Here is a 229,092-nt window from a genome sequence, read left to right as displayed (position 1 = left end):
GGTCCGATCCTGGACACCCTCACTGCGTTCTTCGCCTGTCACGGCAACACCACAGCCACCGCCCGCCAGCTACACCTCAGCGCCCGCACCGTCGTCTACCGACTCGACCGGGTCCGCCGCCTCACCGGGTACGACCCCGACGACCCCACCCAACGCTTCACACTGCAAGCCGCCGTCCTCGGCGCTCGTCTACTCAACTGGCCCGCCGAACCGTAAGAGCCCCCATCCGGAACCAGACCACGCCACAGGTGCGGGCCCGACACTGCCAGCGGTGCGGGTCCGAGCCGAAGTGTCCGTGGACTGGTGGGCGCATCGGTTCCGACACGATCCGGGTTGCGGGTCGTCCGGATCCACCAACCGGTCCCGGTCCCGCGGGGCGACGGCCAGCGACGCCCTCATGGAAGGATCATGCCGTGTACCGCCGTGCCGTCGCCATCGTGGTCCTCGCAGTGCTCGGCTGCGGCGCCTGGATCGGCCTGCGCAACGAACACCGCGCCGCGAAAGACCGTCGCGACCTACACGAGCTCACCATGACGTCGCCGTGGCCACGCGAGAAGCTGCTCGTACCCGACGATTTCCCACCGGACGGGACGCTCGGTTGGCTGGACCGCACCGGCCTCGAACTGGTCTTCGAACTCACCATCTCCGACAACCGTAAGGTGCCGCTGAAGTGGAAGCTGCACCACGCAGGACCCGACGGCAGGCCGGAAGACGGCGTCGATTGCGCGGCCGTGGCCGTCGTCACCTGCACGGACCTCGGTGACGGGTTTACGTTCGCCGTCTCCAAACAGGCACCCAACAGCATCCCGTCCACGGCGCTCTTACGGGTCGACGGCGATCGGCTGCTCAGCGCCACCGTCCAGGTACCGGAGTACGTGGAGGCCGATGCGCTGCGGCCGGTGCTCACCCGAACCCATCGGCCCACCGACGACGAGGTGCTCGCGGTGCTGCGTCGTGACGGATACCAAACGGACTGGAGCTAGGCCGGCGAGGAGTGGCTACGCAACGCGCGGGCACCAGATCCTGCCATGTGCAGCAGACCCCAGGGCGTGGCTGTCGATGGGCCATCGCCGCGGACTCTTCAGGTCCCGGGGAACAGCTGTTGCGGAGAGCTTGCACGCCTCGAAGGGCCAGGTCGGTGTGGACCAGCACCACGTCCGCCGCCGGGCGTCCTGGCATCGACTCACGCCCCGAGGCCGTGGCGGAGATGTTCGCGTCGATGTCCCGGCCCACGGCAGACGTCGGGCCGCGGAAATGATCGCCCTGGCGGGGACACGGGCAGTGACCTCTGCACTGAGGGGACGTGTTCGCCGCGTTCGCCGGAGCATCGGCTCCGCCCGTGATGACGCCGCGTGTTGGCGTGCGCCCACGCCTGTGCAGTTGTCTGCCTCACACGCCGTCAGAAGGATCAGTCAAGCGGTGTCTTGAGGCTGAACCCCTGGAAACGCACGGAGGGCCTGCCCTCTTGGTCACGCATCGGCGATCCCACCTCGAACGGCTACCGACCACCGAGAATGTCCATTGGAGATCCATCGGTGCCGGGCGGCTTCCAGGACATCGGAGTCATCTACACCTAGCAAGGAGACACCGGATGAACCTCGCTCTTTGGATTGCTGCCGGACTGCTGGCAGCAGTCGCCCTAGCCGGCGGCATCAGCAAGACATTCGTACCCAAGGAGAAACTGGCTGCGCATAGTGGCGGTGAGTGGACCGGACGTGCCAGCGTCGGCTTCGTCAAGACTCTCGGGGTCCTCGAACTCCTGGCTGCGGTTGGCCTGATCCTGCCCGCCGTGCTCGACATCGCGCCGTTCATGGTGCCGGTGACCGCCGTCTGCTGGATCTTGCTCATGATCGGCGCGATGATCACCCATGGCCGCCTTGGTCAGTCCAAGCTGGTAATGCTGAACTTGGTCTACCTTTTGCTTGCAGTCTTCGTCGCGTGGGGCCGCTTCGTCCTTGAGCCTTTTACCGGCTGACGAAGATGTGCCGCTGGCCGGGGTGGTGTCCTGCTCGCGCGGGTAATCCGCAGCACGGGCCGCCCCGGCGGTGGCTTCGGCCGGATTGACCGGCTGCCTCGCCGGCAAGACGCACCCGACAGACCTGGATCAGGGTACGAGCGCGGCGTCGCCGGTCCTGCCAGAACCAGAACGTCGTCAGCAGAGCCAGGACCAAGATCTTGCTGTTGATGCACGGTTCAAGGCCTGTGACAACCAGGGCCGCCCGCACGGATCTGCTGCGGAGCGCTGGTCGTCGCGAGTGCGCCGCCCCGGCGGGGCGGCAGCCCGGCCGCCGACGGTGGCCACCTGGTGATTCACCCCGCAATTAGCTAGGTTGCCCTCACCTCGGTTGATTCTCACACGGGGAGTGGCAGCCGTGCGGCAAGTGCAGAAGACCTTTCAGGCGATCGAGGTCGGCGACGGCGGCGACGGGCGGTGGGCCGCCTACGCCCAGGGCCTGTGGCAGGAGATAAAGGGCCTGCTGACCGAGGAGGGCCGGACTCCGGAGGGCGCGGATCGTGTTCGGGCGCTGTTCCGTGCGCACATGCCGGAACCTACAGCCCGATCAGTGCGAAGGGACCATCGTCTCCTCCTGCTTCCTGCGCCCCGTGATCGGGATGCAGGACATGCTGTGGGACTTGCTGGACGGGATGAACGACGCCGGTCTCGCGGTCTCGCTCACCTGGGGCGGACGTTCCAGCTACGGACGCGGCTTCGCCATTCTCGTCCTCGTGCGCTACCTGCTGGAGACGTGCGACACCGTCGATGAGGCGGTCGACAGGCTGCGGTCCCTACCGGTCGCCGTCCCCCAGAACCTCACCCTTGTCGATCCCACCAAGGCGGTGACGGTGTTCGTGGGGCCGGATATGTCACCGACGGTGGCACCGGACGCCTGCGCCGCCAATCACCAGCACCTGCCGGTGACCGACGAGCAGGAACGGACCATGCGGACGCAGGAACGGCTACGCGCCATCCGCGCCGCGGGCGCGGACGTGGCGGCGATGCTGAAGCCACCGCTTTATCGATCCGTCGACGAGCAGGGCTCGAGAACGCTCTACACAGCCCACTACCAGCCCATCGACGGCAGTGTGACGTACTACTGGCCCGGCGAGTCCTGGCAACAGTCCTTCGGCGACTTCGCACCCGGATCCCGCCCCGTGACCTTGGGCCGGACCAGCTGAGAGGCTTTCCGGATCCCCTGCTCACCCTGCATGAAGATCCTGCAAGAACGTGATGTCACCCGCTGCCGACAGGCCCTGGGCCCGCCCCGCCACGGCCACACGATGAACCGGCAGGCGCTCGGCATCGCCAGCGGTCGGACGAGCGCCTCCCCGATACACCCCGACAAGGCGTCTCTCGCTACATAGTTACCAATCCACAGGTCTTGACAACTGCTCCTGCGAATCGATCGTCACCTTGGTAACGGCGATCCTGGTCGTCAACCTTCCGGGCGTAGCCGAAACAGTGTGTCTGAACCCCTGAGATTGTGCGGCAGCCGCGCGATCCGTGGCCCGGCTATGCGTGAGGCGGGGTGGCTGGGTTCGCGGCGGGTGCCTGGTCGAACTCGTCGCGGTTTCGGGCGATGTCGCTCTGGTGGTCGCGGACCCAGCGCACGAGCCCGTCCACGGCCCCGCTCAGTGAGCGACCCAGCGGCGTCAGGGCGTATTCGACCCTCGGAGGTACTTCCGGGTATGCGGTCCTGGTCACCAACCCGTCGCGGGTGAGTGCGCGCAGCGTCTGGCTGAGCATCCGCTGGGAGATGCCGGTGACATGCTCGTGTAGTGCGGTGAAGCGCAGCGGGCCGGACGCTAGGGCCGTGATGGTCAGCAGCGTCCACTTGTCGCCGACTCGCGCGAGTACGTCTCGGACGAGCTCGATCGTTCGTACGCAGTCCGGCGTGACCCCGCGGTGTGCGAGTTCGGCACCAAGGGTGCTTGTCATGGCTCGTTGTTCCTCATGGGTCAGTAGCTGACTTCAAAGTGCGTATGGGAAAGCCGGACTAAATCCGGTGGGCGCACGTTTCTTACTGATCGTAACTGGAGTGCGGCCACCCCTCTGTGGCCGTGACGGCGGAAGGAACGGCATGGTCCGGCACGACACGTTCACGATCTCGCGGCACCTCGACGTGCCGCCGGGCGAGGTCTTCACGGCGTTCGCCGACACCGCGATCAGGCGGCGGTGGTTCCGGCTTCCCGGCAGCGGGGCCTCCTACGAGCACGACTTCCGAGTGGGCGGAGGCGAGACGGCCAGCAGTACCTACACCGGGCTGGACACCGCGCCGGAACGGCTGGAGTACCGGTCGCGATACATCGACATCGTGGGCCCTCACCGGATCGTCTATGGCTACGAGGCCGTCGTCGACGGCGAACTGCGATGGACCTCGCTGGTCACCGTCCGGCTCGGTGTCGATCCGGACGGAACCCGCCTGGACTGGACCGAGCAGGTGACCTTTCTCAGATACGAGGGCGACGGCAGCGTGGACCTGGCGCACCTGCGCGGCGCGAGCGTGCTGCGGCTGAACGGCCTTGACGCGGCCCTGCACACCGGACGTCCGCGTCAGCAACGGCGGTGAAAGCAGGCCACCGAACAGACGCCGGCCTGCCCTCGCGACGGCGTCGCAAACGGACCCAGGTGCTTGACCGGGCGATACATCAGTGCGCGGACATGCCGTGAGCCGCGCTACGCAGCGTTCCGCCGAGCCGGCCCGGGTTCCGTCCGGACGTGCCGAGGTGAGCGCACATGCCGTTGCCTCGGCCCGGGACGAGGTGCGGGCCACCCTCATCCCTGGACGGGCGAGCAGACGATCAGTCGACCACGGAGCGGACTATCTCGGCGATGCGCCCCTCAGTGACGGTCGGCGTGTGCGTGGGCTGGCCCTCAGCGCGCCAGCGGGCCTCGTCTGCGCCGTGGCCGTCAGCCTGTTGCAGCTGGCCGGACCCCGCCGGTGGACGGTAGAGGACCAAAAGGGGTCTCGCTATTGACTGTTGTCGATGTAGCTGTAGACAATCTTGTCGACGTTGTTCTACCCCGCGCACGGTGGTTTCCACCGCCCCTGTAGCGAACCCGGTGAAGGGAGTAGGCGATGAGCAGGCTGCGGCTGGCTGCGGTGATCGCCCTCGCGGTCGTCAGCTGCGTTCTGACGACGTCCGCCGCGGCGCACGCGAACGCGGCGTTCCCGTTCAGAGCTGACTCTGGTGACAACTGTCGTTATGGCTCCACTCAGGGCAGCTTGATCTGGCGGTACAGCACCACAACCCCGATCCGGCCGATCGCGCTCGACGTCCGCGGCACGCTGGTCGACCATCCGCTGCCCGACGAGTGGGGCTTCTTGTGTCGCGACGACCGCTACTACTCGGTGGCGACCTTCGTCGCGTACCTGAGCAACGGCACGACTTCACGAGCAGAAGCCCGGGCTGACGCCGCGCTCGTCAGCTTGGACTTCACCCTCGGGTCCAGTACGGCGGCGGCCAGCATCAGCCGGGCGACCGTGCAGGTGTGCCGATCGCCGCTGTTCGGCACCGGACCCAGTTACTGTGGCCCGCCACAGCACTACGCACCCGTGGTCTACGACCCGCCGCCACCTATCCCGTAGACCGCGACGGACGAGTAGTCCGCGAGGGCGACCCACCTCGTCGGTCCGGATCGGGTGGAAAAGTCCGAGGATCAGCTCAGGTCGAGTGGCACAACGAGGTCTTCATCGGCGATGAGTACCTCGCGCCGGACGGCGTCTTCCTCATGCGCCTGGAGCTGATTGATCGCGAGCGTTACATCCCCTCCCAGCAGTTCTACTTCGCTACGCTCCGCCCGACCGATCACGCCGACATCATCGTGCACAACGACAAGCCCCACCAGCCGGTCTGGGCGACCCGAACACTTTTAACGCAGTCAGCGCGACCACGCCGGATGTCCACGCCAGCGACGCTCGGCTACCGGCGGCGACAGCTGCCCACGCGCTCGATGCGGCATGGCAGCGCATGTGAGCGTGGGGCAGCAGTGCCGGGTAGTGCCGCACCCGGCGGACCGCACGGCGCCGTCGATTCTGGCAGGATCCGTCGGATGCGCAGACTGATGGTGTTCCTTCTCGTGATGGCTGTTGCCGGCTGCGGCGACGGTGACGCGACCGGGACGGGAGCCACCGAACAGTTCACCCAGGGCGGCGTCAGTATGGAGCCGACGGTCAAGGCCGGCCAGGTTGTCACCGCACGGAAAGTAACCGGCACGTATGAGGCACGGCGCGGCGATGTCGTCCTGCTCCGTTCCCCCGGCGGTCTCTGGGGTGACCGTAAGGCGCCGCTGCTCAAACGCGTCGTCGCGGTCGGCGGCGAAACCATCGCCTGCTGCGATACCTCAGGCAAGGTGACGGTCGACGGTAAGCCACTGGCCGAGCCCTATGTGGCTGAGGACGCGTCGCTCGACGAGCCGCCGAACCCGAACTACTGCGGGCCGCGCCGGTTCGCCGCGGTCAGCGTGCCGGCCGACTCGGTCTTCGTCATGGGCGACAGCCGCGCCCGGTCGAACGACTCACGGTGTGCCGGGCCGGTGCCGGTGTCGTCGGTCCTCGCCGTAATGGTCGACTGACCAGGGCGCACCTGACAGTCGCCACGGACGTACCGGAGTGGCCGACGCTAAGCGCTCGGACGGCGGCATCTCAGGGAGGTGAAACGAGGAGTGCCCGGCGGGAGTTGGTGGAGACACCTCGGGACAATGAGGTCAACCAAGCCCCAGGCGTTGTAGAGCCGAGGCGACGTACCCACGGGCGGCCCGGTGCTGCCAGCCGAGCGGGAAGTCAGGCAGTGTTGCGGCATCCTTGGCATCGATGAGCAAGCTCAGCGCCGGATCGGGTAGTTCCTGACCCAGCCTGCGCGCGAGCGCCACCGCAGCCGTTACCCGCACGACGAACGAGTCGTGACCGAGCAGGTCCGTCATCTGGGCCGCGATCGCGGGGGGCGACACCGTCAGGTGTGCCAGGGCGAGGTTCGCGCTCGCCCGGACGGCGTCGTCGCCGTCGGCCGACAGCAGCGCGGCGATCGTCTGCTCGTCCGGCGGGAACCACGCCAGCAGCTCGGCGGCCTGGGACGCGACCAGCGGATCGTCGCCGAGCCAATGACGGTAGGCGTCCACGTGTGCCGCCACAGCCCGGTACGCGTCGGCGCCCCACTTCGCGGCGCACGAGTCGGCGATGTCCACCGCCTCCTCGGTGAGGCCCTCGTCGCGGTAGTAGACGAGCTCGATGACCATGTCCTCCTGCCGGCGGGTCACCGTCGGCCCATCGAAGGCGACCTTCGGACCGAACGGCAGATCGTGATCGTCATAGGCACCCAGACCTACGTCTCGAAGCAACCTCGTCAGGGCAGGCCGGGCTGGCGTGCCTGGGTCGTTGATCAAGAGGACGAGGAAACGCACCACGTGAGCGCTGACCTGCCACCGGGTTCCTTGATGGACGACAGCGTCCCGCAGCCCGGCCAGCGCCTCGCCGGCCACGGTCGGACCCGGTGAGCGAAGCGCCGACAGGTGCGCCGGGACGCGGTCTGCCGGGCCGTGCGTACCGTGCAGCGAGGCCCACGGCACGCCGTCAAGATCGGAGAGCGGACCCACCAAGGAATTATCACCACCGGGATAGCCCAACACCGGCCGGTAGCCGCGCGATAAGCCGGATACGCAACGTACGCTCCGCGCTACCCGCCCGACACTCCGGTCGCGGCATGACAGTGAGTCGTCGTGGTGCTCACCAGCATCGTCCGAAGCCTTTCCGGTATCGCGTTCAGGCGCATCGCTGAGCTGGTCGGAGGGAGACCGCTCGGCATTACGCGTTTGGGCGTGTCGCTCGATGGCATGATGCAGCTGTGCTGTGCCCGCGGCGTTTCCGTCATGACCGCGTCGCGGCGCTGTTGGAGGTCCGCACCGACGGTGAACTGGCGGCGTTGTTGCAGGCCGCGTCACCCACAGGCGTGGGCGTGGGCGGTGGCTCTTCGATCGTCGACGTCGATGGCGTGCCCGTGTTCGTCAAGCGGGTCCCCCTAACCGACCGGGAACTGGCTCATCCGCACAGCACGGCGAACCTTTTCGACCTGCCCGCCCGATGGCAGTACGGCATATACCGCCTGGCCGGACCGGGCTTCGGCGCGTGGCGCGAGCTGGCCGCGAACCAGATCGTCACTGACGGCGTCCTCACCGGCGAGACGGAATCGTTTCCGTTGCTGCACCACTGGCGGGTGCTGCCCGGTCGCCCGCCGGTCGCGGCCGAGCACCTCGACATCGACGCCGTCGTCGCACAGTTCGGTGACAACCAGGCCGTACGTGCGCGGTTCGAAGCGCTGGCGGACGCCACCGCGAGCCTGGTGCTGTACCTCGAACATCTCCCCGACGGGCTGCCTCGCTGGCTGAGCGACCCGGTCGGCAGAGCCGCAACGGTCGAGCGGCAGCTATTCGAGATGGTGGCGTTCCTGCGTAACCGCGAGCTGCTGCACCTGGACGGGCACTTCGGCAACATCCGGGCCGACGACGCCCGGCTCTACCTCGTCGACTTCGGCCTCGCCACCTCACCGCACTTCGACCTGTCCGACGCCGAGCACGACTTCGCTACCCGCAACGCCGGTCACGATGCCGACTACGCTTCCATGCGACTGGTGAACTGGCTGGTCACCGCCGTATGCGGTAAGCCCGTTCCGGCCGGCAGCCGTCCCGTCGCCCGCAACCAGTTTGTGCGCCGGTGCGCGGCCGGTGATGTCCCACCAGACCTGCCCCCGCCCGTTGGGGAGATCATCGCCAGACATGCCCCCGCCGCCGCCCGGATGAACGACTTCTGTTCGCGCCTGTTCGACGGCGACCTTCACGCCCAGTATCCCGGCAACGAGATCACTACGGACCGAGCCGGTTGAGTACGGCAACTACGCACTCGCATCGGCACGTCCGGGACGCCCCTCGGGACACCGACGTCACGCTACACAATGCGCGACCTGCGGCTGCATGAGTACGGCGAAGCGCTTTCGTCGGCCGGATCCAGGTGCGGCAGTTTCCTGTCCGCCCTGTGCCTGGTCGAATCCTTGCTCCCTCTGCACGCCGGCACGCCGTGACGCCCGGACCGCGGCATGAGGGGACATCGGTTCGCCGACGCCGTCTCAGTGGCTCAGGCACGGGCTGTACCGTCTCGTCCGTGATCGATCAGGGTTTCGTGTGCCACAGCTGTGGCCAGCGCCATGAGGGCCTGCCGTTCTCGTACGGAAGCCCAGCACCGGCCTACTGGCGAGACGATCTCAACAGCGACGAACGCAGTGTCCTTGAGGACGAGATCTGCATCATCTAGGCACAGCACTACTTCGTCCGTGCGCGCTTGGTCATACCTGTCCTCGACGCTGATGCCGTTTTCGAATGGGGCGTTTGGGTGTCGCTGAGCAGCACGAGCTTCAGCCGGATGCTGGATCTCTGGACGACGCCTGGGCGAGAGCAGAAGCCGGCGTACTTCGGCTGGCTGTCCACCGAGCTTCCGGTCTACCCGATCGAGACGTTGAACCTCAAGACCGAGGTGCATACCGAGCAGGTCGGCACACGACCACACATCGTCCTCGAGCCGACTGACCACCCTCTGTCGGTAGAGCAACGCAACGGCATCAGCGTGAAACGAGTACAGGAAATCGCGGGGCTTCTGCTCCACCACGAGGGCTGACCTCGCCGACGTCACGAGACATCCACGCATTGGCACGACCGATCAGCGGCGCCGGCCGCGCGACATCTGCGGCATGAGCGGGCGTTCTGGTGGATTATCGGAGCATGGTCGGACCGGCTCCATCGATGGCGCACGTCCCGCTGCGCGAGGTACTACCGCGTGACTACCTGAACGTTGAAGGCGAGCTGCGGAGGTTGGCGAACGAACTCGACAGCCACCCGGGGGCTGCCGACCGTACGGTATGGCATTGGTATCCAGACCGGACGGAGCCCCCGCAGACCTCGAACAGAGGCCTTTACCTGCTGCTCGTCGACACGACGATCACTTTGTACAACACCCGCGACGACTGGCTCGAACTCACGCTCGACATCGCCTGGCTGGCGCCCCCAAAGCTCACCGTGGACGCGGCCGTGGAGGTGGCGTGCTGGTGCCCGCAGGACCACAACATGCACCAAGTGCGTCAGGCGCAGTGGCACGCGGTAAATAGCCAGGAACTTGTCGAGGCGTTCGCCACCGGCACGGCCATCTTGATGGACGTCCTCGCGTCGGGCCCGTTCGAACCGCCTCCTTGGCGAGTCCAGGCAGGCCTCCCTGATGCGCCCGAGACCAGCCGGTAGCCGACCATCCACTCACCGGCTACTCGTAGGAGGTCGCTGCCCTGCGGCGTCGCTCGGGTCGGATGGGGTCATTCGCGCACCACAGGGCCCTCGTCCGCGTGACCCGGGTCGCCACGTATTTCGCCCTCCGTCGCGCGTTCGCCGATCTGCGGGTGGCGGTGCTGGATGATTCCTTCCAGCACGCTCACGCCGGCAACCACCGCGAACAGCGTCGCCAGGGCGGCCAGGGCCGGCACCAGGGGTGCTAGCGGCAGCAGGGCCAGGCAGAGCGCGCTTGCGCTGATCCGTCGTCGCGCGATTTGTCGATAGATCCGCCAGTGGGTGTAGGCGAAGGTGCCGAGGAAGAGCGCGGCGCCACCGAAGAGCACGGTCCCCTCGGCGGCCCGAAGCCGCTCGAGGGGCTCTGTCACTACCTCGGACAGGCCGACCGCGACCGTGATGATCGCGAAGCTGAACAGCAGGTGCCCGTAGATCATGACGGTGCGGCGGATGTCTGCCTGCTGCGCGCTCCGGGCCACCGCTTGCCGAAAGGCCCGGACACCGTAGATGAAGTACGCCCACCAGAGTGCGCAGATTAGGGAGTAGGCGAGGCAGATGGCGGCCAACCGGGCGAGGGTCAGCGGCTCGTCCACGGCTACCATTCCGAGCTGGATCACCGACTCGCCGAGCATGAGGATGATCAGCAGTCCGTAGCGGTGTGTGTAGTGCAGCGGCCGGACCCGGACCTTGTCGAGCGTCCGTCGGGTGAGCCTGGTGCCGATCAGATCGACGAGAATTGCGATCGACCAGAGCACTACTCGCGCCGTACCGTGCAGCAGGCCACCCGCCAGTTGCAGCGGACCGGCCACCAGACCCGACCCGTAGGGGCGGAAGACCGGGGACCGCCAGCCGCCTGGGGTACGCAAGGCCAGTGCCGCCAGCAGTACCCGCATCGCAAGGTAGACACCGACGAACAGCAGGCCCTCGTCCCCAAAGGCGCCGGACACCGTCAGGGCCAGTAGCAGACTGCCGAGCCCGAGGGCGAAGACTCCAGCCCGGTCCAGCGCGTTGCCGACATCGCGTTGGTCGGTATAAATCGTGGTGCCAACCCAGGCCCAGAAAGTGGTTACGAACAGGAGCATTACCCGGCCAATTCCTGCCCAACTGTGGTCGTCGTGCAGCATGTGGGAGAACTGGATCAGCGCGAACACGAAGGCCAGGTCGAAGAAGAGTTCTTCCCAGATAACCCCCTTCTCGGGAGGTGAGGACGGCACTCCGACAGCATATCGACGATTAAGCCCGAAAGATCCTGCTTCATCACAGGCGTAGGCATCAACCCCGGGACTGATGTGCCACTCCCCTCGTAGCACGGCGGCCAGAGCTTGAGGGATCGAGGTTCATGGCTGAGGCGAGACGCCGGTTCAATCCGGAGTTTCGCGCGGCGCGAGAGACCGGGAAGCCGGTCTGGGTGAAGAAGGACCGCGAGAGTCAGGGGTGAGGCCGCTGCCGGGCAGTTGTCGGAGGACGAGTGGGCGGCAGCCGCGGTCAGGAAGATCTTTGACGACTCGGACGGCACCTACGGCAGCCCTCGGACACACGTCCGGCCGCCCCGGACCTGGTCAAGCGGGCGCTCACCGCACCAGGAGGAAAAGTTTCACCTCGCCACCGTCATCGACCTGTATGGCCACCGCATCCTCACAACTCCGCTACTACAGGCCTCGCCGGATGGCTCTATGCCCGGGAGTCGCCGCCCACGGCCGCCGCTGCCCTCGACGGTCCGGCAGCGGTGTCCGGCTGCACAGCGGCGGAGGGCGCGAAGCCGCGAGCAAGCAGCAGCAGACCGAAGACGATCTCGAATAGGCCTCCCGGGATCGCTAGTACGAGGCCGGCTCTGGCCCCTATCAGCTCGGCGGCCGCGCCAGACGGGCTGCGCTACCAATGGCGAACGGCGAGCGCGACCAAGCACCAGTGGCTGTCGTCCCGCTGGGACCACCTGCACTACGACAGATGAGGACGGTTGGGTTGAGGTCACGCAACGCAGCAGTTGACCTCAACCAGAGTCGAGGTTTTACGATCCTGATCGACTGGCAGGAAGTCATACAAGATGCTCAGGAGCAGAAGGTGATCGTCACCGTCGCCAAGGTTACCGACCCCGCTCGGTTCCTGGAGATCTTCGAGACCATCGGCGCGCAGAAGCGGCGGGAACACGGCTGCCGAGGCGCCCGGGTCTATTTCGATCCTGACGACGCGCAGCGATTGTGGTCCATCTTCGACTGGGACACCAAAGACTACGAGAAGTTCCTCGCCGACCCGGAGATCCCGGGCATCGCACGAGAACTCGGGCTCCAGGCACCGCCCGTGCACGCCGTCGCCGCGACCGAGCTCGACGCCTAACCACCGCCCAGGGAGAGAGGCTACGGTATGGATATCACGCCCCCGCAGGTCCACAGGTTCAGCTCGACGATTGGCGATGACGCCATCCGCTTCGGCGACCGGATCCTCATCGCGCCCGGCCTTGGTAAAGAGGCCGGCAGGTCGATGAGCGCCTACACGTCGTTCCTCTATGCCGGGGCGTCGGCAGACCTGCCGGCCTCCTACGCGGAGATCTGGGTAGTGCTCAGCGGAGCTCTACGAGTGGGCGCTGGAAACGACGCCGTAACGGTGCACTCAGGGGACTTTGTTCACGTGCCCGAGCAGGCACCCGGGCTCGTCGAGGCCCTTGAGGACACCACAATGGTCTGTGTGTCAGTACCCGCTCACTAACCTATAAGCTAGATCAGCAATCAGGGATCACCAGTCAAACAGGTGCCGCGTAGGGCCCAACCCGATGCTGCCGTCGGTTTGACCACTTCAGAGGCTAACGGGACGCTGCGCCGACTCTGACCTGCAGAAGCGAGAACCCGCAGGGTAATGGTGGGAGCGGTTGAGTGCCATCCGACGCCGTTGGGCGCGGTGCAGGGCCGTTCAGCGCACCCGGCTGCTCTCACGTCGCTCCCGGATCTCCGGTGGACGAAGCGGGTCTTGGACGCGCAAGGGTTGGCCGGTGCCGTGGATCAGGGCTGGGACGCCACGGTGAGCTTTGCGATGTCTGGGGCATAGACGGTCATCCAGTGCGGATGCAGCCGGTAGTAGACCACGTCGTTGTCCCAGTCGAAGAGGTCCTCGCCGTAGAAGTCCTTCAAGTACGCAAGCACGTCCGGCCAGTCCCTGGCCTGGTCGCCGTTGCGGGGGTTGAGGATCTCCACCTTGCCGTGCGTGAAGACGCCGAGGTCCTCACCGCGCATATGTGCGGCGCTGACGGCGGGTCGCGCCGCGAGATGGCGCGCCTTGGCGGCGTCGGGCGCCGTGCCGAAGTACCACTTGCCTCGCAGGAAGTGCCCGTCGACACCGCTGATCCGCGGCTCACCCTTCGCCGTCACGCTGGACAGAGCGAGGGTGCACATGCCGGTAAGGACCTCGGTGAGCTGCTCCGCGTTCAGTGTGCGCGCAGTGTTGATGATCGAGCGGAGGTGGGAGGTGGAGCCGGCGAGGGAGGCGTCAAGGAGGGCTTGCAGCTTTTCGAGATCTTCTGGGGTTTCGCGCATGGAGGTCCTTGTCTCTCCGTATCTATCTGTGCCGTGGTCGCGCCGATCACCGGCGCTGACCGGTGAACCCATGCTCCACCCATAACCTGACACCTTGCGTCATATTTCTTCAACCGGCTTGCGGGTGCCAGCGGGCCGCACGGCAGCCGGCGCGACGTGAATGACTCCCGGCTGACGACGCCCACACTCTGCGGCAGAAGAGTGCGTTCAACGTCCCAGCGCCTTCGCCTACACCGGTGCGGCCCGTCCTGGGGACTTCCGCCACCGGATGAGTGTATATACACTCATCCCGTGGAGTCGGTCGAGTCGTCGTGTGTGTGCACGTCGCTGCGGATGGCGACAAGGTCGATCAACCGGTTGTACGACCGCGCCTTGGCCGAGGTCGGGGTGCGGGTGACTGCCTACAGCATCCTGTCCCGGCTGGCGGAGGAGGGCCCGATGTCGGTCGGTCGGCTGGCGGAACGGCTGGCGATGGAGCGCACGACCTGCACGCGCGAGGTCTCGCCGCTGGTAAACGCCGGGCTGGTCGCCATGACGCGTGGCTCGGATCGGCGTGTTCGAATGCTTCAGTTGACCGAGTTCGGAGCGCGGAAACGCGCGGAGGCGTTTCCGCTATGGGAAGGCGTGCAGCGCAGGCTCGCCGACGATTTCGGCGACACCGACATCATCAGCCTGCTTGAGCGTCTGCGTCGGCTCCAGGCCAGCGGTGATCGCCTGTCTCCAGCCTGATCTGCGAACCGTGTCCTGTCACCCGGCGGCACCGGATCCGGCGCCGCCGAGTACCACCCGGTACCACCGTGCTCCGGTCGGGTCCCTCGTTCGGCCTTCGAGGACAAGGCCCGCATCAATCGAAGGGAAAACGATCATGGTTCGTACCGCAATCACCGCCGAGCAACTGCCCGCGCCCGTGGGCCCGTTCTCGATGGCCATTCGCGACGGCGGCCTCCTGTTCCTGAGCGGACAGGTCGCACAGGATCCGGCTACCGGAGAGCTGATCGACGGCGACACCGGGCGGCAGACCGAACAGATTCTGAACAACCTCGCGGCCGTGGTGGCGGCCGCCGGCAAGAGCCTCGCGGACGTTGTACGCGTCGGTGTCTATCTGACCGACATGGCCGACTTCGCCACGATGAACGAGGAGTACAGCCGGCATTTCACCGCCCCGTACCCGGCTCGTACCACCATCGGCGTCGCGGCATTGCCGCTCGGGGCGACCGTCGAGATCGATGCGGTGGTGGCCTGAGGCATGGCCTACACCTTCGCTCTGGTCGACGTGTTCAGTGACCGGCCGTTCGGCGGCAACCAGCTGGCGGTGTTCCCGGACGCGGACGGCATCGGCGAGCAGACAATGCAGCGACTGGCTCGCGAGTTCAACTTCTCCGAAACCACCTTCGTCGTCTCGCCCCGCGACCCCGCCCACAGCTGCCGGATCCGAATCTTCACCCCCACCCAGGAGCTGCCGATCGCCGGCCATCCGACCATCGGCACGGCGGCCGTCCTCGCTGAATCCGCGCCGGACCGGCAGACGTTCACCGTGGAGGAAGGCGTGGGTCCGGTCACCGTAAGCGTCGACGGCCGAACGATCCAGCTGCATCTGCGGGCGCCGGTGTACGAAAGCACCGACGAGGCACCATCGGCCGCGGCCCTGGCCGAAGCCCTCTGCCTGCCCGAAGACGCCGTCGTGGACAGTTGGTATGCCGGCATCGGACTGAGGTTCTGTTTCGTCCAGCTGGCCGGTCCCGAACTGGTCGACAAGGCCCGGCTCGACCGTTCGGCCTGGGAAGCTTCGATCGCCGACGGCTGGTCGCCACACGTGTACGTCTTGGCCGGCACCCCCGGCGACGACGCCAACGTGTACTCGCGTTTCTTCGCGCCGGCCCTCGGCGTGGAGGAGGATCCGGCCACCGGCTCCGCGGCCGCCTCCCTGGTGGCCAGCCTCGCGCGACGGTCACCCGGCCGGAACCGAACCCACCGCATGACAATCAGCCAGGGCGTGGTGATGGGCCGGCCGAGCACTCTGCACGCCACCGCGCACACAGAAGACGGCACGCTGACCGAGGTGATCGTGGGCGGGCACGCGGTGATTGTCGGCCGCGGGACCATGACCCTCCCGACGGAGGCGGTATGATGCGCGACCGGCCCGGCCGATGGCCGACGCACTCATCTCGGCACGACCGCATGTTGGATGCCGCCGCCCTTGGTCACCTCTGTGACGCCCGGTCGGCGGCATGTGCGGATGGTCGCATTTGAAGAGAGCTCCAGGCGTTGCCGGGTAGCGGTAGCGGTAGCGGGCGGATCAGTCCGGCTTCGATGTCGCCTCGGTGACAAGCGGTTCGCGGCAGATCCGGTCGTCCGGCGCGCGGCTCTGTCCTGCTGCTTCGCTTTCCTCGCAGACTGGACCTGTTGCGGCTGGCGCATGATGCCGTAGTTGCTGTGGAGGACGTCGATCGAGGTGGACAGGATGACGGACGAAGCGTGGCATCGCTCCAGAGAACCCCTCATGGTCTGCTCGCGTGGTTCGCTGGTGGAGTTGGCGGCGGTGCTACCGGCGTCCGGCAGGTTCGTGGTCGCCCGCCTCGACGGCCCGAGGATGGCGGATGCCGATCAGGTCTTCTACGACTTCTCGGACGCCTTGCTCTTTCCCAGCTACTTCGGCTGGAACTGGAACGCACTGTCCGACTGCCTCAGAGATCTGCACTGGCTGCCGGCGGACGGTTATCTGGTGATCATCGACAACGCGCCCCAGCTGCTGCCGGACAAGTCTCAGGACCGGCATACCCTTTTCCGCATCCTTGCCCGGGCGGTTCAACACTGGGCCAGCCCCCTCGGGCAACCGGAGGGGAAGGTCGTCCCGTTCAAGGTCCTGCTGCTGTGTGACCGGGACGAAGAAGCGGTGCATCTGCGGCAGGACATCATCCGAGCACGCCTGAAGAGGTGCTGAAATTCAAACCGCTCGCTAGTCCGGCGAAGGCGACCGGCTTGCCGGGGGCGGCAGCCGTCGAACGACAGCGCACGGAGTGCGACGATGCGCGGTCGGTGCCGGAAGCGGATGTGGGCGGGCACGCTCGCCGTCAGCGTGTCCTGCATAGTGGTTGTCGCCGACGTTTCCTCCGGCATGGAGGACAGTCGTACCTGAGCGGACGCGGCGATGCTACGGAATGCTCTGCTTTCGCATGGGGTTCCACGCTGGCGGCCGGCACCGTCGCGATCACGTAATCCTCGGTCAGGTCTGGCTGCACGTCGACCATCGCGTTCCTACCGACGTAGCGGACGACAAACGTGGTCTCGCGCAGCCACATCTCGTCGTAGTCGGCAAGACTCTGCGGCACTTCACCGACGAGTCGCACGTCGTCACCCGGCTTGACCGCAGCATCCGCCGGAGCCTCATCGCGTTGAATGGCCATGATCGCGTGGATGAGAGTCTTCAGCGGTTCGGTGTGCGCGCCGTAGTGAACCAGATGGCCCGCCTGGCCGAAGATGACATCGGCCTGGGCTCTGCTCAAGTTGGCGAGCGCCTCGGCCGCACCGGCCGTTAGGACCGATCCCCCAGGCCGTCGACTCCCGCCCATCGGCCCGTCCGGACGCCGGCGACCGGCACCGGCGTCACCTTTGACGACGCACACTTGGTGCGGCAGAACAGGATGTTGACGGGGCCGCCGCCCTTACTGCTGGCACAATCCGGTCGGTGATCTCCTCTCCATCGGATCCGCTTGACTTGCGCGGGGTGCAACGGGCTTACGACACCGTGGCGGAGGACTACGCCGCATTCCTGCCGGACACCCGCTGGGAGGCATTCCTCGACCTCGCCATGGTCGACGCCTTCGCCATGGCGGCGACGGCGGGCAACGACGCGCAGGTTCTTGATGCAGGATGTGGCACCGGGCGGATGAGTCAGTACCTCACCGAACGCGGTTGTTCGGTGGTGGGTGTCGACCTGTCGCCGGGCATGGTCGCCATGGCCCGACGCAACCACCCTGACCTGGTGTTCACTGTGGGCTCGTTGACCGAGCTGCCGTACCCGGACGGCCAGTTCGCAGGCGTGATGCTGTGGTACTCGATCATCCACACGCCTCCCGCCGGCCAAGCGGGCATCTTCGCGGAGGCCGCCCGGGTTCTCCACCCGGGCGGCCATCTGCTCGTCGGATTCCAGTCCGGCAAAGGCACGCGCGACGTTTCCAAGGCATACCGCCAATTCGGCCATGAGATCGAGCTCGAGCGCCATCTCTACACGGCGGACGACGTCGGTCTCCAGATCGAGGCTGCCGGCCTACGGGAGGTGTGCCGGCTGGTGCGCCGTGCGCAGGGCAAGGAGCGGGACGATCAGGCGATCCTGCTGGCCAGTGCCCAATGAGCGACACACATATCGACGAGCCCGGATGCCGGCCCGCCACTTGCTGTGACTATGCGTAGCGAGCGCCTCGCGGCAAATCCGTGCATGTGACCTTGGCTTCGGGCTGCGACGGTCGCTGGCAGCATGCAAGCGATTTCTCGGACGAGTTGGACGGCATCCGCGGATTACGCGAAGACCGCGTCGTCAGGCGAACTCGCGCGCGGTGGATTCCAGCCTCTCGCGGTAGGCGGCCCACCACGCCTCGTCGCCCTCGACCACATTGTCGCCGGGCCGCCGCCAGCCGACCTGGCCGTCGACCAGTTCGCGCACGATGTCGGCGTGCCCGACGTGCCGGTTCAGCTCGGCGAGCACGTGCACGAGGATGTGGTGAAGCGTCACCGGCGTGTGTTGCCACCACCGCACCGAGCCGGGCGCGTCGATCGGGAGCGTCTCGATCGTGGCATCCGCGTGTGTCCAGACTCGGTGCCACAGGCCGATGATGTCGTCGCGGGACTCGTCGGCCGCGGCCCACATGTCCGTGTTCGGCTCGGCGTCTTCGTTCAGGCCCGCGACGGGTTCGGGAAAGGGGCGGTCGAACACCTCGCCGAAATACCCGGCGGTCACCGAGGCCACGTGTTTGACCAGCCCGAGCAGGTTCGTCCCGGTCGGCACGAGCGGGCGCCGTACGTCGTACTCCGACAGCCCGTCGAGCTTCCCGAGTAGCGCCTCGCGCGCCTCCCGCAGGTACCGATGAAGATTCGCCTTAGCGTCGAGGTCTGTCATGCCGGCCAGGATCTCACCGCCGCCACCCGGCGCGATGCCCTTTACGCCTCGCGCTTCGAACCGCAGCTCTACAGCGGTCACGCGATTGCGGTTTCTGACGGCGCCATGTCCATGTGTCGACGTCCGTCATAACGGTGGGTAGTGCGCGAGTCGCGGCAGAAGCGGGCACCCTTCGCTGAAGACATTACTGTGTGGCCGTCCCGGTTGGGCGGCTGAGCTTCCGGGCAGTCAGTGCGGGGTTGGTTGGTGGCGTCGGGCCAGGGCAGCGTGGCCGGCGGCGAGGACGATCGCGGCCGTTAGACCGGCACCGCCTGCCTGGGTGACGGCTAGGAATAGCATTCGCTGAGGAGTCACGTCTTCGGCGGCGGCCAGGGCGGCACCGCCGGCGGCGGCGAACGCGATGGCCAGCCAGGCGGCCACCACGAGTATCCGATTGGCGGGCGGCCGTTGCTCGGGCACGGGCGACTGCCGATGCCACCATCGGAGCAGCCAGAACACGACCACGATGGCGCCGACGATGGTGCTCATGCGTTGTATCCAGCGATAGCCCGGCGTGCCGAGGTGCGATTCGGACAACCAGCCGATGTGGACGGCGCCCCACATCCCGTCGTGCGTGAACGAGTCCCACAGCACGTGCGTCAACGCACCGATCACCAGGGAAACGACAAGCATCGCCGCATAGCCGACCGACCAGCGAGAATGAAACCCGGGCACCGGTAGGCGTTCGCGCAGCCAGGCTGGCGAGATGGCGGTCAGGAAGCGGGCCAGCAGCCCATGCCAGAGGATCAACGCCCCAAGACCCAGCACCACATCGACGCTGAGAACGCCGATGAGTGAGTGGGCCAGGGTAGCCTTCACCGGCAGCGGCAGATAGTAGGGGGCGTCAGGAGCCATGCTCCCGATCACCAGGGCCGATGGCACCAGCCACGCTGACCGCGTCAACGGCAACACCGCTGCGACGTGACTCCCCGTGAACGGCACCTCCGGCCCGCCTCCCTCGCTCGGCAGAATCCTAAAGACAACCAGCCGAAGCCCACCAACTTCAGCCGCCGGAGTGTTCAGCACACCGCCGACGGCAGAAGCAGGGGCCGACCAGGACGCACGATGTCTGCGGTAAATCCGTGCGTTGTTGCGGTGATCGACTGGGCGAGGCGTCCTCGACGTCGAGTCGAATGACTCGACGCGGCTCAGGCGTTGGCGGGGTGGTACTCCAAGCCGTCGGCGCCGGGCATCAGGACCGCGGCATACCGCTCGTCGCCGCTGATGCCGCAGTCCTCATCGACCTCGAAACCGATGAGAGCGCGGTGGAACGGCACCGCGTCGTATACGGCAATCGCGACGTCGGCCAGCCACCGGTCGAGCGTGCTACGCCACGTCAACGATTCCACGCCGCTGGATTCGTCGAAGGGGTAGCCGCCGATGCGGCGGTCGACTCGGGCCAACGCGCCCAGCGGTAGGTAAAGCTCCAAGGTATCCAGGCCCTCGTACCGGGACAGGAAACCACCGCAGACGACGCGCGCGCCCGAGGGCAGCGTCAGCGTCCCGCATAAGTGACTATGCGCATGGAGGGCGGCCACGCCAATCTCGACCACCGCGAACCCGGACCCGTCGGCCCGACGCACATGGCAACCCTGAAGGCCGGCAGCGCGCCACAGGGACCGTAGGGCCCGGTCGACGTTGTCATCGTCAGCTGCGCCGAGAACCAGGCAGAGTTCGTAGAAGCCACCCGTCCAGTTCTCGTTGTCGTTCATGTCGTCCGCGATCCCCACCGCATCACCATCGCCGATTCGGCCGTAGACGTCACCCTGGTTCCTGCCGCACGCGTCGCGGCACATGAGCGTGTGCTCGGGGCATCGCACAGGTAGCTTGCCTCCTCGTGGAGAACCATCCTGCGTACGCACCGTTGCTCTCTACGACGTGGCCAGTCTTCACCGCCGAACTTGGCGCAGCGCTCAGGGCCGAAGGCGAGGAACCGCTGGCGGAGCAGGTTGGGCGGCTGCGAGTGGTGCAGACGTGCGGTTGCGGGGACGACTTCTGCCAGAGCTTCTACACCGCGCCGACGCCGGCTGGCGCCTATGGCGATGGCCACCGCAATGTCTGCCTCGACGCGCCTTGGCCGGGGCACCTCATCCTCGACGTGGTCCACGACGAGATCAGGTACGTCGAAGTGCTGTACCGATTACCGCTGTGCTGACCGCTCCCGCCTCCGCAGTCGCGCGGTCAGCGGCTAGATGCGGGTGCCGGCGCGGATTCGTTTCGGCTTGGCGTTGGCGTGGGTGTGGAATCTCGGTGGAGCAGTCGAGTCCCGATCGGTCAGGATCACGTCGTGTCCGTTCCCGCCCGTCAGATCCGCGCCCGCTACTCGGCCGACACCATCACCGTGTACCAGGCATATTCCCCTCAGGTCGCGCTGCCAGCGGTGGCCGCCGGCCGTTTCGTGGCACCCTTCAAGCGGGACCGGATGACGTGGATCAAGCCATCGTTCCTGTGGATGATGTACCGCTGCGGCTGGGCCACCAAGCCAGGACAAGAGCGCGTACTGTCCATCGACATCACCCGGGACGGATTTGAGTGGGCGCTGGCGCGAGCCTGCCTGAGTCACTACGACCGAGACCTGCACGGCGACAAGGCCACCTGGTCACGGCAACTGAAAGCCAGCCCCGTCCGAGTGCAATGGGATCCGGAGCGATCGCTGCACCTGAAGGCGCTGCCGTACCGGTCGCTGCAGGTTGGACTGTCCGGCGAGGCTGTCGACCGGTACGTCGACGACTGGGTCGTTGCCATCACCGACATCACCCCCACGGTGCACCTGGTCCGGGACCTCCTGCGTAGCGGCGACGAACAGGCGGCAGCAGCCCATCTGCCTGTCGAACATGCCTACCCGCTGCCGGCTAAGATCGCCGCCAGTCTCGACGCCAGCCCGGACCTCACCGCCGACGAAATGCCCGAGCAGCAGCACGCACAGTGACGGCCACCCGGCACGCCAGCGCGCCCGCTCGGCGGCATGAGCGGATGCGATGGCCGACAGTCCCGGCAACGGGAGGGCGGGTCGGTAATTGGCGGTCGACCAGCAGTCACTCTGCTGCCCTCGGGTCATGGTCCGAACCTGTCGCGCCAGCGAGTTCGGTTAGCCGGCGTTCGAGAAAGCGACGTTCGGGTCCGTCGTCGGTGAGTTCTCTCGCGCGTCGGTAGGCGTCGCGCGCCTCGTCGGTGCGCCCGAGTCGTCGCAGTAGTTCGGCCCTGGTGGAGTGCAGGTAGCGGAAGTCGTCCAGACCGAGTCCGTCAACGATTCGCAGACCGGCTTGTGGTCCTTCGGTCTCGGCCACGGCGATGGCGCGGTTCAGGTCCACGACCGGCGAGGCGGTCAGGCGGGCGAGCTCGCCGTACAGAGCGGCGATCTGCGCCCAGTCACACGGTGCCTCGGCGTGCAGCGAGGCGATCGCAGCCTGCAGGACGTAGGGCCCGCGGCCGCCCAGGGCGATCGCCCGGTCCAGTGCGGCGCGGCCCTGTGCAATCTGAGCGGTGTTCCACCGTGACGGGTTTTGGTCTTCGAGCAGCACCAGTTCGCCGTCGTTGAACCGCGTCTCGCGGCGGGAGTCGTGCAGGAGCATTATCGCGAGTAGGCCGTGAACCTCTGGCTCGCCGGGAAGCAGTTGGCTCAGTGCACGTCCCAGCCAGATCGCCTCGGCCGCCAGTTCATCGCGACCGCCGTAGCCCTCGTTGAAGATCAGGTACACGACAGTGAGTACGGCGTCTAGCCGCTCTCGTAGCAGATGATCCGGCGGGATCCGGAACGGGATCCCTGCCGGCTTGATCTTGCGTTTGGCCCGCACCAGACGCTGCGCCATGGTCCGCTGCGGGACGAGCAGGGCGCGGGCGATCTCGTCGGTAGTCAAACCCCCGAGGATACGAAGCGTGAGCGCGACCTGCGCCTCGATGGCGAGCGCCGGATGACAGCAGGTGAAGATGAGTTCCAGGCGCTCGTCGGGAAACGTGGTGGCGTCCATGGGCATCTCGACCTCCGGGGCAGTGACGAGCAGGCCCAGCCTGGCGGCGAAAGCTCGGTCGCGGCGGATGTGGTCGGTGGCGCGGTTTCGCGCCGTGCGGATCAGCCAGGCCCGCGGGTTTGTTGGCACCCCATCGCGTGGCCAGTGATCGGCAGCGATGGCGAAGGCCTCCTACGCGGCGTCCTCGGCGAGGTCGAAGTCGCCGAGGACGCCGATGAGGGTGGCCAGGACGCGCCCCCACTCGTCGCGGAAGATCTCGTCGAGTGCCGTTACCAATACACTTCCGAAGGCCGGATCTCGACGGCGCCGCCATAACGTGCCGCTGGAACGCGAGCGGCCACCTCGATGGCCGCGTCGAGGTCGTTGGCCTCGAGGATGAACAGACCGCCGACAGCCTCCTTCATCCCGACGAACGGGCCATCGGTTGTCAGGGTTCTACCTCCTTCTACCCGCACGGTGGTGGCGTTCTCGGCGCGTCCCAGCGGCGGCACGGGGGTGACACCCGGCGTCTGGTTGATCCCCTGGTAGTCGGCGTAGACCTGCTTCTGCTCTTCCTCGGACAGCGCGGCCTGCCGTTCGAGGGCCGGGCCTTGGTAGATGAGCATGACGTACTTCATCGCTACCTCCTCGTCGATACCAGACTCGCAGTAAGACGAACGGCGGGCACCGCAATCGACACCCCGACACCCGGAAACTCGATCCGGCCTCCGATCAGAGCAAGGCCGCCAGGTAGCCAATCATCGTCCGCGCTTTACCGACACGCGGGTAGTGCACTTCTCATCGGCATGAGCGAGCGTTTCCACGTTGATCCGGCAGATGAGGGCGGGTGTGGCGAGCCTGGAGGACGATGAGGGTGAGGCTCTAGGTAGGACGGCAGTCGACCAGGATTCGATGCCAGCGAGCCTCACCTGCGCTGCCACACCCCTCCACTCGCTGTTCAGCCGCGCTCTGAGCCACCTCATCAGCCTCGTTTGCCAGCACCGCAACCAGCATCGAGGTCGCCGGTTGCTGGGCAGCTACCTGTCGGGGCGCTGTCCGAGGTTCGACACCACGGCTCGCTTGAGCACCGCAGTCGTGCTCAGCTCCGTCCCAGCTGGCCCGTCGGCGGTGTCCGCTACGAGGTAACTGCGCTCGCCGAGGTATGCGTACGTCTGTTCATCAAAGATCCACTCTTGGCGCCGGCTTCGCTCGGTCTGTGCGACGGCTACCCCTCGCCGCTCGGCTGCGGCGGTGACTCCGCGGACTACCTCGACCCCTGGAATCTTCGCCGCGGCCTGGTAGAGCGCGGCGGTCGTCTGGGGCGGTACCAGCGACTCGCGCAGGATGTCGCCGATCGCGGTGAACGCCGCGCCTTCGCGGCTGCTGCCTTTGCCGCGTTCGTCGCGCTCCCTGCGCCGATTCACCGGACGCCGAACCACGACCATGGACGAGCTCCGCCACATCGTGGAAACGCTGGGAAACATCACCACCGTGCTCCGCGACGCCGACCCCACCGACAAGGCACTGATCTACCGCGAACTGGGGCTCAGGCTCACCTACCGGCCAACTAGCCCGGGTGGTGTCCACCCAGGCAACCCCAAGTGGATCATGTACTAAATTGTGTCCGAGGGGGGACTTGAACCCCCACGCCCTATACGGGCACTAGCACCTCAAGCTAGCGCGTCTGCCATTCCGCCACCCGGACCTACTTGCCCAGCCTACCGCGTCAGCCTCGGTGATCCCATCACCCGCAGGCCGCCCGGTGGGCTGCACGGGGAGTTACTGTACACGCCGCAGGTGGATCATGCACATCGGCATCGGGGCCTCGTTCGGCCGTCCTCGCAGGGTGCCACGCCGGCCTTTGGCGGGTGCGTACGCCGGGTAGCGTCGAGGTGCCCGTACCCGGCAGCATGGGCCTCGTGCCCCATGCCTCTCCCCTGGCCGTCGCTCAGCAACGGGCCCTCGCGCTGCGCGGTGCGGGTAACCTCGCCGCCGCCCGTGACCTGCTGGTCGATGCGGTCGAGTCCACCCGGCCGCCGTTCAGCAAAGATCATCCGGATGTGCTCAGCACCGCTCATCTGCTGGCCAGGCTGCATCGGGAGGCGGATGATCCGAGCGCGGCCCGGCGGGTGCTGGAGGAGGCGTTCGCCGCCGGGGAACGCCGCTGGCCGCACGCCGATCCGCTGATGCTGGCGTTGGCCTTCGAGCTGGGGTCCGTCGCGGACGAGCTGGGCAATCGCCACGAGGCGCGCCGGAACTACACCCGCGTGGCCGCTGCCGGGCCCGCCGTGCTCGGCGCCGACCATCCGGCGGTACGCGCGGCACGGGACTACCTCGGCGACGCCGCTCCCGCCCCTCAGCCTGTGGTCCTTCCTGCCCACCAGCCTGGCCCGGCTGGCCAGTCCGCTCGGGGAGCTCTGGATGAACCAACTGTGTCCCTGGCCGCGCTTTCCACGCTGTGGAAGCCGCACGACGCGTCGACGGCAGCGTCGGTGCGTTCCACCGCATCCTCGGCGTCGCCAGCCACGCCGGCCATCGATCACCCCACGTCCGGCGGCCCTGGAGCGGTAACCGTTCCTCCCCCGCCCAGCTCACCACGAGGGCCCGCCGTGCCGGCGCCGCCGGTCATGCCCGTGGCACCGCCGACCTCGGCCGGGCCGGGGCTGCCCGCCGCACCGCAGATCCCGCCGCCACCAACCGCAGCGCCGCAGATGCCACCACCGCCCACCGTGCCTCCAGCTGTGGTGCCGCAGATCCCGCCACCACCCATCGTCCCATCGGCTGTAGCGCCGCAGGTCTTGAGGCCCACCTCACCGTCACCCGCCATGCCGCCTGGCCCTCGGGTACCGCCGTCGATGGTGCCGCCGTCGGGTACGGCGCCGTCCGCCCCGCCACAGGTTCCGCCGCCGCCCACCGTGGCCCCGCCGGTGGTGCCACAGGCGCGGACGGCCTTTCATGATCAGTCGGTCCGTCCGGTGACGCCGCCGGTCGACCAGGCCCGACCGGCTGCGGTGCCAACCGCGCCGATGGTGCCGCCGGTCTCGGCTGCCACCGTGGCGACGCCCGCCGGCGAGGTGTCGACCCCGTCGTCGCCGGCTCCGTCGGTCACGCCGGCGGACCCGTCTCCGACCGGAACGGCTCCCGGTCAACGGGTGGCGGACGACGAACAGACAGGTGTGCTGCGGCCCTCCCCTGTCGTCGGCGAGTCGACGTCGACGAGCGTCGAGCCCGGCTCGGGCGGGAACCCGGAGTGGGCCCGACCCACTATCCGGGTTCAGCAGATCGGGCCGCTGCTGGAAGAGGAAGCGGCACGGACCGGTCGTACGCCTGAATCTTCGGCGCCGACGGACCGTGCGGCGTCACCGGTGAGCGCGTCTGCGGCCCCGTCATCGGCGGTCACCGGACAGGGTGCCGAGGGACAGCCGGTCAGTGCCCCGCCTGCCTCGGCCTGGTCGGTCAGCGCGCCACCGGCACCGGGGCAGCCCGCCGAGACACCCTGGAGCCAGACCCAACCGGTCAGCGCACCACCTGTCAGCGCTCCGCCGGTCAGCGCCCCACCGACCAGTGCCCCACCCGCCTCGGCCTGGTCGGTCAGCGCGCCACCGGCACCGGGGCAGCCCGCCGAGACACCCTGGGGCCAGGTCCAACCGGTCAGCGCACCACCGGTCAGCGCTCCGCCGGGATCTGCCGCGCCTCCGCAGGCCACCGCACTGGTCAGCCCGACGGCCGGGCCGCACGACCTGACCGCACCGTTACCTCAGCCCGGTCCGACCAGCGGGCCTCCCGGCTGGGCGCCGCCGACCAGCGGAGCACCCGTCAGCGCACCGCCGGGATCTTCCGTACCTCCGCAGGGCACGTCACTGATCGGCCCGACGGCCGGCCCGCACGACCTGACCGCACCATTGCCGCAACCCGGTCCGACCAGCGGACCACCCAGCCACGCACCGAACAACGGACAAATCAGCCACACACCGCCGACCAGCGGACCACCGGGGTACGCGCCGCCGACCAGCGGAGCACCCCACCCCGCGCCCCCTGGGTACGGGCCGGTCAGCGGTGCCGGAGCGTACGGGCCGGGCGGCGGAGCCAACCCGTACGGGCCGGTGAGCGGAGCCGGGGCGTACGGGCCGCAGGGCGGCGCGCAGCAGGGTGATCCCCGGCTGCCGGGTCATGGTGGCCAGCCGCACGGCTCACCGACCTATCGGTCGCCCGGCGGTCACGGTGCGCCGCCGCCCTATCCGGGGCCTGCGACGCCGCCGGCCTGGGGTCAGTCCGGTGCTCAGCATCCGGGGATCGCCGCGCCGTACCAGGGGCCGCTGGCGATGCCGACGGCGGAGCCGGCGCCGGGTCGGAACCGGGTGGCGATCGTGGTGGCGGTGGTGGCGGTTCTGGTGGCCCTGGCCGCGGTGATCGGGGTGGGTCTGCTGGTCCTGGACCGGCGGGCCGCACCGCCGTCGGAACCTTCGTCGACACCGACGTCGTCGCCGGGGTCGGTCGGCCCGCCGCCGGGGAACCTGACGATGCGCGACGACACGACGACGATCACGTTGACCTGGACGGATCCGTCGGACGGGCTGGTGCCGTTCATGGTGGCCGGTGGGCGGACCGGGCAGTCGCTGGGCATGATGGCCACGGTGGACCCGGGTCGGACCAGCTACACGGTCAACGGGTTGAGCACCCGGGTGAACTACTGCTTCGCGGTGCTCGCCGTCTACGACACCGACCAGTTCGCCACCTCCGACCAGGTGTGCACGTCGCGGTAGGCCAGCACGGCCGGCTGAACGGTGGTGCGAGCGGTCCCGGTCGGACGGTCGTGGCGGGACACGCCGACGACACGCCACGCTGGGTGTCCACAGGCGGACGGTGCGGGTTCCCGGGGTCCGCAGCGTGACCATATGATGGCTCCCGGCTCAGGGGAGGGGTCGCCGTAACGGAGGCGCCACCTGCCGAGACGACACGGGAGGCTGCCGGCTGTGGCGAGCATCGACGAGGCCGTTCCGACCCGCACCCCACGATCCCGGTCCCGGGTACGCGGTGGTCTCGTCACCGTGGGTACGGTGCTGGCGCTGCTGGCGGCGATGGGGCTAACCGTGCTCGGTTTGGGTTCGGCGGACAACGCGGTGGCCAACTACGACGCGAGTTCGTGGTTGTGGAGCGCGGCGCGCAGTGAGTTGGCGCGGGTCAACGGGGTCACCGCGCGGGTGGACACCCGCATGGAGGTGCCGGCGGCGCGGCAGCATCCGATGCAGGTGACGCAGACCGACCGGCTGCTGGTGCTGCGGGATCTGAACACGGGTCAGATCAGCGCGCTGGATCTGGCGACGTTGCAGATCACCGCGACCACGCCCACCACTCCCGGGCTCGGGGTGAGTGTGGCGTTGCACGAGGACGCGGCGTTCGTGGTGGACGCCGTGCAGGGTGTGGTGCGGCAGTTGGATCCGCGATCGCTGGCCCCGGTGGGCGAGCCGGTGCGTTATCCGCCGGGGATCACCGGTGGCGCGTTCGACGGCGAGGGCCGGCTGTGGGTCGCGGTGCCGGCGGAGGGCACGGTCTCGGCGATCACCCCGGCGGTGCTGCCGTCGGAGGCTGCGGACTCGCCGGTGGGTGCACATCGGGTGGAGACGTACGACGTGGCGGAGGCGAGCCACGAGCTGGTGGTCTCCACGTTGGACGACGGGGTGGCGGTGCTGGACCGCACGGCCGGGGCGTTGGTGACTGTCGTGGACGGTACGACCCGACGCACGGCGTTGGCGTCGACGTTGACCGGTCCCGGCATCCTGCCGGTGCGTACCAGCGGGCCGGTGGTGCCGGTGACGGTGCCCGGGCAGCGGCAGGTGCACGCGATCGGTGACGGCGGCGAGGTGCGCTCGTTCACGGTGCCGGGCGAGGGTGACCGGCTCGGTCCGGCGGTGGCCTGGGCGGGGCGGTTCTACTGCGCGGACGAGGTGGCGGGCACGGTGTACGCGTTCGACGCGACGGGCCAGCTGACCGACACGATCCGGGGCCGGTGGGGTGGCCCGCTGGAGCTGGAGGTGCGGGAGAACTACCTGTTCATCAACGCGCCGGACGCGGCGACCGCCCGGGTGGTCGACGACTCGCACCAGGTGCGGGAGGTCGACAAGTACGCCAACGACGTGCTCGGTGGTGATCCGCCGCCGGAGCCTCCGCCGCCGCCTCCGCCGCCGAAGAAGCCTCAGGTGAACAAGCCGGGAGCGCCGCGCAACGTCACGGCGGCGGCCGGCGACGCGCAGGCCAGGGTGAGTTGGCGGCCGGCGGCGAGCAACGGTGCCGAGATCATCAGGTACGTGGTGGAGGGTGCCGGGCAGCGCCTGGAGGTGGGCGCGAACCAGCGGTCGGTGGAGGTCACCGGGCTGACGAACGGTGAGACGTACCGGTTCTCGGTGCACGCGGTGAACGCGAAGGGTGCCGGTCCGACCCGGACCAGCAACCCGGTGACGCCGACGGCGGAGGTGCCGGACGCACCGACCGAGGTGACCGCCGAGGCGCGGGCGGACGGCACGGTGGTGGTGAACTGGCCGGAGGCGAACGGTCAAGGTAACAAGATCGCCCGGTACGCGGTGTCGGCCACATCGGCCGGTACGAACGCCCCGGTCGGTGAGGCGACCGGCACCGAGTTGGTGGTGAAGGCCGGTGAGCTGGAGTACGGCACGCAGTACGCCTTCACTGTCGTCTCGGTCAACGACAAGGGCGCGGCGTCGGAGGCGTCGCCGGTGAGCAACACGGTGGTGCCGTTCACGGTTCCCGGTGAGCCTGTGGAGTTGCGGGCGAGCACGGTGGCCGACCAGCCGGGGACGGTGGCGGTGCAGTGGTCGCCGGCGGTGGCCAACGGCCGGCCGGTGACGGGGTACGTGGTCGAGGTGGGTGACAAGCGCAGCGAGGTCACCGACACCCGGGCGACGGTGGGCGGTCTCGGTGACGGGCAGAACGTCACGGTGCGGGTCCGCGCGGTCAACGAGGCCGGCGAGGGCGCTGAGGCGACGACGACGGCGCGTACGGTGGCCGCGCCCCGGGTGACGGTGACCGGTTCGTCGGCGACCGCGACGGCGGCGACTGTGACGTTCACCGTGGACGCCGGTGGCGGCCAGGCCAGTTGTACCCTGTCCCGGTCAGGTCAGCCGGCGAAGAGTGGCCCGTGTTCGAGCATCACGATGAGCGGGTTGGCCCCCGGCAGCAGCTACACCTTCACGGTGACGGCGACGAACGCCGCCGGCAGCGGAACCGCCACCAGGGCTCAGCAGACCGACGCCCTGTTCGGCGTCGCCACCTGCGAGAACGGCCCCGACGGCGACCAGCGCACCTACTGCGACCGGGACCGTGACGGCCGCAACGGCAACGAGATCTTCTCGGTGCCCCGGCAGGACAACGACCGACAGGTCGGTTGGGCGAAGCCCGGCACCCGGTTGAAGGCGTACTGCAAGGTGCGGGGCACGGACATCGACTCCTGGATCTACAACAACAACAAGCAGAGCACCTGGTGGGTGCAGGTCGAGTACAGCGGACGTAACTACATCCCCTGGGCCTGGCTCAACCTGGAGGGCGGCGACGACATAAGCGTCCTGCCCACCTGCTGATCCACCCCAGGCGAGGAGCACCACCGTGAACAGCCAGGAACCGCTCACCCAGCAGGAGGTGCAGGGCTTCGCCGCCCTGGCCGCCCGGCTGGCCGAGAACGTCAACACGGTGGTGCTCGGCAAACCGCAGGTGGTGCGGCTGGCGTTGACCGCGTTGTTCGCTCAGGGGCACGTGCTGCTGGAGGACGTGCCCGGGGTGGGTAAGACGACCCTGGCCCGGGCGATCGCGGCGACGGTGAAGGGGCAGTGGCGGCGGATCCAGTTCACGCCGGACCTGCTGCCCTCCGATGTGTCCGGGGTGACCATCTTCAACCAGGCCACCCGGGGCTTCGAGTTCCATCCCGGCCCGGTCTTCGCCAACATCGTCATCGCCGACGAGATCAACCGGGCCTCGCCGAAGACCCAGTCGGCGCTGCTGGAGGTGATGGAGGAGCGGACGGTCACCGTGGACGGGGTGCGGCATCCGGTGCCGCAGCCGTTCCTGGTGGTGGCCACCCAGAACCCGGTGGAGATGGACGGCACGTACCGGCTGCCGGAGGCGCAGTTGGACCGGTTCCTGGTGAAGTTGTCGGTGGGGTATCCGGACGAGTCGGTGGAGGTGGAGGTGCTGCGCGGGGCGACGGTCCGCTCCCCCGAGGCGCTCGCGGCGGTGACCGACACCGCCACCGTCGGCGAGATGGTGCGGATGGCCCTGCGGGTGCACATCGCCGAGCCGTTGTACGCGTACGCGGTGCGGCTGGCGGCGGCGACGCGTACCCATCCGCAGGTCCGGGTCGGGGTCAGTCCGCGCGGGGTGATCGCGTTGACCCGGGCGGCGTGCGCGTACGCGTTGATCGACGGACGGGGCTGGATCATGCCGGAGGACCTGAAGACCCTCACCGAGCCGGTCTTCGCGCACCGGTTGCTGCTCACTCCGGACGCCCAGGTGCGTGGGGTGACCGCCGCGGACGTGCTGCGGCAGGCGGTCGCCTCGGTGCCGGTGCCGCTGCCGTCGGGCCAGCCGGCCCCGGCGCACCACTGACCGGCGAGGTCTGGCGTGGGGATCACCGCCCGGGGCATCGGTCTGCTCGTCGCGGCCGGGCTGCTGCTGGGGGCGGGTTTCCGGTTCGGGTACCCGGAGTTGACGTTGCTCGGCGCGGCGGCCGGCACCGCCGTGGCGGTTGCCCTGGTCGCCGCGGCCCGGCGGCCCCGGCTGCTGGTGTCCCGGCAGGCCGACCCGGACCGGGTGGCCCGGGGCGAGCCGGCCGCGATGACGTTGACCGTACGCAACGCGGGAAGGCTGCGGGCGGCGAGCATGCTGGCCACCGACCGCTGCGGTGACCAGGTGGTGCCGGTACCGGTGCTGCGGCTGCGGCCCGGCGCGGACACCACTGTCAGCTACCCGGTGCCGACCAGCCGGCGCGGGGTGGTGCCGGTCGGGCCGCTGCGGGTGACCCGCCGTGACCCGCTCGGTCTGGTGGTGCTGGCCCGCTCCTACGGCGACGTCGTGCCGGTGTGGGTGCACCCGCGCGTTCATCCACTGCGGGCGGTGCCCACCGGCGCGGGACGCAGTCTCGACGGGCGCGTCGACGCGGTACCGCACGGTTCGATCACCTTCGACTCGCTGCGGGAGTACGTCGTCGGTGACGAGTTGCGTCGGGTGCACTGGCGTACCAGCGCCCGGGTGGGTGAGCTGATGGTGCGGGAGAACGTGGACACCAGCCTGCCCCGGATCGTGGTGCTGCTGGACAACCGGGCCGTCGCGCATCCTGACCGGGTCGGCGGGGTGGCGGAGTCGTTCGAGTCGGCCTGTGAGGCGGCGGCGTCGGTGGTCACCGCTGCGGTTCGTGAGGACCTGCCGGTGGTGCTGCTCTTCGTCGCCGCCGAGGGCACCTCCGTCGGATCGATCGGCACCGGGCCGGGTGGGGCGGGGACGGGCGGCACCGGTCCGGGCCGCACGGCGACGGGCGGTGGTGGGAGGGGCACTGGGCCGGACGGCGCGGCACCGGGCGGCGGAGACAGCAGGGGCGGTAGCGCGGCGGGTGGCGACGTCGGCGGCGACGGGTCGGGTACCGGTCCGAGTGGACCGCTGGACCGGTTGGCGGCGGTGACGCTCACCGGCGAGGGCACGCTGGAGGCCGCCACGGCACGGCTGCGCCGCGACCGGCTCGGCGACACCCTTGTCGTCCTCACCGGACCGGGCGCGGCCGAGGATCTGGGGCACGTCGGCGCGCTGCGCGGCGCGTACCCGTCGGTGGTGGTCGGGATCTTCGGGGCGGCGGAGCCGACGCCGCCGGGCGCGGCCGGCCTGGTCGTCGTCGACGCGACCGACGGGGCCGCCTTCGCCGCCGAATGGGACGGGGTACGCCGGTGGTGAGGCTGCTGCGGGCGGCGGCGGTGCCGGCGACGCTCGTCGTGCTGGTCACGCTGTCCGGGGTGGTGCTCGGCCGGGTGTACGCGGGGTCGCTGCTGACCATGCTTGTGGCCGGCGCGGCGGTCGGGTCGGTGCTGGTCAGCGTGGTGACCCGGCGGCTGCCGTCCTGGCTGGTCGCGCCGGTGTCGGTGCTGGCCATGCTCGGGTGGACGGTGGTCTGCCTGCGGGTGGCCGCCACCGGGGCGCAGGTGCCGGGCGGGTTCGTCGAGGTGGCCGGCGACGCCGCCGGTAACGCCATTCCCCGGCTGCTGACCGCGATGATCCCGGTGGAGGCCACGCCGGACACGATCCTGCTGCCGGTGGTCGCCGCCTGGCTGGCCGGGCTGGCCGGCGCGGAGGTGGCGCTGCGGGCCGGGCGGGTGCTGCTGGGCTACCTGCCGCCGGTGCTGCTGCACGCCGGTGCGGTGTACGTGGTCGGACCGAACGCGGAGCCGGCGATCGGCGCGACTGTGGCGTTCGTGGTGACGGCGGCGCTCGGGTTGGCGGTGTCGGCCCGGCCCTCGGACGGTGATCCGGTCGACGGGCTCGCCCCGGCGGTGCGGTCCGGGGTACGAGCCAGGCTGGCGGTGGCCTCGGCCGCCGGTACGGCGGTGGTGGTGGCGCTGGCGGCGTTGCTCGGCCCGGCGGTGGCGGCCCTGGTGGACACTGCGCCGGTGGACCCGCGGCGCTACGTGGAGCCGCCGCAGGTGGAGACGCTCGACGAGAACCCGCTGATCCGGATCTCCGGTTGGGCGTTGAACCCGGAGCAGGAACTGTTCCAGGTGGCGACCGAGCGCCCCGGCGGCGCCGGCCCGGCAGACCCGGCGGGTTCGACCGATCCGGCCGGTCCGCCGGAGGGCGCGGCGAGCGGCGGTGCCGGGGTGCGGATCCGGCTGGCCGTGCTCAGCGACTACGACGGGGTGACCTGGCGGGTGGGCGCGACCTACCGCAACGCCGGCCGGATCCTGCCCCCCACGGAACCGGCCCCGTACGCCACTGTCGAAACCGTCCGGCAGGACATCACCGTCGGTGACCTGAGTGGACGGCTGCTGCCCGCGGTGCCCACCCCACGTGAGGTGAGTGGCGCCCGGGTCGCCTACGACCAGGGCACCGGCACGCTGATCCGTCCCGACGGTCTCACCCCCGGGCTGCGCTACACGGTGACCTCGGCCGAGGAACGCCCCGACAGCAACCTGCTGGCCACCGCCGACACCCCCGCCGGTGACGCGGTGGCCCGGGTGCTGCACGTCCCCGACGGGGCGCCCGAACAGCTGCGGCGGCTGGCCACCCAACTGGCCGAGGAGAACGGCGCGCCGTACGCGCGGGCGGCGGCGATCGAGCAGTGGCTGGCCGAGCACTACCGGCTGGTCGCCGACGCACCGAGCGGCCACGCCTACCCCAATCTGGCGTTTTTCCTGTTCGGGCCGCGCAACGGTGGCGGACAGCGCGGCACGTCCGAACAGTTCGCGGCGTCGTTCGCGGTGCTGGGTCGGCTCGCCGGGCTGCCGACCCGGGTGGTGGTCGGGTTCGCCGCTCCCGGCTCCGGTCCGGTGCGGGCCGCCGACGCGTACGCCTGGCCGGAGGTGCTCTTCGACGGCCTCGGCTGGGTGGCGTTCGACCCGCTGCCCCGACCGGATGAGGAACCCCGGCCGGTGGAGGAGGACTTCCGCCCGCAGCCGGAGGACCCGCCACCGTCGGAGCAGCCGGAGCCCACCCTGGAGCCGACCGCCTCCCCACCGGCGCAGGCCGCCCCCGGTGGCCCCACGGACAGCGGCGGCGTATCGACACCGGTACTGGTGGGTGGCACCGGGGGTGGACTGGTGCTCGTGCTCGTGGCGGTGCTTGTCACCCTGGGATGGTTGCGCCGGGCGCAGACCCGGGCCCGGTTGCACCGGGGCGACCCCGGTCACCGCATCGCCGGCGCCTGGCGGGAGCTGACCGACACGTTGCGGCTGGCCGGGCAGCCGGTGGCCGCCGGTCTGTCCGCCACCGAGGTGGCCGCCCTGGCCCGGCGTGCCCTGGCCGCCGGTTCCGCCTCGAATCCTGGCCGTGCCCCGGCCGGACCGCCGTCGGCGCCCGTCACCGCCGGCCTGGTCCGCACCGCGGACGACTCGGCGGCGGCGTACGCCTCGGTCGACGAGTTGGCGCGTCTGGTCAACCAGGCAGGCTTCGCGCCCGGAAGCGCCACCGAGGACCAGGCGGCAGCCGCCGCCTCGGCGGCCATCGTGTACACCGGCGCGTTGCGTGCCACCCGGTCCCGGTGGCGGCGACTGCTCTGGCTGACACATCCGGGGCCGTTGCGTTGGCCACGTTGAGGGTGGCTGCTGTTTCTTACTCTGCGGGCATGACCACAGGGATGGTTCTTCTCACCGCACTGGTCGTGGTGTTGGCCGCCACCGCCGCAGCGCTGTTCGTCGTCCGCCGTCGGCGTGCCCCCCGGCCGCTGTCCCGCGAGCAGCGACTGGCCGCTGCCGCGAAGGCCACCCGGGAGCTGCGTCGCTCCGCACCCCGCCGACGCCGTGGTTCCGGCGTCGGGCCGAGCGGTGTGCCGGACCGTCACTCGGCGGCCATCGCCGAGAACGCCACCTACGGTGATGCTGCCGGCTTCGGCGGCAGCGGCGGCGCGTCCTGATCGGCGGTGCGCAACCGGCGGACGAGTTTGCGGAGGCCGGACTGCCAGCCGTCGGGGTCCTCGGCGCGGCGGCGGGCGTAGTCGGCCACCTCCGGGTGCGGCAGGATCAGGAACCGTTCCTCCGCCATCCCGGCCACCGCCGCCGCGGCCACGTCGTCCGGGCTGAGCACCGCGCCGGAGGCCGCGATGACCCGGGCGCCCAGGTGCCCGGCGGCCAGTCCGTCGGCGAGCATCGGGGTGTCGACCCCCTGCGGGCACAGCGCGCTGACCCGGATCCCCTGGTCGCGGTAGGTCACCGACAGCCATTCGGCGAAACCGACGGCGGCGTGCTTGGTGGTGGTGTACGCGGCGTCGCCGACGGCGGTCAGCACCCCCGCCGCCGAGCAGGTGTGCAGCAGGTAGCCGCTGCCCCGGGCGAGCATCGCCGGCAGCACCGCCCGGGCGGCGTACACGTGGGCGAGCACGTTGACCCGCCAGGACCGTTCCCAGCCGGCGTCGTCGACCTCCACTCCCCCACCGGTGCTCACCCCGGCGTTGGCGCAGAACACGTCGATCCGGCCGTAGCGGCGTTCGGTGTCGGCGACCAGGGCGCGTACCTGCTCCTCCTCGGTGACGTCGACCGCGACCCCGTGGGCGAGCGGGCCGACGGCGTCGGCGACCGCTTCGACGGCGGCGCCGTCCAGGTCGGCCAGGACGAGTGCGGCGGCTCCCTCGGCGGCGAACCGCCGGGCCAGCGCCGCGCCGATCCCCCCGGCCCCGCCGGTGATCACCGCTACCCGGTCGGTGAGGTTCACGCCGACTCCTTCGCGTCGAGCCCGAGCCGGGCGACCATTGTGGTCAGGGCCGCCGGGTCGGTGGCGGTGACCTCCGGGGTGGGCAGCAGCGCCAGCACCGGTACGTCCACCCCGGCGTCGACGTACCTGTTGACCTGTGCCCGGCACTGCTCGGGTGAGCCGTGCAGGATCAGCGCGTCGACCACCTCGTCGGGCACCGCGGCCAGGGCGCCGCGCCGGTCGCCGGCCGCCCACGCCGCCCACATGTCGGCAAGCGCATCCTGCCGGCCGAGCCAGCGGTGGAACTCCGCGTACGCGGGCACGGTCAGATAGCTGGTGATCATCCGCCGGCCGAGGGTGCGGGCGTACCCGGCGTCCTCGGTGGGACAGACGAAGATCCGGGCGGCCACCTCGAACTGCGGACGCCGCTGTCCCAGCTCGGCCATCGCCCGGGGCACGTCGGTGGCGGCGAGCCAGTTGAGGATCACTCCGTCGGCCTCGGCGGCGGCCAGCCGCAGCATGCCGGGACGCAGCGCGGCCAGCAGCAGCGGCGGCGGTACCACCGGCGGCCGTTCCAGGGTGAACCGACGGACCGCGAAGGTGTCGAAAGCGCCGTCGACGGTCTCCCCGCGCAGCGCCGCCCGCAGGAACCGCAGCACGTCACGGGTACGCCGGAACGGTTCGGTGAACTCCACGGCGTTCCAGTCGGAGACCACCACCGGTGACGACGCGCCGATGCCGAGGGCGAACCGGCCGGGGGCGACGTCGGCGAGCGCGGCGGCGCTCATCGCCAGCAGGCCGGGTCCGCGGGTGAACGCCGGTGTGATCGCGGTGCCCAGCCGCAGCCCGGGCTGCCAGGCGGCGGCCAGCGCCAGTGGGGTGAACGCGTCGGCCCCGTTGACCTCGGAGGACCACACGTCGGTGTAGCCGGCGTCGGCGAGGGCCGCGTACACCGCGGCGTGGTCAGCGAGCGGGATTCCGCCCAACGGCACCGTCATTGCCCATCGCGTCGTCATCGGTCGATGGTGCCCGCCCCGGCGTCGTCGGGCAAGGTCGTCGCGGCGGCCGCAGGACCGTCACCAGCGCTAACCTTCCGAGCGTGACGTTCTCCCTCGTTGCCCGATCCGACGACGGCCGGCTGCACGGCATCGTCGTGGCCAGCCGTTTCCTGGCCGCCGGGGCCCTCGTGCCGGGTGCCGCAGCCGACGTCGGCGCGATCGCCACCCAGGCGCACGTGAACCTGGCCTACCGGCCGCAGGGGCTGGCGCTGCTGCGTACCGGTGTGTCCGCCGCCGGTGTGGTCGCCGGCCTGGTGGCCGCCGACCCGGAACGCGATCACCGACAGGTGGGTGTGGTCGCCGCCACCGGGCCGGGTGCCACCTGGACCGGTGAACACTGCCGTGGCTGGGCCGGTGGGCAGGCCGGTGACGGCTGGGCGGCGCAGGGGAACATTCTCACCGGCCCGCAGGTCGTCGACGGGCTGCGCGACGCCTGGCTGGCCGGTACCGACCTGCCGTTCGCGCAGCGGCTGCTCGCGGCGCTGCGGGCCGGCGAGGCCGCCGGTGGTGACCGGCGCGGCCGGCAGAGCGCGGGGCTGCTGGTGGTGCGCCGTGGCGGCGGGCACGGCGGCACCGGGGACGTCATGATCGACCTGCGGGTCGACGACCACCCCGACCCGATCACCGAACTCGACAGGCTGCTCGCGGTGCACACCCTGCTGTTCAGCCGGCCCGATCCGGCCACCCTGCTGGACCTGACAGGTGCGCTGGCCACCGAGGTCGCCGGCCTGCTGACCGCGCTCGGGTATCCGGCCGACCCGGCGGAACCCGAGGACGCGTTGGTCGCCTGGGCCGGGCTGGAGAACCTGGAGGAGCGGCTCGCACCCGGTCGTATCGATCCGGTGGTGCTGGCCCACCTGCGTGCCGCCGCCCCGCACGTGCCGGCACCCCGCACCGCCGCCTGACCCGCCCGGTCGCCGGTCAGCCGCCGAAGGTGAGCAGCCGGATGCCGGCGGCGTCGAGGGCGTCCCGCTCGGCCCGGCTGCGCGGGCTGCGGCCGGTGGCCTTGCCGATCAGGGTCAGTCGGTCCCAGCCGAGGTCCGCCGGCAGAGCCCGCCCGCCGGTGAGCAGGTCGGCGATCACCCGGGCGGCGGTCGGCGTCAGCCACGGCGGCCGGTCCAGCGCCTCGGCCAGGTCGAGGCCGTGCACGCCGACCTCCACCACCCGGGTACGCAGAAACTCCGTCACCGTCATCGCGTCGCCGTGCCGGGTGCGTACCACCCGGTCGGCGGGGTGGGCGTCGACCGCGGCGAGGGTGGCCCGCCACGTCCGGTCGAAGTCCGCGGCGAGCACCTCGCCGGGCCGGCCCGACGAGGATCCGGCACTGGCCGAGGCAGCCCCGCCCCGGGCGGCCTCCACGCGGGCGGCCTCCACCCGGGCGGACTCGATCCGGGCGGCGTCCACCTCCGGGAGAAACTTCGCCGCACTGAAATAGCCGGCGGCGTCGACCCGGGCGGGGCCGGGCACCGCAGCGCTCAGCATGTCGGCGAGCCGGCCGGCTCCGGTGCGCACGTGGGCCAACAGGTCGGCCACCGTCCACGGCGTGCAGCGGGTCGGGCGGTCGAGGTCCGACCGGTCGAGGGTACGCAGCACCGCGCCGAGACTGTCGCATTCGTCGTGGAACGCCGACCGTACGACGCTCACCCGATCATCCCTTGTAGCGGGGAACGAGACGGTGCACGGCGGTGAGCACCAGCGCCATCACCACCGCCATGGAGCCGGCGATGCCGGCGGCGCTGCCCGCGTAGCCGACGAACAGCGGCCGACGGGCCAGCTCCGCCGCCGGGGTGGATCGCAGACCCACCAGCCACCACAGGGCCAGCACGCAGCCGGCGATCGCCAGCAGCCCGGCCACGCCGAGCAGCACGGCGGTGAGCCGGTGCGCGTCGCCGGGGGCGACCTCGGCCCGTTCGCGCTGGGTGATCAGCAGCAGCAGACCGGCGAGCGCCGCCCAGACCCCGACCACCAGGAACGCGGCGACCGCGTCGCTGGGTCGGTGCCAGCCCGCCGACAGGGTCGCCACCCCGGCGGTCGCGGCGTAACCGGCACCGATCACGGCGGCGAGGGCCCGCGCCTTCGGCGGCAGCACGAGCACCAGGGCCACCGCCACCGAGCCGGCGACCGTGGTGTGCCCGCTGGGCAGGCTGTTGCCGACGTAGACCCGTTCCAGGTCGATGCCGTAGTCGGGACGGCTCAGTCCGTACTTGAGCAGTTGGGTGGTGACGTTGGCGCCCGCGATCAGCAGGGTGGCCGCGACGGCCAGGGCGACCCGACCTCGGATCAGCGCGATGAACCCGATCATCACGGTGACCGCCAGCAGCGACACCACGGACATGGCGTTGAGGATCCGGTCGACCGGTTCCTCGATGTGGTCGCGGCCGATCCGGTTGCCGGTGAGGGCCACCGTGTCGATCCACTGGCCGATCTCCGTATGGAGGGCGAATCGCCAGACGGCGATGAAGGCTGCCGTCTGGATCAGGGCCAGCACCACCAGCCAGACCGCTGTACCACCCCTGGGCGTCACGCGCACCCGCACAACTTAGCGGCACGCCCCCGGTGTCCGGGCGGTGGCCCGCCCGTGGCGTGGAGATAGGTTGGGCCGCAGGTGAAGGAGGGGCACGTGACCGGTACGTCGGAGCGGGACGCCGCCGCGGTCGGGCGACCCGAGTCACTTGCCGATCTGCTCGGCGGGCGTCGGGGCGCCGTTGACGCCACGGTGCCGCCTGTCGCGTTCGCGGCGGGATGGCTGGTGGCCGGCCGGTCGGTGCTGGTCGGGGTGGTGGCGGCCCTGGTCGCCGGGGCGGTGGTGGCCGGCTGGCGGCTACGTCGCGGTGACCGGCCCCGGTCGGTGCTGGTCGGGCTGCTCGCGGTCTGCGTGGCCGCGCTGGTGGTGGTACGCACCGGACGGGCCGAGGACTTCTTCCTCGTGCAGCTGCTGGCCAACGCCGCCAGCGCGCTGGCGTGGGCGGTGAGCATCGTGGTGCGCTGGCCGCTGCTCGGCGTGGTCGTCGGCGCGGCGCTGGGGCAGCGCGGGCGCTGGCGACATGATCCGGCGCTGCTGCGGGCGTACGGCCGGGCCAGTTGGGTGTGGACGGCGACCTACCTGCTGCGGCTGGCGGTGTTCCTGCCGCTGTATCTGGGCGGTCACGTGCTCGCCCTGACCGCGGCCCGGGTGGGTCTGACCTGGCCGCTTGTCGCGACGGCGTTGGCGGCCAGTTGGGCCGTGCTGCGCCGGTCGTTGCCGGCCGGTCATCCGGGGCTGCGGCACCCGGTGACGGCGGAGACCGGACCGGACGGGCGGGCGCAGGGCGACGGCGAGCGGGAACCGGACGCATCAGGGTCGGGACAATAAGGGAGAGGCCGCCACGGGGGGAGCGGCCTCTCCGGTGATGTACGTTACTCCGTCCCGGGCCGGGTTGTGATCCCGGGGCGGTCACTTTTTTTCGCGATGTGCGCGCCGTGCCCGGCGGGTCGGGGTGGTGGGGTGGGCCGACCGCTCCGCTGCGTCGGCCAGAGGGCCGACCCACCCCGGCCTGACCGTGGGTGTCAGGCCGTCAACCGGACCTGCCTCTACCCCCGAGGCCCGGCCGGTGCCTCCGGGTGGGTCACCGCCCACCCGGAGGAGTTCGTTCAGCCGTTGGGGAACAACTTCCCGTAGTCGGCGTAGGCCATGGCGACGTCCGCCTGGGCCCAGAATCGGTGGTAACGGAACTCGGGCTCCGGCCCACCGTCGAGGTACGCCTGCACCTTCGGCCACGCCGGGTCGTTCTTGTAGAACGACCGGATGTCGAGGAAGCTCTTCCCCGGCGCGATGGCGTCACCGTTGGGCATCCGGCCACTCCAGCCCGGCGGGATGTACAGGCCCTGCCCGGTGGAGGCGTCGTAGACGTCGTCGAAGCGCCGGTAGTCGCCACGCTTCTCCACCGTCGAGACACCCTGGGCGTCGCTGTGGGTGTGCAACGCGTCCAGCAGGCCCTTGGCGGTGGTCTTCGCCGCCTCGTTGCCCGACTTCGCCGCGTACGCGATGAGGGTGCGGGCGTAGGCCGCGGCGACGCCGACGTCCTGGCCCTTGACCGTCACCTCGACGTGCAGGTTGGTGTTCGGCTGCGGGTTGCTGGGGTTCCAGTTGGCGGGCTGGCCGGTCCACTTCATGTCCGACGGGATGGACCAGTTCTCGCCAAGCGTGGTGTTGGCGATCGCCCACGGCACCCACTTGTCCAGCAGCGCCTTGGCCCGGGCGTTGCCGCTGACCAGGTACAGCTCGGCGATGCGCTGCATCGACCAGGCCTGCATGCCGAACCACTGGTTCGACGGCGGGTCGTTGTAGACCGGGTCCTCGTCGTAGAACATGCCGTAGAAGGTGGCCGTGCCGGCCGGCGGCGTGCCGTAGTGCCCGCCCCAGCTGTTGGTCGCGCCACCGGCGATGCCGCCCTCGGCCGACTGGAGCCAGGTGTAGAGCTCCAGCTGCCGGTTGAGGCTGTTGGTCCAGTCCGCCGCCGCGGTCGGCGAGCGCGGCTTGAGCTCGTCGACGTTCGTCAGCGCCCAGGCCGCGAACGGGTTCTGGTAGCCGAAGTGGCTGTGGCTGGAGCCGATCCGCCAGGACCAGTTCTGGCTGGTGTCGGTCGCGCCGCCCCAGGCGTAGTACCAGGACAGCAGGTAGTGGGCGGACTCGCGGTTGTTGCCCGCCGGGCAGGCGCTGGCCCCGACGCAGTTGCCAACCCGCTTGAAGTACTTGTCGAACAGGGCGTACCGCAGGTAGTCACCCATCCGCGCGGCCTTGGCCACGGTGGCCGACACGTCGGCCGCCTTGTTCTGCTCCTTGGCCCAGGTCAGCGCCCAGTACGCGGCCTGCACGGCGCGGGCGTCGGCGTCCGGAGCGTTCGTGTACTTCCACTGCTTGGCGGGGGCCTGCGACTCCTTGATGAACAGGTCCAGGTAGCCGTTCGGGCCGCCGTGGCGGAAGGTGTCACAGGACGGGTGCGGCACGGTTTCCCACACCGACTCCTGGGTGCCCCGCTGGAAGGTGTTGATGTACGCGGGGCGGGTGGTGCCGTCGCCGCAGCGGCCGTAGCCGTAGACGTTGTCGACGTCCAGCAGCCAGTGCATGCCGTAGATGGAGCCGGTGTTGTAGGTCGACTGGAGCTCCGAGCGCAGCGGGTCCTTGCCGACCGGCACGTTCGAGTCCAGCTGGGACGGGTACTGGCTGGGCAGGTCGTGCTCGGCGGCGTAGGTGGCGTCACCGGCAGCGCCGGCGGTCGGCTGGTCGGCCGTGGACGGGATGATGTACTTCTCCATCACCGTCCAGGCGTTGTTGAACGGCGCCCAGTTCTGGGTCACCCGACCGTAGTAGGCCTCCAGCCACAGCCAGAAGCTGAACGCCTCGGAGGTGGTCTCGTGGCCGTGGTCCGGCGCCTCGACGATCAGCGTCTCGATCGAGTGGTACGGCACGCCCTCGGGGCTGAAGTACCCCGAGTTCTTGATCTTGTTGTACTGGGTGAGGAACCGCTGCACGTACTCGCCGTCCCCGCCGGGCACATCGTTGTCGATCTCGGTGACGGTGACCGTCGCCGGGGTGTGGCCGGTGGCCGAGGCGGTGATGGTGGCGGTGCCGCCGGTGGTGTCGGCGTCCTCCGCGGCCCGGACGGTCACGTCGACGCCGGTGTTCCAGTTCGAGGTGGTCAGCGTCGTCGAGGTCGGCGTGACGGTGATGTCCGTGTCGCCGGTGCGCGCCAGGCTCACCGCGACGTTCGCGGTGGGTGCCCGGTTCAGCTTGAGGTTGAACGTCGAGCTGCCGCCCTCGGGGACGGTCAACGCGGTCGGCGTGGCGACAAGCGCCGGCGAGGTGGTGCCGGCGACGGTGAACGACCGCTCGGCGATCGCGGACAGACCGCTGTTGTCGTACGCCCTGGCCTGCACCGTGTAGTCACCGGCCGGCAGGCTCTCCAGGGTGTACGCGTACGGCGCGGTGGTGTCGGTGTTGACCAGCAGGCCGTTGCGGTAGAACTCGACCCGGGCGATGGTGCCGTCGGGGTCGCTGGCGGTGGCGGTCAGCGGCACGGTCGCCGGGGCCGTGAACGGGCCGGCGGGCACCGACAGGCTGACCGTCGGGGGCTGCTGCGCCGTACCACCGCAGGTGACCCCGTTGACCGAGAACGAGGTCGGCTTCGCGTTGGTGCCGGAGTACGAGCCGTTGAAGCCGATGCTGGTGCTGCCGCCGGCGGGGATGTTGCCGTTCCAGCCTTCGTTGACGGCGGTGACCTCGTTGCCGCTCTGGCTCCACCGGGCCGACCAGCCCTGGGTGACCCGCTGGTTGCCGGGGAAGGCGAACTTCAGGGTCCAGCCGTTGATCGCGTCGCCGGTGTTCCGGATGGTGAGGTTGGCGGTGAAGCCGTTGCTCCAGTCGTTCGTCGTATAGACCACGTCGCAGGCCGGTGCGGCCTGTGCGGCGGCGGCGGGGACTGTCGCCCCACCGATCGCCAGCGCCGCGGCGGCGAGCCACGCCAGGCGCCGACGTCTAGCCAGGTTTCTCATCTGCGCGGTGTCTCCTCGGACCAGGCCGGTGGCGGTGGCGCCCCGGCGGTGACGCCTCGGGGACGACAGGTCCGTCGAGGTGCCAGTGGATGGTGGTCGCTGCGGCCCGGGTGGGCCGGCGCGGCGGGGCGCCGTGGGGGGACGGCTGCTGCTCCGCTGCTGGCAGGACGCCGTACCGGACGAGCCGGAAGCCCTCGGCGACCCGCGCTCACGCGTACCTTGGCTCCGCGCGGTCGATCGACAGTGTGCCATGGAAGCGCTCCCAATGCCAGCAAGGGAACTTCCGGAAACACTGAGTTGTTTCGATCTCGTTTTGGGGCTTTCACAAAGCCGTGACGGGCGTTACAGTCGCAGCAACGTCGATGGGAGCGCTTCCATCGACAGAGTTCCACCCGGAATATCGCCCGGTGTCGTGCCCACGGCTCCGGGGAACAGACCACAGGCCGACGGCGGGCCAGCCCGGACACCGCCGTCAGCCATCACCCCACCACAGTGGAGGGAGGTGGATCCTCAGCCACTCGCGTGGCCCGGCTCCCGCGCGACACGCACAACTGGGACGCCAATCCGAACGTGCGTGTACCGCAACACGGTGGGGACGGGGGTTGCCCTCCCCCGTCCCCACACTAAACCCCCGTTCACGATGGGAAAAGAGGCCGACGGGTCAGACGCGCACCACCCGCGCGCCCCGCACGGCAGTCGACCCGCCCGCCGACCGCCATCAGCGACGCCCCGCCGACCGCCCGGGCGCGCGCCGCCGGTCCGCCCGCGGTACTCGGCGCACCCGGTTCCGCCGCACCAGCTGCCCGACCGGCACAGCGCCCTTCCCCACCCCACGTCACCCCGCCACCGAGGCCGTCAGCCCCACCCCTCGCGACGACTCGGACCTGCGGGACCGCCTACCCTCTACCCTTTGTTGGGAGCGCTCCCGGGCTCAGGCGGTCATCCCCATCCACGAGGAGAACCCATGTCGATACTCACCAGGCGGCACCTGCTGCGCCGTGCGGCGCTCTCGGCCACCGCTGCCACCCCGGTCAGCGCCGTCCTCGGCACCACGGCCGCGGCCACCACGGCCACCGGTCTGGCCGGCTGCCGGCCCGGCGACCCGGTCGAGACCACGGCGACCGCATCCAACCCGGCCGCCCGGCGGTCCTTCCCGCCCGACTTCGGTTGGGGCGCCGCGACCTCCGCTTACCAGATCGAGGGCGCGGCCAAGGAGGACGGCCGCGGCGAATCGATCTGGGACACGTTCAGCCGCACCCCGGGACGCACCCGCAACGGCGACACCGGCGACGTGGCGGCCGACCACTACCACCGTTATGCCGAAGACCTCGATCTGATGCGTGACCTGGGGCTGCGCAGCTACCGGTTCTCCATCTCCTGGCCGCGCATCCAGCCCGACGGAACCGGCGCCGCCAACCAACGCGGCCTCGACTTCTACCGTCGCCTCGTCGACGGCCTGCACGAACGCGGGATCGCCCCGATGGCCACCCTGTTCCACTGGGACCTGCCCCAGGCTCTGCAGGACACCGGCGGCTGGGAGTCCCGCGACGTCGCCCAGCGCTTCGCCGACTACGCCGCCATCGTCTTCGACGCTCTCGGCGACCGCGTGCCGGTCTGGCTGACCATCAACGAGCCGAAGACCGTGGTGCAGAACGGCTACCTCTTCGGCCACCACGCCCCCGGCCGGCGGGACCCCGACGCGGCGTACCTGGTCGCCCACCACCTCCAGCTCGCCCACGGCCTCGCCGTGCGCGCCCTGCGCGCCACCGGCGGCACCGGGCGCATCGGCCCCGCCTTCAACCTGCACCCCTGCTACCCGGCCGACGACTCGGCCGCCGCCGCCGAGGCCGCCCGCCTCTACGACGGCTACGAGAACCGCCTCTACCTCGACTCCGCGTTGACCGGCAGCTATCCCGAGGACGTCCTGGCCGACCTCGGACCGAGCAGTCGGATGGTCCGCGGCATCCGCGACGGCGACCTGAAGATCATCTCCAGTCCGGTCGACCTGCTCGCCGTGCAGTACTACACCCCGATCTACGTCACCGCCTCCGGCGGCACGGAACGCCGCTGGCCCACCTCCGAGGCGGAGTGGCAGCAGATCTACCCCGACGGGATGTACGACACCCTGACCCGGGTCACCCGCGACTACGGGCCCATCCCCCTCACCGTCACCGAGAACGGCCTGCCCACTCCCGACGAGCTCAGCGCCGACGGCACCGTCGAGGACGACGGCCGGGTCACGTTCCTGCGCGACCACCTGGCCGCCGCCCACCGGGCCATCGCCGAGGGCGTGCCGCTGGAGAGCTTCCACGTCTGGTCCCTGCTCGACAACTTCGAGTGGGCCGAGGGCTACGAGCAGCGCTGGGGGTTGATCTACGTCGACTACCCCACCCAGCGCCGGGTGTTCAAGCGCAGCGCCCACTGGTACCGCCAGGTCATCGCGGACAACGCGGTCTGACCGGCACCTCGGCGGCGGCTCGGTCCCGGGCCGCCGCCGAGGCACGTACGATCCCCGCATGCGTGATCGCAACCGTCTGGGCCGGCCGTTCTGGACCTTCTGGAGCGCCGCGGCACTGGCCAACCTCGGCGATGGCATCCGGGTGGCCGCCTTCCCGCTGCTGGCCGCCGCGCTCACCGACGACCCGCTGGCCGTCGGCGCCGTCGCCGCCGCCCAGTTCCTGCCCTGGCTCGTCTCCGGGCTGCTCGCCGGTGCCCTCGCCGACCGCCGCGGTGCCCGTACGCTGCTCGCCGCCGCCGACACCGGCCGCGTCGTCGTGCTGGCCGCGTTGGCCACCAGTGTCGCCCTGGGCTGGGCCACCATCGCGCTCGTCGTCGCCGCCGCGTTCCTGCTCGGCGTCGGCGAGACCATCCGGGACACCGCCGCCCAGACCGCCGTACCCAGACTCGTCCCCGACGCCCAGCTGGAGAAGGCGAACGGACGCCTGGTCGCCGGTGAGATCGTCGGCAACGAGTTCGTCGGTCCACCGGTGGGTGCCCTGCTGTTCGTCGTGGGCGCCGCCATCCCGTTCGCCGTCAACGGGGCCACCCTGGCCCTGGCGGTGATGCTCGTACTCTCGCTGCCACTGACCCTGGCCCACCGGCCCACCACCGACACCGGTCACGCCCCGCCGGCCGCCGACGGTGACGGCGTGCTGGCCGGCCTGCGCTGGCTCGTCCGCCAGCCGATGCTGCGCACCCTGGTACTCGTCACCGCCGCCGTGGCCGCCGCCGACACCGCCTGGTTCGCGATCTTCGTGCTCTACGCCCGCGACGCCCTCGGCCTCGGCGCGTTCGGTTTCGGCCTGCTGCTGGCCACCGGCGCTGCCGGTGGCCTGATCGGCTCGTTCGCCGCCGACCGTCTGGTCGCCCGCTTCCACCACCGGTCCGTGCTGACCTGGTCCATGGCCGTCACCGCCGGCGTGCCGGTCCTGCTGGCCGTCGTCGGGCACCGCGCCGTCGCGGTGGTCGTGGTGGTCACCACAAGCGCGGCGTTCGCCGTGCTCAACGTCGCGGCGCTGTCGGTACGCCAGCGGCTCGTGCCGGGCGGACTGCTCGGTCGCGTCGTCGCCGCCTCCCGCCTGGTCACCTACAGCTGTACCGCGCTGGGTGCGCTGGCCGGCGGTGCCCTGGCCGCCCGGGCCGGCATCGAGGCGCCGTTCGTGTTCAGCGGCATCGTCGCCGTGGCCGCCACCGTCGCCTGGTGGGTCGCATCCCGCCCCACCAACCCCGGCACCGCCCTCGGCCTTCGCTAGGGCGCGGGCCAGGCGTCCCCGTCAGGCCGTAACCCGGCCGGCAGGCGGGCGGCGACCTTCTCCCGCAGCCGGGGACAGACGGTGATGTCCTCGGCGTCGCACGCCGCCGCGTGTTCGATGATGGCCAACGACTCCTGAGCTGCTGCGATCCGCCCACGCAGCAGGTCACCGTGCCGCTGGTACAGGGCCGTCCGTGCCTGCTTGTCGGCCGCCTCGGTGAGCAGGTAGCGAGTCTGGTCCAGGGTCAGCCCCGCCTCCTTGGCGAGCAGGATGAGCGCGATCCGGGTCGCGTCGACCGAGCCGTACACGCGCCGTCCGCCAGCGGCCCTGGCCGGAGTCAGCAGCCCCATCTGCTCCCAGTGCCGCAACACGTGCGGGGCCAATCCGTACAGCGCCGCCAGCTCACCGATGGCCATCTCCCGCCTTGACTTCATGTCGACATGAAGATGCACCGTTGCCCGTGATGTCAAGCATCCGGGACCCGACCGGGTCGAATCTGCCGCAGGAGAAGCCATGTCACTCGCCAAACGGCTGCACGCCGTCGTGCACCCCGCCCACGACACCGGCTTCGACCGGCGCCGCAGCGTCTCCTACGACCGGATGTCCCGCTGGGCGCTACGCGGCCTCTACCGGCGGGTCGCCGCAGAGGTCGGGGCGGTCGCACCGATGTCGGCGACGATCCTGGACGTCGGCACCGGTCCGGGGCGGCTGCTGCACGAACTCGCCGACCGCCGCCCCGACGTCACGTTGGACGGTGTCGACCCGTCCCCGCACATGATCCAGGTGGCCGAGCAGTCCGCGACGAGCCGCTCGCTGGGCCACCGCGTACGGTTTCAGATCGCCGACGTGGCGGACCTGCCCCATCCCGACGGCAGCGTCGATGTGGTCGTCTCGACGCTGAGCCTGCACCACTGGCCGGACCTTCCGGCGGCAGCCACACAACTGGCCCGGGTCCTCCGACCCGGCGGCCAGCTCATGATCTACGACTTCCGGTTCGCGCCCCTCGACGCGGCGCTCGTCGCCCTGCGGTCCCAGGACGCCTTCGCGGCCGCCGGCGTCACCAGGAAGCCGATCCGCGCCGGCTGGTATCCGGTGACGCCGTTCGCCAGAGTGAGCGCGTCGAGAACGCCGGGGTGACCCGCTGCCCGTGCCTGCTCAGCGGGGCAGCGCCTGCTGAAGTTCGGCGCGCAGGGCGGGGGTCAGCATCTCGCCCGCCTGCTTGGCCAGCCGGGCCATCTCGTAGCCCACCACGCCGATGTCGGCGTCCGCCGCCGCCAGGGTGGCCAGGATCGAGCCGTCGCGCACCTGCATCACCAGGAAGTAGCCGCGACCCATCTCGACAACTGTCTGCTTGACCACGTCCCCGTCGAACATCTGGGCGGCACCGGCGGTGATGCTCATCAGCCCCGAGGTCACTGCGGCGAGCTTGTCGGCGTGGTCTCGCGGCAGGTGGTCGGATATCGCGACCAGCAGCCCGTCGGAGGAGACCACCACCGCGTGCGCCACCCCGGGCACCCGCTCCGCGAACGCGCTGACCAGCCAGCTCAGGTCGCGAGCTTCCTGCGACAACGTCGTCACTTCCGTCCTCCTTCGCTCCACGCCCCGAGCGGCGGCACGGGTATCTCGGTGGTCTCCTCAGACTCGGCCCGCCGCACCCCGCTGTACAACCTGGACAACATCCCGCCGACGGCTTCCGGGTCCGGATCGTCGCGGGTCGCCGGCTGCTGCTCCGGCCGGGCCGGCTGGGTCACCGCGCTGAGCTGAGCCATCGGCACCCGCACCGGCAGGCCCCGCTCGTTCGTCCCGGCGGTCACCGGCACGGCCGGCGGTGCCGGTGCGCCGGCCCCCACCGCGGGTACCCCCGACGAGGGGCCCTCCCGCGACCACCAGCCGCCACCGCCGGGCGCGGCCGCCGGAGCGAGCACGTCCTCGGCGCGTACCGGCACCGGATGGGCCTGGCGGGGCACCGTGGTCGGGCGTCGCCCGGCCACCGGCAGATCCGCCGGCCCCGGGTTGGCCGGTGCGACCGGCCGGGGCGTCGCGGCGGGCAGCCCGCGCGGCGACGGCACCGGATCCAGGCTCGGTGGCGGCGCCGGGGCCAGCAGCGGATGCGGCAGCCGTACCCGGGCCACCAGCCCACCGGCACCGCCGTGCAACCGCACCTCGATGCCGTGCCGGGCGGCGAGGTGACTGACCACGAACAGACCCATCCGTTCGACCGTCGCCACGTCCGCGGCCGGCGGCGCGGCCAGCACCGCGTTCGCCTCGGCCAGCGCCGCCGGGCTCATACCGAGACCCTGGTCGGCGATCTCGATGACCGCGCCGGGCCCCTCCACCCGCGCCATCACCTGCACGATGGTGTCCGGTCGGGAGAAGGCTGTCGCGTTCTCCAGCAGCTCGGCCAGCAGGTGCACCAGCTCACCCACCGCGTGGCCGACCACGTGCAGGTCCGCCACCGCCTCGTGCCGCACCCGCTGGTACTGCTCGATCTCGGCGCTGGCCGCCAGCAGCACCGCGCTCAGCCCGATCGGCCGGTTCCACCGGCGGGTCGACTCGGTACCGGCCAGCACCAGCAGGCTCTCGTCGTTACGGCGCATCCGGGCGGCGAGGTGATCCAGCTTGAACAGGTTCTCCAGCTGCTCGGGATCGCCCTCCTCGCGCTCCAGGTCGTCGAGCAGCTCCAACTGCCGCTCCACGAGCACCTGACTCCGTCGGGCGAGATTGACGAACATCGCGTTGACGTTGCGGCGCATGTTCGCCTGCTCGACCGCCACCCCGACGGCGCTGCGGTGCACCGCGACGAACGCCTCGGCCAGTTCACCGATCTCGTCGAGCGAGCGCACCACCGCCGGCGAGACCTCGATCGGTGGCACGCCACCGGAGACCGACCGCAGCCGGGCCAGCGCCTCGGGCAGCTCGATCTGCGCGATCCGCAGCGCCTGCGAGCGCAGCAGCCGAATCGACCGGGCCAACGACCGACCGATCAGCACCGAGATCAGCACCGCCACCAGCAGGACCGTGATGATCACGCCGACGACCAGCAGCGTCTCCCGCAGCTGGGTCTCGCTCGCGTCGTCGGCCTGGCGCACCGAGGCCGACAGCACCTCCGCCTCGAAGCGCTGCAACAGCTCGTGGCGGGCCTCGCTGGCGGTCCACCACTGCTCCGCGTCCAGCACCGCCGACCCGGACGTGCCCTGCGACAGCGCCTGCTCCTCCATCCGGGAGGCGGCGACGAAGGCCGGATCCAGGCTCATCTCGTCGTAGCCGGCCACCTGAGCGTTCGTCGCCGCGATCCGGAACGCGCCGAGGGCGGTCAGCTGCCGCGCCCGCAGTTCGGGCAGCTGGGCCGCGTCATCGGAGTCGTAGCTGCCGGCCCGGGCCGCCGAGTACAGCTCCGCCCGGACCCGCGAGGAGAGCTCCTTCGCCCGGGCGAACTGCACGTACCGCAGCACCGCGTCGGCCAGTTCCGGGCGGTCGGCGCCCGGCGTCGGCTGGGCGAGCAGATTCAGCAGCGCGTCGATCGCGCGGTGGTAGTTGCCGATGATGGTGTCGTCGCTGAGCACCACCGTGGTCAGCGTGTTACGGATGTAGCCGACCTGCTGGTACGCCTGGGAGGCCACCACGTAGACGTCCCGCCACGAGGCGTCCGCCTCGGCCAGCGGCTCGGCCGCCGCGCGCAGCTCCGCCGCCGCCTGGTCGGCGGCCTCGCGGTAGGGCTGCAACACGGCCAGCCGCTCCTCGCTCGCCTCCTCGTCGACGGCGTCCCGCAGGGCCGGCAGCTCACCGGCGGTGCGGTCGCGCTCCATCTGCAACCGGTGGGTCAGCGCGGTGATCTCGCGCCCGATGCCGACCTGGGCGGCGAAGTCACCCAGGGTGTCGGCGCGGCTGACCAGGCTCTGGGTCTGTACCCCCGCCAGGACCAGGAAGGCGACCGACGGGATGACCAGCACCGTGGCCAGCTTGGTGCGCATCCGCCAGTCCTGCAGGCGCAGGGGGGAGCGCCGCCGGTGGGGTACCACCCGGACGTCGAACCGACGCCGGCGGTGCTGTGACACCCCGTGCGCCTGCTCCGGTCCTACACCCACCCGCTCCTCCTCCCCCACGCGTCCGCCGCGGTCCGGGGAGCGCCGTCCATCCAACCAGGCCCGAGAGCAGTGTCAACGCCCTGCCCTTATGAATGGTTCAGGAAGGGTACTGCTGGTCGCCAGCCTATGCCGAGGTCGCCGACTCTTGATCATCCGTCCGGCCGATGTCGGCCACCGCCACGGCGTCGGCGATCCGGCCGGTGGCCACCAGCGCCGCGCCGGTGGCCCCGATCTCCGGGTGCCGCCCGAAGCGGACCGTCCGAGGGGCCAGCACCGCCGCGAACGCCTGCCGCCACCAGGTCGAGGCCGCTATCGCACCGCCGCCGAGGACCACCTCCACCGGCCGGCCCACCGTGGACTCCAACACCACCAGGTCGTCGACGACCTGCTCGCACACCCCGTACATGAGCCCGGCCAGCATCTCCACAGCGGTGGTGCCGAAACCCAGCCCTCGCAGCTCACCCAGCCCGGCCGGCCGACGGCCCGGCGGACGGTCACCACCGAAGCGCACGTTGGCCGGCCGGCCGCCGTCGGGCGGCAGCAGCGCCAGCGCCTGCTCCAGCGCCCTGCCGGTCGGCAGCCGCAACTCCCGGTCCGCCCAGGCGAACAGGTTTCCACCGGAGGAGTACGCGGCCCCGGTCACCACATGGTCGTGGTCGACACGGTAGCGCCACAGCCGGTGTGGCAGGACGCTCGACTCGGCAGGCGTCGACATCCGCTGCAACAACCGCACCGCGGAGGACGTGCCCACCGTCACCGCCGCCCGGCTGGGGTCCACGCAGCCGGAGCCGACGTTGGAAGCGGCGCCGTCACCCAGCGGCGGCGCCCACCGCGCTCCGGCCAGCGCCGGCCAGCGCCGGCCGTACTCGGCCCGCAGCCCACCGCGCCAGTCCCGCGCGACCAGGTCGGGAAGGTCCGTGCCGTCGCTGCCGGCCAGGGCGCAGGCCTCCGGGTCCCAGTCCAGCGTGTGCAGGTCCAGCAGGCCGGTGCCGGAGGCCTGCGACATCGACATCGGCGCCTCGGTGAGCAGCCGACCGAGCACGTACTCGACCAGGCCGGTGAAACGGGCCACCCGGCCACCCGTACGCGCCCGCAACCAGGGCAGCCGCACCGACCAGTAACAGCGGTGCCACCAGGTGCCGGTGCGCTGGTGGAAGGCGTCCGGGTCGGCCGGGCCGACCGCCGTGGCCGGCGGCTCGGGCCGGGTGTCCAGCCAGGTCAGTACCGGTCCGAGCGGTTCGCCGTCGGCGTCCAGCGGCAGCACCGAGTGCCACTGACCGCTGATCGCCACCAGCTCCACCCCGTCCAGCCAGCCCTGCCCGTGCAACTCGTCCAGGCACTCGATCAGGCAGGCCAGGTAGCCACGGGCGTCGAGGGTCCCGGCACCCTCGTCGTCGACGGCGAGCACGACGCGGCGACGGGCCAGCGCCCCCGGCAGCGGCTGGGCGTCGTCCAGCACGAGCCCACGCACCGACGAGGTGCCCAGGTCCAGCGCGAGAATCTTCATCGCGGGTCAACGTACCCGGTGATCGCGACGCCACAACGCTCCCGCGCACCGGGTCCGCCGATCGGCTTCCGCACCGACCACCCGACGCGTAGAGTGTTCGCATGCTCGCGCGATTGACCTGCTGGTGGCCCGCCGACCCGGCGGCCCTCCCCCGCGCGTAGCTTCAACCCACGCGGCCGCCCGACGAGGCGGCCGCCGGTCATGTCCCGGTTCCCCGGGCCGCCCCCGACGGCGGTCGCCCGGCCCGAGGAGACCGATGCACCAGCTGACCGACCTGCTCACCACGCTCGCCGCCGGCCTCGACCCCGGCCCGTTCGCCCTGTTACGCCGCGACGGCGCCGATCACCTCGACCTGTACACCGGCACCGTGACGACCGTCGACCTGCTCGCCGACATCCCACTGCCCGCCGCGGCCGGCCCGGCGACGCTGGCCCTGGTGCCGTACCGGCAGGTCGTCGAGCGGGGCTTCGCCTGTGTCGACGACCGGGCGCCCCTGGAATGCCTCCGCATCGACAGCCGCCACCGGCTGCCGCTGGCCGGCGTACTGGACGCGCTGCCAACCGCCCCGGTACGCACCACCGGCGCCGCCTTCGACATCAGCGACGACGAGTACGCCGCCATCGTGGCCCGGGTGCTGGCCGACGAGATCGGCCACGGTGAGGGCGCCAACTTCGTCATCCACCGCACCCTGCGCGCCCAGGTGCAGGGTGCCCCGCTGGCCGCCGCGCTGGCCGCGCTGCGCTCGCTGCTGACCGGGGAGCGCGGGGCGTACTGGACGTTCGTGGTGCACACCGGCACCCGCACCCTGGTCGGTGCCAGCCCGGAGCGACACGTGAGCGTCGACGACGGCCTGGTGATGATGAACCCGATCAGCGGGACCTTCCGGCACACCGGCGCCGCCGCCGACCGGGCCGCGCTGCTGCGCTTCCTCGCCGACACCAAGGAGACCGAGGAGCTGTACATGGTCCTCGACGAGGAGTTGAAGATGATGGCCACCGTCGCCGAGCGCGGTGGGCAGGTGGTCGGGCCGTACCTGAAGGAGATGTCCCACCTGGCGCACACGGAGTACCTGCTGGCCGGACGGGGCTCGAAGGACGTCCGCGAGGTGTTGCGGGAGACGATGTTCGCGCCGACGGTGACCGGCAGTCCGATGGAGAACGCCTGTCGGGTGATCGCCCGCCACGAACGTACCGGACGCCGCTACTACTCCGGGGTGCTGGCCCTGCTCGGCCATGACGAGACGGGCCGGCAGACCCTCGACGCGCCGATCCTGATCCGTACCGCCGAGATCTCCCCCAGCGGTGAGCTGCGGGTACCTGTCGGTGCGACGCTGGTCCGGCACTCCACCCCCGCCGCCGAGGTCGCGGAGACCCACGCCAAGGCCGCCGGCGTGCTGGCCGCCCTCGGCCTCGGCCCGCAGGCACCGGCCGGGCCGCACCCGACGCACCGGCTGGCCGACGATCCGCAGGTACGTGCCGCCCTCGCCGCCCGCAACGCCCCGCTGGCCCGGTTCTGGCTGGACCAGCGGCCGCCGGGCGCCCTGGCCCTGCCCGCCCTGGCCGGGCGCCGGGCCCTGATCGTCGACGGGGAGGACACCTTCACCGGGATGCTGGCTCATCAACTCGGCGCGCTCGGGTTGTCGGTGACCGTCCGGCCGTGGCAGGACGAGCAGCCGGTCCGGGCGTACGACCTGGTGGTGGTCGGCCCGGGCCCGGGTGACCCGACAGGTGACACGGAGAAGATGATCAGGCTGCGTGCCCTGCTCACGCAGCTGCTGGGGGCCGGGCACCCGACACTCACCGTCTGTCTCGGTCACCAGTTGCTCGCCGGCCTGCTCGGGCTGCCCGTGCACCGCCGGGACGCGCCCTACCAGGGGCTGCAACGCACGGTCACCCTGTTCGGCACGCCCCGCCGGGTCGGCTTCTACGCCACCTTCACCGCCCGTGCCACCGCCGACCACCACGACGGCCCGTACGGGCCGGTGGAGCTGGCCCGCGACGAGGCCGACGGCGCGGTGCACGCCCTGCGTGGGCGCGGCTTCGCCGGGGTGCAGTTCCACCCCGAGTCGGTGCTCAGCCCGGACGGGGTGGCGGTCCTGACCGACCTGCTGCGCGAGCTGCTGCCGGCACCGGCCGGTGAGCTGTCCCCGGCGGCCCAGGCATAGCCGGGCCGATCCGGGGTAGCGCTGTGAACGGCCGGCGGTCCGGGCGGGTCTGAGAGCCCCCGCCCGGACCGCCGGTCCTTCCGTGACGGACCGCTCAGCCGGTCAGGCCCTGCTTGAGCGCGGCACTGATGGTGACCGCCCGCTTGGCGGTCAGCGCGGTCGCCCCCAGCGCGACGTGGTCGGGCGCGGTCTCGCCGTTGTTGCTGGTGTGCGAGGCACCGTACGGGTTGCCGGCGGTGAACTGGCTCGGCTCGGTGTACCCGGGGGTGACCACGATCCCGCCCCAGTGGTAGAAGACGTGGAACAGCGACAGCAGGGTCGACTCCTGCCCGCCGTGCTCGGTGGCCGTGGAGGTGAAGCCCGAGTAGACCTTGTTGGCCAGCGCACCCTGCGCCCACAGCGGGCCGGTGGTGTCGATGAACTGCTTGAGCTGGGCGGCGACCAGTCCGTAGCGGGTCGGCGACCCGAAGATCACTACATCCGCCCAGCTGAGGTCGTCGAGCTGCGCCTCCTCCACGTCCTGGGTTTCCAACCGGTGCGCCTCCCATCCCGAGTTGGAGCGGATCGCCTCGTCCGGTGCCAGCTCGCGTACCTTGCGCAGCCGCACCTCCGCACCCGCCTCACCGGCGGCCTCGCAGGCCGCCTGCGCCATCTGGTAGGTGATGCCGGTCGCGCTGTAGTAGATCACCGCCACCTTGACCTGTGCCGCCATCGCTCGTCCTTCCTTTTCGGGATCAACTCCGGCGACTACCCGATGCTTGCGTCGACAAACATCGGCCGGTGTCCACCGGTCGACGGACACCGCCGTTCCGTCCACCGGTCGTCCCGTACGGCCCCCCTGCCGGCAGACGATCGGAAACATGAGCGACACCCCCACCATCCGCGTACGCGGACTACGTAAGACCTACGGCGACACCGTCGCCGTCGCCGGCCTCGACCTTGACGTCGCCGCCGGCGAGGTGGTGGCCCTGCTCGGACCCAACGGGGCGGGCAAGACCACCACGATCGAGATCCTGGAGGGGCACCGGGGCCGCGACGCCGGTGAGGTGAGCGTGCTCGGGCACGATCCGGGCCGCGCCGACCTGGACTGGCGGGCCCGCATCGGCATCGTCACCCAGGACAGCGGCGACCTCGGCGAGTTGACCGTCGGGGAGTCGGTGAGCCACTTCGCCCGCTACTACCCCCGACCCCGCGATCCAGCTGAGGTCATCGAGCTGGTCGGCCTCACCGCGAAGGCCACGGCCCGGGTACGGACCCTCTCCGGCGGTCAACGCCGTCGTCTCGACGTCGCCCTCGGCATCGTCGGCCGCCCCCGGCTGCTCTTCCTCGACGAACCGACGACCGGCTTCGACCCGCAGGCCCGCCGCCGGTTCTGGGACCTGATCCGGCAGTTGTCCGGAGCCGGAGGCTGCACGATCCTGCTGAGCACCCACTACCTCCAGGAGGCCGAGGCGCTGGCCGACCGGGTCGCCGTCATCACCGGCGGCCGGATCCTCGCCGACGCGACCCCGGCCGCCCTCGTCGGTCAGGCCTCCGCACGCACCGTCGTGCGATGGGCCGACGGCCGGCAGGAGACCGACGACCCGGCCGCGCTCATCGCGTCGCTCACCGGCCGGTACGGCGGGAGCGTGCCGGAGCTGACAGTCAGCCGCCCGAGCCTGGAAGACGTCTACCTCGACCTGATCGGAGACGCGTCATGACCACCACCGTCCGGCCCGCCGTGCCGCGCCGCCCGTCGGCGGTCCGGCTCGGGCTGCACCGCGCGACTATCGAACTGAAGGGCTTCTTCCGGGAACGGGACGCCGTGGTGTTCACCTTCGCCATGCCGGCGGTGATCCTCGCACTGCTCGGCTCGATCTTCGACGGGGTCTACCCCGGCAGCGACGTGACCTCCGCCCAGTACCTGGCGCCCAGCATGATCGCCGCCGGGGTCGCCTCGACGACCTTCATCAACCTGGGCACCGGTATCGCCGCCGACCGTGACGACGGCACGTTGCGCCGGCTGCGCGGCGCGCCGATGCCGCCGTCGGCGTACTTCATCGGCAAGATCCTGATGGCCCTGGTGGTCACCGTCGGCGAGACGGTGCTGCTGCTCGGCATCGCCGTGCTCGCCTTCGACCTGTCCCTGCCCACCGACCCGGTCCGCTGGCTCACCTTCGGCTGGGTGTTCCTGCTCGGGGCCACCGCCTGCGCCCTGACCGGCATCGCCGCGAGCAGCCTCGCCGGCTCGGCCCGCAGCGCCGGTGCCGTGATGAATCTGCCCTACCTGGTACTGGCCTTCATCTCGGGGGTCTTCTACACCCCCGTCGGTCAACTGCCCGAGCCGCTGCTCACGGTCGGCTCGCTGTTCCCGCTCAAATGGATGGCGCAGGGCTTCCGATCGGTGTTCCTGCCCGACAGCATCCTCCCGCAGGAGGTCGTACCCTCCTGGGAACACGGCCGGATCGCGCTGGTGCTGGCCGCCTGGTGCATCGGAGGGATGGTGCTGTGTCTGACCACCTTCCGCTGGCGGGGTCGACGCTCCCGGTGACCGCGCCCGTGACCACCGGGGCGGCGACCTCGCCCACCGCCCCGGACTCGTGGAGCGGACGTTTCCGGCTCTGGGACAGCTATTTCGCGCTGGCGGGTGCCGGGGTCGCTCTGGTCGTGGCTGCCGACACGTGGTGGTCACCCGTCGCCCGCGTCGGTTGTCTCGCGCTGTTCCTCGCCCTGGCCGGCTGGTACCTCGGCTTCGGCCGGCGACTGATGCGCGAGTCCATCGAGGACTGGCGGGGCTACCTCTACCTCGCCGGTGTGGCCCTGCTCTACGTGCCGGCGGTGCTGCTCAACGGGAACGCCTCGTTCCTGCTGTTCGTGCTCTGCCCGCAGATGTTCATGGTGCTGCCGGCCGTACCGGCGGTGCTCGCGGTGGTGCTGTTCAACTCGGTGCACCTCGTCGTCCTGGCCATCCGCCTACCGGACCTGGGCGACCTCGTCGCGCCGCTGCTGGTTGCGGTGATGATCGTGTTCGTCGTCTGCGTCCTGGGGGTCTGGTCGCAGCGCACCGTCGACGAGAGCGCCCGACGAGCCGACCTGATCGCCCAACTGGAGCGGACCAGGGCCGAGCTGGCCGAACTGTCCCACCAGGCAGGCATCGCCGCCGAGCGCCAACGACTCGCCGCCGACATCCACGACACCGTCGCCCAGGGCCTGTCCAGCGTGGTGATGCTCGTCCAGGCCGCCGAGGCCGACCTGGACGGCACCCCGGACCGGGCCCGTCAGCACCTGCTGCTGGCCCGGCAGACGGCCCGGGAGAACCTGGTCGACGTGCGGACACTTGTGGCCGCGTTGACGCCCGCGCAGCTCACCGGCGCTCCATTGGAGCAGGCTCTGCATCGGCTGGCGGAACGGTTCAGCCAGCAGACCGGCGTACCGGCGACCTGCGTCGTCTCCGGCGCCGGCCCGCCGCCGCGCACGGACCTGGAGGTGGTGCTGCTCCGCGCGGCACAGGAGGCGCTGGCAAACGTCCGCCGGCACGCCGACGCCCGGGCGGTGGCCGTCGTGCTCCGCCGCGACGACAGGCGGATCGCGCTGGAGATCGCCGACGACGGGACCGGGTTCGACGTCGACGCCGCCACCGAGGGCTACGGCCTGGCCGGGCTGCGAACCCGCGTCGAGCAGGCCGCCGGCTCGCTTGTCGTACGCTCCGCACCCGGCGCAGGGACGACGATCCGGGTGGAGGTGCCCTACCGATGATCACTGTGCTGCTGGTGGACGACCATCCTGTGGTCCGCGCCGGTGTGGCCGGCATGCTCGCCGGCGCCGACGACATCACGATCATCGGTGAAGCCGGCGACGCGGCCGAGGCGGTGACCCAGGTCCGCCACCGGCGGCCTGACGTGGTGCTGATGGATCTGCGGCTGCCCGGCGGTGACGGAGTCGAAGCCACCACCCGGATCCTCACCGAGTCACCACAGACCCGGGTGGTGGTGCTCACCACCTACGAAACCGACGGCGACATCCTGCGCGCCGTCGAGGCCGGTGCGGCCGGCTATCTGCTCAAGGACGTCGCGCGGGCCGACCTGATCACCGCCGTCCGCACCGCGGCGCGCGGCGGTACCGTCCTGACTCCGTCGGTGGCCACCCGGCTGCTGCACCAGGTCCGCCGGCCGGCCCGCGGCACGCTGTCCGCCCGCGAGGTGGAGGTGCTGCGCCTGGTGGGCCAGGGCTTGTCGAACGCCGAGATCGGTCGCGAACTGCACATCAGCGAGGCGACCGTGAAGACCCACCTGCTGCGTACCTTCAACAAGCTCGACGTCTCCGACCGCACCGCCGCGGTCACCACCGCGATGGCCGCCGGCCTGCTGTGAGCCGCGCCCGGCGGGCGGATTTCCGGTGGCCGGCACCGGCGGTGAGGTGGCAGGCTGACCGGTGATGGAGATCAGGATCGCGACCGCCGACGACTGGCCCGGCATCTGGCCTTTCCTGCGGGAGATCGTCGCCGCGGGCGAGACGTACACCTGGCCCCGGGACGTCGACGAGGCACGGGCCCGGCAGATGTGGCTGGTGCCTGCGCCCGGCCGGACCGTGGTCGCCGTCGACCGGGACGGCACCGTCCTCGGCTCGGCGAAGCTGTCCCCCAACCAGCTGGGTCCCGGGGCGCACGTCGCCAATGCCAGTTTCATGGTCGCTCCGGCGGCGGCCGGGCGCGGGATCGGGCGGGCCCTCGGCGAGTTCGTGTTGGACCTGGCCCGCGCCGACGGCTACCGGGCGATGCAGTTCAACGCGGTGGTGGCGGTGAACACGCGGGCGGTGGCACTGTGGCGGTCCCTCGGCTTCGACGTGGTGGGGCGGATCCCGGACGGCTTCCGACACCCCGCCGACGGCTACGTCGATCTGCTCGTGATGTACCGGCGGCTCTGAGCCGGCGCACCGGCTGTCCCGGGCTGCCGGATAGCCTGGGCCGGTGATGCTGCCCCTGCCGACCGGCGAGTTCCAGGCGTACCTGTTCGACTGCGACGGCACCATCGTCGACTCGATGCCCCAGCACTACACCGCGTGGCGCACCACCCTCGACCAGTGGGGCTGCGTCTTCCCCGAGGACCTCTTCTACGCCTGGGCCGGGCGACCGACCGCGGACATCGTCGTCGCCCTGAACGAACAACAGGGCCTCAACATGCCTGTGGAGACCGTCGTCGCCCACCGGGAGACACGCTTCCAGCAGCTGCTGCCCACCGCGACCGGCATCCCCGGGGTGCTGCGGCACATCGACGACGCGCACGGACGCGTCCCGTTCGCCGTGGTCTCCGGCAGCACCCGGGATGCCGTCACCGCCTCGCTGGACGCGCTGGGCATCCTCGACCGCTTCGACGTGCTGGTGTGCGCGGGCGACTACGCCCGCCCCAAGCCCGACCCCGAGCCGTTCCTGCGTGCCGCCGAACTGCTCGGCGTACCGCCCAGGTCCTGCCTGGTCTTCGAGGACGCGGACCTGGGCATCGAGGCCGCGACCGCCGCAGGCATGGCCGCCGTCCGGGTGCCGCAGCCCCGCCGGAGCTGAGCGCGAGCACCGCCGGCTTGCTCAAGATATCCGCAAGTTGCGGAGTTCACAGTTCTCGACCAGGTAGGAAAACGTCATCCTGATGACACCGGTGCCGGCGACTCCGTCGCCGCCCTCGCACCGGTCGACCTGAACGGGGGATCGCGCTCCGCCATCAACGTTGCTGGCGTAGCGCGGTCAGGGGGCACCGCACGACGACCCGACCCCGGTCGCGTTGTCGGTGCCGGCACCTATGCTGCCGTCGACCATTGAATCCTTATCGACCTGGGCGCTCGTCCGTCGGCCCTGCGGTCCGCCGGACCGCACGGTGAGGTCGAGAACGGTTCACTGAGGGAAGGCGGCCGACGTCGTGGCACCTGCCGGTACGACCGCGCTGAGCGGCCCCGAGGCCCTCGCGCTGCGGATGACCAGCCTCCTGCTACGCCCCCACCCCACAGAGGCCCCGCCGGCCAGCGTGGCCGACGTGGTGGAGTGGTTCGGCGCCATGCAGGCACAGGACCTGGCCAGCGGCATGTGGTCACTGGGCGTCCGGCTGCCCGGGGCCACCCACGCCGACGTGCACGCCGCGCTGGAGCGCCGCGAGGCCCTGCGGACCTGGCCGATGCGCGGCACCATCCACCTGGTGCCGGCCCGCGACGCCCGCTGGCAGTTGGAGCTGACCGGCGTACGCGCGCTCGCCGGTGCGGCGAGGCGGCGCGAGTTCCTCGGCCTGTCCGAGGCGGAGGCGGACCGGGCGGCCGAGGTGCTGGGTGAGGCCCTCACCGGCGGCCGACGGCTGACCCGCGCCGAGTGCGTGGCCACGCTTGTCGCGGCCGGCATCGACGGCGCCGGCCAGCGCGGCTACCACCTGCTGTGGTACGCGGCCCAGCGCGGTGTCACCTGCATCGCCCCCAACGTCGGCACCGAGCAGACCTTCGCGCTGCTCGACGAGTGGGCACCCGACCAGCGACAGCTCGACCGCGACGAGGCACTCGCCACCCTGGCGGTGCGTTACTTCCGCAGCCACGGCCCCACCACCCGGCAGGACTTCGCCGGCTGGACGGGCCTGACCGCCGCCGACGCCAGACGCGGCATCGCCGCCGCGGGCGCCGACCTGACCACAGTCCTGGTCGACGGCGCCGAGGCGGTGCTGCACACGCCGCTGCTGGACGCACCCCGCGCCGAGGTGGACGACGTGCTGACCCTGCCCGGCTTCGACGAGTACCTGCTCGGCTACAAGGACCGCGCGCTGATGCTCGACCCGGAGCACAAGCAGGCCATCATCCCCGGTGGCAACGGTGTCTTCCAGGCCACAGTCGTCGTCGGCGGCCGGGTGGTCGGCACCTGGAAACGCAGCCTGGCCAAGACCCGCGTGACCCTGACCGTGCACCCGCTCGTCGACCTCGACCCGGCCCGCCGCGCGCAGGTCGAGCAGGCACTGCACCGGTACGCCGCCTTCCTCGCCCTGCCGCCCCGGGTCGTCTGGAGCGACTGAACACACCCGTTGCTCGCCCCGGTCGCCGACAGTACGGTCACCTGGTGACCTTCGTTGTCTCGCCGCCACCGGCCAACCGGTAACCGCACCTGAGCCCGGCCCGGCTCGCACCTTCCTGAGCCCGGGCGCTGCTGTGCTGCCCGGGCGGCGACGACAACGGAGAACTGTGTGAACACGTACACGCCCACGACAGGGCGGGGAATCCTCTATATCTGTGTCGCGGCGATCGCCTGGGGAACGGGCGGCGCGGCGGCTGCGGTCCTCTTCACCGTCAGCGGTCTCGGGCCGCTCGCGGTCTCCTTCTGGCGGTTCGCCGGCGGGGTGCTGCTCCTGCTCGCCGTCCATCTGGTCGTCCACCGCCGCACCCCGGACCTGCCCCGGACCAGATGGCGGCAGGTCATCGTGACCGGGGTGGGGCTGGCCGTCTACCAGACCGCCTACTTCGCGGCGGTCGGCTACGCCGGTCTCGCCGTCGCCACGGTGGTGACCCTGGGCTGCGGTCCGATTCTCATAGCCATCGGCTCTCACCTGCTGGTCGGGGAACCGCTCGGTCGCGGCGGCGCGGTGATCGTGACGATGGCGCTGGCCGGCCTGTTCCTGCTGGTCGGCGGCGGCGGGCTCGACACCGGGTCGGCACCTCTGCTGGGCCTGCTCTGCGCGCTGCTGTCCGCGACCGGCTACGCCGGTGTCACGTTGCTGGGCCGCAAGCGGGGCCGCGACGGCGGCAGCGGCAACTCACCGGCGATGACACTCGGCGGGTTCGCCGTCGGGCTGCTCTGCCTGTTCCCGCTGGCGGTGATCGAGGGGCCGCTGCCCAGCGCGGGCGACATCGGGCAGGTCCTCGGGCTGCTCGTCTACCTCGGGATCGTCCCGACCGCGCTGGCGTACCGCCTGTTCTTCGCCGGGCTGGCCACGGTCCGGGCCACCACCGCGTCGGTCGTCGCACTCGTCGAGCCGGTGACCGCCGCCGTGATCGCGGTGGTCCTCCTGCACGAGCAACTCACGGTGGCCACCGTCGCCGGTTCGGCGATCATGCTCGGCGCGGTGGTGGCGCTGACCGTCGGCGAGCGGCGGGAGACCGGCGGCCGGATCTACGGTGGAGCCGGTCCGAGAGCCGACCTTCGCAGGTACCGCGAGCCGACGACGGCGGCCAGGCTGGCGAGGCCCGCCAACACCGCGACCGGCCCGCCGGGTCCGAGCACCGGGCGGACCGCAGGGACGACCGGGCCGAGGAACACCTCGGCGTAGGTGGTCATGACAGCGACTGCGGCCACGATCGTGACGACACCGAGCCCACCGGCCACCAGCGGCAGCCACCCTCGCCGGCCCGGGTCGGCGATCGTCCACGCGGTGACCACGTTGAGCAGCACGGCCGCGCCGACATACCAGGCCCACCCCGGGAACTCGGTGAGGCGTACGGCCCGGTCGCCGTACCAGGCCCAGGGCAGGCCGACGGTCGCGACGAGGGTTCCTGCCGCGCCAGCGACGGCGGCCGCCCGAATGACGACCTTCGACATCACGTCCTCCCGCCACGCCGGCGGGCCGTCACCCGGACCATGACACGTGCGCGGTGCCGGCCGCTCGAACCCCAGGTCGGCACCGCGCTCAGGACCTCGGGTCGGCGGTCAGGAAGTCGCGCACCGTGTCGGAGATGGTCGGCCAGTCGGCGGCGAACTCGTAGAAGTGGTGATCGGCCTGGCTCTCGATCAGCTCGGCTCGGGGTATCCCGGCGACCAGGGCCTCGGCGTGCGCGAACGGCACCGCCCCGTCACGGCGGCTGGCGATCACCAGGGCCGGTTGGGTGACCTGGGCGGTGAGGTCGCCGCGGGGGCCCAGGTCGTTGCGGAAGCCAGCGCCGGAGCGCATCCGGGAAAAGAGCCAGACCAATTGCGTACGCTGCGCCGGGGTCAGCCCGGCCAGCACCTGGTCCGCCGGGAGGGTGGCCAGGCCGGCGAGCAGTTGCCGCAAGCCCCGGTCCGGCGTGCGGCGCAGCAGTGACCGCATCCCACCCCACGTCACGCCCTCGGTGCGGGGCGCGAACATCAGCCCCGCCAGCAGACGGGTACGGCGGTCCGGATAGGGCAGCGGCCCCACCGCGCCCTGCAGAACCAGCCGCTCCACCAGGCCCGGATGACGGGCCGCGAAGGCCACCGCGGTCGGCCCGCCCGCGGAGATGCCGACCGCCGCGGTGACCCGCTCGAAGCCCAGGTGCCGGCACAGTTCGGCGGTCACGTCGGCGAAGCCGGGCACGGTTGTCCCGGTGGTGACAGGAGTGCGGCCGTACCCGGGACGCGACGGCGCCAGCACGGAGATGTCCGCCTCGGCGTAGACCCGCTCGTCCAGGGTCAGACCGGCGCGCATGTGACCACCGTGAAACACCACGACGACCGCGTCCCCGCGCTGGTCCAGCCGATACTCCACCGGGCCGGCGGACAGGGTCACGGTGTTCGTCGGCCGCTCCATCATGGAGGTCACCAGCCGAGGGTAGAGCAGCTCGGCCGCGCTGTCGGCCCCGGTTCTGCCCACGGCAGAGATCCTTGGCCGCGCCGCGCCACCGCTGCTTGGCTGGGCACCATGCAGACACTGGTGCTGGGCGGGACGGCGTGGCTGGGGCGGGAGGTGGCCCGACAGGCCGTCGACCGGGGGCATGCCGTCACCTGCCTGGCCCGTGGGGAGAGCGGAGCGGTGCCGGACGGCGCGGTCCTCGTCGCCGCGGACCGCAGCGACCCGACAGCGTTCGACGTGTTACGCGAGCGTGACTGGGACGCCGTCATCGAGGTGTCGTGGCAGCCCGGCTTCGTCCGGCAGGCCCTGCGCGCGTTGGGCGACCGGGCCCGGCACTGGAGCTATGTCTCGTCGGTGAACGCCTACGCCAGCCACGACACACCCGGCGCCGACGAGTCGGCGGCCACCCTGCCGGCGACGGTTCGGGACAGGGTCGACCGTGAGCAGTACGGCGAGGCGAAGGTGGCCTGCGAGCAGTCCTCCACGACCGAGGTGGGCGACCGGTTGCTGGTGGCCCGTGCCGGGCTGATCGGCGGCCCCGGCGACCACACCGACCGATCCGGCTACTGGGTGGCCCGGGCCGCCCGCGCCCCCGAGACGCCGATGCTGGTGCCGCGCACCCCCGATGCGCCGACGCAGGTGGTCGACGTACGCGATCTGGCAGGCTGGCTGCTGGACAGCGCGGCTGCCGGCACCGTCGGCACGTTCAACGCGGTCGGGCCGGTGGTGCCGTTCGGTGAATGGGTCGCCCTGTGCCGCGCCGTCGGCGGGCACACCGGTCCGGTGGTCGACGCCGACGCCGACTGGCTGGTGGGCCAGGGCGTGGCCCAGTACATGGGCCCGGAGTCGCTGCCGATGTGGCTTGTCGAGCCGGGCTGGTCCGGCTGGTCGGCGCGCAGCGGCGCGGCGGCGTGCGCTGCCGGGCTGCGTCACCGACCGCGCAGGGACCTGCTGGCGGACGTCCTCGCCTGGGAGCGGGAGGCCGGGCTGGACCGTGACCGGCGCGCCGGCCTGAGCGCCGGCCGAGAGGCCGAGTTGCTCGACACCCTGGGCCGGGCCTAGCAACCATGGCGAATGGTGGGCCGGCCGCTACCTCGTCGGATGGCGGTCGGGATGGTCGACCGCTCCGGCTGTCGGGATCTTTCCGCCTCCCACGTCGATGTAGGCCAGGAGGACGTCCAGGGCATCGATGACAGCGGTCAGCCGCCAGGACCGGACGAGGTCGAACGCGTGCTGGCCGCCGGGCAGTTCGACGTGGACCACCGGTTGCGACGACTCGGCCCGCAGCTTGTCCGCCAGCGCGCGCGCCGCTGCGGCGGAGGTGTAGTTGTCGAGGGCTCCGTGCGCGATCAGGAAGGCCGGCGCGTCCGATGCCGGCAGCGCGAACGGGGTCGAAGCGACAGTCTCCTCGGTGCTGCGACCGTAGTAGCGGCCGTAGTAGCCGTAGAGGCAGACCGCTGCGGCGGGGCGCTCGTCCGGGTTCCCGCGCAGCGCGTACAGCGAGGTCAGATGGGCGCCCGCAGAGCTGCCCGCCAGCACGACCGTCGACGCGTCCGCGCCGTACTCCGCTGCGTGCGTCCTCGCCCAGGCCATCGCGGCGGCCGCGTCGGCAAGGTGTTCCTCGAAGCCTGCCCCGGGGCGGAGCCGGTACGTCGCGCTCACGCACAGCCAGCCACGCTCGGCGAGGTGGTGCAGAAGGCCGCGGCCCTCCCAGTTCTTGCTGCCCGAGAAGTAGCCGCCGCCGTGGAAGTAGACAAGCACCGGGCCACCCGTGGGTCGGTCACGGCGCCGCAGCACGTCGAGGCGCTGACGCCGATGGTCGCCGTAGCGCAGGTTACGCAGCCGCTGCACGGAGCGTGGTCGGAACGGCAGCGGGGTGAGGGCCGTGCGCCACAAGCTTCGCCGCGCCGGTGCGCGGTCGATGCCGGCCGCTCGCAGCGCGGCACCGGCGACGGATCGTGCACGGGTGGCTCGGCGGATCAACGCGACAAGCATCACCGCGGTCGCGGCCGCGCCTGCCAGCAGGACGCCGGACAACACGTCGCGGCGCAGTTCCCCGCTCCAGAGCGCCGCAGCAGTCGACACCGCGAGCAGGGTCAGGATCAGATGAGGCACCTCGTTCACCACCATCCCGGCCAGGAAGGCGGCCCGCGCCAGCGGCCGTGGCCGCGCGGGTGGGGTCAACGCGGCGGTGGTGGCCAGGCCGAGCACGAGGACGTGCACCAGATAGTCGTTCGGCACGGGCTGCTCCTCTACAGATGTCGAGGGATGTTACTCTACACCTGTAGAGGGAAGGGGTGCCCGTGGCGACCGAACGTCGGACCGTGATCGCGGATGCGGCGATCACGACGCTGGCCAAGGCCGGCGGACGTGGACTCACCCACCGGGCCGTCGACAGGGAGGCGGGGCTGCCGATCGGCTCGACCTCCTATTACCTCCGCACCCGGGCCGACCTGCTCCGGGCGGCCGTCGACCGGCTGGCCGAGCTGGACGAGGCGGCCCTCACCCCCGCCACCGACGGGACGCTCGCCGCAGACCTCGCGCGCGCCATCGACCACCTGCTCACCACCGACCGCGAGCGGCTCCTCGCCCGGTACGAGCTCGCACTCGAAGCCGTACGACGTCCCGAGCTGCGCGCGTTCCTGGCGGCCGGCACGCACCGGGTGCGTGCTGTGATCGAGCAGCGGCTGGCCGAGCAGGGTGTCGTGGCACCACGCGAGGTGGCCGAAGCCACGCTCGCCCTCGTCGACGGCCTGCTCTTCGCCGAACTCACCGCGATCGAAGGGCAACAACGAGGCCGCCCCGAGCTGGAAGCCGCCCTGGCGAGGATCGTGGGCACACAGTGACCCCGAGCCCGGGCCGAACCAGCCAACGACCACCGACCGGGACAGTTGACCACCCTGTGATGGAGGAACCATGCGCCGACTCACCTACTACGTCGCGACCACCCTCGACGGCTTCATCGCCGGTCCGGACGGTGGCGACCCGAGCGGCCAGAGCTATTTCCCGGTCCCACCCGACCTGGTCGACTACATGGTGACGAACTTTCCGGAGACGCTGCCCGCACCCGCCCGCGCCGCACTGGGCATCGACGGGCCGGGAAAGGTCTTCGACACCGTGCTGGAGGGTCGGGCGTCCTATCAGGTCGGCCTGGACGCCGGGCTGGACGACGCCTACCCGCACCTGCGTCACCTGGTGTTCTCAACCACCATGCGGGAGGTTCCGGGCGACACCGTCGAGCTGGTCAGCACCGACGCTCTTGAGCGAGTCCGCAGGCTCAAGCTGGACGGCAGCGAGCTGGACATCTGGCTGGTGGGCGGCGGTACGTTGGCCCACAGCCTGCTACCCGAGATCGATCGGCTCATCATCAAACAGCACCCGTCCGTGATCGGCTCAGGGATCCCGATGTTCGCCGGTCCGTTCCAGCCCACGCTGTTCACCCACGTTGACACCTCGGCTCTGGACTCCGGGGTGCGCGTACTGACGCTGGACCGGGCCTAGCCGATCATCAGCTCGGTGGCTGGCCCGGCGAGGGCGGAACCACTGCTGACACGTGGGCGGCTGGCGATGAGACCTGCGAGGAGAACGTCGCACTGTACGTTCGCCCGACGCCGGTCAACGACCACCTAGGTCTGCCGATCAGGAGAACCTGGCGAAGCTGCGTCCCGCCGTGGCCTTTGTCCAGGCAGCGGCTTACGAAGGATGTGGTTGAGACCGAACTCGGTATCACTGGTGCGGACATCGACGTAGCCCAGCCGATGGTAGAAGCCGTGCCCGGTGATGCTCGCGCCGGTCTCCATGTGGTCGAAGCCGTCCGCAGCAGCGAGTTCTTCGACGTGCCCGATCAACCGCCGGCCGACACCGCGACCGATCGCCCCCGGATGCACGAACATCGTGAAAACCTTGTTGCCGTCGCGGGACACCGTACCGACGACCTCGTCCCACTCGGCGACGAAGACCTGACGTTCCATTGCCAGTTGCGCCAACCGCTCGGCGGTGAAGTGGGCACACATCCGCTCGATCAGCTCGGCAGGGTAGTCACGGCTATTGACCTCACGCAGGCATCGCCCGATGAGCCCTGCCACCGCCGGGGCGTCGTCCCGCCGGAACAACCGCACACGCGTCACGCCGCCATTCTGCCTCGGTAGCGCCGTGACGACAGACCCGGTCGTGGACGTCGATCAGGTCGTCCGGTCAGGACCGATCGGTGACCTGGGCGACAAAGGCGCGCCACGCGGACGGCGCGAAGGTCAGCGCCGGGCCGGTCGGGTCCTTCGAGTCGCGGACACCGACGACGCCGGGAAGATTGTCGGCGACCTCGACGCAGTTTCCGCCGCTCGCGCCGCTGCGGGTGCTCTTGCGCCACCGGGCGTTACTGAGGTCCATGATGGCTCTCAACTTCCTTCAACAGGTCGATGGACTGCCGGCGTGGTAGCGCCTCGTTTCGGACGCTCTCCCATCTCGCCTGAAGCGTAGCCACATCATCATCCTTGTCGACGACGTCACCGCCGAGTTGATTCTCAAGGTGACCGACCCAGACACCCTCACCAGACCGCGCCAGCGCGAACGGCCCAGAAAGTCCCACGTGCAGACCGCTGCCAAGGGGGATGACGTGGACGTGAACGTGCGGAAGCTCGGCCATTTCGATCAAGTGGGCGAGCGGCAGTTGTTCGTGATGCCGCAGGGCATGCACCCGGTGGACGTGGCACCGGTCCCGTACGCCGCGCGTCGGTGCCCGCCCCGCCACCGCGTCGCGCGGGCGCGTGGGTGAGCACCGCCCGATGGTGACCTCGCCTCGTACGCTTCGGGCATGGCACGGCGATCGTCGATGGAACGGCTGGTGCGGTCGACCTGGGTGCGCCTGGCCCACGGCGTGCGGACGCGGACGCTTCCGGTCCTGCTGGTCTTTGCCGGGCTGTCCGGGGTGATGCTCCTGCTGGCTCGCGGTGCCGCCGAGTACGGCCGCACGCTGGCCATGGAGTTGGGCGCCGAGTTCGTGGGGGCGCTGGTGGTGATCTTCGCGCTGACACCGATCGTCCGGCGTTCCCAGCAGGGCCGCGTCCGCGAACACCGCCACCTCGACTTCACCTGGTACACCGACCGGGTAATGACCGCGACCGCGTCGGTGCGCATTCTGCACACGTTCTCGCGGCTGTTCTCCCCGCCGTACAGTCAGCGGTTCCTCGCCGCGGCGGCGGGTCTGATCCGCCGGGGCGGCCGGGTCGAGGTCCTGCTGATGCACCCGGACTCGGTGGCCGCGATGCTGCGCACGACCGAGTTGGCCGGGCGCCGCGACGTGAGTCAGGAATCGCGCCGCAACCTGCAGACGCTTGAGGCTTTCCGGCAGGGCCTCGACGAGACCTCCCGCGCACGCTTCGAGGTGCGGCTCTACACCGCCTCCGCTTCGGTGCAGATGTACCAGTGGGACGACAGATTGCTGGCGTCCTTCCTGCCGCTGGGAAAGCTCTCCGGTGATCATTCGCAACTGGAGGTTTCGACGGTGTCGCCGCTCGGGAGCTTCGTCACGGAACGCGCCGACGAGCTGTGGGACGGCGGCACGGCGCTCAGCGAGTACTGGCTGACCGGTGTCACTCTCACCGACGACGAGGGCCGGCGGCGGTACTCGTGCCGGTTTCTCGACATCGGCGACCGGCACTACCTGGCCGACGCCCGGGTGATCGCCCAGCTTGCCCGCGCACAGAACGGTTCGGTCAGAGTCGAGCTCCGACAGTGCCCGGGGACGGTGCACGGGGTGGACGTGATCACCGAAGGTGACCCGGACCTGGCGTCCGTGCGGCAGCGTTTCCTGGAGAAGTACGGCCAGTCCGAGACCGTCTTCGTCCGCCTCAACCCGTTTCCGCCGGCCTGACGGGCGCGGCGGGACTCTGGTCAACCGAGGTTGGCGGTGTGGCCGAGTTCGCCGGAGATCTGGTTCGCGGTGTCGAGCAGCAGCGGAAGGCTGTCCTTGAGCTGGTCGAGGCTTGCGATGACCTCGATGGCGGTCATCGAGGCGGCGGCGATGACCCGCCCGCGTGAGTCCCTGATCGGCGCGGCCACGCACATGACGTACGTGTCGTGCTCGCCGTTGTCGACGGCCCAGCCCTGTTCCCGGATGCGGACGAGTTCGGCGTCGAGCGACTCGCGGTCGGCGTACGTGGTGGGGGTGAACCGTTCGAAGACCACGTGGGAGAGGAGGCGGTCGCGTTCCTCCGTCGGCAGGTACGCCAGGATGGTCTTGCCGACGGCGCTCGCGTAGATCGATACCGCCCGACCGATCCGCGACGGCAGCTTGACCGCGTCGAAGGCCGGGCTGTCGACCTTGTCGATATAGATGATTTCGTCGCCGGTGAGCTGCGCCAGGTGCACGGTGTGGCCGGTCTGGCGCTGGAGGGTGCGTAGGGGCGCGGCAGCGAACTGGCGCAGGTCCATCGAGCCGAGTGCGAGTTCCGACAGCTCGATGATGCCGCTGCCGAGCACGTAGGTCCCGGCGCCGGTCCGGCGGACGAAGCGGGCCGATTCGAGTGTCTGGAGGATCCGCAGGGCCGTGGACTTGTGGACACCCAGGACCTCCGCCGCCTCGGTGAGTGACAGCGGATGCTCCGCAGCCCGACGGATCAGGTCGACCGCACGGCGAATCGATTGCGACAAGGCGATGTCTCCCTCCACATGGCGACCCCGACGGCCGCCAGTTGCATCATATGCAACGCAACCAGCTTCACGTGCAATCGACTATTGACACCGTTGCATATGACGCTACGATCGTTGCAGATTCCAGCTCGGCGACCCCCGACCTGTTCCAGGGGAGTGACGATGAGCAAGGAGCCCTGGTTCGGGACCGCCGTCGAGGCGTTGCCGGACGATGCCGAGGACAGCGTCCTCATCGGCCGGATCTGGGACCCGTCCGTCGACGGCCCCTCACCCGTGACCGTCCGCGACGGCGAGGTCATCGACGTCAGCCACCAGTTCCCCACCGTGCGGGACATCTGCGAGCTGCCCGACCCCGCCGCCGCGGTGGCCGGGTTGGACGGGCCACGGGTCGGCAGCCTCGGCGAGCTGCTCGCCAACACCGATGCCGCGAGCCGTGACCGGAGCCGACCCTGGCTGCTCGCTCCGGTAGACCTGCAAGCGCTCAAGGCCGCCGGCGTGACCTTCCCCGTCTCGATGATCGAACGCGTCATCGAGGAACGCGCCCGGGGAGATCTGACCCTCGCGGCGGACATCCGCCGCCGGATGCTCGCCGACATCGGCGCAGACCTGCACAGCCTGGTTCCTGGCTCGACCGAGGCGGAGCGACTCAAGGCCGCGCTGATCGCAGAGGGCATCTGGAGTCAGTACTTGGAGGTGGGGATCGGCCCCGACGCCGAGATATTCACGAAGGGTCAGGTCCTCTCCGCCGTCGGCACCGCCGTCCCGGTAGGCGTGCTCGCCGCGTCGACCTGGAACAATCCCGAACCCGAGGTCGCGCTGATCGTCCAGTCCAGCGGCCGGATCGTCGGCGCCGCCCTCGGCAACGACGTCAACCTGCGGGATGTCGAAGGCCGGTCGGCACTCCTGCTCCCCCTGGCGAAGGACAACAACGCCTCGTGCGCCCTCGGTCCGCTGATCCGGCTGTTCGACGAGCGGTTTCCGCTCAGTCGGGTACGCGAACTCACCGTGGATCTTCAGGTCCACGGGGTGGACGGCTTCCACCTGGCGGCGACCTCGGAAATGGCCCGGATCTCGCGCGACCCAGCGGCGCTGGTACGGCAGTTGATCGGCCCGCAGCACCAGTATCCCGACGGCGCCGTCCTGATGCTCGGCACCATGTTCGCCCCCACCCAGGACCGCGAACGTCCCGGCGAGGGCTTCACCCACAAGGTCGACGACGTGGTGCGGATCAGCTGCCCGGCACTCGGCACCCTGGTCAACCGGGTGTGGCACGCGGAGCAGTGCGAGCCCTGGCAGTTCGGCGTCCGCGATCTCATGAGCAATCTGGCTAAGAGAGGACTGCTGTGAACGTCACCACCACCGATCCGCGCGACGGCCGGCAACACCCGACGGACCTCACCGAGACCGACGAGTCCGGCGTGGCCACGATCGCCGGTCAGGCGTCCCGGGCGGCCCAGTGGCTGCTCGACAGGGGCCGGCTCGGTCGGGCGCACCTGCTGGACGCGATCGCCACCTCCCTGGAGTCCCGTCGCGAGAGCCTGGTCGCGACCGCGGAGGCAGAGACCGGACTGGCACCGGCGCGTCTCGGCTCGGAACTCACCCGGGCGGCGGTCCAGTTCCGGATGTTCGCGGCGGTGCTGCGTGACGGCGGGTACCTGGAAGCGGCCATCGACCACGCCGCCGACACACCGATCGGGCCCGGCCCGGACCTGCGGCGGATGCTCGTACCCCTCGGGCCGGTGGCCGTCTTCGGAGCCAGCAACTTCCCGTTCGCCTTCTCCGTCGCCGGAGGCGACACCGCCTCGGCGCTCGCCGCCGGCTGTCCCACGGTCCTGAAGGCCCACCCGTCCCATCCGCTGACATCGCGGGCCTCCGCCGACGCGATCGAGTCGGCCATCGTCGACCTGGGTGGGCCCGACGGTGTGATCGCGACCGTGTACGGCGAGCAGGCCGGCCGTTGGCTGGTGCGCCATCCGGCGATCCGGGCGGTCGCCCTGACCGGCTCCCTCGGCGCCGCCCGCGCCATCCAGGCGGCAATCGACGAACGCGCTGATCCCGTTCCGCTCTACGCCGAGCTGAGCAGCGTGAACCCGATCGTGATCCTGCCCGGCGCGGCCGCCGGCCGAGCAGCGCAGATCGCCGAAGGACTCTTCGCCTCCTTCACCGGTTCGGGCGGTCAGCTGTGCACCAAGCCCGGGCTGGCGTTCGTCCCGGCGGACCCGGGCGGCGACGATCTGGTCGACATGCTCCGGGGGACTGTCGACACCGCCGGCGGGATGGTCCTGCTGAACCAGCGCATCCGTGACGCGTACGAGAGTGGGGCCGCCGCGTTGGAGAAGGCCGGTGCTCACCTCGCCGCGCGGCCCTCGATCGAGGCGGGTAAGGGCTTCACTGTGGCACCGACGCTCCTGGAGGTCGACCTGCCGAGCCTGACCGCGGAGATCACCGACGAGTGCTTCGGCCCGCTCATGGTCGTGGTCCGCTACCGCGACGTCGCCGAACTCGACGCCGCGCTCGCGACAGTGCCGCCATCGCTCACCGGCTCCGTCCACAGCGGACCTGGCGACGACACCGATGCCGTACGCACGCTTGTCGACATCCTCGCTGCCCGCTGTGGTCGCATCGTCTTCGACGGCTATCCCACAGGCGTCCGGGTCTCCTGGGCGCAGCACCACGGCGGGCCCTGGCCGTCGACGAACGCCGTGCACACCTCGGTGGGCGCCACCTCGATCCGACGCTTCCTGCGCCCGCTGGCCTGGCAGAACGCCCCGGAATGGATCCTCCCCGAGGAGCTGCGGGACGGGTACACCGCCATTCCCCGACGCGTCGACGGGAGGTTGCTGCCTGGGACCGATCACCAGTCGTGATGTCGACGCATGGAACCTCGTGCACCGCGAGCCCGAAGGGAACGACGTCAATGAAGACGAGACGCACACTCGCCACGGTGGCGATGCTCGCCGCCGCGGGCGGCCTGGTCGCCTGCTCCTCCGACGAAGGCGGCAGCGACGCGAGCAACTGCACAAACACCATCACCAAGCAGGACCTGCCGGTTGTCACGATGTGGGCCTGGTACCCGAACATGCAGCTGGTCGTGGACAACTTCAACAAGGCCAACGACGAGGTCCAGGTCTGCTGGACCAACGTCGGACAGGGCGGCGACCAGTACGACAAGTTCCAGACGGCCATCTCCGCGGGCACCGGCGCACCCGATGTCGTCATGGTCGAGATGGACCGGATCCCGACCTTTCAGATCCAGAACGCGCTCGTCGACATCAGCGGGTACGGCCTCGACGCGGTCCGAGCCAACTACGGCGAGGGGGCCTGGAAGGACGTCTCGGTCGGCGACGCGGTCTACGGCGTCCCGGTCGACGGCGGCCCGCTGGCGATGATCTACCGCAAGGACATCTTCGACAAGTACAACATCACCCCGCCCACGACCTGGGCCGAGTACGAGCAGGCCGCGCAGAAGGTGAAGGACGCCGGCGGGCCGCTCTTCGGCGACCTCGGCGCGAACGTCCCAGCGCTGATGATGGCGCTACAGATCCAGAAGGGCGCGGCCCCGTTCACCTACGACCCCGCACAGCCGGAATCGATAGGTGTACGCCTTAACGACCAGGCGTCGAAGGACGTCCTGGACTACTGGGCCGGACTCGTCCGCAAGGGCCTGGTCGGGACGCAGGACCAGTTCACCCCGGAGTACATCTCCGGGGTCATCAACGGCAACTACGCGACGTACATCTCCGCCGCCTGGGCACCCGGCTACCTCACCGGCGCGGGCGTCGGTCAGGGACAGGACACCGGCACGTTCGCGGTGGCGCCCCTGCCGCAGTGGGATCCGAACAACCCGGTCCAGGTGAACTGGGGCGGGTCGGCCTTCTCGGTCACCAGCCAGTCCAAGAAGCCGGACCTCGCGGCCAAGGCCGCCTACGGGCTCTACGCCGACCAGGAGTCGCTCACCGACGGCTGGACCAACCAGATCATCTTCCCGCTCAACCTGACGGCCCTCAACAATCCCGAGTTCGTCGATCTCAAGGTGGCGTTCTTCGACGGCCAGCAGGCGAACAAGGAGGTCTACGTCCCGGCCGCCAACGCCTACCAGGGCGTCGTCTACAGCCCCTTCGGCCAGTACTACTTCGATGCCATGACCAAGCAGATAAGCGAGATGAGCGCCGGCTCCGTCACCGGTTCGCAGGCTGCCGACCGACTCCAGGAGGACGTGACGAAGCACGCCACCGAGCAGGGCTTCACCGTCCGATGACCGACCGGGTGGGCCGCGCCGTCCTCCCCCGGCCGGCCCACCCTCGACCCCCAGCGGCCCACGTCCCGGAGCCCGACATGACATCGATCACCGAGAAACGCGCACCGCGCACCCACCATGAGAAGCGCAAGACCCGAGGCACGATCCAGCGCCGGGAGCACCTGACGGGGTGGCTCTTCGTCGGGCCGTTCGGGGTCGTCTTCCTGGCGTTTCTCATCGCCCCACTGGCGTACGCGCTCTATCTCAGCCTGTTCCAGAAGAAGCTCATCGGCGGCACCAGCTTCGTGTTGTTCGACAACTACGTGAAGGCGTTCACCGACCCGAGCTTCCTGTCCGGAGCGTGGTTCGTCATTCGCTTCGCGCTCGTCGCCATTCCGGTCCAGATCGCCATCGCGCTCGCCATGGCCCTCATCCTGGACGCGGTGACCTCCCTGTTCACCCGCTTCTCCCGCCTCATGATCTTCCTGCCCTACGCGATCCCCACGGTCATCGGGGCGGTGATGTGGGGGTTCCTGTACAGCAGGAGCTTCGGCCCGCTGACCGACGTCTTCGGGTTCTTCGGCGCCACCGCACCCGACTTTCTGAGCAGCAACCTGATCTTCTACGGCCTGCTCAACATCGTCACCTGGCAGTGGGCCGGCTACTACATGATCATCCTGTACGCCGCGCTCCAGGGAATCGATCCGACCCTCTACGAGGCCGCTCGGATGGACGGGGCCGGGCGATGGCAGGTCGCGCGGCGGATCAAGATCCCGCTGATCTCGCCCGCGCTGATCCTGATCCTGGTCTTCTCGCTCATCGGCACCCTGCAGTTCTTCAACGAACCGCAGATCCTGCGGTACCTCGCCGCCGGCACGATCGGGTCGGACTTCACCCCCAACATGTACGCGTACCAGCAGGCGTTTGGACTCGCCAACTTCAACTACGGGTCGGCGATCTCGTTCGCCCTCGGCGGACTCGTCTTCATCTGCGTCTACGCGTTCCTGTTCTTCACCCGCAAGCGGAGGAGCTTCCTCTGATGTCCCACCACAGCAGCGTCAGCGCAGGCCACCGCCGACCGCAGCGCCACCTTCCGCTGCAGATCCTCCTCGGCTTCCTGGTCATCTACTTTCTCGTGCCGTTCTGGTGGGTCATCGTCAACAGCTCCAAGGACGCGCCGGGCCTGTTCGGCGGCGGCAACACCCTCTGGTTCGCCGACCAGATCGACTACCTCGGCAACCTCAGACAGCTGTTCACCTACGACGGGGGCATCTACCTCCGGTGGATCCTGAACTCCACGTTGTACGCGCTCGCCGGCGGGATCGGGGCCACGGTCCTGGCGGTGATGGCCGGGTACGGGTTCGCCAAGTACCGGTTCGCCGCCCGGCGCTTCAGCTTCGCCGTCGTGCTCGGCGCGCTGATGGTGCCCGCCACCGCCCTGGTCATCCCGACCTTCATCATGTTCGCTCAGCTCGGCCTGACGAACACGGTCTGGGCCGTCATCCTGCCCTCGTTGCTCAATCCGTTCGGCGTCTACCTGATGCACGTCTACGCCCGCGACGCCGTACCCGACGAGATCCTGGACGCGGCGCGGGCCGACGGCGCGGGAGAAGTGCGCACCTTTCTCCAGATCGCCCTGCCGCTGATGCGCCCTGCGGTGGTCACCGTCCTGCTGCTGTCCGCCGTCGCGTCCTGGAACAACTACTTCCTGCCGCTGGCCATGCTCTCCGACAACCGACTCTTTCCGGTCACCGTCGGCCTCGGCCTCTGGCAGGGCGTCGCCTCCGCGAACAACGCGGGCGGCACCTCCCTGTGGAGCCTGATCATCCTGGGCTCACTCGTGTCGGTGGTGCCACTGATCATCGCGTTCTTCAGCCTCCAACGACACTGGCGCGGCGGCCTGTCCGTCGGGGGCCTCAGGTAGGTCACCCACCCCGCCATCTGATCAACCGCCCGCCCGTGGACCGCCGCGAACGCCGCGGCCAGACAGCCGACAGGAAGGTGTGCCGATGTCGATGACGAATCGACCGCTGCGCAGCGCGCAGTGGTTCGGTGCCGACGGCCGCAACGGTTTCATTCATCGGTCCTGGATGCGTAACCAGGGGTTCGCCGACGATGTCTTCGACGGCCGCCCGGTGATCGGCATCGCCACCACCTGGTCGGAACTGACACCGTGCAACGCCCACCTCAGGGAGCTGGCCGAGTCGGTGAAGCGGGGGGTGTGGGAGAGCGGCGGCCTGCCGCTGGAGTTCCCCGCGATGAGCCTCGGCGAGCCGCTCATGCGGCCCACGACCATGCTCTACCGCAATCTGCTGGCGATGGAGGCGGAGGAACTGATCCGGGCCAACCCGCTCGACGGCGTGGTCCTGCTCTCCGGCTGCGACAAGACCACCCCCGGCCTGCTGATGGGTGCGGCAAGCGTCGACCTCCCGACCCTGCTGATCACCGGCGGACCGATGCTCAACGGCAAGTTCCGCGGTCAGGACATCGGCTCGGGCACCGCCGTCTGGCGCTTCACCGAGGAACTGCGGGCCGGTCGGATGACCGTGGCCGACTGCGCGGAGGCCGAAGTCTGCATGTCCCGCAGCCGGGGTCACTGCATGACCATGGGCACCGCCTCCACGATGGCCTGCGTGACCGAGGCGTTGGGCGTGCAACTGCCCGGGGCCGCCGCGGTTCCGGCTGTCGACTCGCGCCGGTACGCCCTCGCGCACGCCGCCGGCCGCCGGATCGTGGCCATGGTCGAGCAGGACCAGCGCCTGTCCACGGTGCTCACCCGTCACGCGTTCGAGAACGCCATCCGGGTCAACGCGGCGATCGGTGGCTCCACGAACGCCGTCGTCCACCTGCTCGCGATCGCCGGCCGCGTCGGCGTACCCCTGTCGCTTGAGGATTTCGACACCCTCACCACCGACGTGCCCATGCTCGTCAACCTGATGCCGTCCGGGACGTACCTGATGGAGGACTTCGCCTACGCGGGTGGCGTCCCGGCGGTGATGACCGAAATCGCCCCGCTGCTGCACCTGGATCAGATCACGGTCAGCGGGAAGAGCGTGGCGGACAACATCGACGGCGTCCAGTGCTGGAACCGGCAGGTCATCGGCACCCTGGCCGAGCCCTTTCAGCCCGCCGGGTCGGGCACCGTCGTGCTGCGGGGCTCGCTCGCGCCTTCCGGGGCGGTACTGAAGGTCTCCGCCGCCTCGGCTCACCTGCTCACGCACACCGGGCCGGCGCTCGTCTTCGACCGGATCGAGGAGTACGCCGTCGCCGCCGACGACCCGGATCTCGACGTCACCCCCGACACCGTCATCGTGGTGCGTAACGCCGGGCCACGCGGCTACCCGGGCTTCCCCGAGGTCGGCAACGTGCCCATGCCACGACGGCTGCTCGCCGCCGGCATCACGGACATGGTGCGGATCTCCGACGCCCGGATGAGCGGCACCGGGTACGGCACCTGTGTCCTGCACGTGGCACCGGAGGCGTCGGTGGGCGGCCCTCTGGCGCTGGTCCGCACCGGCGACCTGGTCCACCTCGACGTCCCGGCGCGCCGCCTGGACCTCCTGGTCGACGAGGCGGAGCTCGCCGGACGCCGGTCCGCCTGGCAGCCGCCGAAGCCGGCGGCCGACCGGGGATGGGTACGGCTGTACAGCGAGCACGTCCAGCAGGCCGACAAGGGCGCGGACCTGGACTTCCTCGTCGGTGGCAGCGGCAGCGCGGTACCCCGTCACTCGCACTGACTCCGGCACGCGCAACTGGGTACATCTGTTGTCGCCGGAACGACAACAGATGTACCCAGTGGTTCTCGCGGCCCGGTCAGTCGGCGAGGGCCCCGGCGGCGCGGCCCTCGTGCAGGGTCAGATTGCGGCCGTCCGACGGGTCGAACAGGTGGATCTTCTCCAGGTTGAACCAGACCCGGCGGTCCTCGCCCTCGGTGACCGTCGACTCCGCCGACAGCCGGGTGACCAGGTTCGACCCGGCGCCGCTGAAGTCGGCCGCTCCCGCGTCGGCGGCCAGTTCCTCCAACTCGGCGGAGGTGGCCCGCTCACCCTCGACGCTGAGGTAGACGTACTTGTCCGAGCCCATCGACTCGACGATGTCCACCGGCGCGGTGAACTCCATGCCCCGACGTCGGGTCTCCTCGTCGACAAGTTCGGCGTCCTCGAAGTGTTCCGGCCGGATGCCGAGGATCAGGTCCCGGGAGGCGTCGGCGCCCTCCAACTCGCGGCGGATCCGGTCGCCGATCGGCACGTCACCAAGGGCGGTACGCAGCGTGCCGTCCTCGACCCTGGCGGTCAGGAAGTTCATCGACGGTGAGCCGATGAACCCGGCCACGAAGAGGTTGTTCGGGTTGTCGTACAGCTCCTGCGGCGGGCCTACCTGCTGCACCGCGCCACCCCGCATGATCACCACACGGTCGCCGAGGGTCATCGCCTCGGTCTGGTCGTGGGTGACGTAGACGGTGGTGGTGCCGAGCTGCTTCTGCAGCCGGGACACCACGGTACGCATCTGCACCCGCAGCTTCGCGTCCAGGTTGGACAACGGCTCGTCCATCAGGAACGCCTTGGGCTGCCGGACGATCGCCCGACCCATCGCCACCCGCTGCCGCTGCCCGCCGGAGAGGTTTGCCGGCTTGCGGTCCAGCAGCGGAGTCAGCTCCAGGACCTTGGCCGCCTCCTCCACCTTCTGCGTGATCGTTTCCTTGTCGAGCTTCGCCAGCCGAAGCGGGAACGCCATGTTCTCCCGGACGGTCATGTTCGGGTAGAGCGCGTACGACTGGAACACCATCGCGATGTCCCGGTCGCGGGGGGCCTTGTCGTTGACCCGCTGCCCGCCGATGCGCAGCTCACCGGAGCTGATGTCCTCCAGCCCGGCGATCATGTTCAGCGTGGTGGACTTGCCGCAGCCGGACGGGCCGACCAGGATGACGAACTCGCCGTCGGCGATCTCCAGGTCGACGTCCCGCACCGCCGTGGTGCCGTCCGGGAACTTCTTGCTCACCTTGTCGAGCACGATGTCAGCCACGAGTACTCACCTATCCCTTGACGGCGCCGGAGGTCAGGCCGGAGACGATGCGGCGCTGGAAGAACAGAACGAACAGGATGATCGGTACCGTGATCACCACGGCGGCGGCACAGATCGCGCCGGTCGGATCCTCGAACTGCGAGGCACCGGTGAAGAACGACAGCGCCACCGGCACCGTGCGCGAGCGCTCGGTGGAGGTCAGCGAGATGGCGAACAGGAAGTCGTTCCAGCAGAAGATGAAGACCAGGATGGCCGTGGTGAACAGTCCCGGCGCGGCCAGCGGGGCGATGACCCGTCGGAACGCCTGCCCCTGGGTGGCGCCGTCCATCTTCGCGGCCTTCTCCAGGTCCCACGGGATCTGCTTGAAGAACGCCGACAGCGTGTAGATCGCCAACGGCAGCGCGAAGGTGATGTACGGCAGGATCAGTCCCGGCCAGGTGTCGAAGATGCCCAGTTGCCGCTCGATCTCGAACAACGGCGAGACCAGCGACACCTGCGGGAACATCGCGATCAGCAGGGAGACGCCGATCAGCACCCGCTTGCCGGGGAAGTCCAGCCGCGAGATGGCGTACGCGGCCATCGCACCGAGCACCACGGCGATCGTGGTGGCGATCAAGGCGATGCCGATCGAGTTGATCAGCGCACGGACGAACTGGTCGGTGGCGAAGATCGTCCGATAGTTCTCGAGCGTCCACTCTCGCGGGATGAACTTGCCGTCGGTGAGCGTCGCCGGTGTCTTGAACGACAGCGACATGATCCACAGCACCGGGGTCAGCGCGAACACGACCACGGCGACGTCCAACAGTCCCCAGCGCACCTTGGCCCGGGTGGTGGTGTCAGCCATGTCAGCGCCTCTCCCCGTCGTCGCTGCCCGGGGCAGCGGTACCGAACAGCTTCACGAAGATGAACGCGATGATCGCCACGGTGATGAAGATCAGCACCGACATCGTCGAGCCGATGCCGAGGTTCAGACCCCGGATCAGGTTGTTGTAGGCGATCATCGACACCGACGAGGTGTCGTTGGCCCCCGACGTGAGCACGTAGATGTTGTCGAAGACCCGGAACGCGTCCAGGGTGCGGAACAGCAGCGCCACCAGGATGGCCGGCTTCATCACCGGCAGCATCACCTTGGTGAACCGCTGCCAGGCGGTCGCACCGTCGGTGGAGGCGGCCTTGAGCAGGTCCTCCGGCACCAGCGCCAGACCCGCCATCAGCAGCAGCGCCATGAACGGCGTGGTCTTCCAGATCTCCGCCAGCATGATGATCGCCAGCGAGCTGGCCCGCTCGGTGAGCGGCGCCCCGTCGGAGAACAGGTTGGCCAGGTACCCGGTGCCGGGCGTCCACGCGTACCGCCAGGAGAAGGCGGCCACGACCGTGACGATGCCGTACGGGATCAGCGCCGAGGTCCGCACGATCCCTCGCCCGATCAGCGTACGGTGCATGATCAACGCGAGGCCCATGCCGAGCACCAGCTCAACGGCCACGGTGACCACCGTGATCAGCATGGTCACCCCGAACGCCGTCCACCAGAACTCGTTGGTGAGCACCGTGACGTAGTTCTGCAACCCGACGAACTCGCGCTCGGCGGGAAAGCGCAGGTCGTACCGCTGCAACGACAGCCACACCGAGTACAGGATCGGATAGGCGGTCACCGCCAGCATGACCAGCGCGGCCGGGGCGCAGAGCAGCCAGCCCAGCTTGCGCTCGGCCCGCTTGTTCTCACTCAGTGGCACCTTGCCGCGCCGGTTGGCCCGCTGTGCGGGTACCGCGGCGTGCCGGCCGCCGCCGGTGTCGGTACCGTCGGCGGCCACGTCCGCGCCGGCCGGGGTGGAGTTGATGCTCACGGGAGGACTCCCCTCGACTCCAGGGCGGCGGCGACGGCCTCGCGCAGTTCGTCGGCGGTCGCCCGCGGGTCGATCGCCGCCGGCGGCGACAGGATCGCCGAGGTCACGGTGGAGATGCTCTGGTACGCCGGGGTCAGCGGTCGCACCGCCGGGTCCCGCAGCTGTTCGAGGATGGTCTCCTTCATCGGGTACGCCTCATCCATCTCCGGGTCGTCGTAAACGCTCTCGATGGTCGGCGGCACCCCGTCGTTGATCGCGGAGAACTTCTGGTTCTCCGCGTTGCGCAGGCACCTGGCCGCCTCGAAGGACTCCTCCGGGTGCTCCGAGTACCGGCTGACGGCGAGGTTGATCCCGCCGATGGTGACCCGGCCCGGGGTGTCCCCGTCGACGCCGGGCACCCGGGCCCAGGCGACCTGCTCGGCCAGCTCCGGGTTGGCCTCCTGCATCGCCGGATAGACGAACGGCCAGTTCACCTGGAACGCACCGTTGCCGTTCTGGAACTCCAGCCGCACCGGGTCCTCCATGGCGTTGCTGAACGACGGCGAGACCACCCCGGAGGTGGCGAAGTCGCGCAGCACCTCCAGCGCACGTACGGCGCCGTCGTCCACCACGGCCTCGGTGCCGTCCTCGTTGAGGATGTTGCCGCCCGCGCTGGCGACGAGGGTGTTGTAGAGCACCACGAGTCCCTCGTACTGGGCACCCATGGTGAGCACCTGGTGTGGCTGCCCCTGGTCGCGCAGGCGCTGCGCCATCGAGATCATCTCGTCCCAGGTGGTCGGCGGCTCGGGCACCAGGTCCTTGCGGTACCACAGCAGCTGGACGTTCGTGTTCTTCGGCGCGGCGTAGAGCTTGTCCTCGTACCGGGCGGTCTCCAGCGGGCCTTCGAGAGTGCCCTCCTCCACCTCGGCGCGGTCCTGCCCGGTCCATTCCAGGATCCAGTTCGCGCTGGCGAACTCCTGGGTCCAGGTCACGTCGAGACCGAGCACGTCCATGCCGTTGTCCTCGGCCGCGAGCCGTCGCACCATCTGCACCCGCTGCTCGTCGGCCTCCCGCGGCAGCACCCGGTTGACGATGCGGTACCGCCCGTCGGCCTCGGTGTTGCACCTGTCGACCACCTGCTGGAGGTTCTGCTCCGGCGGGTAGTACAGGTTGATCGTGGGCACCCCGCCGTCTCCGCCAGAGGCACACGCTGCCATCGGCGCCACCAAGGTCAGCGCCGCAGCCGTCGCCGCCATCCGTACGCGGGGTCGGCGCCGACCGCCGACCGGATCACTCCGCTCGCTCATGACCCTCCCCTCGTTCTCCGCCAACAGCCGGGGAGGTCTCCGTGCCCCGGCGCACGGCGAGACGGTCAGGGCGTTTGACCTGCGGCTTCGCACCCCTGCGTTTCGTGGCTGGAACACTGCCCGACCTGGGGAGCCGCGAAACCTGCCCGGACCGAGACGCGCTAAACACCGAGCCGTGTGGCTCACATCACTCCACCCGTGCATCGGAGCGAGTACTCGGCACTCCGACGGGCCGACGCTTGAACGGGCCGGCACCCCAACGGGCCGGCGCGGGCACCGGGCGGTCCAGGCTCAGGGCGCGCCGCTACATGTGGGTATGCAGTCCTGTCGAGCTGAGAGCGCGAACGGATCGCGTCCACCGGACCGCCCGCGAGGTCCGTCGGCGATAGCGCAGACGGCTCAGCTCGACAGGGTCTGCCTGAAGAGGTTGTCGCGGGACAGGCGTTGCCCGGAGTGCGCTCACCACGGCCGAGGCGGCGGGTTTCCGGAGGCGGATGTCGGTGCCAACCGGGATGATCGGCGGATGATCGCACGCTTCAAGGCCCTCTGCCTCGACGCCGCCGACGCGCACGCGCTCGGCGCGTTCTGGGCCCGGATTCTCGACGCGGAATTGATCGACACCGGTGACGGCGGTACGCGGGTCGACCCGCGCGCCGGCTCCAGCGCCGAGTCGATCTGGGTCGACCCGGTACCCGAACCGCGTACCGTCAAGACCCGCGTACATCTTGATCTGCGGTTGGCCGAGGCGAGCCCGGCGGCGCTGCTGGACGCTGGCGCACGGCTGGTCCGCGAGCCGGACTCGGAGGTCAGCTGGTGGGTGCTGGCCGACCCCGACGGCAACCTGTTCTGCGCGTTCGCCCCCGGCGAGAAGTCCCGTCCCCCGGGGCCGTTCGAACTGGTGGTGGACTCCGCCGACCCGGGCGCCCAGGCCACCTGGTGGGCCGGTGTCGTCGGCGGCGAGGTCGAGGTCAGCGACGAGGGCCACGCCTCGATCAGCGGTGCGGCTGGCTTTCCCTGGGACCACTGGGTCTTCGACCCCGTCCCGGAACGCAAGAGCGTCAAGAACCGGATGCACTGGGACGTCGACCTGACCGATCCCGAACCGACCGCACTGATCAGGGCCGGTGCCACCCTGCTGCGGGAACCGGACGACGCGGTGTCCTGGTGGATACTGGCTGACCCGGAGGGCAACGAGTTCTGCGCCTTCCCGCCACGGGACTGACCGGCCGGTGCTTCCGGGCGACCGTCAGGTGGACTAGCGTTCAACACGCTTCGCCGCCAACGCGTACGCCGTCGCCGTCGATACGCCACCGGCCGACCCCGACCCGCCCGATCGGTTGGTTCTCGCGGGAACAGCCCCTCACCGGCATACCGGTTGGGCAGGATCGTCCCCAACGAGGAGGTGCCGCCGTGGTGCAGGACACCCGCGCTCTCACCCTGACGTTCGAGGTGAGCGGCCTGCCACCGGTCAAGACCGAAGCGCTGTCCATCTTCGCCGCCGGGCATCGGCAGGCGACGAGGGTACGCGCCCTGTTGCAGGCCGCCTGCGCGGCCGCGCAGCAGACCGGCTGGACACCGCTGTCCGGCCCGATCGAGATCGACCTGACCCTGCGCTGCCCGCCCGGGCACCGCACCTCCGACGCCAGCACCCTGCTGGGCGGCGTGTGCGCGGTGCTCCAGGACAAGAAACGGGTTTCCAGCATCGGCCTGGCCCACCTCGGCGTGCTTGTCGACGTCGCCCTCTACGACGACGACAAGCAGATCCGCCGGCTGTCCTACCTGGAGCAGCCGGCCGAGGAATTCTCGTATCAGGTACGCGTCGCCGCCGTACCGGACCGGGTTTGACCGACGGCAGCGGTGGGGTACCGCAGCCGCCGACGAAGGGAGCGCCGATGTCGGAGCCACATGTCACGCTGGACCCCCGCGACCCGGTGCAGGAGAAGCTGCGCGGGCCGCTGGAGGAGCAGCTGACCTCTGCCCTTCAGGTGGCCGCGGACCGGGTGCGCGACAGCTACTCCGGTGAGCCGGTGGAGCAGGTCTGTCAGCGCCTGCTCGACGAGACCCGCGCCGGGTTGCACCCCGACATCGCCTCCGGGTTTCAACCCGACATGGACGAGTTCTGCCGGGTGGCGGTCGCCATCGTGCGCGGCGAGGTCACCTGATCGACGTCGCAGCGCCCGCTCTGCCCTGCCGACCAGGCCGGGGTCAGGACCGGACCCACACGTTCCGGTCCTGACCCCGTCCGGGCATGGACGGCGGGCCTGCCGCACGCCGGCACAGCGGGTCGGCCAGCCCCAGCACGGCGACCGGCCCGCCCGCACTCAGCTCCACGGTGCCCCACCGCCCGGACAATGACGCGCGGCCCACCCCGGCGAGCCGCGACGCCGCGGCCGAGGCTAGGCACTCCCACCCGCAGCGGACAAGCACACCCCGGTCCCGGCCCGAACTATTCCCAGCAACGTTCAATCCCGGCAGAGCGCCGTAACATCCCGCCCGCGTCCGACGCTGATCGCCGACGGACTGCCGGCGACCGAGTGGTGGCGTCGCTGCTAGCTGGCGTCGCTGTCGGGCGACGTCGCTGTCGGGGTGGCGTGGCCGCCGACGGTGGTGATCAGAAGTGGCGCAGCAGGTCCGGGAAGGCCGCCAGGTGCAGCACACCGACGTCCGCCGAATCCAGCTCGTCGTGCTCCAGCACCCAGGTGTTGGCGTTCGGGATGAACACCGCGTTCCAGCCGGCGGCCCGGGCGGGCAGGATGTCCGAGCGTGGCGAGTTGCCGATCATCCACGCGCGGGCGGGGTCCAGCCCGTGCTGCCCGGCCAGCCACCGGTACGTCTCGACGTTCTTCTCCGCGACGATGTGCGCTGCGGAGAAGTGGTGCAGCAACCCGCAGGCGTCCAGCTTGCGTTGCTGCTCCTCGCGCTCGCCCTTGGTCAGCAGCAGCAGCTCGTGCCGGCCGGCCAACTCGTCCAGCGCGTCGGCCACCCCCGGCATCAGCTCGACCTGGTGGGTCACCAGCGCCACCGCCAGCTCGTCGATCTCACGACGCTCCGCATCGGTGGCCGGACGCTCACGCAGCCGCTCCAGACATTCCCGCAGACTGCGCAGGAAGACCTTGCTGCCGTAGCCATGGGTGACAGCGTTGGCGCGCTCGATGTCGTCGAGCACGACCCGCAGCTGCGCCCGGTCGAGCGTGGGATGGTCCAACCACTCCAGGAAGTCGTCGATCACCCGCTCGAACACGACGTTGTTCTCCCAGAGGGTGTCGTCGGCGTCGAAGACCAGCACCCGGCCCGGCTCGATGGCTGCCTCACGCATCACCTCGCGGACTCTAGGCGAACGGCGTACGGCGCACGACCCGATAACCGGCGACCGCCCCTTGATCGTCTGCATTCCAGTGACTGTCGTACCGGCATGTCGGGTCACTGGAATGCAGACGACCGTCGGGTCAGGCCGGCTCGAAGACCACCCGGGAGCGGATCCGCCGGAAGCCGGTCCGCTCCAGTTCCGCCACCACCCCCACCCGGTGCGCGTCCACGTCGGCGACCACCTCGTACGCCCCGCCAGCGGCCAGCGTCGCGACCGCGTCGGCCAACAGCTCGCCCAGCACCGACTCGTCCAGCAGGCCGAGGTAGGCGATCATCGGGAAACAGGCGTCGGCCGTCGGCCCCGCCAGGCCCACCGGTTCGTCACCGTCGAGCGCGACGCGCCAGTTTCCGATCGGCGTACCGGTCAACCAGGCCAGCGGATCGCGAGCCAGGTCCACCCCGGCGACCACCCGGGCGGTCTCGGCACCGGTCAGCACCACCGGCTCGACGACCCGGGCCACCAGGGCGTCGACCTCCGCAGCGTCGGCGGCGGGACGGAACGAGAACCGGCCGGACGGTGCCGGCAACGGTCCACCCGCCCAACTGAACCTGAGCCGCTCCCCCCGCTCGACAAGTCCCGCGAGTCGGGCCGCCGCCATGGACGCCTCGGCGACGGCCCGCACCTCGGGTTGCCGACGCCAGTACGCCGGCAGGGCCGCGTGGTACGCCTTCGGGCCGCCGAGCGCCTCGTGCGCGGCGCGCAGCAACGCGGCACCGACCTGCGGCGCCGTAGCGACCGACCCTGCGCCACCGACCGGCCCTCCGGCGCTTGCGGCTTCAGCGGAGTGTGCGAGGTCCAACTCGAACCGTTCCAGCCATGGTTCACCGACGGACCCGGGCAGCAGCAGCCACGCGGCGCGGCCCACCACCCGGTCGCCGTGCAGCGCGATGAAGGTGTGCTCCGGCCGGTAGCCACCGCCGGCGATCCCGTCGGCGTAGCTGATCTGCCGCAGTTGCGGCAGCGGGTCGGGCATCGAGTCGAACAGTTTCTCCTCGCCCGCGACGAGCGGGCGGATGACCAGATCGGACATGGCAGATCCTCCGGGACAGCGACGCCCCGGGTCAGATCCGCGTGGACGCCGGGCCGCGGACGGGGCGCAGAACATCGGACATTGTTCTGACCTCCTCTCCACTCGAACGGCGTGTCAGCGAACCTACGCCCCCACCCCACCCCCCGCAACCACCCCACCCACCCCAGCCGGTTGATCAAGAAGTTTGCGTCGTCCCGGGCCGCGAAATCCGACGCAAACTTCTTGATCACCGGGACGAGGGGTGGGGGCGGAAGAGGTTTTTGCTGAGCAGGTGTTCGCGGTGGTCCTGGGTGTCGGGGCGCAGGCGGCCGCCGCGGGTGAGCATCACCATGCCGTGCAGCAGACTCCAGCCCAGCTCGGCGAGGATGTCGGCGTCCCGGCCGGCGGCCAGTGGCGTCAGCGCGGTACGCAGCTCACCGAAGGTGGCCGCGACCGTCTCGGGAACCTGCTCCGCCCCGAGGGTCAGCTCCGGCGTGTGGGCGAACATCGCGTCATAGACCTCGGGATTGGCGTACGCGAAATCCAGATAGGCCGCCATCACCGCCGGCCAGACCTCCGCCGGGCGGTCGACCGCCGTACGCGCATCGGTGAGTGCGGCGGCGAGGTCGGCGAACCCCCGCACCGCGACGGCGGCGACCACCGCGTCCCGGTCGGCGAAGCGCTGGTAGAGGGCACCGAGGTCGACGTCGGCGCGTTCGGCGAGCCGGCGGGTGGTCACCGCGGCCAGCCCCTCCGCCTCGGCCAGCTGCCAGGCGGTGGTGACGATGGCGTCGCCGTCCCGCCCGGTGCCTGGTTCGTCTGTTCCGGACACGTCGCTGATGCTAGCCCTGCGTCACGCAGGGTCATTGTGTCGCGACGGATTGGCGACTGAAGGCGGGTCAGTGCTCAGCTGAGCCGACCACCGTCGAGTGGTACCGCCCCCAGATGGTGGCCCGCTCCTCGTCGCTGGACGCGGTGTGCAGGGCCGCGACCAGTTGGTCCACCTCCGGCGACATGATCGCGACGATGTCGGCACCCTCCGGGTCGACGGTGGCGAAGGTGTGGGTGGTACCGGCCGGGATCACCACGTGTTCGCCCGGTTCCAGAATTCGTCGTTCGACGCCGACGAGGACCTCCAGACGACCCCGCAGGACCACGAAGCCCTCGGTGGACCTGTGGTGCTGATGCGGCGGAGCCTGATCACCGGGGTAGTGGTCCAGGTTCCACCTCCGCACCACGAAATCACCCATGACGGTGACCATACCCAAACCGAGGGTCACTGTGGACCGACCCGATGCGCGGCCGGGGCCGAGCAGCGCCGCCCCGGTCAGCGGCGCAGGGTGAGGATGAGGTCGGCGACCAGGGCGGTCCAGCCCGTCTGGTGCCAGGCGCCCAGGCCGGCACCGTTGTCACCGTGGAAGTACTCCGGGAACGCGATCAGGTCGCGCCAGTCCGGGTGGGTCTGGAACAACTGCGCCGCGCCGTAGATCGGCCGGCGACCCCAGCCGTCGCGGGTGAACAACGCGATCAGCCGGGCCGACAGGTCGTCGGCGATCTCGTCGAGGGTCTTCTTCACCCCGGAACGGGTCGGATACTCCACCTGGAGGTCGTCGCCGAAGAACGCGGCGTAGTCCCGCAACGCGCTGATCAACAGGAAGTTGGTGGGCATCCAGATCGGCCCGCGCCAGTTGGAGTTGCCGCCGAACAGGCCGCTTGTCGACTCGGCCGGCTCGTAGCCGACGCAGAACTCCTGCCCGCCGAGCGTCACCGCGAACGGCTTGTCCAGGTGGGCGCGGGACAGCGTCCGCAGCCCGTACTCGGAGAGGAACTCGTCGGTGTCCAGCATCCGGGCGAGCAGCCGCACCACCTGTTCCGGCCCGCACATGGACAACAACCGCTGCTGCCGCCCGTCCGGGCCGAGCCGCCGCGCGCCCACCACCGAGGCGTACTCGGGCCGGTTGGTCAGGAACCAGCGCAGCCGGGCACCCAGCTCGGGCAACCGGTGCAGGGTCCGTGCGGTCAGTCGGGTCACCGCGGCCAGCGGCAGCAGACCCACCACCGAGCGCACCTTCAACGGCACCTTCGTACCGTCGGCCAACCGCAGCACGTCGTAGAAGAACGCGTCCTCGTCGTCCCACAACCCCTGGTCGTACGCCGCCGCCGCGATGTAGGCGAAGTGTTCGAAGAACTTCGTCGCGGTGTCCACCCAGGTGCGGTCGTGCTCGGCCAGCACGATGGCGATGTCCAGCAGGTTGAGCGCGTACATCGCCATCCAGCCGGTGCCGTCGGACTGCTCCAGCACCCCGGCCACCGGCAACGCCGCCGACCTGTCGAACGGGCCCACGTTGTCCAGCCCGAGGAACCCGCCCTCGAAGACATTGTTGCCGCCGGTGTCCTTGCGGTTGACCCACCAGGTGAAGTTCATCAGCAGCTTGTGCATCATCCGGGCCAGGAAGTCGTGGTCCCGGCTGCCGTCGATCTCGAACACCTTCAACGCCGCCCAGGCGTGCACCGGCGGGTTGACGTCACCGAAGGCCCACTCGTACGCCGGGATCTGCCCATTGGGGTGCAGGTACCACTCACGCAGCAGGAGCAGCAGTTGCTCCTTGGCGAAGCCAGGGTCGACCCGGGCGATGCTCACGCAGTGGAAGGCCAGGTCCCAGGCGGCGTACCACGGGTATTCCCACGGATCCGGCATGGAGATCACGTCGAAGCTGGTCATGTGCCACCAGTGGCTGTTGCGCCCGTGCCGGCGACCGGCCGGCGGGGTCGATCCGGGATCGCCCTCCAGCCACCGTTTGACGTCGAAGTGGTAGAACTGCTTGCCCCACATCAACCCGGCGATGGCCTGCCGGGCGATCAACGCCTCGTCGGCGCTGGCCTGGGCCGGGATGACCGCGTTGAAGAACCGGTTCGCCTCGGCACGACGGGCCCACACCACCGCGTCGAAACCGTCACCCAGCTCGGCCGGCGGCGGCTCGCCGTCACCCGGCGGCGGGGCCGTGCGGGTCAGCCGCAGCCGGATCCGCCGCTGCTCACCGGCCGGCACGTCCAGCACGTAGTGCAGCGCCCCCTTGGTGCCCTCCCGATCCGGGTTCACCGTCTCCGCACCGTCGACCACATGGTCGTTGATGCCGTCCTTCGGGTACGGGGTACGACCCGGCAGTCCCCACAGCCGCTCGGCGTTCGTGTCGTTGTCGCAGAGCAGCGGCGTCGGGTCGCCGTCACCTTCGAGCATGATCTGGCCGAGCACCCAGTGCTCGCCGACGAGCCGCCGCCCGGACCCGACGATCCGGGGCACCCGGTCACCGCCGGGCAGCCCCCACGCCCAGGTGTTGCGGAACCACAGGTGCGGCAGCACGTGCAGCCGGTCGGCCTCCTCGCCACGGTTGGCCACGGTCACCACGATGCACATGTCGGTCGGTCCGGCCTTGGCGTAGTCGACGGTCACCGCCCAGTACCTGTCGTCGTCGAAGATGCCGGTGTCGACAAGCTCGTACTCGGTGTCGTCCCGGCCACGCAGGCCGTTGACCGCGACCAGCTCGTCGTAGGGGAAGGCGGCCTGCGGGTAGTGGTAGCGCCACCGCATCCAGGAGTGGGTGGGCGTGGAGTCCTCGTACCACCAGTACTCCTTGGCGTCCTCGCCGTGGTTGCCGCCGTCGCCACCGAGACCGAACATCCGCTCCTTGATGATCGGATCGCGCCCGTTCCACAACGCGAGAGCGAAACAGAACGTCTGTCGGTCGTCACACACGCCCGCCATGCCGTCCTCGGACCACCGGTAGGCTCGGGACCGCGCATGGTCGTGGGGAAAGTAGTCCCAGGCCGTGCCGTGCTCGCTGTAATCCTCCCGTACCGTCCCCCACGCCCGCTCGGACAGATAGGGGCCCCATGCGCGCCAGTCCTGCTCCCCGGCATCGGCCTGGGCGAGCCGGATCCGCTCGACGTCGGGGGCCGGGGCGGAGGGCGAACCGTCACTGATCACCTGAACATCTTCGACGCCGCCGGGGTACTTCACCACAGCGGCCATTGTCGTCGTGTCGTGTTACACCTCGCCGCGGTGGAGGAAAGTTGATCGAGATTCGCTACGGTTCGCAGGTCTGTGGCGAGCTGACCAGTGCCGCCAGCCGCGAGTGGCTGGTGCCCGACGGCCTGGGCGGATACGCCATGGGCACCGTCGCCGGTCTGCGCACCCGCCGCTACCACGGGCTGCTGGTGATCCCGGGAGAAACCCCGGCTTCCCGCAAGGTGGGACTGGTCAGCCTCGATCCGGCGGTGCTGTTGCCCTCCCGCGCCCGGGTGCGCCTCGGCGCGCACGAGTGGGCCTCCGGTGACGTGGACCCGCGCGGCTTCGAGCTGCTGGAACGCTTCGACCTGACCGACGGGCTGCCGCGCTGGCGGTGGCGCGTCGGCGACGTGGTGATCGAGCGGGAGCTGGCCATGCTGCCCGGCCGCTCCTGCGTGGCGGTGGTGCACCGGCTGATCAGCGGTGGTCCGGTCGAGCTGGAGCTGGCCGCCGCCTGCACCTGGCGGGACGCCCATGGCGAGCGGCGCGGCGACGGGCCGCCACTGCGGATGGACCCGGTCGACGGCGGCGCGGTGATCGAGGGGGCGTACCGGCTGTCCGGGCCCGGCTGGTCGCCGCAGGGTCACTGGTGGCGGGGCGGGTACCACCGCGAGGAGGCGGCGCGGGGCCTGCACCCGGAGGAGGACCTGTGGTACGCGGGTCAGTTCCGCGACACCCTGCGCCGCCCCGGCGACACGCTGTCGGTGCTGGCCTGGGCCACGAACCTGGAGCAGGAACCGCCGCCAGGCCCGCAGGTGGTGGCGGCGGCGCGGCAACGCAACCGGCAGGTGGTCGCGGCAGCCAGGCCGGCCGACGCGGTCGAGGCGACCCTGGCGCTCGCCGCCGACGCGTTCGTCGTACGGACCGCCACCGGGCCGGACGTGGTGGCCGGCTATCCGTGGTTCGGTGCCTGGTCGCGGGACACGATGATCTCCTACGAGGGGCTTTTCCTGCGTACCGGTCGGGCCGACCTGGGCCGTGACCTGCTGCGCTCGTACGCGGCGACGCTGTCGGAGGGGATGCTGGCCAACACCGCCGACACCGGGCGGGTCGAGTACAACACCGTCGACGGCACGTTGTGGTTCCTGCACGCGGTCAGCCGGCACGTCACGGTCACCGGCGACACCGATCTCGGCGACGAACTGCTGCCGGCGCTGCGCGCGGTGATCGACGCCCACGTGGCCGGCACCCGGTACGGCATCGCCGTCGACCCGGCCGACGGGCTGCTCGCCTGCGGTGCCCCCGGTGCCGCGCTGACCTGGATGGACGCCCGGGTGTACGGGGTGCCGGTCACGCCCCGGCACGGCAAGCCGGTCGAGGTCAACGCGCTGTGGGTAAACGGGGTGGCCGGGGTCGCGGAACTGGCTGAACTGGCCGGACAGGACACCGACGGGCTGCACCGGCTGCACGAGCGGGCGGTCAAGGCGTTCCGGGACCGCTTCCCCACCCCGGCCGGCTGGTTGCACGATGTGGTCGACGCGCCGGCACCGGCGTACCCGCTCGGTGGGGCGGCCTTCCACGACGACGATCTGCTGCGCCCCAACCAGCTGTTGGCCTGGTCGTTGCCGTTCGCGCCGATGGAGCCGGATCCGCAGACGCTGGGCCAGCTCGGCGGCGGGCTGCTCACCCCGCTCGGCCCGCGCAGCCTCTCCCCCGACTGTCCCGGGTTCCTGGGCCGGCACCGGGGTGGGCCGGCCGAGCGGGACACCGCGTACCACCAGGGCACGGTCTGGCCGTGGCTGATCGGCCCGTACGCCGACGCGAGCCGGCGGGCGGGCCTGCCGGTGGACGACCTGTTCACCGGCCTGGAGGCGCACCTGGGCGAGTACGGCCTCGGTTCGGTGAGCGAGACCGCCGACGGTACGGCCCCGCACACCGCCACCGGTTGCCCCTTCCAGGCGTGGTCGGTCGCGGAGCTGCTGCGCGTCCGCCGGTAGCGCTTTACACCCCCGCAACGGTTACGTCTCCGCTGGTTATCCAGCTGCGACCAGGATTGGTCCCGATCCGGCCGTAACGCGAACGCCGCCCGTCAGGGGGCTTCCGACGGGTGCGCGGAGACAACTCAAAGGGGGCGCGTATGTCACCGAACGCCAACGTGATCGACATCAACCCCGCACGCTCGCAGCGGGTGCTGATGCTGTCCTGGGAGTACCCACCCGTCCTGGTCGGCGGTCTCGGCCGGCACGTGCACGCGCTGTCGGTGGCCCTGGCCGCCGCCGGACACGAGGTCACAGTCGTCACCCGCCACACCGACGGCGCACCCCTGGAGGAATACGTCGACGGCGTCCGCATCATCCGCGCCGCCGAAGACCCGGTCACCTTCCCCCTGGCCACCAGCTCCCTCCTGGCCTGGACCATGGCGTTCAACCACACCCTCACCCGCGCCGCCCTGCACGCCACCACCACCGGCAGCTACGACGTCATCCACGCCCACGACTGGCTCGTCGCCCACACCGCCATCACCCTGCGCGACCACCTCGACCTCCCGCTGGTCACCACCATCCACGCCACCGAAGCCGGCCGGCACCAGGGCTGGCTCCCCGAGGAGATGAACCGCACCATCCATGGCGTCGAACACTGGCTCAGCAACGCCTCGACCCGGGTCGTCGCCTGCTCCGGCTACATGCGCGATCAGGTCACCACGCTGTTCGACACGCCCAGGCACCGCGTCGACGTGGTACCCAACGGCGTCGACGACCGGGCCTGGCGGGCCCGGCCCCGCGCGGTCGCCTCGGCCCGCGCCCGCTTCGCCGGGGACGGGCCGCTTGTCGGGTACGCCGGCCGGCTGGTCTACGAGAAGGGCGTGCAGCACCTGGTCGACGCCGTGCCGAAGCTGCGCGCGCGGCATCCCGGGCTGCGGGTGCTGATCGCCGGGGACGGCCCCTTCCGGGGCGAGTTGGAGGACCGGACCCGTCGGCTCGGGCTCGCCGGCACCGTGCGCTTCACCGGTTTCCTGGACAACACCCAGCTACCGGCGGTGCTCGGCGCCACCGACGCGACTGTCGTGCCGAGCCTCTACGAACCCTTCGGCATGGTGGCGTTGGAGGCCGCCGCGGCCGGGGCGCCGCTCGCGGTGGCCCGCACCGGTGGGCTGGCCGAGATCGTCGAACCGGGCGTCACCGGCGTGACCTTCCCGCACAGCGACCCGTCGGCGCTGGCCGGTGCCGTGGGCCAACTGCTCGGCGACGAGGTCTTCGCCCGCCGGGTCGCCCGGCAGGCACGCAGCATGGTCGGCCGGCGCTACGGCTGGGCGACCATCGCCGCCCGCACCGCCGACACGTACACCGCGGCCCGCCGCGAGCACGTTGCGCCGCAGTCCCGGCGCGCCGCCGCCGAGATGCCCGCGCGTCGGCAGACGATAGCCATCCCGGACGGCAATCTCCTCGCCGTGGGAGGGGCCGCCTCCTGAGTGGACTCGTCGGATAGGTGATCCCCGATCCGCTGGCTAGGGTGTACGCCGGACGGCGGCGGATGGGGGAGACGTGCGAGCGGTGATCGCCGGCCGGTACCGGCTGCTCGATCTGGTCGGGCGCGGCGGGATGGGTACGGTCTGGCGGGCCGAGGACGAGCTGCTGCACCGCCAGGTGGCGATCAAGCAGGTGGTGCTGCCGGCCTGGCTCGGCGGCGACGAGTTGGACCAGGTGCGCGCCCGCACGCTGCGTGAGGCGCGGACCGCCGCCCGGCTCAGCCACCCCAACGTGGTCCGCGTCTACGACGTGGTCTCCGAGGCTGACGCGCCCTGGATCGTCATGGAGTACGTGCCCTCGCGCACCCTCCAGGATCTCCTTGACGCCGACGGCCCGCTGCCGCCGCGCCGGGCCGCTCGGATCGGTCTGGCGCTGCTGGACGCGCTACGGGCGGCGCACGACGCCGGGGTGCTGCACCGCGACGTCAAGCCGGCGAACGTCCTCGTCGCCGACGACGGTCGGGTGCTGTTGACCGACTTCGGGCTGGCCGTCTTCGACGGCGGCGATCAGACGATGACCGGGCCCGGCACCATCCTGGGCTCACCGCAGTACGTCGCACCGGAGCGAGCCGGCGAGGGCGTGTCCAGTGAACCGGCCGACCTCTGGTCCCTCGGTGCCACGCTGCACGCCGCCGTCGAGGGTCGCGCCCCGTACGCCCGCAGCACCGCCATGGCGACGCTGAGCGCGCTGGCCTCCGCAGCGCCGGACCCGGCCCCGCACGCCGGGCCGCTGTCGGCGGTGCTGGCCGGCCTGCTGCGCCGCGACCCCGCGCACCGCACCGACCATGCCGAGACGCGCCGTCGGCTGCTGGCCGCGGCCGGGCCCGATCCGGCCGACACGCCAGACCGCGCGGGTGAGGACACCGCTCCCCTTCCCACGACCGGATCGTCTCACGCCGGCACCGCCCCACCGGTCCGGGCCGCACCCGTCCCGGCGAACACCCCGGCCGCACCGCGCAGCGAGCCGACCCGGTCGTACGGTGGAGACGACCCGACCCAGACCGGCGGAGGCGACCCGGCCCACACCGGCGGGGACGACCCGACCCACACCGGCGAAGGCGACCCTGCCCACACCGGCGGGGACGACCCGACTCACACCGGCGGAGGCGACCCGGCTCAGGCCGGCGGGCCGCCGATACGCACTCCGCCTGCCGGCACCCGTCGCACCAGTCCCGGGGCCGAGCAGCGCCGGGGCGCGGTGGCCCGGCCGTGGGCGCTGGCGGCGGTAGCCGTGCTGGTCGCGATGGCGGCCGGGATCGGCACCGCACTGACGGTGGTGGGCACCGGCGCGGACCAACCCGGTCCGGCGACGCAGAGCCCGCCGTCGTACGACGTGGGCGCGCCGGGGCCCGGCGGCCCGTTCCCGCGCGACGGTCGACGTCCGCCCGGCCCGCCGCCCGGCGGTCTCGTCCCCCCGCCGCTGCCCTGTGTACGCCCGTGGGTCGACGGTGCCTCGCTGCGCACCGCCCCACCCCGTCCGAGCGACCAGTTCCGGCCGCCCGCCGGTTGGGTGTGGCACGCCGACACCGGCGGCTTCCGGGTGGCGTTGCCCGCCGACTGGCGGCACTCCCGCGACGACGACGTGGCCTGCTTCCAGGACCCGGCCACCGGTCGCGCGTTCACCGTCGCGGACAGCGCCGACGCCGGCACCGAGCCGATCAGCCGATTCAAGGCGGTACGGGACCGGGAACTGGCCGAAGGCACCCTGCCCGGCTACCAGGAGTTCCGCCTCGGCCGCGTCGGCGACGCCACCGAGTGGGAGTTCGGGTGGCTGACACCGCACGGTGACCGGCTGCGTGCCACCCAGATCGTGCCGGACGGTGCGACGCCGGGCCGCTCCTGGACGCTGGGCTGGATCACGCACGAACAGGACTGGGCGGCCGCGGCGAGCGAACTGGCGACCGTCCGGCTCAGCTTCCGACCGTAGGCCGCGTTGAGACATGCCCTGGCAGACGGCCTCGCGGGACGCAGTTAGTCTCGGACCGTGGAACCGGAGCGGCACGACGACACCGACCAGCTGCGAGTCTCCGACCGGGAACGGGAGGAGATCGTCGAGCTGCTCGGCAAGGCAACGGCCGAGGGCCGGCTGACCCTCGACGAGTACTCCGAGCGGGCCGGCGTCGCCCACGCCGCACAGACCCGCGGCGAACTGGCCCGGGTGACCCGGGACCTGCCCGACGCGACGGCCAGCCCCACAGCCGGCGCGCTCGCCCCCGCGCCGGAGAAGCTGCTGGCCATCTTCGGCAACGAGGTACGCAAGGGCGCGTGGCCGGCGCCGGAGCGCATCGAGGCCCGGGCGATCTTCGGTGACTGCCGGATCGAGCTGCACGAGGCGCGGCTGCCCGGGCGGGTGACCCGGATCGACGCGGAGGCGATCTTCGGCGACGTCACGATCGTCGTGGCGGAGGGCACCGATGTGCGGCTCACCGGCAGCGCGGTCTTCGGTAGCAAGCAGTCCAAGCTGAGCGGCCCCGTCGCGGCGGGCGCACCGGTGATCGAGGTGCACTGCCGTGCGATCTTCGGGGACGTGACCGTCCGCGCGCCCCGCAAACGCTGGTGGTGACCCAGCCCACCGACAGCCACGCGCACGTCGGGCGGGCCCGCCGTCCCATGGCCGACAGATCGTGCCGGCCGACCGCCACGCGCTGCCATACTGCCTGGTGGTCGGCCCGGTCCGCCGACCGGCTCCAATCATCGTCCGAAGTGGACGCTGCGGGTGGTCCCCCTGCGGCGTCGCGGCGAACTACAGTGGCGTAGTTTTGGCGCTCAAGATCCCTGGGGAGGGCGAGCCGAGATGATGGGACCGTCGCACGCGCTGTCTGGCGCGGCGGTATGGCTGAGCGGGTCCTGGGCGCTACAGCACTTCTACGACTACGAGCAGTCGCCGTTGGCGTTGGCCGTCGGCACCGCCGTCTGCGCCGGAGGGGCCCTGCTGCCCGATCTCGACCTGTCCGGCAAGGTCACCCGCAATCAGGGTGGCGCGACGGTGGCCCGTACCTTCGGCGTCTTCTCACTGTTCATCGCCGAGGTGGTGGAGAAGATCTCGCTGGGCGTCTACTACGCCACGAAGCTCAGCCGCGATCCGAAGCGCAGCAACGGTCACCGGACGCTCACCCACACCATCCCGTTCACCGTGCTGGTCGGCTGGGGCACCACCACGCTCTGCGCCCGGTACGGCAAGTGGGCGGTCATCGGCATCCTGTTCTTCATGATCGGTCTCGCCCTGCGCGGCCTGTTCGACGAGTGGGCCGAACGGGCGGGCTGGCTCATCGTCACCCTGGTCTCCGCCGGTGCCGCCGTGTTCACCGCCGCGAACCTCCCCGGCGACCGGGGCTATCCGATGATCGGGCTGGCCGTCGGCGTGGGCTGTTTCGTGCACATCATCGGTGACATGATCACCCGGTCCGGCGTACCGATCCTCTGGCCGATTCCGATCAAACGCCGGATGTGGACACCGATCAGCCTGCCCGACAGGATCGCGCTGCGGGCCGGCGGCAAGACCGAGATCGTCGTGGTCCGCACCGCACTGACAATCGTGTCGGTGCTGGCCACGCTCGGACTCGTCGCTCCCTCGGTGCTACAGAAGTTCAACCTCGACCTGTGAGCGTCGAAGCCGTCGACCCGGCGATCGTGGCCGCCGACGAGGCCGTGCCACGGTTCTGGCAGCAGCTCGACCTGCCCGGCCTGGCCGACGTGCACGTGCACTTCCTGCCACCGAGGCTGCGCCGTCGAGTGTGGGACTACTTCGACTCCGCCGGTCCGCTTGTGGGGTTGGAGTGGCCGATCCGGTACCGGTGGAGCGACGAGGAACGCGTCGATCATCTCCGCCGGCTGGGGGTACGGGCGTTCAGCGCGCTCGCGTACGCCCACCGGCCCGGCATGGCCGAGCAGTTGAACGAGTGGACGCTGGACTTCGCGCGCGACACCGCCGGATGCCTGCCCTCGGCCACCTTCTTCCCCGAGCCGACGGCGCCGCGCTACGTTGCCGAGGCGATCGACGCCGGTGCCCGGGTTTTCAAGGTGCACCTCCAGGTGGGTGGTTTCGCGCCCACCGACCCGGCGTTGGAACAGGCGTGGGGGCTGCTCACCGAGGCCGGCGTGCCGGTGGTCGTGCATGCCGGGCACGCGCCGGTGGGCACCGCCCACACCGGGCCGGACCCGTTCGCCGCGCTGCTCGCCCGGCACCCGCGGTTGCCGGCGATCGTCGCCCACATGGGCGCACCGGACTATCCCGCATTCCTGGATCTCGCCGAGCGTCACGAGCGGGTGCGGCTGGACACCACAATGGCGTTCACCCCGTTCTTCGACCAGTTCGTGCCCTTCCCGGCCGAGGAGTTGCCGCGCCTGCGTGAGCTGGGGCTGGCCGGCAAGGTGCTGCTGGGCAGCGACTTCCCGAACATCCCCTACCCGTACGCCGACCAGTTGACCGGCCTGGCAAGGCTCGATCTCGGCGACGACTGGCTGCGGACGGTCTGCTGGCAGGCCGCCGCCGACCTGTTCGACCTGCCCGCACGCTGACCGAGCGGGATCCGACCTCAGTTCGTCACTGCCTATTGACGTGGTCGTAACACCTGACCTACCTTCTGTCGAACCGCTTAGTCGAAGCGCTTCGACAGCGCCGGGGCATACCGCGAGGAGGTGCCGGATGGCCACCATGCAGGACGTCGCGCGGCGCGCCCAGGTCTCGGTCAGCACCGTGTCGTACGTGCTCACCGGCGCCCGTCCGATCTCTCAGGCGACCCGGGACAAGGTCCTCGCCGCCATGGCCGAGCTGGACTACCAACCCAACGCCCTGGCACGGGGACTGGCCAGCCGGCGCAGCCGGATCCTCGGACTACTGCTGCCGATGGACGAGCGCGGCATCGGCGCCACCGAGACCGCCTTCGTCACCGGGGCGACCGCCGCCGCCGGGACCGCCGGCTACCACCTGGTGCTCTCCCCGATCGGCGTCGGCGACCTCGACGAGCTGCGCCGGCTGGCCAGCCAGCGGATCCTCGACGGTGCCCTGCTGATGGAGGTGCAGCTGCACGACCCCCGGGTGGACGTGCTGCGCGAGGCGGGCGTACCCACGGTGCTGATCGGACGCACCGAGGACCCGGCCGGCCTGTCGTACGTCGACATCGACTTCGACCGGACCGTGCGCGAGGCCGTCGACCACCTGGTCGGCCTGGGCCACCACCGCATCGTCTACGTCAACCACTCGGCCGACACCATCGCCGAGGGTTACGGTCCGGCGCTGCGGACCCGTGACTCGTTCACCGCCGCGATGACCGAGCACGGTCTGACACCGCTGATGATCCCCGCCGAGGACAGCGCCGCCAGCGGTCGAGCCGCGCTGGCCACCGCACTACGACAGGCCCCCGACCTCACCGCCGTACTGGCGATGAACGAGAGCGCCGTCTTCGGGCTGCTCGGCGAGCTGTCCACCCGAGGGCTGACGGTACCCGGCGACGTCTCCGTCGTCTCGATGGTCACCTCACCGCAGGTCGCCGAGCTGGCCACCCCCGCGCTGACCGCGATGACCTCGCCCGGCTCGGCGCTGGGCCGCATCGCGGTGCAGACGCTGCTGCGGCACGTGGAGACCGGCGACGGTGAGATCCACCAGGAGCTGCTGCCGTGCGTGCTGGAGGTCCGCGGTTCCAGCGGCCCGCCACGTACGGCAGGCGACATCCCGGACGACCAGGGGCCCTCGGGCCCCGAGTAAAGCAGCCCGTCGTCGCGCTGCCACGCGACGACGGGCTTGACGGAGTACCGGCTCGATACTCATCAGGGAGACTAGCAATGCGACGATTCCGCAGAGTAGCCGTGGTGGCCATGGTGGCCGCGCTCACGGCGACCGGCCTGGCCGCCTGCGGCGGCGACGGCGACGACAGTGGTGACGCGAACGTCCTCAAGCTCTGGCACTACGAGAGTGCGAACAGCGCGATGGGGATCGCCTGGGACCGGGCCATCGAGATCTTCAAGGAAGAGCACGAGGGCGTCGAGGTGCGCTTCGAGCGCAAGGCGTTCGAGCAGATCCAGCAGAACGCCGGCATGATCATCAACTCGTCCGAGGGCCCGGACATCATGGAGTACAACAAGGGCAACGCCACCTCCGGGCTGCTCTCCTCGCAGGGCCTGCTCACCGACCTGACCGAGGAGGCGACCAAGCGCGGCTGGGACAAGGCGCTGAGCCCCAGCCTTCAGACCACCGCGCGGTACGACAACGGCGTGATGGGCTCCGGCAACTGGTACGGCGTGCCCAACTACGGCGAATACGTGATGGTCTACTACAACAAGGAACTCTTCGCCGAGCACGGCGTCGAGGTCCCGACGACTTTTGCCGACTTCACCGCGGCGATGGACACCTTCGTCGCCAAGGGCGTGACCCCGCTGGGCATGTCCGGTGCCGAGTACCCGGCCGGCCAGCTCTTCTACCAGCTCGCCCTTTCCCGCGCAGACCGGGCCTTCGTCGACAACTACCAGCTCTACGCCAACCCGGTGGACTTCACGGCCGACCCGGTCAGGTACGGCGCGGAGACCTTCGCCGAGTGGGTCGGCAAGGGTTACGTCGCCAAGGACTCGGCCAGCCTGAAGGCCGAGGACATGGGCACCGCCTTCATCTCCGGCAAGGCGCCGATGATCGTGTCGGGTAGCTGGTGGTACGGCCGGTTCAAGAGCGAGATCAAGTTCGACTGGGACAGCTTCCTCTTTCCCGGCAACACCATGCACGCCGGGTCGTCGGGCAACCTCTGGGTGGTCCCGGAGACGAGCAAGGCAAAGAACCTGGCGTACGACTTCATCGACATCACCCTGCGTCCGGAGATCCAGGCGCTGATCGGCAACAACGGTGGCGTACCGGTCTCCGGTGACCCGGCGTCGATAAGCGACGAGAAGGACCGCAGGTTGATCGAGAACTTCAACACCATCAGTTCCCAGGACGGCCTGGCGTTCTACCCGGACTGGCCGGTCCCCGGCTACTACGACGTACTGGTCTCCGGTTTCCAGAGCCTGATCAACCAGTCCAGGACCCCCGACCAGGTCCTCGACGCGATCGCCAAGCCGTACCAGGACGGCGTCGCGGAGATCAAGCGCGACTGAGCGGCGGCCGGGGCGGGTGTCGACCCGCGTGACCGGGTCACCGGTGCGCGCCCGCCCCGGCGCGGAAGGACCTCCCATGGCTCTGCCCGACACCGCCGCCCCGCCCCGGGCGAGCGCGTCACCATCGACCCCGACCGCCAAGGGCCCCCGACGGCCCGGCCGCTCCTCCGCCGCGTACTGGCTCTACCTGCTGCCCGGCGCGGTGCTCTTCCTACTCGTCATCGGCGTCCCGCTCGTCTACACCGGCTACCTGTCGCTCACCAGGTGGTCCGGGGTCGGCGACCCCACCTTCATCGGTTTGGACAACTACCGCAACCTGCTCACCGACGACGTCTTCTGGACCTCGTTCAAGAACACCGTCGCGATGATCGTGGCGATGGTGGTGGTGCCCACCCTGGTCGGGCTGCTGCTCGCCGCGGTGCTCTTCGACACCATCGGCCGTAAGTTCCGGCCCCGCACCGCCGCCGCGCTACGGGCCGCCTTCTACCTGCCGCAGGTGCTCCCGGTCGTGGTGGCCGGCATCGTCTGGGGCTGGATCCTCCGCCCCGACGGCGCCCTCAACGGGCTGCTCGACGCGGTCGGGCTCGGCTCGCTGGCGCATGACTGGCTGGGCGATCCGAACACCGCGCTGCCCGCCGTGATGGCCGTGATGATCTGGGTGCAGCTCGGCTATCCGGTGGTGGTGTTCATGGCCGCCCTGGAACGGGTGAATCCGGAACTGTACGAGGCGGCCGAGATCGACGGGGCCGGCTGGTTCCGGCGGTTCCGGGCCATCACCCTGCCGCAGATCCGGCCGGAAACGTTCGTGGTCGGACTCACCTGCACCATCGCCGCGATGAAGGTCTTCGGCCCGATCTTCGCGCTGACCCGGGGCGGCCCGGAGAACGCCACGAACGTGCCCTCCTACTTCGCCTACTTCACCTTCTTCAAGCGGTTGCAGGTCGGCTACGGCTCGGCGATCTCGATGGTGTTGACGCTGATCATCGTCGTGGTGGCGGTGCTGTTCATCAGGGCGCAGAACCGTGCCGAGCGACGGGACGGAGTGCTCTGATGGCGATCACCCTCACCACCCGACCCCCGGTCGCCCGACGCGCGGGCGACAGGCACCGTCGCGGCGTCGGGCGCTGGATCGTGCTCGTCGCGGTCGGCGTCGCGGCGCTGGCCATGCTGGTGCCGTTCGCGTTCATGCTGCTCAACGCCTTCAAGTCACCTGGCGACTATTCGACGAACGGCCCGTTGAGCTGGCCGAGCGAGTTCTACACCACCGGCCTGCGCACCTACTGGGAGCAGGTCGACTTCCCGGTGAAGCTGTGGAACTCGGTGCTCATCTCCGGCTCGGTGGCGGTCCTCGCGGTCGTCGTGTCCCTGCTCAGCGCGTACGCCCTGGGCATCGGCCGGGTCCGCGGCCGGCTCTGGATCATCGGTCTCTTCCTGCTGGCCAACATGCTGCCACAGGAGGCGCTGATCTACCCGCTCTACCACTTCGCCAAGCAGGCTGGGCTCTACAACACCCGCCTGGCGGTCATCATCATCTTCACCGTCATCCAGGCCGCCTTCGGCACCTACCTGCTCGCCTCGGTACTCGGCACCTTCCCCCGCACCCTGCTGGAGGCGGCCGCGCTCGACGGGGCCGGCCGGTGGCGGATCCTGTGGCGGGTGGTGCTGCCCAACATCCGGCCCACCATCTCGGTGCTGCTCGTCTTCTTCTTCATCTGGACCTGGAACGAGTTCCTCATCCCGCTGGTCATGCTCATCGACAACCAGACGCAGACCGTCCCGGTCGCGCTGGCCTCGTTGCAGGGCGACCGGCTGATGGACGCCCCCACCACAAACGCCGGGGCGCTCATCAGCCTCCTTCCGGCGATCCTGTTCTTCCTCATCTTTCAGCGCACCCTCTCGCGCGGCATCACGGCAGGAGCCGACAAGTGAAGTTCACCGACGGGTACTGGCAACTGCGTCCCGGGGTCACCGTGCTGCGCCCCGGCACGGTGGAGTCGGTGGAGCCGGACGAACGCTCCTTCACCGTCTTCGCACCGATCGGACGCATCACCGGGCGCGGCGACACCCTCAACCGGCCGGTGATCACCGTACGGTTCTTCTCCCCCGCGCCCGGCGTGGTCGGGGTGACCATCGGCCACCACACCGGCGGCTTGCCCAAGCAACCCCGGTTCACCCTGGCCGAGAACACCGCACATCCCGTACAGGTGGAGATCACCGGGCTCAGCGCGCGGTTGACCACCGGCGAGCTGACCGTCCGGGTCGCGCTGACCGGGCCGTGGCGGGTGGACTTCCTGCGCGGCGACCGGCTGGTCACCTCGTCCACCGAGCGCAGCATCGGCGCGGTCACCGACGGCGAGGGCAACAAGTACGTGCACGAGCGGCTGGCGTTGGGCGTCGGCGAGACCATCTACGGGCTGGGCGAGCGCTTCGGCGCGTACGTCAAGAACGGCCAGACCGTCGACATCTGGAACGCCGACGGCGGCACCGCCAGCGAGCAGGCGTACAAGAACGTGCCGTTCTATCTCAGCAGCGCCGGCTACGGGGTCTTCGTGGACCACCCGGAGCACGTGTCGTTCGAGGTCGGCTCCGAGGTGGTGTCGCAGACCCAGTTCAGCGTGCCCGGGCAGTCGCTGACGTACCACCTGATCGACGGACCCACCCCGAAAGACGTGCTGCGGCGGTACACCGCGCTCACCGGCCGGCCGGCGCGGGTGCCGGCCTGGTCGTACGGGCTGTGGTTGTCCACCTCGTTCACCACCTCCTACGACGAGAAGACGGTCACCGAGTTCATCGACGGGATGGCCGAACGGGACCTGCCGCTGTCGGTGTTCCACTTCGACTGCTTCTGGATGCGGCAGTTCCACTGGGTCGACTTCATCTGGGACCCGGCGACCTTCCCCGACCCGGAGGGGATGCTGCGCCGGCTGCACGAGCGTGGCCTGAAGGTGTGCGTCTGGATCAACCCGTACATCGCCCAGCGGTCGTACCTGTTCGAGGAGGGCCGGCAGGCCGGCTACCTGGTCCGCAACCCGGACGGTTCGGTCTGGCAGTGGGACAAGTGGCAGGCCGGCATGGCGCTCGTCGACTTCACCAACCCGGACGCGGTCGACTGGTTCGCCGGCAAACTCAAGGTGCTGCTGGACATGGGCGTCGACTGCTTCAAGACCGACTTCGGCGAGCGCATCCCCACCGACGTACTCTGGCACGACGGTTCGGACCCACAGCGGATGCACAACTACTACGCGTACCTGTACAACAAGACCGTCTTCGAGCTGCTGGCGGCCGAACGCGGGGAGGGCGAGGCGGTCGTCTTCGCCCGCTCGGCGACCGCCGGCGGTCAGCAGTTCCCGGTGCACTGGGGCGGCGACTGCGAGTCGACATTCGTGGCGATGGCCGAGTCGCTGCGCGGCGGGCTGTCGCTGGCCGCCTCCGGGTTCGGCTACTGGAGCCACGACATCGGCGGCTTCGAGGGCACCCCCGACCCGGCGGTGTTCAAACGCTGGATCGCCTTCGGTCTGCTCTCCTCGCACTCGCGGCTGCACGGCTCCGGCTCGTACCGGGTGCCGTGGGCGTACGACGACGAGGCGGTCGACGTGCTGCGCCATTTCACCCGGCTCAAACTGAGCCTGATGCCGTACCTGGCGGCGGCGGCCGAGGAGGCCCACCGCGAGGGCGTACCGGTGATGCGGCCGATGATCCTGGAGTTCCCTGACGATCCGACCGCCGCCTACCTCGACCGGCAGTACATGCTCGGTCCGGACCTGCTTGTCGCACCGGTGATGAGCGCCGACGGCCAGGTGACCTACTACGTACCCGCCGGCACCTGGACCCACCTGCTCAGCGGTGCCCAGGTCACCGGACCCGGCTGGATGACCGAGAAGCACGACTTCGACAGCGTTCCCGTGCTCGCCCGGCCCGGGTCGGTCATCCCGGTCGGCTCGGTCACCGACCGACCCGACTACGCCTGGGCCGACGGAGTCCGGCTGCGCCTGTTCGCCCCGGTGGCGGGGCAGCGGACCCGGGTACGGGTGCCGGCGCCCGACGGTGGGCCGGCGACCGAGTTCGAAGTGTCCTACCAGGACGGAACGGCCAGCGCCGAGCTGGTGGCGGGGGCGTCGTCCGGGTACGCGTGCGAGGTGACGGAGGTGGCGAGGTGACCGATGTGGTCTTTCCCGACGGTTTCGTGTGGGGTTCGGCGACGGCGGCGTACCAGATCGAGGGCGCGGTCCGGGAGGACGGACGAGGGCCGTCGATCTGGGACACCTACAGTCACACCCCGGGCCGCACCCTGAACGGAGACACCGGGGACGTGGCCGCCGACCACTACCATCGTTGGGCCGACGACCTCGACCAGCTCGCCGCGCTCGGGCTCGGGGCGTACCGGTTCTCCATCGCCTGGCCCCGGGTGCAGCCCGGCGGCTCGGGCGCACTCAACCAGGCCGGGGTGGACTTCTACTCCCGTCTGGTGGACCGGCTGCTCGACCTCGGCATCCGGCCGGTGGCGACGCTGTACCACTGGGACCTGCCGCAGGAACTGGAGGACGCCGGCGGCTGGCCGGCCCGGGACACCGCCGCACGCTTCGCCGACTACGCCACGAAGATCGTCGGCGCGCTCGGCGACCGGGTGCACACCTGGACCACCTTCAACGAGCCGTGGTGCTCGGCCTATCTCGGGTACGCCTCCGGGGTGCACGCGCCGGGGCGGACCGAGCCGGCCGCGGCGCTGGCCGCCGTACACCATCTGAACCTGGCACACGGCCTGGCCGGCCGGGTGATCCGCGACCTGGCACCGGCGGCGCAGCTGTCGGTCACGCTGAACCTGCACGTCATCCGACCGGCCTCGGATTCGGCCGCCGACGCCGACGCGGCACGGCGGATCGACGCCCTGGCCAACCGGGCGTTCCTCGGCCCGATGCTCGACGGGGTGTACCCGGCGGACCTGCTCGCCGACACCGCCGCCGTCACCGACTGGTCGTTCGTCCGCGACGGCGACGAGCGCACCGCCGCGGTGCCGTTGGACGTGCTCGGCGTCAACTACTACTCGACCACGCTGGTCCGTGCCTGGGACGGTGTGTCGCCCAAGTCGCACTCCGACGGTCACGGCCGCTCGGCGCACTCGGCCTGGGTCGGCTCGGAAACTGTCGAGTTCCTGCCCCAGCCCGGCCCGCACACGGCGATGGGCTGGAACATCGAGCCGGCCGGGCTGACCGAGCTGCTGCGGCGCCTGCACCGCGAGTATCCCGACCTACCGCTGATGATCACCGAGAACGGCGCCGCCTTCGACGACGTCGTGTCGCCGGACGGCGCGATCCACGACGACCGCCGGATCGACTACCTCCACCGGCACATCGCCGCCACGCACGAGGCGATGGCCGCTGGCGCCGACGTCCGCGGCTACTTCGTCTGGTCCCTGCTGGACAACTTCGAGTGGGCCTACGGCTACGACCGCCGCTTCGGCATCATCCGCGTCGACTACGACACCCAACAGCGCACCTGGAAAGACTCCGCCCACTGGTACCGCCACCTGACCACCACCAACCGCCTCCCCTAACCCGCTCCCCACCCCGCCCCACCCTGCCCTGCCCTGCCCTCGTTGATCATGAGGTTGGCGGCACCAGCTGATCTTCAAACTGCCGTTAACCTCATGATCAACGGGGCAGGGCGGGGGGTTAGACGGGTACGCGTTGTTCGGGGACGGTCAGGCCGTAGAGGGCCATGAGTTCGGGGGTGTCGACGCGACTGCCGTCGGCCACCGTGTCGCAGGCGATGTCGACGATCTGGTCCTTGTGCGCCAGCAGGTACGGGCGGGCGCCGACGTCGGCACTGGCCAGGGTGGCGATGCCCGGCCAGTGCCGACGGCCGAAGAGCATCGGGTAGCCGCGCAGGCCGTTGTAGGTGGCGCAGACCAGCACGTCGGGGAAGGGCAGCGCGGCGACCCGGCTCACCGCCGCGGCGGTGAGCCCCGGCATGTCCACCGGCACCACCACCGCTGCCTCGACCCGGTCGTCGTCAATGCCGGCGAGGCCGGCCCGGATGGACGAACCGACGCCGGTGCCCCAGGCACGGTTGACCACCACCGTGGCGCGACTCAGGTCGGCGGTCTCGCGGACCTGGTCGGCCGCGGCGCCCAGGACGACCACGATCTGCCCGCAGCCCGCCTCCGTCAGCGTGTCGATCATCTGGTCGACAAGTGGCTTGCCGCCCTGGTGCAGCAGGGCCTCCGGCCCGCCGATGCGGCGGCCGCCCCCCGCAGCGATGATCATTCCTGCGATCCGGTTCAGAGCTGCGCTCCCTCCAGCGTGGGAGCGGTCGGGGCCGCGTGACCCCGACCCTCCCGTCCTACGCACACCGTTTGCAACGACAGCGGCCGGAGGAGAGTGGCGGGGCATTTGGTGTAAATTGGGTATCTATCAGGCTCGCACCGACAGCGACTCCCAGCGCACACCCGGGTAGTCGTCCTGCTCAGCCAGGAACCCGTCGAACTCGTCAAGGGTCAGCGCGCCCGGAATCGGGTACCGCGCCGGGATCTCACGCAGCGCCTCGTCGTAGCGGGCGAAGATGGACATCTCATAGGGATAGGTGTCCAGGTCCCGGCCGACGTACCGGCCGCGACGGCGGGCCCGCGCGGTGACCGCCCGCCAGTCGTCGGCCGACGGCGCGCCCACCGCCTCCACCCCGTGCTGGAACAGCGCCAGGTCGATCTCGTCGAACGGCTCCCGGTCGTCCAGGTACTGCTGCACGTCACGCAGCGACGGTTCCATGTTGAACGTCATCCAGAACGGCACCGTGCCGGTGCGCAGCGTCCACCACGGCGCCAGCACGATGAACGACTCCACGAACAGCCGGTTGGCCGGGATCCGCCGCCGTCGGTACCACCACCGGTACAGGTCGGCCACCATCGGCGAGGGTTTGGCCGGGGTGTCGAAGACCAGCCGCCGCACCTGGTAGCCGTGCTCGCGGGCGAACCGCTCGATGTCCTCGCCGAGGGCCGGGGCGAACCCCCACTCAGCCTCGGGGCTGAGGCTGTCCGGCTCCGGACCGTGCCAGCGGCGCACCGGCGAGTCGTACCGCTCGAGGTACTCGGCGACCCGCTCACCGCCGGCGTGGAACTCCTGCTCGGTGGCGCCGCCCACGGCCCCGTGCTGGAACACGTGCCGGCTGCCGAGGCTGGTGGTACGCCACCGACGCCGGCAGTCGGAGATGACGATGGTCCCACCCGGCTCCAACGTCGAACGCAGGAACCGCTCGTACGCCGGCCCGAGCACCTGCCGCTTGTACCGGAAGTACGTCAACGCCCGCACCATCAACCGGTCCTGGTTGGCGTCGTGCATGTGATGCAGCTGGATGTCGGGGTTCGCCGCCAGCAGCGCGCGGCCGGGCCGCATTCCCTTGCGCATCGCGGTCGTCGGGTCGTCCGGATGCACCCACTGCCGGACCGGGATGAAGAAGGTCTGCGGCAACCAGGGCATCCCCAGCGCCGCGCACAGGTGCACCAGGGCACCGCACGACGAGCCGATCAGCACCGCCGGGTAGGAGCGCTGAGGATACTCGCTCACCACCCACTCGTTGACGTCCTCCACGTCGATGCCGCGCATCCGCCGGGGACTCACCGCCTCGGTCATGCCCGAGCCGATGAAGGCCAACTCGCGCAACCGGCGGGGCAGTACGTCGGTGAGCTTCACCAACGGCCTGAGCGCCGTCGGCTGCCCCAGCGCGGGGAACGGCTCCCCGCGCAGGTATCTGGCGGTGGCCATCAGCATCGCCGACGCCGAGTCGAAGCTGGCCAGGAAGTTCGGCTCATTTCCCACGGGTCACTCCCCCGCCCGCCGTCGGCGCTCGATCCGGTCCAGGAACCCCAGCACCACGCGGGACAGCTCCACCGGGTTGTCGTGGCTCATCGCGTGCACCACACCGGGAAGGGTGACCAGATCGCCGCCGCAACGGGCGCGCAGGTCCCGGGCCCAGCCGTCGGAGACGAGCGGATCGCGGGTGCCCCGGCAGACCAGCACCGGCACCCGCAGCCGGCCGACGGTCTCTTCCGGACGCTCCGACAATGCCGACGAGAAGGTACGCAGCACCCGGCCGATCCCGGCCCGCCGGTAGTCGCCGGCCTGGATCGCCCGCAGTCGCAGGGACTGCGTGGCCTGCTCCACCTGCCACCGCCACAGTTGGCTGCGCCACCGCCGACGCGCGGGCTCGACGATCGGGCTGGCCAGCACCACCGCGTGGACCGCCGCCGGGACACGCAGCGCCACGTCGAGGACGACCTGGCTGCCCATGGAGACGCCGACCAGCACCGCCGGACCCGAGGTGCTGGCCCGCAACCACGCGGCCAACGCCTCACCCAGCTCGGGGATCGTCGGTACCGGTCTCGGCTTGTCGCTGCGACCGCAGCCGGGCAGGTCCGGGGCGAACACTAGACCGCCGGTGGCCAGCCGCCGGGCCGTCGGTGCCACCATGCGGGCGGCCACCCCGAGGCCGTGGACCAGCACGATCGGCGGGCGGACCGAGCGGGTGCCCCACCGCAGGCCCCGGATCCGCCAGGACGCGGACCCGTGGACGTCGGTCCGGGACCGCCAGGCCGCAGGAGCGGGCACCGCCACGGTGTGCTCCTCGGGCCCGGGCAGCTCGACGCCCGGCGGCAGGGGACGCAGGTCATGCGCCAGGTCGCGGACCTCGCCGGGGCGGGTCAGCGCCGTCATCGGGCGTACCGGCCCACGATCGGCTGCCCCGCGACACCGGCTCGCGCCGTCGCGATCACGGCCGCGACGCCGAGCAGCAGGCCGGTGACGAGCAGCGCGCGCGACAAGCGTGACCGGCGGCGCGACCCGGCACGCCACCCGTCGTCGACCCGGGCACCGAAGTCCGGCGGTTCGAAGAGGTTCCCCTCGCTGGGGGCGGTCGGCTGGTCGGCGAAATGCTGCCGGCTCAACACCCGCGCACCGGCCCGTTCCACCATCCCGGGGACGATCCGGGCGGCCAGGACGCCGAACCGGCTCGCACCACCGACCGGCACCTCCCGGCGGGGATGGTCGGCGCAGCGGAGCACCTGGGCGGCCACCCGGTCGGCGGAGACCGGACGCCCCGGCGGCACCACCTTACGGCCGGTCCAGTTCGCCGCCACCCGGAACAGCGGGGTGTCCACCGGGCCCGGCAGGACGGTGCAGACCACGATCCCCTTCACGTCCAGCGACTCCTGGCGTACGCAGTCGCTCAGCGCGCGAATGCCGTGCTTGCTGGCCGCGTACGCGCTCTGCTGCGGGAAACCGGTGTGCCCGAGCACCGAGGAGACGTTGATCAGGGTGCCGCCGCCCTGCTCACGGAACCACGGCAGCACCGCTCGGGTCCCGTGGTACACGCCGAACAGATTCGTCTCGACCACCCGGTGCCACAGCCGTGCCGGCACCTCCTCGGTGCGCCCGTACATGTTGACTCCGGCGTTGTTGACCCAGACGTCGACGCGTCCGAACCGCGCCACCGTCTCCGCGGCCACCCGGTCCATCGCCTCGGCGTCGGTGACGTCGGCCGGTGCCACCAGCACGTCGGCCCCGCGTCCCCGGCACTCGGTGGCCAGTTCCTCAAGCGCGTCGGCGCGGCGGGCGGTCACCACAAGTGCCCCGCCGGCCTCGGCGAAGCGCAGGGCGCAGGCCCGCCCGATGCCGCTCGACGCACCGGTCACCACCACGACCCGATCCCGCCTGCCCATACCGCCCCCCGTTGTTATGAGCCTTATCCTATGTTTTGCTGGCATTTGGCGGCCCCGCTTTTGCCGCCTGCCGTCCCGCATCCGTCGCCCCGGTCGCCGCCTGCCGTCGTCAGCTCAGTCGAAACGGCTGGCGGCGGGGACGCCGAACGGCAACGCGAGCGGTCGTCCCCAGTCCCGCCACGGCGGGCAGCCCAACGGCGGTTCACCGTCGAGGAACCGGTTCACCTCCCGGTAGAAAGCCGGCCGGTCGGGCAGGTACGGATGCGCCACCCGCAGCGGGCAGACGTTACGTTCGACAGGCAACCGCCATCCGTCCGGCATCAGCGGCAGGTCGGTGGTGGAGGTGAGACTCACCGCCCGGGTCTCCGCCGGCAGTTGCCGGTCGAACAGGCGAGCGACGTTGTTCGCCTCGGCCAGCAGTTCGCGGGCCGCCGGGGCGTCCGACTCGAACTCGAAATCCACCGCGTCGGCCACGGGCACCAGCAGCCGGAGCAGGTCGCCGGCCACCCGGCCCCGCTCGTTGCGGCCCGGTGGCGGATAACCGACGATGCTCTCCGGGAACGGGCCGACCAGCACCAGGACGTCCACCTCGGGCGCCAGGTCGCGGGTCACCGCCGCCCAGGCCACCCAGGCACCGTGTGAATGGCCCATCACCACCAGCGGACGCGGCAACTGCCGGACCTGCTCGGCGAAAACTTCCACCTGCTCGTCGAAGGGACGCTGGGTGTCCGCCGGCCCGTAGGGTGCACCCGTGTCGATCGGGCACAGCGCCCGGCCGCGCGGCTGCCCGTCGCCCGGCCCGGCGTAGGAGAAGTAGAAGGTCCGGTCGCAGTCGTAGCCCAACTGGTCGGTGCGGCTGCTGAACATGGTGCCGCGCCCGGACGCGGAGTTGATGCCGGACATCAGCAGGATCGACCCGGCCCGAGGCTGCGCCGGCTCCCCCGGTTCGACCGGCCGGGTCGCGACGAACACCGTCGCCGCGACCAGCACCAGCGCCAGCACCCCGGCCAGCCGCCACATCGCTCGACGCGGCGCCGGCCGACTCAGCACCCGGATCGTCGCCGCGGTGGCCAACGCGGAGGCGGGCACCAGCCACACCGCCACGGCGGGCGCCGCGGTGGCCAGCGCCCCGACCACGGCGACGGCCACCGCGTACCCCAGCATCGCCGGGGCCCGGAAGCCGGCACGGGCCGTACCCGCCAGCACCCCACGGAACCGGTCACCGCCCTGCCAGGGCACCGGGCCGGCCAGCATGACCAGCACCGCCACCACGGTCAGCGCCGGCCAGAACAGCCGGGAGTAGAGCAGCGCCGCAGCCGCGTACACGGCCTCGGCGGCGACAAGCAGCAGCGGAAGCGCGACCAGGTAGAAGATCAACGCGAAGCGCACCCGGGCCCGGGTGAACCCGCCCAGCATCAGCACCAGGACGCAGACCCGCAGGGTCAACACGACGGCCAGGCCCACCAGAAACAGCGGCCAGGAGGGAGCCCAGGTGAGCAGCAGACGCAGGTCGCCGTAGAGGTCCAGCGGAGGCAGCCCGACCAGGTGCACCACGCCGGGCCACCGCGGCAGCACACCGAGCCCGGCGGAGGCGGTGACCAGCACCGCCACCACGGCCAGCGGCCACAGCCGCACCGGCCGGGCGTCCGGGGGCGTCAACCAGCCGGCGAGGCGATGCCGTACGGCCGAGGTGGTCATCATGCGTCCGATGCTTACCGAAGGGCCGCGGCAATACCGCCAGAACCCGATACCACCGGCGGGCTCTGCGGCTGGACGCTGGTCGCGAGAAGGAGGTGGCTGACAAATCGCCAGAACCATGATCTGTCTGGCCGATCGCCAATAGCATCCGAGTTACCTGGAGACACTCTCGAACGTGGAGGTCCGCCATTGAGCGACTCAGCGGCGCCCCGGCCCTCCCGCAACGTGGTGCTGGTACACGGCGCGTATGCGGACGGGTCGTCCTGGTCTGACGTGATCCCCATCCTCCAGCGAGCCGGACTGCGGGTCACCGCTGTGCAGAACCCGCTTACCTCACTGGCCGACGATGCCGCCGCTACCCGCCGCGCCCTGGACCGACAGGACGGGCCCACCGTACTCGTGGGCCACTCCTGGGCCGGCACGGTGATCAGCGAGGCGGGTGACCACCCGAACGTGTCGGCCCTGGTCTATGTCGCTGCCCGCGCACCCGATGCGGGAGAGGACTTCACCGCCCTCGCCGCCCGGTTCCCCACCCCGCCCGCCAACGCCGGGCTGGTGCATTCGGACGGCTACGCCCAGCTCAGCGAGCAGGCATTCCTTGAGGATTTCGCCGGAGGGGTCGACCAGGTCCGAGCGCGGGCTCTCTACGCCGTACAGGGACCGATCTCCGGTGAGCTGTTCAGCGCCCGCACGAGCACGGCCGCCTGGCGCGACAAACCCTGCTACTACTCGATCTCCACCCAGGACCGGACCAGCGCACCGGAGCTCGAACGATTCCTCGCCGAGCGGATGGGAGCGACCACGATCGAGGTGGAGTCCTCGCACCTGGCCATGGTCACCCACCCGGAGGCGATCGCCGATCTCATTCTGATGGCCACTCGCGACACCCAGGGCCCACGGCCCACCGGCCCCAGGTAGTCACCTGCGCCCGGCGCCACACCTGCGGCACCTCGGTGGCGAGGTGTGCACCGAGGTGTGCCACCCCCACCTGGTAGAGGCATGGTGGCAGCGCGAGCTGACCGCGAGACGGCCACCGGCCGGTCAACAGGAGACCCTCGGGTGTCCGCTCACCTGCTCGGGTCTGCCTCGCCGAGCACCAGTTCGCCGGCCCTCACCCGGTCGACCGGCCGGATCGCGCCCTGCGTGTCCCGCAACCGGCCGCCGCCGCGGCGGTTGCCGACGGCGATGACCTCGGCGAGCATCGACAGCGCCGTTTCGGCGAGGGAAGCCGCGCCGAGGTCCAGCCCCGCCGGGCCGGCGAGCCGGTCGAGGCCCGGAGTGCCGGCCATCCGGGCCAGCCTCCGCGCGTGCGTGGCGCGGCTGCCCAGGGCACCGACGTAGCCGGCCGGTCCGGCCAGCGCGGCACGCAACGCCCGGTCGTCGATGCGTGGGTCGTGGGTCAGCACCAGCACCGCGTCTCGCGGGCCGAGATGACCCGCCGCCAGCCACTCGTCCGGCCAGACGCAGATCACGTCGTCGGCGTCCGGCACCCGTTCCCGTTGGGCGTAGGCCGGTCGTGGATCGACCACGACGACCCGGCGTCCCATCGGAACCGCCAGGGCGGCCAGCGCGGCGGCCAGGTCGGTGGCGCCGACCACCAGCAGCAGTGGACCGGGGATCAACTCTTCGACGAAGTGGTCGTCGCCGTCCGGCAGCCCGTGCCGATCCGCCGCCGCCGACCAACGGAACGGCTCCCGGAGCTCGACGCTGAGCGCGAGTGGACGGCGGGTGGCGAGCGCCGCGCCGATGGCCGCGTACACCGGGCCGGCCGGCACGGGGCAGAGCAGTACGCCCAGCTCACCGGAGCAGGCCGGGGCGGATTCCCAGGGCATCAGGTCGGCACCGGGGCTGACCGAGGTGAGTCGGGCGTGGGCTCCGTCGATGAGCGCACGGGCCTCGTCCAGCAGGGTCGCCTCCACGCAGCCGCCGGAGACCGACCCGGTCCAACCGCCGTCGGAGGCAACGGCCATGGTGGCGCCGAGCGGGCGCGAGCCCGGGCCGGATCGTCGCACCAGTCGGGCCAGCACCACGCGCTGACCGGCGCCGTGGCGCTGCTGGACGAACGGCCACACCTCCGCCAACACGTCGACGCCCTTCAGCCGGCAATCCTTGCGCCCATTTTTACCGCTTCTTACAGCTTTGATGATGAAAGATCCCTTTAATGGGATGGCGTGGCCGACACGCCACGACCGCCCCGGGGAGGCTGAAGATGGAAACCGAGGTCACCCTTCGGGTGGACGGCGTCGACCACCGACTCGCCGTCGACACCCGCACCACACTGCTCGACGCGCTACGTGAACGGCTTGGCAACACCAGCCCCAAGAAGGGGTGCGACCACGGGCAGTGCGGTGCGTGCACGGTGCTGCTCGACGGGCAGCGCGCCAACAGCTGTCTCGCCCTCGCGGTGGCACACGACGGATGCGAGATCGTCACGGCCGCTGGTCTGGCCGCCGACGGCCTGCACCCCGTGCAGCGTGCCTTCATCGACCACGACGCCTTCCAGTGCGGCTACTGCACTCCCGGGCAGATCGTCTCCGCCGTCGCCATGCTGGCGGAGGCGGCGGCGGGTCGACCCAGCGCGGCGACCTTCGACACCCCCGGCGACGGGCCACCCGACGGCCCGGTCGACCTGGCCGCCGACCCCGACGAGATCAGGGAACGGATGAGCGGCAACCTGTGCCGCTGTGCCGCCTACGCCAACATGGTGCCCGCGATCCAGGAGGTGGCCGACTCATGAGGCCGTTCCGCTACGCCCGCGCGACCGACCCGGCCGGCGCGGTCGCCCTGCTGGCCGGCTCGCCACAGGCGGCCTACCTCGGCGGCGGCACCAACCTGGTGGACCTGATGAAGCTCGACGTGGCCCGCCCGGACCTGCTCGTCGACATCCGCGGGGTGACCTCCCGGTCGATCGAGGAACTACCCGACGGCGGGGTACGCGTCGGTGCCGGAGTCTCCAACAGCGACCTGGCCGCCGATCCGCTGATCCGGCACCGCTACCCGGTGATCGCCCAGGCCGTGGTGAGCGGTGCCTCCACCCAGCTGCGCAACCTGGCCACCGTCGGCGGCAATCTGTTGCAACGCACCCGCTGCCTCTACTTCCAGGACGTCACCACGCCGTGCAACAAGCGCGAGCCCGGCACCGGCTGCTCCGCGATCGACGGACACAACCGGGACCTGGCCGTTCTCGGCGCCTCACCGGACTGCATCGCCACCCAACCGTCGGATCTCGCCGTCGCGCTGGCCGCCATGGACGCCACGGTGCAGACCCTCGGCCCGGACGGCGGCCGGAACATCCCGTTGACCGAACTGCACCGGCTACCCGGCGCCGAGCCTCAGGCCGACAACGTGCTGGCCCACGGAGAACTGATCACCGCCGTGGACCTGCCGCCGCTGCCGTTCGCCACCCGCTCCTGGTACCGCAAGATCCGGGACCGGGCCTCGTACGCGTTCGCGCTGGTCTCCGTGGCCGCCGCGATCGACATCGCCGACGGGCGGGTACGCGACGTGCGCATCGCGCTCGGCGGCGTCGCGCACAAGCCGTGGCGGGCGACCCGCGCCGAGGACCTCCTACGCGGCGGACCGGTCACCGAGGAGCGGCTGCATCGGGCCGCGGCGGCCGAACTCGCCGACGCCCGACCACAGTCGGACAACGCCTTCAAGATCCCGCTCGCCCGCAACGCCGTCGTCCGTACCCTGCTGGACCTGGCCGCGGACACCCGGTAGACGGCAGCCCGGCCCGCCCGGCCGGCGACACGTGCCGGGCAGGCCGGTGCGACTCAGGCTGCGTCGGGATCGCGTCCCGTCGCCGGCACGCGCAGCTCGCAGGTGATGCCGTGGCCGGCGAGGAAGTCCAGCCACCGCCGTACCGCCTCCCCGCCGGTGGCGGCCTGGTGCAGACCGGGTGGGATCCGCCCCGCCAGCAGGTCCGCGATGCCACCGGCCAACGTCACCGAGACCGACCGCGGGGTGGCGTTCTCGTGACGGTCCCCCTGGATGTCCAGCCGGTACTCGCCGGACCAGCCGCGCCCGTCAGCGGTCGTCACCTCCAGCATCACGTACATCACCACCCGATCGTGGTCGTCGCTGGTGGTCGGGTACCGCTCGGCGAGTTGGCTGGCCAGCCGGTCGATCTGCTCGTCGCTGCCGGTCTCCAGCTCGGTGAAGACCGGCTCCCAGGCGTCGCTCCAACCGTCGAGCCGGATCGTGCCCCGGACGAAGGTGTCCACCTTCCACGAGGACGGGAACCGGTACGTGGGGATGAACGGGACACTGTCCCGGTTGGGATACACCTCGAACCGCTCCCCGTCCAGCACCACCTCACGGATGCTGCGGTACGGGCGGGCGGCGGTCCGCTCCCGACCGTCCTCGACGTAGCGGGCCGGGGCACGCAGGGCGGTCAACACGCCGCGCGGGGCCCAGCTGAAGCGGTACCGGAAATCGTTCGGCACCGCCGGGAAGCTGCCGCAGTACGAGGCGAAGCGGGCGGTGACCGCACCGGCGTCGGCGGTCGCCTGCTCCGCCATCTCCACAAGTTGGTGGGCCAACAGGTGATCGATGCCCGGGTCCAGCCCCGCCTCGGTCAACACGACCAGCCCGGCCCGCTCAGCTTCCCCGGCCAGTACGGCCACCTCGGGCGTGACATAACTCGAACTGGCGAAATGCGCCGAGCGGTCCACACAGATCCGTAGCACCGTCGGATGTTCGGTGGCGGGAAGCATCGAGACCACGAGGTCACCCGCCGCCACCTCGGCGGCGAGCGCGTCCGGGGTGTAGGCCCGGGTACCGGCTCGCCCGGCCAGGCCGAGCCGGTCGAGGCAGGCCTCGGCCTTCGCCTCGGTACGGCCCCACACCGTGGTCTGCACGCCGAGGTCGCAGACGATGCCGAGACCGCTTCCGGTCGACAGCCCGGTGCCGAGCCAGTGCACCCGCCCCGTCGGCGGGGTCACAGTCACCGTCACGATTTCCTCCCGAGTTCCTCGTACAGCGCGGCCGAGGCCGCCACGAAACGGTCGTGCGCCCGCCGCCAGACCGGCGATCCGGCGCCGAGCGTCAGCAGGTGTGGCAGCAGGTCGGCGGAGAACGCCGTGCTCGCCTCGCGGGGCAGCATCGACGGCAGGTTGTCGATGGCGATGAGGTCGAGCGGCTTCGTCGTCCGCAGTCGTCGCACCGGCTGCGCCCAGTCGGTGGTGCGGTCGTAGATCGGCAGCAGGTTGCACTCGGAGGTCACGTCGCAGGTGACGTCGCTGATGACGGTCAGCCGGCGGTGCGGGTCGTCGAGGTCCTCGGGGCGTACGAACGGCGGCGCCGGCACCTGCGTCAGCACGGTGTTGACGAGGACGTCGTGTCCGAGGACAGCGGCCCGGTCGAGCCGGCGGGTCTCCGCGAGGTCCCACGCGGTCACCGCCATCCCCGCGACCGACAGCGCCGCGACAGCGCCTTGACCACTGCGGCCCAGGGCACCGATGACCAACGCGCGCACCTGGTCATCCGAGCCCTCGCCCAGGGCCTCGTCCAGTTCCGCCCGGGAGGTGGCCCGCAGCGGCGGCACCAGGTTCCCTCGGGCGTGCAGGGCCGCCAGCGCGGCACCGACGTACCCGGCCCAGTACCCGAAGGCGGCCACCCGCCGACCGCTGTCGTCGGTGAGGTACTCCAGGTCGAGCAGCGTCCCGCCGCCCTCGACGAACCGGCGCAGCAGCGCCTCGCCGCCCTGCTGCCCCTTGTAGGCGTGGCCGAAGAAGACGTGACGGTGGCGCAGTGCCGAGGGCAGCGGGCCGGGCGCCTTCAGCCCGACCACGATCTCGTCGGCGGGAGCGTCGCCCCAGCTGTCAGCCGGTGCGATCCGGGCCCCGGCGGCTTCGTACTCGGCCGTGGGGAAGATCCGCTGCGGGGACTCCTCGACGGTGAGGGTGACGCCGGCGGCGATCAGCTTGCGCGCGTCGTCGGGCGTGATCACGGCACGCAGTTCCTGCGGGCTCGACTCGTTGCGCAGCCGTAGCGCGACGGTGGCCGTGGAACCCTCCCCAACCTGGACGACGCGGCGCGGATCCACCGCCTCCGACCGTACGGTCCCGCCGGCCGCAGGGGGATGTTCAGGAGGGCTCATGTGGTGTTGCTCCGTTCTCGTCGGCGGCCGGTGCGGGTCTTCACCCCTCGGGGACTCACGCCCGGACGCGCGCGGTGATGACCGGGCGGCGACGGCCATCCCGACAGCGACAGTCAATGGCGCAGGTGCCCGGTCTCGTCGACGCCACGGCCGGCTGCCGGTGCGTGCTCACAAAATAACCGGTACCGCGCCGGTGAGCGGCCCCGGACCATCGGCCCCGGGCTGGCCTGCGAACCGTCACCACCGTCGTGGTCGGACACGACGACGGCGGGCCGGGCTACGACTCGCGGCGGGTGGCCAGGCGCAGCCGGCGTTTCACACCGCCGGCCGCCCGGGTCCGGAGGCGGGAGAGAACGTTCACGTTGTCGTGGTCGTCGGGCGGCGGCTGGCTGAGGGCATCGGCGTGAGCCAGCATGCCGACGATCGTCTCGACGGCGACCTGGAGCAACTGCTCGTCGTTCAACTCGTCGGGGCTGATGCTCTGCCGCATCATGGTCGGCCGCAACTCGTCGAGGTCACCCACGATCCGGCACGGGTAGTCCTGAAGCTCCTTGATCTGCTGCTCGGCCAGCTCGCGCACCCAGTCGGCCCGGTCCAGGCCGACGCCGAAGGTCACCCCCTCGCGCCGTTTCAGCACGGCGTCGACCAGGTGCCGGTGGACCACCTTCTGGTACGGCGTCCGCAGCGGGTACCTGTCGCCCAACGTCAGGTTGACCCGACGCAGCAGTTCGATCTCGGCCGCGCCGAGCGACGGGTTCGAGGTCGGCTCCGCCAGCTCGCACACCCCGTCGGGGATCCCCAGGATCCCGGCGAACCGGTGCCACAGCAGGTCCCGTGGGGCGCCGGGCGCAGGCACCGTCACCAGGTACCGGTGCTCCGCGGGGACCAGATCGCCCCAACGGCGCAGCATCCGCGGCGCGGTGTGATTGTTCCAGAAGGCCTCGGCCCTGCCCTCCTCCACCGCACGCATGAAGGCCCCGAAACGCCAACCACTGCGAGCCCGGATGCTCTGCTGCCAGAAGGACGGGAAGGTACGCCACAGGTCGCGACCGGCCGCGATGACGTGGACCTCGGCGGCTTCCAGGCTCTCCACCGCCCGGGCGGCCTGCGCACCGGTCGCCGCGCCCAGCCCCTCGTTACTGATGATCACGTCACCGGGCCAGCTGCGCGCCTTCTCGGCCAGCCGGTCCCAGGTCCAGTAGACGTCGGTGTCCCGCCAGGGTGCCGCGCGCAGGTCGGCCATCGCCTGGTCGTGCGCCACGGGACTGCCCGGCAGCAGAATGCCCGCGTCCTGCAAAGCGGAGCAGTTGTTCCAGAGCACGTTCTGCACATAGGTGCTTCCCGTTTTCGGCGCACCGATATGCAGATAGACGCGCCTGGCCATGCCGCCTCCCTGACGCCGACACCTTGTCGATCGAAGTGGTCACGTTTGCGGAGCCAGGGTGACATACGGCAGGGGTACGCCGGAACAGCGGGCGACCCCATTTCGGGAAGACAAATTCCCCGTTGGTCCGGAATGGATGAGCCGGAAAATTCAGGTGAACATTTCTCCGCCGGTTCAGGCGGCCAGCAGTTTGTCCAGGGTGATGGGAAGTTCGCGGACACGCACCCCGGTCGCGTGATGCACCGCGTTGGCGATCGCCGCGGCCGTGCCGACGATCCCGATCTCGCCAGCCCCCTTGACCCCCACCGGGTTGAGCTGGGCGTCCTCGTCGGGAACCCAGTACGCCTCGACCGCCGGCACGTCGGCGTTGCTGCTGACGTGGTAGCTGGCCAGGTCGTGATTGGCCCAGGTGCCGTACCGGACGTCGAAGAGACCGGCCTCGTGCAACGCCATCGACAGGCCCATGGTCATCCCGCCGATCAACTGGCTGCGCAGGGTGGTCAGGTTGACCACCCTGCCGACGGCGAAGACTCCCAGCAACCGGCGCACCCTGACCTCACCGGTCTCCCCGTCCACCCGCACCTCGGCGAACTGCGCCCCGTACGCGTACCGGGGCAGCGTGGCCTGCGCCGCCACCTCCTCGTGGGTGCTCGCCTCAACGAGCAGACCCTCCGCCGGCACACCGCCGCGCAACTCGGCAAGCCGATCGCAGAGTCGCTCACAGGCGCGCACCACGGCCCAGCTCCACGAGGCCAGGCCGGTCGATCCGCCGGCCAGTTCCCCCCGGGGGAGCTCGGTGTCGCCCACCTGGATCCGCACCCGCTCCGAGGGCACCCCGAGCGCGTCGGCGGCCACCTGCCACAGAGCGGTACGCGCACCGGTGCCGATGTCGGCGGCGTTGATGCGTACCTCGAAGGTGCCGTCGGCGCACGCGGCGGCCGAGGCGGTGGCCGGGCGTACCCGGGCGGGATAGCAGGCGCCGGCCATGCCGGTGCCGTACAACCACCTGCCGCCCTGCCGGGATCGGGGGGTCGGGTCCCGGTCAGCCCAGCCGAACCGGCGTGCACCGTCGTCGAGGCAGGCCGCGAGGTTGCGGCTGGTGAACGGTATTCCGCTCTCCGGGTCGATCATGGTGTCGTTGCGCAGCCGCAGCTCGACCGGGTCGACCTGGCAGGCCAGCGCCAACTCGTCGAGGGCGGACTCCAGGGCGAACGAGCCGGGGGTGTGTCCGGGCGCCCGCATCCAGAACGGTGTCGGCACGTCGAGGCGCGCCAGGCGGTGCGTGGTGCGCCGGTTCGCCGCCGCGTACATGTTGCGGGTGTAGACGGCCACCTGCTCGGCGAACTCGGTCACCGTCGAGGTCTGGGTCACCGAGTCGTGGACGACAGTGGTGACACGCCCGCTCCGGTCGGCGCCGAGCCGGACCCGTTGGATGGTCGGCGTGCGGTAGCCGACCGGGCCGAACATCTGCTGACGGGTCAGCGCGAGGCGGACGGGACGGTCGACCTGCCGGGCGGCCATCGCGGCCAGCACGGTCTGCACCTTGCAGTACTGCTTGCCGCCGAAACCACCACCAACGTGTGTGTTGACCACCCGGACCGCCTCCGGAGGCAGCTCGAACAACCGGGCCAGGATGTCCCGGACGGACGCGGAGCCCTGATCGGAGTCGTGCACCAGCAGGTGTCCGTCGTGCCACTGTGCGGTCGACGCGTGTGGTTCCAACGGGCTGTTGTGGTACGACGGCGTGCGGTAGAGCAGATCCAGCTGGATCTCGGCGGCGGCGAACCCGGCGTCGACGTCCCCGGCGACCACGTCCGTCGGAAGGCTCGGGTTGATGTGCGCCGGCCGGTACAGCTCCGGATCCTGGGCGGACAGTTCGGTCCGGTACGGCTGCTCGTCGTAGTCGAGGCGGACCAGCCGGGCCGCCTCACGGGCCGCCTCACTGGACTCGGCCACCACGACGGCGACGATCTGGCCCCGGTAGTGGACGGTCGGCTCCTGCAACCGGTACAGCTCCGCGTCGACCCCGGCGGCCAGCCGCGGGGCGTTGCCGTGGTGCAGCACGGTGAGCACCCCGTCGACCGCCGACGCGGCTTCGGTGTCCACGGCGGTGATCTCGCCACGCACCACGGTCGACTGCACGACCTGGGCGTACGCCACCCCCGGCACCGGATATTCCACCGCGTACCGGGCGACGCCTGTCACCTTGTCTGCGCCCTCCAGGCGGGGGTGCGGCCGCCCCACCGACACGGTGGCACTCACGATCTCGGCCCGCCTGCCCACATCCGACGCCGCATAACGCCCATAGTAGGTTTTTCCCGGTCACCCAGGTGCTGATCGCAGCAGCCCGCCCTCACGCCGCGTCGGCGTAGCACTCCACGACGGACAGATCCAACGGGAAGCGGACCGGGGTGTCCCCGAACAGCAGCGCGGTCGCCCGTCGGCCGGCCCGGTCCACCACCTCGGCGACCCGCTCGGCCTGCTCCGCCGGACAGTGCACGATCACCTCGTCGTGCTGGAAGAAGACCAGCTCCGCCCGGGTGCCGGCCAACTCGCCACGGAGCACCGCGAGCAGCGTGGACGCCCACTCGGCCGCGGTGGCCTGAATGACGAAGTTGCGGGTGAACCGGCCCCGGGAACGGGCCGCCCGGGCCCGCGGCGACTGGACGTCACCGGCCACGTCCGGGTCCGCCGGGCCCTCATCGTCGGCACCGAATCCCGCCGTACCGGGTGGGCAGGTGCGGCCCAACCAGGAACGCACCAACCCACCCGCCTCACCGGTACGCGCCGCGGCCTCGACATGCCCGAACGCGGTCGGATAGCTGCGTCGCAGCACCGCCAGAGCCGGCACCGCAGACCCACCGGTCTGCCCGTACATCGCGCCGAGCAGCGCCAACTTGGCGCGGCCCCGGTCACCGTCGAACGCGTCGCGGGCCAGCGCGGCGTACAGGTCACCTGTCGCCCCGGCGGCGGCGAGCCGGGCGTCACCGGAGACGGCCGCCAGCACCCGTGGCTCCAACTGCCCGGCGTCGGCCACCACGAACCGCCATCCCGGGTCGGCCACCACCGCCCGGCGGATCACCTTGGGGATCTGCAACGCACCGCCACCCCGGGTGGCCCAGCGCCCCGACACCACCCCGCCGGGGACGTACTCCGGCCGGAACCGCCCCTCACGCACCCAGGCGTCCCGCCAGGCCCGGCCGTGCGCAGTCCAGATCCGGTACAGCTCCTTGTACTCCAGGACCAGTGGCACCGCGGGATGATCGACCCCGCGCAGCACCCAGGCCCGGGTGTTCGGCAGCTCCACCCCGGCTCGTGCGAAGGCCTTCAGCAGCTCGGCCGGGCTGTCCGCGTGCACCTGCCGCACCCCGAAAGCGTCGGCGATCCGCCCGGCCAGCTCCACCAGCCGGCGTGGCGGCCCGCCCACCGGAGAGGGTTCACCCAGCAGGTCGGCGAGGACCGCGTCGTGCACGTCGGCCCGCCAGGGCAGCCCGGCCGCCCCCATCTCGGCCGCGACCAGCGCACCGGCCGACTCGGCGGCCACCAGCAGCCGGAACCGCCCCGGGTCCTCGGTCGCCGCGATGCGGTCGAGCTGGTCGGCGTACACCCGGGTCAGCGCGGTGATGCCGGGGCCCGGCGGCCCGGGGACGGCGTCGAAGAGCGCGGCCTGACCGGCACCGGGCGGGGTGGCGATCCGCGGCGGCGGATCGGCCGGCACCGGCGCCCCGGTCAGCCGCGCCCACGCCGCCGCCAGCGCGCGGGGCTCACCCCACCGGCCGGCGTACCCGAGCAGCAGCGCCTCGGTCAACTCCACGTCGTGGCACCGCTGCACCGTGACCCCGGCGCGCAGCAGCGCCGGGTAGAGCGCCGCACCGGAGGCCCAGACCCAGCGCGGCTGGTCGGTGTGCTCCCGGGCGGCCACCGCGGCGGGCAGGTCGACGACCGGCTCGGGCCCGCCCAGCGGCGCGCCCGCCGGGTCGAGGGGTTGCAGCACTCCCCCGCCCCGCTCGTCAGACACCACCGCCACCAGCACGAACGTGATTCTGCCCGGCCCCTGCGACACACCGGCGCCGGCCCTTGCTGTCGTACCCAGGTGGCAGGCTCCGGGGCATGGCGACTTTCGTTCTGATCCATGGCGGCGGCGGCAGCGCCTGGGACTGGCATCGGCTGGTCCCGGAGCTGACCGGCCGTGGCCACGACGTGGTGGTGCCGGAGCTGCCGATCGAGGACCGTTCGGCGGGGTTCGCCGAGTTCCGCGACACGGTGGTCGACGCGATCGGCGAGCGAAGCGACCTGGTGGTCGTCGGCCAGTCGTACGGGGCGTTCACCGCACCGCTGCTTGCCGACAAGCTGCCGGTGCGGCTGATCGTGCTGCTCACGCCGATGATCCCGCGCCCGGGCGAGCCACCCGAGGACTGGTGGGACAACACCGGTTACCGCGGCACCGAGGGTCTCAGCGAGGAGCAGCAGTTCTACAACGGCGTGCCGGCCGAGGTCGTCGCGGAAGCCGGGGCGCACGTACGGGAGCAGGCCAGCTCCGAGTGGAACGAGCCGTGGCCGCTGGAGGCCTGGCCGGACGTGCCGACGAAGGTGCTCATCGCGCGCGATGACCGGTTCTTCCCGGCGGACTTCCAACGCCGGGTGGCCGCCGACCGGCTCGGCGTCGTCCCGGACGAGATCGACGGCTGCCACGCGGTGGCGCTCAGCCATCCGACGCAACTCGCCGACCGGCTGACGGCGTACCTGGTGCGCTGAAGCGCCAGCAACCCGCCGCAATACGATCGGGCGAACACTACGTCGCCGCACAGGAGGAGTCCGTCGTGATGCCCCCGACGACGTTCCTGCGCGAGTGCCTGCGCCGCGCCGGGATGCGCGATGTCGTCACGGTGCGGCCGACGACGGGTGGAGTCGCGGCGCTCGCCGGCATCGCCACCCGCCGTGACGCCCCGCCGGTGTTCGTCAAGGCCTTCGCCGACGCACCGACCGACGACGTCTTCGTCGCGGAGGCCGAAGGGCTTGTCGCCCTGCGCGACCTCGGCGGTGTGGCCACACCCGAGGTGATCCTGGCGGGCCGGGAACTGCTCGTACTCTCGGTGCTGCGACCGAGGCCGCACAGCCGGAGTTTCTGGGAGCAGTTCGCGCACAGCCTCGCCCGCCTGCATCTGAGCACCACCCACCCGCGCTACGGGTGGCACCGGGACAACTGGCTGGGCCGCTGCCGGCAGGTCAACACCTGGGAGGAGGACGGCTTCGCGTTCTTCGCACAGCACCGGCTGCTGCGGTGGCTCGGGCAGCCCCGCGTCGACGCGGCACTCGACCCCGTGGACCGGGCGGCGCTGGAACGGCTCTGTCACCGGTTGCCCGACCTGCTGCCGGACCGGCCGGCCTGCCTGACGCACGGCGACCTGTGGGCCCACAACGTGCTGGCCACCCCGGACGGGCGGCCCGCGCTCATCGACCCGGCCGTGTCCTACATGTGGGCCGAGGTCGACCTCGCCCACGTGTGGTCCACCTCGCCCCCACCGGAGGCGCAACGGTTCTTCGCCGTCTACGCGGAGCTGACCTCCCTCGACGACGACTGGCAGTCCCGCATGCCGATCGTCCAACTACGACAGCACCTCGCCGTGCTTGCCCAGTTCGACGACGACTGGGGCGCCGCCGACCAGATCCGCGCCACGCTCGCCCCCTTCCGGACCCGGTCCTGATGTCAAGGCGAGGCGGCGGTCCTTCGAGTATGTCGGGCAGTCGGGTTAGCGTGAACGCGTGACGGTCGACCTCTTCGCCGGGCTCCCCGTGAGCGACTACCAGCGCGCCCTCACCTGGTACGAGCAGCTGCTGGGCTCCGCACCCACGTTCGTGCCGAACGACACCGAGGCGGTGTGGGAGCTTGCCGAGCATCGCTACCTCTACATCGAGGAACTGCCGGAGCGGGCCGGTCACGCCCTGCAAACCGTGTTCGTCGACGACCTCGATCAGCGGGTGGAGGGCATCGCCGCCCGGGGAATTCAACCAGCCTCACGAGAGACGTACGAGAACGGTGTGCGCAAGGTGATCTACCGCGACCCCGACGGCAACGAGGTCGGCTTCGGCGGTGCCCCGCTCGAATGACCAGCCCGGTTTCAGGTACCCGATGACAGACAAGACTGACTTCAAGAAGACCGTCGACGCCTACCAGGCACCACGGGGACGGTTCCGGATCGTGGACGTGCCCGACATGCGCTACCTCATGATCGACGGCCACGGCGACCCCAACACCTCACCCGCCTTCACCACGGCGGTCGAGGCGCTCTATCCGGTGGCGTACAAGCTCAAGTTCGCCAGCAAGCGCGACCTCGGGCGCGACTACGTCGTCCCACCCCTGGAGGGCCTGTGGTGGGCCGACGACATGGACGCCTTCACCACGTCACGGGACAAGTCACTGTGGAACTGGACCCTGCTGCTCATGATCCCCGACTGGATCGACAGGGCCATGGTCGACACCGCCGTCGAGCAGGCCGGCGCGAAGAACCGACCCGCGCGCCTCGATGACATCCGCCTGGAGGCCCTGTCCGAGGGGCGGTGTGTGCAGACCCTGCACGTCGGCTCCTTCGATGACGAAGCAGCCGTGCTCGCCCACCTGCACGACGAGTTCATCCCCGCACAGGGGTTACGGATGACCGGGAAGCACCACGAGATCTATCTCAGTGACTTCCGCAGGGTCGCGCCCGAGAAGCAGCGCACCATCCTGCGGCAGCCGGTCCTCGCCCAGGCCGCGCCGTCGAAACCAGGATGACCCCGACACCGGCGACGCGTAGGGTGCCGGCCATGTCCCGGACCGAGCTACGGCCGTTCACGGCCGCCGATCTGGCTGCCTGCGCCCCGTTGCTGGCCGACCGGCACCGCCGGCACCGCGTCGCCCAGCCCCTGCTGTCCGCCCGGTTCGAAGACGCCGCCGCGACCCTGGCCGAGCTGACCGCCGCGTACGAGACGCCGGAGGCGTCGGGGGCGGTCGCGTACCGCGCCGGTGTCCCGGTGGGCTTCGTCCTCGGCGCCCCGAAGCCGTCGTCGCTGTGGGGCCCGAACATCTGGGTGGAGGCCGCCGGACTGGCGGTCACCGACCCCGAGCTGATGCGCGACCTGTACGCGCATGCCGCCGCCCGCTGGGTCGACGAGGGTCGCACCGCGCACTACGTCGTCGTTCCGGCGCACGACGCGGAGCTGGTGCAGGCGTGGTTCCGGCTGGGCTTCGGCCAGCAGCACGCGCACGCCATCCGGCCGGCAACTGCCATGCCGACCGGGCCGTCGGTGCGCCGGGCGACCCGAGCCGACATCCCAGCGCTCGCCCACCTCGATCTTGAGTTGCCACTGCACCAGGGACAGGCCCCGACGTTCTCCGCCGGCCCGCTGGGCACGCTTGAGGAAGCCGTCGCCGAATGGACCGCCGACATCGGCAACCCCGCGTACGCCACCTTCGTGGCCGAAGCCGACGGCCAGGTCATCGGTTCGGCCGTCGGTTGCGCGTTGGAGAAGTCGAGCGCGCACCTGAGCCTGGCCCGCCCGGAGCACGCCGGGTTCCTCGGGTTCGCTGCGGTCTTCCCGCACGCGCGCGGCGCCGGCGCCGGACAGGCCCTCGGCGCAGCCGTCATCGACTGGGCGGCGTCGGCCGGATTCGACAGCGTGGTCACCGACTGGCGAGTCACCAACCTGCTCTCCTCACGCACCTGGCCGAGGCTCGGCTTCACCGAGACGTTCCTCCGGCTGCACCGGCTGATCCGCTACTGACCGCCGTAGCCACCGCTGTGCGAGCCGCTGTCCTCCACTTCCGCGGCGTCGAGGTACTCGGCGAGCCGGGCGGCCCCGGTGAGCATGGCTCGGCCACGGGTGGTGAGTTGCTCCCGCCACTGGCGCAGCGACGCGACGAGCGGTCCGGTGCCACCGGCTTCGCGCACCCGATGCAGCACACCGGCGATGTGGTCGAGCCGGTATCCGCCGCGGCGCAGCAGGTGAGCGAGTTCGGCGTCGCGGACATCGTCCGGTGAGTAGCGGCGGTAGCCGGTCGCCGGCTCGCGCACCGGCTGCAAGATGCCAGCCCGTTCCCACTTGCGCAGGGTCGCCGGTCGTACGCCGAGGCGGTGGGCCAGCACGCTGATCGGCACGGCGCTGCGGCTCTGCGGTTGCCGCTGCGAGCCGGTGAGCATGGCGACCGCCGCCTCGACCGCGTCCAGGGTCTCTCGGTCACGCCGAAGCAGGACGTGGCTGTCGTCGATCGTGCGCAGTGCGGCGTCGATGTCGCCCCGGTTGACGGCACGCATGATCTCGCCACTGGCCGGGTAGCCGTGGCCCGCGATCAGCGCGAGGTAGGCGCTCAGCGCTCTGGCGTGCACCTCGGTGAACAGGCGGTAGCCGGTGGGGCCGCGCTGGGCCGCCGGCAGGACGCCATCTCGCTCGTAGTTACGCACGGCCTGCGCGGAGAGGCCGTGCCGGCGCGCGAGGTCAACTGGTCGGCGTACCCCTGGGTTGGAGGGTTTCGTGGCTCTCACCGCGCTCCATCACTCAAAAGTCTCAACCGGTGGTTCAACGATACGGTCGATGGAATGACATCCCTTCTCGACCTGCTTGCCGTACCGCCGACGCTGCTCGCGCTCGGCGAGCCGACGCACGGCGAGTCCGCCTTCCTCCAGATCCGCAACGAGGCCTTCATGTCACTGGCCGAGCAGGGCTACCGGTCGATCGCGCTGGAGAGCGACCGGGCGGCGGGGCTGATCGCCAACGAGTTCGTCCAGGGCAGCACCGCCGTCACCCTCGACCGGGCGCTCGCCGAAGGGTTCAGCCACGGGCTCGGCGCCGCCCCGGCCAACCGCGACCTGCTGCTGCGCATGCGCGAGTGGAACGTCGGGCGGTCGGCCTCCGAGCGCCTGACGTTCCACGGCTTCGACGCCCCGCTGGAAATCGAGGGTGCCCCGAGCCCTCGGCGCTACCTCATTCGGGTGTGCGACTTCCTCGGCCTCGACCGATCGGCGGAGATCGACGGCCTGATCGGGGACGAGGCTCGGTGGAGCGACATGGCAGCGATCTGGGAGCCCGGCAGGTCGGTCGGGCGCTCGGCCGATGCCCAGCGCCTACGGGTGATCGCCGACGACCTGCTGACCGAGCTGTACCTGAACGCACCCCGACTGGCCGAGGGCTGGCAGACAGCGTTCGTGCACGCCACGTCCGCTGTCGCGGTGCTGCGCTACCACGCAGCGGCCGCCGCACCGCTGACGCAGGAAGAACGCTTCGCTCGCCTGGCCGGGGTCCGGGACGCGCTGATGGCCGAGAACCTGCTCGCGATCCGCTCGGCCGAGGCACACCGCGGACCCACGCTTGTCTTCGCGCACAACACTCACCTTCAGCGTCAACCGAGCACGATGACCATGGCCGGAATGGAGGTCTCGTGGGCCGGTGCCGGCGCCATCGTCGCGTCGTTGCTCACCGACAGGTACGCGGTGATCGTCGGCAGCCTCGGCGCCTCCCCCGCGCTCGGTATCGAGGCACCCACCCGGTCGACCTACGAAGGCAGACTCCAGCAGGACACCGCGCTTCCGCGGTACGTCCGGGCCTCCGAGATAGCAGCGGCCGAGCAGAGAACGCACGACTACCGCTACTTCCCGCTGGATCAGGCCACCATCGACCACGCCGACGCGGTGCTGCACATCCCGACCGGCGTCGACGCGGCAGTGCTCGCCGACCGGATTCTCGCGCTGCCCGGCGTCGAGCAGGTCGTGGCGAGCGAGGAGAACGGATCACCCGAGGGTGCCTGGGGTGACCGGTTCTTCCACGTCGGCCCCGACCGCCGCCAGCCGTTCGCCACGATCGTCGAGCACGACGTGCCCGGTTTCGACGACGCCTCCCAGCTCGACCGTCCCGGCGTCTTCCGCCTCAACCTGGACCTGGGCCGAACCGAGTTCGAGAGGCTGTTCGGCTTCCCACCAAAGGCTTTCGAGGAGCACCGGCACGAGTTCGACTTCGCCCGGCTGGACACCCTCGTACCGCACCCGGGCTACGCGCGGTACGGCTTCGGCAGCATCGTCATGCCCGGCCCGCACATGCTGCCCGAGATCGACCGGCTCCTCACCATCGCCCACGCCCGAGCAGTCGACCGCCACGAACGCGCCGCGCGTCGGGCCGACAACCAGCAGGACTGAGCCCGACCATGACGTGCATGTGACACGCCGATGTTGGCGGCGATGACAGGACGTTCGGTGTTTAGCGGCCAGTGGTGACGATGCGGGCCAGGGCACCGGTTTCCAACGCCGTCCACAGGGCACCGTCTGGTCCGAGGGTGATGCCGTGCGGCTCGGAGCACGGGGTTGGCAGGTCATGAACTTCGACCTTCCCGTCCGTGGTGATGGAGCCGACCCGGTTGCCTCCCCATTCGGTGAACCACAGGTCGCCGCCGTCAGTGCTGGTGATGGCGTGGGGCCGGCCGGCACGGTCCGGTAGCGGAAACTCGTCGATCGTTCCGCCGGGGGTGATCCGCCCGATCTGGCCGGCAGCGATCTCGACGAACCAGACCGCGCCGTCGGGACCGGCGGTGATGCCTACCGGGGCGGCGGCCTTCGTCGGCAGCGGGTACATGGTGACGGTGCCGTCCGTGTCGATCCGGCCGATCGCGTTCGCCTGGTTCATCGTGAACCACATTCCGCCGTCAGCGCCGGCGGTGATGGCCGACGGGTAGGCGCCGGTGACCGGCAACGGGAAATCGGTGGTCCTGCCGTCGGTGGTGATCCGGCCGATGCGGTCGGCGTTCATCTCGGTGAACCACAGTGCGCCGTCAGGCCCCGGGGCGATGCCGTACGGCCCGCCGTTGCGGCTGGGTACGGGGAATCGGGTGGTCGCGCCGTCGGTGGTGATTCTGCCGATGCGGTGGGCCCGGGACTCGGTGAACCACAGCGCGCCATCGGGGCCGGTGACGATGATCGTGGGCTGCCCGGCAGGGTCGAGTTGGTACATGGTCGGCCCCTCGCCGGGGACCATGCGTCCGATCTGACCACTGTGGGCGAGCGTGAACCACAGGGCGCCGTCGGGTCCGGTGGTGACGGCGTACAGGCCACGGCCGGCGTCGGTCACTGCGTGTTCCTCAATGAAGGGGGATTTCACAGGGCTCGCTCCAGTCCGTTCTCGATGGCGATGCGTTCGATCTCGGCCGGTGTGCCGGTCATCAGGGTGCGGCAGTGCTGATTGATCAGATCGGCGGGCCAGTTCCACCACGCGGCCCGCCGCAGCCGATGGATGTCCTGGTCGCTGAAGCGGTACCGGATCGGTCGCGCCGGGTCATCGGGATCGTCGTAGTACGTGTAGTCCCCGACGACGATCTTGGGGGACGTGACCAGCGCCTTGAGGAACACCACGCGTGGATGCGTCGCCACCGGGTGAAGGGCCGTGGGGTCAGGTGCCAAGAAAGCCTCACTCGTTAAGGCTACGGTTGTCGCGATAACATCGTCGCATGGCATCGCCGCGACCGACAAGCGACGTTCCCGACGAGTCCGTGACCGGCCGCGCGCGCCGGCCCGGCGGGCGCAGCGCGGCGGTCCGTCGCCGGGTACTCGACGCCACGCTCGCCCAGTTGGTGCAGCACGGCTACGACTCCCTGAGCATCGACACGGTGGCCGAGCGCTCGGGAGTACACCGCACGACGGTGTACCGGCGCTGGCGGGATGTCGGTGGCCTGCTGGCGGACGTCCTGCACGAGGCGAGCGTCGACGCGTGGCGCCCGCCCGACACCGGTTCGCTCGAGGGTGACCTGGTCGCGGTCAACCACGAGGTTTATGTGGCGCTGACCGCAGACCCGGTGACCGTCGCGCTCATCGCCGCCTCATTCCGGTCCGAGCAGGCCGCCGAGGCCCTGCGCGCCTTCTGGACCGACCGGTACGACCGCTGCGCGGACGTCGCGCGGCGCGCCGTCGAACGTGGTGAGATACCGGCGGGCACCGACGCGCGCCGGCTGCTCATCGCCGCAACCGCCCCGCTGTACCACGAGCTCGTACTCCTGCGGGCGGCGACTGACGCGCACCTTCCCGAACTTGTCGCCCGCAGCGCGGCCACCGCCGCCCGCGCAGGCGCCTTCACCGACCGCTAGAACAAACGCCATTTCCCTGGGCTCGGCACCGCGCGTGGCGGTGATGGGTTCACCGGACGCGGGCAGAGCCGGTCATGGTTGACCTCATCCGAGCTTCAGCTTCTACCGTCGGCGCATGAGTGAACTCGACGAGGCTTACCAGCGGGTCCGGCTTACCGGTCCGGAACGGGACGGGTGGCTGTCCAACCACGCGCCCATGGCGGTCGAGGCGCTGGTTCGGCACGGCCACGGCCAGGCGGTGCACCGATGGCTGGACGGATACGCCGACCGGTTGGCGGACCGACCACGGGGAATCGCGCCCATCACCGCCGACGAATGGCGAGACCCGCTCGGCGACCCGGTACGCACCGGTGACTGGCTCGACTACTTCGACCGCGAACTCGCCGACGCACCCTGGCGGCAGGTGCTCGCCCGATGGTGGCCCCGCCTGCTGCCGGGCATCGCCGCCGGCGCCACCCACGGCGTGATCCGGGTCGGCCACGCGGTGCGCGCGCTGCTCGACCAGGAGACCGCACCCCGCGTCACCGAACTCGGCCATGGACTGGCCTACTGGGCGGCTCGCTGGCAGCCCCTCGCACCGCCCGGCTCCGGGCCGTACCTGCCCACCGATCCACGAAGCGCGCTCGACGCGGTGCCGCGCATACCCGACCAGCGCTTCGGAATCCGAGCCCGCCTCGCCCAACTCGCCGACCTTCCCGGCTGGCCAGCGGCGTCCGGGGCGGTGCCGCACGGCGAACAACCCCTCAGGGAAACCGTCGCCGATGAAGAGGCCGTCCCGGCCCGCCTGGCTGGCATCGTGCACGCGGCGGTCGTCCGGCACGGTACCCACGGGTACGCCAATCCGGTCATGCTGGTGCACGCCGCCACCGCTCCGAACGCGGTCCTGCGCACCCTGCCCGCCCTGCCGGCGACGCTCCGGGCGGCCAGCCTGGCCGCCGCCTGGGCCGCCACCGCGGCCGTCACCTCCGCGTACGCCCCGACGAGCGGACGCCCCGCGCCGCCGGTCATACCCGATGTGGACCCCGCCGAGGTCATGCAGCACGCGGTGGACTCCGCCGGACCACACGCCATCAAGTTCGCCGACGCCACGCTCGACGCCTATGCCACCACAAGCGACACCACCGTCCTCGCCGCCTCGCTACTTGCGACAGACCAGACCGGACGTTGGTGAGCACCCGCCACCCTGCACGATGCCCTGACCCGAGCCCGTCGGTTTGCACGAGCCGGACGTCGAGCAGACAGCGCCGCCCGCCGCCAGCGAGGATGGCGAGCAGACACCAACTCCCGCTGATGGCATCCGCTCATCGGCCATCCGTGGACGGCGGCAAGAGAGGATGTTGAGTCGGGCGCTGATTCAGACGACAGGCGTGGATCACGGTGCGGGCTGCAGTCGTCGTCCGACTGCTCGCTAGGTTGATTCAGAGGTCAGTGATGCTGCCGTTGGCGGCGAAGGTAGCCACGGCGGCCAGCAGCGCATCCAGGAAGTCGTCCAGATCCTCCGCGACGACGGTGACGCCGAAGTCGGCGGACCCGGAATAAATGCCCTGCTCGTATCCGCATTCCCGCAGCCGGTAGACGGTGCTGATGCCACCGACGGCGATGGCGTACAGGGCGCCGCCGCCGTCGGCACCGAAGATGACCACGTCGACGTCCTCGCCGAACGGTTCGCCGATGCGGTCCGGGATGCCGTCGTCGTGGTCCAGCACGCCGCGCACGTGATCATGCGGTCGGCGGGCCGGAACGAGTCAGATCGGGGGCGGCGAGAGGTCGGCAATGGCGCCGTTGCCGCTCGATACGGTCTGATCGGCTACTCGGTCTCGGGTCGGGCCTCGTCCAACATCATCGATAGGAACGGTGTCAGGACTAGCTCAGCGCATAGTGGAAGGAGGGGTAGCAGCCGTGGTTGCGCTTGTCGCCAGTTGGAAGTGCCAGATAATCTGACTCGGTGTTCCGTCCCAGGCGGCGCCGAATGCCGCCGGGACGATGCCCAGCAGCGACCAGGGCCATGCGTCCCACGGTCCCGTCACGATTTCCGCGGGCATGTCCCCGCTGGCATCGCCGAACATCCGAGGTTCCTCGCAACGCCGTACCTGCAGGCCCAACGGCAAGGCGACGCGGAGATAGTCACTAGCCCGATGTCGGAAAGCCGGAAGTAGCCCAGGATCACCGTCGGCAGCACGAACGCGCGGCACTGAGCCCAACGCCACGAGTTCCTGGTGCACGTCCGTGATCACCAGATGGCCGCCAGGACGCAGGACTCGGGCAAACTCGGTGATCGCCGGCCCGACATCCGGAAGGTGAGTCAGCGCCAGAGCACACACGACGACGTCTACATGGTCGTTGGGCAGGGGGAGATTGCGCAGGTCGCCCTGCCGCAATTCCGCGTTCGGAATGCGGATACGAGCGTGAGCGAGCATGTCCGGGGAACTGTCGACGCCGATGACGTGGTGGCCCTGCTCGGCCAGGTACCCGGCGTACCTGCCGGTGCCGCAAGCCGCGTCCAAGGCCACGCCCAGAGGCAGAGCGCCGAGGATCTCGTGCACGATGGGTTCTTCGACAGCGAACAACCCATTACCTGGCTGATCATAGGTCGCGGACCACACTTTGTAGCCGTTCAGGGTGTCGACCTGCGCCGCGGTGACTCCGGCACCGTCCAGTGCAGGGCTGTCCAGAAGGCGCCGGACCTCGCTGATCCGCGCTTCGACGAAGTCCTGGTCGTAGTCGCCGGCGAAGGCACGCAGCAACGACACGCCCTCGAGCCCCAAGGTGTAAGCGAGCGGATGCTGGTAGGCCACCACGCGACCGTAGCGACGACGTGCGGATCGGACTACCCAATTCCCGCACGGCTCAGCCCTGCTCTGGTTTACGCCGACACGTGACTGGTCACCGCACGGTAACGAGCGATGACCGATTCACCGCACAGGCGGAAGCCGTACCGATCGTCGGCCCTGCCATCAAGATCACGTGTACCCACATCGGCACGACCGCGCGTTGGGCTCTGCCCTCCTCGGTCACGAACCGTGACCCTCGGCGCGCGGTGTGTGCGGCTGCCGCTGGTCAGTTGACGGCCACGATGACTTTGCCGAGTGCACGTCCCTCTCCGACGTGAGCCAACGCCTCGGGCACCTGATCGAGAGTGAAGGTTCGGTCGATGTGGATGGCGAGGTTGCCCGTGGCGCAGCGGTCGGCCACCGGTTCGAAATGTGTCGGCCCTTCCTTGACGGCGAGCACGCCCAGACGGCGGTCGGTGAGCCGGCCGACCGCAGCCCCGATCGTCAGAACGCGCAGCAGCGCCGGAACCGATCCGCCGACACAGCGGTAACGGCCGCCGGGGGCCAGTGCCCGGCGGTAGGCGAACACGGATCGGTGCGCGACCAGGTCGAGGATGAGATCGTACGGGCCGCTGCGGGTGAAGTCCTCGCGACGGTAGTCGATCACGTTGTCCGCGCCGACCGATCGCATGAAGTCGAGCTTGCTGGCGTTGTCGACGCCGGTCACCTCGGCGCCGAGCTGCTTGGCGAGCTGAATGGCGAAAGAGCCCGATCCTCCGCCGGCACCGTTGATCAGGACCCGTTTCCCGGCTGCGGCGCCTGTGGTCCCCTGCCAGGCGATGACGCCCGCCTGCGGGATCGCTGAGGCCTCGGCGAAGGTCAGGGCGGCGGGCTTGTGGGTCAGGACCGACTCGGGAGCGATCGCGTACTCGGCGAAGCCGCCCTTGAGTATGAGGTTGTCGCCATACACTTCGTCGCCGGGTCGAAACCGGGTGACGTCCGGGCCGACCGCATCAACCCAACCGGCGATGTCCGAGCCGAGTGTCCGGCGTGCCGGTGAGCGCAGACCACCGATACGCGAATACAGCGGTGAGCCTTGCAGAGTCTCCCAATCGCTCAGGTTGACCGAGGTCGCCGCAATCTTGACCAGCACCTGCCGGGCAGTAGGAGACGGCCTGGGTACGTTCTCGATCCGCAACACATCCGGTGGCCCGTACCGGTCGTACACGATCGCTCTCATCCACGTACTCCCAGTCCTTCAGCAAGGCAGTCCGGCCTGTCCGGCCGCAGCCCGTCCAAGGCATGCAGGCGACGGCTTCTTGGTAGCACACAGAGACGAGAGACTGGTCGTCCTCCACCGGTGAGCCGACGCTGCCATCGCCTGCGACGACGTATGCAACTCGACACGTCCAGACACCAGCAACCCACTGAAATCACCCTCAGTGTCGATCGCTTCGCGGGCTACGCACGCAGCCGATGATGAAGTCCCGCTGGGGGTGGGGCCGGCGGCGGTCCTCTCTTACGAGGGGTGCTTGTCGGTGAGCGCTGAGCGGGTCGCGTGCAATGACGCCAGAAGCTGTAGCCGGTCCGCGTCGGCGCTGCGCGGCTCGGCGGTGAAGACGAGCATGACGGGGCCGGGATTTCCCGGTAGGGGGTACGTGTCCCAGTCCAGGACGATGTCGCCTACCTCGGGAACCCGGAAGGTCTTGGTGCCGCTCACCGATTCGCGTACGTCGTGCCGGGCCCACAGCCGCCGAAACTGAGGGCTGCGGATGCTGAGCTCGCCGACGATCGCGGTGGCGCGTGGGTGGGTGGGGTCGGTGGCGACGGCGGCGCGCATCATGCCGATGTAGTCCAGGGCCTGCCGCTCCCAGTCCGGGCAGCTACGCTCGCCGGTCAGCGTGTCGTCGAACAGCAGCAGGAGCATGTTGAGCCGGTCGGTCGGGTAGGCGCCCGGGTCGCCGAGCAGCGCCTGCGCCATCGGGTTCCAGTCGAGCAGGTCGAGATGCCGGCCGAGGATGACCGCAGGGGTGTCCATCACCCGCAGCAGGCGCCGGGTGCTGTCCGGTACCCGCTCCGGATCGCGGTTCACCCGGGCGGGCATCGACCGGCGGGCGGCGTGGGCCAGGGTGAACAGGTGCCGGCGTTCCTTGTCGTCGAGGCCCAGCGCGCCGGCAAGCGCGTCCAGGATGTCGTCGGACGGGCGTACCTCCCGGCCCTGCTCGATCCGCTGGTAGTAGTCAGTGCTCAGCCCGGCCAGCAGGGCCAGTTCCTCGCGCCGCAGCCCGGTGACCTTGCGCCGGCCACCCGGCTCCAAGCCGACGTCGTGTGGACGCAGCCGGCTACGCCGAGCGCGCAGGAAGTCGCCGAGCTCCCGAGCGTACGGATGGAGGCTGTTCATGCCGCAAGTCTGCCGCGGCCCGGACCACCGAAGGTAGGTCCGGCAGACCTAGGCAACCGGGAACGACCGAACCGGACCGGACCGCTCCTAACGTCGATGGCCCAGCGCACCGACACCTCCAGGAGAGCAGATGACCGGATGGACCGCCGACCGCATCCCCGACCAGCGCGGTCGGGTCGCCGTCGTGACCGGCGCGAACTCAGGCCTCGGCCTGGTCACCGCCACCGAACTGGCCAGCCACGGAGCCCACGTCGTGCTCGCCGTTCGCCACATCCCCGCCGGCGAGGAGGCCGCCCGCCGGATCGGCGGCCACGTCGAGGTGCGCGAGCTGGACCTGGCCTCCCTCGCCTCCGTGCGGGCCTTCGCGGCGAAGCTGGCCGGCGACCACCCGGCGATCGACCTGCTGGTCAACAACGCCGGCGTGGTACTGCTTGGCCCGCGCCGCACCTCCGCCGACGGATTCGAGCTGCACCTCGCCACCAACATGCTGGGCCACTTCGCGCTTACCGGTCTGCTGCTTGACAACCTGGCTGCGGCGCGGGAAGCCCGCGTGGTCAGTCTCAGCTCGATCACGCACAAGACCGCGCACCTGGACTTCGACGACCTGATGTTCGACCGTGGCTACCGGGCAGCCACCGCCTACGGCCGGTCCAAGCTCGCCACCACGATCTTCGGCACCGAACTGGACCGCCGCCTGCGCGCCGCCGCAGCGCCGATCGTCAGCGTGCTGGCCCACCCGGGTCTCACCCGCACCAACCTGACTCCGCGTGCCTGGCAGCACCGTGGCCGGCTCGGGCGGCTCATCGCGTGGGCCGGGCTACTGGCAACCCAGCCGGTGGAGCGGGGCGCACTGCCGCAGTTGCACGCCGCGACCGAGCCCGGTGTGCGGGGCGGCCAGTTCTTCGGCCCGTCGGGGCTCTGGGAGACGCGGGGCAGGGTCACCGAGGCCCGGCTCAGCCGGGAGGCCGCCGACCGGACCGTCGGCAAACGGCTGTGGGCGGCAGCCGAGGAACTGACCGGCGTCAACTACCTCTGACCTGGGCCGGTCACCGGCCGGTCGGCGGCAGTCCGCAGCGTCGCGATCAGCCGCCGCACCTGCTCTCGCAGGCAGCGGCACCGGGGGCGACGGGGAACCTGATGATCGAGCTCACGAACGGATCGTGCCGAATGCCCAGCGAGGTGCAGCTGCTGCTCGCCTCGATGCCCGAACACGGGCTGTCAGTCCAGGGCTGAGCGGGCCGCGGCGAGGAACGCGTCGCGTAGTTCGTCGAGCGCAGGGTAGAGGGCCTTCAGGTCGGGCACGCCGTCCCAGACCGCCCGATTGATCCGCCGGTAGTAGTCGCGCGCGGAGGTGTGAACGTCGGGCGGGTAGAGCACCTGAAGCATCCGCTCGGCGACCCAGAGCCGGTTCATCGCGTCCTGCGCTGCCGTGCACCAGGAGTCACCGGGGGCCCAGTCGGCGGGGCGCTCGAAGGCCATGCGTTCCGCGTCCGCCGCGACCGCGATGAATCGTTCCAGGTGGACGAGCCGTTCGGCACGTCGGGCATCGGCTCGCGCGATGTCCTGCTTGCGCTGCTCGGTGCGTGAGCTCATGCGTTGCGTGTTGGACTGCACCAACCAGGACAGGCCGCCGCCGAGCACGACGCCGCTGAGGGACGTGATCGCCGTGACGAGTTGGCCGTCCATTGTGCTCACCCTAGCCGCCTCTCCGTGGATTCCACGTGCTCCCGCGGCGAGCCGTGATGGCGATCTTTCGTCACCTTCGCAGCCGTCATGTAGCCGGCATCTGAGGATCGCGCAGGAACTCGGTCCCGGTATCCGCCTCGCCGGCTTGCTCGCTTGATGACGGCAACCGCGTTCTCGACCAGGTGGGCCGGTCTTGAGGTGCTTGCCGAGCGCTGGCGGCGAGGACGGCCTGCTGCGTCGGCATGGCGGGGCCGTGCAGGTCTGATGTCCGGACGAGGCGCTCGAGTTCGATGGTCAAGTTCATGGGTGTCAACCTATGAGCCGCCCGCCGTACCGTGCCTGAGCCGCCGTACTCAGCCGCACCTGAGCACCCCGCGCCGGGCTACCGTGTCGCAGTGAGCGACCAGCCGGTGCGTGATGCCTATTCGTACATGTCAGCGCAGTACATCGCGCTGTTCGATGGGGGCTGGCAGGCCCACGTGGACGACACGGCCCTCATCCGACGCCACCTCGGCGGCCTGGACGGAACGGTGCTCGATCTCGGCTGCGGCCCCGGCCACTGGACGGCCTACCTGCATTCGCTCGGCACCGACGTGACCGGCATCGACCTGGTCCGCGAATTCATCGATCATGCCCGAGCGAACTTTCCCGGGCCGGTCTTCCGACTCGGCTCAATGACCGAGCTGGACGTCCCCGACCATTCGGTGGCCGGGATCCTCTCCTGGTACTCGACAATTCACCTGCCACCACCGGAACTGGACCACGTACTGACCGAGTTCCGCCGGATGCTGGTGCCCTCCGGCAGGTTGGTGATCGGCTTCTTCGACAGCGACGACGAGGTGGCCGAGTTCGACCACAAGGTCCTCACCGCGTACCGATGGCCGGTGGACGAGCTCTCCGCCCGCCTGACCAACGCCGGTTTCACCGAACTTCAGCGCCTGCGACAGCAGTTCCCGGACCGCCCGGACCGCAGGTACGCGGCGATCGCCGCAGGCGTCACCTGATTCCGCTGCGCAGCGTCCGGCATCTGGATGATGGTGGCGGTCGGTCGCCCTCGATCAGCTGGCCGGCTGCTGTCCCGGCCAGAACGGCCACTCCTCGAACGACCGACACCGTCCGTCGCCAGCGAATCGCATGATCCATAGGTCGCGGTACTCCTGGTCGACGGGATCGCCGTAGCGGACCTCCTGGCGCGCCACCGCAACGTCACCGTCGACCGCGACGATCTCACTTGCCATCTGGAACACCTCGTCGGGGCCCTTGCGCTGTTGTTCCCACATCTGGGCGATGGCCGGCAGGCCGACCACGGGCGTCCAGTACGGCCCCTGCTGATAGCTCGCGTCCTCAGTGAAGAGCGTGACAAGCGCCTCCGTGCCCGGCGTCCGCCACACCCGCTCGTAGGCGGCGATCCAATCAGCGACCTGCTTCCTGTCCATGGACAACACCTTGCCATTCGGAAGGCCGCAGGCGGCGGGATCCGTCGAACGCAGACCCAGCGTCGCCCCTGCACTGTCGGCATCGCAGCGTCCGTCACGGTGAGCCTGCTGAACCGGTGACTGGCTGGGTGCTGCCGACCGGACCGGTGACGCCGGGGTGAACGATGCGGTGATCGCCAGACTGCTGGCGGACGTCGGCAACGCGGACGTGCGTCCTGATCCGGAAAGATCCGGCTCGTCGGAGTGACGGCGTCAGCTTCTGGGCCGGGTACGCCGCTCGCGCAGCCAGACGAGCGCCACCATTCCGACGTTGACGGCGGCGAGGATCAGCAGGGACGCCTCGCCGGTGTCGGTGGACCTGTCAATCGCGAAGCCACGATCACCAGCATGGCGATCGTCGTGCCGTTGACACCGAAGGTGGTCCAGCCCGGCGCGTCGGGTGCGACAAGCGCCACCACACCGATCCCCGCGCCGACCAGCAGCGCCGCGAGAATGTGGCTGGGTCAACGGTGTGGTGGACATGTCATCCATTGCAGCGCTCACCGCACCCGTCGAAAAGTGCCACCAGGTCATCGCCTGACCAGGACATCCAGCGGGCCGAACCATGACGTGTTGTCACTGGTGACCCGGCGCGAGGGCGGGCGGAACCGCCTGGTCAGGGTGCTCGGTGGTCGGACTTCGCGCACGGATGTGGACTTCTACCGGTCACGTTGTCGCGATCCGGTCGAGCAGGAACAGCGCCGTGGCATCGATGACATCGTCGAAGTGCCCGCCGACGCCGGGGTAGTGGAATCCGTGTCCGGCGTGGTCGTACTCAACGAGTGTGCACTCGTTACCGGAGCGCACCATCACGTCCCGGAACTGCCGCACACCGTCGATCGGCTCGACCTCGTCGCGGGTGCCGTGGTGGATCTGCATCGGCGGGTTTCCCGGCCGCGCGAACTCGATCAGCGAATACTCGGTGAGTCTGCCCGCCGCGATACCGACCTGCTGTTCGAGGCGGCGCTGCGCCGCCGGCTCGATGGAGCGCAGATTCAGTCCCGCGGGGTTGAGGGCCACCACGGCCGCGATGCCGGGCCCCGGTGCCGTGGTGGACTCCGGTGGGGTCATCGCCGCGGCAAGCGCCAGATGAGCACCGGCTGAGCTGCCGCCCGAGGCCAGGTGCGGTGCTTCGAGCCCGCGCATCGCGGCCAGCCGGGCGAACTGCTCGACCGCGCACCGAACATCGGCGATGCAGTCGTCGATGCTGGCAGCGCCACGACCGAGCAGCCGATACCCGGCTGACCCGGCGAAGATCCCGCGCGACGCCAACTTCCGGCAGTGCGGGGCGAGCCCGTCGGGCGATCCCTCGCGCAGGGCGCCGCCATGGAACCACACGACTCCGGCCTGCGGCCGGGTGCCGTCGGCCGGCTCGAACACCAGCATGGGCAGCTCACTGCCGTCGGCGGCGGCAAAGAGCATCGAGGACTCTCGACAGGCCGCCGTCATGACCGGCATTCGACCACTGACTTCACGCGTCGGCAACCGAACGGGCGCACTGTGACACTGTGATCCCGTGAGTCCGGGTGGCACTGCCGTCAGCGTTGCTGGAATGCGGCGCGGTAGGCGAGCGGGGTGGTGGCGTAGGCCCGGCGGAACTGAAGCCGGAGGTTGGCGGCGCTGCCCAGTCCGCTACGACGGGCGATCTCCTCGACGGTCAGATCGTTACTTTCGAGCAGGGTGCAGGCCATGCGTAGCCGGGCCGCGATCAGCCAGGCGCGGGGACTGGTGCCCAACTCCTTGGCGAAGGCGCGGCTGAGCGTTCTGGTGGACTGCATCGCCTGCCGCGCGAGGTCGGCCACGGTGATGGGTCGGTGCAGGTTGGCCAGGGCCCAGTCCGTCACGTTGCCGAGCCGTTCGCCCGCCGCCACGGTGTGCGCCAGGCTGTACTGGGCCTGTCCGCCGGCGCGGTGCAGCGGAGTGACCATGTGCCGGGCGCGTTGGATCGCCGCCTGCTGCCCGTGGTCGAGGCCGATCAGGTACAGGCACAGGTCGAGGCCGGCGGCGAGGCCGGCGCTGGTCAGCACGCTGCCCTCATCGACGTAGAGGACCGCCGGATCGACCTGCACGGTGGGATGTTCGCGGGCGAGAGCGGCGGCGTGGACCCAGTGGGTGGTGGCTCGACGCCCGTCGAGCAGACCGGCCTGGGCCAGCGCGAAGGCCCCACTGCAGATGGCGGCGATCCGGGCTCCGCGCTGGTGCGCGGCGCGTAGGGCGTCGAGCGCGGCTGCCGGCGCTGGCCCTCGTCGGAACCCGGGCACGATGACGGTGTCGGCGGTGGCGACCGCTTCGAGGCCGGCCGCGACGGTGATACCGAACCCGGGCGTGGTGGTCGGTACCGGGCCCGCCCGCAGTGCGCACAGGACGGCCTCGTACCTGCCGAGACCTTCGTGACCGAAGACCTGCGCTGCGATGGCCGCGTCGAACGCCACGACTGGCGGGAGGGCCAGCACGGCAACGCGGTGTATGGCCGATTCCTCACGCACGATGGCAAGCATGCCACTGGCCCGTCACGGAGACGATCGGCGAGGCTGTGCGGGTGAGAGTAGAGATCGTCGTCTTTGACGGCTTCGACGAACTCGACGCCTTCGGCCCGTTCGAGGTCCTGTCCAGCGCCGGGTTCGACGTGGATCTGGTGGTGGTGGACCGGCCGGGTCCGGTACGCAGCATGCGGGGCGTCCAACTGGACGTACCCGGCGTACTGGGCGCCCCGGACGGGGTGGTGGTGGTCGGCGGTGGCTGGCTGAACCGGGCCGAGCAGGGCTCCTGGGCGCAGGCTCAGGCCGGTGTGCTGCCCCGACGGCTGGCGGACACCGCCCGTTCCGCACGCTGGATGGCGTCGGTGTGCACGGGGGCGATGTTGCTCGCGGCGGCCGGTCTGCTCACCGGGCGCAACGCCACGACGAATCACCACGCGTACGACGAGTTGCGCGCCTACGGCGTGAACGTGATCGAGGAGCGGGTGGTCGACGACGGCGATCGGGTCACCGCGGGTGCGTTGAGCGCCGGTATCGATCTGGGCCTGTGGCTGACCGAGCGGGAGTTCGGCGCGGAACGCGCTGCCGCCGTGGCCGCCACCATCGATTTCTCGCTGCGGGGTCCCGCCTGGACGAACCCGGCAACGACCGCCGCCTGACCGGACGCGTCGACGCCGTTCGGCACAACCCATCAAGACGATTTGATGTAAAGTCGGGTCGTGGCGTCAACGAGCCGTACCACCCCGACGTTCCTGCGCCTGGCCGCCCATCCGCTGCGCTGGCGGCTGTTGACCGAGCTGGCGTCCGGCGACCACCGCGTCCGGGAGCTGGTGGCGATGGTCGGCGAGCCGCAGAACCTGGTCTCCTACCACCTTCGGCTGCTGCGTGACGGCGGGCTCGTCAGCGCCTCGCGCAGCAGCTTCGACGGCCGTGACAGCTACTACCACCTGGATCTGGACTCCTGCGCCCGGGCGCTTGCCGACACCGGCAGCGCCCTGCATCCCGCGTTGCTCGCCCCGACAGCACCTCCCCCGGTGGATCGGCGGCGGTCGCGGAAGCTCGATGTGCTCTTCGTGTGCACCGGCAACAGCGCCCGCTCACCGATCGCCGAGGCTCTGCTGCACCACCACGCCGACGACCGGGTCAGGGTGGTCAGTGCCGGCACCCGGCCCAGGCCGAGCCTGCACCCGCACGCCGTACGCGTACTGCACGACAGCTTCGGCGTCGACGTCGCCGGGCAGCGGCCCCGGCACCTCGACACGGTCGCCCGTCGCCGGTACGACTACGTGATCACCCTGTGCGACAAGGCCCGCGAGGTCTGTCCCGACTTCGCCCACGAGCCCCGTCGGGTCCACTGGAGCGTCCCCGATCCCACCACGAGGGCCGACGTCAGCGAAGCCGACTACTCCGCCTTCCAACGCGCCGCGAACGACATCGACATCCGCGTCAGACACCTGCTACCCGTGCTCACCGCCGCCCCGCCCACGAAGGAGATCCGGCCATGACAGCGCCCAACCAGTACGCGAGCGTCCGCTACCTCGTCGACGACGTCGGCACCGCCGTCGAGTTCTACACCACTCATCTCGGGTTCACCCTGCACACCAGCGCCGCCCCCGCCTTCGCCGACGTGGTACGCGGCCCGCTACGGCTGCTGCTGTCCGGGCCGACCAGCTCCGGCGCCCGTGCCACCCCCACCGACGCCGCCACAGCTGGGCACAACCGCATCCACCTCGTGGTCGACGACCTGGATGCCGAAGTCGACCGACTGCGTCACAGCGGAGTGTCGTTCCGCAGCGAGACGGTCGCCGGCCCGGGCGGGCGGCAGATCCTGCTCACCGACCCCGCCGGCAACCTGATCGAGCTGTTCCAGCCCGCGCACCGATCCACCACCGGCGCGACGACCACGGCCTGAGCGGAACCACTGTCACGCACGGGCCGGCCCAGCGGTCTCGGGGGTCGACGAGCTGGTCGATCCTGCCGGCTCGGCCTGCTGCGACTCGATCGCCCGGATGTGCCGGTACGCGAACCACAACGGCGGGAACGCCCCGACGGCGAAGGACAGGTCCACCACCGTCCAGAACCACGGGATCTCCCGCAGCGGCCCGCAGATCAGCGCCAGCGGCACGATCCCGACACAGGCAATCATGCCAAGCTGGACCACCCAGACGTTTCGCACCGGGTCGCGTAGCGGTCCCCAGAACGCCACGGCCAGCACCAGGTGGGCGTAGGCGAGCCAGTCGGTCCCGTACCGCATGAACGGGTACCGGTCCCCGGTCTCGACGAGTCCGACGTGGACCCGCTCGATCCAGCCGACCAGGGCCGGGAACTGCTCGGCGAGCGGGTCGGTCGCCCGCAGCAGCCAGCGCACCTCGATCTCCAGAGGAAACGCGGTGACTCCGCTCAGAAACAGGCCCACCACCACGATCCACAGCCAGCCCCGGATCCGCCGCAACCGCTCATCGACGCCCATCCCCGCAGGGTAGTGATGAGGTTCAGGCGCCCGTGGCCGGCCACCGGCACCGTGAGCTGACCCACCGATCCGAGGGACGGGCGATCACGAATGCCGTCGTTGCCGGACGATCAGCAGGACACCCCGATGGATCAGCGCACCGACTGCGGTGTTGACGACGGCAAGGCCGGACGCGCCCAGCAGTCCCGGGCCGACGCCCGACACGTCGGTCGCGACGAGCAGCACCGGCCAACCCAGGGCAGCGGCGATGAGCGCCGTCCGCCACCAACGGCCGAGGAGAAGACCGAACAGGATCAGTGTCGGGATCATCGCGACAAGCCTCCTCCCGTTGCCGCCAACCTACTGTGCCAGGGCGGTACCGCAGGGGACGGCGACCGATGTGCCGCCGTTCATCGGAAGCGGAAACGCCAGACCCCGGTCTTGTTTGTAAGTGGTTACTAGTGTCAGGCTCCGGGTGTGGTGGAGCAACGAAGTACGGCCCGACGGCGGCGGGCGGACGCGATCGACAGCGGCATGCGGGTCTTCGCCGACCACGGGCCGACGACGGCGTCGATACAAAAGGTGGCCGACCGGATGGGCGTGTCACAGCCGTACGTCTTCCGGCTTTTCGGCAGTAAGCGCAACCTCTTCCTGGCCTGCCTGGATGAGCTGGAGGCCCGGATCCGGCAGGTGCTCGACGAGGCGGCCGCCCAGCACCCGGGTGACCCGCTGCCGGCGATGCGTGCCGCTTTCCGGACGCTTATCGCCGACGGCGTCGTGACCGGCCTGTGGTTGCAGGCCTGCGCCGCGGCCCGCTCCGACGAGGCGGTTGCCGCGCACTGCCGGTCCGTGATCGGTCGAATTCTGGAACACGCCGCGCGGTTGTCCAGCGCCGGACCGCAGGAGTTGCGAGGCACGCTCGCACTCGGCGCGTTGGTGGTGATGCTTCAGGCGTTGGGCATGGACCTGAGCGAGGGCAGCCAGGCGGCGATCGATTCCCTACGCGACGCGGAGGCGACGTCATGACCGAGAGGAGTGAGGTGGTGGACCTCTTCGGGTCGACAGCCGAGCTGTACCAGAGCGTCCGGCCGGGCTATCCGCCCGAGATCGCCGGTCAGCTCGTCGCCTTTCACGGCGACATGCCGACTTCGGTGGTCGAGATCGGCGCCGGCACCGGCAAAGGCACCGACGTGCTCGCCCGGATCGGCGCACCCCTGATCTGCCTTGAGCCCGATCCGCGGATGGCGGCCCTGCTGGCCACGCGGTTTCCCCATGTTCGTATCCACGGGGACACCTTCGAGCAATGGGCGCCACCGGCCGGTGGGGTCGACGTGCTGGCCTGCGCCATGGCCTGGCACTGGCTGGATCCGGCCACCCGCAACCCGCGCGCCCGGCGGACACTCACGCCCGGCGGCACCCTGGCGATCTTCGGGCATCGCTACGACTACACCGAACCCGACCAACGAGCGGCGATCCGGGCCGCGCTGCACGCGATCGACCCGACCGTACGGGAACGGCCCGCGGACTGGTTCCATCAGGACGTCGTCGACCACGGGCAGTTCCTCGACGTCCGCAAGGACGTCTTCCGTCGCGAACTGGCACTGGACAAGGAGCGCTACCTCGACCTGGTACGGACCTTCGGACCGTTCCTGACCCGGTCGCCGGAGCAGCAGCAGCGCGCCCTGACCGCCCTCGGCCGACTTGTCGACGAGTTCGGCGGCACCGTGACGCTCGACCTGCGCACCACACTGGTGCTGGGCCGGGCCGGCCGGCGGACCGATGCTCGCTGACCGGTGGGGAGTGACCGAGAACGAGGTACGGCGCGCCTACCCGTGCGACGACTTCGTCGTCTCACCCACCTTGCAGGTATGGCGCGGGGTCGGGATCGACGCGCCTGCCGCGACGGTGTGGCCGTGGGTCGCCCAGATACGACTGGCGCCGTACTCCTATGACTGGATCGACAATCTCGGCCGCCGCTCGCCCCGGCGGTTGGTCGGTCTCCCCGAGCCTCGGGTGGGCGAGGCGTTCACCACCACCGCCGGTGGGCGCAGGCGAGGAAGAATCCTCTCGGTCGAACCCGGGACGCAGCTCACCGCAACGATCATGAACGCGGTCCTGTCCTACGTCCTGGTACCGGAGCAGCACGACACGACGCGGTTGCTGCTCAAGGTGGTGATGCGGACGAACCGGGTCGTCGCTGTCGGGTTGTCCGTCGGAGATCTGATCATGGCCCGACGACAGCTCCTCACCTTCAAACAACTCGCCGAGCGTGGTCACGAGTGAGCTGAGACGTCCGCTGGACCCCGCGCCTGGTCACCGGGCCGGCGCCGTCACCGGACGTCCGGGGCGACGCGCTCACCGGACCCGACATTCACCCGGGCGTACGCCGGGAGGTCGGGGCGTACGGTGCGCCCGTCGCGTACCGCTGTCGCGGTGTCCACGACGGCGGCCAAGGCCGCCCGGAGCAGCAGCGAGCCGGTGCTGATCCGCCGCACACCCAGCTCGGCCAGGGCGGCCACGGTGTGCCGGTCCGGCAGGAACAGGATGTTCACCGGTACGTCCACGGCGGCGACGACCGCCGCGATGTCGGCGGGCTCGGCCAGACCGGGGACGAAGACGCCGTCCGCACCGGCGTCCGCGTAGCGTCGGATTCGACTGACCGCCTCCGTCAGGTCACCGTTTCGCTGCCAGTGCGTGTCGGTACGGGCATTGACGAACAGCCCCGGCGCTTCCCGCTTCACCGACCGGACAAGTGCCGCGTGCTCGGCTGCCGGGCCCATCGCGTCCTCCATGTTGACGCCCACCGCGCCGGCCTCGGCCACCGCGACCGCCGTGGCGACCGATCCGGTCTCGATGTCGACCGTGAGGTGTACCGGCAGTGCCGCCAGCCGGCGCACGAGCGTCAGGGTCTCGGCCCCGGTGGCACCCGCGCCGTCGGGCAGGCCGTTTGTGGCCGCGACGCCGAGGCTGGTGGTACCGAGTGCGGCGAACCCGACCTCGACCAGGAACCGGGCCGACGCGACGTCCCAGACGTTCGGTAGAACCAGCGGCTCGCCGGTGCGGTGCAGCGCCGCGAAACCGCTCATTCGCGTGCTCCAGCCACCAGCGCGAGAGCGTGGGCTCGGCCGGGGCAGCGCCGAGGTCCCGCGCCGAACGCCAGGTCACCGGCCAGGGGTACCCGCACGACCTCGCCGGCCTCGACGGTCATGCCGGCCACGGTGACGGTGACGGTCGCCTGCCGCCTGGTCGCCGGCACCGGCGGATCGTCGCGCAGCACATCGTCGACGCGACGGTACCGAGTCCGATCGATCAGGGCGGCCGTCGCCTCGCACGCCTGGACGAGCACCCCGATGCGGGCGGCGGTCGGCTCGTCGAACCTGCCGCCGAAGAGCGCTACCAGCCGGTTCACGGCGATGTCGGCCCGAGATTCGTCGCCGGAGCCGGGCTGGTACGCCTGTGCCACGTCGCGGATCAACTCCACCACGGGATGAGTGACTCCCAGCCGGTGAGCCAGGGCCGCCACCGGATGAACGGAACCGGCACGGCGTAGCGAGTCCGGCGGGATCGCGTCCAGGATCGCGACGGACAACCCGCGCCGCCGCTCGTACCCGCTGCCCGTACTGAACCGGCCCACCGTGGCGCGCAGCCAGCCGACGCCGGTGGACGCGGGTGGAACGGGCGGCACGACGAAGGTCGGGTCGGTAAGCACCGCGAGGGCGGCCACTCGGCCGTGGATCTCCTGCATGCGGCGAAGGCTACGGCCACGATCCTTCGGCGAACGCCGAACCGTCCTACCCGACAATGGGCCGGTGACCTCCGCTGCTGACCTCGCCGCGCTCGCGGCGCTGCTGGCCGACGAGACCCGCGCGGGAATCTGCCTCGCCCTGCTCGACGGCCGGGCGTGGACCGCGAGCGAACTCGCCGCACACGCGGGTGTCGCGCCCTCCACCGCCACCGGACACCTGCACCGGCTAGTCGAGGGCGGCCTGCTCGTCCAGCGGCGCCAGGGCCGGCACCGGTACGTGCAGCTCGCCGACCCGTCGGTGGCGCAGCTGCTGGAGGACCTGTCGGCCCGGTTCGAGCCGCGTCCCGTCCGGACCGGTGGTCTGCGGGCGGCCACCGCCAGCGCGGCCCTACGCCGAGGCCGCACCTGCTACGACCACCTGGCCGGACGGCTCGGCGTGGCGGTGACCGAGGCGATGATCGGGCGAGGGCTGCTGGACTGCGGCAGCGGTTTCGCGCTCACCCCGGCCGGCCGGTCCTGGCTGATCGACCTGATCGGCTGGGACCCGACGCAGCCCCGGCCGGGCCGCCGGCCGCTGGTCCGGGGTTGCCTCGACTGGACGGAACGACGGGAGCACCTCGGCGGGTTGGTCGGCGCGAAGCTGTGCGAGCTGTTTCTCGGCAACGGCTGGGTGGTACGCATCGGGTCCGGCCGCGCCGTACGCCTCACCGCCGCCGGGCATGCGGCCCTGCGCGACCAGTTGGGGATCACCCTCGACTGATGTGTCGCGCTCGGTCCGGGACCTGTCGGACTCACGGGAGGCCGTGGTTTCCCGGACCGAGCGCGCCCTGCACGGCGGCGTGCGAGGCTACTTGCTGACGCCTGCGGTGAGGCCGGACTGCACCTGACGCTGGAAGACGATGTAGACGATGAGCACCGGCAGCATCGCCATGGTGACCCCGGCGAACAGCCCGGACCAGTCGGAGCGGTAGCCCTGGTTGACCGACAGCTCGATCAGCCCCTGGGAGATGACCTGGTTCTTCGGCTCTCCGGCCACCGACTGCATGAGCAGGGTCGGCAGGTACCACTGGTTCCACTGGCCGAGGACGTTGAAGATGCCGATGCTGATCAGGCCGGGCTTGGCCATCGGCAGCATGACGCTGAAGAACAACCGGCTGTGCGACGCGCCGTCGACCATGCCCGCCTCAGCGATCGCGTTGGGCAGGGTACGGAAGAACGAGTGCATGAAGAAGACGGTGAACGACAGCGACCAGGCCACGTAGACCAGGATCAGCATGAAGTGGCTGTTCGGTCCGAGGAACGGCAGCACCACGCCGGTGTTGTAGACGCCCTTGAACAGCGGGACCGCGGCAAGGTAGATCGGCAGGGTCAGCCCGGACAGGAACATGTAGTAGATCAGCCGGTTGCCGGGGAACTCGTAGCGGGCGAGCACGTAGGCGGCCATCGAGCCGAGCAGCATCGTGAGGAAGACGCTGCCGGTCAACACCAGGACGGTGTTGAAAAAGAACGACCCGATGTGCCCCTCGGTCCAGGCCCGGGCGAAGTTGCCCCACTGCAACCGCTCGGGGATCAGCGACAGCGGCTTGCGGATGACCTCCGAGTCGGTCTTGAGCGCCGACATCACCACCCACAGCAGCGGGTAGACCACCATGATCGCCCAGACGGCGAGGAACAGGTGCGAGAAGCCGTTGAAGAACCGCGCCCCGGCCCCGCCGCCGCCGACGGCGGCGCGCGGTTCCGGTGTACGGGCTGGTGGTGGAGTCTGGTCGGGGCCGGCCAGGCCACCCGGGGTGTGGGTCACCGTGCTCATCGTCCAGGTCTCCTCAGTACTCGATCCGCTCACGACGGGTGATCCTCAACTGGAGGGCGGCCAGCAGGATCGTGAAGATCGCCAACGCCACGCCCATCGCGCAGGCGTAGCCGAACTGGCCCTTCTGGAAGGCGGTGAAGTTCAGCACCGACGCGAAGATCTCACTTGCGTGGTTGGGGCCGCCCTGGCTGGGCGTCATGACGAACACCAGGGCGTACATGTCCAGGGCGATGAAGCCCAGGTAGACCCAGGCCACCGAGACGGTGTCCCGCAGCAGCGGCAGGGTGATCCGGAAGAACGTGTGGAAGCGGCCGGCACCGTCCAGGATGGCCGCCTCGTAGACGTCCTTCGGGATCGACTGCATCGCCGCGGAGAAGAGCACCATGTAGAAGCCGGCCCCGCTCCAGACCGCGATCAGCAGCAGCCACCACAGCACCGCCGGTACGCCCAGGAAAGGCTCCGGGTCGTACATGAAGGTGATCGGGTCGTCCTCGCTGACCAGCCCGATCTTCATCAGCATGCCGTTGATCAGGCCCTGGCCGTCAGCGCGGTAGATCTGCTGCCACATCACCGCGATGACGACCAGGGACAGGACCTGCGGGAAGAAGAAGATCACCTTGTAGAGACCGGAGCCGAACACTCCCCGGATGCCGGCCTTGTCCTCGCGTCCGCCCACGTTGAGCAGGAACGCGAGGAACAGGGCCAGCGCGATGGTGAACAGCGGCACGGTGATCAGGAAGAAGACGTTGTGCCAGAACGCCTTCCTGATCAGCTCGTCGGAGAAGAGCCGGAGGTAGTTGTCCAGCCCGACGAACTGCTGCCTGTCGGAGTAGCCTCCCCAGTCGGTCAGCGAGTACCCGGCCGCCTGCAGGAAGGGCCACACCACGTAGAAGAGGTACAGCCCGACCGGCAGGGCCAGGAAACCCGTGACGAAACGCGCAACACCGTGCCGCATGGGACTCACTCTTTCCGTTCGGATCAGGCGTCGCGGGTCTGCTTGGTGATCGACGAGTCCTTGGCGACCTTGTCGGCGGCGGCCTGCATCTTGTCGACGAACTGCGCGGCGGTCAACCGGCCGGCCATCAACTCGGCGGACAGGTTCTGGCTCTCCTTGTCCAGGTCGGCGTAGAAGTTCCAGAGCTTGATCGAGATCAGGTCCGAGCTCGCGTTCTTCATCAGCTCGTTGGCGCTGGCGAGGGCGGCGTCCTGGACGTTGTCGCCGGAGCCCTTGGTCGAGGCCAGGGACTTGGTCAGCTCGGCGAACTTCGCCGAACCGGCCTTGGAGAGCACCGCACGCAGGAACTCCTTGGCAGCGGCCTTGTTCGGCGCCTTGGCCGGGACGACGATGCCCTCGCCGGCACCGGCGTAGACGTCGTTGGGCGCCTTGTCGGTGGCACCCAGACCCCAGTAGTCGGAGATCTTCATCTCGAAGCCCGGCGGGATGGTCGCCGCCATCTCGTTCTTCAGCCAGGTGCCGACCTGGATGAAGGCCGCCTTGCCGTCGAGCCACGCCTGCTGCGACTGGGTGTGGTCGAGCTTGCCGGGCAGCAGCAGCTTGTCCTTGACCAGCTTCTCCCACGCCTCCAGCGCCGGCAGGACGCCCTCGGCCCGCCAGGCGTTCTCCTTGAGGTTGTCGATGTCGATGACGGCCTGCTTGCCGGCGGACTTCCAGACCGTCGCCATCAGCGCCCAGCGCGGGTAGTAGCCGTGCACGGCGTCGTACACGTACGGGGCCATGCCCTTGGCCTTGATCTTCGGGGCGAGGGCGAAGAACTCCTCGAAGGTCTTCGGCGGGGTCCAGCCCTCCTTGTCGAACAGCACCGAGTTGTACCAGTTGCCCCAGACCGTGTAGGCCACGTTCACCACGAAGAACTTGCCCTGGTAGGTGCCGTCACCGACGGTGCCCGGCAGCAGGCTGTCGGCGACGGTCCCGCCACCCTCCCACGCCGGGGCGGCGAGCAGGTCGTCCAGCGGCTCGATGGCACCCTCGTTGACCAGGGTGCTGATGTCCATCATGTCGGCGCCCGAGTTCATGACGACGTCGCTGGGCTGCGTCGCCATCTTGGGCTGCTCTTCGGTCTTGATCTTCTGGGTGGAGCTCATGTTGACGGTGACGTTCGGGTACTTGGCGTTGAAGATCGCCTGGTCCTCCTTGGCCCAGGCGTCACCCAGCCCACCGTTGAAGATGACCACCTTCACGGCGCTGCCGTCCTGCACGCCGAAGGGGTTGTCGTTGCTCTTCTCCCCGGCGCTGTCGTTGTTCTGGCTCGGCGTGCTGCCGGCGCAGGCGCTGAGCAGACCGGCGGCCGGGGTCACCAGGAGGCCCGCGGCCGCCGCGCGGCGCAGCAGGGTCCGGCGGTCGAGATCGGGGGTAACGGACATCGTGTGACTCTCCTTGTGATGTCGGGTCAGGCGGTGCGCCGGAGACGCCCGGCGTACCGCGACTCGAGGGCGAGGTTGTGCTCGTCCCCACCGGGGACGTTGGCGGAGAGGTAGATAGGGGGCACCTCTCCGGCCTGGTGGAACCGTCGTACGACCTCCGCGGTCAGCAGCTGCGCCAGCAGCGCCGAGGTGACCGAGGAGACCGCACAGACCGCGCCGCCGCCCTCGAGCGGCAGCAGTGCGTCGCCGTACGGCGCGCCGTTGTCCAGCACGACGTCGGCGAGATCGACGAGCCGCCGGCCGGACGGGTGCCGCGGAGCCACCCGTCCGGTGTGCTCGACCGAGGTGACCGCGATCAACGGGTGACCGCGCCCGGCGGCCAGCAGAGCCAGTTCGACCACCGAACCGTTGATGCCGGACTGGGACGCCACCACGAAAACGTCAGACGGCTGGGGTGCGGCGATCGCGTAGAGCTGATGCGCGATGGCCGGGTCGCGCTCCAGCTTCGGGTCGGCGAGCACCTGGCGCGAGGCGCCGCCGTGCAACACCAGGTCGTGCAGGGAGATCCGGTTGGTGGGTACCAGCCCGCCGGCCCGGGCGACCAGTTCGGCGGCGAAGACCTCCGAGTGCCCGGCGCCGAACGCCTGGAGCACCCCGCCGTCGCGCAGGCTGGCGGCGATCAGATCGGCGGCCCGGCCCAGCGACTCGGATCCCCGCTCGACAAGTCGGTCGAGGACCGGCCGGACCGCGTCGGCGTACCCCTGGGCGCTGATCATGCGCTGGCCTCCCTCGCGGCCTTGTGCCCGTCGACGGCCTGGGCGGTACGCCGGAAGGCCGCGTGGGCGCGGTCGTGGGTGCGCTGGGCGACGGCGATGTAGAGCAGGTCGAGAACGACAAGTTGGGGGTGTCGGGCCGACAGCGCGTCCGGCCGGAACGTGGTGGCCTGGCTGGCGGTGAGCAGCACGATGTCGGCCAGTTCGGCAAGCGGCGACCGGCGGAACCCGGTCAACGCGATGGTGGTGGCGCCCCGGCTGCCCCCCTCGGCGAGCATCTCGATGGCCTCGCGGGTCTGTCCGCTGTGCGAGATGCCCAACGCCACGTCGCCGGGACGCAGCAACGCGGCGGCGGCCAGTCCGGAGTGCACGTCGTTCCAGGCCCACGCCGCCACGCCGATCCGGTGCAGGCTGAACTGCATCTCCTCGCCGACAAGGGCGCTGCCGCTGGCACCGAAGATGTTCACCCGTTCGGCCCCGGCGATCGCCACCGCCGCCCGTTCCACCTCGGTCAGGTCGAGCAGCGCGGCGGTGTCGTGCATGGCCCGGGTGTCGGCGGCCATGATCTGCTCCAGCACCCGCTCCAGCGGGTCACCGGGCTGGATCTCGCGTCCGATGTCGACGGTCCAGCCGGCCGAGCGGGCCCGGCCGGTCTCGGCGGCGATGCCCAGCCGCAGGTCGGCATAGCCGTCGAAGCCCATCGCCCGGCAGAACCGGGTCACCGTGGCGGGTGAGGTACCACTGCGTTCGGCCAGTTCCACGATGGTGGCCCGGGCCGCCGCCTCCGGGTCGCTGAGCACGTGCTCGGCGACCCGGCGCAGCGCACCTGTCAGTTCGGCGGCACCGGTGCGGACCCGGGCCAGTGTCCCGTCGGAGGCGACGCCGAGGGCACCCCGCCGGTCGATCCCGTCGGCGTCGGCCACCGCGGTGCCCGCGGAGATGTCCGACTCGTGATCAACCATGGGACGCCTTTCGGAAAAGACTGTTAACTGTTAGTGGTAAAAGTTCTTACTGAAGGCCCCTCCGTGTCAAGACCGTGGGCGAAGTTTTCAAACTGTTACCTGGCGCACAACCCGCCCGGGCCCTCACCCCTTGTCTGGCCTCGATGCCGCGACCAGCATGAACGCAAGCTGGGACCGAGGAGGTGGGGCAGATGCCCGGCGCCGTCGTGGTCGGCCTCGACATCGGGGGAACGACCACCCGGGCCCTCGCGGTGACCCTCGACGGGGAGCGGCTCGGGGCCGGCCGGGCCGGCGGTGGCAACCCCACCAGCCACGGTGCCACCCGCGCCGCGGGTGAACTCCGCACAGCCCTGCGACAGGCGCTGGACACCGTCGACCCCGCCCGGGTCCGCGCCGCCTCGATCGGGCTGGCCGGGGCGGGCAGACTGCTCGCCGACCCGGCCGGCCGCGCCGCCTTCGACGACGCGTGGCGCGGGGCCGGGCTGCACTGCCGGTACGCGGTGCACGGCGACACGCTCATCGCGTACGCCTCAGGGACCGCCGACCCGACGGGCACCGTCCTCGTCGCCGGCACCGGAGCGGTCGCCGCCCGGGTCCACGACCTGAGGCTGGACCGCGTCGCCGACGGCCACGGCTGGCTGCTCGGCGACACCGGATCCGGCCACTGGCTCGGCCACCAGGCGGTACGCCGACTGCTCGCCGCCCTCGACGCCGGCGCCGAACCGGGCGACCTCGGTCGACGGATCCTCGCCGAACTGACCGGCTCCAGCCAGGTGGCACCCCGCTCCCGCGACACCGTCGACGCGCTCGTGCAGGCCGTCACCCGCCGGCCACCGGTGAACCTGGCCCGACTCGCCCCACTTGTGGTCGACGCCGCCGTCGCCGGCGACCCGACGGGCACCGTGCTGGTCAGCGAGGCCGCCGCCCACCTGGCCGCCACGGTCGACCGGATCCGTCCCGCCGGGGACACCGGCGTCCTGGTTCTCGGTGGCGGGCTGCTGACCGGCGAAACCCCAGTGGCCGCCGCGGTCCGGGTGGAGGCCCGGCGACGCTGGCCGGACGCACCACTGCGGGTCGCCGGGGACGGAGCCGCCGCCGCGGCCTGGCTCGCCGCTCGTACCCTGCCCGAGGTCACCGACCCGGCCGCCCTGCACGCCCGCCTGCTCCCGGCGACGGGCTGACCACCGGCCCGCGACATCGACCGGGCACGATCATCCAGCCGGCCGCCCACGCCGTTACCGGCCCGACGCCCACCGCCACTGGCCTACGCTCGGAACATGCGCCGCCTGGCCCGACTCGCCGCCCGCACGCCACCGGACCGGGAACGCTACCTCGACCTGCTCCGGGCGCTGGCCATCATCCTGGTGGTCCTCGGGCACTGGGCGATAGCGGCGGTCGAGTACGACGAGAGCGGGCGACCCGACGGGCACTCGGCACTCACCGCCCTGCCCTGGGCCTACCCACTGACCTGGGCGGTCCAGGTCATGCCCGTCTTCTTCCTGGTCGGCGGGTACGCCAACGCCGCCTCACTGGCCGCCCACCAGCGCCGGGGCGGCGACGCGATCGGCTGGCTGCTCGGCCGCAGCGCCCGCCTGCTACGCCCGACCAGTGCCCTGGTGCTGGTGCTCGCCGGTGGCGCGCTGGTGGCCCGACTCGGCGGTGCCCAGCCGGACGAGGTCCGCCCGGTCGTCTGGTTCGCCACCATTCCGCTGTGGTTTCTCGCCGCCTACCTGGCCGTGGTGCCGCTGACCCCGGTCATGTACGCGCTGCACCGCCGCCTCGGGCTGCTGGTGCCACTGGTGCTGGTGCTGCTGGTCGCCGCCGGTGACCTGGGCCGCGCGCTCGGGCCGGCCGGTCTGGCCCTGCCCGCCTACCTGCTGGGCTGGCTCGCCGTCCACCAGCTCGGCTTCGCCTGGTACGACGCCCGCCAGGGACGCTGCCGCCCGGCCGGCCGAGACACCGCCCCGGACCAGGCGCCTACGACCACCGGTGGCCGTGGGAACGGCGACGGCGGATCCCAGCAGCCCCGACCGGACGACACCGGCCCGGCGGGCGGTCCGACCGGCCTGCGTACCCGGTGCCTGCCGATGTCCCGCCGGTCCGCGATCGCCATGCTCCTCGGCGGCCTCGTCGTGGCGGTCCTGCTCACCGGCCCGGGCCCGTACCCGATCAGCATGATCAATCTTCCCGGTCAGCGGCTGGCGAACGCCGCCCCACCCAGCGTGGCGCTGCTCGCGGTCGCCACCGCCCAGCTCGGACTGATCCTGCTGCTGCGGGCACGGGTGGAACGGTGGCTGCACCGCGACCGCCCGTGGCAGGCGGTGATCGCCGTCAACTCGGTCGTGCTGACGGTCTTCCTGTGGCACCTGAGCGCCGCCGTACTGCTTGTCGGTGCGCTGCACGGGCTCGGTCTGCTACCCACCCCACCGGCCGGTACGGCGGCCTGGCTGGCCTGGCGGCTGCCGTGGGTGCTGATGCTGGCGGTGGTGCTGGCCGTCCTGGTCGCCATCTTCGGTCCGATCGAGGCGTCCACCGGTCGCCCCCGGCACCTCAGGGCGTCGGCCAGGTGGGCCGGGGCCCGCGCCGCGCTCACCGTCGGCGCATTCGCCGCCGTCGTGTACGCCCTGGCGGCCAACGGCGCGACGGCCAAGACCGCACCGGAGCCGCTCGGGTGGCCGGTGGCGGCGCTGGTGGCCTATCTGGCCGGCGCGGGCACGCTGCGCCTGCTCAGGTCTGGGTGGGGAAGCCGAGGTTGACCCCGCCGTGGCGCGGATCCAGCCACCGGCTGGTGACCACCTTGCCCCGGGTGAAGAAGGCGACGCCGTCGGCACCGTGGGCGTGCAGGTCACCGAAGAGGGACGACTTCCAGCCACCGAACGAGTAGTACGCCATCGGCACCGGGATGGGCACGTTGACGCCGACCATGCCGACCTCCACCTCGTGCTGGTAGCGCCGGGCGGCACCGCCGTCGTTGGTGAAGATCGCGGTGCCGTTGCCGTACGGGTTGGCGTTGACCAGCGTCACCGCCTCGTCGTACGAGTCGACCCGCAGCACCGACAGGACCGGCCCGAAGATCTCGTCCGTGTAGATCGACATCTCCGGGGTGACCCGGTCGAACAGGGTCGGTCCGAGCCAGAAACCGTCCGGGTCACCGTCGACGGCCACGTCCCGCCCGTCGACCACCGGCACCGCCCCGGCCGCCACGCCCGCCTCGACGTAGGCCCGGACCCGGGCCGCGTGCGCGGCCGTGACCAGGGGACCCATGTCGCAGCCGCGCCGTCCGTCCCCGGTACGCAGCCCGGCCATCCGGCGGGCGATCCGCGCCACCAGTTCGTCAGCGACCGGCTCCACGGCGACCAGCGCCGAGATCGCCATGCACCGCTCCCCCGCCGAGCCGAACCCGGCGTTGACGGCCGCGTCGGCGGCCAGGTCCAGATCGGCGTCGGGCAGCACCACCATGTGGTTCTTCGCCCCGCCGAGCGCCTGCACCCGCTTGCCGGCCGCCGTGCCACGCTGGTAAACGTGCCGGGCCACCGGGGTGGAGCCGACGAAGGACACCGCCCGGACCACCGGATGGTCGAGCAGCGCGTCGACGGCCTCGGCGTCCCCGTTGACCACGTTGAACACTCCGCCGGGCAGGCCGGCCTCGACGAACAGCTCGGCCAGCAGCAACGCCGCGCTCGGGTCCTTCTCGCTCGGCTTGAGCACCACGGCGTTACCGGCGGCCACCGCCACCGGCACGAACCACAGGGGCACCATCACCGGGAAGTTGAACGGGCTGACCACCGCGACCACCCCGAGCGGCTGCCGCAGGCTGTACGAGTCGACCTCGGTGGAGACGTTCTCGCTGAAGCCGCCCCGCAGCGCCGAGGGGATGCCGCAGGCGTACTCGATGACCTCCAGGCCGCGCTGCACCTCCCCGGCGGCGTCGGCGAGCACCTTGCCGTGCTCGGCGGTGATCAGCTCGGCCAGTTCGTCCCGACGGGCGTGGACCAGCTCGCGGAAGGCGAACAGCACCGCCGTCCGCTTCGCCAGCGACGCGTCCCGCCAGGTGCGGGCCGCACGCTCGGCCGCCTCGACCGCTGCCGCGACGTCCGCGGCGCCGGCCAGCTCCACCTCTGCGGTACGCCGGCCGGTGGCCGGATCGAACACGTCGCCGCGCCGGGTCGAGGTGCCACCGGTGCGCTTGCCGTCGATGAAGTGTGCGATGAGGTTCATGTGGTGGCACCTCTCGTTCGCAGGACCGGCTCACTCCTCGTGGTCACGGGGTCGCCGCCACGCCGGAGCGGATCGCGTCGACCAGGATGGCCAGACCCTCCCGGGCCTCCTCCTCGGTAAGCGTCAACGGCGGCCCCATCCGCAGCACGTTGCCGTACAGCCCGCCCTTGCCGGTCAGCAGTCCGCCCTCGCGGCACGCCTCGAAGATCCGGGTGGCCAGCGCCGCGTCGGGTTCGCCGGTGCCCGGGTGGACGAACTCGACGCCGAGCATCAGGCCCTTGCCGCGTACCTCTCCGACCCGTTCCAGGTCCGCGACGGCCGCGCGCAGGCCGTCGCCGAGGATGCGGCCGACCCGTTCGGCGTTGGCCTGCAGGTCGTGCGCCAGCAGATAGTCCAGCACCGCGTTGCCCGCGGCGGTGGAGAGGGGATTGCCGCCGAAGGTGGAGAAACTGATCCCCGACACCGAGTCCAGCACCTCCGCCCGGCCGACCACCCCGGCCAACGCGAATCCGTTGCCGATGCCCTTGGCGAAGGTGAGCAGATCCGGGGTGACGCCGTGCGCCTGGTAGCCCCAGAAGTGCTCGCCGGTGCGCCCCCAGCCGGTCTGCACCTCGTCGGAGATGAGCAGGATGCCGTGCTCGTCGAGGATCTTCTTCCAGGCGGCGAAGAGACCGTCGGGGCCGTGCACGAAGCCGCCCACGCCCTGGATCGGCTCGGCGATGAGGCAGGCCACGTCCCCGCTGGTCTGCGTGGCGAGCACCTCGCGCAGGTCCTCCGCCGCCGCGTCGACCCGGTCGGCCTCCGGCAGCCGGGCCAGCAGGCCGCGCAGCCGATCACCGGAGTGCAACCAGGCGACCTGGAGCGGGTTGATCGACGTCGGCGACCAGGTGCGGTTGCCTGTCGCGCCCATGGTCGCGTACGTGCGGCCGTGGTAGCTGTTGCGCACCGCGAGGATCTGGTGCGAACGTCGATGATTCGTGGCGACCAGCAGCGCCGCCTCGTTGGCCTCGCTGCCGGAGTTGGTGAAGAAGACCCGCGCGTCGGGGATGCCGGACAACCTCGCCACCTTCTCGGCCAGCTCGACCTGCTGACGGATCAGGTAGAGCGTCGAGGTGTGCACGATTCCGGTGGCCAGTTGCCGCTGCACCGCCTCGCGGACCTCGGCGATGTCGTAGCCGAGCGAGTTGGTCAGCACGCCACCGAAGAAGTCCAGGTAGGTGCGGCCACGCGCGTCGGTGACCCGACGGCCTTCGCCACTGACGAGTTCGATCGGCTCGGCGTAGTAGAGCGTCATCCAGGACGGAAGCACGGCCCGGTGCCGGGCCAGCAGGTCGTCGGCGGTCATCGTCGCCCCTTCGGTCGCGTTCCCGAACGCTTTCACCACCGTCACTGCCGGGACAAGTGCCAGACTGTCCGGCGGTGACCCGGGATCGTTGACAACACGTCAACGCTTTCCGTCGCCGTCCCCCCTCTCGGCCGCGTTTCCGGTGGTCGAATGGGCTTCCGGGTAGCGTTTTCCATGCCAGTACCTGGGGAGGTGCAACGCCGCTGCGACCAGCGCGAACCCCGCCCATCCGGCGACAAGCGCCACCGTGACCGAGACGTCCTGGCCCAGGCGGACCCCGACCAGGAACCCGAGCAGCGCCAGGCTGTTACGGGCGAAGTGCCGGCAGAAGGCCGGCAGGTCCCGCCGCACCTCGACGGCCACCAGCACCCCGGCGTACGGGAACGTCACCACCAGCCCTCGCAGCACCTGGCCCAGCAGCCCGGTCAGCACCGCACCGCCGAGGATCAGCAGCAGCCGCGCCACCGCCGGCACCCGCGTGCCGGATGCCACCGGCGGGTCGGGTGCGGGGAGGCGGCGCAGCACCAGCATGGCGAGCAGCCAGAGGGCCAGCATGGCGGCCAGCGTCGGCCCGAACGGCAGCGCGAACGGACGCAGCGCCGCCGCGACCGCCAGGTAGCCGGCGACACCCGCCACGTCGGCGAGCAGAATCGGCAACCGGAACCGGTGGTACGCCAACGCCACGAGGCCGAAGAACAGGTTGAGCCCGGCCACCCCGACGAGTTGCGTGCCGTCGACGGGGAGGCCGGTGGCCAGCAGCGCGGCGGTCATGGGCAGTGGCAGCGCGGCCACGAAGGCCCGCCACCGGACCGGACGGATCAGGCTCACCGCCCAGACCACAGCGGTCACCAGCAGTACGCCCTGGGCGGTCATCCAGTCGTCATGTGTCGAAGGTGGCCCGGCTCAGGCACGCCTGGAACGTCTCACCGGCCCGGGCAACGTCGGCGGCGTTGACCGAGAACCGGTTCTCGTTGATCTCGCCGTGCGCGCTCATGCCCGCCGTCCAGCATGCTGTGCCGTCCCAGCGGATCAGATTGACGTGCAGGTCGGCGGGGACCGCGACGGTCGACAGGAGACCCACCCGTACGCCCGCCCGGCGCTGCGTCGCCACCAGCTCCGCCAACTCGTCGGAGAACTCGGTGTAGGTGAAGATCCGGGTGATCTGCACGCCACGGGCCAGCGCGGCGAGGTTCTCCGACCAGTACCGTCGGCCGATGTCACTGCTCCACCAGGCCAGCCGGGGCAGCACGTTTGTCAGCGCCTCCAGTTGCCGTACGCAGTCGCGGGTGGCACCGAGCATGTCCTGGTAGTCGGTACCGGGCCGGATGATGCGTCCCTGACGCAGCTGCCCGAGATCGGCCTGGAACCGCTCGAACCGGCGCTGGGTCTCCTCGGCGACCCGGGTGCCCGGATGGCGGTCGACCGCCTCGGTCGCGGCGGTGGCGAGTTCCGGGACCGCCCGCACCAGCCAGTGCGGGCCGGCCAGCAGCGCCCGCAGGTGGAACCGACGCTCGGCCCGGGCGATGGAGTCCACGAGCAACGAGATGGTGATGCCCATCAGACCGGCAAGCAACGACTCCACGCCGGTGGCGGCGCCGGTCAGGTCGAGGGTCACGGAGAGCGATACCGACAGGGCGATGCCGATCAGTGCGACCGGGTCGGTGTGCGCCATCAGCCGCGCGACGCCTACCGCATGCGCACGCGGTCCGGTACGCGGGCGGCGCAACAGTTGGACCATCCACCACCTCCAGCTACCGACGCCCTCAGCGTAAAACCCCCCAACCACACCCCGACGCCCGCCACGATCATGAAGTTGTCACCCCGAGATCGGACGAAAAGTGGCAACAACTTCATGGTCAACGAGGACAAGCCCCCGGTGGGGAGGGGCGGGCGGGGGTGGGTGGGGTTTAGGCGGGGGCGGTGGCGCGGATGGCTTCGGCGAAGACCTCGGAGCGGTGCTCGAAGTTGCGGAAGCGGCCGTAACTGGGCGCGGCGGGTGAGAGCAGCACCACGCCGCCGGCCGGGGTGACCTGCCGGGCCAGTTGCACCGCGTCGGCGAGATCGTCGACCAGTTCGGTGCGAATCTTCGGCAGCCCGTCGAGCGCCTCGATGATCCGCGGGCCGCTGTCCGGGATACCGATCACTGTCAGTTCCCGCTCGGCCAGGTGCTCCCGCAGCGGCGTGTAGTCGACCCCCCGGTCGGTGCCACCGACGATCACGGTCAGCGGCCGCCCGTCGTACGCGTCGATGGCGTGGATGGCCGCGTACGGGCTGGTGGCCAGGGTGTCGTCGACGAACGTCAGGCCGGACGGGTCGACGATCTCGGTCAGCCGGTGGGCCAGTCCCTGGAACTCGGCGACCGCCACGGCCAGGGCGTCCTTACGCTCGACCAGGTCGATGCCCAATGCGTCGAGCACGGCCAGGGCCACGCAGAGGTTGCCCTCGTTGTGCCGCCCGACCAGCGGCAGCACCGCCCGTGGGAAGAGCGGCTGGTCGACCCGGTGGAACCAGGGCGTACCGTCCGGGCCGGCGGCCACGTTCACCGAGTCGGCGGTGCCGGCGCGCACCGCCGCGCGGTCGCCCAGCTCGAACGCCAGCCGTGGGTCCGCGCCGTTGACCACCACCGTGCGTGGCCCGTACGCGAGCAGGTTGAGCTTGTCCCGGTAGTACTCCCGTTCGCCGCCGTGCGCGTCGAGATGCTCGGGGAACAGGGCGGTGACCACCGCCACCCGGGGCGAGTCGGTCAGATCGCTGCACTGGTAGCTGGACAGCTCCAGGACATAGAGGTCCGCCTCCGGCAGGTCCAGCGTCGGTACGCCGATGTTGCCGCCGAAGACGTTCGGCCGGTCCACAGCAGTCAACAGGTGATGGATCAGGCTGGACGTGGTGCTCTTGCCCTTGCTGCCGGTCACCCCGATGGTGCGGTCGCCGTGGTCGGCCATCCAGAGCGAGGTGCCCTGGGTGACCGTCGCGCCCTGGCGGCGCAGCTCCATCAGCCAGGGATGCGTCTGCGGTACACCCGGCGAGCGGACCACCACGTCGGCGGCGGCCAGCCGGGCGAAGCCCTCGTCGCCGGTGACCAGCGGGGCGGCCTCCGCCAGCGGGCCGTCCCAGGGCAGGGTGAGAAAGTTCGCGCTGTCGTCGACGGCGACGAGGTCGGCCGGGCCGTGGGCGGCGATGGCCGTCACCGCGGCCCGCCCCTCCCGGCCGGCCCCCCAGACTGCGACTTTACGTCCGCGCAGGTCAGACAGGCGCACAGGCTCTCCTCGGGTACGACGGTGGTGGGGCACGGTCCGCCCGAGCCGGGCACGGCCGGACGAACCAGGGCCTAGTATGGCGTGTGCTCAACACGCATCTGGCGCGGATGGACGCGTTCACCTTCCCGTCCTACTCGATCGACCTGTCCACCGGCGAGGCGTTGTTCGACTACGCCCTGACCGGACCCGACGGCGAGCAGCGGTTCACCGAGGTGATCACGTTGCCGGTGCCGGAGGAGTCTCCGTCGGACGCCGCCGTGGCGGCGCTGGGCCGGGTGCTGGAGCTGCTGCACGTGGTGGCCGGGGTCAGCTACTACAAGACGGCCGCCCCCGGGCAGCTGCTGCTGCCGGCACCGCTCGGCCCGGCCGCCGTCGAGTTCGTCACGGCCGTCTACACCAAGGGCCTCGCCGAGTACGCGTACCGCAACCAACTGCCGTACGTGCTGGAGCTGACCCCGCGGGTGCCTGACGGGCGGGTCAAGCCGGCCGCCGAGTACGACAACTCCGACCGACGCCCGCTGTCGGCGGTGGGCGGCGGCAAGGATTCGATCGTCAGCCTGGAGGCGCTGCGCCGGGCCGGTCTCGATCCGGTGCCCTTCTCGGTCAACCCGAACCACGTGATCAACGCGGTGAACGCGGCGTCAGGGCTGCCCGCTCTCGCGGCCCGGCGACGCATCGACCCGGTGCTGTTCGAGCTGAACGCGGCCGGCGCCCGCAACGGACACATCCCGGTCACCGCGATCAACTCGCTGATCGCGGTCGCCACCGCCGTACTGCACGGCCTGGGCCCGGTGGTGATGTCCAACGAGCGCTCCGCGTCGGACCCGAACCTGATCTGGAACGGTCACGAGATCAACCACCAGTGGTCCAAGGGCGTCGAGGCCGAAGGGCTGCTGCGGGCCGCGCTCGCCGAGCACGCCGGGCTGGCCGAGCCGTACTTCTCGCTGCTGCGCCCACTGTCGGAGCTGCACATCGCCCGACTGTTCGCCACCATCGACCGCTACGACGACGTGGTCACCAGCTGCAACGCCGCGTTCAAGCTCCGCGACGCCAGCGAACGCTGGTGCCGCGACTGCCCCAAGTGCCGGTTCGTCTTCCTGGCCCTGGCTCCGTTCATGCCCCGCGAACGGATCACCCACATCTTCGGCGGCGACCTGCTCGCCGACTCCGCGCAGATCCCCGGCTACCGCGAACTGCTCGGCATCGACGGCCACAAGCCGTTCGAGTGCGTGGGCGAGGTGGAAGAGTCAGTGGTCGCGCTGAGCCTGCTCGCCCAGCAACCCGAATGGCGCGACACCCCCGTCGTGACCGCCCTGGTGGACGCCGTCCCCGACGAGGCATGGTCCACCGCCGCCACCTCCGACACCTTCACCCCCGCCGCCGCCAACCACCACATCCCCCCCACCTACCAGAAAACCCTCCAAACCCTCACCCCCTAACACCCCCACCCCACACCCCCCACCGCGGCCGTGCACCGCGCGCGTGCACCGGCGCGTTGATCAAGAAGTTTTGGTCTTCAGGAAGATCGAAAATGACGCAAACTTCTTGATCAACGCGGCGAGGCCGGGTGGGGAGGTGGGTGGGGAGGTGGGTGGGTGGGTGGGGGGTCAGGGGGTGCGGATGGCGTCCAGGGCCAGCAGGGCTACGTGGAGGGAGAGGCAGGCGTCGACCGAGTCGAGGTCGACGTCGAGGATCCGGCCGATCCGGGCCAGCCGCTCGTAGAACGCCGGGCGGGACAGGTGGGCGGCGGCCGCCGCTGCGGACTTGTTCCGGCCCTGCTCCAGGTAGGCCCGCAGGGTACCCAGCAACTGCTCCCGGGGATGCTGCGCATCGTAGGCCAGCAGCGCGCCGAGTTGCCGCTCGACGAAGGTCTGCACCCGGGGCTCATCGCGCAGCAGGTGCAGCAGCCCGGCCAACCCGACATGCGGCAACCGGAAGATCGGCAGGTCACGCCGGTCCCGCCGGGCCGCGTCGGCGACCTGACGAGCCTCGATCAGCGACCGGCGTGCCTCCCGCATGCTGCCCACGCCGGATCCGGCGGCGATCAGCAGCCCGGTGATGGAGCGTCGGCCAGCACTCGGTGCGGGCGCATCGTCGGAACGGCTGGACGCTCCGGCGCGCCCCTGCGGGTCAGCGGCGCGACCAGACAGGTCAGCGCGACCGGAGCTATCAGCACGCCCAGACGAATCGGCACGCCTAGACGAATCATTGCGGCCGGGCAGGTCGGGGCGGCACCGGCGCAGCGCGGCAGCGAAGGCGGACAACGCCCGTTCCTCCGCTACCGCATCGGGCAGGGCGAGCAGGACACCCACCGTCTGGTCGTCAAGGGCACTGGTGAGCCCGGTCAGCCCGGCCTCGCGCAGCGCCTGTCCGACAGCTTCGGCGAGGTCACGCAGCCCGGCCGGCCCGGCGCCCGGGACGCTGTCGAACGCCTCGCCGAGGTTTCCCGGCTCGTTGAGCGGCCCGCTGCCCGCCGGCTGGCGGTGGCGCGCGGTGTCCTCGCCGCCGTCGTCGGTCCGGTGACGGACCACCACGCCGATGAGATGACGACGCTCCAGCACCACCCCGAGCGCCCGCGCCCGCAGCGCCACCTCGTCCACCGGCCAGGAGTGGTCGAGCAGGGCGGTGAGCAGGGTCCGGTGGAGTTGGCGTTCCAGTCCCTCGGCGTCCCGCCGGATCAGCCGGCCGAGGGCCAGCGTGGACGCCGCCCGCTCCACGAGGATGGTCAGCCTGGTCGGCGGCGAACCGGCGCTGTCGGCCGGGGTCGCGACCGCCCGGCCGAGGGCCGGCCCGGGGGCGGACCGACCACCGGCCGACGCCGGCAGCGACTGCCCACCGGCCAGGTCACCGCCGGGCGGCCAGCGCAACAGCAGCCGACCCCAGTCCTGTCCGCGGGCACCCACCATGGTGACCAGCCAGCCGCGGTCCGCGTCGTACGCCGTACGCCCCTCGGGCCGGATCCGCCGTGAGTGCTGCTCCCACCCGTCCAGCAGCAGCTCGGCGCTCTCCCCCGCCGGGTCGTACGCGAGCACCTGGCGGGACAGGTTCTCCAGCACCACCGGGCAGCCGGACAGCTCGGCCGCCTGCCGGACCACCTCCCCGAGGTCGGCACCCTCCACCGACAGCTCGGTGAACCGCTGGTGAATCTCCTCCGTGGCCCGTAGCTCGGTGAGCTGAGCGTCCACGATCAGGGCGTGCACCGCCTCGGTGATCCGCACGAACGGGGTGGCCCGGCGCAGCTCCACCAACGGCAGACCGTGACGTTCGGCGGCGGCCACCATCACCCGGGGTACGCCGTCGAGGTAGCGACGGCCCAGCTCGACCACCAGCCCGGAGACGCCGACGCCGGCCAGGTCCCCGATGAAGGCCCGCAGCCCGGCGTCGTCACCGGGCAGCCCGATACCCGTGGTGAGCACCAGCTCGCCACCGCCGAGCAGGGTGGCGATGTCCGGTACCTCGGCGACGTGCACCCAGCGCACCCGACGGTCCAACCCGACCTCCCCCGCGACCAGGCGCGGCGCGCCGTGGCGGACCGGGTCCAGGGCGAGGACCTCACGCACGGTAGGGAACACCCGCGACACGCTACCGTCCGTGACTGTGGCTCCGGTAACCGCCGGTCGGACCTCAGAACGGGTCGTCGCGGCCCAGCTCCCAGCAGGCCACGGCGGTGGCGGCGGCGACGTTCAACGAGTCCACGCCGCGTCGCATCGGGATCACCACCCGTGCGTCGCTGGCGGCCATCGCCGCGCCGGTCAACCCGGCCCCCTCGGCACCGAGCAGCAGCGCGGCCTGGGACCGCTGGGCCGGGCCCAGTCGTTGGATGGGCACCGCGTCGGGTGCCGGCGTCATCGCCAGCACGGTGAACCCGGCGGCCCGTACGTCGGCCAGCGCCGTCGGCCACGGTTCCAGCTTCGCGTACGGCACGGCGAAGACCTCACCCATGCTGACCCGTACGCTGCGCCGGTAGAGCGGATCGGCGCAGGTCGGCGAGAGCAGCACGGCGTCCACGCCCAACCCCGCCACCGCCCGGAAGATCGCCCCCAGGTTCGTATGGTTGTTGACGTCTTCGAGGATCACCACGCGACCGGCGGTGGCGAGCACCTCAGCGGCGGTCGGCAGCGGCTTGCGCCGGAACGAGGCGAGCACCCCCCGGTGCACGTGGAACCCGGTCGCCTCGCGCAGCACGTCGGGAGTGGCGGCGTACACCGGGGCGTCGCCCGTGTCGAGGTCGGCCAACTGGTCGACCCGCTTGGCGTCGACGAGGAACGACCGGGCCGGGTAGCCGGCCCGCAGCGCCCGCCGCAGCACCAGCTCACCCTCGGCGATGAACAGGCCGTGCGGTGGCTCCCAGCGGGTACGCAGCTCGACGTCGGTGAGCGCCCGGTAGTCGGCGATCCGCTCGTCGTCGGGCTCGGTGATCAGGTGGACGGGCACCCGCCGATTCTGCCGGACCCTGCGGCGCCGGGAGCTGACAGGCCCGCGGCCGACCGGCACGACGGCCGCGCAAGGCCGCGCCCACCGACCGAGGAGGCGGTAGGGCTACTTCATGGTGGCGATCTGGATCAGGTTGCCGCAGGTGTCGTCGAGGACGGCGGTGACCACCGGGCCGAGGTCGGTCGCCTCCTGGGTGAACTCGACGCCGAGGCCCTTGAGTCGCTCGACCTCGGCGTGCACGTCGTCGACGACGAACGAGGTGAACGGGATGCCGTCGGCCACCAGGGCCTGCTGGAACGGGGCTGCCGCCGGGTGGCCGGCCGGTTCCAGCAGCAGCTCGACCCCGTCGGGGTCGGCCGGCGAGACGACGGTGAGCCAGCGGGCCTCACCGGCGGGCACGTCGGTCTTCTTGAGGAACCCGAGCTTCTCGGTGTAGAAGGCGAGCGCCTTGGCCTGGTCGTCGACGAACACGCTTGTGACGTGGATGCGGATCACGGTTCTGGTGCCTCTCGGTCGATGGGCCACCGCTCGACGATCGAGCGCAGCGGGCTCGTGTCGATGTGGTGGAACTTGTACCGGCCTTGTCGCCGGGTGAGTACCAGGCCGGCCTGTTCGAGCACCGCGAGGTGCTGTGAGATGGCCTGGCGTGAGGAGGTCAGGTTGTGCTTCACGGTCAGTCGGCCGCAGATCTCGAAGAGCGTCTGACCGTCCCTGTCGATCAACTCGTCCAGGATCGTGCGTCGCGTCGCGTCACCGATGGCCTTGAAGAGGTCAGGGTCGGCGTCCACAGACACATTTATAGGCAAGCGGACACTTGCCTGTCAAGCCGGCCCGCCGACCACGATCCAGCGGGCTGGGACGTGGTCGGTCAGCCAGACACCGTTGGCGGCCCGGTAGAAGACGAACCCGTTGCGGTGCATGCCGGCCGCGTCCACGGTCAGCACGACCGGGTCACCGCGTCGGGCACCGACCGTGGCGGCGGTCTCCCGGTCCACCGACAGGTGGACGTGGGTACGACCGCGTGGTCGCAGCCCCTCGGCACGGATGCCGGACAGGTGACGGGCCACCGTGCCGTGGTAGAGCAGCGACGGTGGGGCGACGGGTTCGAGGCGCAGGTCGACGGCGATCGAGTGGCCCTGCGCGGCCCGGATCCGCCCGGCGTGCAGCTCGAAACGCTGCTTGTCGGTGCCAGCGACCAGCTCGGCCAGCACCTGCCGGGTGACCGGACGGCCGTGTCGGGCGAGCGCGGCGAGCAGCACCTCCACCTCGACCCAGCCGCCCTCGTCGAGGGTGATGTCGACGGCGTCCGGACGGTGGCGGAGCACGTACGCGAGGAACCTGCTGGCGGAGGTGAGCCGGTCGGTCACGGGCCGATGCCGAACTGGTCGAGCAGGTCCTGCACCACGGCCCGTCGTGGTGGCCGCCAGGTGGCCCAGTACCGGATCTCCGGCAGGCCGTGGATCGGGACCGCACGCAGCCCGTCGGGAAGCCCGACGCAGCCGTTGACCACCGTGGCGCCGACCCCCAGCGCGGCGAGATGCACCAACAGGTCCCACCCGTCGACCTCCGCGGCGACCTGCCAGCGCACGCCCGCGTCGAGCAGGGCGCGGTCCAGCGCCCTGCGGTGCGGTCGCCCGGCCGGGGGTACGACAAGATCCAGGCCATCGAGATCGCCGAGCCGGACCTGCCGGCGGGCGGCGAGCGGGTGCCCGGCACCGAGGACGAGCACCTGCCGATAGGCGGCGATCTGCGTCGACTCGAGCTGCCGGCCGGGCGGGTCGTGCGCGACGACGGCGAGGTCGGCCCGCCCGCTGGTGAGGGCGGCGAGGGCGGCGTCCCGGTCAGCGGTGATCACGTGGACCCGGCGTCCCTGGCGGCCGACCCGCTGGATCGGTCCGCTGATCACCCACCGCAGCGCGCCCCGCCCGGCCGCGATGGTGAGCGTCGGCGCGGACTGCTGGTGCAACTCCCGCAGGAACTCCTCGGCCCGTCGGCGGGAGTCCAGTGCGTACGCGGCGAGGCGTTCCCCGGCGGCCGTCAGCGTCAGCTTGCGACCGTCGCGTTCGTACAGGTCGACGCCGAGCGCGGTGGCCAGCTTCCGGATCTTCACGTGCAGGGAGGGCTGGCTGATGTGCAGCTCCTGCGCAGCGGTGGTGAAGTTGCGGTGCTCGGCGAAGACCGCGAACGACCGCAGCGCGTCGGCTTCCAGCAGGCTCCGCCCGTCCATAGTTCCAAACTATAGATGCGGTGCCAAACAATAGTTCCGCCCGAGACGATCGCGCCGCATTCTGAGCCGCGTGACGGAGAACCTTCCCCGGCTCGGCATCGACATCGGCCGGGTCATCATCGACGGCCCCGCCCACCCGGGCGGCGGTGACACCGCCTTCTTCAGCGGGGACGAGGCGACCATGCTGGCCACCCCCGAGGTGCCCGGTGCCGTCGAGACCATCGCCCGTCTCGTCCCCCTCTTCGGCGGCCGGGTGTGGCTGGTCTCCAAGTGCGGCCCGCGCGTCCAGGCCCGTACCCTGCGCTGGCTCGCCGCCCACGACTTCCACCGGCGCAGCGGCATCCCCCGCGACCACGTCCGGTTCTGCCGGGCGCGGGCCGACAAGCGGGCCCACTGCCTCGACCTCACCCTCACCCACTTCGTCGACGACCATCCCGAGGTGCACGCCGCCATCCGGGGCGCGGTCGCCCAGCAGTACTTCTTCGGACCGCAGCGCCGCCCGGTGCCCGCCTACGGTCGACCCACGCCCACCTGGACCGACGTCGAACGCCTCGTCGTCGGTTCGCTGCGTGCCGCGAGTCCTGGCCACCCATGAGACACCACCGCGCGCGTCAGGTCGGTGGGTCGACCGGCGGTCGGCGGCGCGCCCAGGCGAGGAACCTGTCGAACAGCACCCCACTGGCTGGCCGCCACCCGGCCACGCTCGCGGGTTGCGGCATGTCGCACCCTCCCGCTCCGCGGAAACCCCAAGATGCCGCAACCCGCGAGCACAGCCGCAACCCGCGCGGGTAGCGCGTCCGTCGCGCGGGTAGCGCGTCGGCGCGCAGAGGCGTGGTCAGGGTGGCGACAGCCGCGACAGCACGCGGTGGGCGTGCTCGGCCGACGGGTCGCCGAGATCGTCGAGGATCTGCGCCGCGCGTCGCCATGCGTCGACGGCCCGGGAGATGTCGCCCATCGCCTCGCGGGCCTCGCCGAGCCGCTGAAGCGTCTCGGCCTCGTGGTAGCGGTCCGCGGATTCACGGAACAGCCCGATGGCCTCCTCGAAGCAGTCGGCCGCCCGATCATGCTCACCCAGGCGGGCGTGGGCGAAACCGAGGCTGTCCAACGTAGCCGCCTGACCGTTGCGGTCGCCGCTCGCCCGCTGCTGAGCGAGCGCCTGCGTGCAGCTCTCGATCGCCCGTGGATAGTCTCCCGTGGCGGCGTAGAGCCAACCGACGGCGTTCAGGGCCCGTGCCTCGCCGGCGCGGTTGCCGACCGATCGGTACAGCCGTAGCGCTTCCTGTCCGTGACGGATCCCTTCCTCGGGTCGCCCACGCATGAAGCAGACCTCGGCGTGGTTGTGCAGCGTCAGCGCCTGGCCGGTCGGGTCGTCCAGTCGCCGGTGCAGGTCCAGGGCGCGTAGCAGCCGTCTCTCCGCCATGTCGAGGTCACCGAGACGGGTCTCCGCACGGGACAGCAACCGGTTGGCGACGGCCTGACCGGCGAGGTCGTCGACGCGTTCCGCCGCGACGAGCGCGATCTGCTGTGCCACGCGCTGATCCCGCCAGAGACCACGCGGGGCGAAGAACGTGGTCAGCGCCCAGGCCAGTTGCCAGGCGTACGCCTCGAAGCCGGTCTCGGCGGCCTGGCGCACGGCCCGCAGCAGCACCTGATGTTCCGCCGCGAACCAGCCGAGCGCCGCGTCGTGGTTCTCTGCCGGGGACCTGACGTTCGACGGCACCGGGGGAAGCGGATCGATCGCCGGCCACTGCGGCTGGAGCAGCACCGCCGCCGGGTAGGAACTGTGCAGGTAGTAGTCGAGCAGTCGGTGGCGCGCCTCCCACGACTCGTCGACTTCCCCGGCGCTTCGCGTCAGTTCGGCCGCGTACGCCCGGAGCAGGTCATGGAAGGAGTAGCGGCCGGGCAGGTGTTCGGTCAGCAGGTGCAGTCGGGTCAGCTCCCGCAGCGGCGGTGTGATCGTCGCCGGGGTCTCCCCGGCGAGCGCCGCCGCGGCCTCCACGGTCAGGTCCGGTCCGGGGTGTAACCCCAGCAGGCGGAACAGTCGGGCCGCCGGCCGGCTCAGCGCCAGGTAGGACCAGGAGAAGACGGCGCGTACGTCGCCGTCGGCCAGCGCGTCAAGCATCGCCTCGTCGGGGCGCAGGCTGGCGGCGAAGGCGTCGAGCGGGAAGCTGGGATGCAGCGCCACCCGTGCCGCCACGATCGACAGCGCGAGCGGCAGCCGTCCGGTCGAGTCGATGATGTCCGCCGCGGCGGCCGGCTCGGCGGCCAGCCTGCGGGCGCCGAGGCGACTGGCGAGCAGGCTCATCGACTCGGTGCTGGTGAGCACGTTGAGTCGGATCGGGTGTGCTCCTTCCGCCGCGATCAGCCCGGACAGCTCGTCCCGGCTGGTCACCACGACCACGCAGCCGCCGGCACCGGGCAGCAGCGGTCGGACCTGCGCCGAGTCGCGCGCGTTGTCGAGCACCAGCAGCAGACGACGGTCGGCCAGCAGGCTGCGGTGCAGCCCGACGCGGTCCGCCAGGCTGGCCGGGATGCCGGTGGCCGGCACGCCGAGCGCTTCGAGGAAGCCGCGCAGGGCATCGCTCGGGTCGACGACGTCGGCCTCGTCGTAGCCGCGCAGATTGATGTAGAGCTGGCCTTCAGGGAAGCAACCGGCAGCCCGGTGCGCCCAGTGCAGGGCGAGCGCGGTCTTTCCGACCCCGGCCATCCCGGAGATCGTGAAGATGGCCACCGCCGGCTGCCGGGCCGGTTCCGCGTGGTGACCGGAGTCGAGAATTTCCAGCTCGCGGCGGCGGCCGACGAAACCCGGCACCGCCAGCGGCAGTTGCTGCGGTCGCTCCCCCGCCGGACCGGCCAGGTCGGGGTCCGCGGCGCGGATGAAGTGGACGCGGTCGGCGTCGGACAGGTTGAACGCCTCGGCGAGCAGTCGGACCGTCGACTTGCGCGGCCGGGCCACCCGTCCGTTCTCCACGTCCCGGATGCTGCGTACGGCCAGGCCGGTGGCGGCAGCGACATCCTCCTGGGTCAAGCCGAGCCGCCGCCGGTGGGCCGCCACCATCTGACCAAACCGGGCCATGCCCATCCACTCATGGCCTGCCGGGTCCGCGGTGGGCCGGCCAGCCTCTCGACGGGAAAAGGATGTCCGGTGAAGGTTTCTACTGGATGGCGTACTCCTTGTCGAGCCGGAGCCCGACGGCCGGGACAGGCGGGACGGGCGGGACGACGGGCGGTCCGTTCTACTCCATGAAGTCGTAGATGTACTCGCCGAACTCGGCGTGGTACCTGTCCTGGGTCTGCTGCCAGGCGGTCGAGATGTTCGTCCGGCCGGCCGGCCCGCGCCTACCGAAGTAGGGCAGGTGGTGGAGGTAGTAACCGAAGATCCGGTCGCAATGCACGAAGTACGCGTGCGTGTCCAGGATGTGGCCGTGCCAGAACTCGTCGATGTCGATGTGCGGCGGCAACAGTTCGCCCTCGTACCTGCGACGCAGGTACAGCCAGTTCTTGTAGAGCCGCTCGAAGTAGTCCGCCCGGGCCGGGCTCCATTCGCTGCCCAGCATGTCGCGTCCCTGGGTCAGCCGGTACTTCAGCGGCCCGAAGTCGATGGCGTCGATGTACCGCCGCACCTCGGCGAGGTCGGCGATCCGGTTGATTGAGGTGGCGCGGGGAACGTCCCAGCGGAGTTCCTCGGCGGGCTTGACGGCGATTTCGGTCATTTCGCAGCCCAATCTCGATCGGTCGACTGGATTTGCGGTGGTGGCCCGGGCGGCACCGCCGGCCCGGGCCACCAGGTCACGTCAGACGGCCTGGTCGCAACACACCACCCACTGCGGGAGTCCCCCGTTGACGCAAGCACCACCCGAAGCGGATACCAGGGACGCTATTTCCACGCCCAGGGGGCATCCAGGAGATTGACCGGCAGTTGACCGGCAGGTCCCTGGTGGACCACGCTCGGACGTGCCCACGCCGTCGGGCCGGCGGGTGGCCGGCGGACCCGAGCGCAGCTGGCCGTTACGGCACCTGGGACCGGCTGGTCTTCAGGCACAGCCAGGTGGCGAGAGCTTCGATCTCGGCGTCGACCTCGGCGGTCATCGCCCGGGTGAAGGGGACGTCCTCGTGCAGGGCGTTGACGACGAGGACGCCCGCCTTGCGGTCGGCGGTCGCGTCCAGCTTGCCGACGAGCCGGTCGTGATGGAGTACTGGCAGCGCGAAGTAGCCCCACCGCCGCTTGTCCCGAGGCTTGTACATCTCCAGGAGGTACTCGTAGCCGAACAGTTGCTCGGTGCGTACCCGGTCGTGGATCAACCGGTCGAACGGCGACAGCAACGCGGTGCGCCCCTCGAACGGCAGCCCCAGGTACACCGGGTCGACCCGCCAGGTCCCGGGTACGCCCTCCACCACCGCCTCCTCCCCCGCGACGCCGACGAACGGTGACTCGCCCGGGGTCAACGTGCCACCGGACCGGGCGATGCCCAACGCGGCGAGCCGGCGCTCGTCACGCAGCCGGGCCGCCTCGTCCGGGTCGAGGTCCGGCAGGTCGACGGCGTACACCTGCTTGGGGAGATCCCAGTAGCGCTGCCGTCCCTTGCGGCCGGAGATCGCCACCTGACCCTGCCGGGCCAGCAGTTCGAGCATCTTTGTGACGTTGCGATTGTTGGTCCAACCGCTCGACGGCCACGGCACCACACTGGTGTCGGGGATGTCCCGGGACAGCAGCGGACCCTTCGCCGCCAGGACGGCCAGGACGTCCCGGCGGAACGACTCGTTCTGCTCCATCCAGGCCCGGGCGGACGGATGGGTCGCGGCGCGGGCCTCGGCGATCACGGCGGGCAGGTCGTCCGGCGTGCGGATGTACGCCACAGTCTCGACCAGGCTGCGCTCGACCTCGATCGCCCTGGTCAGGTGGGCGGGATCGTAGGCCGGACCGAGCCGGCTCCACAGCACGAGATCGGCGCTGGGCGCGATGGCCGCCGTGGGGTCGAGTTGCAGGATCGTGAGGCGCTGAACGACGTCCACGAGGTCGCTCGGGCGCGGCGCGGCGAGCAGCTGGGCGTGGATCGCGATCCGGCGAGCTTCTTCCCGGGTCAGTCGGTGGGCGACCATGCCGCCGACCCTACCCACCCGCCCCTGCCGAAAGGGGCGACGAACCCGTCGCGCGTCGGAGGCCGCACCGCCCCGGCTCGTTGTCGAGATCGCCGGTGCCGGCGACAGCCGGGCAATACCGCTGCCTCGGCCCGGCGCGGGCCGCCCTCGGGTCACACGACGTCGTGGAACCAGCGACGGGATGAAGGGGGCAGCAGCAGGAGGCCGACGACGGTCGCGTATCCGGCGATGTACACCAGCGACAACGCATCGGTCGACGTCAACGTGACGAGGCCGTACACGATGCTCCAGGTGAGCAGCACGGTCACCCAGAACCGGGCGCGCCCGCTACCGCGGCACAGGCCGACGGCCAGCACCAGGACAAGTACGGGAACCATCAATCCGATGCCCGTGGCCCCGGGCGTCGTCACCAGCGCGCCCACCGAGCCGACGACGGTCAGCACCAGAAGCGAGACGGCGGCGACGACCGGCAGGGGGATGCGTGGTCGCCGCTGCTCAGTCATCGCCACATGCTACTGACCTGATCCGCCTCCACCGGTGCCCGAGAACCCGTCGAGTGAACCGGCCGACGGACACGTCCCGATTCAGCGGTTTCGTACCTTCCGGACCGGGGAATGCCGCGCCACTCCGTTCGCAGCCCGACCCGGAAAGGCGCACCGATGAGCGCAGACCACGCCGGCACGCTCGTGCCGGCCGACCCGTGGCCGTTGCCGCGCGAGGCCAGCGTCGCGGACCACATCGTGCAGCGGCTCGCCTGCTGGGGCGTACGCCGCTACTTCGGCTTCCCCGGCGACGGCATCAACGGGATGACCTCGGCCCTGCAACGTACAAACGAACAGGTGCAGTTCGTCCAGGTGCGGCACGAGGAGACCGCCGGGTTCGCCGCCTCGGCGCACGTCAAGTACGGCGGTGGGCCGCTCGGTGCGGTGCTGGTCACCAGCGGTCCCGGCGCCATCCACGCCCTCAACGGCCTCTACGACGCGAAACTGGATCACCAGCCGGTGGTCGCCCTGGTCGGGCACACCGCACTCACCGCCGAGGGCGGCGGCTACTACCAGGAGGTCGACCTGCTCGCCCTCTACAAGGACGTGGCGGCGGCGTTCCTGGCCCAGCTCGACCACCCGTCCCAGGTACGCCACCTGGTGGACCGGGCGTGCCGGACGGCGCTGGCCCGGCGTACCGTCACCGCCCTGGTGCTGCCGCTCGACGTGCAGGACCTGCCGGCGGTGCCCAACCCGCCACACGCGCACGGCTTCTACCACACCAGCAGCGTGCCGAGCAGCGGCCCGACGGTGCCGCCGGAGGCGGACATCCGGCACGCCGCCGAGGTGCTCGGCAGCGGCGAACGGGTGGCAATGCTTGTCGGCCAGGGTGCGCTCGGTGCCGAAAGCGAGGTACGCGAGATCGCCCACCGCCTCGGCGCGGGCGTGGCGACGGCGCTGCTCGGCTTCACCACGGTGGACCACCGCGAGCCGTGGGTGACAGGTGCCATCGGCCTGCTCGGCACCCGGCCCAGCTGGCAGCTGATGAACCAGTGCGACCGACTGCTGATCGTCGGCAGCAACATGCCGTACTCGGAGTTCTACCCGCAGCCCGGGCAGGCGCGGGCGGTGCAGATCGACCACGACGGTACCCAGCTCGGACTGCGCTACCCGACGGAGGTGAACCTGACCGGCGACGCCGCACCCACCCTGCGGGCGCTGCTGGCCGCACTCGGCCCCGGTCCTGGACCGACCCGTTGGCGTCAGACCATCGCCGGGGCCACCGCGGCGTGGCGGCAGTCGCAGCGGGAACTGGCCGAGCAGGACGCCGACCCGGTCAACCCGCAGTTGCTCTTCGCCAGCCTCAGCGAGCGCCTGCCCGACGACGCGATGCTCGCCGTCGACTGCGGCACCACCACCGCCTGGTACGCCCGGCACATCAAGGTCCGTCCGGGGATGTTGGCCAGCCTGTCGGGCACCCTGCTGTCCATGGGCGGCGCCATGCCGTACGCGTTGGCGGCCAAGTTCGCCCACCCGGACCGCCCGCTGGTGGCCCTGATCGGCGACGGCGCGATGCAGATGAACGGGGTCAACGAGCTGATCACCGTGGCGAAGTACTGGCAGGGCTGGGCCGATCCGCGGTTCGTGGTGCTGGTGCTCAACAACCGGGATCTGGCGTTCGTCAGCTGGGAGCAGCGTTCCACCGAGGGCACCCCGATGTTCCCGGACAGCCAGCAGTTGCCCGACATCGCGTACCACCGCTGGGGTGAGGTGCTGGGGCTGCGCGGCGAGCTGGTCGACCACCCGGACCGGGTGGCCGACGTGTGGGACCGGGCGCTGCGCGCCGACCGCCCCACGGTGATCAACGCACTGGTCGACCCCGCCGAGCTGATGATGCCCCCACATTTCACCACCGACCAGGCCCGCAAGACCGCCGCCGCCATGCTGCGCGGCGACACCGACTGGGCCGGCATCGTCCGCCGCGGCATTCCCAGCGTGGTGACCACCTACCGCCCCCGCCGCCGCTAACCCCACCCACACCCACCTTGTTGATCATGAGGTTAGCGGCACTTCTAGAGATCGAACTTGCCGCTAATCTCATGATCAACGGGGATATGACCGGGGGTGGTCAGCCGCGGTTTTGGAGCCAGCGGCGGAAGTCGGCCAGGGGGTTGTCGGGGGTGCGGCGGGGGTCGGGGAGCGGGTCGCGTTCGGCCGGGCGGCGGGGGGTGCCGACGAGTTCGCGGCTGGGCGGGGTGAATGCCTGTGCCGGCTGGTCCTCGACTGCCGTGCCGATGATCCGGGCGACCGCGTCGATGACCCGCGCCTGCACGGCGGCACCGACGGAGTCGGTCGGGTCGTCCGGGTTGGCGGCGATACCGGCGACCGCGACCTGCGGGGTGTACCCGACGAAGCTCTCCGTGGCGGCCCGGTCGGAGCTACCGGTCTTGCCGGCCACCGGCCGGCCGTCGAGGATCCGGTTCACCGCGGTGGCGGTGCCGCCGTTGCACTGCCCGAAGGCGGACTGCTGACCCACCGGGCAGCGCGCGGCGTCGGTGGCGGCGCGGGCCACGTCGGCGTCGAGCACCCGCCGGCAGGACGGGTCACCGACGGCCAACCGCTGCCCGTCCGGCGCGGTCACCGACACCACCGGCAGCGGCGCGCAGTACGTTCCCTCAGCCGCCACCGTCGCGTAGGCGTTGGCCAGGTCGAGCGGGGTGGTGGCGGCCACGCCGAGGGTGAACGCGCCCCAGTCGGCCGCGTCGTTGGCGGCGAAGTCGGCGTCGGACTCCGCGCGGAAGGTGATGCCCAGCCGCTGCGCCATCTCGACCACCTTCTCCGGCCCGACCTGCTCGGCCAGCCAGACGAAGTAGGTGTTCACCGAACGGCCGAAGCCGTCCCACATCATCCGGTAGCCGTCCATCCAATCCGGGTTGGCGTTTGCCGGGCACCAGCGGCCGTCGCAACTGCTGTCCCCCTCGGCGGCGTACCGGGTGGGCAGTCGGCTGGGCGCGTCGAACCCGGTGGACAGCGTCCGACCGGACTCCAGCGCGGCGAGCATGGTGAACAGCTTGAACGTGGATCCGGCCTGGTAGCCGGCCACACCGGGGCCGCCGGAGATCAACGGGTTGACGGTGTTCGGGTAGTTGCTCTGCCCGTCGGGGTTGCTGTCGAGGCTGTAGTGGCGGTTGACGGCCATCGCCAGCACGCGACCGGTGCCGGGCTCGACGGCGGCGATCGGCACGGCGCGCGGGTTGTCGTACCCGTAGATGCCGGTGGCCTGGCGCTGCGCGGTGGCCTGGACCTGCGGGTCCAGCGTCGTCACCACGCGGTAGCCACCGCGCCGAAGTGCCTGCTCCCGCTCCTGCACGGTGTCGCCGAACTCCGGCTGTGCGACCCACCAGCGGCGCAGGTAGTCGCAGAAGAAGCCCCATCCGTCGCGGCCGCCGGCGGTGGCCGCACAGCCGTTGGCCTGGTCGCTCGGGTCCAGCGTCAACGTCTCGGCCCGGGCCTCGGCGGCCTGCTCAGCAGTGATCGCCCCGGTCTCGACCATGGAGTCCAGCACGTACCCCCGGCGCTCCAACGCCGCGTCGGCGTCGCCGTCGATCGGGCTGTACGCCTCCGGCGACTGCACCAGGCCGGCGAGCAGAGCCGCCTCGGCGAGGGTCAGGTCGGCCGGCGCCTTGGAGAAGTAACGCTGGCTCGCGGCCGCCACCCCGTACGCCCCGGAACCGAAGTACGCGATGTTGAGATAGCGGTTGAGGATCTCGTCCTTGCCGAGGCGCTGCTCCAACGCATTGGCGTACCGGATCTCCTGGAGCTTGCGCCCGATGGTCGGCTCGGTGGCCGCAGCCCGCTCCTCCGCGGTGCGGCTCGGGTCGGTCTTGAGCACGTTGCGTACGTACTGCATGGTCAACGTCGAGCCGCCCTGCCCGGTGCCCTCGGTGACGTTGCTGACCACCGCCCGGAGCATGCCGCGCAGGTCGACCCCGCCGTGGTCGTAGAAGCGCCGGTCCTCGGCGGCCACGATCGCCTGGCGCATCACCGGCGCGATCTCCCCCAGCGCCACGTCCGTACGGTTGACGTCGTAGAACGTGGTGATCAGCGTCTTGCCGTCGTTGGCGTAGAGGTAGGACCGCTGCGGGGTGGCCGGGGTCCGCAACGCGTCCGGCAGTGCGGCGTAGTTCCCGAGTGCCGCCTTCGCGGCGAAGCCGAGCAGCAGGTTGCCCGGCAGCGCGGCGACCGCCAGAACCAGGCCGGCGAGTACGCCGGTCAGCACGACGGTGAACAGCCGCGACAGCGGCGTAGGGGTGGCCATGGTCCCCAGGATTGCCGCGAAAGCCACCTTCCGGCCACCACAATTAGCCAGTTGTCAGGCAATTCACCGCTATTTGCCAGCCACCACTGCGCTGGCAGGCCGAGGGATCGCAGGATTCAGCGACACTGCTGGACATCGGGAACAGCCGGTCGCAGGACGGACATTCGTTGCGGTTCGTCAGTGACCGGGCAACGCGACCGTCACCACCAGCGGGCGGATCGGCAGCTCCTCAGGCCGCGCCGAGCGGACCCGCGCCCCCCGGTCCCATCGGAGCTGCCGGCCCGGCGGTGGCGACGCTGGCACTTGTCGCGTCGCGAAGGATCTCCCGGGGCATCAGCCGGCCCGAGCGGTAGCAGATGCCGATCCCGGAGATCAACACGAAGATCGCCCCGAAGGTCTGCAACGAACCGATCAGCGCGCCGCCGAGGCCGAGCAGCGGGCTGGCGATCATCAGCATCGTCCCGTCCCCGATGCTGAACATCCCCGAGCGGGCCACCGCCCATCCGGTGAGCAGCCAGCCGGCGCTGTAGCAGGTGGCGCCGACAAGCACCAGCGACCGGGCGGTGGTGCCGAAGACCGGGGTCTGCTCGGACAGCCCCGCGAAGGGCAGCATGAGCACCGTGCCAGCGATGCTGACCAGCAGGCCGGCCACCGCGGCGTGCCGGCTGCGGGTGGCGGCGAGCAGCCCGGTCAGTCCGAGCAGGGCCAGCAGGCCGAGCCAGACCGCGGCCACCCAGCCGATCAGGTACAACGCCCGCCCGTCGGCCGGGTACGGGTCGTTGCCCACCCCGCCGTCGCTGGCCATCGCCACCGCGCCGTAGAGAATCGCGTACGCCGGCAGCAGCCAGACCGCGGCCCGGGCCAGCCGCCGTAGCGACCAGGCCCAGCTGGCGTTGGTGGCGGGACCGGGCGGTGCCGGTTCGTCGATGAAGGGAAGTACGCCGAATCCCCCGCCGGCACGCCGGGTGCCGATCGGCCCCTTGGGGTCGTGGGCTCCGGGGACCTCCGGCGTGGACCACAGCCGCCGCACCGGCTCCATGCGTCACCTCGCTCATCCACGAGCGGTGCCGGGACACGCCGCGGCGCCCCGATGCCTGGTCACCACCCGCACTAGGACCGATGGTGGCAGGCACCGGGACGCGTCATGAGCATTTCTCGCATTTGCCGTCAGGTTCGAGCCCGGCCGGCGAGACCCGACCCCGCCACCGCCCGCGACCACCGGTCAGACACCGCTGGTGCCCCGCCGACGCCTGCCCGAGTTGCGGCATCCCGCGCCGAACCGGCCCGAACCGCCAGAGCGGTTCGGGCCGGCACCGGGATCGCGGATCAGCCGCGCTCGCGCTGGTCCGAGGTGTCGTTGAGCAGGCTCGCCGGGGAGACCGGCTCCGGCGCGGGCAGCCCCTGCGGGCTCTTGCCGCCGGTGGCCTGAGCCTCGGCCACGCGTACCTCGTTGTGGATCTCCTCGGCCGCGAGCGCGGCGGCCTGCGCGGCCTCGGCCGCCTCCCGCTCCACCGCGCTGGCGTCCTCGGACGCCTCCTGGCTCGGCGCGTCGCCGACCATCTGGCTCAGTCCACCGAGCGCGCCGCCCATGCCCTCCAGGGCCTTGGTCAGCTCGGCCGGCACGATCCACACCTTGTTCGCCGTGCCGTTGGCGATCTGCGGCAGAGCCTGGAGGTACTGGTAGGCGAGCACCTTCTGGCTCGGGTTGGCCTGGTGGATGGCGTCGAACACGGTCCGGATCGCCTTCGCCTGGCCCTCGGCCTGCAGGATGCGGGCCTGCCGGTCACCGTCGGCGCGCAGCACCGCCGCCTGCTTCTCACCCTCGGCGGAGAGAATCTGCGACTGCTTGTGACCCTCGGCGTTCAGGATCGCGGCCCGGCGGTCCCGCTCGGCGCGCATCTGCTTCTCCATGGAGTCGCGGATGCTCGGCGGCGGCTCGATCGCCTTGATCTCCACCCGGGTCACCTTGATGCCCCAGCGGCCGGTGGTCTCGTCCAGCACACCGGAGAGGTGTCGGTTGATCTCCTCCCGGCTGGTCAACGCACGCTCCAGGTCCAGCGAGCCGATCACGTTACGCAGCGTGGTGACGGTCAACTGCTCGATCGCCTGGAGGAAGTTGGAGATCTCGTAGGTGGCCCGGACGGAGTCCACCACCTTGAAGTAGAGGACGGTGTCGATCGACACGACCAGGTTGTCCGAGGTGATCACCGGCTGCGGCGGGAAGCTGACCACCTGCTCGCGCATGTCGACCTTGGTACGCACCGCGTCGACGAAGGGCACGAGGATGTTCAGACCAGGGTTCAGCGTGCGCTTGTACCGGCCGAGTCGCTCGACGACGTCCTGGCGCTGCTGCGGCACGATCCGTACCGACTTGGCCAGGGTGACCACCGCGATCAGTGCGACTGCTATCAATAGGGCGGGAACTACGAACTCCATCCGTTCACCTTTCCGCTTCGGGTAGCTCGCCGGGAGTAGTGACGTCCCGCCAGACCAGGGCTACCGCTCCCTTGACCTGGATAACCTGCACCCGCTCACCGGGTGCGAAAACCTGGGTGGCGTCGTAGGCGCGAGCACTCCACACCTCGCCGTCGATCTTCACCATGCCCCGGTCGGCGTCCACGGCCTCCAGCACCAGGGCGGTCGAGCCCTCGATCGCCTCAATCCCGAAGGTCGTGTCGCCGCTGTCGGAGCTGGTCTGTTTGTGTCGTTGAATGACCGGTCGCGCGGCGAACACGGTAAGCGCGGAGACGACCGCGAAGACCACCGCCTGCACGGCCACCGGCGCGCCGAGCGCGGCGGCGCCGGCGGCGGCGAACGCGCCGACCGCGAACATGATCAAGAACAGGGTCGCCGTGAAGATCTCAGCGACCGCCAGCACCACACCCAGCACGATCCACAGCACGGCATCCACGTAACGATCGTGACATGTCAGTGCACGTGTCATCGAACTGTCATGATCTCAGAGCCGCGATCGCCAACACCGAGGGAGACTTCGTGCCCCTGCGTCCCGAAACCGCCCGGCAGATCGACGCCCTGGTGGCCGACGCACAGTCCGCCGGCCACGTCCCGTCGCTGATCATCGGCGTGGTGCGCGACGGTGCGCTGGCGCACCTGGCCGCCGCCGGCACCCAACCACCCCCCGACGCCGACCTCCAGTACCGCATCGGCTCGATCACCAAGACGATGACGGCCGTGCTGGTCATGCAGGAACGCGACGCCGGCCGGCTGGCGCTGGACGACCCGCTGCGGCGGCACCTGCCCGACGCCGCCGCGGCCGGCGCGGTCACCCTGCGGCAGCTGCTCGGGCACGCCGGCGGCCTGCAACGCGAACCCGACGGCCCATGGTGGGAGCGCAGCGAGGGCGTCGACCTGACCACCCTGCTGACCGGGTTCACCGCCACGAAGATCGCGTACCCGCCGCACCGCTTCTGGCACTACTCCAACCTGGCGTACGGGCTGCTCGGCGGGGCACTGGAGAAGCTGACCGGGACGCCCTGGGCGCAGTTGGTGCAGGAGCGGATCCTGGACCCGCTCGGCCTGCGCCGCACCACCTACGCACCCACCGAGCCGTTCGCCCGGGGCTACGTGGTGCATCCCTGGCACGACACGCTGCGGGAGGAACCGCGTACCGACAGCCGTTCGATGGCGCCGGCCGGCCAGCTCTGGTCCACCGTCACGGACCTCGCCCGCTGGGCGGCCTTCCTCGCCGACCCCGACCCGGCGGTGCTGGCGCCCGCCACGCTCGACGAGATGTGCGCCCCGGTGATCCTCAGCGACCTGGACTCCTGGCGCGGCGGGTACGGCCTCGGCATCCAACTCACCCGCGACGGCGACCGGGTCCACGTCGGGCACGGCGGTTCGATGCCCGGCTACATCGCCACGCTGGCCGTGCACCGCCCCAGCCGCACCGGCGTCGTCGGCTTCGCCAACTCGTACGGCTTCCGCACCGGGGGGATCGGCCCACTCGGCCACCGGATCCTCACCCACGTGCTCGACGCCGAACCGGTACCGGCCCGACAGTGGTCGCCGGCCGAGGTACCGCCCCCGGCCGACCTGGCCCCGCTGACCGGCCGCTGGTGGTGGATGGGTACCGCGCTCGACGTCAGCTGGGACCGGGCGAGCGGTGAACTGGTCGGCACCCTGCGCGGCGACCGGACCAGCCGCTACACCCCGGACGGCCCCGACCGGTGGCGCGGCGTCAGCGGCATCGAGAACGGCGAGGTGCTGGCGGTGCTGCGCGACGAGGCGGGCCGACCGGTCGCACTCGACATCGCCACCTTCGTCTTCACCCGGAGCCCGGACGACGAACCCTGACCGCCCGGCCGGCCGGCCGACGTCCCACACCTGGCCGGACCGGCCGGCGCCGTCACGGCGGGGTGGAGCGGACCACCACCGCCTCGGGCACCGGTGGCGTCGGGGACTGCGGCAAGGGGGTCGCTGACGTCGGCGCAGGTGGCGTCGGCCGCTGGCGGGACAGTCGGCGCACCGCGGTGTTGAGCACGGCGATCAGCGGTACGGCGACGAGCGCGCCGACGATGCCCTCCAGCACCACCCCGGCGGTCACCGCCAGCACCACGGGCAACGGATGCAGCGCAACCGCCCGGCCCATGATCCACGGTTGCAGGACGTTCCCTTCGACCTGCTGCACCACGACAACCGCACCAAGAATGATCAACGCGGTGACCCAGCCACCGTCGACGAGGGCCACCAGGACCGCGACCGCGCCGGACAGCGTCGCGCCGACGATCGGGATAAACGCGCCGAGGAACACCAGCGCCGTCAACGGGAAGGCGAACGGCACGTCGAACAGCACGAGCGCGATTCCGATGCCCACCGCGTCGATGAACGCCACTAGCACCGTGGCGCGTACGTAGGCGACAAGGGTCAGCCAGGAGGCACGCCCGGCGTCGTTGACCCGCCAACGGGCGCCGACCGGGAAGATCCCGACCACGAACCGCCAGATCCGGTCCCCGTCCCGCAGGAAGAAGAACGTGGCGAACAGCACCAGCAGCGCACCTGTGAACACCTCGACCACGGTGCCGGCGGTCGCGATCGCGTTGCTTGTCAACGCCTGCGAATTCTCGTTGATCCAGTTCTGCCCGGCCTCGATGTACGTGTCGAGCTGCCCGTCGGAGAGGTTCAGCGGGCCGTCACGCAGCCAGTCCTGGATCTGCCCGATGCCGGCCGCGGCACTGGAACTCAGCTCGGGCAGGCCCGCGATGAACTCGTTGACCACCAGGGTCAGCGTGCCGACCACCGCGGCCAGCCCGCCGATGAGCACCACGGCGGTGGCCAGCGTGCGCGGGAACCGGGCCCGCAGCAGCCAGCCGACGGCCGGCGCCAACAGGGCGGCGAGCAGCAACGCCACAAGCAACGGGACGATGACGACCCGGATGGCGCCGAAGACCCGCAGCAACGCCCAGCCGACGAGCCCGATGACGATGAGCCGCCACGACCAGGCGGCGGCGATCCGCAACCCTCTCGGCACGTCCGCGTCGTCGCGGCTCGTCGTGGACACGGCCCCGTCGTCCGTCGGCGGCACCGGTTCGGGAATCAGCCGATCTCGCTCGGCCGCCCGCTCGGCACGCCGCGCGTTCTCCCGCTCACGGGCCGTACGCACCGACTCGCGTCCCGTCGCGTACGCCTGACGCAACCGCTGCCGCAGCTGCCCTAACCGGCTCACGTGCGTACCCCCGGGGGTGGTAGGGATCAGGTCGTTCACGGTAACGGTCGACGACCTCGCCGGTGGGTCGGCGGGTCAGTCCGGCTCGGTCACGAAGTCGATCAGCCGTTCCACCGCGTTGATCAGCGGCGTCTCCACGTCGGCGAAAGTGTTCACCCGGGACAGGATGTGCCGCCACATGTCGGCCGGTTCGGCGACGCCGAGCGCCGCGCAGACGCCGTCCTTCCACGGCCGTCCGGGTGGCACCACCGGCCACGCCGCGATGCCCACCGCGGCGGGCTTCACCGCCTGCCACACGTCGACGTAGGGGTGCCCGGTGACCAGGACGTGCGGCGAGTTGACCCGGGCCACGATGCGACTCTCCTTGGAGCCGGGTACGAGGTGGTCGACAAGCACGCCGAGCCGGCGACCCGGGCCGGGGCCGAAGTCGCGTACCTCGGCGTCGAGGGCGTCGATGCCGGACAGCGGTTCCACCACCACACCCTCGATGCGCAGGTCGTCGCCCCAGATCCGCTCGACGAGGGCGGCGTCGTGCACGCCCTCGACCCAGATCCGGCTGGCCCGGGCGACCCGGGCGCGTGCGCCTTCCACCGCGACCGAGCCCGACGCGGTACGCCGCCGGGCCGCCGGCACCTGTGGTCGGGTGGGACGGCGCAGGGTGACCGGGCGCCCGTCGAGCAGGAACGCCGCCGGCAGCAGCGGGAAGTTGCGCCGCCGGCCGTGCCGGTCCTCCAGCACCACCGCGCCGGCCTCGAAACCGACGACCGCCCCGCAGAAGCCGGAGTCGGCGTCCTCGACCACCAGGTCCGGATCGGCGTCGACCTCCGGAATCACCTTCCGCCGCCGCCAGTCCCCCGCCAACACGTCCTCGCCGTACCGCCGCCCCATCCCGCCACGCTAATCCTGCCGCCGACACACCCCAACCCCGACACACCCCGCCCCTCCCCCACGATCGCGATCATGCAGGTGTGCCACGTCATAAAAGCCGCGAACATCTACCGACCGCCCACCACAACTGCATGATCGGCGCGGCGGGGAGGTGGGGGCGCGGCTGTCGAGACACGGACGGGCGTCACCACGTACTCTTTCGGCATGTCCACCCCCGCTGCGGGTGCGGCCATCCTCGCGCCGCGCCGGTCGAGCCGGTTCGTTGCCTGGGTGCGCGCGTGGCGCGCCGGGCTGGTGCCCTTCGACGAGGTCGCCGACGCGGTCGCCGGCACCGAGGAGCACCTGGTCGCCGACGCGCCAGGCACCTGGACGGACGTGCCGCTGCGGGACGCGCTACCCACTCTGGCCAAGCTCTCGCCGGACGAGATCCGCCTGGTGCTGCCGGCGCCGGGCGACCCGCGCGGCCTGCCCGGCCCGGGTGACTTCGCCGGTGCGGCGCTGCTCGCCGGCGAAGCCGTGATCGCCGGCCCGCTGGGATTGATCCCCGAGGTACGCGTGCACACCTCCGGCTCCGGCGACACCTTCGAGACGGTGCTCTGGCGGGTCCACCCGCTGCCGGCGAACGCCCCCGCCGCCTGCCTCACCCTGCCCGGTGCCGCCGAGGCGGAGGTGGAGCTGGCGGCCGCGCTGGCGGACACCACAGCCGCGCTCACCCGGCTCGACGTGGCCCAGTGGCGTCCGGAGCTGGCCGGCGCCCTGGAGGCGTTGCGCCGCCCCGACGGCACCACCGACCTGCCACCCGGGTTCGACCCCCGGTCGCGCCGGCTGTTCGCCCGTGCGGCGGTGCTCGACCGGGTGCTCGCCCTGGCCGGACACGCGGCCCCCGGCGGCGCGGTGAACAACTACGAGGCCCAGCAGCGCGACGCCGCCCTGCGCCCGCTCACCGCCGCCTGCCGCCAAGCCCTCGTAGCCGCCTGCAACGCCCCCCTCCGCCCCTAACCCCACCCGCACCCGCACCCGGGGTGGTGGGTGGTGGTTCAGGGGGTGTGGGCGGTGAGGAAGATGCGGACCGCCTCGTCGGCCCAGCGATACAGCTCCGCCTCGGAGAACGAGGTGCGGACGGCGAACATCGCCTCGTTGAGCGGGATCGACAGGATCAGGTAGTTCAGGTACTGCGCCGCGAGCAGTGGGTCCGCCACGCGTACCAGGCCCCGCTCGGCGAGACGGGTGATGGCCCTGGCCAGGGTGGCGTGGCCGCGTTCCGGCGCGGCGCGGTGCCACGCCCGGGCCAGCTCAGGAAAGCGACCCGCCTCGCCGATCAGCATCCGGCGCAACTGGATCAGGTGTGGCGCGGTGACCGTGGCGATGTGCTCGCGGGCGAATGCCCGCAGGTCACGCGGGAGGTCGTCGGAGTCGGCCAGGGCCTCGACGTACGCCGAGCCGGCCCGCTCGGCCTCGGCGATCGCGTCGGTGAACACCGCCTCGAAGAGTCCGTGCTTGTCGGCGAAGTGCGCGTACACGGTCACCTTGGAGACACCGGCGCGGGCGGCGATCCGGTCCATCCCGGCGGCCACGTAGCCGTGTTCGAGGAACTCGACCAGGGCGGCGCCGAGGATCCCGCGCCGGTTGACGTCCTTACGCACGTCCTAACTGTACTGTACCGTTCAGTTCATGCCTACGGTCACCTCAAGGGACGGCACGCGCATCGCCTATCAACGCGAGGGTGCCGGCCCGGCGCTGATCCTCATCGACGCGGCCGGGCACTTTCGCGCCAACAGCCCACTCGGTGAACTCGCCAGCTTCCTCACGCCCCACTTCACGGTCTACCGCTACGACCGTCGCGGGCGTGGGGACAGCGGCGACACCCCGCCCTACGCCCCCGAACGCGAGGTCGAGGACCTCGCCGCGCTGATCATTGAGGCCGACGCGCCCACCGCGTTGTACGGGTACTCCTCGGGCTGCCTGCTCGCGTTGCACGCGGCCGCCGCCGGCCTCGACGTACGACGGCTGGTCCTGTTGGAGCCACCGCTGGACACCGACGACGAGGCCGGGCAACGGGCCTTCACCGCGACACTGAACCGACTGACCGGCGTCGAGGCGGTGACGTTCTTCCTGACCTCCATCGGCGTGCCCGAGCAGTTGCTGGCCGGGATGCGCGACACGCCACAATGGAACGCCATGGTGTCGGTGGCGCACACCCTGGCCTACGACAGCCTGCTCAGCGAAGCCACCGGGCCGGCAGTGCTCGCCCGGGTGAGCACCCCGACGCTCGTCCTGCACAGCGCCGGCAGCACCGACAGCCTGACCGGGATGGCCGCCACCACGGCCGGCCTGCTGCCCGACGCCGAGCAGCGCCGCCTGCCCGGCGAGTGGCACGGCGTGCCGGCGGCCACCCTCGCTCCCGCGCTCACCGACTTCCTGTGCCGCGACGCGGCACGGCCCTGACCGGGCGGCGACGGCTCAGATCTCGTCGATCAGGTCGGCGACCGAGTTGACGATCCGGGACGGGCGGTACGGGTAGCGTTCCGCCTCCGCGCGGGAGCTGATCCCGGTCAGCACCAGGATGGTCTCCAGCCCGGCCTCCAGACCGCAGAGGATGTCGGTGTCCATCCGGTCACCGATCATCGCGGTGCTCTCCGAGTGCGCGTTTATCGTGTTCAGGGCCGACCGCATCATCATCGGGTTGGGCTTGCCGACGAAGTACGGCTCCACCCCGGTGGCTTTGGAGATCATCGCGGCCACCGAGCCGGCGGCCGGCAGGGCGCCCTCCACCGAGGGCCCGGTGGCGTCGGGGTTGGTGCAGATGAACCGGGCCCCGTCGTTGATCAGCCGGACCGCCTTGGTGATCGCCTCGAAGCTGTAGGTGCGGGTCTCCCCCAGCACCACGTAGTCGGGGGCGAAGTCACTGAGCACGTAGCCCACCGCGTGCAGCGCGGTGGTCAGCCCGGCCTCCCCGATCACGTACGCCGTGCCGCCCGGCCGCTGGTCGGCCAGGAACTGTGCGGTGGCCAGGGCGGACGACCAGATCGCCTGCTCCGGCACGTCCAGCCCCATCCGGGCCAACCGGGCCTGGAGATCGCGCGGGGTGTAGATGGAGTTGTTGGTCAGCACCAGGAAGGGCTTGCCGGAGGTGCGCAGCCGCTTGACGAACTCCGGCGCGCCGGGCACCGGCTGGCCCTCGTGCACCAGCACCCCGTCCATGTCGCTGAGCCAGCTCTCGACGGGCTTACGGTCCTGCATGATCATCCCTAGGGGTGTCGTCGGGTTCGCCGCAGCGGTCAGGACGGACGGCGGGGTGGGACGCAGCAGACCGTGGGACAGATGTCCCACATCGGCAACTGGCCCAGCCGACGGCGCAGCTCCGCCCCGTCCGGATCGATCCGTTCCCGCACCAGCTCCCGCACCATCGTCACGTAGCGGGGGTCGGTGCCGGGGGTACCGGCGCGAACGAAGTCGATCCCGAGCCGTTTGGCCGTGTCCAACGCCTCGGTGTCCAGGTCCCACACCACCTCGAGGTGGTCGGAGACGAACCCGATCGGGCTGACCACCACGCCTGTCACGCCCTGCTCGGCGAGCGTTTCCAGGTGGTCGTTGATGTCCGGCTCCAGCCACGGCACGTGCGGCGGGCCGGATCGGCTCTGCCAGACCAGGTCGTACGGCAGGCCCGGGGCCGCCGCCGCGTGCACCAGCCGGGCCGTCTCGGCGAGCTGGGCGGTGTACCGGCCGCCGTGCGGGCCGGCGCTGTCGGCCGCCGAGATCGGCACCGAGTGCGCGGTGAAGACGAGCCGGGTGCTGTCCCGCCGCGCCGGATCCAGCTGGGCCAGCGCGGCGCGCACCGCATCCACGTGCGGCTCGACGAAACCGGGATGATCCCAGAACTGGCGCAGCTTCTCGATCACCGGCGCGTCCGGGCCGACCGCCGCCCGCGCGGCGGTGATGTCCTCCTGGTACTGCCGGCACGAGGAGTACCCGCCGAAGGCGCTCGTGACGAACGCCAGCGCCCGCCGTACGCCGTCGTCACGCATCTGGGCCACCGTGTCGGCGAGCATCGGGTCCCAGTTCCGGTTGCCCCAGTACACCGGCAGGTCGAGCCCGTTGGCGGCGAAGTCGGCACGGACCGCCGCCAGCAGTTCCCGGCACTGCTGGTTGATCGGGGAGACCCCACCGAAGTGCTGGTAGTGCTCGGCGACCTCGGCCAGCCGCTCCGGCGGAACGCCCCGCCCCCGGGTCACGTTCTGCAGGAACGGCAGCACGTCGTCGGGCCCCTCCGGGCCACCGAAGGACACCAGCACCACCGCGTCGTACGCCATGGTCCCATTGTTGCCGGTGGCCTGCGGCGTCCCGGCAACGCCCCCGGGTCCCGGTCGTAAACAGACCGCGGGACGGTCGGCGTCAGGCGCCGACCGCGTGGTAGCCGCCGTCCACGTGCACGATCTCGCCGGTGGTCGCCGGGAACCAGTCGGACAGCAGGGCGAGACAGGCCCGCGCGGCCGGTTCCTGGTCGGTGAGGTCCCAACCCAGCGGGGCACGCCCGGCCCAGGCGTCCTCGAACTGCTCGAAGCCGGGGATGGACTTCGCGGCCATGGTGCGCAGCGGACCGGCGGCCACCAGATTGCTGCGGATGCCCTGCTTGCCCAGGTGCAGTGCGAGGTAGCGGGAGGCGGACTCCAGCCCGGCCTTGGCCACGCCCATCCAGTCGTACACCGGCCACGCCTGGCTGGCGTCGAAGGTCAGGCCGACCACCGAGCCGCCCGGCGACATCAGCGGCAGCGCTGCGACGGCGAGGGACTTGTAGGAGTACGTCGAGACGTGCAGCGCCGTCGCCACGTCCTCCCAGGAGGCGTCGAGGAACCCGCCTCCGAGGCAGCTCTGCGGCGCGAACCCGATCGAGTGGACCACCCCGTCGAGACCGTCGACGTGCTCGCGGACCTTGTCGGCCAGCCCGGCGAGCTGCTCGGGGTCGGTCACGTCCAGTTCGATCACGGGCGCCGGCTCGGGCAACCGCTTGGCGATCCGCTCCACCAGTGACAGTCGGCCGTAGCCGGTGAGCACGACCTGTGCGCCGTTCTCCTGGGCGAGCTTGGCCACCGAGAAGGCGATCGAGGCGTCGGTGATGACGCCGGTGACGAGCAGCCGCTTACCGGCCAGCAGTCCGGACATTACGCTCATTCCTCCGTGCTCAGGATTCAGTGGCCCATGCCCAGGCCACCGTCGACCGGGATGACCGCGCCGGAGACGTACCCGGCACCCTCGCCCGCCAGCCAGGTGACCACCGCCGCCACCTCGTCCGGGCTGGCCATCCGGCCCGCCGGGATCGACTTGAGGATCTCGGCCTTGCGCTGGTCGGTCAGCCCGGCGGTCATGTCGGTCTCGATGAAGCCCGGCGCGACCACGTTGGCGGTGATGTTCCGGCCGCCCAGCTCCCGGGTGATCGAGCGGGCCACCCCGACCAGGCCGGCCTTGCTGGCCGCGTAGTTGACCTGGCCGGCGCCGCCGGACAGACCGACCACCGAGGAGACGAAGATCATGCGTCCCCACCTGGCCCGCAGCATCTTCCCGGAGGCTCGCTTGGCGCAGCGGTACGCGCCGGTCAGGTTGGTGTCCAGCACCCGGGTGAACTGCTCCTCCGACATGCGCAGCAGCAGCGTGTCGTCGGTGATGCCCGCGTTGGCGACGAGCACCTCCACCGGCCCCAGCTCCGCCTCGACCGCGGTGAAGGCCGCGTCCACCGAGTCGGCGTCGGTGATGTCGCAGCGCACGCCGAACAGCCCCTCCGGCGCCCCGCTGCCCCGGTGGGTGATGGCCACCCGGTCACCCTGCTTGGCGAAAGCCTGGGCGATGGCCAGGCCGATCCCCCGGTTGCCCCCGGTTACCAGCACAGTTCGAGACACGGTGCGTCCCCTCCCAAAGATCGCTGCGGCTTGGAGACTAGGCGTTACCGCACGGTAATCACTAACCGCCGCACGTCATACCGCGGTACCACTGGATGGATCACTCCCTGGTCGCACGACGGAGCCGGCCACTCGAACTACCCTGCCGGGATATGGACCGCAGTACCGTCCGTGACGCCCTGGCGGGGCTGCGCCGCACCGTGGTGGGACCGGACTATCCGGCCCGACGCCGGCCACTGGACCGGTTACGACACCGGCCCCGCACCGCCGCCGTGCTGCGGACGGCCGGGCTGCTGGTGCTCCTCGGGCTGGCCCTGATCACCGCGCAGTTCCTGCTGGACACCCGGCGCCTGCCCATCGCCACCGCGTGGGTCATCGCCCTGCTCACCGTCGCACCGCTGCCCCTGCTGCCCACCCGACCACTGCTGGCCTGGCGGATCATGTTCATCGGGCAGTTGTTCGGCACCTTCAACCGGCGCACCACGGACGACGCCGTGGTGCTCGGCCCGGCCACGTACGAGTTCTGGCCGTGGAACCCGACACAGATCCTGGTCATCATCGTCGTTCTGGTCACCGTGGCCGCCCGGGTCGACCGGGCCGTGCTGGCCTGGACCGGGCTGTTCAGCCTGCTCCCGGTCTGGATATTCGTGCCGCCCGGCAACCAGGTGGGCGTCACCCTGCTGTTCGTGGTGCTGCTCATCGTCGGCGACCTGCTGCGGCACAACCTGCTCACCCGACGGGCGCTGGCCGAGCAGGCCGAGGTGAGCGAGTTGGAGAAGGCCCGGCGGGCGGTACTGGAGGAGCGCACCCGCATCGCGCGGGAACTGCACGACGTGGTCGCGCACCACATGTCGCTGATCGCCGTACAGGCGGAGACCGCGCCGTACCGACTCGCCGTGCCCGAGCCGGCCCGGGCCGAATTCAGCGCCATCGCCGAGGCCGCCCGGGCGGCGCTGACCGACATGCGGCGGCTGCTGCGCGTACTGCGCAGCGAGTCGGAGGATCCCCGGACCGCCCCACAGCCGACGCTGGCTGAACTACCCGCGCTGGTGGCTGCCGCGCGGCGGGCCGGCATGACCGTGGAACTGGACAGCGACGTCGCCGCCGAGCCGCGAGGACCGGTCGGGCTGGCCGCCTACCGGATCGTTCAGGAAGGGCTGGCCAACGCGGCCCGCCACGCGGCCGGCGCCGAGGTGCGCGTCACGGTCCGTGATCGCCCCGGCGCCCTGACGGTACGCGTCCAGAACGCCGCCGGCGGGACCCCGGCCGGCCCGGACGCACGCGGTGGCGGACAGGGACTGACCGGCATGCGCGAGCGGGTCCTCGCCCTCGGCGGCAGCTTCACCGCCTGCCCCACCGCCGACGGCGGCTACCTGATCGACGCGCTGCTGCCGGCCGACCCGCCGCCATCCGACGAGCCGAAGGACCCAACATGACGATCCGGGTGCTGATCGCCGACGACCAGGCGATGGTCCGGCAGGGCTTCAGCGCTCTGCTGGCCGCCCAGCCGGACCTGCTGGTGGTCGGCGACGCCGCCGACGGCGCCCAGGCGGTCGCACAGGCCCGCCGACTCGACCCCGACGTGGTGCTGATGGACGTGCGGATGCCGGTGCTCGACGGCCTCGCCGCGACCCGCAAGCTCCTCGGTGACCGGCCGAGCGACCGGCCCCGCGTGCTCATCCTCACCACCTTCGACCTGGACGACTACGTCTACGAGGCGCTGCGCGCCGGGGCCAGCGGCTTCCTGCTCAAGGACGCCCCCGCCGCCGACCTGATCCACGCGGTACGCGTCGTCGCCGGCGGCGACGCGCTGCTCGCCCCGACGGTCACCCGCCGCCTGATCGCCGAATTCGCGGCCCGGCCACACCGGCAGCGGCCCAGACCCACGGTCCTCGCCGCGCTCACCCCACGCGAGACCGAAGTGCTGCGGCTGATCGCCCAGGGACGCTCGAACGCCGAGATCGCCGCCGAACTGGTCGTCGCGGAGCAGACCGTCAAGACCCACGTCGGCCGGATCCTGGCCAAGCTCCAGTTGCGCGACCGCGCCCAGGCCGTCGTGCTCGCGTACGAGACCGGACTGGTCGCCGCCGGCGAGTAGTCCTCCGGTGCCAGGCCGTCAACGGCTCCCCGGGTTGACGACCGGCACCACACCGCCGACACATCCTGCACCCCACGACCGGGTGGAGGGAGCGCGTGATGGTGGGCAGGGAGATGGTCCGGCTGTGCCTCGCGGCGGTGCTGGCGACCGGACTGGTACGGCCACCGACGGTCCCGCCCGACCCCGCCCCGCCCGGCTTCGTCGAGGCGTACCCGTCGACCACTGCCGCGATGGAGGCCGCCGGAGCGCCGTACGCCCGCTGGGCCGCGCAGGGTCGGCAGTTCCTGGCCTTCGATTCACACGGTGACGGCCGGGCCGTCGAGGTCCTCGGTGACCTGGCCACCGCCGATCGGATCGCGGTGCTGGTTCCGGGCGTCGGTACCCGGCTCGCCGGCTTCGACCGAGGGCTCGGCGGTGTGCCCCAGCGCGCCCCGGCCCAGCAGGCCCGAGCCCTGCGTGCCGCGCTGCGCGCCGCTGATCCGCACGCCCGCGTGGCGGTGCTGGCCTGGCTCGGCTACGACCCGCCCGACGGCGTCACCACGGCAGCCACCCCGGCCGCCGCCCGCCACGGCGCCGACCAGCTCGGTGACCACCTGCGAACACTGGCCGGGCGGCTACCGGCCGCCCGCATCACCCTGGTGGGGCACAGCTACGGCGCGCTTGTCGTCGGGCTGGCCGCCCTGGACGCCCCGCCGCAGGTCACCGACGTGGTCACCCTCGGCGGTGTGGGTGTCGGCGCGGAGCACGCCGGCCAGTTCGGCCCGGTCCGCGTCTGGGCGGCCGAGGCATCGGACGACTGGATCCGACACGTGCCCCGGCTTCGCCTGCCCGGGTTGGGACACGGGGTCCGGCCGGCCGACGCCTCCTTCGGTGCGCGGCCACTGCCGGTCACCTCGACCGGCCACGACGGTTACCTGCTGCCCGGCGGGCCGACCCTCGCGGCAGTCGCCGAGGTGGTGCTGTGTGGTGCGACCGGCACAGCGGCGGGACCGGCCCGATGAGCGGCCAGCACACCGCCCACCGGTCGGCTCGGGATCCCCTCGTCGACGGGCTGCGCGCATTCGCCGTCGCCGGAGTGGTGCTCGGTCACTGGCTCGTCACCGGCCTGGTACTCGACGCGGAAGGCGCGCTGGACCTGGCCAGCCCGCTCACCACGATGCCGACCCTGGCTCCGGTCAGCTGGGTGTTGCAGACCCTCGGGCTGTTCTTCTTCGCCGCCGGTCACGCCTCCGCCCGGTCGGCTGACCGGCATCCCGGACCCGGTTGGCTGGCGCACCGGCTGCGGCGGCTGCTCCTGCCGGCGATCGCCCTGCTCGGCACCGGGTCAGCCGTACTGCTGGCCGCTGCCGTCGCCGGCGTCCCCGACGACACCCTGTCGGTGGCGCTGACCCTGGCGATCAGTCCCCTGTGGTTCCTGGCGCCCCTGCTGGCCCTGGTGGCGCTCACCGGCCCGCTGCGCGCCGCCGTACGCCGCTGGGGCACTCCGCGCTGCGCGGTCACCGCGGCGGCCGTGGTGGCCGGCGCCGACCTGGGCGTGCGGCTGCTCCCGGCGGGCACCTGGTTGCCACCGGTGACGGTGCTGGCGGCCTGGGCGGTGCCGTATCTGCTGGGACTGGCCCACGCCGACGGCCGGCTGAGCCGACGGCGTGACGCCCGGTGGTTGGCCGCCACCGGGGCGGTCGGCCTGGCCGCCGTACTCGCCTTCGGCTACCCGGTAAGCGCGGTCGGGGTCCCGGGCGACGGCCGATCCAACCTCGATCCCCCGTCGCTGCTCGTGGTGGCGCTCGCGGTCACCCAGACAGGTCTCGGCCTGATCGCCCGACCGGCGCTGGTCCGACTGCTGCGCCGACCGCTGCCCCACCGGATGATCGGCGAGATCAACCGGCACGCGGTACGCGTCTACCTCTGGCACCAGCCGGTGCTGGTCGCGGTGGTGGTGTCCGCCGCGCACGGCGGTGCCCCGCTGCCGGGGCTGCACACCGCCCCGGACGGCCCGACCTGGCTACTGGCCCGGATCGGTTGGCTGCCGGTGCTCACCGCCGTGCTGATCCTCCTCGTCCGGCGCCGCGATACCCGGCTGACCTCGGCGTCCGTCAACGCCGGCCGGCCCGCCGTCGACAGATGAACGGCCCCGGTCCGTCGGCCGGTCGACCGAGTGGGCCGGGCACACAACCCGGGTGTACGATGATCCGCGTTTGCGGGTCGCTCGGCGGCCCGCGTCGCCCCGGAACCCGACCCCAGGAGGTGATCGCTGTGCCAGATAGCGATCCTCCCAGTCGTGGCCGGGCCGACCGCCAGCCACGCTGAGCCCCGCTCCGCCTGAGCTGGCCCGCTCCCCGCGTACCCGTTCCACCGCCCGGCGACGCTGTCGTGGCGGCCGATCGGACGGGTACCACCGGAAAGCAGCCCGGTCACGACTTCGCGTGTGCGCGTCCTGATCCACCCCTTTTCGCGGTCCGCCCCGCCCGGGCCGCCGAGCCGCCACGTCGGAGCTGTCATGAGCCGCTACGTCGCCCCGCTGGGCTTCACCCTCGCCGCCGTCTGGGTAGCCGTCCTCTTCGTCCTAGCCAGCGCCAACCACTGACCCCCCGCCCCACCCCAACCGCCCCTGTTGATCATGAGGTTAGCGGCAGCTTGAAGATCGAAAACTGCCGCTAACCTCATGATCACCAAGATCGACGGGGTGGGGGTTAGATCATGCGGGAGGACCAGAGGAGGCTGAATGCGCCGGCGCAGAGAGCCAGCAGCAGGGCGATGCCGGCGTACCACTGGGTGATCTCGCGGGGTTCCGTGCGGAAGCCGATCGAGCTGCCCATGTCCTGGTAGACCTGCTTCAGCTCGTTGACGGTGGCCGCCTCGTAGAAGAATCCCTCGGTGGTCTCGGCCAGCTCCGCCAGGGCGAGCCGGTCCACCGGCACCCGCTGCAACTGACCACCGATGTCGACGTGGCCGGAGTCGGTGCCGAAGGCGATTGTGGAGACCGGCACGTTCGCTGCCTGCGCCGCCGCGGCCGCCTCCTCCACCGACCGACCGGCGGTACGGAAGCCGTCGGAGAGCAGCACGATCCGGGCCGGCGGGATACCGGCCGCCCCGTCGGCCGGCACCGACCGGATCGCCTCCAGGCAGGTGAAGACCGCCTCGCCGGTCGCCGTCGCCTCGGCCAGCACCAACCCCTCGATCGCGCTCGTCACCGCCGGGCGGTCCTTTGTCGGCGGCACCAGCACGTTCGCCGACTTGGCGAACGAGACCAACCCCAGGTTGTACGTCTCCGGCAGCTCCGCCACGAACTGCTTGGCCGCCTCCTGGGCCGCCTCCAGCCGGTTCGGTGGCACGTCGTCGGCCTGCATCGACAGCGACACGTCGATGGCCAGCATGATGGTGGCCCGCTCCAGCGGCTCCCGGGTGTCCACCGCGGGCCGGGCCAGCGCGCCGGCCAGCACCAGCAGGGCCAGCAGAAACGCGGTGGCCGGCAGGTGCCGGCGCCAGCCGAGACCCTTCGGCGCCACGGTACGCAGCAGGTCCACGTTCGTGAACCGCAGCGCGTAGTCGCGCCGGCGGAGCTGCCGCCAGACGTACAGCGCGGCGAGGGCGAGCACCGGCAGCACAGCCAGCAGCCACCACGGTTGCAGCAGTCGGATCATCTCGTCGTCCCCCGGGTACGGGCGTGCCGCTGGGCGGCCACGAAACGCACCATGTCCAGCAGCCAGTCTCGATCGGTACGCAGTCGCAGGTGGGCGGCGCCGGCGGCGCGCAACGCGGCGGAGATCTCCGCCCGCTGGGCGGCGGCGGCCGCCGCGTAACGGTGCCGCAGGCCCGGGTCGGCGGTCTGCACCTCGTGCAGTTCCCCGGTCTCCGGGTCGACCACCGGCAGCACTCCGACGTCGGGCAGCTCCAGCTCCCGCGGATCGACCACCTCGATCGCCAGCAGGTCCTGTCGTACCCGCAGCTTGCGCAGTGGGCGCGCCCACTGCGCCGGCGGGGCGAGGAAGTCGGAGATGACCACGGCCACCCCGCGCCGCCGGGGTGGGCGGTTGAGCATGTCGATGAGCGCACCGAGGTCGCCACGGCCGGGCCGGATCTCGGTACCGGCGATGGCCCGCAGCATGCCCTGGGCCTCCTTGCGTCCGGACCGGGCGGGCAGCCGGACCAGTCGCCCCGGTCCCGCCGGCACGGCTGCGGCGCGTCGGCCCCGTCGGGGCGTCGGGAGATCGGCGCCGCTACCGACGACCGCGCCGATGCGGTTGCCACCCCGCACGGTGAGGTGGGTGATCGCCGCAGCCGCCGCGATCACCACATCCCGCTTGAGCCACCGGCCGGTGCCGAAGTCCAGGCTCGCCGACAGGTCCACCGCCATCCACGTCTCCAGCTCACGGTCGGCCACGGTACGCCGCACGTGCGGGGTGGTGGTACGGGCGGTGACCGGCCAGTCCATCCGACGCACGTCGTCGCCGGGGCGGTACTCGCGTGACTCGCCGGCCTCGCTGCCCGGGCCGGGCAGCAGGCCCGCGTAGTCGCCCTGAAGAAGTCCGTCGAGTTTGCGGGTCACCAGCAGTTGCAGCCGGGACAGCACGGCATCGGAACGGTTTGTGGCCGCCAGGCGGTCCGGCTCACCGGGTCGAGGGGTGGTCGAGGTCACGGCCGCTGCCCGGGCCACCCCGAGGTAGGTGCCACCGCCCCGGCGGGCGGGGTGGCCTGCTGCCGGGGTGCTACCGACGGCAGCGGGATCGTCGACATCACCCGATGCACCACGTGGTCGGCCGGTACGTCGTCGGCGAGCGCGTCGTAGCTGAGCACCAGCCGGTGCCGCAGGATGTCCGGCGCGATGTCCTGCACGTCCTGCGGCAGGGCGTAGTCGCGTCCGCGCAGCAGGGCCAACGCCCGGGTGGCCCGGACCAGCCCGAGCGAGGCCCGAGGGCTGGCACCGTACTGGATCAGTTGTGCCACGTCGGGCATGCCGTGTTCCGCCGGCGTACGCGTGGCCAGCACCAGCCGGACCGCGTAGTCGACAAGTGCGTTGTGCACGAAGACCTGGTCGGCCTTGTGTTGCAGGGCGATCAGATCCTCGGTGTCGAACACCGCGGTGGGCTCGGGCGGAGCCACGCCCATCCGGTAGACGATCTCCCGTTCCTCGGCGTCGGTCGGGTACCCCACGATGATCTTCATCAGGAACCGGTCCCGCTGCGCCTCCGGCAGCGGATACACCCCTTCCTGTTCGATCGGGTTCTGCGTCGCCATCACCAGGAACGGGTTCGGCACCCGGTGGCTCTCACCGCCGATCGACACCTGCCGCTCGCTCATCACCTCCAGCAGCGCCGACTGCACCTTCGCCGGAGCCCGGTTGATCTCGTCGGCGAGCAGGAAATTGACGAACACCGGCCCCAGCTCGACGTCGAACTTCTCACTGGACTGCCGGTAGATCCTGGTGCCCATGATGTCGGCCGGCACCAGATCCGGGGTGAACTGCACCCGGGCGAACGATCCACCGACCACCTTGGCGAGAGTCTCCACCGCGAGGGTCTTGGCCACCCCCGGTACGCCCTCCAGCAGACAGTGCCCCCGGGCGAGCAGCGCGACGAACATCCGCTCGACCATCCGGTCCTGGCCGACGATCACCCGCTTGATCTCGAACAGCGCCCGCTCCAGCAGGGTGGCGTCCTGCGCCGGTGTGGTCGGCGGCGCGAGCGCCTGCGGTTGCGCCCCGTTCGGCGGCGGGGCATCGGGCGTGGTCGGCTGGGCCACTGGTCCTCCACAGCGTGATCGGTCGTCGCGGCGTGTGCGGTACCAAGCCTCGCATGCCCGACTGAGTACCGACGGAGGGAGCGACCGATTTCCGCCACGCCGTTCCGGGACGGAGGAATCGCCGATCGCCAGTGGACAAAAGCCACCCCCGCGTGTGTACCATTCATCCGTCGCCGGGCGGCTTCCCCCGTGGCCGCCCGGCGCTCACTCTCCCCCGCCGTCCTAGACTGAGCGGGATGACCCACCCCGACATCCCCGCCGAAGCCTTGCCATGTTCGGCCCGTGGGTGCCGCACCCCGGCCCGGTGGGAACTGCGCTGGAACAATCCCCGCCTGCACACGCCCGAGCGGCGCAAGACCTGGCTCGCCTGCGAGGTACACCGGTCGTCGCTCGGTGACTTCCTCGGCGCGCGGGGCTTTCTGCGTGAGGTCGCCCCGCTGGCCGGATCGCCTACGCTCGAAGAGTGGACGCGTACAACGAAAAGTCAGCCCGGTGAGCGCGCGGAATGAGCTTGTCAGCCCTGCGGTCGCGATCGAGAGGCTGACCCGGTGACCGATGACGCACCTCAGGGCCCGCTACCGGCCGCGCCGACCAGCCCACTCGAACCGTGGCCCGACACCGTCCAGTGGCAGTCGATATCGACCGACCTGATCTGGGTGGAACTGCTGCGCCTGGCAGCCGGGGTGGCCTTCGTCTCGGCCGTGCTCGGAGTCGGTTGGGCGCTCACCGGTTCCTGGCCGTTCGGTGTGGCGCTCGGCGCCATCGGGCTGTTCGCTCTCTGGCGGGCGGTGACGATCGTCCGGGCGGTACGCGCCTGGGGCTACGCCGAACGTGAGGACGACTTGCTGGTCCGGCACGGTCTGCTGGTCCGCCGGCTGTCCATCGTCCCCTACTCGCGGATGCAGTTCGTCGACGTCAGCGCCGGCCCGCTGGAGCGGGCGTTCGACCTGGCGACCGTGCAGTTGCACACCGCGGCTGCGGCGAGCGATGCCCGGGTGCCGGGGCTACGTCCCGCGGAGGCGTCCCGGCTGCGGGACCGCCTGACCGCGCTCGGCGAGGACCGGGCGGAAGGACTGTGAGCGGGTCCGCCGGTCCAGGTCCGGACCGGAACCCATCCACCGCGGACGAGCGGGATCAGGTCGAGGACGGGTTCGGCGTCCATGGCCCCGGCCAGCCGCCGGAGCACACCGGGCCGGCTGCGCCCGCCGCGGCACCACCGCCGGGCGGGGGCCCGCCGCACGGCCCGTACCAGGAGGGCGGGCCGACATCGCCCTCCGGTTCGCCGCAGCCGCCCGCCGGATGGACCGGTGCGCCACAGCCGCAGCCGCCCGCCGGATGGACCGGACCGCAGCCGCCCGCCGGATGGAGCGGTGCGCCACAGCCGCAGCCGCCCGCCGGATGGACCGGTCCGCCGCCGCCGGCCCCGCCGGCACGGCAACGGCTGCATCCGTTGAGTCCTGCACTGCATGGCGCCAAGTCGCTGGTCGTGGTCATCGCCGGGTTGTCCTGGTCCACCCTGTCCCGGGTCGGGTTCGGCTGGTTCGTGGCGATGGTGATCGTGCTCGCGCTCGGCGCCAGCGTGCTGGCCGTGATCAGCTGGTACAACACCGGCTACCAGGTGGTCGGCCGGGAGTTGCGCATCCACGAGGGGCTGCTCTGGCGGCGTACCCGGGCGATCCCGCTGGAGCGACTCCAGGCCGTCGAGGTGGTCCGTCCGCTGCTCGCCCAGCTCAGCGGGCTGGCGGAGCTACGACTGGAGGTGGTCGGCGGCGGTAAGACCGAGGCGCCGCTGGCGTATCTCAGTGTCGCCGAGGCCGCGGCGCTGCGGCAGCGCCTGCTGACCCTGGCCGGTCATCCCTCCGGCGCGGCGCCGGCTGCCCCGTCGCAGCCAGCGCCGGCCGGTGCCGAGCCGGCCCCGCCGCCCGGCCGGCCGCTGCACGCGGTGAGCAACCGGGACCTGCTGATCAGTCAGCTGTTGACCCCGCAGGCGTTCCTGCTGCCCTTCGGGGTGGCCTTCGTGGCGACGCAGTTCCTGTCCGAGGGTTCCTGGTCCTTCATCGCGGTGGCGAGCACGCTCACCGCGATGGCCGGTGTCCTGCTGCAACCCGTCCGCCGGGTCCTCGACGACTGGCGGTTCCAGCTGGCCCGCGACGACGACCGGCTGCGGATCCGCAACGGCCTGCTGGAGACCAGGTCACAGACCGTCCCGTTGCACCGGGTGCAGACCGTGCGGGTGACCTGGCCGCTGCTCTGGCGGATGAAGGGCTGGCTACGGCTGCGCCTGGAGGTGGCCGGTTACGCCGCAGGTGAGGCCGACGAGCGCAACCGGCCGGACCGGCTGCTGCCCGTCGGCGACCAGCCGACGGGCGAGATGATCGTTGCCGAGGTGCTGCCGGGGGTGACGCTGTCGTCGTTGCCGCTGCGGCCACCACCGACCCGGGCCCGCTGGGTCAACCCGCTGAGCCGTCAGGTCCTCGGTGCCGGCCTGACCGAGCAGGTCTTCGCGGTCCGCTCGGGCCTGCTCACCCGCCAACTGACGGTCGTGCCGTACGCCCGGTTGCAGAGCGTACGGGTGGTGCAGGGACCGGTGCAGCGGCTGCTCGGGCTGGCCACCGTGCACGCCGACACCGCCGGTGGGGCCGGCGCGGCGGCGGTGGACCGGGATCTCGCCGACGCCTGGGCGTTGGCGGCGGAGTTGACCGCCCGAGGCCAGGCCGCCCGCCGCCCCACCTGACCCACGCACCCACGCACCCACGCACCCACGCACCCACGCACCCACGATCTTGCGCACGGGCGGCCCACGGACCCGCGATCTTGCATTTCTGGCGCGGCAAAGCCGACATAAGGGTCATTTCGGCGACCGAAGCTGCAAGATCGGCGAGGTGGGGCGGGGGTGAGGCGGTGGGGGTCGTCAGCGGGGGGATGGGATGGGGGGTGCGGGCGGGGTGGCGAGGTCGGGTTGGGTGGTGGGGGGTTGTGCGGTGGTGGGGGGTTGTGGGGTGGTGGGGTCGGTCGGGGTTTGGCGGGCCTTTCGACGGTCCCACCAGCGTTCGGCCCAACCGACCGCCAGGAAGGTCATCCCCACGTACGCCCACCCGACCAGCACGTCGATCACGTAGTGCTCGCCGCTGTAGACCAGGGTGAAGGTCATCGCCAGCGGATAGGCCAGCAGCAGCGGCCACCAGCGACGCCTGACGTTACGCAGAAAGAAGAGCACCACGAACAGGGCGAAGGCGGTGTGCAGCGACGGCATCGCGGCCACCGGGTTCGAGGCCAACTGCCCGGCGTTGAGCAGGTTGCCCGCCCCGTGCATGCCGAACGCCTTCCAGCCCCGGGTGGAGATCCGGGCGACCTCCTCGATCAGCCCGTTCTGCGCGGCCCACCAGGGCGGCGCGGCCGGGTAGAGGAAGTAGGTGATCAGACCGGTGGCGCAGAGGAAGAACCACCGGCGCATGAACGCCGCCCACCGGCTGCGCTCGACCATCCAGAGCACCGCGGCGGCGGCCAGCGCGGCCACGAAGTGGGAGAAGTACACCCAGCTGACCAGGACGTCCCACCAACGCACCTCCGGCTGGTACAGGTGCTGCTGCAACCAGACCGTCGGCACCTGACCATCCATGGCCCAGCCGAACATCAGCCGGTCCGCCAGGATCAACTCGTAGGCGTGCGGCACGGTCCCGTCGTGGTAGGCGAACCCACGGGAGAGGTTGTAGGCCACCAGCAGCAGTACCACCGGCACCCAGTCCCGGGCGAAGCGCAGGTGGCTGCGCCACGGGCGGGCGGAGTACCAGGCGATGGTGCCGGCCCAGATCCAGAAGAACGCGTACACCGGATCGGTGGGCAGGCCGATGACGAGCCAGCCCGCCACGAAGGCGACGCCCCAGACCGACATCGCGATCACGCGGCGGCGCCCGCCGTCGCGCGGGGTGGGCGGCTCGGTCGGGGCCGGGGGCTGGGGGTCGGTCACGGCAGACATCGCGGACAAGGTTAGCGGCGACCTGCGCCGGACCGGACGCAGGAGCACCTACGCCGTCGTGGCGGGCATGGCGCATCTGCCCGGCCGCGTGGCCCGGGCCTCGCCGAGCACCTACGCTGTGGCCATGCGGGAGTCATCGGATCAAGCCCTGGCTCCGGGTCTGACCGCCCGGGTCGAGTTGACCGTCACCGACGCCGACACCGCCCAGGCGGTGGGTTCCGGTGACGTTCCGGTGCTCGGCACTCCACGGGTCCTGGCCCTGGCCGAGGCGGCGACCGTCGCCGCGACCGCCCGCCACCTGCCCAGCGGCTCCACCACCGTGGGCACCCGGGTGGAGCTGGAGCACCGGGCCGCGACGCCGGTGGGCCGCACGGTCGCGGCGCAGGCCCGGCTGACCGAGGTCGACCGACGCCGGCTGGTGTTCGAGGTCGACGTCACCGAAGGCGGGCAGACCGTCGCCGAGGGGCGGGTGGAACGGGTCCTGGTCGACCGGCTCCGGTTCATGCAACGCGCCGGCGGGACGGCATGACCACCACCGGCCGGTACGACGAGATCACCCAACCTGCCGGTGGGGCGGCATGACGACGACGGGTCGGTTCGTCGAGGTCGCCGACCGGGTGCTCGTGCTGCGTGAACCGGTGCTCGCGGTGAACGTCACACTGGTGCTGGGCGACGGCGCGGCGCTGCTTGTCGACACCCTCTCCACCGCCGGGCAGGCGGCCGAGCTGGCCGCCGCGGTGCGCGTGGTCACCACCGATCCGCTGACGCTTGTGAACACCCACCACCACTTCGACCACTGCTTCGGCAATGCCACGCTCGCCGGTGATCCGCCCCGACCGGTCTGGGCGCACGAGCTGGCCGCCGCGGCGATCCGCGACGAGGCGGACCGGTTGCGTCGGGAGGCGTACGCGGAGCTGCACGCCGGGCATCCGGAACTCGCCGCCGAGCTGGCCGACACCGCGCTGCTGGCACCCACCCACACCGTGCGTACCGAGGCGGTCCTCGACGTCGGTGGCCGGCGGGTGGTGCTGCGTCATCCCGGACGGGGCCACACCGACGCCGACCTCGTCGTGCAGGTGCCCGACGCCGACCTGCTGGTCGCCGGTGATCTTGTCGAGCAGGCCGGTCCCCCGGCGTTCGAGGACTCCTACCCGTTGCAGTGGCCCGACGCGTTGGCCGAGCTGTCGCGGTCGATCTCACCTGCCACGGTGGTCGTGCCCGGGCACGGCGAGCCGGTCGACGCGGAGTTCGTCCGGGCCCAGCACGCCCAACTTGTGGAGTTGGCCTGGCTGATCCGGGCCGGGCACACCGGCGGCGCACCGCCGGAGCGGGTCGCCGCCGACGCCCCGTTCCCGGCCCGCCACGCGTTGGCCGCCGCCCGGCGTGGGTACGCCGAACTCGACGGCACCGCCTGACCTCGTCACCGGCGAACGCCTGTCGAGTTCGAGGCCCGGGTGCCCTCGCGCCGGGGCGGCCCGTCAGTCGCCGAAGCGCTGGCGCACCTCGGCGCGGGTGGGCATGGCGACCGCACCGCCGGGCCGCTCACAGACGAGGCCGGCGACCCGCAGCGCGTAAGCGACCCGCTGGTGCCAGCCGGAGGCCTCCACCGGCTCGCCGCCGGTCAGCAGGTCGGCGACGAGGGCGGCCATCACCGAGTCACCCCCGCCGGTGGCGTCCACGGCGTCGACCTTCGGGGCGGGTACGCGTACCGGATCGGCAGTTGCGGCGGCGACCACCGCGCCGGCGGCCCCGAGGGTGACCACCACGGTGGCCGCGCCCAGTTCGCGCAGGTAGACCGCCACCGACTCGACCGGCTCACCGGGATAGAGCAGTTCCGCGTCGGCGGCGCTGAGCTTGACCAGGTGCGCGCCGGCGGCGAACTCGGCGACCACCTCGCGCAGCCCGGCCAGCGCCTGCGGGCCGGTCAGCAGCCGGGGACGGACGTTCGGGTCGAAGACCCGCAGCCCAGGGGTCGCCGCCCAGGCCCGGCGGGCAGCGGCCAACGTCGTCGGCGCCAGCAGCACGATCGAGCCGCAGTAGAGCACGTCGGCGCCCTCGACGAGCGCGACGTCGAGTTCGTCGGGACCGAGCAGCGCGTAGGAGGGCGGCTCGCCGTAGAAGCGGAAGTCGGGCTCCGCACCGGAGAAGGTGGCCACGGCCAACGTGGTCGGTACCGCAGCGGTGACCGCGCCGGTCAGTCCCACCTGCTCGGCGGTGAGGAAGGCGCGGATCCGGTCGGCGAGCACGTCGTCGCCGAGTGACCCGACGAACTGCACCGCACCACCGAGCCGGGCGACACCGACGGCGACGTTCAGCGGTCCACCGCCGATCGCCTGCCGGTAGACCGGAGCACCGTCGCACTCGGTGTCCAGCAGGTCGACGAGCGCCTCGCCGAGCACCACCGCGTATCCCATCGTCAGGTCCTTCCGTCTGCCGTACGTGATGCCCAGGCTGGCACAGCGGGTGTGTGCCGGGGCGTGGAAGCCACGGTATTGGCGCGACCGGGACGCTGCCCACCGGGCCCGTTTCACACATCGAGAGGCGGCTATTGCATAGTGCGATCCGGCGTGGTGGGATGATGATGCCGGGTGGCGCGGGGCTGCGCGTCCACCGGCGCCGGGCTTCACATCGCGCGAGGGCATTCACGCGTCGACACTCCGCTGGCGACAGCGTGCCGGTTGGGCCATCCGTCCCCATCCGCACGGTCGCCGCGTAGTCGCATCCGCCCCAGCAGCGGGGGCGGCACCAATCCGCCACCCGCGCGTTCGGCGGGGCGCACCCACGCAATGCGCCCCGCGAGTCAGGAGAACCCGTGCAACGTCCACGTTTGGCCGCGCTCGTCACTGCGGCTTTCACTCTTCTCGCGGGGGCGGTCGTCGTGATCGCCACCCCCAACCCGGCCGCCGCGCACGGCGCGGCGATGACGCCGGGTGCCCGTACCTTCCTCTGCTGGCGCGACGGCCTCACCCAGACCGGTGAGATCAGGCCGAACAACCCGGCCTGCGCCGCCGCCGTGGCCCAGAGCGGGACCAACTCGCTGTACAACTGGTTCAGCGTGCTGCGTTCGGACGCTGGCGGTCGGACCACCGGCTTCATCCCCGACGGCCAGCTGTGCAGCGGCGGGGCCACCGGCTTCCGCGGCTACGACCTGGCTCGCAACGACTGGCCGCTGACGCACCTGACGGCCGGCCGCAGCATGGAGTTCCGGTACAGCAACTGGGCCCACCACCCGGGCACGTTCTACTTCTACGTGACCCGGGACAGCTGGAGCCCGACCCGGGCGCTGGCCTGGAGCGACCTGGAGGCCCAGCCGTTCCTGACGGTGACCAACCCGCCGCAGCGCGGTGCGGTCGGCACCAACGACGGCCACTACTACTTCACCGGCAACCTGCCGTCGAACAAGAGCGGCCGGCACATCATCTACTCCCGGTGGGTCCGCTCGGACAGCCAGGAGAACTTCTTCGGCTGCTCCGACGTGGTCTTCGACGGCGGCAACGGTGAGGTGACCGGCATCGGCGGTAACCAGACCACGCCGCCGCCGAACCCCACCACGCCGCCGCCGAACCCGACCACCCCGCCGCCGAACCCCACCACGCCGCCGCCGAACCCGACGACCCCGCCGCCGGGGCCCGGTGGCTGCAGCGCCACCATCAACGTGACCAACAGCTGGTCGGGTGGTTTCCAGGCCGAGGTCACGGTCAGGAACACCGGCAGTTCGGCGATGAGCGGCTGGACCGCGAGTTGGACCTGGCCAAGCGGTCAGCAGATCAGCCAGGTCTGGAACGCGAGCCAGACCACGTCCGGATCGTCGGTGACGGCCCGCAACGTGTCCTACAACGGCAACCTCGCGGCCAACGGCAGTACGACCTTCGGGTTCCTCGCCAGCGGCAGCAACGCGACGCCAACGGTCAGCTGCGCCAGCAGCTGAGCACCAGCACCACGAAGGGGGCCCCTCGCGGGGCCCCCTTCCGCTTGTCCGCGTGTCGGTCAGCGCACCATGGAGCCGACGACGGGCTTGGTCAGCAGGGCCGACTGGTTGCGTTGGATGCCCGGGTCGAGGGTCTTCGCGACGAAGATCGCATGCCAGATGCAGAAGATCAGCACCGTCCAGACCTTGCGGGAGTGGTCGAACTCCTCCCGCTTGTGCTCCTCCAGCAGGCGCAACGCGTACGACAGGTCGAGCAGGTCGCCGGCGCCGGAGGTGGAGAGCACGTGCCGGGCCCACTCGTACATCTCGCCGCGCAGCCAGACCCGGGTCGGGGTCGGGAAGCCCAGCTTCTTGCGATTGACGATGGCCGGCGGCACCACGCCCTGCAACGCCTGACGCATGGCGTACTTGGTGGCGTCGGAGCGCGGCGGCAGCTTCAGCTCCACCGGGATCTTCGCCGCCACCTCGAACACCGCCCGGTCGAGGAAGGGCACCCGCACCTCAAGCGAGTGCGCCATGGAGATCCGGTCCGCCTTGACCAGGATGTCGCCACGCAGCCAGGTGTAGAGGTCGACGTACTGCATCTTGGTGACGTCGTCCAGCTCGGTGCACTCGGCGTAGATCGGCGCGGTCACGTCGGTGTAGCGCACCGACGGGTCGTAGCGGCGCAGCAGGTGCTGCTTCTCCTCCTCGGTGAACATCCGGGCGTTGCCGTAGTAGCGCTCCTCGATCGGGGTGGTGCCACGCTCCAGGAAGCTCTTGCCCTTCACGCCCTGCGGGATCGCCTTGGAAACCGCCCGCAGGCCCTTCTGCACCCCGTCGGGCAGCCCGTTGACGCTGCTCAACGAGAGCGGCTCCCGGTAGATCGTGTACCCGCCGAAGAACTCGTCGGCGCCCTCGCCGGAGAGGACCACCGTGACGTGCTCGGCGGCCTTCTTCGCGACGAAGTAGAGCGGCACCAACGCCGGATCGGCCACCGGGTCGTCCAGGTGCCAGACGATCTTCGGCAACGCCTCGATCATGTCCTGCGGCCCGATCTTGGTCGGGATGGTGGTCACGTCGAGGTGGCGGGCCGAGTCCTGCGCGACGTCGATCTCCGAGTATCCCGGCACGTCGTAGCCGACGGTGAAGGTGAGGATGTTCGGGTTGAACTCCCGGGCCAGGGCGACCACCGCGGTCGAGTCGATCCCGCTGGACAGGAACGAGCCGACCGGCACGTCCGAGCGCATGTGCATCCGTACGCTCTCGCGCAGCGTCTCCCGGATCTCGTGGTAGAGCTTCTGCTCGTCGGAGACCGGGGCGGGCCGGAACACCGGCCGGTACCAGCGGCGCACGTCGATCCGACCACCCGGGGTCCAGGTGAGGTACTCACCGGAGCCGATCCGGCTGATCCCCTTGTGCAGGGTGCCGGGCTCGGGCACGTACTGCAGGGTCAGGTAGTGGCTGAGGTTGGCCGTGTCGACCCCGGCGTCCCCGGCGTACGCCGACTGGGCGAACGGCAGCAGGGCCTTCTTCTCCGAGGCGAGGTAGAGCCCGTCGGCGGTCTCCAGGTAGTGCAGCGGCTTGATGCCGTAGTAGTCGCGGGCACCGAACGCGCGACGCTCCTGCCGGTCCCAGATGACGAAGGCGAACATGCCCCGCAGCCGGGTGAGCACCTGCTCGCCCCAGTAGTGGTAGCCGGCGACGATGACCTCACCGTCGCCGTTGGTGGCGAACCGGGCACCGAAGTCGCGGATCAGCTCCTCGCGCAGCTCGATGTAGTTGTAGATCTCGCCGTTGAAGGTCAGCAGGTAACGCCCGTCGGCGTAGGGCAGCGGCTCATGGCTGAGCGCGACGTCGATGATCGCCAACCGCTTGTGGGCGAAGACCCCGTCCGCGTACCGGCCGGAGGCGTCGCCGACCACCTCGACCCCGGTCTCGTCCGGGCCGCGGTGATGCAGGCATTCCAACGCCCCGGCGATGTTGTCGCGGTGGGCGGCGGCATCGCCGCGCGCACTGAAGAAAGCCAGGAGTCCGCACATGTCCGTCATCTTTCCACGCGTGCTGATCGACCGTCGCGGCACTGCCGGGCTCACCGCGACGGCCACCGGCGGCTCGGCCCGCGACCGGGTTCGCGGTACCGTCGGACCAGCAATGAGGCGAAGGGAGCGGGGCATGACCGAGGAACGCACCGACGGCGAGCCGACCGACGGCACCGAGTCACACGACCCGGATTTCCCACAGGCGTTCCTGTCGTTCATGCGGCAGGGCTGGCGGGACACCACCCTGCCGGTCGGCCCACGGCCGGAGGTGCCGAACCACGCCAAGCGCCGGGCCGCGCTGTCGGCGGCCTTCCCGGGCGAGACGCTTGTGATCCCCACCGGCGGCGAGAAGGTACGCGCCAACGACACCGAGTACCGGTTCCGGCCGGGCAGTGACTTCGCGTACCTCACCGGTGACCACGACCCGGACGGCGTGCTGGTGCTGCGGCCGAACGGTTCCGGTCACGACGCCACGCTGTACATGCGTCCCCGCTCGTCCCGGGAGAACGACGAGTTCTTCCGCAGCCGCCACGGCGAGCTGTGGGTGGGCCGGCGGCACACCCTGACCGAGAAGTCGACCGAGCTGGGCCTGCCCACCGCCGACCTGAGCGAGCTGGACGCCGCGCTGGCCGAGCTGGCACCCGCGCGTACCCGGGTGCTGCGCGGCTTCGACACCCGGGTGGACACCGCGGTGCGGCCCTGGGACGGCCCGCGCGAGGAGGGGCAGCCGGCCCGCGACCGCGAGCTGGCCATCGCCATCTCGGAGCAGAAGCTGGTCAAGGACGAATGGGAGATCGCCCAGCTCCAGGATGCGGTCGACGCCACCGTACGTGGCTTCGAGGACGTGGCCCGGGCGCTGCCGGCCGACCGTGGTGTCTCCGAGCGGCTGCTGGAGGGCATCTTCGCGCTGCGGGCCCGGCACGACGGCAACGACGTCGGCTACGGCTCGATCGTCGGCGCCGGTGAGCACGCCACGATCCTGCACTGGGTGCACAACCACGGCGTCACCCGTCCGGGTGAGCTGCTGCTGATGGACATGGGCGTGGAGGGACGCAACCTCTACACGGCGGACGTGACGCGGGTACTGCCGGTCAACGGCCGGTTCACCCCGTTGCAGCGCCAGGTCTACGACATCGTGTACGCCTCGCAGCAGGCCGGCATCGACGTCATCAAGCCGGGCGTGACCTTCAAGGACGTCCACCTGACCTGTATGCGGGTGCTCGCCGAAGGACTTGCCGACCTGGGGCTGCTGCCGGTGAGCGTGGACGAGGCGATGGACGAGAATTCCATGGTCTACCGCCGCTGGACGCTGCACGGCTTCGGGCACATGCTCGGCATCGACGTGCACGACTGCTCGAACGCCCGCAAGGAGATGTACCGGGACGGCACCCTGGGCGAGGGGTACGTGCTCACCGTCGAGCCGGGGCTGTACTTCCAGCCGGAGGACGAGCTGGTGCCGGAGGAACTGCGCGGCATCGGCATTCGGATCGAGGACGACGTCCTGGTCACCACCTCCGGCGCGGTGAACCTGTCGGCGGGCCTGCCCCGCCAGGCCGACGAGGTGGAGACCTGGCTGGCCGCGCAGCGCGAGGCCGGGCCGCGACTGCCCGGCTGACCGAGCTGCCCGGCTGACGGGCGACACACGCAGGAGGGCGGGCCCCCGCCGGAGCGACGAACTGTCGCCCCCGGCGCGGGGTCCGCCCTCGTCTGCCCTGCGGAACAAGCATCTGCGCTGCTCAACCGCTTTCAACCCGTTCCCGCGAGTTGACGCAGTGATGCCCGATCAGGTGCCAATGCGGGCTTATTTCGTGTTCATCCTTCTCGCGAGGAACATTCTCATACGGTGGTCATCAGAGGCTGCAACCCATTTGTAGCTGATCGCACCCATTCGCTCGGTGCGAGCCAGTCTGGTAGCAGGAAAGGGCGGAAGGCTCTGATGTCTGATGACGTGACCACTTCCTACGGTGGGCCGCCCCCGGCTCCACCACCGCCGCCGGGGCTTCGACGGCGGAAACTATGGCTGACAGCGGGCGTCGCCGGCCTGACCGGGGTCGTCGGTCTGGCCGCCCTGGGTGGGGTGGCCGCCCGTGACGACCGGTCCGGCACTTCGGGCCGGACGGACGCGCAGTCCAACGCCCGGCAGAACGTCAGCGACGCCGGAAAGGCCGAAGCGGCCGAGAGCGGCGACGCCAAGGAGGAGTCGGCCGGCGACTCTGCCGGCCGGAAGGTCGTCGGCCGCAAGGACGGCGGCGACAAGGACAGGGCGCGCGACGTGCCCTGTGACACCGACAAGCTGATCCAGGCGATCGTGTACGCCAATCAGAACCACGGCGCCGTACTGAACCTGGCCCGACACTGCACGTACGAATTGACCCGTGCCGACAACGGCAACGGGCTTCCCGTGATCACCCGACCGATCACGTTGAAGGGTGACGACAGCAAGATCGTTCGGGCCGCGAACGTTGAACGGTTCCGCATCCTGAACGTCGGTCGTGGTGGTCACCTGACCCTGAAGGGCGTGACGGTCAAGGGCGGCCAGACCGCTCCCGGAATCATGGCAGCGGCCCCTGCCACACTGCGGGAACTCGACGCCGTGAAGCCGGCCCGAGTCGGGACCGCCAAGGCGGCCGGGAGCACGACGACCGGGACCGGCAAGGCGGCCGGGACCAAGGCCAAGGCCGCTGCGGCGAAGCCCACGACCGACGGGGCCAAGGCGGCCGGCGCCAAGGCGGCAGCGGCGGCGAAGCCGTCACCGGCATCCAAGGCCGGGACCGCCGGAGCGGACACCGCTCCGCCGAGCATCACCGCCGACGGCGTCGACGGGGGCGGAATCCTGGTGCAGCGGGGCGGCACCGCAGACCTGGAGCGCAGCCGCATCGTGCAGAACCAGGCGACCCGCAACGGTGGCGGCATCGCCAACTACGGCACCACCACGATTCGCAGCAGCACTGTCGAACAGAACAGCGCCGGCAGTTTCGGCGGCGGTGTGTTCAACGCGGGCACGCTGCGGGTCGAGGAGTCGAAGATCGTCTACAACAACTCGGGCGCCGGGGGCGGCGGCATCGCCAACGGCTCGACGCCCAACGGCTTCGCCGGCACGGGTGGCACGGTCTGGATCTGGAAGAGCACGATCAGCCACAACCGGACCGGAGTGCTCGGCGGCGGCGTCTACCTCAACGGTGGCGACACCACCGCCGTCCAGAGCGAACTCACCGACAACATCAGCCGCCTCGACGTCGGCGGCCTGGTCGCCCTCGGCGACAGCCGGGTGAGCCTGGAACACGTGCTGGTCGCGAGGAACTACGCGAGCGACGACGCCGGCGGCGTGGGGATCGCGGAAGACTCCGTCGCCGTCATCGCCAACACCGTTCTCAAGGAGAACGTGGCCGCCGAGGGGGCCGCCGGTGGCCTGTTCAACGACGAGGCGTCGGTGACCCTGCGGGACTCCGAGATCTGGGCCAACCAGGCGTTGGGTACCTCCGGCCTGGCGGGCGGCATCGTCAACCAGGACGGCGTGACCACGCTGATCCGGACCAAGGTTGCCGACAACGTGGCCACCAACCAGCCCGGCGGCATCTACACCGACAACGACCAGGTGGAGATCGACCGGAAGTCCGCGGTCACCGGCAACCGACCGACCAACTGCATCGGCAGCCCGGTCATCCCCGAACGCTGCTTCGGCTGACCCATCGCCGAGGCGAGCGACACGCAACAGGACAGCATCACCACATAGAGGGGCTCCTCCGTGTCGCTCGGCGCCGCGGAGGAGCCCCAGTCTTTCCGCCCCCTCCGGGGCATCCTCGCAGGTCAGAGCGGGTCCGGGTGGAAGCCACCGGTGCGTGCCGACGAGCGTGGGCCTGGGGCCACTGCCCGTCGACGTACCCAATGTGTGGTTATTTCGGATAAAGCCTTGAGGCGAGGAACATTCTCATACGGTGTTTCTGGGAGCTACAACCGATTTGTAGCAGGGGACGCTCGCCTGTGCGTGACGACCCTGTCTGGTACGACGAGAGGGCAGAGAGCTCCGATGTCCAACTACGTATCCAAGAACAACGCCAGCGAGCCGGAGGCGACGCCCAAGCGGCGCCGCAAGCTCTGGCTCGCCAGTGGCGTCGCCGGGCTCACCGGCGTGGTCAGCATTGCCGCCGTCGGCGTCGCCACCGGTGCCGGCGCGGTTGGTACCGATGGTCTGCGCTGGTCCACCGCCCAGCAGGTCAGCAGGGACGGCGACCAGAACGCGGTCGCCCCCGAGGGGCACAAGGGCAAGAAGGAGGATCGGGCCGACAACACCGCCGATCGGGCCGGCAACGCCGCCGACGAGCGTGCCCGGCACGACAGGAAGGACGGCGAGAAGAAGGACCACGGCAAGGACGTGCCCTGCAACAGCGACAAGCTGATCCAGGCGCTCGTCTTCGCCAACGAGAATCACGGCGGTGTCCTGAACCTGGCCAAGGGGTGCACCTACACCCTGACCCGTTCCGACGCCACCGACGGCACCGGCCCCAACGGCCTTCCGGTGATCACGGAGAACGTGGTGCTCAAGGGCCACGACACCAAGATCGTCCGGGATGCCACCGCCGAGGACTTCCGCATCCTCAACGTGGGACGCGGCGGCAACCTGACCGTCAAGGGCCTGACCATCAAGAACGGCCAGACCCGCGCGCTGGCGGTCAACGGCGACACACCGGAAGCGGTCTGGTCGCGCTTCTCGAACTCGGTGGAGGCGACCAAGGCCGCCGAGGCGAAGAAGGAGTACCTGCCGCTGCTCCGGGCCACGCCCAAGGGCGTCGCGCTCAAGGCCAAGGCCGCGAGCACGCCGTCGGTGCTGGCCGATCCGGAGTCGAACGACGGCGGTGGCGTGCTCGTGCAGCCTGGCGGCACCGCCTCCTTCGAGGAGACGCACATCGTCGCCAACCAGGCCGGCGGCGTCGGCGGTGGCCTGGCCAACTTCGGCAAGGCCAGCCTGTACCACACCACGGTGGCCGACAACACCGCCTTCCTCTACGGCGGCGGCATCTTCAACGCGGGCGTGCTGCGGGTGGCGGCGTCGACCGTACAGAACAACGACGCGATCATCGGCGGTGGCGGCATCGCCAACGGCGCGGCGTTCATCTTCCGCGAGGACATCGACGGCGGCACCGCCTGGATCGAGAAGACCGAGGTCACTGGCAACGAGGTGCTCGGCTTCGGCGGTGGTCTGCTCGACATCGAGGGCAACACGACCGTTCGGTACTCCAAGGTCACCGGAAACACCGCGCTCCTGGCCGGCGCCGGGATCACCGCGGCTGGCGATGACAGCACCCTCGAGCTGGCACACGTCGAGGTTGCCAAGAACACCACGGCCGGCGTCGGCGGTGGGTTGGCCCTCGCCTTCGGGGCGATCGCCAACGTCGAGGAAACCAAGATCGTCGAGAACAAGGCCGGCTTCTTCGGCGGTGGCGTGTTCAACGGCACCGGTGAGGCGACCTTCCGGCACAGCGAGATCAGCGGCAACCGGGCCGTCGGCCCGCTGGGCATCGGCGGCGGCATCTTCACCGTCGCCGGTGTGATCGACCTGGAGAAGACGAAGGTGGCGCACAACTTCGCCACTCTCACCGCTGGCGGGGTCTTCAGCTTCCTCGGTGAGGTGAACGTGGACGACAAGTCGGCCATCACGGCCAACAAGCCGACCAACTGCGCCGGCACTATCACCGCTATCCCGAACTGCTTCGGCTGATCACCACGTGACCGGCTCCGCCGGACCGAGGTAACGGGACTCCGGCCCCGCCGGGACCGATCCAGATGGATCGGACCGGCGGGGCCGGAGCACGTTCCGACTCGCGGCACCGACCGGAACTACCGTTGGACGAAGACCGCCACGCTGCGCGCCGGTACGGTGAACGTGCCGCTGGCCCGGTCGAACGCCGCGGTACGCAGCACCGGGTCGGCCGAGGAGCGCAGCACCGGGTGCAGCGTCACGTCCGCCCCGCGCAGCCCGGTCACCCGCTGCGTGGCGCTTTCCGGAGTGGCGTTGAAGACCACAGTCACCGACTTCCACGCCCCACCGAGCCCACGGGCGTCGAGGGTCATGGTGAGCACCCCCGGCGTCTCGTCCGCACCGGAGAGCGGGAAGGCGACCCGCTGCTGCACCTGCTTCGCGGTGGGCAGCCCGAAGACCGGCGACGAGGCCCGGATCCGCAGCAGCTCGGCGTACCGGGCGTCGGTCAGTTCGACCGCCGCGCAGTCCGGCACCAGCTTCGGATCGGCCAGCAGCGGCTTCGCGTACGGCCACTTGTCCCGGTTGTCCTCGGCCGGCGGCAGGCCGATGCCGAAACCGTTGCCCTGAGCGCAGTCCCAACGGATCTGGTTGAACCAGTCCCCCGAGTTGTACGAGTTGCGGTCCAGCGACTTGGACCGCAGCCGCTCGGTGCCGGTGGTGACGAACCCGGCGCCCTGGCCCATCATCACGGTGCTCAGGGCCAGCACCTGCATCCGGGCCCGATCCGTCGCCGAGGTGGCCTGCGGCAGCTTGTACGCCAGCGCGTCGTACAGGATCTCGTTGTCGTGCGCGTCGACGTAGGTGATCGCCTCCCCCGGCGCGTCGGTGTAGCCGGCCGGCGAGCCGTTGTAGTCCACGTCGGCCCCGGTCACCGCCCGCCCCGACGAGTCGACGAACCGGTAGCCGCGCAGGTTGCCGGTCAGGCCCACCTTGATCAGGTCGTGCTGGAGCAGCAGCCGGGCCCGCTGTTCGGCGGCCGAGCCGTTGACCGGGTCGCCGTTGGGGGCGGTGAAGAGCCCGGAGGCGAAGCCCTGCCGGCGCGGGTTGTCGTCGAACGGGCCGCCGCCGCGTACCGCGTCGCGCAGCCGGTCGTTGAAGGTGCCGATCCCGGTGCCGGCCATGTTGGCCTGCGTCGCCTGCACGAAGCGGGCGTCGTCGGCCACCTCGCCGAAGTTCCATCCCTCGCCGTAGAGCAGGATGTTCTTCCCGTCCACCCCGTCGCGGGCCACCGTCAGCCGGTCCAGTGCGGTGCGTACGGCCAGGATGTTCGCCTTCGGGTGGTGACCCATCAGGTCGAAACGGAACCCGTCCACCTTGTACGCCTTCGCCCAGGTGACAAGCGAGTCCACCACCAGCTTGCCCATCATGGCGTGCTCCGGTGCGGTGTTCGAGCAGCAGGTGGAGGTGGCCACCGTGCCGTCGTCGAGCAGCCGGTGGTAGTAGCCGGGCACGATCTGGTCCAGCACCGACTTCGGGTCGGTGCCGGCGGCCGAGGTGTGGTTGTAGACCACGTCCATGACCACCCGCAGGCCCGCGTCGTTGACCCCGGCCACCATCTGCCGGAACTCGGTGGTGCGCCGGGCGCCCTCCGGGTCGACCGCGTACCCGCCCTCGGGGACCGTGTAGTGCAGCGGGTCGTACCCCCAGTTGTAGCCGTCGGTCTCCTTCACCGCGGCCACGCAGTCCTGCTGCCGCTCCGAGTCCGGCGGCAGCGCCGCCAGGTCGCAGTCCGGCTGGCGCTGATCGGCCCGGCGCTCGGGGATGGTGGCGAAGTCGAACGCCGGCAGCAGGTGCAGGTGGGTCACCCCGGCGTCGCTTATCGCCTTCAGGTGCCGCATCCCGGCGGTGGCCGGGTCGGTGAAGGCGAGGAAGGTGCCCCGCCGCTGGGCCGGCACGGTGTCGTCGGCGATGGAGAAGTCCCGCACCGACAGCTCGGAGATCTGCACCTTGGCCGACGGCACCGCGGCCGGTTTGGGTAGCCGCGCCCAACCCGCCGGGGCGAGCTTCGGGTCGGTCAGGTCGACGATCTGGCTGTGCGTGGAGTCCGCCGCCAGCGCCACCGAGTACGGGTCGGTGACCGAGGCGGTTACCAGCTGCTGGGTCGCCGGCTGCCACGCCTGCACCCGGTAGCGGTAGTACTTGCCGCTCCAGGACCGCTGCCCGCGTACCGACCAGACGCCGGTGCGGTCGTCGCGGCGCATCGCCACCGGCCGCGCGGTGGCCGTCGGCGCGTCGTACAGCTCCAGCGACACCGTCCGGGCGGTCGGCGCCCAGACCGACAGGGTCGGCACCCCGCCGGAGAACGTGGCACCGAGGCTGGCCTTGGTGGCCGGCGCGTACACGTCGTCGAGCACGCCGGGGATCTGCACACCTGTGGCACCGAGCAGGGTGCCGTCGGCGGCCCGCTCGGTCACCAGCAACTGCCCACGCAGCGCCGCCGGCACCTTGGCCAGGTCCCGCCGGTCCAGGGTGAAGGCCCGGTGGTCCCACAGGTGCGGGAAGGCCGCGCGCTGGGCCTCGGTGAGCCCGTTGCGCTGCGCGGTCAACGGCAGCGAGGTGTACGTCCCGACCAGCTCGCCGTCGACCACGCGTACCCCGCCGGCCGGTGCGGTCACCAGGGCGTACGCCCGACCGTCGGTGGGACCGGTGCGCCAGGCCACTGTGGACCTGTCGATCCAGTGCGCCCGCTGCCTGGTGATGTCGGTGTCCGTACCGGTGCCGGTGGCCGTGGCCGGCAGCAGCCGGCCCGGTGTCGCGGCGAGCAACCAGACCTCACGGCCGGCGTCGGCGAAGTCGAGCCGCTGGTCCTGCGGCAGATCCTTCTCATCGCCGCGGTGGATGATGTAGCTGAGCCCGGTGGCACCCTCGGCCAGCGGCACCCGGAACTCGGCGCCGAACGAATCGGTCCGGGTCGGCGGCATCGGCTTCGCCCAGTCGGTGGGGGTGGCCGCGCCGTCCCACAGGTGCAGGCCCCAGCCGTCGTAGTCGCCGTCGGGCCGGTGGTAGTGGATGACCGCCACGCCCTCCTCCACCGGCGGAGCGGGTTCGCCCGTGGCCTCCTCCCGGGTCTGGTACGTCGCCGGGTCGCCCTGCTTGACCCAGACCTCGCCGGTCTGCGTCACGTCCACGGTCCGGTCGTTGTCGACATCCTTGTTGCCGTCGGCGTCGACCACCAGGAAACCGACGGTCTTCGCACCGGGCTTGAGCTTCACCCACGCGAACCGTCCGTACGCGTCGGTGCCCGCGAACGGCTGTCCCTGCGGCCACTCGGTGGCGTACTCCGGGTCGATGTCACCCCAGGCGTACAACCCCCAGTCGTCGTAGTCACCGTCGGGGCGTTGGTGGTGGACCACCAGCCAGTCCCGCGACGAGCCGGACTGCTCCGGGGTGCCGACGGTGGCGGTGGAGCGGGCGGACGCGGTGCGGCCCCGACCGTCGCGGACCACCGCCTTGTACTCGATTTTCGTGCCGGCGGCCAGACCGGTCAGGTCGTGGTGCACGGTGTACGGCGCGTGGTCGGCGGAGCCGAGCAGCGTCCACTTCCCGCCGGAGACCCGGGCCGCCATCGTCACGCGCGCCAGCGGGTCGCCGGTGACCTGGGCGGTCACCTCGGCCCGGGTGGCCGGCGCCCCCTCGGGGGTGGTGATGGTGATGCCCGGCTTGGCACCGGGCAACGCGACCGCCTCACCGGCCCGGTGCACCACCGCCGACAGTGGCGGCACGGTCAGGGTCAGCTTGCCGTCGCCGGTGGCGACCGGCCGGGCGGTGCTGCCGTATAGACCGGTGAAGGTGGCGCCGGCCGACCAGGTGTCCACCGTGACAGTCTGCTCGGTGGCAGCGTTGTTCACCGCCACCAGGTACTCGGTGCGGTCGTTCGGATCGAAGCGGGAGGCGGCGAAAACGCCGGGCCCGTCGGCGGCGTACCGGGTGACCTGAACGCCGTCGCGCAGCGCCGGGTGGGCCTGACGCAACCGGCCCAGGTCAGCGATGGTGCGGTAGAGCGGGTGGGCGCTGTCGAACTGGTCCTGGGCGTGGGTGCGGTCGGTGCCGAGCAGGTCGTCGTCGAGGTAGTCCGCGGTACGCGAGGCGAACATCGGCTGCCGGGCGTCCTTGTCGCCACCGGCGCCGGTGAAGCCCTGCTCGTCGCCGGAGTAGATCACCGGCTGGCCACGGGTGAGGAACATCAGCTCGTGGGCGAGCTGGTCCCGACGCAGGTGGGTGGCCGGGTCGGTGGGGCCGTTGGCGATGAACGAGCCGATCCGGCCCATGTCGTGGTTGCCGAGGAAGGTGGTCAGCCGGCCGGCGTGGGTGTCCCGGGCGGCGTAGAGGTCGTCACGGGCGTAGAGGTCGGCCAACGCCTTGGCCGATCCGTCGTTCGCGGTGTAGCCACGCGCCGCCTCCTGAAAGCCGAAGTCCAGGGTGGCGGGCAGGCCGCCCTGCCGGACGTAGCTGGAGGCGATCTCCGGGTCCGCGCTGTACACCTCGCCGAACATGAAGAAGTCCTTCTTGCCGGCGCGGGCCGCCGCCTGCTGCACCCCCTGGCTGAACTGCGGCCAGAAGTCCATGTTGACGTGCTTGACCGTGTCCAGCCGGAAGCCGTCGACTCCGGTGGACCGCACCCAGTCGGCGTAGATCTTCGTCATGCCGCGGACCACCTCGGGCCGCTCGGTCCACAGGTCGTCGAGGCCGAAGAAGTCGCCGTACTCGCTGTTCTCCCCGACGAATGTCGAGTCACCACGGTTGTGGTACATGGTGGGATCGTTCAGCCACGCCGGGACCTTGACCTTCGCGTCGGCGCGGGTCTCGAAGGTCGGGGTGTACGGGAAGGAGTCACCGTTGACCTTCGGGAAGTCCCGGCTGCCGTCGGCGTAGTTGCGGTCCTCGAACGGCCGGCCCTGCGCGTCGCGGTAGGGCGCGGTCGCCTTGTCCACGTAGCTGAACTTGTCCTCGGCGTAGGTGATCACGTCGGCGGTGTGGTTGACGATGACGTCGAGGTAGACCTTGATACCGCGCCGGTGAGCGAGCTGGACCAGCTTCTTCAGGTCGGCGGGGCTACCGAAGTGCGGGTCGACCTGGGTGAAGTCGGTGATCCAGTAGCCGTGGTAGCCGGCCGACACGTCGTCGCCCTCGCCCTGCACCGGCCGGTTTTTGAAGACCGGGGCGAGCCAGATGGCGGTGGTGCCCAGCCCTTCGATGTAGTCGAGTCGCTCGGTCAGTCCCTTGAGGTCGCCGCCCTGGTAGAACCCCTTGTCCGTGGGGTCGTACCCGGTACGCAGCCGGTCCCCGGTGAGGCCGCCCCGGTCGTTGCGCGGGTCTCCGTTGGCGAACCGGTCCGGTAGCACGAAGTAGAACTGCTCGGCCCCCACCTGACGGCGGCCGGCGTCGAGCAGGGCCGCGGTGGAGGGTTCGGTGTGCCAGGTGACGGCACCGGTGGCGCTCGGTGCCCCGGTGGCGGCGGACCGGCCCGATGCGGCGGCGGGGGTCACCGCGACCGGCGTGCCGACCAGGGTGACGGTGAGCAGGAAGACGAGGGCGAGCAGGATTTTGCGCGGAGTCGGCGGGGGTTTCATCGACGGCCTTCCTCTGGTCGCTGATTGGCCCGCACGCTAGCTCTTGCCGAAAGATTCTGCAATACCTTGCAAACAGGCCCGCAACAAAGCAGACACTTGCGCAAGGCGGGACACCGCCAGTCCTTGTGGACCTTCGGGCCGCGTGTCACAGAACCGCGCCCGAGCAGCCGAGGCCGAGCCGACGGTCGGGCGGCACCGGCACAGCCCGGTGCGGCCTAAACGCCGCGGCAGGCGCGTCCGGAGACGCTGCAACTCGCCGGCCGGGAACCGGCCGACTCGATGTGGAAACGCAGGTACACCGACGAGCCTGCCGTCAGGTCCGGACCGCTGCGGTAGGTGAGCACCCCGCCGGTACCGCTGAACGTCCCCTGTGGCACGCCCTCCAGCCAGGCGGTCACCACCCGCCCGCCCGGGTACTCCACCCGCGCCACCCAGTCGAGGTCACGCCGGGCGGTGTTCCGGATCCGCACCTCGGCGATGAAGCCGCCCTGGAACACGTGCAAGACCTGGTAGCGCGCGTCGAGCGGGTCGGGCGGTGGCGCGGGCGGGGGTACCGCCGGACGGGACGGCTCGACGGGCGGCTCGGTGTTCGGCGGTGGAGCCGTCGTCGGTGCCGCGCTGGGGGTGGGACTCGGTGGATCGGTACGGCGCGGGGACAGCCCCGGCACCGCCAGCGACGGCGGCACCGACGTCTCCCGACCCGCCGACGAGGCGTGTTCCGGTATCGGCGCGGCGGCGACCGGTGGCTGCCCCGGCGGCACCGACTGGAAGTCCGGCCCGGGGCCCCGGTACGCGCCGACCGCGATGACGAGCAGCACCACCATGATGACGACCCCGATCGACACCAGGATCCATGGCGAGGAGGCCACGGCGGTGGAGCTGTGCGGCGGAAACTGACGGGGCGCGCGACGCATACCGGACATGTCTCTCCTCAGCGGGCAGCCCGGCAAGCGTAACGATCTTCAGCCACGCCGGAAAGTGCCCGACGAACCACCAACTGTCCTAACCGGCGATTCAGCCGACCCCGCAGGATGTTCCGTTGACCGTGCACTGTGCCGGGTACTCCCCGCCCCCGGTACGGGTGAAACGCAGTTGTACCGACTGCTGGGCCCCGGCGGCGAGCTGGCCGGTTCCGCTGAGCAGATACCAGCCGCTGCCTCTGATGGTCACCGAGACGCCCGGGCCGCTGGAAGCCCGGATGCCGGTGACGCCGCCGTTGAAGCGCAGTTCCACCTGCCAGTCGTTCGACCGCCCGGTGCCGTTGCGGACCACCAACTGGGCCTCGAAGTAGTCCGCGTCGCCGCTGTCCTGCACCCGGTAGCTGGCGGTGACCGAACCACCCCCGTCGGCCGGTGCCGCCGGTGCGGACGCGCTCGGTGACCGGCTGGTCTCCGGCCGCGCGGGCGCTCCGCTGCGCGACGGATCGGTCGGCCGTGCCGGCGTCCCGGCGGACTGCGTCGGCGAGCCGGTCGGGGCGACCGAAGCCGTCGGAGTGGCCGGGGCGGAGGGGCCGGTCGAGGTGGTCGAGCCCGCCGTGGGCGCTGACTCCGCGCTCTCCCCGGCGGGCGTCGGCAGGGCGATCGGCGGACCCGGCGACCAGGCCACCGGACGCTCGGGACCACGGAACGACAACAGTGCGACCACCAGCAGCACCGCCAGGACCGCGACACCGACAAGCACCACCACCCACGGCGCGGAAGCGATCATCCTGGACAGGGTGTGCCCACCGACCACCCCAGCGGCGGCGTCACCGTTGCGGTCACCAGCGGCTTCGCCGGTACGGTCACCGGCGGCGTCACCATCCTGGTCGCCAGCGGCGTCGTCGTTCTGGTCACCGGTGGCGGCACGGTTGCCGTCGCCGTTCTGGTCACCGGTGGCATCGTCGTCGGCATCACCGGACGGCCGCACTGACATTGAGGTCCCCACTCGTCGTCGCCGACGGGCCAGCCTAGTCACGCCGGCCCGGGGCGCGAAACGGGCAGGTGCCGAAGCCGTCCGACCCGCGCGGCGCGCCGGACGCAACGACGCCCCGCACCTGGCCGGTTGACGGCCCCGGCCGTACCGGTGGCTCAGCCCGTCCGCACGACAGTGCAGATCGCCGGTCCCTCGTCGGTGCTGCGCAGCAGGTAGCGGTAGCGTTCGCCGGGCACCTGCCGGCCCTGGCTGTCGAGGAACTCCCAGCGCACCGCCACCTCCACGAGCAGCGCCGACACCTGCTGCACCTGCTCGATGTCGGCGTGCGCCGCGACCAGCTCACGCTCGGTGTAGTCCGGCGCGGCGCCCACGAAGGACAGCGCCACGGCGGCCGGGGAGTTGAACGAGAAGCTGTAGGTGTCGGCCACCACCAGCCCGGGCAGGGCGTAGCAACCGGCGATCGCCGGCAGGTCCCCGACGGTCAGCGCCACACCGTAGCTGTCGAAGAAGTCGGTAAGCGTGTCGAGATCGGTGGAAGCAGTCACGCCGCAAGCAATTGCCGGCGCGCGGCCCGACGAAACCTCAACGCGGCGGGATCCGCACCTCGATCTCGCTGCCGAGCCGGGCGCCACCGTGCAGCCCCAGGTCGTCACCGCTCCAGAACCGGCCCGGGTCGTACCAGTTCGGTCGCCGTCCCGTCGGCAGCAGCCCCATCGCCTCGTAGGTGACCGCGACGACCTCGGCGCAGTACGCGGTCTCCAGGGCCAGGTCGCGCCCCGCCGGGACGCGACGCCGGGACGCCGGCAACGGCAGCCGCGGTGACGGCACCCGGCCCCGCACCCACCGCCAGGCCAACTGGGCGGTGGACGGGAACGGCGTGCCGTCCAGCCGGGCGATGGTCCGCAGCACCGAGCGCTCCATTTCCGCGTCGGCCGGCGGCTCCAGCTGGCGCAGCCAGCCACGCTGGCCGTACCGGTTGGCCCAGACGCAGACCGCGTCCCGAAGGTCGTGCAGCTGCACCCCACGCTGGTGGGTGCCGGTCCACAGGTCCGGCAGCGACCGGCCCAGCTCGGCGTGCCACATCAGCGGCGGCATGTCGTCCAGCACCACCGCCATGCCCACGTGGTTGACCGGGCTGTTGGTGGTCAACTGGATGGCCCGATCGGGCACGCTGCGGCCCCGGAAGACCCACAGATCGCCGGTACGGGTCAGCTCCACCGCCTCGTCCAGGCTGATGCTCATAGGGGTCTACCCTAAGCGGATGCGGCGAGGGATGCGGTGGTGGAAGGTCCTCGGGTTGGCCGGTCTGGCCGGGGTCGCGGCCTCCGGCGTGGTGATCGCCCGGGCGGAACGACGGCGGCGCGCGTACACCCCGGAGGAGATCCGGGCCCGGTTGCGCGACCGGCACGCGGAGGCCAGCTCGGTCTCCCCGGCCGACGAGGCCGGCTGAGGCGTCCCTCAGTCCACTTCGGCGTGGTTGCGGTCCCAACGGCCGCCGACCGGCTGGCTGTCCAGCCGCAGCGCCCCCTCGGCGTTGCCGGCGAGGTCGTTGTCCTCCACCCGGCACGAGACGCACGCGCCTCGGTCGCTGATCCACATGCCGTAACTCTGCGTCGGGTCGTCGCGGTTGTCCCAGATCCGGTTACCGCGCACAATCGCCGACTCGAAGTGGGCGTGCACCGCGATTCCGGCCCGTACCGGTGCCGCCGCCGGCAGCTCGTAGCTCGCCCCGGGTGGCGGCACGTCCTCGTTCCAGGCGATTGCGGCGTCCGGCCGCAGATCGGCCAGATCCAGCTCCATCTCGCTGTTGCCGACCACGAGCGCCAGCCGGGACCCCACCCGGAGCAGCTTTCCGCGGTGCCCGTCGGGCTGCCACCCCGCCGTACGGTCCGACACGGCGCGTCGGGCGTACCGTACCGATTCACCTGAGCCGGTGGCGGCCGGGGCGCACTGCCGCCCGTTGCTCCGGATCCGGTTGTTCGTCACCGACGCGTCGACCATCGGCCGGTCCACCCGGATCCCGTCCAGCCCGTTGTCCCAGAACTCGTTGCTGTCTATCACCACGTCCGACGCCGGGCCCTGATAGCCGTTGCCCAGGTCGTGCTGGTGGTACCCGTACCAGCCGTTGCCGCTGATCCGGTTGCCCCGGATCGTGTACGGCCCGGGGGTGTTGCCCATGCTGATCCCGTCGCGGACGTTGCGGTCGATCACGCAGTCGGTGAGGATGCCACCTCGGCCGGCAACGCCCGCCGTACCGTTGGCGGAGACGTCGAAGCCGGCCTCCAGGTTCCCGGTGAGCGTGCAGGCGGAGACGATCAGGCCGTCGGCGCCCCAGTCCGAGATGCCGAACCGGTTGGCCTGGCTGTGACAGCCGATGATGCGGTACCCCCGCGGCGGCGTCCAGTACGGCTTCTGCAGTTCAAGGAAGATCCCGTTGGTGCCGTTGCCGAGCGTGGTGCAGTTGCTGATGGTGCAGCGCTCCACCGCACCCCAGCCGCCGATGCCGATGCCGATGCCCGCACCGCCCATCTCCTCACCGTTGTCCAGCCGCCCGCAGCCGACCACCACCACGCCGTCGATCAGGCTGTCCTGCAGGAAGTCGCAGCCGAGGCCGGTGGCACCGGTGTGGTGGATGTAGAGATTGCGGAAGACGCCCCGCACGACGTACTGCAGGCCGAGCCCCTTGGCCAGATAGCTGTACTCCGCCATGGCCACGCCCGAGCCGTCGATCTCGAAGTCGGCGAAGGTGCAGTCGGCGATGTGCCGGTCCCGGTCGGCGCCGTGCTGCACCGTGGTCCAGAACGCCAACGGTGTCGGGTCGGCCCGGTTACCTTCGTTGCTCAACACGAACCGGGTGGCTCCCGGCCCCGCACCGATAAGTGACACCCCGCTGCGCCACACCGTGCCCGCGTCCCGGATCGAGTAGATCCCCGGCGGGCAGTAGATGACGCGCGCCCGACCGTCGGCGGCGTACCCCTCGCCCAGGCGGTCGACCAGAGCGGACAGCGCAGGCTGGTCGTTTGTGACCCCATCGCCCCGAAGTCCGAAGTCAAGCGCGTCGCACCACAGCGGCGCCCCGGCGACCGGCGACAGGCGCTCGCGGATGGCGACGGACCGGTCCTGCTGCCGCACGGACCTCTCCCCTCGGTCGTGGCCTCTGGTCCGCCCGGCTTTCCCCTTCGCCCCGCCCGAAAACGCCCCGCCCCGGGGCACGCGGGCGGGGCCGATGGCGACCTGACACCGCATGTCCGTTATCACCCTGTATGGGGTGACCGGGGCCACGCCGGCGGCGGAATCGCGGGCCCGGCCCGGTGGTTATACATGGCGTAACCGCGAGCGCCCCCAGCGCCGCCCCCGGCCCG

At 70.9% G+C, this 229,092-nt stretch carries 214 protein-coding genes, 1 tRNA gene and 5 pseudogenes (1 of these 220 only partly in view); 111 read left to right on the top strand and 109 right to left on the bottom strand.

Annotation, left to right across the window (positions count from 1 at the left end; all coding sequences use genetic code 11):
* From AB0I71_RS08405 to AB0I71_RS08390, 4 genes are all read left to right on the top strand, one after another.
* Positions 1-216, top strand: the 3' portion of a protein-coding gene (locus tag AB0I71_RS08405; RefSeq protein ID WP_357582569.1) for a helix-turn-helix domain-containing protein. Its footprint begins 912 nt before the window's first position; the window shows 216 of its 1,128 coding nt (coding positions 913-1,128); the start codon falls outside the window, past its left edge; it ends in the stop codon at positions 214-216.
* 197 nt (positions 217-413) lie between these two features.
* Positions 414-983 carry a hypothetical protein gene (locus AB0I71_RS08400; RefSeq protein ID WP_357582568.1) on the top strand — a complete coding sequence of 190 codons (570 nt, stop codon included), beginning with the start codon at positions 414-416 and terminating at the stop codon, positions 981-983.
* Between the two features lie 608 nt (positions 984-1,591).
* Entirely contained in the window at positions 1,592-1,975 is a 384-nt protein-coding gene (locus AB0I71_RS08395) for a DoxX family protein (protein ID WP_357582567.1), read from the top strand.
* A 647-nt stretch (positions 1,976-2,622) separates the two neighbouring features.
* Entirely contained in the window at positions 2,623-3,177 is a 555-nt protein-coding gene (locus AB0I71_RS08390) for a C45 family peptidase (RefSeq protein WP_357582566.1), read from the top strand.
* Positions 3,178-3,511: 334 nt separating this feature from the next.
* On the opposite strand, the gene AB0I71_RS08385 is transcribed toward AB0I71_RS08390, so the two are convergent.
* Entirely contained in the window at positions 3,512-3,937 is a 426-nt protein-coding gene (locus AB0I71_RS08385) for a helix-turn-helix domain-containing protein (protein ID WP_357582565.1), read from the bottom strand.
* 142 nt (positions 3,938-4,079) lie between these two features.
* On the opposite strand from AB0I71_RS08385, the gene AB0I71_RS08380 reads away from it, so the two are divergent.
* The 4 genes and pseudogenes from AB0I71_RS08380 to lepB all read left to right on the top strand — a co-directional run bounded on the left by AB0I71_RS08380 (position 4,080) and on the right by lepB (position 6,574).
* A complete protein-coding gene (locus AB0I71_RS08380) occupies positions 4,080-4,568 on the top strand; it encodes an SRPBCC domain-containing protein (RefSeq protein ID WP_357582564.1) in 489 nt (162 codons plus the stop codon).
* Positions 4,569-5,078: 510 nt separating this feature from the next.
* A complete protein-coding gene (locus AB0I71_RS08375) occupies positions 5,079-5,588 on the top strand; it encodes a hypothetical protein (RefSeq protein WP_357582563.1) in 510 nt (169 codons plus the stop codon).
* A gap of 164 nt (positions 5,589-5,752) precedes the next feature.
* A pseudogene (locus tag AB0I71_RS08370) lies at positions 5,753-5,842 on the top strand (uridylate kinase); the annotation flags it as partial.
* A 57-nt stretch (positions 5,843-5,899) separates the two neighbouring features.
* On the top strand, positions 5,900-6,574 hold the full coding sequence (lepB, locus tag AB0I71_RS08365; RefSeq protein ID WP_357582635.1) for a signal peptidase I: 675 nt from the start codon (positions 5,900-5,902) through the stop codon (positions 6,572-6,574).
* Between the two features lie 132 nt (positions 6,575-6,706).
* On the opposite strand, the gene AB0I71_RS08360 is transcribed toward lepB, so the two are convergent.
* Positions 6,707-7,477 (bottom strand): hypothetical protein, encoded by a 771-nt coding sequence (locus AB0I71_RS08360; RefSeq protein ID WP_357582562.1) that lies wholly within the window; start codon positions 7,475-7,477, stop codon positions 6,707-6,709.
* A 362-nt stretch (positions 7,478-7,839) separates the two neighbouring features.
* Here AB0I71_RS08360 and AB0I71_RS08355 point away from each other — a divergent pair, with 362 nt between their 5' ends.
* The 3 genes and pseudogenes from AB0I71_RS08355 (at position 7,840) to AB0I71_RS08345 (ending at position 10,276) form a co-directional block, all read left to right on the top strand.
* Entirely contained in the window at positions 7,840-8,874 is a 1,035-nt protein-coding gene (locus AB0I71_RS08355) for a serine/threonine protein phosphatase (protein ID WP_357582561.1), read from the top strand.
* 125 nt (positions 8,875-8,999) lie between these two features.
* Positions 9,000-9,659: pseudogene (locus AB0I71_RS08350) on the top strand (DUF2199 domain-containing protein).
* Between the two features lie 104 nt (positions 9,660-9,763).
* Positions 9,764-10,276, top strand: coding sequence for a hypothetical protein (locus AB0I71_RS08345; RefSeq protein WP_357582560.1), 513 nt, complete (start codon positions 9,764-9,766; stop codon positions 10,274-10,276).
* 68 nt (positions 10,277-10,344) lie between these two features.
* On the opposite strand, the gene AB0I71_RS08340 is transcribed toward AB0I71_RS08345, so the two are convergent.
* Complete coding sequence (locus tag AB0I71_RS08340) at positions 10,345-11,529, bottom strand: low temperature requirement protein A (RefSeq protein ID WP_357582559.1); 1,185 nt, start codon at positions 11,527-11,529, stop codon at positions 10,345-10,347.
* An 847-nt stretch (positions 11,530-12,376) separates the two neighbouring features.
* Between AB0I71_RS08340 and AB0I71_RS08335 the strand changes: the two genes are divergently transcribed.
* Positions 12,377-12,649 (top strand): hypothetical protein, encoded by a 273-nt coding sequence (locus AB0I71_RS08335; RefSeq protein WP_357582558.1) that lies wholly within the window; start codon positions 12,377-12,379, stop codon positions 12,647-12,649.
* Positions 12,650-12,676: 27 nt separating this feature from the next.
* Entirely contained in the window at positions 12,677-13,018 is a 342-nt protein-coding gene (locus AB0I71_RS08330) for a hypothetical protein (protein ID WP_357582557.1), read from the top strand.
* Positions 13,019-13,308: 290 nt separating this feature from the next.
* Here the strand turns inward: AB0I71_RS08330 and AB0I71_RS08325 are convergent, their stop codons facing one another.
* Positions 13,309-13,839 carry a pyridoxamine 5'-phosphate oxidase family protein gene (locus tag AB0I71_RS08325; protein ID WP_357582556.1) on the bottom strand — a complete coding sequence of 177 codons (531 nt, stop codon included), beginning with the start codon at positions 13,837-13,839 and terminating at the stop codon, positions 13,309-13,311.
* 291 nt (positions 13,840-14,130) lie between these two features.
* Between AB0I71_RS08325 and AB0I71_RS08320 the strand changes: the two genes are divergently transcribed.
* The 4 genes from AB0I71_RS08320 (at position 14,131) to AB0I71_RS08305 (ending at position 16,780) form a co-directional block, all read left to right on the top strand.
* A complete protein-coding gene (locus AB0I71_RS08320) occupies positions 14,131-14,568 on the top strand; it encodes a MarR family winged helix-turn-helix transcriptional regulator (RefSeq protein WP_357582555.1) in 438 nt (145 codons plus the stop codon).
* 136 nt (positions 14,569-14,704) lie between these two features.
* Entirely contained in the window at positions 14,705-15,082 is a 378-nt protein-coding gene (locus AB0I71_RS08315) for a Rid family detoxifying hydrolase (protein ID WP_357582554.1), read from the top strand.
* 3 nt (positions 15,083-15,085) lie between these two features.
* A complete protein-coding gene (locus AB0I71_RS08310) occupies positions 15,086-15,967 on the top strand; it encodes a PhzF family phenazine biosynthesis protein (protein ID WP_357582553.1) in 882 nt (293 codons plus the stop codon).
* Positions 15,968-16,300: 333 nt separating this feature from the next.
* Positions 16,301-16,780 (top strand): barstar family protein, encoded by a 480-nt coding sequence (locus AB0I71_RS08305; protein ID WP_357582552.1) that lies wholly within the window; start codon positions 16,301-16,303, stop codon positions 16,778-16,780.
* A 130-nt stretch (positions 16,781-16,910) separates the two neighbouring features.
* On the opposite strand, the gene AB0I71_RS08300 is transcribed toward AB0I71_RS08305, so the two are convergent.
* Positions 16,911-17,342: a hypothetical protein gene (locus tag AB0I71_RS08300; RefSeq protein ID WP_357582551.1), complete on the bottom strand. Its 432-nt coding sequence runs from the start codon at positions 17,340-17,342 to the stop codon at positions 16,911-16,913.
* A 182-nt stretch (positions 17,343-17,524) separates the two neighbouring features.
* On the opposite strand from AB0I71_RS08300, the gene AB0I71_RS08295 reads away from it, so the two are divergent.
* Positions 17,525-18,190 (top strand): methyltransferase domain-containing protein, encoded by a 666-nt coding sequence (locus AB0I71_RS08295; protein ID WP_357582550.1) that lies wholly within the window; start codon positions 17,525-17,527, stop codon positions 18,188-18,190.
* A gap of 183 nt (positions 18,191-18,373) precedes the next feature.
* On the opposite strand, the gene AB0I71_RS08290 is transcribed toward AB0I71_RS08295, so the two are convergent.
* From AB0I71_RS08290 to AB0I71_RS08280, 3 genes are all read right to left on the bottom strand, one after another.
* Entirely contained in the window at positions 18,374-19,033 is a 660-nt protein-coding gene (locus AB0I71_RS08290; RefSeq protein WP_357582549.1) for a DinB family protein, read from the bottom strand.
* A 147-nt stretch (positions 19,034-19,180) separates the two neighbouring features.
* A complete protein-coding gene (locus AB0I71_RS08285; protein WP_357582548.1) occupies positions 19,181-19,933 on the bottom strand; it encodes a DUF4184 family protein in 753 nt (250 codons plus the stop codon).
* A 206-nt stretch (positions 19,934-20,139) separates the two neighbouring features.
* The gene (locus AB0I71_RS08280) at positions 20,140-20,721 is read right to left on the bottom strand and encodes a hypothetical protein (protein WP_357582547.1); all 582 of its coding nucleotides are present in this window, start codon (positions 20,719-20,721) and stop codon (positions 20,140-20,142) included.
* Between the two features lie 107 nt (positions 20,722-20,828).
* Here AB0I71_RS08280 and AB0I71_RS08275 point away from each other — a divergent pair, with 107 nt between their 5' ends.
* Positions 20,829-21,146, top strand: a complete 318-nt coding sequence (locus AB0I71_RS08275) for a hypothetical protein (protein WP_357582546.1) — start codon at positions 20,829-20,831, stop codon at positions 21,144-21,146.
* 132 nt (positions 21,147-21,278) lie between these two features.
* Positions 21,279-21,920, top strand: a complete 642-nt coding sequence (locus AB0I71_RS08270) for a DUF4291 domain-containing protein (protein ID WP_357582545.1) — start codon at positions 21,279-21,281, stop codon at positions 21,918-21,920.
* Positions 21,921-22,026: 106 nt separating this feature from the next.
* On the opposite strand, the pseudogene AB0I71_RS08265 reads toward AB0I71_RS08270, so the two are convergent.
* The 3 genes and pseudogenes from AB0I71_RS08265 to AB0I71_RS08255 form a co-directional block, all read right to left on the bottom strand.
* Positions 22,027-23,235, bottom strand: a pseudogene (locus tag AB0I71_RS08265) (DUF6596 domain-containing protein).
* Positions 23,229-23,576 carry a YciI family protein gene (locus AB0I71_RS08260; RefSeq protein ID WP_357582544.1) on the bottom strand — a complete coding sequence of 116 codons (348 nt, stop codon included), beginning with the start codon at positions 23,574-23,576 and terminating at the stop codon, positions 23,229-23,231. The pseudogene AB0I71_RS08265 and the gene AB0I71_RS08260 overlap by 7 nt, the downstream one beginning before the upstream one ends.
* Positions 23,577-23,975: 399 nt before the next feature.
* The gene (locus AB0I71_RS08255; protein WP_357582543.1) at positions 23,976-24,383 is read right to left on the bottom strand and encodes a CU044_5270 family protein; all 408 of its coding nucleotides are present in this window, start codon (positions 24,381-24,383) and stop codon (positions 23,976-23,978) included.
* On the opposite strand from AB0I71_RS08255, the gene AB0I71_RS08250 reads away from it, so the two are divergent.
* Complete coding sequence (locus tag AB0I71_RS08250) at positions 24,382-24,555, top strand: hypothetical protein (RefSeq protein WP_357582542.1); 174 nt, start codon at positions 24,382-24,384, stop codon at positions 24,553-24,555. The genes AB0I71_RS08255 and AB0I71_RS08250 overlap by 2 nt on opposite strands.
* A 4-nt stretch (positions 24,556-24,559) precedes the next feature.
* Here AB0I71_RS08250 and AB0I71_RS08245 read toward each other — a convergent pair.
* Positions 24,560-24,643: transfer RNA gene (locus AB0I71_RS08245), tRNA-Leu, on the bottom strand.
* Positions 24,644-24,848: 205 nt separating this feature from the next.
* On the opposite strand from AB0I71_RS08245, the pseudogene AB0I71_RS08240 reads away from it, so the two are divergent.
* Positions 24,849-25,283 (top strand): annotated as a pseudogene (locus AB0I71_RS08240) (tetratricopeptide repeat protein); the annotation flags it as partial.
* A gap of 113 nt (positions 25,284-25,396) precedes the next feature.
* Positions 25,397-25,897, top strand: a complete 501-nt coding sequence (locus AB0I71_RS08235) for a hypothetical protein (protein ID WP_357582642.1) — start codon at positions 25,397-25,399, stop codon at positions 25,895-25,897.
* On the opposite strand, the gene AB0I71_RS08230 is transcribed toward AB0I71_RS08235, so the two are convergent.
* Complete coding sequence (locus AB0I71_RS08230; protein WP_357582641.1) at positions 25,898-26,047, bottom strand: hypothetical protein; 150 nt, start codon at positions 26,045-26,047, stop codon at positions 25,898-25,900.
* 165 nt (positions 26,048-26,212) lie between these two features.
* Complete coding sequence (locus AB0I71_RS08225; RefSeq protein WP_357582640.1) at positions 26,213-26,644, bottom strand: hypothetical protein; 432 nt, start codon at positions 26,642-26,644, stop codon at positions 26,213-26,215.
* Between the two features lie 397 nt (positions 26,645-27,041).
* Here AB0I71_RS08225 and AB0I71_RS08220 point away from each other — a divergent pair, with 397 nt between their 5' ends.
* The 6 genes from AB0I71_RS08220 to AB0I71_RS08195 all read left to right on the top strand — a co-directional run bounded on the left by AB0I71_RS08220 (position 27,042) and on the right by AB0I71_RS08195 (position 35,554).
* Positions 27,042-27,701, top strand: coding sequence for a fibronectin type III domain-containing protein (locus AB0I71_RS08220; RefSeq protein ID WP_357582639.1), 660 nt, complete (start codon positions 27,042-27,044; stop codon positions 27,699-27,701).
* Positions 27,702-27,911: 210 nt separating this feature from the next.
* A complete protein-coding gene (locus AB0I71_RS08215) occupies positions 27,912-30,530 on the top strand; it encodes a fibronectin type III domain-containing protein (RefSeq protein ID WP_357582541.1) in 2,619 nt (872 codons plus the stop codon).
* Positions 30,531-30,555: 25 nt separating this feature from the next.
* A complete protein-coding gene (locus tag AB0I71_RS08210) occupies positions 30,556-31,551 on the top strand; it encodes a MoxR family ATPase (protein WP_357582540.1) in 996 nt (331 codons plus the stop codon).
* A 15-nt stretch (positions 31,552-31,566) separates the two neighbouring features.
* Positions 31,567-32,886: a DUF58 domain-containing protein gene (locus AB0I71_RS08205; RefSeq protein WP_357582539.1), complete on the top strand. Its 1,320-nt coding sequence runs from the start codon at positions 31,567-31,569 to the stop codon at positions 32,884-32,886.
* Complete coding sequence (locus tag AB0I71_RS08200; RefSeq protein WP_357582538.1) at positions 32,862-35,237, top strand: transglutaminaseTgpA domain-containing protein; 2,376 nt, start codon at positions 32,862-32,864, stop codon at positions 35,235-35,237. The genes AB0I71_RS08205 and AB0I71_RS08200 overlap by 25 nt, the downstream gene beginning before the upstream one ends.
* A gap of 29 nt (positions 35,238-35,266) precedes the next feature.
* Positions 35,267-35,554, top strand: a complete 288-nt coding sequence (locus AB0I71_RS08195; RefSeq protein WP_357582537.1) for a hypothetical protein — start codon at positions 35,267-35,269, stop codon at positions 35,552-35,554.
* Here the strand turns inward: AB0I71_RS08195 and AB0I71_RS08190 are convergent.
* Positions 35,509-36,348, bottom strand: coding sequence for an SDR family oxidoreductase (locus tag AB0I71_RS08190; protein WP_357582536.1), 840 nt, complete (start codon positions 36,346-36,348; stop codon positions 35,509-35,511). The two genes, AB0I71_RS08195 and AB0I71_RS08190, sit on opposite strands and share 46 nt — an antisense overlap.
* Positions 36,345-37,325: an LLM class F420-dependent oxidoreductase gene (locus AB0I71_RS08185; protein ID WP_357582634.1), complete on the bottom strand. Its 981-nt coding sequence runs from the start codon at positions 37,323-37,325 to the stop codon at positions 36,345-36,347. The genes AB0I71_RS08190 and AB0I71_RS08185 overlap by 4 nt, the downstream gene beginning before the upstream one ends.
* 101 nt (positions 37,326-37,426) lie before the next feature.
* On the opposite strand from AB0I71_RS08185, the gene AB0I71_RS08180 reads away from it, so the two are divergent.
* Positions 37,427-38,290: a DUF1028 domain-containing protein gene (locus tag AB0I71_RS08180; protein WP_357582535.1), complete on the top strand. Its 864-nt coding sequence runs from the start codon at positions 37,427-37,429 to the stop codon at positions 38,288-38,290.
* Positions 38,291-38,306: 16 nt separating this feature from the next.
* On the opposite strand, the gene AB0I71_RS08175 is transcribed toward AB0I71_RS08180, so the two are convergent.
* Together AB0I71_RS08175 and AB0I71_RS08170 are read right to left on the bottom strand one after the other, a co-directional pair.
* Entirely contained in the window at positions 38,307-39,029 is a 723-nt protein-coding gene (locus AB0I71_RS08175; protein ID WP_357582534.1) for a maleylpyruvate isomerase N-terminal domain-containing protein, read from the bottom strand.
* Between the two features lie 4 nt (positions 39,030-39,033).
* Positions 39,034-39,921: a phosphatase PAP2 family protein gene (locus tag AB0I71_RS08170; protein WP_357582533.1), complete on the bottom strand. Its 888-nt coding sequence runs from the start codon at positions 39,919-39,921 to the stop codon at positions 39,034-39,036.
* Between the two features lie 84 nt (positions 39,922-40,005).
* Here AB0I71_RS08170 and AB0I71_RS08165 point away from each other — a divergent pair, with 84 nt between their 5' ends.
* Positions 40,006-40,737, top strand: coding sequence for a DUF3159 domain-containing protein (locus tag AB0I71_RS08165; RefSeq protein ID WP_357582532.1), 732 nt, complete (start codon positions 40,006-40,008; stop codon positions 40,735-40,737).
* 278 nt (positions 40,738-41,015) lie between these two features.
* Here AB0I71_RS08165 and AB0I71_RS08160 read toward each other — a convergent pair whose 3' ends face one another.
* The gene (locus AB0I71_RS08160; RefSeq protein ID WP_357582531.1) at positions 41,016-43,916 is read right to left on the bottom strand and encodes a glycoside hydrolase family 48 protein; all 2,901 of its coding nucleotides are present in this window, start codon (positions 43,914-43,916) and stop codon (positions 41,016-41,018) included.
* Positions 43,917-44,880: 964 nt separating this feature from the next.
* Here AB0I71_RS08160 and AB0I71_RS08155 point away from each other — a divergent pair.
* Together AB0I71_RS08155 and AB0I71_RS08150 are read left to right on the top strand one after the other, a co-directional pair.
* Entirely contained in the window at positions 44,881-46,374 is a 1,494-nt protein-coding gene (locus AB0I71_RS08155) for a GH1 family beta-glucosidase (protein WP_357582530.1), read from the top strand.
* Between the two features lie 58 nt (positions 46,375-46,432).
* Entirely contained in the window at positions 46,433-47,668 is a 1,236-nt protein-coding gene (locus tag AB0I71_RS08150; protein ID WP_357582529.1) for an MFS transporter, read from the top strand.
* On the opposite strand, the gene AB0I71_RS08145 is transcribed toward AB0I71_RS08150, so the two are convergent.
* Entirely contained in the window at positions 47,665-48,102 is a 438-nt protein-coding gene (locus AB0I71_RS08145) for a MerR family transcriptional regulator (RefSeq protein WP_357582528.1), read from the bottom strand. The genes AB0I71_RS08150 and AB0I71_RS08145 overlap by 4 nt on opposite strands.
* Before the next feature lie 79 nt (positions 48,103-48,181).
* Between AB0I71_RS08145 and AB0I71_RS08140 the strand changes: the two genes are divergently transcribed.
* The gene (locus AB0I71_RS08140; protein WP_357582527.1) at positions 48,182-48,805 is read left to right on the top strand and encodes a class I SAM-dependent methyltransferase; all 624 of its coding nucleotides are present in this window, start codon (positions 48,182-48,184) and stop codon (positions 48,803-48,805) included.
* A gap of 18 nt (positions 48,806-48,823) precedes the next feature.
* Here AB0I71_RS08140 and AB0I71_RS08135 read toward each other — a convergent pair whose 3' ends face one another.
* From AB0I71_RS08135 to AB0I71_RS08125, 3 genes are all read right to left on the bottom strand, one after another.
* A complete protein-coding gene (locus AB0I71_RS08135) occupies positions 48,824-49,237 on the bottom strand; it encodes a roadblock/LC7 domain-containing protein (protein WP_155218583.1) in 414 nt (137 codons plus the stop codon).
* Between the two features lie 5 nt (positions 49,238-49,242).
* On the bottom strand, positions 49,243-51,753 hold the full coding sequence (locus AB0I71_RS08130; RefSeq protein ID WP_357582526.1) for a nitrate- and nitrite sensing domain-containing protein: 2,511 nt from the start codon (positions 51,751-51,753) through the stop codon (positions 49,243-49,245).
* 124 nt (positions 51,754-51,877) lie between these two features.
* Positions 51,878-53,260 carry an FGGY family carbohydrate kinase gene (locus tag AB0I71_RS08125; protein ID WP_357582525.1) on the bottom strand — a complete coding sequence of 461 codons (1,383 nt, stop codon included), beginning with the start codon at positions 53,258-53,260 and terminating at the stop codon, positions 51,878-51,880.
* Between the two features lie 256 nt (positions 53,261-53,516).
* Between AB0I71_RS08125 and AB0I71_RS08120 the strand changes: the two genes are divergently transcribed.
* Entirely contained in the window at positions 53,517-55,424 is a 1,908-nt protein-coding gene (locus tag AB0I71_RS08120; protein WP_357582524.1) for an anthranilate synthase family protein, read from the top strand.
* Between the two features lie 94 nt (positions 55,425-55,518).
* Here the strand turns inward: AB0I71_RS08120 and wrbA are convergent, their stop codons facing one another.
* Positions 55,519-56,136, bottom strand: a complete 618-nt coding sequence (wrbA, locus tag AB0I71_RS08115; RefSeq protein WP_357582523.1) for an NAD(P)H:quinone oxidoreductase — start codon at positions 56,134-56,136, stop codon at positions 55,519-55,521.
* A gap of 148 nt (positions 56,137-56,284) precedes the next feature.
* Between wrbA and AB0I71_RS08110 the strand changes: the two genes are divergently transcribed.
* From AB0I71_RS08110 to AB0I71_RS08075, 8 genes are all read left to right on the top strand, one after another.
* Complete coding sequence (locus AB0I71_RS08110) at positions 56,285-57,124, top strand: ABC transporter ATP-binding protein (protein ID WP_357582522.1); 840 nt, start codon at positions 56,285-56,287, stop codon at positions 57,122-57,124.
* Positions 57,121-57,954 carry an ABC transporter permease gene (locus AB0I71_RS08105; protein WP_357582521.1) on the top strand — a complete coding sequence of 278 codons (834 nt, stop codon included), beginning with the start codon at positions 57,121-57,123 and terminating at the stop codon, positions 57,952-57,954. Before AB0I71_RS08110 ends, AB0I71_RS08105 begins: the two co-directional genes overlap by 4 nt.
* On the top strand, positions 57,912-59,159 hold the full coding sequence (locus AB0I71_RS08100; protein WP_357582520.1) for a sensor histidine kinase: 1,248 nt from the start codon (positions 57,912-57,914) through the stop codon (positions 59,157-59,159). Before AB0I71_RS08105 ends, AB0I71_RS08100 begins: the two co-directional genes overlap by 43 nt.
* Entirely contained in the window at positions 59,156-59,773 is a 618-nt protein-coding gene (locus tag AB0I71_RS08095) for a response regulator transcription factor (protein ID WP_357582519.1), read from the top strand. The genes AB0I71_RS08100 and AB0I71_RS08095 overlap by 4 nt, the downstream gene beginning before the upstream one ends.
* Before the next feature lie 64 nt (positions 59,774-59,837).
* The gene (locus tag AB0I71_RS08090; protein WP_357582518.1) at positions 59,838-60,326 is read left to right on the top strand and encodes a GNAT family N-acetyltransferase; all 489 of its coding nucleotides are present in this window, start codon (positions 59,838-59,840) and stop codon (positions 60,324-60,326) included.
* A 43-nt stretch (positions 60,327-60,369) separates the two neighbouring features.
* Complete coding sequence (locus tag AB0I71_RS08085) at positions 60,370-60,960, top strand: HAD-IA family hydrolase (RefSeq protein WP_357582517.1); 591 nt, start codon at positions 60,370-60,372, stop codon at positions 60,958-60,960.
* Positions 60,961-61,309: 349 nt separating this feature from the next.
* A complete protein-coding gene (locus tag AB0I71_RS08080) occupies positions 61,310-62,434 on the top strand; it encodes a winged helix DNA-binding domain-containing protein (protein ID WP_357582516.1) in 1,125 nt (374 codons plus the stop codon).
* A gap of 168 nt (positions 62,435-62,602) precedes the next feature.
* Complete coding sequence (locus AB0I71_RS08075; protein WP_357582515.1) at positions 62,603-63,682, top strand: DMT family transporter; 1,080 nt, start codon at positions 62,603-62,605, stop codon at positions 63,680-63,682.
* 357 nt (positions 63,683-64,039) lie between these two features.
* Here the strand turns inward: AB0I71_RS08075 and AB0I71_RS08070 are convergent, their stop codons facing one another.
* The gene (locus AB0I71_RS08070; RefSeq protein ID WP_357582514.1) at positions 64,040-64,960 is read right to left on the bottom strand and encodes an alpha/beta fold hydrolase; all 921 of its coding nucleotides are present in this window, start codon (positions 64,958-64,960) and stop codon (positions 64,040-64,042) included.
* Between the two features lie 48 nt (positions 64,961-65,008).
* On the opposite strand from AB0I71_RS08070, the gene AB0I71_RS08065 reads away from it, so the two are divergent.
* Complete coding sequence (locus AB0I71_RS08065; RefSeq protein ID WP_357582513.1) at positions 65,009-66,001, top strand: reductase; 993 nt, start codon at positions 65,009-65,011, stop codon at positions 65,999-66,001.
* A 27-nt stretch (positions 66,002-66,028) separates the two neighbouring features.
* Here AB0I71_RS08065 and AB0I71_RS08060 read toward each other — a convergent pair whose 3' ends face one another.
* The gene (locus tag AB0I71_RS08060) at positions 66,029-67,180 is read right to left on the bottom strand and encodes an alpha/beta hydrolase (protein WP_357582512.1); all 1,152 of its coding nucleotides are present in this window, start codon (positions 67,178-67,180) and stop codon (positions 66,029-66,031) included.
* Between the two features lie 62 nt (positions 67,181-67,242).
* Between AB0I71_RS08060 and AB0I71_RS08055 the strand changes: the two genes are divergently transcribed.
* Entirely contained in the window at positions 67,243-67,785 is a 543-nt protein-coding gene (locus AB0I71_RS08055) for a TetR family transcriptional regulator (protein ID WP_357582511.1), read from the top strand.
* 70 nt (positions 67,786-67,855) lie between these two features.
* Positions 67,856-68,440, top strand: a complete 585-nt coding sequence (locus AB0I71_RS08050; RefSeq protein WP_357582510.1) for a dihydrofolate reductase — start codon at positions 67,856-67,858, stop codon at positions 68,438-68,440.
* Between the two features lie 125 nt (positions 68,441-68,565).
* On the opposite strand, the gene AB0I71_RS08045 is transcribed toward AB0I71_RS08050, so the two are convergent.
* The 3 genes and pseudogenes from AB0I71_RS08045 to AB0I71_RS08035 all read right to left on the bottom strand — a co-directional run.
* The gene (locus tag AB0I71_RS08045; RefSeq protein WP_357582509.1) at positions 68,566-69,024 is read right to left on the bottom strand and encodes a GNAT family N-acetyltransferase; all 459 of its coding nucleotides are present in this window, start codon (positions 69,022-69,024) and stop codon (positions 68,566-68,568) included.
* A gap of 109 nt (positions 69,025-69,133) precedes the next feature.
* Positions 69,134-69,325: a DUF397 domain-containing protein gene (locus tag AB0I71_RS08040; protein WP_357582508.1), complete on the bottom strand. Its 192-nt coding sequence runs from the start codon at positions 69,323-69,325 to the stop codon at positions 69,134-69,136.
* Positions 69,312-69,599, bottom strand: a pseudogene (locus AB0I71_RS08035) (Scr1 family TA system antitoxin-like transcriptional regulator); the annotation flags it as partial. The gene AB0I71_RS08040 and the pseudogene AB0I71_RS08035, both read right to left, overlap by 14 nt.
* Before the next feature lie 150 nt (positions 69,600-69,749).
* On the opposite strand from AB0I71_RS08035, the gene AB0I71_RS08030 reads away from it, so the two are divergent.
* A complete protein-coding gene (locus AB0I71_RS08030; protein WP_357582507.1) occupies positions 69,750-70,808 on the top strand; it encodes a hypothetical protein in 1,059 nt (352 codons plus the stop codon).
* A 20-nt stretch (positions 70,809-70,828) separates the two neighbouring features.
* Here the strand turns inward: AB0I71_RS08030 and AB0I71_RS08025 are convergent, their stop codons facing one another.
* Complete coding sequence (locus tag AB0I71_RS08025) at positions 70,829-71,587, bottom strand: IclR family transcriptional regulator (RefSeq protein ID WP_357582506.1); 759 nt, start codon at positions 71,585-71,587, stop codon at positions 70,829-70,831.
* A gap of 162 nt (positions 71,588-71,749) precedes the next feature.
* On the opposite strand from AB0I71_RS08025, the gene AB0I71_RS08020 reads away from it, so the two are divergent.
* From AB0I71_RS08020 to AB0I71_RS07995, 6 genes are all read left to right on the top strand, one after another.
* A complete protein-coding gene (locus AB0I71_RS08020; protein ID WP_357582505.1) occupies positions 71,750-72,934 on the top strand; it encodes a fumarylacetoacetate hydrolase family protein in 1,185 nt (394 codons plus the stop codon).
* Positions 72,931-74,454, top strand: coding sequence for an aldehyde dehydrogenase (NADP(+)) (locus AB0I71_RS08015; RefSeq protein WP_357582504.1), 1,524 nt, complete (start codon positions 72,931-72,933; stop codon positions 74,452-74,454). The genes AB0I71_RS08020 and AB0I71_RS08015 overlap by 4 nt, the downstream gene beginning before the upstream one ends.
* Before the next feature lie 50 nt (positions 74,455-74,504).
* Positions 74,505-75,845, top strand: a complete 1,341-nt coding sequence (locus tag AB0I71_RS08010; protein WP_357582503.1) for an extracellular solute-binding protein — start codon at positions 74,505-74,507, stop codon at positions 75,843-75,845.
* A gap of 77 nt (positions 75,846-75,922) precedes the next feature.
* Positions 75,923-76,864 carry a sugar ABC transporter permease gene (locus AB0I71_RS08005; RefSeq protein WP_357582502.1) on the top strand — a complete coding sequence of 314 codons (942 nt, stop codon included), beginning with the start codon at positions 75,923-75,925 and terminating at the stop codon, positions 76,862-76,864.
* Positions 76,864-77,748, top strand: a complete 885-nt coding sequence (locus tag AB0I71_RS08000; RefSeq protein ID WP_357582501.1) for a carbohydrate ABC transporter permease — start codon at positions 76,864-76,866, stop codon at positions 77,746-77,748. Before AB0I71_RS08005 ends, AB0I71_RS08000 begins: the two co-directional genes overlap by 1 nt.
* Positions 77,749-77,833: 85 nt before the next feature.
* The gene (locus tag AB0I71_RS07995; protein WP_357582500.1) at positions 77,834-79,561 is read left to right on the top strand and encodes an IlvD/Edd family dehydratase; all 1,728 of its coding nucleotides are present in this window, start codon (positions 77,834-77,836) and stop codon (positions 79,559-79,561) included.
* A 76-nt stretch (positions 79,562-79,637) separates the two neighbouring features.
* Here AB0I71_RS07995 and ugpC read toward each other — a convergent pair whose 3' ends face one another.
* The 4 genes from ugpC to AB0I71_RS07975 are packed head-to-tail and all read right to left on the bottom strand — an operon-like array spanning position 79,638 to position 83,976.
* Positions 79,638-80,846 carry a sn-glycerol-3-phosphate ABC transporter ATP-binding protein UgpC gene (gene ugpC / locus AB0I71_RS07990; RefSeq protein ID WP_357582499.1) on the bottom strand — a complete coding sequence of 403 codons (1,209 nt, stop codon included), beginning with the start codon at positions 80,844-80,846 and terminating at the stop codon, positions 79,638-79,640.
* A gap of 10 nt (positions 80,847-80,856) precedes the next feature.
* The gene (locus AB0I71_RS07985; protein WP_357582498.1) at positions 80,857-81,690 is read right to left on the bottom strand and encodes a carbohydrate ABC transporter permease; all 834 of its coding nucleotides are present in this window, start codon (positions 81,688-81,690) and stop codon (positions 80,857-80,859) included.
* Position 81,691: 1 nt separating this feature from the next.
* Positions 81,692-82,690 (bottom strand): sugar ABC transporter permease, encoded by a 999-nt coding sequence (locus AB0I71_RS07980; RefSeq protein ID WP_357582497.1) that lies wholly within the window; start codon positions 82,688-82,690, stop codon positions 81,692-81,694.
* Positions 82,687-83,976 carry an ABC transporter substrate-binding protein gene (locus AB0I71_RS07975; protein WP_357582496.1) on the bottom strand — a complete coding sequence of 430 codons (1,290 nt, stop codon included), beginning with the start codon at positions 83,974-83,976 and terminating at the stop codon, positions 82,687-82,689. Before AB0I71_RS07975 ends, AB0I71_RS07980 begins: the two co-directional genes overlap by 4 nt.
* A 523-nt stretch (positions 83,977-84,499) precedes the next feature.
* Here AB0I71_RS07975 and AB0I71_RS07970 point away from each other — a divergent pair.
* The 3 genes from AB0I71_RS07970 (at position 84,500) to AB0I71_RS07960 (ending at position 86,138) form a co-directional block, all read left to right on the top strand.
* The gene (locus AB0I71_RS07970) at positions 84,500-85,198 is read left to right on the top strand and encodes a VOC family protein (protein ID WP_357582495.1); all 699 of its coding nucleotides are present in this window, start codon (positions 84,500-84,502) and stop codon (positions 85,196-85,198) included.
* A gap of 191 nt (positions 85,199-85,389) precedes the next feature.
* The gene (locus AB0I71_RS07965; protein WP_357582633.1) at positions 85,390-85,821 is read left to right on the top strand and encodes a hypothetical protein; all 432 of its coding nucleotides are present in this window, start codon (positions 85,390-85,392) and stop codon (positions 85,819-85,821) included.
* A gap of 47 nt (positions 85,822-85,868) precedes the next feature.
* Positions 85,869-86,138, top strand: a complete 270-nt coding sequence (locus AB0I71_RS07960) for a hypothetical protein (RefSeq protein ID WP_357582494.1) — start codon at positions 85,869-85,871, stop codon at positions 86,136-86,138.
* 449 nt (positions 86,139-86,587) lie between these two features.
* Here AB0I71_RS07960 and AB0I71_RS07955 read toward each other — a convergent pair whose 3' ends face one another.
* From AB0I71_RS07955 to AB0I71_RS07935, 5 genes are all read right to left on the bottom strand, one after another.
* The gene (locus AB0I71_RS07955; RefSeq protein WP_357582632.1) at positions 86,588-87,292 is read right to left on the bottom strand and encodes an HAD family hydrolase; all 705 of its coding nucleotides are present in this window, start codon (positions 87,290-87,292) and stop codon (positions 86,588-86,590) included.
* A 130-nt stretch (positions 87,293-87,422) separates the two neighbouring features.
* Positions 87,423-88,373 carry an acetyltransferase gene (locus AB0I71_RS07950; protein ID WP_357582493.1) on the bottom strand — a complete coding sequence of 317 codons (951 nt, stop codon included), beginning with the start codon at positions 88,371-88,373 and terminating at the stop codon, positions 87,423-87,425.
* Between the two features lie 226 nt (positions 88,374-88,599).
* A complete protein-coding gene (locus AB0I71_RS07945; RefSeq protein WP_357582492.1) occupies positions 88,600-89,184 on the bottom strand; it encodes a TetR/AcrR family transcriptional regulator in 585 nt (194 codons plus the stop codon).
* A gap of 67 nt (positions 89,185-89,251) precedes the next feature.
* The gene (locus AB0I71_RS07940; protein ID WP_357582491.1) at positions 89,252-89,602 is read right to left on the bottom strand and encodes a cupin domain-containing protein; all 351 of its coding nucleotides are present in this window, start codon (positions 89,600-89,602) and stop codon (positions 89,252-89,254) included.
* Between the two features lie 77 nt (positions 89,603-89,679).
* Positions 89,680-92,382: a glucosidase gene (locus tag AB0I71_RS07935; protein ID WP_357582490.1), complete on the bottom strand. Its 2,703-nt coding sequence runs from the start codon at positions 92,380-92,382 to the stop codon at positions 89,680-89,682.
* 41 nt (positions 92,383-92,423) lie between these two features.
* On the opposite strand from AB0I71_RS07935, the gene AB0I71_RS07930 reads away from it, so the two are divergent.
* From AB0I71_RS07930 to AB0I71_RS07875, 12 genes are all read left to right on the top strand, one after another.
* The gene (locus AB0I71_RS07930; protein ID WP_357582489.1) at positions 92,424-94,355 is read left to right on the top strand and encodes an amylo-alpha-1,6-glucosidase; all 1,932 of its coding nucleotides are present in this window, start codon (positions 92,424-92,426) and stop codon (positions 94,353-94,355) included.
* Between the two features lie 140 nt (positions 94,356-94,495).
* Positions 94,496-95,827: a glycosyltransferase family 4 protein gene (locus AB0I71_RS07925; RefSeq protein ID WP_357582488.1), complete on the top strand. Its 1,332-nt coding sequence runs from the start codon at positions 94,496-94,498 to the stop codon at positions 95,825-95,827.
* A 73-nt stretch (positions 95,828-95,900) separates the two neighbouring features.
* A complete protein-coding gene (locus AB0I71_RS07920; protein ID WP_357582487.1) occupies positions 95,901-97,811 on the top strand; it encodes a protein kinase in 1,911 nt (636 codons plus the stop codon).
* A gap of 57 nt (positions 97,812-97,868) precedes the next feature.
* Positions 97,869-98,447, top strand: coding sequence for a DUF1707 domain-containing protein (locus AB0I71_RS07915; protein WP_357582486.1), 579 nt, complete (start codon positions 97,869-97,871; stop codon positions 98,445-98,447).
* A gap of 231 nt (positions 98,448-98,678) precedes the next feature.
* On the top strand, positions 98,679-99,488 hold the full coding sequence (locus tag AB0I71_RS07910; RefSeq protein ID WP_357582485.1) for a metal-dependent hydrolase: 810 nt from the start codon (positions 98,679-98,681) through the stop codon (positions 99,486-99,488).
* Between the two features lie 23 nt (positions 99,489-99,511).
* Complete coding sequence (locus tag AB0I71_RS07905; RefSeq protein ID WP_357582631.1) at positions 99,512-100,402, top strand: amidohydrolase family protein; 891 nt, start codon at positions 99,512-99,514, stop codon at positions 100,400-100,402.
* 127 nt (positions 100,403-100,529) lie between these two features.
* Positions 100,530-101,588, top strand: a complete 1,059-nt coding sequence (locus AB0I71_RS07900) for a LacI family DNA-binding transcriptional regulator (RefSeq protein ID WP_357582484.1) — start codon at positions 100,530-100,532, stop codon at positions 101,586-101,588.
* Between the two features lie 77 nt (positions 101,589-101,665).
* Positions 101,666-102,964, top strand: a complete 1,299-nt coding sequence (locus AB0I71_RS07895) for an extracellular solute-binding protein (RefSeq protein ID WP_357582483.1) — start codon at positions 101,666-101,668, stop codon at positions 102,962-102,964.
* A gap of 76 nt (positions 102,965-103,040) precedes the next feature.
* Positions 103,041-104,015, top strand: a complete 975-nt coding sequence (locus tag AB0I71_RS07890) for a sugar ABC transporter permease (protein WP_357582482.1) — start codon at positions 103,041-103,043, stop codon at positions 104,013-104,015.
* Positions 104,015-104,893, top strand: coding sequence for a carbohydrate ABC transporter permease (locus tag AB0I71_RS07885; protein ID WP_357582481.1), 879 nt, complete (start codon positions 104,015-104,017; stop codon positions 104,891-104,893). The genes AB0I71_RS07890 and AB0I71_RS07885 overlap by 1 nt, the downstream gene beginning before the upstream one ends.
* Positions 104,890-107,121 (top strand): alpha-xylosidase, encoded by a 2,232-nt coding sequence (yicI, locus tag AB0I71_RS07880; protein WP_357582480.1) that lies wholly within the window; start codon positions 104,890-104,892, stop codon positions 107,119-107,121. The genes AB0I71_RS07885 and yicI overlap by 4 nt, the downstream gene beginning before the upstream one ends.
* Positions 107,118-108,515 (top strand): GH1 family beta-glucosidase, encoded by a 1,398-nt coding sequence (locus AB0I71_RS07875; protein ID WP_357582479.1) that lies wholly within the window; start codon positions 107,118-107,120, stop codon positions 108,513-108,515. Before yicI ends, AB0I71_RS07875 begins: the two co-directional genes overlap by 4 nt.
* A 118-nt stretch (positions 108,516-108,633) precedes the next feature.
* On the opposite strand, the gene AB0I71_RS07870 is transcribed toward AB0I71_RS07875, so the two are convergent.
* The 5 genes from AB0I71_RS07870 to AB0I71_RS07850 form a co-directional block, all read right to left on the bottom strand.
* Complete coding sequence (locus tag AB0I71_RS07870) at positions 108,634-109,227, bottom strand: NTP transferase domain-containing protein (protein WP_357582478.1); 594 nt, start codon at positions 109,225-109,227, stop codon at positions 108,634-108,636.
* 147 nt (positions 109,228-109,374) lie between these two features.
* Complete coding sequence (locus AB0I71_RS07865; RefSeq protein WP_357582477.1) at positions 109,375-110,772, bottom strand: hypothetical protein; 1,398 nt, start codon at positions 110,770-110,772, stop codon at positions 109,375-109,377.
* A 3-nt stretch (positions 110,773-110,775) separates the two neighbouring features.
* Positions 110,776-111,666 carry an alpha/beta hydrolase gene (locus tag AB0I71_RS07860; protein WP_357582476.1) on the bottom strand — a complete coding sequence of 297 codons (891 nt, stop codon included), beginning with the start codon at positions 111,664-111,666 and terminating at the stop codon, positions 110,776-110,778.
* Positions 111,663-112,670 (bottom strand): SDR family NAD(P)-dependent oxidoreductase, encoded by a 1,008-nt coding sequence (locus tag AB0I71_RS07855; RefSeq protein WP_357582475.1) that lies wholly within the window; start codon positions 112,668-112,670, stop codon positions 111,663-111,665. Before AB0I71_RS07855 ends, AB0I71_RS07860 begins: the two co-directional genes overlap by 4 nt.
* Positions 112,671-112,784: 114 nt before the next feature.
* Positions 112,785-114,371 carry a hypothetical protein gene (locus tag AB0I71_RS07850; RefSeq protein WP_357582474.1) on the bottom strand — a complete coding sequence of 529 codons (1,587 nt, stop codon included), beginning with the start codon at positions 114,369-114,371 and terminating at the stop codon, positions 112,785-112,787.
* Between the two features lie 186 nt (positions 114,372-114,557).
* On the opposite strand from AB0I71_RS07850, the gene AB0I71_RS07845 reads away from it, so the two are divergent.
* Positions 114,558-115,286 carry an alpha/beta hydrolase gene (locus tag AB0I71_RS07845; RefSeq protein WP_357582473.1) on the top strand — a complete coding sequence of 243 codons (729 nt, stop codon included), beginning with the start codon at positions 114,558-114,560 and terminating at the stop codon, positions 115,284-115,286.
* 149 nt (positions 115,287-115,435) lie between these two features.
* On the opposite strand, the gene AB0I71_RS07840 is transcribed toward AB0I71_RS07845, so the two are convergent.
* Positions 115,436-116,452, bottom strand: coding sequence for an XdhC family protein (locus tag AB0I71_RS07840; protein WP_357582472.1), 1,017 nt, complete (start codon positions 116,450-116,452; stop codon positions 115,436-115,438).
* Between the two features lie 125 nt (positions 116,453-116,577).
* Here AB0I71_RS07840 and AB0I71_RS07835 point away from each other — a divergent pair, with 125 nt between their 5' ends.
* Together AB0I71_RS07835 and AB0I71_RS07830 are read left to right on the top strand one after the other, a co-directional pair.
* On the top strand, positions 116,578-117,105 hold the full coding sequence (locus tag AB0I71_RS07835; protein ID WP_357582471.1) for a 2Fe-2S iron-sulfur cluster-binding protein: 528 nt from the start codon (positions 116,578-116,580) through the stop codon (positions 117,103-117,105).
* Positions 117,102-118,091, top strand: a complete 990-nt coding sequence (locus tag AB0I71_RS07830; protein ID WP_357582470.1) for a xanthine dehydrogenase family protein subunit M — start codon at positions 117,102-117,104, stop codon at positions 118,089-118,091. Before AB0I71_RS07835 ends, AB0I71_RS07830 begins: the two co-directional genes overlap by 4 nt.
* A gap of 53 nt (positions 118,092-118,144) precedes the next feature.
* On the opposite strand, the gene AB0I71_RS07825 is transcribed toward AB0I71_RS07830, so the two are convergent.
* The 5 genes from AB0I71_RS07825 to AB0I71_RS07805 all read right to left on the bottom strand — a co-directional run bounded on the left by AB0I71_RS07825 (position 118,145) and on the right by AB0I71_RS07805 (position 125,918).
* Positions 118,145-119,326, bottom strand: a complete 1,182-nt coding sequence (locus tag AB0I71_RS07825; protein ID WP_357582469.1) for a saccharopine dehydrogenase family protein — start codon at positions 119,324-119,326, stop codon at positions 118,145-118,147.
* Positions 119,323-120,417 carry a saccharopine dehydrogenase gene (locus tag AB0I71_RS07820; protein WP_357582468.1) on the bottom strand — a complete coding sequence of 365 codons (1,095 nt, stop codon included), beginning with the start codon at positions 120,415-120,417 and terminating at the stop codon, positions 119,323-119,325. Before AB0I71_RS07820 ends, AB0I71_RS07825 begins: the two co-directional genes overlap by 4 nt.
* Positions 120,418-120,748: 331 nt before the next feature.
* Positions 120,749-121,855, bottom strand: coding sequence for a hypothetical protein (locus tag AB0I71_RS07815; RefSeq protein WP_357582467.1), 1,107 nt, complete (start codon positions 121,853-121,855; stop codon positions 120,749-120,751).
* 174 nt (positions 121,856-122,029) lie between these two features.
* Positions 122,030-124,117 (bottom strand): xanthine dehydrogenase family protein molybdopterin-binding subunit, encoded by a 2,088-nt coding sequence (locus AB0I71_RS07810; RefSeq protein WP_357582466.1) that lies wholly within the window; start codon positions 124,115-124,117, stop codon positions 122,030-122,032.
* 91 nt (positions 124,118-124,208) lie between these two features.
* Complete coding sequence (locus AB0I71_RS07805; RefSeq protein WP_357582465.1) at positions 124,209-125,918, bottom strand: bifunctional 3'-5' exonuclease/DNA polymerase; 1,710 nt, start codon at positions 125,916-125,918, stop codon at positions 124,209-124,211.
* A gap of 47 nt (positions 125,919-125,965) precedes the next feature.
* On the opposite strand from AB0I71_RS07805, the gene AB0I71_RS07800 reads away from it, so the two are divergent.
* The 5 genes from AB0I71_RS07800 to AB0I71_RS07780 all read left to right on the top strand — a co-directional run bounded on the left by AB0I71_RS07800 (position 125,966) and on the right by AB0I71_RS07780 (position 129,616).
* Positions 125,966-126,610, top strand: coding sequence for an alpha/beta hydrolase (locus AB0I71_RS07800; protein WP_357582464.1), 645 nt, complete (start codon positions 125,966-125,968; stop codon positions 126,608-126,610).
* 68 nt (positions 126,611-126,678) lie between these two features.
* Positions 126,679-127,560 (top strand): fructosamine kinase family protein, encoded by an 882-nt coding sequence (locus AB0I71_RS07795; RefSeq protein ID WP_357582630.1) that lies wholly within the window; start codon positions 126,679-126,681, stop codon positions 127,558-127,560.
* A 58-nt stretch (positions 127,561-127,618) separates the two neighbouring features.
* Positions 127,619-127,963 (top strand): VOC family protein, encoded by a 345-nt coding sequence (locus tag AB0I71_RS07790; RefSeq protein WP_357582463.1) that lies wholly within the window; start codon positions 127,619-127,621, stop codon positions 127,961-127,963.
* Positions 127,964-127,985: 22 nt separating this feature from the next.
* Positions 127,986-128,627, top strand: coding sequence for a GyrI-like domain-containing protein (locus AB0I71_RS07785; RefSeq protein WP_357582462.1), 642 nt, complete (start codon positions 127,986-127,988; stop codon positions 128,625-128,627).
* 32 nt (positions 128,628-128,659) lie between these two features.
* On the top strand, positions 128,660-129,616 hold the full coding sequence (locus AB0I71_RS07780; protein WP_357582461.1) for a GNAT family N-acetyltransferase: 957 nt from the start codon (positions 128,660-128,662) through the stop codon (positions 129,614-129,616).
* On the opposite strand, the gene AB0I71_RS07775 is transcribed toward AB0I71_RS07780, so the two are convergent.
* Entirely contained in the window at positions 129,610-130,374 is a 765-nt protein-coding gene (locus AB0I71_RS07775) for a TioE family transcriptional regulator (RefSeq protein ID WP_357582460.1), read from the bottom strand. The genes AB0I71_RS07780 and AB0I71_RS07775 overlap by 7 nt on opposite strands.
* Positions 130,375-130,428: 54 nt before the next feature.
* Here AB0I71_RS07775 and AB0I71_RS07770 point away from each other — a divergent pair, with 54 nt between their 5' ends.
* Complete coding sequence (locus tag AB0I71_RS07770; protein WP_357582459.1) at positions 130,429-132,018, top strand: DUF6194 family protein; 1,590 nt, start codon at positions 130,429-130,431, stop codon at positions 132,016-132,018.
* Between the two features lie 61 nt (positions 132,019-132,079).
* Here the strand turns inward: AB0I71_RS07770 and AB0I71_RS07765 are convergent, their stop codons facing one another.
* Together AB0I71_RS07765 and AB0I71_RS07760 are read right to left on the bottom strand one after the other, a co-directional pair.
* The gene (locus AB0I71_RS07765) at positions 132,080-132,943 is read right to left on the bottom strand and encodes a virginiamycin B lyase (protein WP_357582458.1); all 864 of its coding nucleotides are present in this window, start codon (positions 132,941-132,943) and stop codon (positions 132,080-132,082) included.
* A gap of 26 nt (positions 132,944-132,969) precedes the next feature.
* Positions 132,970-133,242, bottom strand: coding sequence for a hypothetical protein (locus tag AB0I71_RS07760; protein ID WP_357582457.1), 273 nt, complete (start codon positions 133,240-133,242; stop codon positions 132,970-132,972).
* A gap of 77 nt (positions 133,243-133,319) precedes the next feature.
* On the opposite strand from AB0I71_RS07760, the gene AB0I71_RS07755 reads away from it, so the two are divergent.
* Positions 133,320-133,952, top strand: coding sequence for a TetR/AcrR family transcriptional regulator (locus AB0I71_RS07755; protein ID WP_357582456.1), 633 nt, complete (start codon positions 133,320-133,322; stop codon positions 133,950-133,952).
* Positions 133,953-134,067: 115 nt separating this feature from the next.
* Positions 134,068-135,123, top strand: coding sequence for a questin oxidase family protein (locus tag AB0I71_RS07750; protein WP_357582455.1), 1,056 nt, complete (start codon positions 134,068-134,070; stop codon positions 135,121-135,123).
* Positions 135,124-135,370: 247 nt separating this feature from the next.
* On the opposite strand, the gene AB0I71_RS07745 is transcribed toward AB0I71_RS07750, so the two are convergent.
* From AB0I71_RS07745 to AB0I71_RS07730, 4 genes are all read right to left on the bottom strand, one after another.
* Positions 135,371-135,667 (bottom strand): hypothetical protein, encoded by a 297-nt coding sequence (locus AB0I71_RS07745; protein WP_357582454.1) that lies wholly within the window; start codon positions 135,665-135,667, stop codon positions 135,371-135,373.
* Between the two features lie 153 nt (positions 135,668-135,820).
* A complete protein-coding gene (locus AB0I71_RS07740; protein WP_357582453.1) occupies positions 135,821-136,747 on the bottom strand; it encodes a class I SAM-dependent methyltransferase in 927 nt (308 codons plus the stop codon).
* Between the two features lie 262 nt (positions 136,748-137,009).
* Positions 137,010-137,924, bottom strand: a complete 915-nt coding sequence (locus AB0I71_RS07735) for an NAD(P)-dependent alcohol dehydrogenase (protein WP_357582452.1) — start codon at positions 137,922-137,924, stop codon at positions 137,010-137,012.
* Positions 137,925-138,242: 318 nt separating this feature from the next.
* Entirely contained in the window at positions 138,243-139,124 is an 882-nt protein-coding gene (locus AB0I71_RS07730; protein WP_357582451.1) for a helix-turn-helix transcriptional regulator, read from the bottom strand.
* A gap of 130 nt (positions 139,125-139,254) precedes the next feature.
* Between AB0I71_RS07730 and AB0I71_RS07725 the strand changes: the two genes are divergently transcribed.
* Positions 139,255-140,160 (top strand): oxidoreductase, encoded by a 906-nt coding sequence (locus AB0I71_RS07725; RefSeq protein ID WP_357582450.1) that lies wholly within the window; start codon positions 139,255-139,257, stop codon positions 140,158-140,160.
* 182 nt (positions 140,161-140,342) lie between these two features.
* Here AB0I71_RS07725 and AB0I71_RS07720 read toward each other — a convergent pair whose 3' ends face one another.
* Both AB0I71_RS07720 and AB0I71_RS07715 read right to left on the bottom strand, forming a co-directional pair.
* Complete coding sequence (locus AB0I71_RS07720) at positions 140,343-140,810, bottom strand: hypothetical protein (RefSeq protein WP_357582449.1); 468 nt, start codon at positions 140,808-140,810, stop codon at positions 140,343-140,345.
* 85 nt (positions 140,811-140,895) lie between these two features.
* Positions 140,896-141,114: a hypothetical protein gene (locus AB0I71_RS07715; protein ID WP_357582448.1), complete on the bottom strand. Its 219-nt coding sequence runs from the start codon at positions 141,112-141,114 to the stop codon at positions 140,896-140,898.
* A 91-nt stretch (positions 141,115-141,205) separates the two neighbouring features.
* Between AB0I71_RS07715 and AB0I71_RS07710 the strand changes: the two genes are divergently transcribed.
* On the top strand, positions 141,206-141,814 hold the full coding sequence (locus AB0I71_RS07710; protein WP_357582447.1) for a class I SAM-dependent methyltransferase: 609 nt from the start codon (positions 141,206-141,208) through the stop codon (positions 141,812-141,814).
* 54 nt (positions 141,815-141,868) lie between these two features.
* Here the strand turns inward: AB0I71_RS07710 and AB0I71_RS07705 are convergent, their stop codons facing one another.
* From AB0I71_RS07705 to AB0I71_RS07695, 3 genes are all read right to left on the bottom strand, one after another.
* Positions 141,869-142,246, bottom strand: coding sequence for a nuclear transport factor 2 family protein (locus AB0I71_RS07705; RefSeq protein WP_357582446.1), 378 nt, complete (start codon positions 142,244-142,246; stop codon positions 141,869-141,871).
* 705 nt (positions 142,247-142,951) lie between these two features.
* Positions 142,952-143,734 (bottom strand): alpha/beta hydrolase, encoded by a 783-nt coding sequence (locus tag AB0I71_RS07700; protein ID WP_357582445.1) that lies wholly within the window; start codon positions 143,732-143,734, stop codon positions 142,952-142,954.
* 89 nt (positions 143,735-143,823) lie between these two features.
* A complete protein-coding gene (locus tag AB0I71_RS07695; protein WP_357582444.1) occupies positions 143,824-144,771 on the bottom strand; it encodes a helix-turn-helix domain-containing protein in 948 nt (315 codons plus the stop codon).
* A 53-nt stretch (positions 144,772-144,824) separates the two neighbouring features.
* On the opposite strand from AB0I71_RS07695, the gene AB0I71_RS07690 reads away from it, so the two are divergent.
* The 3 genes from AB0I71_RS07690 to AB0I71_RS07680 are packed head-to-tail and all read left to right on the top strand — an operon-like array spanning position 144,825 to position 146,674.
* Entirely contained in the window at positions 144,825-145,421 is a 597-nt protein-coding gene (locus AB0I71_RS07690) for a DJ-1/PfpI family protein (protein WP_357582443.1), read from the top strand.
* 60 nt (positions 145,422-145,481) lie between these two features.
* Entirely contained in the window at positions 145,482-146,267 is a 786-nt protein-coding gene (locus AB0I71_RS07685; protein ID WP_357582442.1) for an ArsR family transcriptional regulator, read from the top strand.
* Positions 146,264-146,674 carry a VOC family protein gene (locus AB0I71_RS07680; protein ID WP_357582441.1) on the top strand — a complete coding sequence of 137 codons (411 nt, stop codon included), beginning with the start codon at positions 146,264-146,266 and terminating at the stop codon, positions 146,672-146,674. The genes AB0I71_RS07685 and AB0I71_RS07680 overlap by 4 nt, the downstream gene beginning before the upstream one ends.
* Before the next feature lie 12 nt (positions 146,675-146,686).
* On the opposite strand, the gene AB0I71_RS07675 is transcribed toward AB0I71_RS07680, so the two are convergent.
* Positions 146,687-147,232 carry a hypothetical protein gene (locus AB0I71_RS07675; RefSeq protein ID WP_357582440.1) on the bottom strand — a complete coding sequence of 182 codons (546 nt, stop codon included), beginning with the start codon at positions 147,230-147,232 and terminating at the stop codon, positions 146,687-146,689.
* A gap of 84 nt (positions 147,233-147,316) precedes the next feature.
* Complete coding sequence (locus AB0I71_RS07670; RefSeq protein ID WP_357582439.1) at positions 147,317-147,541, bottom strand: hypothetical protein; 225 nt, start codon at positions 147,539-147,541, stop codon at positions 147,317-147,319.
* Positions 147,542-147,688: 147 nt separating this feature from the next.
* Between AB0I71_RS07670 and AB0I71_RS07665 the strand changes: the two genes are divergently transcribed.
* The 3 genes from AB0I71_RS07665 to AB0I71_RS07655 are packed head-to-tail and all read left to right on the top strand — an operon-like array spanning position 147,689 to position 149,494.
* On the top strand, positions 147,689-148,237 hold the full coding sequence (locus AB0I71_RS07665; protein ID WP_357582438.1) for a TetR/AcrR family transcriptional regulator: 549 nt from the start codon (positions 147,689-147,691) through the stop codon (positions 148,235-148,237).
* Positions 148,234-149,001, top strand: coding sequence for a class I SAM-dependent methyltransferase (locus AB0I71_RS07660; RefSeq protein ID WP_357582437.1), 768 nt, complete (start codon positions 148,234-148,236; stop codon positions 148,999-149,001). The genes AB0I71_RS07665 and AB0I71_RS07660 overlap by 4 nt, the downstream gene beginning before the upstream one ends.
* Before the next feature lie 10 nt (positions 149,002-149,011).
* The gene (locus AB0I71_RS07655) at positions 149,012-149,494 is read left to right on the top strand and encodes a polyketide cyclase (RefSeq protein WP_357582436.1); all 483 of its coding nucleotides are present in this window, start codon (positions 149,012-149,014) and stop codon (positions 149,492-149,494) included.
* 47 nt (positions 149,495-149,541) lie between these two features.
* Here AB0I71_RS07655 and AB0I71_RS07650 read toward each other — a convergent pair whose 3' ends face one another.
* Positions 149,542-150,297 carry an isocitrate lyase/phosphoenolpyruvate mutase family protein gene (locus AB0I71_RS07650; RefSeq protein WP_357582435.1) on the bottom strand — a complete coding sequence of 252 codons (756 nt, stop codon included), beginning with the start codon at positions 150,295-150,297 and terminating at the stop codon, positions 149,542-149,544.
* Positions 150,294-150,956 carry a hypothetical protein gene (locus AB0I71_RS07645; RefSeq protein WP_357582434.1) on the bottom strand — a complete coding sequence of 221 codons (663 nt, stop codon included), beginning with the start codon at positions 150,954-150,956 and terminating at the stop codon, positions 150,294-150,296. Before AB0I71_RS07645 ends, AB0I71_RS07650 begins: the two co-directional genes overlap by 4 nt.
* A gap of 64 nt (positions 150,957-151,020) precedes the next feature.
* Here AB0I71_RS07645 and AB0I71_RS07640 point away from each other — a divergent pair, with 64 nt between their 5' ends.
* Positions 151,021-151,716 (top strand): winged helix-turn-helix domain-containing protein, encoded by a 696-nt coding sequence (locus AB0I71_RS07640; RefSeq protein ID WP_357582433.1) that lies wholly within the window; start codon positions 151,021-151,023, stop codon positions 151,714-151,716.
* An 87-nt stretch (positions 151,717-151,803) separates the two neighbouring features.
* Here the strand turns inward: AB0I71_RS07640 and AB0I71_RS07635 are convergent, their stop codons facing one another.
* The 5 genes from AB0I71_RS07635 to AB0I71_RS07615 are packed head-to-tail and all read right to left on the bottom strand — an operon-like array spanning position 151,804 to position 156,883.
* On the bottom strand, positions 151,804-152,766 hold the full coding sequence (locus AB0I71_RS07635) for a carbohydrate ABC transporter permease (RefSeq protein WP_357582629.1): 963 nt from the start codon (positions 152,764-152,766) through the stop codon (positions 151,804-151,806).
* Between the two features lie 13 nt (positions 152,767-152,779).
* On the bottom strand, positions 152,780-153,721 hold the full coding sequence (locus tag AB0I71_RS07630) for a sugar ABC transporter permease (protein ID WP_093407322.1): 942 nt from the start codon (positions 153,719-153,721) through the stop codon (positions 152,780-152,782).
* A gap of 23 nt (positions 153,722-153,744) precedes the next feature.
* Entirely contained in the window at positions 153,745-155,148 is a 1,404-nt protein-coding gene (ngcE, locus tag AB0I71_RS07625; protein WP_357582432.1) for an N-acetylglucosamine/diacetylchitobiose ABC transporter substrate-binding protein, read from the bottom strand.
* Positions 155,149-155,174: 26 nt separating this feature from the next.
* Positions 155,175-155,924, bottom strand: coding sequence for an SIS domain-containing protein (locus AB0I71_RS07620; protein ID WP_357582431.1), 750 nt, complete (start codon positions 155,922-155,924; stop codon positions 155,175-155,177).
* Positions 155,921-156,883, bottom strand: coding sequence for a MurR/RpiR family transcriptional regulator (locus AB0I71_RS07615; RefSeq protein WP_357582430.1), 963 nt, complete (start codon positions 156,881-156,883; stop codon positions 155,921-155,923). The genes AB0I71_RS07620 and AB0I71_RS07615 overlap by 4 nt, the downstream gene beginning before the upstream one ends.
* A gap of 191 nt (positions 156,884-157,074) precedes the next feature.
* Between AB0I71_RS07615 and AB0I71_RS07610 the strand changes: the two genes are divergently transcribed.
* Complete coding sequence (locus tag AB0I71_RS07610; RefSeq protein ID WP_357582429.1) at positions 157,075-158,064, top strand: BadF/BadG/BcrA/BcrD ATPase family protein; 990 nt, start codon at positions 157,075-157,077, stop codon at positions 158,062-158,064.
* 96 nt (positions 158,065-158,160) lie between these two features.
* Positions 158,161-159,639 (top strand): acyltransferase, encoded by a 1,479-nt coding sequence (locus AB0I71_RS07605; protein WP_357582428.1) that lies wholly within the window; start codon positions 158,161-158,163, stop codon positions 159,637-159,639.
* Here AB0I71_RS07605 and AB0I71_RS07600 read toward each other — a convergent pair.
* The 5 genes from AB0I71_RS07600 to murD all read right to left on the bottom strand — a co-directional run bounded on the left by AB0I71_RS07600 (position 159,611) and on the right by murD (position 165,703).
* A complete protein-coding gene (locus AB0I71_RS07600; protein ID WP_357582427.1) occupies positions 159,611-161,101 on the bottom strand; it encodes a CoA-acylating methylmalonate-semialdehyde dehydrogenase in 1,491 nt (496 codons plus the stop codon). The two genes, AB0I71_RS07605 and AB0I71_RS07600, sit on opposite strands and share 29 nt — an antisense overlap.
* A 43-nt stretch (positions 161,102-161,144) precedes the next feature.
* Positions 161,145-162,446 carry an aspartate aminotransferase family protein gene (locus tag AB0I71_RS07595; protein ID WP_357582426.1) on the bottom strand — a complete coding sequence of 434 codons (1,302 nt, stop codon included), beginning with the start codon at positions 162,444-162,446 and terminating at the stop codon, positions 161,145-161,147.
* Between the two features lie 99 nt (positions 162,447-162,545).
* Entirely contained in the window at positions 162,546-163,319 is a 774-nt protein-coding gene (locus AB0I71_RS07590; protein WP_357582425.1) for a hypothetical protein, read from the bottom strand.
* A gap of 7 nt (positions 163,320-163,326) precedes the next feature.
* The gene (locus AB0I71_RS07585) at positions 163,327-164,184 is read right to left on the bottom strand and encodes a hypothetical protein (protein WP_357582424.1); all 858 of its coding nucleotides are present in this window, start codon (positions 164,182-164,184) and stop codon (positions 163,327-163,329) included.
* Between the two features lie 169 nt (positions 164,185-164,353).
* A complete protein-coding gene (murD, locus tag AB0I71_RS07580; protein WP_357582423.1) occupies positions 164,354-165,703 on the bottom strand; it encodes a UDP-N-acetylmuramoyl-L-alanine--D-glutamate ligase in 1,350 nt (449 codons plus the stop codon).
* A gap of 83 nt (positions 165,704-165,786) precedes the next feature.
* Between murD and AB0I71_RS07575 the strand changes: the two genes are divergently transcribed.
* Positions 165,787-167,142, top strand: a complete 1,356-nt coding sequence (locus tag AB0I71_RS07575) for a hypothetical protein (RefSeq protein ID WP_357582422.1) — start codon at positions 165,787-165,789, stop codon at positions 167,140-167,142.
* A 168-nt stretch (positions 167,143-167,310) separates the two neighbouring features.
* Here AB0I71_RS07575 and AB0I71_RS07570 read toward each other — a convergent pair whose 3' ends face one another.
* Genes AB0I71_RS07570 through AB0I71_RS07545 form a run of 6 tightly spaced genes read right to left on the bottom strand, consistent with a single transcriptional unit; the run spans position 167,311 to position 172,364 of the window.
* Positions 167,311-169,284 (bottom strand): PucR family transcriptional regulator, encoded by a 1,974-nt coding sequence (locus AB0I71_RS07570; RefSeq protein ID WP_357582421.1) that lies wholly within the window; start codon positions 169,282-169,284, stop codon positions 167,311-167,313.
* Between the two features lie 43 nt (positions 169,285-169,327).
* Positions 169,328-170,197, bottom strand: coding sequence for an RNA methyltransferase (locus AB0I71_RS07565; RefSeq protein WP_357582420.1), 870 nt, complete (start codon positions 170,195-170,197; stop codon positions 169,328-169,330).
* A gap of 45 nt (positions 170,198-170,242) precedes the next feature.
* A complete protein-coding gene (locus tag AB0I71_RS07560; protein ID WP_357582628.1) occupies positions 170,243-170,629 on the bottom strand; it encodes a VOC family protein in 387 nt (128 codons plus the stop codon).
* On the bottom strand, positions 170,629-170,925 hold the full coding sequence (locus tag AB0I71_RS07555) for a metalloregulator ArsR/SmtB family transcription factor (protein WP_357582419.1): 297 nt from the start codon (positions 170,923-170,925) through the stop codon (positions 170,629-170,631). The genes AB0I71_RS07560 and AB0I71_RS07555 overlap by 1 nt, the downstream gene beginning before the upstream one ends.
* Positions 170,926-170,958: 33 nt before the next feature.
* On the bottom strand, positions 170,959-171,504 hold the full coding sequence (locus AB0I71_RS07550) for an RNA 2'-phosphotransferase (RefSeq protein WP_357582418.1): 546 nt from the start codon (positions 171,502-171,504) through the stop codon (positions 170,959-170,961).
* Positions 171,501-172,364: a LysR family transcriptional regulator gene (locus AB0I71_RS07545; RefSeq protein ID WP_357582417.1), complete on the bottom strand. Its 864-nt coding sequence runs from the start codon at positions 172,362-172,364 to the stop codon at positions 171,501-171,503. Before AB0I71_RS07545 ends, AB0I71_RS07550 begins: the two co-directional genes overlap by 4 nt.
* 70 nt (positions 172,365-172,434) lie before the next feature.
* Here AB0I71_RS07545 and AB0I71_RS07540 point away from each other — a divergent pair, with 70 nt between their 5' ends.
* The gene (locus AB0I71_RS07540) at positions 172,435-172,959 is read left to right on the top strand and encodes a hypothetical protein (protein ID WP_357582416.1); all 525 of its coding nucleotides are present in this window, start codon (positions 172,435-172,437) and stop codon (positions 172,957-172,959) included.
* Positions 172,960-173,199: 240 nt separating this feature from the next.
* Here AB0I71_RS07540 and AB0I71_RS07535 read toward each other — a convergent pair whose 3' ends face one another.
* The 4 genes from AB0I71_RS07535 to AB0I71_RS07520 all read right to left on the bottom strand — a co-directional run bounded on the left by AB0I71_RS07535 (position 173,200) and on the right by AB0I71_RS07520 (position 177,967).
* A complete protein-coding gene (locus tag AB0I71_RS07535) occupies positions 173,200-175,440 on the bottom strand; it encodes a tetratricopeptide repeat protein (protein ID WP_357582415.1) in 2,241 nt (746 codons plus the stop codon).
* 160 nt (positions 175,441-175,600) lie between these two features.
* Complete coding sequence (locus AB0I71_RS07530) at positions 175,601-176,077, bottom strand: hypothetical protein (protein WP_357582414.1); 477 nt, start codon at positions 176,075-176,077, stop codon at positions 175,601-175,603.
* A gap of 295 nt (positions 176,078-176,372) precedes the next feature.
* A complete protein-coding gene (locus tag AB0I71_RS07525) occupies positions 176,373-177,464 on the bottom strand; it encodes a crosslink repair DNA glycosylase YcaQ family protein (protein WP_357582413.1) in 1,092 nt (363 codons plus the stop codon).
* A gap of 152 nt (positions 177,465-177,616) precedes the next feature.
* Positions 177,617-177,967, bottom strand: coding sequence for a hypothetical protein (locus AB0I71_RS07520; RefSeq protein ID WP_357582412.1), 351 nt, complete (start codon positions 177,965-177,967; stop codon positions 177,617-177,619).
* Between the two features lie 156 nt (positions 177,968-178,123).
* Here AB0I71_RS07520 and AB0I71_RS07515 point away from each other — a divergent pair, with 156 nt between their 5' ends.
* Positions 178,124-179,974, top strand: coding sequence for a thiamine pyrophosphate-requiring protein (locus tag AB0I71_RS07515; protein ID WP_357582411.1), 1,851 nt, complete (start codon positions 178,124-178,126; stop codon positions 179,972-179,974).
* Positions 179,975-180,074: 100 nt separating this feature from the next.
* On the opposite strand, the gene AB0I71_RS07510 is transcribed toward AB0I71_RS07515, so the two are convergent.
* The 4 genes from AB0I71_RS07510 to AB0I71_RS07495 all read right to left on the bottom strand — a co-directional run bounded on the left by AB0I71_RS07510 (position 180,075) and on the right by AB0I71_RS07495 (position 185,175).
* Positions 180,075-182,264 carry a transglycosylase domain-containing protein gene (locus tag AB0I71_RS07510; protein WP_357582410.1) on the bottom strand — a complete coding sequence of 730 codons (2,190 nt, stop codon included), beginning with the start codon at positions 182,262-182,264 and terminating at the stop codon, positions 180,075-180,077.
* 229 nt (positions 182,265-182,493) lie between these two features.
* Positions 182,494-183,303, bottom strand: a complete 810-nt coding sequence (locus AB0I71_RS07505) for a hypothetical protein (RefSeq protein ID WP_357582409.1) — start codon at positions 183,301-183,303, stop codon at positions 182,494-182,496.
* Positions 183,304-183,590: 287 nt separating this feature from the next.
* Positions 183,591-184,700, bottom strand: coding sequence for an SPFH domain-containing protein (locus AB0I71_RS07500; protein ID WP_357582408.1), 1,110 nt, complete (start codon positions 184,698-184,700; stop codon positions 183,591-183,593).
* A gap of 4 nt (positions 184,701-184,704) precedes the next feature.
* Entirely contained in the window at positions 184,705-185,175 is a 471-nt protein-coding gene (locus tag AB0I71_RS07495; protein ID WP_357582407.1) for an NfeD family protein, read from the bottom strand.
* A gap of 83 nt (positions 185,176-185,258) precedes the next feature.
* On the opposite strand from AB0I71_RS07495, the gene AB0I71_RS07490 reads away from it, so the two are divergent.
* Positions 185,259-186,578, top strand: a complete 1,320-nt coding sequence (locus AB0I71_RS07490) for a serine hydrolase domain-containing protein (protein ID WP_357582406.1) — start codon at positions 185,259-185,261, stop codon at positions 186,576-186,578.
* Between the two features lie 52 nt (positions 186,579-186,630).
* On the opposite strand, the gene AB0I71_RS07485 is transcribed toward AB0I71_RS07490, so the two are convergent.
* Together AB0I71_RS07485 and AB0I71_RS07480 are read right to left on the bottom strand one after the other, a co-directional pair.
* Complete coding sequence (locus tag AB0I71_RS07485; protein ID WP_357582405.1) at positions 186,631-187,947, bottom strand: AI-2E family transporter; 1,317 nt, start codon at positions 187,945-187,947, stop codon at positions 186,631-186,633.
* Positions 187,948-188,022: 75 nt separating this feature from the next.
* Positions 188,023-188,835 carry a DUF3097 domain-containing protein gene (locus AB0I71_RS07480; RefSeq protein WP_357582404.1) on the bottom strand — a complete coding sequence of 271 codons (813 nt, stop codon included), beginning with the start codon at positions 188,833-188,835 and terminating at the stop codon, positions 188,023-188,025.
* Positions 188,836-189,039: 204 nt separating this feature from the next.
* On the opposite strand from AB0I71_RS07480, the gene AB0I71_RS07475 reads away from it, so the two are divergent.
* Complete coding sequence (locus AB0I71_RS07475) at positions 189,040-189,834, top strand: hypothetical protein (protein ID WP_357582403.1); 795 nt, start codon at positions 189,040-189,042, stop codon at positions 189,832-189,834.
* Positions 189,835-189,872: 38 nt separating this feature from the next.
* On the opposite strand, the gene AB0I71_RS07470 is transcribed toward AB0I71_RS07475, so the two are convergent.
* Positions 189,873-190,478: a TetR/AcrR family transcriptional regulator gene (locus tag AB0I71_RS07470; RefSeq protein ID WP_357582402.1), complete on the bottom strand. Its 606-nt coding sequence runs from the start codon at positions 190,476-190,478 to the stop codon at positions 189,873-189,875.
* A gap of 28 nt (positions 190,479-190,506) precedes the next feature.
* On the opposite strand from AB0I71_RS07470, the gene AB0I71_RS07465 reads away from it, so the two are divergent.
* Positions 190,507-191,280: an alpha/beta hydrolase gene (locus AB0I71_RS07465; RefSeq protein ID WP_357582401.1), complete on the top strand. Its 774-nt coding sequence runs from the start codon at positions 190,507-190,509 to the stop codon at positions 191,278-191,280.
* 15 nt (positions 191,281-191,295) lie between these two features.
* Here AB0I71_RS07465 and AB0I71_RS07460 read toward each other — a convergent pair whose 3' ends face one another.
* The 4 genes from AB0I71_RS07460 to fabG all read right to left on the bottom strand — a co-directional run bounded on the left by AB0I71_RS07460 (position 191,296) and on the right by fabG (position 194,726).
* On the bottom strand, positions 191,296-192,165 hold the full coding sequence (locus AB0I71_RS07460) for an HAD-IIA family hydrolase (RefSeq protein ID WP_357582400.1): 870 nt from the start codon (positions 192,163-192,165) through the stop codon (positions 191,296-191,298).
* A complete protein-coding gene (locus AB0I71_RS07455; RefSeq protein ID WP_357582399.1) occupies positions 192,114-193,145 on the bottom strand; it encodes a ferrochelatase in 1,032 nt (343 codons plus the stop codon). Before AB0I71_RS07455 ends, AB0I71_RS07460 begins: the two co-directional genes overlap by 52 nt.
* An 82-nt stretch (positions 193,146-193,227) precedes the next feature.
* Complete coding sequence (gene fabI, locus AB0I71_RS07450) at positions 193,228-193,995, bottom strand: enoyl-ACP reductase FabI (RefSeq protein ID WP_357582398.1); 768 nt, start codon at positions 193,993-193,995, stop codon at positions 193,228-193,230.
* Positions 193,996-194,021: 26 nt separating this feature from the next.
* Complete coding sequence (fabG, locus tag AB0I71_RS07445; RefSeq protein ID WP_357582397.1) at positions 194,022-194,726, bottom strand: 3-oxoacyl-ACP reductase FabG; 705 nt, start codon at positions 194,724-194,726, stop codon at positions 194,022-194,024.
* A 152-nt stretch (positions 194,727-194,878) separates the two neighbouring features.
* Here fabG and AB0I71_RS07440 point away from each other — a divergent pair, with 152 nt between their 5' ends.
* The 4 genes from AB0I71_RS07440 to AB0I71_RS07425 all read left to right on the top strand — a co-directional run bounded on the left by AB0I71_RS07440 (position 194,879) and on the right by AB0I71_RS07425 (position 198,949).
* Positions 194,879-196,162 carry a histidine kinase gene (locus AB0I71_RS07440; RefSeq protein WP_357582396.1) on the top strand — a complete coding sequence of 428 codons (1,284 nt, stop codon included), beginning with the start codon at positions 194,879-194,881 and terminating at the stop codon, positions 196,160-196,162.
* A complete protein-coding gene (locus AB0I71_RS07435) occupies positions 196,159-196,824 on the top strand; it encodes a response regulator transcription factor (RefSeq protein WP_357582395.1) in 666 nt (221 codons plus the stop codon). The genes AB0I71_RS07440 and AB0I71_RS07435 overlap by 4 nt, the downstream gene beginning before the upstream one ends.
* Positions 196,825-196,922: 98 nt before the next feature.
* On the top strand, positions 196,923-197,825 hold the full coding sequence (locus AB0I71_RS07430; protein ID WP_357582394.1) for an alpha/beta hydrolase: 903 nt from the start codon (positions 196,923-196,925) through the stop codon (positions 197,823-197,825).
* The gene (locus AB0I71_RS07425; RefSeq protein WP_357582393.1) at positions 197,822-198,949 is read left to right on the top strand and encodes an acyltransferase family protein; all 1,128 of its coding nucleotides are present in this window, start codon (positions 197,822-197,824) and stop codon (positions 198,947-198,949) included. The genes AB0I71_RS07430 and AB0I71_RS07425 overlap by 4 nt, the downstream gene beginning before the upstream one ends.
* A gap of 565 nt (positions 198,950-199,514) precedes the next feature.
* Here the strand turns inward: AB0I71_RS07425 and AB0I71_RS07420 are convergent.
* From AB0I71_RS07420 to AB0I71_RS07410, 3 genes are read right to left on the bottom strand one after another with little or no spacing between them, the layout of a single operon-like run.
* Positions 199,515-200,465, bottom strand: coding sequence for a VWA domain-containing protein (locus tag AB0I71_RS07420; protein WP_357582392.1), 951 nt, complete (start codon positions 200,463-200,465; stop codon positions 199,515-199,517).
* Entirely contained in the window at positions 200,462-201,478 is a 1,017-nt protein-coding gene (locus AB0I71_RS07415; RefSeq protein ID WP_357582391.1) for a DUF58 domain-containing protein, read from the bottom strand. Before AB0I71_RS07415 ends, AB0I71_RS07420 begins: the two co-directional genes overlap by 4 nt.
* On the bottom strand, positions 201,457-202,563 hold the full coding sequence (locus AB0I71_RS07410; RefSeq protein ID WP_357582390.1) for a MoxR family ATPase: 1,107 nt from the start codon (positions 202,561-202,563) through the stop codon (positions 201,457-201,459). Before AB0I71_RS07410 ends, AB0I71_RS07415 begins: the two co-directional genes overlap by 22 nt.
* A 236-nt stretch (positions 202,564-202,799) precedes the next feature.
* On the opposite strand from AB0I71_RS07410, the gene AB0I71_RS07405 reads away from it, so the two are divergent.
* The 3 genes from AB0I71_RS07405 to AB0I71_RS07395 all read left to right on the top strand — a co-directional run bounded on the left by AB0I71_RS07405 (position 202,800) and on the right by AB0I71_RS07395 (position 205,297).
* Positions 202,800-203,072, top strand: a complete 273-nt coding sequence (locus AB0I71_RS07405; protein WP_357582389.1) for a hypothetical protein — start codon at positions 202,800-202,802, stop codon at positions 203,070-203,072.
* Positions 203,073-203,111: 39 nt separating this feature from the next.
* Positions 203,112-203,642 (top strand): PH domain-containing protein, encoded by a 531-nt coding sequence (locus tag AB0I71_RS07400; RefSeq protein WP_357582388.1) that lies wholly within the window; start codon positions 203,112-203,114, stop codon positions 203,640-203,642.
* Between the two features lie 362 nt (positions 203,643-204,004).
* The gene (locus tag AB0I71_RS07395) at positions 204,005-205,297 is read left to right on the top strand and encodes a PH domain-containing protein (RefSeq protein ID WP_357582627.1); all 1,293 of its coding nucleotides are present in this window, start codon (positions 204,005-204,007) and stop codon (positions 205,295-205,297) included.
* Between the two features lie 177 nt (positions 205,298-205,474).
* Here the strand turns inward: AB0I71_RS07395 and AB0I71_RS07390 are convergent, their stop codons facing one another.
* Positions 205,475-206,539 (bottom strand): phosphatase PAP2 family protein, encoded by a 1,065-nt coding sequence (locus AB0I71_RS07390; RefSeq protein WP_357582387.1) that lies wholly within the window; start codon positions 206,537-206,539, stop codon positions 205,475-205,477.
* Positions 206,540-206,663: 124 nt separating this feature from the next.
* Here AB0I71_RS07390 and AB0I71_RS07385 point away from each other — a divergent pair, with 124 nt between their 5' ends.
* Both AB0I71_RS07385 and AB0I71_RS07380 read left to right on the top strand, forming a co-directional pair.
* A complete protein-coding gene (locus AB0I71_RS07385; protein ID WP_357582386.1) occupies positions 206,664-207,068 on the top strand; it encodes a hotdog domain-containing protein in 405 nt (134 codons plus the stop codon).
* Positions 207,069-207,117: 49 nt separating this feature from the next.
* Positions 207,118-207,954 (top strand): MBL fold metallo-hydrolase, encoded by an 837-nt coding sequence (locus tag AB0I71_RS07380; RefSeq protein WP_357582385.1) that lies wholly within the window; start codon positions 207,118-207,120, stop codon positions 207,952-207,954.
* A gap of 63 nt (positions 207,955-208,017) precedes the next feature.
* Here AB0I71_RS07380 and AB0I71_RS07375 read toward each other — a convergent pair whose 3' ends face one another.
* Entirely contained in the window at positions 208,018-208,953 is a 936-nt protein-coding gene (locus AB0I71_RS07375) for a PfkB family carbohydrate kinase (RefSeq protein ID WP_357582384.1), read from the bottom strand.
* Between the two features lie 398 nt (positions 208,954-209,351).
* Here AB0I71_RS07375 and AB0I71_RS07370 point away from each other — a divergent pair, with 398 nt between their 5' ends.
* Positions 209,352-210,467, top strand: coding sequence for a lytic polysaccharide monooxygenase (locus tag AB0I71_RS07370; RefSeq protein ID WP_357582383.1), 1,116 nt, complete (start codon positions 209,352-209,354; stop codon positions 210,465-210,467).
* 59 nt (positions 210,468-210,526) lie between these two features.
* Here AB0I71_RS07370 and asnB read toward each other — a convergent pair whose 3' ends face one another.
* Positions 210,527-212,488: an asparagine synthase (glutamine-hydrolyzing) gene (gene asnB / locus AB0I71_RS07365; protein ID WP_357582382.1), complete on the bottom strand. Its 1,962-nt coding sequence runs from the start codon at positions 212,486-212,488 to the stop codon at positions 210,527-210,529.
* Positions 212,489-212,621: 133 nt separating this feature from the next.
* Between asnB and AB0I71_RS07360 the strand changes: the two genes are divergently transcribed.
* From AB0I71_RS07360 to AB0I71_RS07350, 3 genes are all read left to right on the top strand, one after another.
* Positions 212,622-214,103, top strand: coding sequence for an aminopeptidase P family protein (locus AB0I71_RS07360; protein WP_357582381.1), 1,482 nt, complete (start codon positions 212,622-212,624; stop codon positions 214,101-214,103).
* A 321-nt stretch (positions 214,104-214,424) separates the two neighbouring features.
* Positions 214,425-216,173, top strand: coding sequence for a right-handed parallel beta-helix repeat-containing protein (locus AB0I71_RS07355; RefSeq protein ID WP_357582380.1), 1,749 nt, complete (start codon positions 214,425-214,427; stop codon positions 216,171-216,173).
* A gap of 342 nt (positions 216,174-216,515) precedes the next feature.
* Positions 216,516-218,204, top strand: a complete 1,689-nt coding sequence (locus AB0I71_RS07350; RefSeq protein WP_357582379.1) for a hypothetical protein — start codon at positions 216,516-216,518, stop codon at positions 218,202-218,204.
* Positions 218,205-218,323: 119 nt separating this feature from the next.
* On the opposite strand, the gene pulA is transcribed toward AB0I71_RS07350, so the two are convergent.
* From pulA to AB0I71_RS07335, 3 genes are all read right to left on the bottom strand, one after another.
* On the bottom strand, positions 218,324-223,816 hold the full coding sequence (pulA, locus tag AB0I71_RS07345) for a pullulanase-type alpha-1,6-glucosidase (RefSeq protein ID WP_357582378.1): 5,493 nt from the start codon (positions 223,814-223,816) through the stop codon (positions 218,324-218,326).
* Between the two features lie 215 nt (positions 223,817-224,031).
* A complete protein-coding gene (locus AB0I71_RS07340) occupies positions 224,032-224,739 on the bottom strand; it encodes a cellulose binding domain-containing protein (RefSeq protein ID WP_357582377.1) in 708 nt (235 codons plus the stop codon).
* Between the two features lie 91 nt (positions 224,740-224,830).
* Entirely contained in the window at positions 224,831-225,523 is a 693-nt protein-coding gene (locus tag AB0I71_RS07335; RefSeq protein WP_357582376.1) for a hypothetical protein, read from the bottom strand.
* 12 nt (positions 225,524-225,535) lie between these two features.
* Between AB0I71_RS07335 and AB0I71_RS07330 the strand changes: the two genes are divergently transcribed.
* A complete protein-coding gene (locus tag AB0I71_RS07330) occupies positions 225,536-225,727 on the top strand; it encodes a hypothetical protein (protein ID WP_357582375.1) in 192 nt (63 codons plus the stop codon).
* Positions 225,728-225,885: 158 nt separating this feature from the next.
* On the opposite strand, the gene AB0I71_RS07325 is transcribed toward AB0I71_RS07330, so the two are convergent.
* Complete coding sequence (locus tag AB0I71_RS07325; protein ID WP_357582374.1) at positions 225,886-226,275, bottom strand: hypothetical protein; 390 nt, start codon at positions 226,273-226,275, stop codon at positions 225,886-225,888.
* A 37-nt stretch (positions 226,276-226,312) separates the two neighbouring features.
* Positions 226,313-226,972 carry a hypothetical protein gene (locus tag AB0I71_RS07320; protein WP_357582373.1) on the bottom strand — a complete coding sequence of 220 codons (660 nt, stop codon included), beginning with the start codon at positions 226,970-226,972 and terminating at the stop codon, positions 226,313-226,315.
* Between the two features lie 19 nt (positions 226,973-226,991).
* On the opposite strand from AB0I71_RS07320, the gene AB0I71_RS07315 reads away from it, so the two are divergent.
* Positions 226,992-227,180, top strand: coding sequence for a hypothetical protein (locus AB0I71_RS07315; protein ID WP_357582638.1), 189 nt, complete (start codon positions 226,992-226,994; stop codon positions 227,178-227,180).
* Positions 227,181-227,188: 8 nt separating this feature from the next.
* Here the strand turns inward: AB0I71_RS07315 and AB0I71_RS07310 are convergent, their stop codons facing one another.
* Positions 227,189-228,862, bottom strand: a complete 1,674-nt coding sequence (locus AB0I71_RS07310; RefSeq protein WP_357582372.1) for a right-handed parallel beta-helix repeat-containing protein — start codon at positions 228,860-228,862, stop codon at positions 227,189-227,191.
* Positions 228,863-229,092: the final 230 nt, after the last annotated feature.

It is taken from the genome of Micromonospora sp. NPDC049891 (genome assembly GCF_040660295.1).
Lineage (GTDB): Bacteria > Actinomycetota > Actinomycetes > Mycobacteriales > Micromonosporaceae > Micromonospora.
The sequence above is the reverse complement of the archived record's forward strand: the minus strand, read 5'-3'. Positions and strand labels throughout refer to the sequence as shown.

Excerpts from the sequence above, each read along its gene's own strand:
- AB0I71_RS07435 (WP_357582395.1), top strand. The coding sequence starts at position 196,159 with ATGACGATCCGGGTGCTGATCGCCGACGACCAGGCGATGGTCCGGCAG.
- AB0I71_RS08345 (WP_357582560.1), top strand. The coding sequence starts at position 9,764 with ATGGTCGGACCGGCTCCATCGATGGCGCACGTCCCGCTGCGCGAGGTA.
- AB0I71_RS07650 (WP_357582435.1), bottom strand. The coding sequence starts at position 150,297 with ATGAGCGGTTTCGCGGCGCTGCACCGCACCGGCGAGCCGCTGGTTCTA.
- AB0I71_RS07455 (WP_357582399.1), bottom strand. The coding sequence starts at position 193,145 with ATGGCGTACGACGCGGTGGTGCTGGTGTCCTTCGGTGGCCCGGAGGGG.
- AB0I71_RS07890 (WP_357582482.1), top strand. The coding sequence starts at position 103,041 with ATGGCTCTGCCCGACACCGCCGCCCCGCCCCGGGCGAGCGCGTCACCA.
- AB0I71_RS07850 (WP_357582474.1), bottom strand. The coding sequence starts at position 114,371 with ATGATGACCACCTCGGCCGTACGGCATCGCCTCGCCGGCTGGTTGACG.
- AB0I71_RS08200 (WP_357582538.1), top strand. The coding sequence starts at position 32,862 with ATGGGACGGGGTACGCCGGTGGTGAGGCTGCTGCGGGCGGCGGCGGTG.
- AB0I71_RS07315 (WP_357582638.1), top strand. The coding sequence starts at position 226,992 with ATGCGGCGAGGGATGCGGTGGTGGAAGGTCCTCGGGTTGGCCGGTCTG.
- AB0I71_RS07910 (WP_357582485.1), top strand. The coding sequence starts at position 98,679 with ATGATGGGACCGTCGCACGCGCTGTCTGGCGCGGCGGTATGGCTGAGC.
- AB0I71_RS07510 (WP_357582410.1), bottom strand. The coding sequence starts at position 182,264 with ATGGCCACCCCTACGCCGCTGTCGCGGCTGTTCACCGTCGTGCTGACC.
- AB0I71_RS07340 (WP_357582377.1), bottom strand. The coding sequence starts at position 224,739 with ATGTCCGGTATGCGTCGCGCGCCCCGTCAGTTTCCGCCGCACAGCTCC.
- asnB (WP_357582382.1), bottom strand. The coding sequence starts at position 212,488 with ATGTGCGGACTCCTGGCTTTCTTCAGTGCGCGCGGCGATGCCGCCGCC.
- AB0I71_RS08145 (WP_357582528.1), bottom strand. The coding sequence starts at position 48,102 with ATGAAGTCAAGGCGGGAGATGGCCATCGGTGAGCTGGCGGCGCTGTAC.
- AB0I71_RS07610 (WP_357582429.1), top strand. The coding sequence starts at position 157,075 with ATGCCCGGCGCCGTCGTGGTCGGCCTCGACATCGGGGGAACGACCACC.
- AB0I71_RS07860 (WP_357582476.1), bottom strand. The coding sequence starts at position 111,666 with ATGACGGCGCTGACCCGCCCCGGCGAGGTCCGCGACCTGGCGCATGAC.
- AB0I71_RS07515 (WP_357582411.1), top strand. The coding sequence starts at position 178,124 with ATGAGCGCAGACCACGCCGGCACGCTCGTGCCGGCCGACCCGTGGCCG.
- AB0I71_RS07605 (WP_357582428.1), top strand. The coding sequence starts at position 158,161 with ATGCGCCGCCTGGCCCGACTCGCCGCCCGCACGCCACCGGACCGGGAA.
- wrbA (WP_357582523.1), bottom strand. The coding sequence starts at position 56,136 with ATGGCGGCACAGGTCAAGGTGGCGGTGATCTACTACAGCGCGACCGGC.
- AB0I71_RS07520 (WP_357582412.1), bottom strand. The coding sequence starts at position 177,967 with ATGACTGAGCAGCGGCGACCACGCATCCCCCTGCCGGTCGTCGCCGCC.
- AB0I71_RS07465 (WP_357582401.1), top strand. The coding sequence starts at position 190,507 with ATGCCTACGGTCACCTCAAGGGACGGCACGCGCATCGCCTATCAACGC.
- AB0I71_RS07785 (WP_357582462.1), top strand. The coding sequence starts at position 127,986 with ATGACAGACAAGACTGACTTCAAGAAGACCGTCGACGCCTACCAGGCA.
- AB0I71_RS08195 (WP_357582537.1), top strand. The coding sequence starts at position 35,267 with ATGACCACAGGGATGGTTCTTCTCACCGCACTGGTCGTGGTGTTGGCC.
- AB0I71_RS07405 (WP_357582389.1), top strand. The coding sequence starts at position 202,800 with ATGACCCACCCCGACATCCCCGCCGAAGCCTTGCCATGTTCGGCCCGT.
- AB0I71_RS07675 (WP_357582440.1), bottom strand. The coding sequence starts at position 147,232 with ATGGGCGTCGATGAGCGGTTGCGGCGGATCCGGGGCTGGCTGTGGATC.
- AB0I71_RS07795 (WP_357582630.1), top strand. The coding sequence starts at position 126,679 with ATGCCCCCGACGACGTTCCTGCGCGAGTGCCTGCGCCGCGCCGGGATG.
- AB0I71_RS07420 (WP_357582392.1), bottom strand. The coding sequence starts at position 200,465 with ATGATCCGACTGCTGCAACCGTGGTGGCTGCTGGCTGTGCTGCCGGTG.
- AB0I71_RS07725 (WP_357582450.1), top strand. The coding sequence starts at position 139,255 with ATGACCGGATGGACCGCCGACCGCATCCCCGACCAGCGCGGTCGGGTC.
- AB0I71_RS07870 (WP_357582478.1), bottom strand. The coding sequence starts at position 109,227 with ATGATCATCGCTGCGGGGGGCGGCCGCCGCATCGGCGGGCCGGAGGCC.
- AB0I71_RS07705 (WP_357582446.1), bottom strand. The coding sequence starts at position 142,246 with ATGGACAGGAAGCAGGTCGCTGATTGGATCGCCGCCTACGAGCGGGTG.
- AB0I71_RS08185 (WP_357582634.1), bottom strand. The coding sequence starts at position 37,325 with ATGACGGTGCCGTTGGGCGGAATCCCGCTCGCTGACCACGCCGCGGTG.
- AB0I71_RS08030 (WP_357582507.1), top strand. The coding sequence starts at position 69,750 with ATGGCACGGCGATCGTCGATGGAACGGCTGGTGCGGTCGACCTGGGTG.
- AB0I71_RS08040 (WP_357582508.1), bottom strand. The coding sequence starts at position 69,325 with ATGGACCTCAGTAACGCCCGGTGGCGCAAGAGCACCCGCAGCGGCGCG.
- AB0I71_RS08005 (WP_357582502.1), top strand. The coding sequence starts at position 75,923 with ATGACATCGATCACCGAGAAACGCGCACCGCGCACCCACCATGAGAAG.
- AB0I71_RS08140 (WP_357582527.1), top strand. The coding sequence starts at position 48,182 with ATGTCACTCGCCAAACGGCTGCACGCCGTCGTGCACCCCGCCCACGAC.
- AB0I71_RS07440 (WP_357582396.1), top strand. The coding sequence starts at position 194,879 with ATGGACCGCAGTACCGTCCGTGACGCCCTGGCGGGGCTGCGCCGCACC.
- AB0I71_RS07645 (WP_357582434.1), bottom strand. The coding sequence starts at position 150,956 with ATGCAGGAGATCCACGGCCGAGTGGCCGCCCTCGCGGTGCTTACCGAC.
- AB0I71_RS07500 (WP_357582408.1), bottom strand. The coding sequence starts at position 184,700 with ATGGAGTTCGTAGTTCCCGCCCTATTGATAGCAGTCGCACTGATCGCG.
- AB0I71_RS08255 (WP_357582543.1), bottom strand. The coding sequence starts at position 24,383 with ATGGTCGTGGTTCGGCGTCCGGTGAATCGGCGCAGGGAGCGCGACGAA.
- AB0I71_RS07585 (WP_357582424.1), bottom strand. The coding sequence starts at position 164,184 with ATGGTCCAACTGTTGCGCCGCCCGCGTACCGGACCGCGTGCGCATGCG.
- AB0I71_RS08155 (WP_357582530.1), top strand. The coding sequence starts at position 44,881 with ATGTCGATACTCACCAGGCGGCACCTGCTGCGCCGTGCGGCGCTCTCG.
- AB0I71_RS07950 (WP_357582493.1), bottom strand. The coding sequence starts at position 88,373 with ATGTCCGATCTGGTCATCCGCCCGCTCGTCGCGGGCGAGGAGAAACTG.
- AB0I71_RS07780 (WP_357582461.1), top strand. The coding sequence starts at position 128,660 with ATGTCCCGGACCGAGCTACGGCCGTTCACGGCCGCCGATCTGGCTGCC.
- AB0I71_RS07480 (WP_357582404.1), bottom strand. The coding sequence starts at position 188,835 with ATGGGGCGGCGGTACGGCGAGGACGTGTTGGCGGGGGACTGGCGGCGG.
- AB0I71_RS07430 (WP_357582394.1), top strand. The coding sequence starts at position 196,923 with ATGGTGGGCAGGGAGATGGTCCGGCTGTGCCTCGCGGCGGTGCTGGCG.
- AB0I71_RS08150 (WP_357582529.1), top strand. The coding sequence starts at position 46,433 with ATGCGTGATCGCAACCGTCTGGGCCGGCCGTTCTGGACCTTCTGGAGC.
- AB0I71_RS08260 (WP_357582544.1), bottom strand. The coding sequence starts at position 23,576 with ATGAAGTACGTCATGCTCATCTACCAAGGCCCGGCCCTCGAACGGCAG.
- AB0I71_RS08105 (WP_357582521.1), top strand. The coding sequence starts at position 57,121 with ATGACCACCACCGTCCGGCCCGCCGTGCCGCGCCGCCCGTCGGCGGTC.
- AB0I71_RS07995 (WP_357582500.1), top strand. The coding sequence starts at position 77,834 with ATGTCGATGACGAATCGACCGCTGCGCAGCGCGCAGTGGTTCGGTGCC.
- AB0I71_RS07335 (WP_357582376.1), bottom strand. The coding sequence starts at position 225,523 with ATGATCGCTTCCGCGCCGTGGGTGGTGGTGCTTGTCGGTGTCGCGGTC.
- AB0I71_RS08160 (WP_357582531.1), bottom strand. The coding sequence starts at position 43,916 with ATGAGAAACCTGGCTAGACGTCGGCGCCTGGCGTGGCTCGCCGCCGCG.
- AB0I71_RS07900 (WP_357582484.1), top strand. The coding sequence starts at position 100,530 with ATGGCCACCATGCAGGACGTCGCGCGGCGCGCCCAGGTCTCGGTCAGC.
- AB0I71_RS07680 (WP_357582441.1), top strand. The coding sequence starts at position 146,264 with ATGACAGCGCCCAACCAGTACGCGAGCGTCCGCTACCTCGTCGACGAC.
- AB0I71_RS07720 (WP_357582449.1), bottom strand. The coding sequence starts at position 140,810 with ATGGACGGCCAACTCGTCACGGCGATCACGTCCCTCAGCGGCGTCGTG.
- AB0I71_RS08125 (WP_357582525.1), bottom strand. The coding sequence starts at position 53,260 with ATGAAGATTCTCGCGCTGGACCTGGGCACCTCGTCGGTGCGTGGGCTC.
- AB0I71_RS07970 (WP_357582495.1), top strand. The coding sequence starts at position 84,500 with ATGATCGCACGCTTCAAGGCCCTCTGCCTCGACGCCGCCGACGCGCAC.
- AB0I71_RS07545 (WP_357582417.1), bottom strand. The coding sequence starts at position 172,364 with ATGGACGGGCGGAGCCTGCTGGAAGCCGACGCGCTGCGGTCGTTCGCG.
- AB0I71_RS07730 (WP_357582451.1), bottom strand. The coding sequence starts at position 139,124 with ATGAACAGCCTCCATCCGTACGCTCGGGAGCTCGGCGACTTCCTGCGC.
- AB0I71_RS07700 (WP_357582445.1), bottom strand. The coding sequence starts at position 143,734 with ATGACGGCGGCCTGTCGAGAGTCCTCGATGCTCTTTGCCGCCGCCGAC.
- AB0I71_RS08250 (WP_357582542.1), top strand. The coding sequence starts at position 24,382 with ATGGACGAGCTCCGCCACATCGTGGAAACGCTGGGAAACATCACCACC.
- AB0I71_RS07535 (WP_357582415.1), bottom strand. The coding sequence starts at position 175,440 with ATGGCCCGGTTTGGTCAGATGGTGGCGGCCCACCGGCGGCGGCTCGGC.
- AB0I71_RS08385 (WP_357582565.1), bottom strand. The coding sequence starts at position 3,937 with ATGACAAGCACCCTTGGTGCCGAACTCGCACACCGCGGGGTCACGCCG.
- fabI (WP_357582398.1), bottom strand. The coding sequence starts at position 193,995 with ATGTCCGGACTGCTGGCCGGTAAGCGGCTGCTCGTCACCGGCGTCATC.
- AB0I71_RS07960 (WP_357582494.1), top strand. The coding sequence starts at position 85,869 with ATGTCGGAGCCACATGTCACGCTGGACCCCCGCGACCCGGTGCAGGAG.
- AB0I71_RS07600 (WP_357582427.1), bottom strand. The coding sequence starts at position 161,101 with ATGAACCTCATCGCACACTTCATCGACGGCAAGCGCACCGGTGGCACC.
- pulA (WP_357582378.1), bottom strand. The coding sequence starts at position 223,816 with ATGAAACCCCCGCCGACTCCGCGCAAAATCCTGCTCGCCCTCGTCTTC.
- AB0I71_RS07525 (WP_357582413.1), bottom strand. The coding sequence starts at position 177,464 with ATGGTCGCCCACCGACTGACCCGGGAAGAAGCTCGCCGGATCGCGATC.
- AB0I71_RS08310 (WP_357582553.1), top strand. The coding sequence starts at position 15,086 with ATGGCCTACACCTTCGCTCTGGTCGACGTGTTCAGTGACCGGCCGTTC.
- AB0I71_RS07835 (WP_357582471.1), top strand. The coding sequence starts at position 116,578 with ATGGAAACCGAGGTCACCCTTCGGGTGGACGGCGTCGACCACCGACTC.
- AB0I71_RS07935 (WP_357582490.1), bottom strand. The coding sequence starts at position 92,382 with ATGGCCGCTGTGGTGAAGTACCCCGGCGGCGTCGAAGATGTTCAGGTG.
- AB0I71_RS07955 (WP_357582632.1), bottom strand. The coding sequence starts at position 87,292 with ATGCGTGAGGCAGCCATCGAGCCGGGCCGGGTGCTGGTCTTCGACGCC.
- AB0I71_RS07670 (WP_357582439.1), bottom strand. The coding sequence starts at position 147,541 with ATGATCCCGACACTGATCCTGTTCGGTCTTCTCCTCGGCCGTTGGTGG.
- AB0I71_RS08110 (WP_357582522.1), top strand. The coding sequence starts at position 56,285 with ATGAGCGACACCCCCACCATCCGCGTACGCGGACTACGTAAGACCTAC.
- AB0I71_RS07635 (WP_357582629.1), bottom strand. The coding sequence starts at position 152,766 with ATGAGCACGGTGACCCACACCCCGGGTGGCCTGGCCGGCCCCGACCAG.
- AB0I71_RS07800 (WP_357582464.1), top strand. The coding sequence starts at position 125,966 with ATGGCGACTTTCGTTCTGATCCATGGCGGCGGCGGCAGCGCCTGGGAC.
- AB0I71_RS07630 (WP_093407322.1), bottom strand. The coding sequence starts at position 153,721 with ATGCGGCACGGTGTTGCGCGTTTCGTCACGGGTTTCCTGGCCCTGCCG.
- AB0I71_RS07895 (WP_357582483.1), top strand. The coding sequence starts at position 101,666 with ATGCGACGATTCCGCAGAGTAGCCGTGGTGGCCATGGTGGCCGCGCTC.
- AB0I71_RS08010 (WP_357582503.1), top strand. The coding sequence starts at position 74,505 with ATGAAGACGAGACGCACACTCGCCACGGTGGCGATGCTCGCCGCCGCG.
- AB0I71_RS08095 (WP_357582519.1), top strand. The coding sequence starts at position 59,156 with ATGATCACTGTGCTGCTGGTGGACGACCATCCTGTGGTCCGCGCCGGT.
- AB0I71_RS08395 (WP_357582567.1), top strand. The coding sequence starts at position 1,592 with ATGAACCTCGCTCTTTGGATTGCTGCCGGACTGCTGGCAGCAGTCGCC.
- AB0I71_RS08020 (WP_357582505.1), top strand. The coding sequence starts at position 71,750 with ATGAGCAAGGAGCCCTGGTTCGGGACCGCCGTCGAGGCGTTGCCGGAC.
- AB0I71_RS07925 (WP_357582488.1), top strand. The coding sequence starts at position 94,496 with ATGTCACCGAACGCCAACGTGATCGACATCAACCCCGCACGCTCGCAG.
- AB0I71_RS07830 (WP_357582470.1), top strand. The coding sequence starts at position 117,102 with ATGAGGCCGTTCCGCTACGCCCGCGCGACCGACCCGGCCGGCGCGGTC.
- AB0I71_RS07380 (WP_357582385.1), top strand. The coding sequence starts at position 207,118 with ATGACGACGACGGGTCGGTTCGTCGAGGTCGCCGACCGGGTGCTCGTG.
- AB0I71_RS08090 (WP_357582518.1), top strand. The coding sequence starts at position 59,838 with ATGGAGATCAGGATCGCGACCGCCGACGACTGGCCCGGCATCTGGCCT.
- AB0I71_RS08315 (WP_357582554.1), top strand. The coding sequence starts at position 14,705 with ATGGTTCGTACCGCAATCACCGCCGAGCAACTGCCCGCGCCCGTGGGC.
- AB0I71_RS07530 (WP_357582414.1), bottom strand. The coding sequence starts at position 176,077 with ATGACCGAAATCGCCGTCAAGCCCGCCGAGGAACTCCGCTGGGACGTT.
- AB0I71_RS08325 (WP_357582556.1), bottom strand. The coding sequence starts at position 13,839 with ATGCGCGAAACCCCAGAAGATCTCGAAAAGCTGCAAGCCCTCCTTGAC.
- AB0I71_RS07505 (WP_357582409.1), bottom strand. The coding sequence starts at position 183,303 with ATGGAGCCGGTGCGGCGGCTGTGGTCCACGCCGGAGGTCCCCGGAGCC.
- AB0I71_RS07425 (WP_357582393.1), top strand. The coding sequence starts at position 197,822 with ATGAGCGGCCAGCACACCGCCCACCGGTCGGCTCGGGATCCCCTCGTC.
- AB0I71_RS08380 (WP_357582564.1), top strand. The coding sequence starts at position 4,080 with ATGGTCCGGCACGACACGTTCACGATCTCGCGGCACCTCGACGTGCCG.
- AB0I71_RS07615 (WP_357582430.1), bottom strand. The coding sequence starts at position 156,883 with ATGGTTGATCACGAGTCGGACATCTCCGCGGGCACCGCGGTGGCCGAC.
- AB0I71_RS07750 (WP_357582455.1), top strand. The coding sequence starts at position 134,068 with ATGAGTGAACTCGACGAGGCTTACCAGCGGGTCCGGCTTACCGGTCCG.
- AB0I71_RS07620 (WP_357582431.1), bottom strand. The coding sequence starts at position 155,924 with ATGATCAGCGCCCAGGGGTACGCCGACGCGGTCCGGCCGGTCCTCGAC.
- AB0I71_RS07355 (WP_357582380.1), top strand. The coding sequence starts at position 214,425 with ATGTCTGATGACGTGACCACTTCCTACGGTGGGCCGCCCCCGGCTCCA.
- ngcE (WP_357582432.1), bottom strand. The coding sequence starts at position 155,148 with ATGTCCGTTACCCCCGATCTCGACCGCCGGACCCTGCTGCGCCGCGCG.
- AB0I71_RS07985 (WP_357582498.1), bottom strand. The coding sequence starts at position 81,690 with ATGGCTGACACCACCACCCGGGCCAAGGTGCGCTGGGGACTGTTGGAC.
- AB0I71_RS07940 (WP_357582491.1), bottom strand. The coding sequence starts at position 89,602 with ATGGGTGATTTCGTGGTGCGGAGGTGGAACCTGGACCACTACCCCGGT.
- AB0I71_RS08000 (WP_357582501.1), top strand. The coding sequence starts at position 76,864 with ATGTCCCACCACAGCAGCGTCAGCGCAGGCCACCGCCGACCGCAGCGC.
- AB0I71_RS07660 (WP_357582437.1), top strand. The coding sequence starts at position 148,234 with ATGACCGAGAGGAGTGAGGTGGTGGACCTCTTCGGGTCGACAGCCGAG.
- AB0I71_RS07885 (WP_357582481.1), top strand. The coding sequence starts at position 104,015 with ATGGCGATCACCCTCACCACCCGACCCCCGGTCGCCCGACGCGCGGGC.
- AB0I71_RS07975 (WP_357582496.1), bottom strand. The coding sequence starts at position 83,976 with ATGAGCGAGCGGAGTGATCCGGTCGGCGGTCGGCGCCGACCCCGCGTA.
- AB0I71_RS07815 (WP_357582467.1), bottom strand. The coding sequence starts at position 121,855 with ATGGCCAGGCGCGTCTATCTGCATATCGGTGCGCCGAAAACGGGAAGC.
- AB0I71_RS07715 (WP_357582448.1), bottom strand. The coding sequence starts at position 141,114 with ATGAACTTGACCATCGAACTCGAGCGCCTCGTCCGGACATCAGACCTG.
- AB0I71_RS07755 (WP_357582456.1), top strand. The coding sequence starts at position 133,320 with ATGGCATCGCCGCGACCGACAAGCGACGTTCCCGACGAGTCCGTGACC.
- AB0I71_RS07390 (WP_357582387.1), bottom strand. The coding sequence starts at position 206,539 with ATGTCTGCCGTGACCGACCCCCAGCCCCCGGCCCCGACCGAGCCGCCC.
- AB0I71_RS08305 (WP_357582552.1), top strand. The coding sequence starts at position 16,301 with ATGACGGACGAAGCGTGGCATCGCTCCAGAGAACCCCTCATGGTCTGC.
- AB0I71_RS07375 (WP_357582384.1), bottom strand. The coding sequence starts at position 208,953 with ATGGGATACGCGGTGGTGCTCGGCGAGGCGCTCGTCGACCTGCTGGAC.
- AB0I71_RS07590 (WP_357582425.1), bottom strand. The coding sequence starts at position 163,319 with ATGACCGCCCAGGGCGTACTGCTGGTGACCGCTGTGGTCTGGGCGGTG.
- AB0I71_RS07350 (WP_357582379.1), top strand. The coding sequence starts at position 216,516 with ATGTCCAACTACGTATCCAAGAACAACGCCAGCGAGCCGGAGGCGACG.
- AB0I71_RS08120 (WP_357582524.1), top strand. The coding sequence starts at position 53,517 with ATGCACCAGCTGACCGACCTGCTCACCACGCTCGCCGCCGGCCTCGAC.
- AB0I71_RS07320 (WP_357582373.1), bottom strand. The coding sequence starts at position 226,972 with ATGAGCATCAGCCTGGACGAGGCGGTGGAGCTGACCCGTACCGGCGAT.
- AB0I71_RS07475 (WP_357582403.1), top strand. The coding sequence starts at position 189,040 with ATGTCCACCCCCGCTGCGGGTGCGGCCATCCTCGCGCCGCGCCGGTCG.
- AB0I71_RS08390 (WP_357582566.1), top strand. The coding sequence starts at position 2,623 with ATGCTGTGGGACTTGCTGGACGGGATGAACGACGCCGGTCTCGCGGTC.
- AB0I71_RS07855 (WP_357582475.1), bottom strand. The coding sequence starts at position 112,670 with ATGGGCAGGCGGGATCGGGTCGTGGTGGTGACCGGTGCGTCGAGCGGC.
- AB0I71_RS08065 (WP_357582513.1), top strand. The coding sequence starts at position 65,009 with ATGCAGACACTGGTGCTGGGCGGGACGGCGTGGCTGGGGCGGGAGGTG.
- AB0I71_RS07595 (WP_357582426.1), bottom strand. The coding sequence starts at position 162,446 with ATGACCGCCGACGACCTGCTGGCCCGGCACCGGGCCGTGCTTCCGTCC.
- AB0I71_RS07360 (WP_357582381.1), top strand. The coding sequence starts at position 212,622 with ATGACCGAGGAACGCACCGACGGCGAGCCGACCGACGGCACCGAGTCA.
- lepB (WP_357582635.1), top strand. The coding sequence starts at position 5,900 with ATGTCCACGCCAGCGACGCTCGGCTACCGGCGGCGACAGCTGCCCACG.
- AB0I71_RS08050 (WP_357582510.1), top strand. The coding sequence starts at position 67,856 with ATGCGCCGACTCACCTACTACGTCGCGACCACCCTCGACGGCTTCATC.
- AB0I71_RS07770 (WP_357582459.1), top strand. The coding sequence starts at position 130,429 with ATGACATCCCTTCTCGACCTGCTTGCCGTACCGCCGACGCTGCTCGCG.
- AB0I71_RS08330 (WP_357582557.1), top strand. The coding sequence starts at position 12,677 with ATGGATATCACGCCCCCGCAGGTCCACAGGTTCAGCTCGACGATTGGC.
- AB0I71_RS08375 (WP_357582563.1), top strand. The coding sequence starts at position 5,079 with ATGAGCAGGCTGCGGCTGGCTGCGGTGATCGCCCTCGCGGTCGTCAGC.
- AB0I71_RS07385 (WP_357582386.1), top strand. The coding sequence starts at position 206,664 with ATGCGGGAGTCATCGGATCAAGCCCTGGCTCCGGGTCTGACCGCCCGG.